211 protein-coding genes, 5 tRNA genes and 1 pseudogene (2 of these 217 cut by a window edge) are annotated in these 225,510 nt (G+C 67.7%); 137 read left to right on the plus strand and 80 right to left on the minus strand.

The genetic code is table 11. From position 1 onward, the window contains the following. The 3 genes in view from AC3IRM_RS04405 to AC3IRM_RS04415 are tightly spaced (each overlapping or abutting the next) and all read left to right on the plus strand, a layout consistent with a single transcriptional unit that may run on beyond the window. A protein-coding gene (locus AC3IRM_RS04405) for a DNA repair ATPase (RefSeq protein WP_489205041.1) crosses the window boundary here: on the plus strand, window positions 1–4,789 show its 3' portion. 545 nt of this gene lie to the left of the window's left edge; the window shows 4,789 of its 5,334 coding nt (coding positions 546–5,334); the start codon falls outside the window, past its left edge; the stop codon is at window positions 4,787–4,789. Then, entirely contained in the window at window positions 4,789–5,535 is a 747-nt protein-coding gene (locus tag AC3IRM_RS04410) for a hypothetical protein (protein ID WP_489205042.1), read from the plus strand. Before AC3IRM_RS04405 ends, AC3IRM_RS04410 begins: the two co-directional genes overlap by 1 nt. Next, the gene (locus AC3IRM_RS04415; protein ID WP_489205043.1) at window positions 5,532–6,635 is read left to right on the plus strand and encodes a toxic anion resistance protein; all 1,104 of its coding nucleotides are present in this window, start codon (window positions 5,532–5,534) and stop codon (window positions 6,633–6,635) included. Before AC3IRM_RS04410 ends, AC3IRM_RS04415 begins: the two co-directional genes overlap by 4 nt. A gap of 287 nt (window positions 6,636–6,922) precedes the next feature. On the opposite strand, the gene hemE is transcribed toward AC3IRM_RS04415, so the two are convergent. Both hemE and AC3IRM_RS04425 read right to left on the minus strand, forming a co-directional pair. Next, complete coding sequence (gene hemE, locus AC3IRM_RS04420) at window positions 6,923–7,996, minus strand: uroporphyrinogen decarboxylase (protein WP_489205044.1); 1,074 nt, start codon at window positions 7,994–7,996, stop codon at window positions 6,923–6,925. Between the two features lie 38 nt (window positions 7,997–8,034). Next, window positions 8,035–8,289 carry a WGR domain-containing protein gene (locus AC3IRM_RS04425; RefSeq protein WP_272761660.1) on the minus strand — a complete coding sequence of 85 codons (255 nt, stop codon included), beginning with the start codon at window positions 8,287–8,289 and terminating at the stop codon, window positions 8,035–8,037. 78 nt (window positions 8,290–8,367) lie between these two features. Here AC3IRM_RS04425 and AC3IRM_RS04430 point away from each other — a divergent pair, with 78 nt between their 5' ends. Next, window positions 8,368–9,051 carry a hypothetical protein gene (locus AC3IRM_RS04430; RefSeq protein ID WP_489205834.1) on the plus strand — a complete coding sequence of 228 codons (684 nt, stop codon included), beginning with the start codon at window positions 8,368–8,370 and terminating at the stop codon, window positions 9,049–9,051. Window positions 9,052–9,054: 3 nt separating this feature from the next. On the opposite strand, the gene aroB is transcribed toward AC3IRM_RS04430, so the two are convergent. The 3 genes from aroB to AC3IRM_RS04445 all read right to left on the minus strand — a co-directional run bounded on the left by aroB (window position 9,055) and on the right by AC3IRM_RS04445 (window position 12,283). Next, the gene (aroB, locus tag AC3IRM_RS04435) at window positions 9,055–10,146 is read right to left on the minus strand and encodes a 3-dehydroquinate synthase (RefSeq protein ID WP_489205045.1); all 1,092 of its coding nucleotides are present in this window, start codon (window positions 10,144–10,146) and stop codon (window positions 9,055–9,057) included. 52 nt (window positions 10,147–10,198) lie between these two features. Further along, on the minus strand, window positions 10,199–10,792 hold the full coding sequence (locus AC3IRM_RS04440) for a shikimate kinase (protein WP_489205046.1): 594 nt from the start codon (window positions 10,790–10,792) through the stop codon (window positions 10,199–10,201). A gap of 681 nt (window positions 10,793–11,473) precedes the next feature. Continuing rightward, the gene (locus AC3IRM_RS04445; protein ID WP_489205047.1) at window positions 11,474–12,283 is read right to left on the minus strand and encodes a kinase; all 810 of its coding nucleotides are present in this window, start codon (window positions 12,281–12,283) and stop codon (window positions 11,474–11,476) included. Between the two features lie 76 nt (window positions 12,284–12,359). Here AC3IRM_RS04445 and pdxH point away from each other — a divergent pair, with 76 nt between their 5' ends. The 5 genes from pdxH (at window position 12,360) to AC3IRM_RS04470 (ending at window position 15,203) form a co-directional block, all read left to right on the plus strand. Next, window positions 12,360–12,968 carry a pyridoxamine 5'-phosphate oxidase gene (pdxH, locus tag AC3IRM_RS04450; protein ID WP_489205048.1) on the plus strand — a complete coding sequence of 203 codons (609 nt, stop codon included), beginning with the start codon at window positions 12,360–12,362 and terminating at the stop codon, window positions 12,966–12,968. Beyond that, the gene (locus AC3IRM_RS04455) at window positions 12,965–13,765 is read left to right on the plus strand and encodes a cobalamin-binding protein (protein WP_489205049.1); all 801 of its coding nucleotides are present in this window, start codon (window positions 12,965–12,967) and stop codon (window positions 13,763–13,765) included. The genes pdxH and AC3IRM_RS04455 overlap by 4 nt, the downstream gene beginning before the upstream one ends. A gap of 135 nt (window positions 13,766–13,900) precedes the next feature. After that, entirely contained in the window at window positions 13,901–14,518 is a 618-nt protein-coding gene (locus tag AC3IRM_RS04460) for an NAD(P)-dependent oxidoreductase (protein ID WP_489205050.1), read from the plus strand. Beyond that, window positions 14,518–14,886, plus strand: a complete 369-nt coding sequence (locus AC3IRM_RS04465; protein WP_489205051.1) for a DMT family transporter — start codon at window positions 14,518–14,520, stop codon at window positions 14,884–14,886. The genes AC3IRM_RS04460 and AC3IRM_RS04465 overlap by 1 nt, the downstream gene beginning before the upstream one ends. Beyond that, window positions 14,883–15,203, plus strand: coding sequence for a DMT family transporter (locus AC3IRM_RS04470; RefSeq protein WP_489205052.1), 321 nt, complete (start codon window positions 14,883–14,885; stop codon window positions 15,201–15,203). Before AC3IRM_RS04465 ends, AC3IRM_RS04470 begins: the two co-directional genes overlap by 4 nt. Window positions 15,204–15,210: 7 nt before the next feature. Here the strand turns inward: AC3IRM_RS04470 and AC3IRM_RS04475 are convergent, their stop codons facing one another. The 3 genes from AC3IRM_RS04475 to AC3IRM_RS04485 are packed head-to-tail and all read right to left on the minus strand — an operon-like array spanning window position 15,211 to window position 17,226. Continuing rightward, window positions 15,211–15,684, minus strand: a complete 474-nt coding sequence (locus tag AC3IRM_RS04475) for a DUF4426 domain-containing protein (RefSeq protein WP_489205053.1) — start codon at window positions 15,682–15,684, stop codon at window positions 15,211–15,213. Beyond that, complete coding sequence (gene proC / locus AC3IRM_RS04480; RefSeq protein ID WP_489205054.1) at window positions 15,677–16,516, minus strand: pyrroline-5-carboxylate reductase; 840 nt, start codon at window positions 16,514–16,516, stop codon at window positions 15,677–15,679. The genes AC3IRM_RS04475 and proC overlap by 8 nt, the downstream gene beginning before the upstream one ends. A gap of 56 nt (window positions 16,517–16,572) precedes the next feature. Then, a complete protein-coding gene (locus AC3IRM_RS04485) occupies window positions 16,573–17,226 on the minus strand; it encodes a YggS family pyridoxal phosphate-dependent enzyme (protein ID WP_489205835.1) in 654 nt (217 codons plus the stop codon). Window positions 17,227–17,406: 180 nt separating this feature from the next. Between AC3IRM_RS04485 and AC3IRM_RS04490 the strand changes: the two genes are divergently transcribed. From AC3IRM_RS04490 to AC3IRM_RS04500, 3 genes are all read left to right on the plus strand, one after another. Then, window positions 17,407–18,444 (plus strand): type IV pilus twitching motility protein PilT, encoded by a 1,038-nt coding sequence (locus AC3IRM_RS04490; protein ID WP_232137070.1) that lies wholly within the window; start codon window positions 17,407–17,409, stop codon window positions 18,442–18,444. A gap of 71 nt (window positions 18,445–18,515) precedes the next feature. Further along, window positions 18,516–19,646: a PilT/PilU family type 4a pilus ATPase gene (locus AC3IRM_RS04495; RefSeq protein WP_489205055.1), complete on the plus strand. Its 1,131-nt coding sequence runs from the start codon at window positions 18,516–18,518 to the stop codon at window positions 19,644–19,646. 190 nt (window positions 19,647–19,836) lie between these two features. Then, window positions 19,837–20,463, plus strand: coding sequence for a superoxide dismutase (locus tag AC3IRM_RS04500; RefSeq protein WP_489205056.1), 627 nt, complete (start codon window positions 19,837–19,839; stop codon window positions 20,461–20,463). Window positions 20,464–20,789: 326 nt separating this feature from the next. Here the strand turns inward: AC3IRM_RS04500 and AC3IRM_RS04505 are convergent, their stop codons facing one another. Continuing rightward, entirely contained in the window at window positions 20,790–21,329 is a 540-nt protein-coding gene (locus AC3IRM_RS04505; RefSeq protein ID WP_489205836.1) for a DNA-3-methyladenine glycosylase I, read from the minus strand. Window positions 21,330–21,437: 108 nt separating this feature from the next. Between AC3IRM_RS04505 and AC3IRM_RS04510 the strand changes: the two genes are divergently transcribed. The 5 genes from AC3IRM_RS04510 to AC3IRM_RS04530 all read left to right on the plus strand — a co-directional run bounded on the left by AC3IRM_RS04510 (window position 21,438) and on the right by AC3IRM_RS04530 (window position 25,597). Beyond that, window positions 21,438–21,893: an FKBP-type peptidyl-prolyl cis-trans isomerase gene (locus tag AC3IRM_RS04510; protein WP_489205057.1), complete on the plus strand. Its 456-nt coding sequence runs from the start codon at window positions 21,438–21,440 to the stop codon at window positions 21,891–21,893. A 108-nt stretch (window positions 21,894–22,001) separates the two neighbouring features. After that, on the plus strand, window positions 22,002–22,556 hold the full coding sequence (locus AC3IRM_RS04515; RefSeq protein WP_489205058.1) for a YqgE/AlgH family protein: 555 nt from the start codon (window positions 22,002–22,004) through the stop codon (window positions 22,554–22,556). Then, a complete protein-coding gene (gene ruvX, locus AC3IRM_RS04520; protein WP_489205059.1) occupies window positions 22,553–23,023 on the plus strand; it encodes a Holliday junction resolvase RuvX in 471 nt (156 codons plus the stop codon). The genes AC3IRM_RS04515 and ruvX overlap by 4 nt, the downstream gene beginning before the upstream one ends. A gap of 173 nt (window positions 23,024–23,196) precedes the next feature. Continuing rightward, a complete protein-coding gene (locus AC3IRM_RS04525; protein ID WP_489205060.1) occupies window positions 23,197–24,141 on the plus strand; it encodes an aspartate carbamoyltransferase catalytic subunit in 945 nt (314 codons plus the stop codon). Window positions 24,142–24,202: 61 nt separating this feature from the next. After that, a complete protein-coding gene (locus AC3IRM_RS04530; RefSeq protein WP_489205061.1) occupies window positions 24,203–25,597 on the plus strand; it encodes an amino acid permease in 1,395 nt (464 codons plus the stop codon). Between the two features lie 6 nt (window positions 25,598–25,603). Here the strand turns inward: AC3IRM_RS04530 and AC3IRM_RS04535 are convergent, their stop codons facing one another. From AC3IRM_RS04535 to AC3IRM_RS04610, 16 genes are all read right to left on the minus strand, one after another. Beyond that, on the minus strand, window positions 25,604–26,434 hold the full coding sequence (locus tag AC3IRM_RS04535) for a carboxylesterase family protein (protein ID WP_489205062.1): 831 nt from the start codon (window positions 26,432–26,434) through the stop codon (window positions 25,604–25,606). A 19-nt stretch (window positions 26,435–26,453) separates the two neighbouring features. Further along, window positions 26,454–27,104, minus strand: coding sequence for a DUF1294 domain-containing protein (locus tag AC3IRM_RS04540; protein ID WP_489205063.1), 651 nt, complete (start codon window positions 27,102–27,104; stop codon window positions 26,454–26,456). Between the two features lie 10 nt (window positions 27,105–27,114). Further along, a complete protein-coding gene (gene mgtE, locus AC3IRM_RS04545; protein ID WP_489205064.1) occupies window positions 27,115–28,476 on the minus strand; it encodes a magnesium transporter in 1,362 nt (453 codons plus the stop codon). Window positions 28,477–28,673: 197 nt separating this feature from the next. After that, window positions 28,674–30,407: a phosphoenolpyruvate--protein phosphotransferase gene (gene ptsP / locus AC3IRM_RS04550; RefSeq protein ID WP_489205065.1), complete on the minus strand. Its 1,734-nt coding sequence runs from the start codon at window positions 30,405–30,407 to the stop codon at window positions 28,674–28,676. Beyond that, entirely contained in the window at window positions 30,407–30,676 is a 270-nt protein-coding gene (locus AC3IRM_RS04555; RefSeq protein WP_310236856.1) for an HPr family phosphocarrier protein, read from the minus strand. Before AC3IRM_RS04555 ends, ptsP begins: the two co-directional genes overlap by 1 nt. A 51-nt stretch (window positions 30,677–30,727) precedes the next feature. Continuing rightward, the gene (locus tag AC3IRM_RS04560) at window positions 30,728–31,120 is read right to left on the minus strand and encodes a PTS sugar transporter subunit IIA (protein ID WP_489205066.1); all 393 of its coding nucleotides are present in this window, start codon (window positions 31,118–31,120) and stop codon (window positions 30,728–30,730) included. A 91-nt stretch (window positions 31,121–31,211) separates the two neighbouring features. Continuing rightward, window positions 31,212–32,087 (minus strand): RNase adapter RapZ, encoded by an 876-nt coding sequence (gene rapZ, locus AC3IRM_RS04565; protein ID WP_489205067.1) that lies wholly within the window; start codon window positions 32,085–32,087, stop codon window positions 31,212–31,214. Continuing rightward, window positions 32,087–33,043, minus strand: a complete 957-nt coding sequence (gene hprK, locus AC3IRM_RS04570; protein ID WP_489205068.1) for an HPr(Ser) kinase/phosphatase — start codon at window positions 33,041–33,043, stop codon at window positions 32,087–32,089. Before hprK ends, rapZ begins: the two co-directional genes overlap by 1 nt. After that, on the minus strand, window positions 33,040–33,519 hold the full coding sequence (locus tag AC3IRM_RS04575; RefSeq protein ID WP_489205069.1) for a PTS sugar transporter subunit IIA: 480 nt from the start codon (window positions 33,517–33,519) through the stop codon (window positions 33,040–33,042). Before AC3IRM_RS04575 ends, hprK begins: the two co-directional genes overlap by 4 nt. A gap of 40 nt (window positions 33,520–33,559) precedes the next feature. Then, window positions 33,560–33,886: a ribosome hibernation-promoting factor, HPF/YfiA family gene (hpf, locus tag AC3IRM_RS04580; protein WP_489205070.1), complete on the minus strand. Its 327-nt coding sequence runs from the start codon at window positions 33,884–33,886 to the stop codon at window positions 33,560–33,562. Window positions 33,887–34,021: 135 nt separating this feature from the next. Next, on the minus strand, window positions 34,022–35,479 hold the full coding sequence (locus tag AC3IRM_RS04585) for an RNA polymerase factor sigma-54 (protein ID WP_489205071.1): 1,458 nt from the start codon (window positions 35,477–35,479) through the stop codon (window positions 34,022–34,024). Window positions 35,480–35,515: 36 nt separating this feature from the next. Beyond that, entirely contained in the window at window positions 35,516–36,235 is a 720-nt protein-coding gene (gene lptB, locus AC3IRM_RS04590; RefSeq protein ID WP_489205072.1) for an LPS export ABC transporter ATP-binding protein, read from the minus strand. Further along, window positions 36,235–36,777, minus strand: coding sequence for a lipopolysaccharide transport periplasmic protein LptA (gene lptA, locus AC3IRM_RS04595; protein ID WP_489205073.1), 543 nt, complete (start codon window positions 36,775–36,777; stop codon window positions 36,235–36,237). Before lptA ends, lptB begins: the two co-directional genes overlap by 1 nt. Continuing rightward, complete coding sequence (gene lptC / locus AC3IRM_RS04600; RefSeq protein ID WP_489205074.1) at window positions 36,755–37,321, minus strand: LPS export ABC transporter periplasmic protein LptC; 567 nt, start codon at window positions 37,319–37,321, stop codon at window positions 36,755–36,757. Before lptC ends, lptA begins: the two co-directional genes overlap by 23 nt. Next, a complete protein-coding gene (locus AC3IRM_RS04605) occupies window positions 37,318–37,875 on the minus strand; it encodes a KdsC family phosphatase (protein ID WP_489205075.1) in 558 nt (185 codons plus the stop codon). The genes lptC and AC3IRM_RS04605 overlap by 4 nt, the downstream gene beginning before the upstream one ends. Before the next feature lie 40 nt (window positions 37,876–37,915). Further along, window positions 37,916–38,917, minus strand: a complete 1,002-nt coding sequence (locus AC3IRM_RS04610) for a KpsF/GutQ family sugar-phosphate isomerase (protein WP_489205076.1) — start codon at window positions 38,915–38,917, stop codon at window positions 37,916–37,918. Window positions 38,918–39,080: 163 nt separating this feature from the next. Between AC3IRM_RS04610 and AC3IRM_RS04615 the strand changes: the two genes are divergently transcribed. Genes AC3IRM_RS04615 through AC3IRM_RS04625 form a run of 3 tightly spaced genes read left to right on the plus strand, consistent with a single transcriptional unit; the run spans window position 39,081 to window position 40,894 of the window. After that, window positions 39,081–39,335: a BolA family protein gene (locus AC3IRM_RS04615; protein WP_310151052.1), complete on the plus strand. Its 255-nt coding sequence runs from the start codon at window positions 39,081–39,083 to the stop codon at window positions 39,333–39,335. Next, window positions 39,335–40,594, plus strand: a complete 1,260-nt coding sequence (gene murA / locus AC3IRM_RS04620) for a UDP-N-acetylglucosamine 1-carboxyvinyltransferase (protein WP_489205077.1) — start codon at window positions 39,335–39,337, stop codon at window positions 40,592–40,594. Before AC3IRM_RS04615 ends, murA begins: the two co-directional genes overlap by 1 nt. A 3-nt stretch (window positions 40,595–40,597) precedes the next feature. Then, the gene (locus AC3IRM_RS04625; protein ID WP_489205078.1) at window positions 40,598–40,894 is read left to right on the plus strand and encodes a hypothetical protein; all 297 of its coding nucleotides are present in this window, start codon (window positions 40,598–40,600) and stop codon (window positions 40,892–40,894) included. Window positions 40,895–40,966: 72 nt separating this feature from the next. On the opposite strand, the gene AC3IRM_RS04630 is transcribed toward AC3IRM_RS04625, so the two are convergent. The 5 genes from AC3IRM_RS04630 to purM are packed head-to-tail and all read right to left on the minus strand — an operon-like array spanning window position 40,967 to window position 44,587. Then, a complete protein-coding gene (locus AC3IRM_RS04630) occupies window positions 40,967–41,665 on the minus strand; it encodes a DUF3108 domain-containing protein (RefSeq protein ID WP_489205079.1) in 699 nt (232 codons plus the stop codon). Between the two features lie 17 nt (window positions 41,666–41,682). Continuing rightward, window positions 41,683–42,492, minus strand: a complete 810-nt coding sequence (locus AC3IRM_RS04635) for a DUF3108 domain-containing protein (RefSeq protein WP_489205080.1) — start codon at window positions 42,490–42,492, stop codon at window positions 41,683–41,685. Beyond that, window positions 42,416–43,072 (minus strand): phosphoribosylglycinamide formyltransferase, encoded by a 657-nt coding sequence (gene purN, locus AC3IRM_RS04640; RefSeq protein WP_489205081.1) that lies wholly within the window; start codon window positions 43,070–43,072, stop codon window positions 42,416–42,418. Before purN ends, AC3IRM_RS04635 begins: the two co-directional genes overlap by 77 nt. Then, entirely contained in the window at window positions 43,069–43,533 is a 465-nt protein-coding gene (locus tag AC3IRM_RS04645) for a hypothetical protein (protein WP_489205082.1), read from the minus strand. Before AC3IRM_RS04645 ends, purN begins: the two co-directional genes overlap by 4 nt. A gap of 10 nt (window positions 43,534–43,543) precedes the next feature. After that, complete coding sequence (gene purM / locus AC3IRM_RS04650; protein WP_489205083.1) at window positions 43,544–44,587, minus strand: phosphoribosylformylglycinamidine cyclo-ligase; 1,044 nt, start codon at window positions 44,585–44,587, stop codon at window positions 43,544–43,546. A 146-nt stretch (window positions 44,588–44,733) separates the two neighbouring features. On the opposite strand from purM, the gene AC3IRM_RS04655 reads away from it, so the two are divergent. From AC3IRM_RS04655 to hda, 3 genes are read left to right on the plus strand one after another with little or no spacing between them, the layout of a single operon-like run. Beyond that, a complete protein-coding gene (locus AC3IRM_RS04655; RefSeq protein ID WP_489205084.1) occupies window positions 44,734–45,828 on the plus strand; it encodes a DUF2066 domain-containing protein in 1,095 nt (364 codons plus the stop codon). Between the two features lie 32 nt (window positions 45,829–45,860). Beyond that, entirely contained in the window at window positions 45,861–47,045 is a 1,185-nt protein-coding gene (locus tag AC3IRM_RS04660; protein ID WP_489205085.1) for an AI-2E family transporter, read from the plus strand. A gap of 7 nt (window positions 47,046–47,052) precedes the next feature. Continuing rightward, on the plus strand, window positions 47,053–47,754 hold the full coding sequence (hda, locus tag AC3IRM_RS04665; RefSeq protein ID WP_489205086.1) for a DnaA regulatory inactivator Hda: 702 nt from the start codon (window positions 47,053–47,055) through the stop codon (window positions 47,752–47,754). A 72-nt stretch (window positions 47,755–47,826) separates the two neighbouring features. Here hda and murU read toward each other — a convergent pair whose 3' ends face one another. Next, complete coding sequence (gene murU / locus AC3IRM_RS04670) at window positions 47,827–48,483, minus strand: N-acetylmuramate alpha-1-phosphate uridylyltransferase MurU (protein ID WP_489205837.1); 657 nt, start codon at window positions 48,481–48,483, stop codon at window positions 47,827–47,829. 227 nt (window positions 48,484–48,710) lie between these two features. Here murU and AC3IRM_RS04675 point away from each other — a divergent pair, with 227 nt between their 5' ends. Further along, complete coding sequence (locus AC3IRM_RS04675) at window positions 48,711–49,184, plus strand: DUF6491 family protein (RefSeq protein ID WP_489205087.1); 474 nt, start codon at window positions 48,711–48,713, stop codon at window positions 49,182–49,184. Here AC3IRM_RS04675 and AC3IRM_RS04680 read toward each other — a convergent pair. From AC3IRM_RS04680 to ftsY, 4 genes are read right to left on the minus strand one after another with little or no spacing between them, the layout of a single operon-like run. Further along, window positions 49,160–49,435 (minus strand): oxidative damage protection protein, encoded by a 276-nt coding sequence (locus AC3IRM_RS04680; RefSeq protein ID WP_310151089.1) that lies wholly within the window; start codon window positions 49,433–49,435, stop codon window positions 49,160–49,162. The genes AC3IRM_RS04675 and AC3IRM_RS04680 overlap by 25 nt on opposite strands. Before the next feature lie 2 nt (window positions 49,436–49,437). Continuing rightward, entirely contained in the window at window positions 49,438–50,520 is a 1,083-nt protein-coding gene (gene mutY, locus AC3IRM_RS04685) for an A/G-specific adenine glycosylase (RefSeq protein WP_489205088.1), read from the minus strand. Beyond that, on the minus strand, window positions 50,517–51,824 hold the full coding sequence (locus AC3IRM_RS04690; protein WP_489205089.1) for an AsmA family protein: 1,308 nt from the start codon (window positions 51,822–51,824) through the stop codon (window positions 50,517–50,519). Before AC3IRM_RS04690 ends, mutY begins: the two co-directional genes overlap by 4 nt. Next, window positions 51,821–53,146 carry a signal recognition particle-docking protein FtsY gene (gene ftsY / locus AC3IRM_RS04695; protein WP_489205838.1) on the minus strand — a complete coding sequence of 442 codons (1,326 nt, stop codon included), beginning with the start codon at window positions 53,144–53,146 and terminating at the stop codon, window positions 51,821–51,823. The genes AC3IRM_RS04690 and ftsY overlap by 4 nt, the downstream gene beginning before the upstream one ends. A gap of 81 nt (window positions 53,147–53,227) precedes the next feature. Between ftsY and rsmD the strand changes: the two genes are divergently transcribed. The 7 genes from rsmD (at window position 53,228) to AC3IRM_RS04730 (ending at window position 58,556) form a co-directional block, all read left to right on the plus strand. Then, on the plus strand, window positions 53,228–53,839 hold the full coding sequence (gene rsmD, locus AC3IRM_RS04700; RefSeq protein WP_489205090.1) for a 16S rRNA (guanine(966)-N(2))-methyltransferase RsmD: 612 nt from the start codon (window positions 53,228–53,230) through the stop codon (window positions 53,837–53,839). A gap of 75 nt (window positions 53,840–53,914) precedes the next feature. After that, on the plus strand, window positions 53,915–54,409 hold the full coding sequence (coaD, locus tag AC3IRM_RS04705; protein WP_489205091.1) for a pantetheine-phosphate adenylyltransferase: 495 nt from the start codon (window positions 53,915–53,917) through the stop codon (window positions 54,407–54,409). A 41-nt stretch (window positions 54,410–54,450) separates the two neighbouring features. Beyond that, a complete protein-coding gene (locus tag AC3IRM_RS04710; RefSeq protein ID WP_489205092.1) occupies window positions 54,451–55,002 on the plus strand; it encodes a hypothetical protein in 552 nt (183 codons plus the stop codon). Between the two features lie 159 nt (window positions 55,003–55,161). Beyond that, complete coding sequence (locus AC3IRM_RS04715; RefSeq protein WP_232115790.1) at window positions 55,162–55,416, plus strand: YfhL family 4Fe-4S dicluster ferredoxin; 255 nt, start codon at window positions 55,162–55,164, stop codon at window positions 55,414–55,416. After that, entirely contained in the window at window positions 55,413–57,197 is a 1,785-nt protein-coding gene (gene ggt / locus AC3IRM_RS04720; RefSeq protein ID WP_489205093.1) for a gamma-glutamyltransferase, read from the plus strand. The genes AC3IRM_RS04715 and ggt overlap by 4 nt, the downstream gene beginning before the upstream one ends. Before the next feature lie 46 nt (window positions 57,198–57,243). Next, window positions 57,244–58,152 (plus strand): MBL fold metallo-hydrolase, encoded by a 909-nt coding sequence (locus AC3IRM_RS04725; protein ID WP_489205094.1) that lies wholly within the window; start codon window positions 57,244–57,246, stop codon window positions 58,150–58,152. After that, window positions 58,149–58,556: an MAPEG family protein gene (locus AC3IRM_RS04730; protein ID WP_489205095.1), complete on the plus strand. Its 408-nt coding sequence runs from the start codon at window positions 58,149–58,151 to the stop codon at window positions 58,554–58,556. Before AC3IRM_RS04725 ends, AC3IRM_RS04730 begins: the two co-directional genes overlap by 4 nt. Before the next feature lie 179 nt (window positions 58,557–58,735). Here the strand turns inward: AC3IRM_RS04730 and upp are convergent, their stop codons facing one another. Next, a complete protein-coding gene (gene upp / locus AC3IRM_RS04735) occupies window positions 58,736–59,368 on the minus strand; it encodes a uracil phosphoribosyltransferase (protein WP_489205096.1) in 633 nt (210 codons plus the stop codon). A gap of 124 nt (window positions 59,369–59,492) precedes the next feature. Next, window positions 59,493–62,312 (minus strand): TonB-dependent receptor, encoded by a 2,820-nt coding sequence (locus AC3IRM_RS04740; protein ID WP_489205097.1) that lies wholly within the window; start codon window positions 62,310–62,312, stop codon window positions 59,493–59,495. A gap of 392 nt (window positions 62,313–62,704) precedes the next feature. Between AC3IRM_RS04740 and AC3IRM_RS04745 the strand changes: the two genes are divergently transcribed. Then, window positions 62,705–64,120: a purple acid phosphatase family protein gene (locus tag AC3IRM_RS04745; protein WP_489205098.1), complete on the plus strand. Its 1,416-nt coding sequence runs from the start codon at window positions 62,705–62,707 to the stop codon at window positions 64,118–64,120. Then, window positions 64,120–64,728: an inorganic diphosphatase gene (locus AC3IRM_RS04750; RefSeq protein ID WP_489205099.1), complete on the plus strand. Its 609-nt coding sequence runs from the start codon at window positions 64,120–64,122 to the stop codon at window positions 64,726–64,728. The genes AC3IRM_RS04745 and AC3IRM_RS04750 overlap by 1 nt, the downstream gene beginning before the upstream one ends. Before the next feature lie 19 nt (window positions 64,729–64,747). Here the strand turns inward: AC3IRM_RS04750 and AC3IRM_RS04755 are convergent, their stop codons facing one another. After that, window positions 64,748–65,308 carry a hypothetical protein gene (locus AC3IRM_RS04755; RefSeq protein ID WP_489205100.1) on the minus strand — a complete coding sequence of 187 codons (561 nt, stop codon included), beginning with the start codon at window positions 65,306–65,308 and terminating at the stop codon, window positions 64,748–64,750. Between the two features lie 198 nt (window positions 65,309–65,506). Further along, window positions 65,507–67,006, minus strand: coding sequence for an aminotransferase class III-fold pyridoxal phosphate-dependent enzyme (locus AC3IRM_RS04760; RefSeq protein ID WP_489205101.1), 1,500 nt, complete (start codon window positions 67,004–67,006; stop codon window positions 65,507–65,509). A gap of 183 nt (window positions 67,007–67,189) precedes the next feature. On the opposite strand from AC3IRM_RS04760, the gene AC3IRM_RS04765 reads away from it, so the two are divergent. The 6 genes from AC3IRM_RS04765 (at window position 67,190) to secF (ending at window position 73,660) form a co-directional block, all read left to right on the plus strand. Further along, a complete protein-coding gene (locus AC3IRM_RS04765) occupies window positions 67,190–67,621 on the plus strand; it encodes an Lrp/AsnC family transcriptional regulator (RefSeq protein ID WP_489205102.1) in 432 nt (143 codons plus the stop codon). 376 nt (window positions 67,622–67,997) lie between these two features. After that, a complete protein-coding gene (queA, locus tag AC3IRM_RS04770) occupies window positions 67,998–69,038 on the plus strand; it encodes a tRNA preQ1(34) S-adenosylmethionine ribosyltransferase-isomerase QueA (RefSeq protein WP_489205103.1) in 1,041 nt (346 codons plus the stop codon). A gap of 25 nt (window positions 69,039–69,063) precedes the next feature. Continuing rightward, complete coding sequence (tgt, locus tag AC3IRM_RS04775) at window positions 69,064–70,200, plus strand: tRNA guanosine(34) transglycosylase Tgt (RefSeq protein ID WP_489205104.1); 1,137 nt, start codon at window positions 69,064–69,066, stop codon at window positions 70,198–70,200. Between the two features lie 117 nt (window positions 70,201–70,317). Further along, a complete protein-coding gene (gene yajC / locus AC3IRM_RS04780) occupies window positions 70,318–70,659 on the plus strand; it encodes a preprotein translocase subunit YajC (RefSeq protein WP_232116452.1) in 342 nt (113 codons plus the stop codon). A gap of 141 nt (window positions 70,660–70,800) precedes the next feature. Beyond that, window positions 70,801–72,681 (plus strand): protein translocase subunit SecD, encoded by a 1,881-nt coding sequence (gene secD / locus AC3IRM_RS04785; protein ID WP_489205105.1) that lies wholly within the window; start codon window positions 70,801–70,803, stop codon window positions 72,679–72,681. A gap of 13 nt (window positions 72,682–72,694) precedes the next feature. Next, window positions 72,695–73,660, plus strand: coding sequence for a protein translocase subunit SecF (gene secF / locus AC3IRM_RS04790; protein WP_489205106.1), 966 nt, complete (start codon window positions 72,695–72,697; stop codon window positions 73,658–73,660). 264 nt (window positions 73,661–73,924) lie between these two features. On the opposite strand, the gene AC3IRM_RS04795 is transcribed toward secF, so the two are convergent. Then, window positions 73,925–74,755 carry an inositol monophosphatase family protein gene (locus AC3IRM_RS04795; RefSeq protein WP_489205107.1) on the minus strand — a complete coding sequence of 277 codons (831 nt, stop codon included), beginning with the start codon at window positions 74,753–74,755 and terminating at the stop codon, window positions 73,925–73,927. Between the two features lie 86 nt (window positions 74,756–74,841). Here AC3IRM_RS04795 and AC3IRM_RS04800 point away from each other — a divergent pair, with 86 nt between their 5' ends. From AC3IRM_RS04800 to AC3IRM_RS04815, 4 genes are all read left to right on the plus strand, one after another. Next, window positions 74,842–75,654 carry an RNA methyltransferase gene (locus AC3IRM_RS04800; RefSeq protein WP_489205108.1) on the plus strand — a complete coding sequence of 271 codons (813 nt, stop codon included), beginning with the start codon at window positions 74,842–74,844 and terminating at the stop codon, window positions 75,652–75,654. Between the two features lie 125 nt (window positions 75,655–75,779). Next, complete coding sequence (locus tag AC3IRM_RS04805; protein ID WP_489205839.1) at window positions 75,780–76,655, plus strand: phosphate/phosphite/phosphonate ABC transporter substrate-binding protein; 876 nt, start codon at window positions 75,780–75,782, stop codon at window positions 76,653–76,655. After that, window positions 76,652–78,784, plus strand: coding sequence for a putative bifunctional diguanylate cyclase/phosphodiesterase (locus tag AC3IRM_RS04810; RefSeq protein WP_489205109.1), 2,133 nt, complete (start codon window positions 76,652–76,654; stop codon window positions 78,782–78,784). The genes AC3IRM_RS04805 and AC3IRM_RS04810 overlap by 4 nt, the downstream gene beginning before the upstream one ends. 128 nt (window positions 78,785–78,912) lie before the next feature. Next, window positions 78,913–79,185, plus strand: a complete 273-nt coding sequence (locus tag AC3IRM_RS04815) for a hypothetical protein (RefSeq protein WP_489205110.1) — start codon at window positions 78,913–78,915, stop codon at window positions 79,183–79,185. Window positions 79,186–79,190: 5 nt separating this feature from the next. On the opposite strand, the gene AC3IRM_RS04820 is transcribed toward AC3IRM_RS04815, so the two are convergent. Both AC3IRM_RS04820 and AC3IRM_RS04825 read right to left on the minus strand, forming a co-directional pair. Continuing rightward, entirely contained in the window at window positions 79,191–79,820 is a 630-nt protein-coding gene (locus AC3IRM_RS04820; protein WP_489205111.1) for an exopolysaccharide biosynthesis protein, read from the minus strand. After that, the gene (locus tag AC3IRM_RS04825; RefSeq protein WP_489205112.1) at window positions 79,810–81,123 is read right to left on the minus strand and encodes a hemolysin family protein; all 1,314 of its coding nucleotides are present in this window, start codon (window positions 81,121–81,123) and stop codon (window positions 79,810–79,812) included. Before AC3IRM_RS04825 ends, AC3IRM_RS04820 begins: the two co-directional genes overlap by 11 nt. A 267-nt stretch (window positions 81,124–81,390) precedes the next feature. Between AC3IRM_RS04825 and AC3IRM_RS04830 the strand changes: the two genes are divergently transcribed. The 5 genes from AC3IRM_RS04830 (at window position 81,391) to AC3IRM_RS04850 (ending at window position 84,543) form a co-directional block, all read left to right on the plus strand. Next, window positions 81,391–82,017, plus strand: coding sequence for a DUF47 domain-containing protein (locus AC3IRM_RS04830; protein WP_310153682.1), 627 nt, complete (start codon window positions 81,391–81,393; stop codon window positions 82,015–82,017). Between the two features lie 13 nt (window positions 82,018–82,030). Beyond that, window positions 82,031–83,158: an inorganic phosphate transporter gene (locus AC3IRM_RS04835; protein WP_489205113.1), complete on the plus strand. Its 1,128-nt coding sequence runs from the start codon at window positions 82,031–82,033 to the stop codon at window positions 83,156–83,158. Between the two features lie 81 nt (window positions 83,159–83,239). Beyond that, complete coding sequence (locus tag AC3IRM_RS04840) at window positions 83,240–83,458, plus strand: hypothetical protein (protein ID WP_489205114.1); 219 nt, start codon at window positions 83,240–83,242, stop codon at window positions 83,456–83,458. Next, window positions 83,418–83,828 carry an MGMT family protein gene (locus tag AC3IRM_RS04845; RefSeq protein WP_489205115.1) on the plus strand — a complete coding sequence of 137 codons (411 nt, stop codon included), beginning with the start codon at window positions 83,418–83,420 and terminating at the stop codon, window positions 83,826–83,828. The genes AC3IRM_RS04840 and AC3IRM_RS04845 overlap by 41 nt, the downstream gene beginning before the upstream one ends. Window positions 83,829–83,889: 61 nt before the next feature. After that, the gene (locus AC3IRM_RS04850) at window positions 83,890–84,543 is read left to right on the plus strand and encodes a rhomboid family intramembrane serine protease (protein WP_489205116.1); all 654 of its coding nucleotides are present in this window, start codon (window positions 83,890–83,892) and stop codon (window positions 84,541–84,543) included. A 168-nt stretch (window positions 84,544–84,711) separates the two neighbouring features. On the opposite strand, the gene AC3IRM_RS04855 is transcribed toward AC3IRM_RS04850, so the two are convergent. The 4 genes from AC3IRM_RS04855 to AC3IRM_RS04870 all read right to left on the minus strand — a co-directional run bounded on the left by AC3IRM_RS04855 (window position 84,712) and on the right by AC3IRM_RS04870 (window position 91,587). Beyond that, window positions 84,712–86,736, minus strand: coding sequence for a M13 family metallopeptidase (locus AC3IRM_RS04855; protein WP_489205117.1), 2,025 nt, complete (start codon window positions 86,734–86,736; stop codon window positions 84,712–84,714). Between the two features lie 307 nt (window positions 86,737–87,043). Further along, entirely contained in the window at window positions 87,044–89,131 is a 2,088-nt protein-coding gene (locus AC3IRM_RS04860) for a M13 family metallopeptidase (RefSeq protein ID WP_489205840.1), read from the minus strand. Between the two features lie 233 nt (window positions 89,132–89,364). Further along, window positions 89,365–91,221: a monovalent cation:proton antiporter-2 (CPA2) family protein gene (locus tag AC3IRM_RS04865; RefSeq protein ID WP_489205118.1), complete on the minus strand. Its 1,857-nt coding sequence runs from the start codon at window positions 91,219–91,221 to the stop codon at window positions 89,365–89,367. A 3-nt stretch (window positions 91,222–91,224) separates the two neighbouring features. Next, complete coding sequence (locus tag AC3IRM_RS04870) at window positions 91,225–91,587, minus strand: hypothetical protein (protein WP_489205119.1); 363 nt, start codon at window positions 91,585–91,587, stop codon at window positions 91,225–91,227. Window positions 91,588–92,023: 436 nt separating this feature from the next. Here AC3IRM_RS04870 and AC3IRM_RS04875 point away from each other — a divergent pair. Beyond that, window positions 92,024–93,417: pseudogene (locus tag AC3IRM_RS04875) on the plus strand (DEAD/DEAH box helicase); the annotation flags it as partial. A 461-nt stretch (window positions 93,418–93,878) separates the two neighbouring features. Here the strand turns inward: AC3IRM_RS04875 and AC3IRM_RS04880 are convergent. Together AC3IRM_RS04880 and AC3IRM_RS04885 are read right to left on the minus strand one after the other, a co-directional pair. Continuing rightward, complete coding sequence (locus AC3IRM_RS04880; RefSeq protein ID WP_489205841.1) at window positions 93,879–94,526, minus strand: C40 family peptidase; 648 nt, start codon at window positions 94,524–94,526, stop codon at window positions 93,879–93,881. A gap of 385 nt (window positions 94,527–94,911) precedes the next feature. Then, on the minus strand, window positions 94,912–95,481 hold the full coding sequence (locus AC3IRM_RS04885; RefSeq protein ID WP_489205120.1) for a C40 family peptidase: 570 nt from the start codon (window positions 95,479–95,481) through the stop codon (window positions 94,912–94,914). Between the two features lie 91 nt (window positions 95,482–95,572). Here AC3IRM_RS04885 and AC3IRM_RS04890 point away from each other — a divergent pair, with 91 nt between their 5' ends. The 6 genes from AC3IRM_RS04890 to mdtD are packed head-to-tail and all read left to right on the plus strand — an operon-like array spanning window position 95,573 to window position 102,274. Next, the gene (locus tag AC3IRM_RS04890; protein ID WP_489205121.1) at window positions 95,573–96,052 is read left to right on the plus strand and encodes an FKBP-type peptidyl-prolyl cis-trans isomerase; all 480 of its coding nucleotides are present in this window, start codon (window positions 95,573–95,575) and stop codon (window positions 96,050–96,052) included. A 59-nt stretch (window positions 96,053–96,111) separates the two neighbouring features. Next, entirely contained in the window at window positions 96,112–97,347 is a 1,236-nt protein-coding gene (locus AC3IRM_RS04895) for a DUF418 domain-containing protein (protein WP_489205122.1), read from the plus strand. Window positions 97,348–97,357: 10 nt separating this feature from the next. After that, window positions 97,358–98,605, plus strand: coding sequence for an NAD(P)/FAD-dependent oxidoreductase (locus tag AC3IRM_RS04900; RefSeq protein ID WP_489205123.1), 1,248 nt, complete (start codon window positions 97,358–97,360; stop codon window positions 98,603–98,605). Continuing rightward, entirely contained in the window at window positions 98,602–99,990 is a 1,389-nt protein-coding gene (gene gorA, locus AC3IRM_RS04905; protein WP_489205124.1) for a glutathione-disulfide reductase, read from the plus strand. The genes AC3IRM_RS04900 and gorA overlap by 4 nt, the downstream gene beginning before the upstream one ends. 50 nt (window positions 99,991–100,040) lie before the next feature. Next, window positions 100,041–100,850 carry an N-formylglutamate deformylase gene (gene hutG / locus AC3IRM_RS04910; protein WP_489205125.1) on the plus strand — a complete coding sequence of 270 codons (810 nt, stop codon included), beginning with the start codon at window positions 100,041–100,043 and terminating at the stop codon, window positions 100,848–100,850. Beyond that, on the plus strand, window positions 100,847–102,274 hold the full coding sequence (mdtD, locus tag AC3IRM_RS04915; protein ID WP_489205126.1) for a multidrug transporter subunit MdtD: 1,428 nt from the start codon (window positions 100,847–100,849) through the stop codon (window positions 102,272–102,274). The genes hutG and mdtD overlap by 4 nt, the downstream gene beginning before the upstream one ends. Here mdtD and AC3IRM_RS04920 read toward each other — a convergent pair. From AC3IRM_RS04920 to parE, 3 genes are all read right to left on the minus strand, one after another. Beyond that, on the minus strand, window positions 102,265–102,912 hold the full coding sequence (locus AC3IRM_RS04920) for a methyltransferase domain-containing protein (protein WP_489205127.1): 648 nt from the start codon (window positions 102,910–102,912) through the stop codon (window positions 102,265–102,267). The genes mdtD and AC3IRM_RS04920 overlap by 10 nt on opposite strands. Before the next feature lie 27 nt (window positions 102,913–102,939). Then, complete coding sequence (locus AC3IRM_RS04925) at window positions 102,940–103,155, minus strand: hypothetical protein (protein ID WP_489205128.1); 216 nt, start codon at window positions 103,153–103,155, stop codon at window positions 102,940–102,942. A gap of 216 nt (window positions 103,156–103,371) precedes the next feature. Continuing rightward, a complete protein-coding gene (parE, locus tag AC3IRM_RS04930; RefSeq protein ID WP_489205129.1) occupies window positions 103,372–105,261 on the minus strand; it encodes a DNA topoisomerase IV subunit B in 1,890 nt (629 codons plus the stop codon). A 301-nt stretch (window positions 105,262–105,562) separates the two neighbouring features. Here parE and AC3IRM_RS04935 point away from each other — a divergent pair, with 301 nt between their 5' ends. From AC3IRM_RS04935 to AC3IRM_RS04975, 9 genes are all read left to right on the plus strand, one after another. After that, on the plus strand, window positions 105,563–105,862 hold the full coding sequence (locus tag AC3IRM_RS04935) for a hypothetical protein (RefSeq protein ID WP_489205130.1): 300 nt from the start codon (window positions 105,563–105,565) through the stop codon (window positions 105,860–105,862). Window positions 105,863–106,033: 171 nt separating this feature from the next. After that, window positions 106,034–107,698, plus strand: a complete 1,665-nt coding sequence (gene pyrG, locus AC3IRM_RS04940; RefSeq protein ID WP_489205842.1) for a CTP synthase — start codon at window positions 106,034–106,036, stop codon at window positions 107,696–107,698. After that, window positions 107,695–108,528, plus strand: coding sequence for a 3-deoxy-8-phosphooctulonate synthase (gene kdsA / locus AC3IRM_RS04945; RefSeq protein ID WP_489205131.1), 834 nt, complete (start codon window positions 107,695–107,697; stop codon window positions 108,526–108,528). Before pyrG ends, kdsA begins: the two co-directional genes overlap by 4 nt. An 82-nt stretch (window positions 108,529–108,610) precedes the next feature. Next, the gene (gene eno / locus AC3IRM_RS04950; RefSeq protein ID WP_489205132.1) at window positions 108,611–109,897 is read left to right on the plus strand and encodes a phosphopyruvate hydratase; all 1,287 of its coding nucleotides are present in this window, start codon (window positions 108,611–108,613) and stop codon (window positions 109,895–109,897) included. Between the two features lie 19 nt (window positions 109,898–109,916). Further along, complete coding sequence (gene ftsB / locus AC3IRM_RS04955; protein WP_489205133.1) at window positions 109,917–110,273, plus strand: cell division protein FtsB; 357 nt, start codon at window positions 109,917–109,919, stop codon at window positions 110,271–110,273. Next, window positions 110,270–110,959, plus strand: a complete 690-nt coding sequence (ispD, locus tag AC3IRM_RS04960; RefSeq protein ID WP_489205134.1) for a 2-C-methyl-D-erythritol 4-phosphate cytidylyltransferase — start codon at window positions 110,270–110,272, stop codon at window positions 110,957–110,959. Before ftsB ends, ispD begins: the two co-directional genes overlap by 4 nt. 342 nt (window positions 110,960–111,301) lie before the next feature. Further along, on the plus strand, window positions 111,302–111,799 hold the full coding sequence (gene ispF / locus AC3IRM_RS04965; RefSeq protein WP_489205135.1) for a 2-C-methyl-D-erythritol 2,4-cyclodiphosphate synthase: 498 nt from the start codon (window positions 111,302–111,304) through the stop codon (window positions 111,797–111,799). Further along, complete coding sequence (gene truD, locus AC3IRM_RS04970) at window positions 111,789–112,907, plus strand: tRNA pseudouridine(13) synthase TruD (protein WP_489205136.1); 1,119 nt, start codon at window positions 111,789–111,791, stop codon at window positions 112,905–112,907. The genes ispF and truD overlap by 11 nt, the downstream gene beginning before the upstream one ends. Before the next feature lie 89 nt (window positions 112,908–112,996). Continuing rightward, the gene (locus tag AC3IRM_RS04975) at window positions 112,997–113,227 is read left to right on the plus strand and encodes a hypothetical protein (protein WP_489205137.1); all 231 of its coding nucleotides are present in this window, start codon (window positions 112,997–112,999) and stop codon (window positions 113,225–113,227) included. A 6-nt stretch (window positions 113,228–113,233) separates the two neighbouring features. On the opposite strand, the gene AC3IRM_RS04980 is transcribed toward AC3IRM_RS04975, so the two are convergent. Continuing rightward, window positions 113,234–113,899 carry a response regulator transcription factor gene (locus tag AC3IRM_RS04980; protein ID WP_489205138.1) on the minus strand — a complete coding sequence of 222 codons (666 nt, stop codon included), beginning with the start codon at window positions 113,897–113,899 and terminating at the stop codon, window positions 113,234–113,236. A 171-nt stretch (window positions 113,900–114,070) separates the two neighbouring features. Here AC3IRM_RS04980 and AC3IRM_RS04985 point away from each other — a divergent pair, with 171 nt between their 5' ends. From AC3IRM_RS04985 to AC3IRM_RS05020, 8 genes are all read left to right on the plus strand, one after another. Further along, window positions 114,071–115,915, plus strand: a complete 1,845-nt coding sequence (locus AC3IRM_RS04985) for a 3-hydroxybutyrate oligomer hydrolase family protein (protein WP_489205139.1) — start codon at window positions 114,071–114,073, stop codon at window positions 115,913–115,915. A 72-nt stretch (window positions 115,916–115,987) separates the two neighbouring features. After that, a complete protein-coding gene (lexA, locus tag AC3IRM_RS04990; RefSeq protein ID WP_489205140.1) occupies window positions 115,988–116,629 on the plus strand; it encodes a transcriptional repressor LexA in 642 nt (213 codons plus the stop codon). Window positions 116,630–116,815: 186 nt separating this feature from the next. Next, entirely contained in the window at window positions 116,816–117,859 is a 1,044-nt protein-coding gene (recA, locus tag AC3IRM_RS04995; RefSeq protein WP_232137357.1) for a recombinase RecA, read from the plus strand. Further along, window positions 117,837–118,475: a regulatory protein RecX gene (locus AC3IRM_RS05000; protein ID WP_489205141.1), complete on the plus strand. Its 639-nt coding sequence runs from the start codon at window positions 117,837–117,839 to the stop codon at window positions 118,473–118,475. The genes recA and AC3IRM_RS05000 overlap by 23 nt, the downstream gene beginning before the upstream one ends. A gap of 176 nt (window positions 118,476–118,651) precedes the next feature. Next, window positions 118,652–121,297, plus strand: coding sequence for an alanine--tRNA ligase (gene alaS / locus AC3IRM_RS05005; RefSeq protein ID WP_489205142.1), 2,646 nt, complete (start codon window positions 118,652–118,654; stop codon window positions 121,295–121,297). 157 nt (window positions 121,298–121,454) lie between these two features. Next, window positions 121,455–121,661, plus strand: coding sequence for a carbon storage regulator CsrA (gene csrA, locus AC3IRM_RS05010; RefSeq protein WP_489205143.1), 207 nt, complete (start codon window positions 121,455–121,457; stop codon window positions 121,659–121,661). Window positions 121,662–121,711: 50 nt separating this feature from the next. Next, window positions 121,712–121,804: transfer RNA gene (locus AC3IRM_RS05015), tRNA-Ser, on the plus strand. A 102-nt stretch (window positions 121,805–121,906) separates the two neighbouring features. Continuing rightward, window positions 121,907–121,983 (plus strand) — tRNA-Arg (locus AC3IRM_RS05020). A gap of 480 nt (window positions 121,984–122,463) precedes the next feature. Here the strand turns inward: AC3IRM_RS05020 and AC3IRM_RS05025 are convergent. The 7 genes from AC3IRM_RS05025 to AC3IRM_RS05055 all read right to left on the minus strand — a co-directional run bounded on the left by AC3IRM_RS05025 (window position 122,464) and on the right by AC3IRM_RS05055 (window position 129,092). Continuing rightward, window positions 122,464–123,753, minus strand: coding sequence for a nucleotide sugar dehydrogenase (locus AC3IRM_RS05025; protein ID WP_489205144.1), 1,290 nt, complete (start codon window positions 123,751–123,753; stop codon window positions 122,464–122,466). Between the two features lie 56 nt (window positions 123,754–123,809). Continuing rightward, a complete protein-coding gene (locus AC3IRM_RS05030) occupies window positions 123,810–124,649 on the minus strand; it encodes an alpha/beta hydrolase family protein (protein ID WP_489205145.1) in 840 nt (279 codons plus the stop codon). Next, entirely contained in the window at window positions 124,646–125,455 is an 810-nt protein-coding gene (thiD, locus tag AC3IRM_RS05035; RefSeq protein WP_489205146.1) for a bifunctional hydroxymethylpyrimidine kinase/phosphomethylpyrimidine kinase, read from the minus strand. Before thiD ends, AC3IRM_RS05030 begins: the two co-directional genes overlap by 4 nt. Before the next feature lie 40 nt (window positions 125,456–125,495). Then, window positions 125,496–126,176, minus strand: coding sequence for a YoaK family protein (locus tag AC3IRM_RS05040; RefSeq protein WP_489205843.1), 681 nt, complete (start codon window positions 126,174–126,176; stop codon window positions 125,496–125,498). A gap of 160 nt (window positions 126,177–126,336) precedes the next feature. Next, a complete protein-coding gene (locus AC3IRM_RS05045) occupies window positions 126,337–127,737 on the minus strand; it encodes a PhoH family protein (protein ID WP_489205147.1) in 1,401 nt (466 codons plus the stop codon). Window positions 127,738–127,860: 123 nt separating this feature from the next. Beyond that, window positions 127,861–128,343, minus strand: coding sequence for a peroxiredoxin (locus tag AC3IRM_RS05050; RefSeq protein ID WP_489205148.1), 483 nt, complete (start codon window positions 128,341–128,343; stop codon window positions 127,861–127,863). An 83-nt stretch (window positions 128,344–128,426) separates the two neighbouring features. After that, complete coding sequence (locus AC3IRM_RS05055) at window positions 128,427–129,092, minus strand: glycine cleavage system transcriptional repressor (RefSeq protein WP_489205149.1); 666 nt, start codon at window positions 129,090–129,092, stop codon at window positions 128,427–128,429. Window positions 129,093–129,212: 120 nt separating this feature from the next. On the opposite strand from AC3IRM_RS05055, the gene dapA reads away from it, so the two are divergent. Next, window positions 129,213–130,115: a 4-hydroxy-tetrahydrodipicolinate synthase gene (dapA, locus tag AC3IRM_RS05060; RefSeq protein ID WP_489205844.1), complete on the plus strand. Its 903-nt coding sequence runs from the start codon at window positions 129,213–129,215 to the stop codon at window positions 130,113–130,115. A gap of 19 nt (window positions 130,116–130,134) precedes the next feature. After that, complete coding sequence (locus AC3IRM_RS05065) at window positions 130,135–130,647, plus strand: hypothetical protein (protein WP_489205150.1); 513 nt, start codon at window positions 130,135–130,137, stop codon at window positions 130,645–130,647. A 101-nt stretch (window positions 130,648–130,748) separates the two neighbouring features. Here AC3IRM_RS05065 and fdxA read toward each other — a convergent pair whose 3' ends face one another. Together fdxA and AC3IRM_RS05075 are read right to left on the minus strand one after the other, a co-directional pair. Then, the gene (fdxA, locus tag AC3IRM_RS05070) at window positions 130,749–131,072 is read right to left on the minus strand and encodes a ferredoxin FdxA (protein ID WP_310236437.1); all 324 of its coding nucleotides are present in this window, start codon (window positions 131,070–131,072) and stop codon (window positions 130,749–130,751) included. 358 nt (window positions 131,073–131,430) lie between these two features. Further along, a tRNA-Glu gene (locus AC3IRM_RS05075) sits at window positions 131,431–131,506 on the minus strand. Between the two features lie 123 nt (window positions 131,507–131,629). Between AC3IRM_RS05075 and pcnB the strand changes: the two genes are divergently transcribed. From pcnB to AC3IRM_RS05110, 7 genes are all read left to right on the plus strand, one after another. Next, a complete protein-coding gene (gene pcnB, locus AC3IRM_RS05080; RefSeq protein WP_489205151.1) occupies window positions 131,630–132,967 on the plus strand; it encodes a polynucleotide adenylyltransferase PcnB in 1,338 nt (445 codons plus the stop codon). Window positions 132,968–133,007: 40 nt separating this feature from the next. Beyond that, complete coding sequence (gene folK / locus AC3IRM_RS05085; RefSeq protein WP_489205152.1) at window positions 133,008–133,502, plus strand: 2-amino-4-hydroxy-6-hydroxymethyldihydropteridine diphosphokinase; 495 nt, start codon at window positions 133,008–133,010, stop codon at window positions 133,500–133,502. A gap of 104 nt (window positions 133,503–133,606) precedes the next feature. Continuing rightward, window positions 133,607–134,422, plus strand: a complete 816-nt coding sequence (gene panB, locus AC3IRM_RS05090; protein ID WP_489205153.1) for a 3-methyl-2-oxobutanoate hydroxymethyltransferase — start codon at window positions 133,607–133,609, stop codon at window positions 134,420–134,422. A 120-nt stretch (window positions 134,423–134,542) separates the two neighbouring features. Continuing rightward, window positions 134,543–135,409, plus strand: coding sequence for a pantoate--beta-alanine ligase (gene panC / locus AC3IRM_RS05095; protein WP_489205154.1), 867 nt, complete (start codon window positions 134,543–134,545; stop codon window positions 135,407–135,409). A 114-nt stretch (window positions 135,410–135,523) separates the two neighbouring features. Continuing rightward, complete coding sequence (panD, locus tag AC3IRM_RS05100; protein ID WP_232136944.1) at window positions 135,524–135,904, plus strand: aspartate 1-decarboxylase; 381 nt, start codon at window positions 135,524–135,526, stop codon at window positions 135,902–135,904. Beyond that, the gene (pgi, locus tag AC3IRM_RS05105) at window positions 135,904–137,436 is read left to right on the plus strand and encodes a glucose-6-phosphate isomerase (RefSeq protein WP_489205155.1); all 1,533 of its coding nucleotides are present in this window, start codon (window positions 135,904–135,906) and stop codon (window positions 137,434–137,436) included. Before panD ends, pgi begins: the two co-directional genes overlap by 1 nt. Beyond that, on the plus strand, window positions 137,433–137,936 hold the full coding sequence (locus AC3IRM_RS05110) for a GNAT family N-acetyltransferase (protein WP_489205156.1): 504 nt from the start codon (window positions 137,433–137,435) through the stop codon (window positions 137,934–137,936). The genes pgi and AC3IRM_RS05110 overlap by 4 nt, the downstream gene beginning before the upstream one ends. Before the next feature lie 39 nt (window positions 137,937–137,975). Here the strand turns inward: AC3IRM_RS05110 and queG are convergent, their stop codons facing one another. Continuing rightward, a complete protein-coding gene (queG, locus tag AC3IRM_RS05115) occupies window positions 137,976–139,058 on the minus strand; it encodes a tRNA epoxyqueuosine(34) reductase QueG (RefSeq protein WP_489205157.1) in 1,083 nt (360 codons plus the stop codon). Window positions 139,059–139,087: 29 nt separating this feature from the next. Here queG and AC3IRM_RS05120 point away from each other — a divergent pair, with 29 nt between their 5' ends. The 6 genes from AC3IRM_RS05120 (at window position 139,088) to AC3IRM_RS05145 (ending at window position 146,609) form a co-directional block, all read left to right on the plus strand. After that, window positions 139,088–140,623 carry an NAD(P)H-hydrate dehydratase gene (locus tag AC3IRM_RS05120; protein ID WP_489205158.1) on the plus strand — a complete coding sequence of 512 codons (1,536 nt, stop codon included), beginning with the start codon at window positions 139,088–139,090 and terminating at the stop codon, window positions 140,621–140,623. Next, entirely contained in the window at window positions 140,620–141,105 is a 486-nt protein-coding gene (gene tsaE / locus AC3IRM_RS05125; RefSeq protein WP_489205159.1) for a tRNA (adenosine(37)-N6)-threonylcarbamoyltransferase complex ATPase subunit type 1 TsaE, read from the plus strand. The genes AC3IRM_RS05120 and tsaE overlap by 4 nt, the downstream gene beginning before the upstream one ends. A gap of 75 nt (window positions 141,106–141,180) precedes the next feature. Next, window positions 141,181–142,635, plus strand: a complete 1,455-nt coding sequence (locus AC3IRM_RS05130; protein WP_489205160.1) for an N-acetylmuramoyl-L-alanine amidase — start codon at window positions 141,181–141,183, stop codon at window positions 142,633–142,635. 131 nt (window positions 142,636–142,766) lie between these two features. Continuing rightward, a complete protein-coding gene (mutL, locus tag AC3IRM_RS05135; protein WP_489205845.1) occupies window positions 142,767–144,545 on the plus strand; it encodes a DNA mismatch repair endonuclease MutL in 1,779 nt (592 codons plus the stop codon). A gap of 1 nt (window position 144,546) precedes the next feature. After that, the gene (locus AC3IRM_RS05140; RefSeq protein ID WP_489205161.1) at window positions 144,547–145,494 is read left to right on the plus strand and encodes a DUF1684 domain-containing protein; all 948 of its coding nucleotides are present in this window, start codon (window positions 144,547–144,549) and stop codon (window positions 145,492–145,494) included. A 29-nt stretch (window positions 145,495–145,523) separates the two neighbouring features. After that, a complete protein-coding gene (locus tag AC3IRM_RS05145; RefSeq protein ID WP_489205162.1) occupies window positions 145,524–146,609 on the plus strand; it encodes a TraB/GumN family protein in 1,086 nt (361 codons plus the stop codon). Window positions 146,610–146,622: 13 nt separating this feature from the next. Here the strand turns inward: AC3IRM_RS05145 and rnfB are convergent, their stop codons facing one another. The 5 genes from rnfB to AC3IRM_RS05170 all read right to left on the minus strand — a co-directional run bounded on the left by rnfB (window position 146,623) and on the right by AC3IRM_RS05170 (window position 155,280). Next, complete coding sequence (gene rnfB, locus AC3IRM_RS05150) at window positions 146,623–147,036, minus strand: Rnf electron transport complex subunit RnfB (RefSeq protein WP_489205163.1); 414 nt, start codon at window positions 147,034–147,036, stop codon at window positions 146,623–146,625. A 55-nt stretch (window positions 147,037–147,091) separates the two neighbouring features. After that, window positions 147,092–149,164, minus strand: a complete 2,073-nt coding sequence (metG, locus tag AC3IRM_RS05155) for a methionine--tRNA ligase (RefSeq protein WP_489205164.1) — start codon at window positions 149,162–149,164, stop codon at window positions 147,092–147,094. 334 nt (window positions 149,165–149,498) lie between these two features. After that, the gene (locus tag AC3IRM_RS05160; RefSeq protein ID WP_489205165.1) at window positions 149,499–149,930 is read right to left on the minus strand and encodes a DUF2147 domain-containing protein; all 432 of its coding nucleotides are present in this window, start codon (window positions 149,928–149,930) and stop codon (window positions 149,499–149,501) included. A 160-nt stretch (window positions 149,931–150,090) separates the two neighbouring features. Next, entirely contained in the window at window positions 150,091–152,127 is a 2,037-nt protein-coding gene (locus tag AC3IRM_RS05165; protein ID WP_489205166.1) for an alpha/beta hydrolase family protein, read from the minus strand. Window positions 152,128–152,238: 111 nt separating this feature from the next. Further along, window positions 152,239–155,280 carry a TonB-dependent receptor plug domain-containing protein gene (locus AC3IRM_RS05170; protein WP_489205167.1) on the minus strand — a complete coding sequence of 1,014 codons (3,042 nt, stop codon included), beginning with the start codon at window positions 155,278–155,280 and terminating at the stop codon, window positions 152,239–152,241. Window positions 155,281–155,509: 229 nt separating this feature from the next. On the opposite strand from AC3IRM_RS05170, the gene AC3IRM_RS05175 reads away from it, so the two are divergent. From AC3IRM_RS05175 to AC3IRM_RS05190, 4 genes are all read left to right on the plus strand, one after another. Further along, on the plus strand, window positions 155,510–157,090 hold the full coding sequence (locus AC3IRM_RS05175) for a tetratricopeptide repeat-containing sulfotransferase family protein (protein WP_489205168.1): 1,581 nt from the start codon (window positions 155,510–155,512) through the stop codon (window positions 157,088–157,090). A gap of 52 nt (window positions 157,091–157,142) precedes the next feature. Beyond that, the gene (gene apbC, locus AC3IRM_RS05180) at window positions 157,143–157,994 is read left to right on the plus strand and encodes an iron-sulfur cluster carrier protein ApbC (RefSeq protein WP_489205169.1); all 852 of its coding nucleotides are present in this window, start codon (window positions 157,143–157,145) and stop codon (window positions 157,992–157,994) included. An 82-nt stretch (window positions 157,995–158,076) separates the two neighbouring features. Further along, window positions 158,077–158,655 carry a dCTP deaminase gene (gene dcd / locus AC3IRM_RS05185; RefSeq protein ID WP_489205170.1) on the plus strand — a complete coding sequence of 193 codons (579 nt, stop codon included), beginning with the start codon at window positions 158,077–158,079 and terminating at the stop codon, window positions 158,653–158,655. A gap of 30 nt (window positions 158,656–158,685) precedes the next feature. Further along, on the plus strand, window positions 158,686–159,195 hold the full coding sequence (locus AC3IRM_RS05190; RefSeq protein WP_489205171.1) for an RDD family protein: 510 nt from the start codon (window positions 158,686–158,688) through the stop codon (window positions 159,193–159,195). Between the two features lies 1 nt (window position 159,196). Here the strand turns inward: AC3IRM_RS05190 and AC3IRM_RS05195 are convergent, their stop codons facing one another. Beyond that, complete coding sequence (locus AC3IRM_RS05195; RefSeq protein ID WP_489205172.1) at window positions 159,197–159,613, minus strand: HIT domain-containing protein; 417 nt, start codon at window positions 159,611–159,613, stop codon at window positions 159,197–159,199. Next, complete coding sequence (locus AC3IRM_RS05200) at window positions 159,610–160,299, minus strand: dienelactone hydrolase family protein (RefSeq protein ID WP_489205174.1); 690 nt, start codon at window positions 160,297–160,299, stop codon at window positions 159,610–159,612. The genes AC3IRM_RS05195 and AC3IRM_RS05200 overlap by 4 nt, the downstream gene beginning before the upstream one ends. A 174-nt stretch (window positions 160,300–160,473) precedes the next feature. Between AC3IRM_RS05200 and rimO the strand changes: the two genes are divergently transcribed. Together rimO and AC3IRM_RS05210 are read left to right on the plus strand one after the other, a co-directional pair. Then, complete coding sequence (rimO, locus tag AC3IRM_RS05205) at window positions 160,474–161,844, plus strand: 30S ribosomal protein S12 methylthiotransferase RimO (RefSeq protein ID WP_489205176.1); 1,371 nt, start codon at window positions 160,474–160,476, stop codon at window positions 161,842–161,844. Then, window positions 161,841–162,236 (plus strand): hypothetical protein, encoded by a 396-nt coding sequence (locus AC3IRM_RS05210; RefSeq protein WP_489205178.1) that lies wholly within the window; start codon window positions 161,841–161,843, stop codon window positions 162,234–162,236. The genes rimO and AC3IRM_RS05210 overlap by 4 nt, the downstream gene beginning before the upstream one ends. Window positions 162,237–162,324: 88 nt before the next feature. Here AC3IRM_RS05210 and AC3IRM_RS05215 read toward each other — a convergent pair whose 3' ends face one another. The 3 genes from AC3IRM_RS05215 to AC3IRM_RS05225 are packed head-to-tail and all read right to left on the minus strand — an operon-like array spanning window position 162,325 to window position 164,934. Continuing rightward, window positions 162,325–162,888, minus strand: coding sequence for a hypothetical protein (locus AC3IRM_RS05215; protein WP_489205179.1), 564 nt, complete (start codon window positions 162,886–162,888; stop codon window positions 162,325–162,327). A gap of 32 nt (window positions 162,889–162,920) precedes the next feature. After that, window positions 162,921–163,427: a transcription elongation factor GreB gene (greB, locus tag AC3IRM_RS05220; protein WP_489205180.1), complete on the minus strand. Its 507-nt coding sequence runs from the start codon at window positions 163,425–163,427 to the stop codon at window positions 162,921–162,923. A 7-nt stretch (window positions 163,428–163,434) separates the two neighbouring features. Further along, window positions 163,435–164,934 carry a helicase HerA-like domain-containing protein gene (locus AC3IRM_RS05225; RefSeq protein ID WP_489205181.1) on the minus strand — a complete coding sequence of 500 codons (1,500 nt, stop codon included), beginning with the start codon at window positions 164,932–164,934 and terminating at the stop codon, window positions 163,435–163,437. Between the two features lie 127 nt (window positions 164,935–165,061). Here AC3IRM_RS05225 and AC3IRM_RS05230 point away from each other — a divergent pair, with 127 nt between their 5' ends. Next, window positions 165,062–166,615 carry a transglycosylase SLT domain-containing protein gene (locus tag AC3IRM_RS05230; RefSeq protein WP_489205182.1) on the plus strand — a complete coding sequence of 518 codons (1,554 nt, stop codon included), beginning with the start codon at window positions 165,062–165,064 and terminating at the stop codon, window positions 166,613–166,615. 236 nt (window positions 166,616–166,851) lie between these two features. Here the strand turns inward: AC3IRM_RS05230 and asd are convergent, their stop codons facing one another. Beyond that, window positions 166,852–167,700 (minus strand): archaetidylserine decarboxylase, encoded by an 849-nt coding sequence (asd, locus tag AC3IRM_RS05235; protein WP_489205184.1) that lies wholly within the window; start codon window positions 167,698–167,700, stop codon window positions 166,852–166,854. Further along, a complete protein-coding gene (locus AC3IRM_RS05240) occupies window positions 167,697–168,362 on the minus strand; it encodes an SCO family protein (protein ID WP_489205185.1) in 666 nt (221 codons plus the stop codon). Before AC3IRM_RS05240 ends, asd begins: the two co-directional genes overlap by 4 nt. 102 nt (window positions 168,363–168,464) lie before the next feature. On the opposite strand from AC3IRM_RS05240, the gene prmB reads away from it, so the two are divergent. The 7 genes from prmB (at window position 168,465) to AC3IRM_RS05275 (ending at window position 176,335) form a co-directional block, all read left to right on the plus strand. Beyond that, entirely contained in the window at window positions 168,465–169,436 is a 972-nt protein-coding gene (gene prmB / locus AC3IRM_RS05245; protein ID WP_489205187.1) for a 50S ribosomal protein L3 N(5)-glutamine methyltransferase, read from the plus strand. A gap of 218 nt (window positions 169,437–169,654) precedes the next feature. After that, window positions 169,655–170,773, plus strand: coding sequence for a chorismate synthase (gene aroC / locus AC3IRM_RS05250; RefSeq protein WP_489205188.1), 1,119 nt, complete (start codon window positions 169,655–169,657; stop codon window positions 170,771–170,773). Continuing rightward, the gene (locus tag AC3IRM_RS05255) at window positions 170,766–171,791 is read left to right on the plus strand and encodes a 2-hydroxyacid dehydrogenase (protein ID WP_489205189.1); all 1,026 of its coding nucleotides are present in this window, start codon (window positions 170,766–170,768) and stop codon (window positions 171,789–171,791) included. The genes aroC and AC3IRM_RS05255 overlap by 8 nt, the downstream gene beginning before the upstream one ends. Before the next feature lie 93 nt (window positions 171,792–171,884). After that, complete coding sequence (locus AC3IRM_RS05260; protein ID WP_489205190.1) at window positions 171,885–172,913, plus strand: aspartate-semialdehyde dehydrogenase; 1,029 nt, start codon at window positions 171,885–171,887, stop codon at window positions 172,911–172,913. Window positions 172,914–173,094: 181 nt separating this feature from the next. After that, on the plus strand, window positions 173,095–174,906 hold the full coding sequence (locus AC3IRM_RS05265; protein ID WP_489205191.1) for a type IV pilus assembly protein FimV: 1,812 nt from the start codon (window positions 173,095–173,097) through the stop codon (window positions 174,904–174,906). An 8-nt stretch (window positions 174,907–174,914) separates the two neighbouring features. Then, window positions 174,915–175,703, plus strand: coding sequence for a tRNA pseudouridine(38-40) synthase TruA (gene truA, locus AC3IRM_RS05270; RefSeq protein WP_489205193.1), 789 nt, complete (start codon window positions 174,915–174,917; stop codon window positions 175,701–175,703). Then, window positions 175,700–176,335, plus strand: a complete 636-nt coding sequence (locus tag AC3IRM_RS05275; protein WP_489205194.1) for a phosphoribosylanthranilate isomerase — start codon at window positions 175,700–175,702, stop codon at window positions 176,333–176,335. The genes truA and AC3IRM_RS05275 overlap by 4 nt, the downstream gene beginning before the upstream one ends. Before the next feature lie 83 nt (window positions 176,336–176,418). Here AC3IRM_RS05275 and AC3IRM_RS05280 read toward each other — a convergent pair whose 3' ends face one another. Next, window positions 176,419–177,303: a LysR family transcriptional regulator gene (locus AC3IRM_RS05280; RefSeq protein WP_489205195.1), complete on the minus strand. Its 885-nt coding sequence runs from the start codon at window positions 177,301–177,303 to the stop codon at window positions 176,419–176,421. Window positions 177,304–177,398: 95 nt separating this feature from the next. On the opposite strand from AC3IRM_RS05280, the gene trpB reads away from it, so the two are divergent. The 32 genes from trpB (at window position 177,399) to asnB (ending at window position 212,945) form a co-directional block, all read left to right on the plus strand. Next, window positions 177,399–178,616 carry a tryptophan synthase subunit beta gene (gene trpB, locus AC3IRM_RS05285; RefSeq protein WP_489205196.1) on the plus strand — a complete coding sequence of 406 codons (1,218 nt, stop codon included), beginning with the start codon at window positions 177,399–177,401 and terminating at the stop codon, window positions 178,614–178,616. Window positions 178,617–178,687: 71 nt separating this feature from the next. Then, a complete protein-coding gene (gene trpA / locus AC3IRM_RS05290; RefSeq protein WP_489205197.1) occupies window positions 178,688–179,494 on the plus strand; it encodes a tryptophan synthase subunit alpha in 807 nt (268 codons plus the stop codon). Window positions 179,495–179,590: 96 nt separating this feature from the next. Next, window positions 179,591–180,472: an acetyl-CoA carboxylase, carboxyltransferase subunit beta gene (gene accD, locus AC3IRM_RS05295; protein WP_489205198.1), complete on the plus strand. Its 882-nt coding sequence runs from the start codon at window positions 179,591–179,593 to the stop codon at window positions 180,470–180,472. Beyond that, window positions 180,469–181,818, plus strand: coding sequence for a phosphoglucosamine mutase (glmM, locus tag AC3IRM_RS05300; protein WP_489205199.1), 1,350 nt, complete (start codon window positions 180,469–180,471; stop codon window positions 181,816–181,818). The genes accD and glmM overlap by 4 nt, the downstream gene beginning before the upstream one ends. 16 nt (window positions 181,819–181,834) lie before the next feature. Next, the gene (locus tag AC3IRM_RS05305) at window positions 181,835–182,773 is read left to right on the plus strand and encodes an isopenicillin N synthase family dioxygenase (RefSeq protein ID WP_489205200.1); all 939 of its coding nucleotides are present in this window, start codon (window positions 181,835–181,837) and stop codon (window positions 182,771–182,773) included. 204 nt (window positions 182,774–182,977) lie between these two features. Next, a complete protein-coding gene (gene tpiA, locus AC3IRM_RS05310; RefSeq protein WP_489205201.1) occupies window positions 182,978–183,727 on the plus strand; it encodes a triose-phosphate isomerase in 750 nt (249 codons plus the stop codon). Between the two features lie 57 nt (window positions 183,728–183,784). Next, window positions 183,785–184,237, plus strand: coding sequence for a preprotein translocase subunit SecG (gene secG, locus AC3IRM_RS05315; RefSeq protein ID WP_489205202.1), 453 nt, complete (start codon window positions 183,785–183,787; stop codon window positions 184,235–184,237). A 62-nt stretch (window positions 184,238–184,299) separates the two neighbouring features. Continuing rightward, window positions 184,300–184,384 (plus strand) — tRNA-Leu (locus tag AC3IRM_RS05320). A 342-nt stretch (window positions 184,385–184,726) separates the two neighbouring features. Next, a complete protein-coding gene (locus AC3IRM_RS05325) occupies window positions 184,727–185,083 on the plus strand; it encodes an NADH-quinone oxidoreductase subunit A (RefSeq protein ID WP_159679484.1) in 357 nt (118 codons plus the stop codon). Next, the gene (locus tag AC3IRM_RS05330; RefSeq protein ID WP_159679482.1) at window positions 185,074–185,652 is read left to right on the plus strand and encodes a NuoB/complex I 20 kDa subunit family protein; all 579 of its coding nucleotides are present in this window, start codon (window positions 185,074–185,076) and stop codon (window positions 185,650–185,652) included. Before AC3IRM_RS05325 ends, AC3IRM_RS05330 begins: the two co-directional genes overlap by 10 nt. Next, entirely contained in the window at window positions 185,645–186,403 is a 759-nt protein-coding gene (locus AC3IRM_RS05335; protein WP_489205203.1) for an NADH-quinone oxidoreductase subunit C, read from the plus strand. The genes AC3IRM_RS05330 and AC3IRM_RS05335 overlap by 8 nt, the downstream gene beginning before the upstream one ends. Window positions 186,404–186,408: 5 nt before the next feature. Further along, window positions 186,409–187,713, plus strand: a complete 1,305-nt coding sequence (locus tag AC3IRM_RS05340; protein ID WP_310153692.1) for an NADH-quinone oxidoreductase subunit D — start codon at window positions 186,409–186,411, stop codon at window positions 187,711–187,713. Further along, window positions 187,710–188,237 (plus strand): NADH-quinone oxidoreductase subunit NuoE, encoded by a 528-nt coding sequence (gene nuoE, locus AC3IRM_RS05345; protein WP_310153412.1) that lies wholly within the window; start codon window positions 187,710–187,712, stop codon window positions 188,235–188,237. The genes AC3IRM_RS05340 and nuoE overlap by 4 nt, the downstream gene beginning before the upstream one ends. Before the next feature lie 14 nt (window positions 188,238–188,251). Beyond that, window positions 188,252–189,619 carry an NADH-quinone oxidoreductase subunit NuoF gene (nuoF, locus tag AC3IRM_RS05350; RefSeq protein WP_489205204.1) on the plus strand — a complete coding sequence of 456 codons (1,368 nt, stop codon included), beginning with the start codon at window positions 188,252–188,254 and terminating at the stop codon, window positions 189,617–189,619. Next, window positions 189,616–191,859: an NADH-quinone oxidoreductase subunit NuoG gene (gene nuoG / locus AC3IRM_RS05355; protein WP_489205205.1), complete on the plus strand. Its 2,244-nt coding sequence runs from the start codon at window positions 189,616–189,618 to the stop codon at window positions 191,857–191,859. The genes nuoF and nuoG overlap by 4 nt, the downstream gene beginning before the upstream one ends. Before the next feature lie 89 nt (window positions 191,860–191,948). Next, a complete protein-coding gene (nuoH, locus tag AC3IRM_RS05360) occupies window positions 191,949–192,971 on the plus strand; it encodes an NADH-quinone oxidoreductase subunit NuoH (RefSeq protein ID WP_489205846.1) in 1,023 nt (340 codons plus the stop codon). Beyond that, complete coding sequence (nuoI, locus tag AC3IRM_RS05365; RefSeq protein ID WP_489205206.1) at window positions 192,971–193,459, plus strand: NADH-quinone oxidoreductase subunit NuoI; 489 nt, start codon at window positions 192,971–192,973, stop codon at window positions 193,457–193,459. Before nuoH ends, nuoI begins: the two co-directional genes overlap by 1 nt. 3 nt (window positions 193,460–193,462) lie before the next feature. Further along, window positions 193,463–194,104, plus strand: a complete 642-nt coding sequence (locus AC3IRM_RS05370) for an NADH-quinone oxidoreductase subunit J (protein WP_489205207.1) — start codon at window positions 193,463–193,465, stop codon at window positions 194,102–194,104. After that, window positions 194,101–194,427, plus strand: a complete 327-nt coding sequence (gene nuoK, locus AC3IRM_RS05375; RefSeq protein ID WP_055247260.1) for an NADH-quinone oxidoreductase subunit NuoK — start codon at window positions 194,101–194,103, stop codon at window positions 194,425–194,427. Before AC3IRM_RS05370 ends, nuoK begins: the two co-directional genes overlap by 4 nt. 7 nt (window positions 194,428–194,434) lie before the next feature. Beyond that, window positions 194,435–196,588: an NADH-quinone oxidoreductase subunit L gene (gene nuoL / locus AC3IRM_RS05380; protein WP_489205208.1), complete on the plus strand. Its 2,154-nt coding sequence runs from the start codon at window positions 194,435–194,437 to the stop codon at window positions 196,586–196,588. 13 nt (window positions 196,589–196,601) lie between these two features. Then, entirely contained in the window at window positions 196,602–198,116 is a 1,515-nt protein-coding gene (locus AC3IRM_RS05385) for an NADH-quinone oxidoreductase subunit M (protein ID WP_489205209.1), read from the plus strand. 16 nt (window positions 198,117–198,132) lie between these two features. Further along, complete coding sequence (nuoN, locus tag AC3IRM_RS05390; protein WP_489205847.1) at window positions 198,133–199,596, plus strand: NADH-quinone oxidoreductase subunit NuoN; 1,464 nt, start codon at window positions 198,133–198,135, stop codon at window positions 199,594–199,596. A gap of 146 nt (window positions 199,597–199,742) precedes the next feature. Further along, a tRNA-Met gene (locus AC3IRM_RS05395) sits at window positions 199,743–199,819 on the plus strand. A gap of 233 nt (window positions 199,820–200,052) precedes the next feature. Next, entirely contained in the window at window positions 200,053–200,679 is a 627-nt protein-coding gene (rimP, locus tag AC3IRM_RS05400; protein ID WP_489205210.1) for a ribosome maturation factor RimP, read from the plus strand. 8 nt (window positions 200,680–200,687) lie between these two features. After that, entirely contained in the window at window positions 200,688–202,199 is a 1,512-nt protein-coding gene (nusA, locus tag AC3IRM_RS05405) for a transcription termination factor NusA (RefSeq protein WP_310236333.1), read from the plus strand. A gap of 154 nt (window positions 202,200–202,353) precedes the next feature. Then, a complete protein-coding gene (infB, locus tag AC3IRM_RS05410) occupies window positions 202,354–204,963 on the plus strand; it encodes a translation initiation factor IF-2 (protein ID WP_489205212.1) in 2,610 nt (869 codons plus the stop codon). Window positions 204,964–205,088: 125 nt separating this feature from the next. Next, window positions 205,089–205,448 carry a 30S ribosome-binding factor RbfA gene (gene rbfA / locus AC3IRM_RS05415; protein WP_489205213.1) on the plus strand — a complete coding sequence of 120 codons (360 nt, stop codon included), beginning with the start codon at window positions 205,089–205,091 and terminating at the stop codon, window positions 205,446–205,448. Further along, window positions 205,420–206,469, plus strand: a complete 1,050-nt coding sequence (truB, locus tag AC3IRM_RS05420) for a tRNA pseudouridine(55) synthase TruB (protein WP_489205214.1) — start codon at window positions 205,420–205,422, stop codon at window positions 206,467–206,469. Before rbfA ends, truB begins: the two co-directional genes overlap by 29 nt. Before the next feature lie 154 nt (window positions 206,470–206,623). Continuing rightward, a complete protein-coding gene (gene rpsO / locus AC3IRM_RS05425) occupies window positions 206,624–206,890 on the plus strand; it encodes a 30S ribosomal protein S15 (RefSeq protein ID WP_055247276.1) in 267 nt (88 codons plus the stop codon). Window positions 206,891–207,010: 120 nt separating this feature from the next. Beyond that, on the plus strand, window positions 207,011–209,119 hold the full coding sequence (gene pnp / locus AC3IRM_RS05430) for a polyribonucleotide nucleotidyltransferase (protein ID WP_489205215.1): 2,109 nt from the start codon (window positions 207,011–207,013) through the stop codon (window positions 209,117–209,119). A gap of 393 nt (window positions 209,120–209,512) precedes the next feature. After that, a complete protein-coding gene (gene dctA / locus AC3IRM_RS05435) occupies window positions 209,513–210,928 on the plus strand; it encodes a C4-dicarboxylate transporter DctA (RefSeq protein ID WP_489205216.1) in 1,416 nt (471 codons plus the stop codon). A 313-nt stretch (window positions 210,929–211,241) separates the two neighbouring features. Continuing rightward, window positions 211,242–212,945 carry an asparagine synthase B gene (gene asnB, locus AC3IRM_RS05440; RefSeq protein ID WP_489205217.1) on the plus strand — a complete coding sequence of 568 codons (1,704 nt, stop codon included), beginning with the start codon at window positions 211,242–211,244 and terminating at the stop codon, window positions 212,943–212,945. Window positions 212,946–213,071: 126 nt separating this feature from the next. Here asnB and AC3IRM_RS05445 read toward each other — a convergent pair whose 3' ends face one another. After that, window positions 213,072–213,620, minus strand: coding sequence for a cytochrome b (locus AC3IRM_RS05445; protein ID WP_489205219.1), 549 nt, complete (start codon window positions 213,618–213,620; stop codon window positions 213,072–213,074). A gap of 205 nt (window positions 213,621–213,825) precedes the next feature. On the opposite strand from AC3IRM_RS05445, the gene fabV reads away from it, so the two are divergent. Beyond that, window positions 213,826–215,037: an enoyl-ACP reductase FabV gene (gene fabV / locus AC3IRM_RS05450; protein WP_489205220.1), complete on the plus strand. Its 1,212-nt coding sequence runs from the start codon at window positions 213,826–213,828 to the stop codon at window positions 215,035–215,037. A gap of 823 nt (window positions 215,038–215,860) precedes the next feature. Here fabV and AC3IRM_RS05455 read toward each other — a convergent pair. Together AC3IRM_RS05455 and AC3IRM_RS05460 are read right to left on the minus strand one after the other, a co-directional pair. Continuing rightward, the gene (locus AC3IRM_RS05455; protein WP_489205221.1) at window positions 215,861–218,446 is read right to left on the minus strand and encodes a penicillin acylase family protein; all 2,586 of its coding nucleotides are present in this window, start codon (window positions 218,444–218,446) and stop codon (window positions 215,861–215,863) included. An 86-nt stretch (window positions 218,447–218,532) separates the two neighbouring features. Next, entirely contained in the window at window positions 218,533–219,891 is a 1,359-nt protein-coding gene (locus tag AC3IRM_RS05460; RefSeq protein ID WP_489205222.1) for an Hsp70 family protein, read from the minus strand. A 188-nt stretch (window positions 219,892–220,079) separates the two neighbouring features. On the opposite strand from AC3IRM_RS05460, the gene bfr reads away from it, so the two are divergent. After that, on the plus strand, window positions 220,080–220,577 hold the full coding sequence (gene bfr, locus AC3IRM_RS05465) for a bacterioferritin (RefSeq protein WP_310154562.1): 498 nt from the start codon (window positions 220,080–220,082) through the stop codon (window positions 220,575–220,577). Window positions 220,578–220,842: 265 nt separating this feature from the next. Here the strand turns inward: bfr and AC3IRM_RS05470 are convergent, their stop codons facing one another. Then, window positions 220,843–221,502, minus strand: a complete 660-nt coding sequence (locus AC3IRM_RS05470) for a thiopurine S-methyltransferase (RefSeq protein WP_489205223.1) — start codon at window positions 221,500–221,502, stop codon at window positions 220,843–220,845. 130 nt (window positions 221,503–221,632) lie between these two features. Further along, complete coding sequence (gene parC, locus AC3IRM_RS05475) at window positions 221,633–223,876, minus strand: DNA topoisomerase IV subunit A (RefSeq protein WP_489205224.1); 2,244 nt, start codon at window positions 223,874–223,876, stop codon at window positions 221,633–221,635. Between the two features lie 151 nt (window positions 223,877–224,027). On the opposite strand from parC, the gene AC3IRM_RS05480 reads away from it, so the two are divergent. Both AC3IRM_RS05480 and AC3IRM_RS05485 read left to right on the plus strand, forming a co-directional pair. After that, window positions 224,028–224,792, plus strand: coding sequence for a Crp/Fnr family transcriptional regulator (locus AC3IRM_RS05480; protein WP_489205225.1), 765 nt, complete (start codon window positions 224,028–224,030; stop codon window positions 224,790–224,792). A 373-nt stretch (window positions 224,793–225,165) separates the two neighbouring features. Then, window positions 225,166–225,510, plus strand: partial view of a cytochrome ubiquinol oxidase subunit I gene (locus AC3IRM_RS05485; RefSeq protein ID WP_489205226.1) — the beginning only. Its footprint extends 1,272 nt past the window's final position; only the first 345 of its 1,617 coding nucleotides appear in the window; it begins with the start codon at window positions 225,166–225,168; the stop codon falls past the right edge of the window.

Here is a 225,510-nt window from a genome sequence, read left to right on the forward strand (position 1 = left end):
GTCGATCGCCAACACCGGTGAGTTGAGCTATCTCGACTCCCGCGGCGAGCGCGACATCGCGCTGCCGCCGCCGTTCGATTTCGAATGGACGCGCGCCACCCGCGAACTCGCGGTCGATGGCCGCCATCCGCATCTCAATATCCTCGACACGCTGTTCGTCGACACCACCGGCGGCGATCTCACCGTCAAGGTCGAGAACAACACCGAAACCGGCGCCGGCATCTTTGACGAGCCGGTCGAGGACCGCACCCAGTCGATCGACGACGCCACCTTCGATTTCGCGCGCGTCGGCACGCTGATCCTGCTGAAAGTCCTGCCCTATCGCGAACAGCAATGGCGCGGGCTGATCTACAACACGATCACCGGCAAGATCGTCCGCAACGACGCCATCGTGCAGGCCTGTGTCCAGCTGCCCGAAGACCACGGCATCATCTTCCCAGGCGGCTACTACCTGCAGAATGGCGACCATCGCGCGTTCGACGCGCAGATGGACGGCATGCAGTTCAAGCGCGCCATCCGCTCGCCCAACGGCGAGGACGTGATGTACGTATTCTACGATCGCGCCGCGGGGCGGTCGGCGCTGTTCGTCTACAACACCATCCAGCGTGCGCTGCAGAACCCGGTGTTCGGCCACGGCTACGCGCTGCTGCACGACGGCCGCATGGTGCTGTTCCATGCCGAGGGCGACGCGCCGACCCGCGTGCATCCGATGCAGGTCTGGCAGACGCCGTTCACCAGCGACGAATTCGCAGCCCATGCCCCGGTGGGCAGCGGGTTCATGGGGCGCATCGGCAATCCGGAACTGGTACGCGGCATCTCGAACCTGCTCGACCTGGCGCGCACGATCGACGGCCGTGACGTGTCGCTGCAGCGCTACCAGCTGCTGGTGCACGACACCCGTCGCATGTTCGACGCCCACCACTGGCTGGACGACGCCGACAGCGAGGGCGCGGGTGCGCTGCTGCACGAGATCGCCGCCACCGGCGAATCGGTACTCGACGAGTACGAGAAGGTCGAAGGCATCCGCCGCCAGTCCGATGCGGCGATGCGCGAGGCCGAAGCCGCGCATCGCGCGCTGCTGGGGCGGCTGCAACCCGAGGGCTGGAACCGGATCGAGGATTTCGTCGAAGCGCTCAACGAGATCTCCAGCCAGCGCGGACACCTGCTGACCATCCGCGAGCTGCGCTATGTCGATACCGACGCCATCGACGCCATGGGCGAGGCCCTGCAGGCCGCGCAGGACACCGTCGGTGCGGCGACCGGCACCTTCCTCGCCGGTGAGCGCGCGCTGCAGCCGGTGTCGGAACGGTTGCAGGTGCTCGACACCGACGCCCAGGCCGCGACGACCGCGAAAGCGCTCGCCGCGTCGATCGCCGAGATGCAGGCGCTGTCCGGCGATCTGGACATGCTGTCGGAACTGATGGCGACGCTGAAGGTCGACGATGCGACCGAGCGGACGCGCGTGGTCGATGCCATCTCCGGTCTGTACGCCCGGCTCAACCAGACCCGCGCGCGCGCCGACCAGCGCCGCCGCACGCTCGGCTCCGCCGAAGCGGTGGCGCAGTTCGGGGCCCAGTTCGCCTTGTTCAGCCAGGCGATCGCCGGCGCGCTGGCGCTGGCGACCGACCCCGAGCGCGCCGACGAGCAGCTGTCGCGGTTGATGGTCCAGCTCGAGGAAATCGAAGGCCAGTTCGGCGAACACGAGCAGTTCCTCGGCGATATCCTCGCCAAGCGCGAGGAATTGCTCGAAACCTTCGAATCGCACAAGCAGTCGCTGCTCGACGCGCGCCAGCGCAAGGCCCAGGCGGTGTTCGACGCCGCCGCGCGCATCCTCGACGGCCTGCCGCGGCGCACCGAGCGGTTCGAGACCCCCGACGAGCTCAATGCCTTCTTCGCGGGCGACGCACTGATTCTCAAGCTGCGCGAACTCGCCACCCGCCTGCGCGACTACCGCGACACGGTGAAGGCCGACGATGTCGAAGCGCGCCTGAAGGCCGTGCGCGACCAGGCGGTGCGCAGCCTGCGCGACCGCAGCGATCTGTTCGAAGGCGGCGGCCAGGTGATCCGGCTCGGCCCGCGGCACCGCTTCAGCGTCAATACCCAGCCGCTGGACCTGACGATCCTGCCGCGCGGCGAGGGCCTGTCGATCCATCTGACCGGCACCGACTTTTACGCGCCGATCGACGATCCCGAACTCGAAGCGCTGCGCCCCTACTGGCAGGTGACGCTGGATTCCGAATCACCGGATATCGCCCGCGCCGAATACCTCGCCGGGCTCGTGCTGCAGGCTGCGGTCGAGGGGCGCGAAGGTCTCGATCTCGACACGCTGCAGCGCGCACTCTCCGAACCCGACGCGCTGGAGCGCAGCGTCCGCGCGTTCGCCGCGCCGCGCTACCGCGAAGGCTACGAGAAGGGCATCCACGACCATGACGCGGCGCTGATCCTGCGCGCGCTGCTGCCGCTGCATGCCAAGGCCGGTCCGCTTGCGAAGCCGCCTGCCGCGCGGGCGCTCGCGATGGCGTTCTGGGCCTTCGGCCGCGACGGCACCGCCGCCGGGCAGTGGCCCGAGCGCAGCGCCGGGGCGCGCGCGATCCGCCAGCTGTTCGCGTCCGATGCCGGCGTGGATGCGCTGCGCTCGGAGATTGCCGATGCGGTGTCGGCCTTCGTCGAAGCGCAGACCCTGCCGTTCGATGCCGCGCTCGCGCCGGTCGCAGCCGATTACCTGTTCGAGGAAATGCGCGAGGGTGCGCCGACGTTCGGCATCAGCCACTACGCACGCGATCTGCGTGAAGCGCTGCGCAAGGCGCTGGACGGCGCGGGCCTGACCGCGGATGTCGAGCGCGCACTGGGCGATGCGGACGCCCCGCTGGCGCGGCGCTGGTCGCTGGCCGCGCAGTGGCTCGGCGCGCTCGGCGGCAGCGAGACGCATGCCGCGCTGGCCGATTACGTGCCCGAGGCCATCGTGCTGCTGCTCGCCGCCGACGCGTTGCCGCACGCAGTGCGCGAGGTCACGCTGATCACCGATGTCGACGGCCTGCTCGGCGAGCACCCGCGCGTGCACGAGGGGCGCCTGCGCCTGTCGCTCGACGGCTTCCTGCAGCGCTTCGACGAACATCGCCTGCATTTCGTGCCGGCCTTCCACCGCTACCAGGCGGTGCGCCAGCGCATCGCCGCGCGCGAACGCGAGGCGCTGCGGCTGTCGGAGTTCAAGGCCCAGCCCTTGACCTCGTTCGTGCGCAACAAGCTGATCAACGAGGTCTATCTGCCGTTGATCGGCGACAACCTCGCCAAGCAGATGGGCACCGTCGGCGAGAGCAAGCGCAGCGACCTGATGGGGCTGCTGATGCTGATCAGCCCGCCGGGCTACGGCAAGACGACGCTGATGGAATACGTCGCCAGTCGCCTGGGCCTGGTCTTCATGAAGATCAACGGCCCGGCGCTCGGCCACGAAGTGCGCTCGATCGATCCGGCGCAGGCACCCGACGCGACCTCGCGCCAGGAACTGGAGAAGCTCAATCTCGCGCTGGAGATGGGCAGCAACACGATGCTGTATGTCGACGACATCCAGCACACGCACCCCGAATTCCTGCAGAAGTTCATCTCGCTGTGCGACGGCACGCGCCGCATCGAGGGCGTGTGGAAAGGCCGCGCCCGGACCTACGACATGCGCGGCAAGAAGTTCTGCGTGGTCATGGCCGGCAACCCGTACACCGAATCCGGCGAGGTGTTCAAGATTCCGGACATGCTCGCCAACCGCGCCGACATCTACAACCTCGGCGACGTGCTCGGCGGCATGGAGGACTCTTTCAAGCTCAGCTACATCGAGAACAGCCTGACCTCCAACCCGGTGCTCGCACCGCTGGCGACGCGCGACATGGCGGATCTCTATCTGCTGGCCGAACGCGCCGCCGGCAAGGAGGTCTCGACCAACGATCTCTCGCACGCCTACAGCGGCGCCGAGGTCAACGAACTCACCGCGACGCTGCAGCGACTGCTGCAGGTCAGCGAGATCGTCTACCGCGTCAACCAGCAGTACATCGCCAGCGCCGCGCAGGCCGATCGTTACCGCACCGAGCCGGCGTTCCGCCTGCAGGGCAGCTACCGCAACATGAACAAGCTGGCCGAGAAGATCTCGCCGGTGATGAATGCCGCCGAGCTCGAACAGCTGCTCGACGATCACTACATGGGCGAGTCGCAACTGCTGACCACCGGCGCCGAAGAGAACCTGCTCAAGCTGGCCGAGCTGCGCGGCACACTCGACGAGACGGCGGCGGCGCGCTGGACGCAGATCAAACGCGACTTCATGCGCGACAAGGCGATGGGCGGCGAAGACGCCGATACCGGCGCGCGCGTGGTCGCGCAGCTGGCCGACATCGCCGCCGGCCTGCAGGTCATGGGGCAGGGCAGCGACACGCCGGCGAGCGCTGCGCCCTGGGACCAGCTGCTGGCCGCGCTGCACGACCTGCGCACGCCCGCTGCACCGTCGCCTGTCGAGGCGGCGCCCGTGGTCGGGCTCGACGACACGGCGAAGGCAGTCGCAGGCGAACTGCAGACGGTGTTGCGCGAAACCGCAGGACCGCTGCTGGCGCAGCTGGGCCAGTCGGTCGCAGGGCAGGCCGCGCTCAATGCCGCACTCGCGGAACTGGCGCAGTGGCTGCGCACGCGCGGCACGACGCTCGACAGCAGCACGCCCGCACGCCGCCGCGAACGCACGCCGGCCGAACGTCGCCTTGATGCTGCGCTCGATCGTCTCGGTGCGGCGGAATCCGATCCGGGCGCGCAGGACTGATGTCGCCCGGCGACGACGCCATCGACACCGTGCCCGCCGATGCCGCAGGCATCGCGGCCTATGGCGATGCGATCATTGCCGAACTGTCTGCCGTCGATGTCGCGGACACACTGGACGCCGCGCCGGCTGCCGCGCTCGTGGCGCGGCTGCGCGATCTGCACAGCGCGATGCGCGCGGTCCTGCCGGTGCATGCGCGGCCGCGCGCCGGCCTGTTCGCGCGCCTGACCGGTCGCGATGTCGTCGACCAGCACGAGGCCCAGGCGCTCGGCGCGCGCATGGGCGTGCTGCTGATCGAGGCCGACCGCGCCGCTGCCGCGCTGCGCGCCGACATCGCCGCCCATCGTGCGCGTCTCGCGGCATCGACGCCTGCGCTTCACCGTCTCGACCAGGCCGCTGCCGCGCTGCGCGAGACGGTCGCCGACGACGATGCCCACCACGATCTGCGGCTGCGCCGCGCCCAGCACCTCGACACGGTGCGCGCCACGCACGCGCTGTCGGCGCGGCAACTGCAGCTGATCGCCGAGCAGCACGAGACCGTGCTCGCGCATTACCGCAACGTCCGCGACGTATTGCTGCCGCTGTGGCGGCAGCGCGCCGCCGGCGAGCAGGCCGCGCAGGGTGCCGCGCACGCCGTGACCGCCGCCGACATCGAGGCCGATGTCGCCCATGAACTCGACGCCATGACCGCTACACTCGCCCGAGGCGCGTTTGACCGCGCCGACAGGCCCAAGGAGACCGACACATGACCCAGGACACCGCCTATCCCACGCACCTGCCGTCGGCGACGCCGGTGACCGACGATGCCGCGTTGCAGTCGCTGGGCCTGGTGCCCGCCGACCGCGCCGACATCGAGGTCGTCGGCCGCAGTCTGGAGGACATCACGCCCGGCAACCTGCACGTGTTCGGCCGCGACGCCGCGAGCAAGACCGCCGCGTTCTCCAGCCAACTGCTCGACCAGGTGCGCAACAGCGATCTCGACGCGACCGGCGAGAAGCTGGGCGAAGTCGTGCGGATCGCGCGTTCGCTCGATCTGGGCAGCTTCGCCGGCCGCTCCAAGGTGCCGCTGCTCGGGCGTCTGATCGACAAGATGCGCGCCGGCCGCGACGAGCTGGTGCAGACCTTCAGCAACACCAACCAGCAGATCGAACGGCTGATGGGCGATGTCGGCCGTCAGCAGGATCTGCTGACCCGGCGGATCACCGATTTCGACCGCATGCACGATGTGGTGCTCGAGGAGCGTCGCGCGCTGGGTGTGCACGTGATCGCGGGGCGCGAGCGGCTGGCCCGCCTCGCCGCGGAACAGGCGACGCTCGCCGGCGCGGAAGACCCGCAGTCGCGCACGCGCCGCGCCGAGATCGAAAACGCCGTCCGTCTGCTCGACAAGCGTGTCGGCGATCTGCTGGTGATGCAGCACGCCGCCGACCAGTCGCTGCCGATGATCCGGCTGATCCAGGCCAATGCGATCCAGCTGGTGGAGAAGTTCAACACCGTCCGCAACATCACGATTCCGTCGTGGAAGCGCCAGTTCGCGATCCAGCTGTCGCTGGGCGAGCAGAAGAATGCGGTGGAACTGTCGAACGCGATCGACGACGCGACCAACGAACTGATGCGCAGCAATGCCGACCTGCTGCGTCAGACCTCGGTCGAGACCGCGAAGGCCAACCAGCGCGCCGTCATCGACATCGGCACGCTGCGCCATGTGCACGAACAGCTGATCCAGACCGTCGAAGAAGTCCGCAGCATCCATCGCGACGGCATGCAGCAGCGCCGCGAGGCCGAAGGCGAACTCGCGCGCCTACGCGACGATGTGCAGAAGCGGCTGGCGGCGCCGACGGACGGCGTCTGAATCGGTCGCCGGACTGACGAAGCAGAGGTCTGGCCCGTACCCGGGACAGATCTGCCCACCCGGATTTGACCCGTGCGTGGGCGTCATTCGCGGCATCCGGGGCGGTCGGCCGGGCTGGATATCCGGAACGGATGCCGGTTCCGCGTCGATCTGGCCCGCGGCGGTCTGCAACGCCCGCGGTCCCCTGCGTCCACGCCACATCCCGTGTAGGAGCGCGCTTGCGCGCGAAGCGCATTCCCGTGAAAGCCCGTTCGCGCGCAAGCGCGCTCCTACGGAGCCGGTGCGCGTCAGCGCGCGCTGTACGCGTGCACTTCGTCGACCAGCACGCCGACGTGGTCGGGATTCATGTCCGGCGACATGCCGTGGCCGAGGTTGAAGATGTGGCCGTCGCGCGAGCCGCCGTTGCCGTCGCGGTAGCTGTCGAGCGCGTGGCGGACCTGGGCGCGGATCGCATCGGGCGCGCCGTACAGCGTGGTCGGGTCGAGGTTGCCCTGCAGCGCGACCCGGCCTTGCGTGCGACGCGCGGCGTCGCCCAGTTCGATCAGCCAGTCGACGCCGACGCCTTCAGCGCCTGAGCGCGAGAGCTCGTCGAGATACGCGGCATTGCCCTTGCCGAACAGGATCAGGGGCGTGCGGTCGGCGCCGTCGCCGCGCGGCAGTTCCTGCGCGATTCGGGTGAGGTAGGGCAGCGAGAACTCGCGGTACATCGCCGGGCTCAATACGCCGCCCCAGGTGTCGAACACCTGCAGCGCCTGCGCGCCGGCGGCGCGCTGCGCGGCGAGATAGGCGATCACCGCATCTGTATTGACCGAAAGCAGCGCGTGCAGCGCCTTCGGGTCGTTGAGCGCCATCGCCTTGATGCGGGCGAAATCCTTGCTGCCGCCGCCTTCGACCATGTAGCAGGCCAGTGTCCACGGGCTGCCGGAAAAACCGATCAGTGGCACGCGGCCATCGAGTTCGCGGCGGATCACCCGCACCGCGTCCATGACGTAACGCAATTCCGTTTCCATGTCCGGCACGCCGAGCCTGGCGATGCTCGCGGCATCACGCACCGGGTGGCGGAACTTCGGGCCTTCGCCTTCGACGAAATACAGGTCCAGCCCCATCGCATCGGGAATGGTCAGGATGTCGGAGAACAGGATCGCGGCGTCGAGGTCGAAACGCGCCAGCGGCTGCAGCGTGACCTCACAGGCGAGGTCGGGATTCTTCGCCATCGCCAGAAAGCTGCCGGCCGCCTTGCGCGATGCGCGGTACTCCGGCAGATAGCGGCCGGCCTGGCGCATCAGCCAGACTGGCGTGCGGTCGACGGGTTCGCGGCGCAGGGCGCGGAGGAAGCGGTCGTTCTTGAGGACGGCGGACATCGGGACTGGAATTCCTGGTGGAGGCGGTGGTCGCGCGGTCAGGCCGGCGCGTCGCTGCCGCGGGCGAACATCAACTGGAAGCCGCGCTTGAGCTGGGCATCGCGTGCGGCCTCGAGGGCCTTGAGCGCGCTGGGCTGGTCGAGAAACTGGTCGCGCCGCAAGGTGCTGCGGCCGCCGACCTGGCCGGTTTCGCGCAGCAGCGTCCAGCCGCCCAGCAGATCGGGCTGCAGGGTCAGTTGCACGAAGCGCGGGGATTCGTGGCCGTCGGGACGTTGTTGCAGGAACAGGCGCATGGCGGACGATTGTACGGCCGGCCCCGTCGTGACGCCGCACGTATCATGGCGCTCCCGCTGCCGGCGACGGGTTCGACGATGCGCATGCTCGATTTCAGCTCCCTGGGCGCCACGGCCTCGACCCTGCTCGGGCTGGTGCTGTTCACGCTGATCGCGGTCGGCATCCGCCTGGTGTTCATGCAGCGGATGCAACGCCGGCGCGAGCGCGAGAACCGGCAGATCAACGAGCGGCTGAAGACGCTGATCGCCGCGTACAAGACCCTGGGCGGGTCGTTCACCGGCGAACTCGACGTCGATCCGCGGCATCTGCGCGACCTGCGCCAGAGCGCACGCGAGGCGGAAACCGGTGCGGACCTGCAGACCGGCACGCCCGAGACCGCCTTCGATTCGGATGCCGCGGTACGACGGCGCCGGGTCCGGGACGCGGTCGAAGCGGCGTTGTCGGACGTGATCCTGCTCGGCACCGAGGACCAGGTGCGGCTGGCGGCGCAGGCGGCCGGCGACATGGTCGCGCGGCGACCGGTGCGGGTCTCGGCGCTGGTCGTGTCGCTGCGCGCCTTCATCCGCCAGGCGCTGGACCTCGACCCCGTGCCCACGGATCTCGCCGTACCCGATCAGGGGCCGGTGCGCGGCGACGCAGGCGCGAAGAAGGGCGCTGCGCAGGGCGGACGCGGTGGCGGCGGTGGGGGCGGCGGCATGGCCGGCGGTGGCACTGGTCCGGGCATGGGCCAGCCGGGGCGCGGCACGAGCGAGACGCCCTGAGATTCAGCCGCGCAGCACGTCCAGCACCGCGGCCTCGGGCACACCGGCCAGCACCCGCGCGCGGCCGACGCCGTCCCAGATGATGAAACGCAGGCCGTCGGCCTGGGCCTTCTTGTCCAGGCGCATGTGCGCCAGCAGGCGGTCGGGATCGAGTCCGCCGGGCAGCGCGACCGGCAGGCCGAGGCGCTGCAGCAGATCGCGCAGACGCGCGGTGTCGGTCGCCGGCGCCAGTCCGAGCACTTCCGACAACTGCGCGGCCAGCACCATCCCCACCGCGACCGCCTCGCCGTGGTTGAGGCCGCCGTAGCCCTGCTCGGTCTCGATCGCATGGCCGAAGGTGTGGCCGAGGTTGAGCAGGGCGCGCTCGCCATGTTCAAACGGATCGCGCGCGACGATCGCGGCCTTGTGTGCGCAGCTGCGGGCGATGGCTTCACTCAGCGCGGCGTCGTCCATCGTCAGCAGCGCATCGGCGTGCTCATCGAGCCAGTCGAGAAAGCCCGCATCGCCCAGCGCGCCGTACTTCACCACTTCGGCCAGGCCCGCGCGCAGCTCGCGGGCCGGCAGCGTGCGAAGGACCGCGGTATCGGCGATCACCGCACGCGGTGGATGGAAGGCGCCGACGAGATTCTTGCCCTGCGGCAGGTCCACCGCGGTCTTGCCGCCGACCGAGGAATCCACCATCGCCAGCAGCGTGGTCGGCAGCTGCACGCAATCGATGCCGCGCATCCAGCACGCCGCGGCGAAGCCGGCGAGATCGCCGATCACACCGCCGCCGAGTGCGAACAGGGTCGCATCGCGACGCATGCGGGCATCGGCGAGCGCCGTCGTGACCTCGGCGAAATGCGCGAGCGTCTTGGCGGCCTCGCCCGGCGGCAGCACATGGCGGTGGATGCGCAGGTCCGGGCGCGCGGCCTGCAGCGCGGCGGCAACACGGTCGGCGTACAGCGGCGCGACGTGCGCGTCGCTGACCAGCATCGCGTCGCGTCCGCGCACGCTGCGCGCCAGCAGCGCGCCGTCGTCGAGCAGGGACGGGCCGATATGGATGGTGTAGGGCGTGTCGCCGGCGACGGCGACCTCTCGGGCACTGGTGGTCATGCGATCCGGATACAGGTGGGGGAGTCGGCCGGCGCGCGATCTGCGGCGCGGCTCATGAAGCGTGCGTCGACGCCACGTCGGCGGCGGCATCGGAAATGGACGTCTCGACACTGCCGGCCGGCGGCCGCCAGTGCACCTCGACCAGATGGCCGAGCTGGGCGGCCGCTTCGTTGCAGGCATGCGGCCCGGTGTCGAAACGCAGATGCGCGGCGTCGGCGTACAGCGGCGCCCGTTCGATGGCGAGGCGTTGCAGGACCTCCGTGCGGTCGTCTCCGGCGAGCAGCGGCCGCGTACGGTCACGCGCCAGTCGCGCGAGCTGGGCGTCGACATCGGCATGCATGTGCACGACGAAACCGCGTGACCGCAGCAAGGCGCGGTTGTCGGGATCGAGCACCGCGCCGCCGCCGGTGGCGATCACCTGACCACTGCCGGCGAGAATCTCGACCAGCGTCGCCCGCTCGCGCGCGCGGAATCCGGCCTCGCCCTCGCATTCGAAGATCGTTGCGATCCGCGCGCCCGTGCGCACCTCGATCTCGTGGTCGACATCGACGAAGACCACGCCGAACCGCGCCGCGAGGCGACGGCCGATCGAGGACTTGCCGGCGCCCATCGGACCGACGAGCACGAGGTTGGGGGCGGGGTGCATGGCTGCATGCTAGCAGCGGAGGCGGGGTGCGCCGAACGTTGCAGGCGCAAGCTTTGGCGCGCGGTTCCCGATTCGCGCGGCTCTGCGTCTGGCTTCCACGGAACAGGACGTCATCTGGCAGGTTGCAGACCCGAAGGGCGGCGGGCATGGATGCCCGCCGTTTTTCGACCGAGGCAGGATGCCGAGTCGAAAAATCCCGGAACAAATGACACGCCGGATTTGCTTCGTCGGGGCTGGCCCTTTTCTTTGGTTCCGTTTCTTTTGGGCCAGCAAAAGAAATGAACCCGCTCGCCGCAAGGCGAGTGGAAGCGCTTGATGTTGCTCTGTGTGCTCTTGGGTAGAGAGTAAGAACAGCAACGTCAAACGCTTTCGTCCGCTGACGCGGCCGAGTTCATTTCTTTTGGTGGACGCCAAAAGAAACGGAACCAAAGAAAAACGTCTCCCCGATACGTCCGAAGCCCGCGGCTTGCAGTGCGCAGGAATTTTCCGACTCGGCATCCTGCCTCGGTCGGAAAACGCCGCCCATCCATGGGCGGCGCCCTCCGGGTTGGGTCGAGCACGTTCGCTTTTCGATCTGGCAACGGCAACGGCCACTACAACAGCAACGGTCCCAGTAGGCGTAGTGACAAATCCAGCGCAGCGGAGACTGTGCCCGTGGAAGAACGGGAGCCAGCCGCAAGCTCACCCCGCCGAAACAATTCCCCGCTCGGCGTCGAGCGCCACCACCACATCCGCCAGATCCGGCAATGTCCGCAACGCCTGCCGGCTCACCCGCTCGTAGTGCTGTACGAACCGGGCAACGCCGGCCGCATCCATGCCACCACGTCCCGGCTCGGCAGCCTGCAGCGTCTCTTCCTGCTGCAGGCGCCAGTCGAACACCACCTCGAAACCGGGCGGCTGCAGGAACAGCAGGCGGTCGAGGCCGGCCCAGAGCGCGGGGTAGTCGCGGGCGAGGGCGGCGTTGCACCAGCGACGCCATGTGCCGGCAGGGTCTTCGTCGCGTTCCAGGGTGTTGACCGGTTCCACGAGCGCGGTCGCGGGTTCGGCAGGAGTGCCGACGCACCAGCCTTCGAACAGGAGCAGGTCGAGGTTCTGGACCGTGGGCCAATCGGATTCCGGCACGCGGCGGTCGCCGAGTTTGTCGAAGCGCGGCAGGCGGACCGGCGTGCCCGCGCGCACGGCGTCGAATGCGGCGAGTCCCAATGCGACTTCGTGGGTGCCGGGCGGGCCGCGGGTGGCGAGGAGCGGATGCACGTCGCGTGCAAGTGCCTGGCGGTCGCCGCGATCCAGGTAGAGGTCATCGAGCGACAGCACGGCGGCACGCAGGCCGCGTGCGTTGGCGGCGCCTGCGACCTGCGCGGCGAGCGTGGACTTGCCGGTGCCCTGCAGCCCGCTGATGCCCAGCACCTGTGGCGCGCCGCGGGGCGAAATGTCGGCGAGCAGGGTATCGACGAGGGTGTCGGGCCAGGGCGAGGGCGGTGCGGCGTTCATCGGAAGAACGATAGCGCGGGCGACGCGTGCTGCGCCGCGGTTCGACATCGCGGCGGGCTGCGGCGATCATCGACATATGAGCACTGCCACCACGACCCTGCTGTCCGAAGCCCTCGACACCTTCGCCACCTTGTTCGACGAGGCGCTGGCCGCCGGCGAACCCGATCGCACCGCGATGACGGTCGCCACGGCCGCGCTCGACGGCCGGCCGTCGGCGCGCACGGTGCTGCTGAAGGCCTGGGACGACCGCGGCTTCGTGTTCTACACGCATCTCGATGGCCGCAAGGGTCGCGAGCTGCAGGAGAACCCGCACGCGGCGCTGCTGTTCCACTGGCCGCGCGTGCGAAAGGGTGTGCAGGTGCGCGTCGAAGGGCCGGTGGTGATCGTTGCCGACGACGAGGCGGATGCGTATTTCGCCTCGCGCCCGCGCGGCAGCCAGCTGGGCGCGTGGGCGTCGAAGCAGTCCGAGGAACTCGACACGCGCGAGACCTTCGAGCAGCGGTTGGCCGATCTCGAACGCGAATTCGAAGGCCGCGACGTGCCGCGTCCGCCGCGCTGGTCGGGACTGCGCGTGCGGCCGGATCGTATCGAGTTCTGGTACGGCGCCGAGTACAGGTTGCATGAGCGTTGGCTCTACGAATGCGACTGCGCCGGCGACTGTCGCAAGCGGATGCTGTATCCGTGACGAGCGGTCCGCGCCGGATCGTCTGCCTGACCGAGGAACCGACCGAAGTCCTGTACGCGCTCGGCGAGCAGGACCGTATCGTCGGCATCAGTGGCTTCACCGTGCGTCCGCCGCAGGCGCGCAAGGAGAAGCCCAAGGTCAGCGCGTTCACCAGCGCGAAGATCGACGAGATCCTCAAGCTTGAACCCGATTTCGTCGTCGGCTTCTCCGACATCCAGGCCGACATCGCCGCCGAGCTGGTGCGGCGCGGCGTGGAGGTGTGGATCAGCAATCACCGCAGCGTCGACGGCATCGTCGATTACGTGCGCCGGCTCGGCGCGCTGGTCGGCTGCGCGTCACGTGCCGACGCCTACGCCGATGCATTGCGCCGCGGGCTGGACGCGATCGAGGCGGAGAGCGCGCGGCTGCCGCAGCGTCCGCGCGTGTACTTCGAGGAATGGGACGTTCCGATCATCACCGGCATCCGCTGGGTCGCGGAACTGGTGCGCATTGCAGGTGGCGACGACGTGTTCCCGGAACTGTCGATCGAGCCGCTGGCGAAGGCGCGCATCCTCGCCGATGGCGATCCGGTGATCGCACGTGCGCCCGACATCATTCTCGGCTCCTGGTGCGGCAAGAAATTCCGCCCCGAGCGCGTAGCCGCGCGGCCGGGATGGGACGTAATTCCGGCGGTGCGCGACGGCGAACTGCATGAGATCAAGTCGCCGCTGATTCTGCAGCCCGGTCCCGCGGCGTTGACCGATGGCGTGAACGCAATCGCGCAGATCGTGCAGGCCTGGGCGCAGCGGCGCGGCTGAGCCTGCGAGCGCGTCGAGGGCGGTGTCGCCCCCGTCCGTCGCAGTGGACCCGGAACAGTGGGTTGCGATGCCGAGACTCTGCCTGCGCAGGCAGGCGCCTAGCATGGCGCCTCCCCACATCGCAGGTGCAGTTCCATGCAGCGCATCGCCCTGATCGGCATCACCGGACGCGCAGGCTCGCGTATCGCCAGCGAGCTGCTGGCACGCGGCCATCGCGTCATCGGCATCGCCCGCAATACCGCCGGCATCCCGGCCCGGGCCGGCCTGACCCTGCAGTCGGCCGATGCATCGCGTGCCGAAGCGATTGCCCCGTTGCTGCAAGGCCACGATGCCGTCGTCAGCGCGATGCGGTTCGACGGTGGCCCGACGGCGGATGTGCTGCTCGATGCCGTGCGCCAGGCCGGTGTGCGGCGCCTGCTGGTCGTCGGCGGCGCAGGCAGTCTGGAGGTCGCGCCGGGCGTGGCGCTGATCGACACGCCGGACTTCCCCGAAGCGTACAAGCCCGAAGCCGGCGCGGGCCGCATCTTCCTCGACACCCTGCGCGGCGCCAAAGACGTCGACTGGACCTTCGTTTCGCCCGGCGCCGTCTTCGAGCCCGGCACGCGCACCGGTGCGTTCCGCACCGGCGGCGATGCATTGCTGGTCGACGCGGACGGCAACAGCGCGGTGTCGATGGAGGATTACGCGATCGCCTTCGCCGACGAGATCGAACATCCCGCCCACGTGCGCGCGCGCTTCAGCGTGGCCTACTGATGGCGACGGGGGGACGCGGTACCGGCCGCTACTGGGCGCTGGTGTTCGCCGGCGGCCTGATCGAGACGGTCTGGGTCGTCGGGCTCAAGGCCGCGACCACGCCGCTGGGCTGGGCGCTGACGATCGGCGCGATCGTGGTGAACTTCGCACTGCTGATGCGCGCGATCCGCTTCCTGCCGGTCGGCTCGGTCTACGCCGTGTTCTGCGGCCTCGGCGCCGCGGCATCGGTGGTCGCCGAGACCGTGTGGTTCGGTGAGCCGGTGCAGCCGGCGAAGATCGCGTTGATCGCATTACTGATCGTCGGCGTCGCCGGACTGAAGCTGGTGACACCGCTCGCGCCGGCGCCCGACGTGGAGAAGTCGCCATGACCGGCTGGCTGTACGTGTTCGCGGCCGGCCTGGTGGAAGTGGCCGGCGTGATCGCGATGAACGCAATCAAGCAGCGGCCGAGCGCGCTGGCCTACGCGCGGCTGGTCGCATGTTTCGGCGTGAGCTTCGGCCTGCTGTCGCTGGGCCTCAAGAGCGGCATGTCGATCGCGATCGCCTACGCGGTCTGGGTCGGCATCGGCACGGTGGGCGCGGTGGTCGTGGGCATCCTGCGCTACGGCGAATCGGCGCGGCCGCTGCGTCTTTTCTTCGTCGCCCTGGTGCTGGCGGCGGTGGTCGGGCTCAAGCTGATCGGCTGAGCCCGCGTCAGCGCGGGATGTCGCGATTGAAGCGCAAGGTGGTACGCGCGCCGTCTTCGGCGGTGATCTGCAGATCCAGACGCAGCGTGTCCGGGCCGCTGACGCGCGCGACCGCCACATGTTCGACCAGGCCGTCGAGATCGACGGCATCGAAGGCCAACGTCTGGCGCACGCCGCGCAGATCGCGCGCCTCGCCGGTGATCTGCACCGGCACCGACACGTCGCCGCGCTGCACGCTGACCAGCACCAGGGCGCGGTCACGCGCGGGCTCGATGTCGTAACGCCGCGCGACTGCCGCGCCCATATGCGCGGCCGGTGCCACGCTCGCCATCACTTCCGCATCGCCGAGCATCGTCTGCGCGGGCATTGCGGCGTTCTGCGCGGCGGCCTGTGCGTCCGCTTCGTGGGACGGCGCCTGTCCGCAGGCGGTCGCGAGCAACGCGAGTCCGGCGAGGCAAACCGCGCGTGCGATGTCAGTCATTGGCGGCCGACAGTTCGCCGCCGCGACGTGCGGCGGTGGCGATCGCGTCCGCCACCAGCGCGCGCAGGCCGCCGGCTTCGAAGGTCTCGATCGCCGCCTGGGTGGTGCCGCCCGGCGAGGTGACACGCCGGCGCAGTTCGGCCGGGGCCTCGTCGGATTCGACCAGCATCCGCGCCGCGCCGAGCACAGTCTGCAGCACGAGCGTGCGCGCATCCTGGGCGGGCAGACCCTGCGCGATCGCGGCCTCTTCCATGGCTTCTGCCAGCAGGAAGATGTAGGCCGGGCCACTGCCCGACACTGCCGTCACAGCATCCATCCGCGCCTCGTCGTCGATCCACACCGTCTCGCCTGCACTCTCCAGCAGCGCCTGCGCGCGTGCGCGTCCGGCATCGTCGACGCGCGCATTCGCGAACAGGCCGGTCACGCCGGCGCCCAGCAGGGCAGGCGTGTTGGGCATCGTGCGCACCACCGGCACGCCGCCGCCCAGCCAGCGGTCGAGCTGGGTCGCGGTGATGCCGGCCGCGATCGACAGCACCAGCGGCTGCGTGGCCTGGGCAACACCGGCCAGCGATTCACAGACCCCACGCAGTACCTGCGGCTTGGTCGCCAACACCCAGGTCGCAGCGCCGTCGACGGCCTGCGCCGCGTCGGCGAACGTGCGCACGCCGAAGTCGCGGGCGAGCGCATCGCGGCTGTCGGCGTTGGGATCGACGACGCGCACCGATGCGGCATCGCCGCCGCGCGCGACCAGGCCGCCGATCAGGCTGCGCGCCATGTTGCCGCCACCGATGAAGACGATGGGTGCGGCAGGGGTGTCGTGGGTGTCAGTCATGGCGGCTTTCGAGTCGGGTCCGCGTCGATGGTAGCCGACCGTCTGCGTGGTCCCGGTCAGCGCGTCGGGCGTGCGCCGAACAGGGCCGAGCCGACGCGCACCATCGTCGCGCCTTCCTGGATCGCCAGTTCCAGGTCGTCGCTCATGCCCATCGACAGTGTGTCGATGGCCGGGTCCTGGCCGGCCACGGTGTCGAACAGCCGGCGCATCCGCGCGAACGCATCGCGCCGGCGTTCGGGCTCGGCATGCGGTGCCGGAATCGCCATCAGCCCACGCAGGCACAACGACGGTGCGGCCCGGATGGCCGCAACGAGTGCCGGCACCTCCGACGGCGCGCACCCGTGCTTGCTGGACTCGTCGTCGATGTTGACCTGCACCAGCACGTTCAGCGCGCCGCGCGCGACCGGGCGGTGCGCGGCCAGCGCGTCGACCAGCTTCATCCGGTCGACGGTCTGCACCCAGTCGAACAGTTCGGCCGCCTGCTTCGCCTTGTTCGACTGCAGATGGCCGATCAGATGCCATTCGAGCCCCAGTCCGGCCAGCGCCTCGATCTTGTCCGCAGCCTCTTGCACGTAGTTCTCGCCGAAAGCGCGCTGGCCGGCGGTGGTGAGCGCGGCGATGGCCTCGGCCGGATGCAGCTTGGAGACCGCCAGCAGACGCGCCGGCACTGGCCGTGCAGCGGCGCTGACGGCGTTGTGGATCCGCGACATCACGGCATCGAGCGCGGCACTGGCAGGGGACGAAGTCACGGGAAGCGAGGCATCCGGGGCGGTGTGGGTGGGCTGGTTTTGCGCGGGGAATACCGGTCTATACTGCCGCCGGGGACAGGGAGGCGCCAGCCGGGACGGCTTGTTGCGCCCCCTGCGCGGATCATCATCAAGGGGTGTTGCATGGATATCGCCGAACTGTTGGCGTTCTCGGTCAAGAACAAGGCGTCGGACCTGCATCTGTCCGCAGGACTGCCGCCGATGATCCGCGTCGACGGCGACGTGCGCCGCATCAACATCCCCGCGCTCGAGCACAAGCAGGTGCACGCGCTGATTTACGACATCATGTCGGACAAGCAGCGCCGCGACTTCGAAGAATTCCTCGAGGTCGACTTCTCGTTCGAGATTCCGGGTCTGGCCCGCTTCCGCGTCAACGCGTTCAACCAGAACCGCGGCGCCGGCGCGGTGTTCCGCACCATTCCGTCGGAAGTGCTGACGCTCGAGGACCTGAACTGCCCGCCGATCTTCCGCCAGCTGATCGACCAGCCGCAGGGTCTGATCCTGGTGACCGGGCCGACCGGTTCGGGCAAGTCGACCACGCTCGCGGCGATGATCGACCACATCAACAAGAACGAATACGCGCATATCCTCTCGGTCGAGGATCCGATCGAGTTCGTGCACACCTCGCAGAAGTGCCTGATCAACCAGCGCGAAGTGCACCGCGACACCCACGGCTTCAACGAAGCGCTGCGCTCGGCGCTGCGCGAAGACCCCGACTACATCCTGGTCGGCGAGTTGCGCGACCTGGAGACCATCCGCCTGGCGCTGACTGCCGCAGAAACCGGTCACCTGGTGTTCGGCACGCTGCACACCTCCAGCGCGGCCAAGACCATCGACCGCATCATCGATGTGTTCCCGTCGGGCGAAAAGCCGATGGTGCGCTCGATGCTGTCGGAAAGCTTGCGCGCGGTGATCTCGCAGTCGCTGCTGAAGAAGGTCGGCGGCGGCCGCACCGCGGCTTGGGAAATCATGACCGGCATTCCGGCGATCCGGAACCTGATCCGCGAGGACAAGGTCGCGCAGATGTACTCGGCCATCCAGACCGGCCAGCAGTACGGCATGCAGACGCTCGACCAGCACCTGCAGGATCTGGTCAAGCGCGGCCTGATCACGCGCCCGGCCGCCAAGGAATACGCCAAGGACAAGCGTCTGTTCGAGTGATCGGACACGCACACTGATACGCCGCCGGCCGCATCCGGCCGCGGCGCGAGACGGGATCCCGGAGGATCGTCATGAGCAGCATCGACTTCACCTCGTTCCTCAAGCTGATGGCCCATCAGAAGGCCTCGGATCTGTTCATCACGGCCGGCATGCCGCCGTCGATCAAGGTGCACGGCAAGATCTCGCCGATCACCCAGAACCCGCTGACGCCGCAGCAGGCGCGCGATCTGGTACTCAACGTGATGACCCCGCCGCAGCGCGAGGAATTCGAGAAGACCCACGAGTGCAACTTCGCGATCGGCGTCTCCGGCGTCGGCCGATTCCGCATCTCGTGCTTCTACCAGCGCAACCAGGTCGGCATGGTGCTGCGCCGGATCGAGACGCACATCCCGAGCGTGGAAGAGCTCAACCTGCCGCCGATCATCAAGACGCTGGCGATGACCAAGCGCGGCATCGTGATCTTCGTCGGCGCGACCGGTACGGGTAAATCGACGTCGCTGGCGGCGATGATCGGCTACCGCAACCAGAACTCGACCGGCCACATCATCACGATCGAGGACCCGATCGAATTCGTGCACAAGCACGCGGGCTGCATCATCACCCAGCGCGAAGTCGGTATCGACACCGACAGCTGGGACGCCGCGCTGAAGAACACGCTGCGCCAGGCGCCCGACGTGATCATGATCGGCGAGGTGCGCACGCGCGAGGGCATGGACCACGCGATCGCGTTCGCCGAAACCGGGCATCTGGTGCTGTGCACGCTGCACGCGAACAACGCCAACCAGGCGATGGACCGCATCATCAACTTCTTCCCCGAAGACCGCCGCAACCAGCTGCTGATGGATCTGTCGTTGAATCTCAAGGGCGTGGTCGCGCAGCAGCTGATCCCGACCCCCGACGGCAAGAGCCGGCGCGTGGCGATGGAGATCATGCTCGGCACGCCGCTGGTGCAGGACTACATCCGCGAAGGCGAGATCCACAAGCTCAAGGAGGTCATGAAGGAGTCGACCAACCTGGGCATGAAGACCTTCGACCAGGCGCTGTTCGAGCTCTACCAGGCCGGCGAGATCTCCTACGAGGACGCGCTGCGCTACGCCGACTCCGCGAACGAGGTGCGCCTGCGCATCAAGCTCGCCCAGGGCGGCGACGCGCGCACGCTGTCGCAGGGTCTCGATGGCGTCGAGGTGGCCGAGGTCCGCTGACCGACCGCATCCATCGCGCATGCCTCGACAGACGCCCCGCATTCGCGGGGCGTTCTGCTTTTTGCGGGTGCCCGCAACGCTGTGTTGCCACAGACCGTCACGCCGCAGCGCTATCGTGGCGCTGCCTTGTCGCCAAGTTGACTCCGTCCGGGAGACAATGAAGCGCATTCATTCACGAAGGAGATCGCTGATGGCCTACACCCTCCCCGAGCTGGGTTACGCGTACGACGCGCTCGAGCCGCACATCGATGCCAAGACGATGGAAATCCATCACACCAAGCATCACCAGACCTACATCAACAACGCCAACGCCGCGCTGGAAGGCACGCAGTGGGCGGACACGTCGGCTGAAGAACTGATCGCCGATCTCGACGCGCTGCCGGAGGACAAGCGCGGCCCGCTGCGCAACAACGCCGGCGGCCATGCCAACCATTCGCTGTTCTGGACCGTGATGTCGCCCAAGGGCGGCGGCAACCCGGTCGGCGATGTCGCCAAGCACATCGACAGTGATCTCGGCGGCTTCGACGCGTTCAAGGAAGCCTTCACCAAGGCCGCACTGACGCGCTTCGGCAGTGGCTGGGCCTGGCTGTCGGTCGACAAGGCGGGCACGCTCAAAGTCGAGAGCAGCGCCAACCAGGACAACCCCCTGATGAAGGGCATCGGCTCGGGCAATACCCCGATCCTCGGCCTCGACGTCTGGGAACACGCGTATTACCTGCACTACCAGAACCGTCGTCCCGACTACATCGCCGCGTTCTACAACGTGGTCGACTGGAATGAAGTCGAGCGTCGCTACCAGGAAGCGGTCAAGGGCTGAGCGTCCGCGCCCTGATGCAATCCCGTTCCGGCCGCGCAAGCGGCCGGAATGCTGTCGGATGATCGTTGTGGTCGATTCCGTTCTGCCCGCGGGCGTGAGCGCAAGAGCCTCGCATGGATCAGTTTCCTTCCCGCTGCGTGGGAAGGGGCCCGGCGGGCGGATGCAGCTGCTCTTGGGTACTTGCCTGTGGGCCCCAACCCTCACCCGACGCGCTGTGCGCGTCGACCCCGGATCAGGTCCGGGGCAGGCTCTTTCCCGAAGGAAGAGGCGCTCACCGCTTCGCAATTGCCGAACGCAGCGCGCACTTCGCGCATGCGGAGGCGGTGCTATCCGCGCTTCGCCTTCGCGATATCCCGCATCACCGGGCAATCCGCTCGATGCGCGCCGGGCAGGTAACCCAGACTCATCAGGAACTCGCCGGTGATCTCGCCACCGGTGAAGCGGAAGGTCTGCTTGAACAGCTTGACCCACGAGGCCTTGTCCCGCTGCGCGCCGTTCTCGGTCGCATGTGCGTCGAGCCATTGCACGAAGCCGCCGTGGCTGTCGCGCAGGCCCTGGATCACCTGCGCGTTGTGGATCGCGGCGTCGACCTTGAGCCGGTTGCGGATGATCGCCGCATCGCCGAGCAGACGCGCGCGATCGGCCTCGCCGTAGGCGGCGACCGCGTCGACATCGAAGCCGTCGTAGGCCGCGCGGAATCCATCGCGTTTGCGCAGGATGGTTTCCCAGCTCAGGCCCGCCTGGTTGATTTCCAGCAGCAGACGCTCGAACAACACCGCTTCCTCGCGCTGCGGAAAGCCGTACTCGGTGTCGTGGTAGGGGCCGTGGACCGGATGGCCGGGGGCGATGTCGCAGTAGCCGCTCATCGACGCAGCATAGAGCGCGGGGCGGACTGCCGCCATCGGGTGCGACCCGGGTTGCGGCATTCACGCAGCGGGGGTCACCATGCGCCGTCGCCCTTGCCGGATCCGTCGATGGAAATCGCCCACCGCCGCATTGCCACCGTGCACTTCACCCTGTCCGATGACACCGGCCAGCGCATCACCACCACCCGTGGCCATGATCCGCTGGTCTACATGCACGGCAACGGCTCGATCATCGTCGGGCTGGAAGACGCACTCGAAGGCCGGAAGGCCGGCGACACCTTCACCGTCGACATCCCGCCCGAGCGTGGATTCGGTCCACGCCACGACAGCCTCGTGCAGACCCTGCCGCGCACGATCTTCAACGGCAGCGCCACGCCTGCGGTCGGCGAGAAGCTGCGTGCGCAGACCGAAAAGGGGCCGCTGGATGTGATCGTGACGGCGCTGGACGACAGCCAGATCACTGTCGACGGCAACAATCCCCTGGCGGGTCGCGTACTGCGCGCCGACGTGGAAGTGATCGGTGTCCGCGTGGCGACACCCGACGAGCTCCAGTTCGGGCTCTAGCCGGAACGCCGGTCGGACGGCAGCGCACATCGGCATCGTTCAGTGCCGGTAGGGACTTGCGAAGCCACCCGCGCGACCCGCGTCTATCCGGTTGGCTAGAATGGACCCATGTCGTTCTTCGCCAATCACATGCTGGTCGCGCTGCCCGCTCTGCAGGATGCCCAGTTCGCGCGTGCAGTCGCGCTCATCTGCCAGCACGATGAGGACGGTGCGATGGGCGTGGTGATCAACCGCCCCTCGGAATACACCTTCGGCGAATTGCTCGAGCAGATGCACATCGTCCTGCGCGACGAGCGCCTGCGTGACCATCGCGTGCTGGCGGGTGGCCCGGTCCATCCCGAGCGCGGGTTCGTGCTGCACGACGGGCCGGGCGGCTGGGATTCGAGTCTGGAGATCAGCGAAGGTCTCCATGTGACCACCTCGCGTGACGTGCTCGAAGCGATGGCGGCGGGTGACGGGCCCGAACACGCCACGCTCGCACTCGGTTGCGCCGGTTGGGGCAAGGGGCAGCTGGAGCGCGAACTCACCGAACACAGCTGGCTGACCGTGCCGGCGGATCCGCAGCTGATTTTCGAGACCCCCATCGACGCGCGCTGGCAAGCTGCGGCGGGGCGCATCGGCGTCGACATGATGCATGTCGCCAGCCACAGCGGCCGCGCATGAACGATGCGGCGCCGCCCCTGATCCGCCGCGATGGCACCGTGCTGGGATTCGATGTCGGCGCGCGTCGCATCGGCGTTGCGGTGGGCAGTGCATTCGGGCATGGCGCACGCGCCCTCGCGGTGATCGACGTGCACGGCGAGCAGATCGACTGGCAGGCGGTCGATCGTCTGCAGAAGGAATGGCGCCCCGACGGCATGATCGTCGGCGATCCGCTGACGCTCGAGGGCGGTGACCAGCCGGCGCGCGTGCGGGCGCATGCGTTCGCGCGCGAGTTGCGCCTGCGCTACAAGCTGCCCGTGGTGCTGGTGGACGAACGCGCGAGCTCGATCGAAGCCGCGCAGCGCTTTGCGATCGATCGCGCGGAAGGCCGCCGCAAGCGGCGCGATGCAGCGGCGCTGGATGCGGTCGCGGCGGCGGTCATCGTCGAACGCTGGCTGGCCGCGCCAGACGACGCGACACCGGTCTGACACCGCCGCGAGGCGCCCGTCGAAGGCAGGGCGAGCGCCAACGCGACGATGGTGTAAGGATCTCCAGTGCGCACCCGTGATCGCAGCTCACGGACGTTCGCGCCCGACCTGGCACTCGCCGCACGCGCGTCGCTGCGGGACAATGCAGTTCCCGCCGCCGAATGTGCCCCGCGATGAACTCCGCTCCTGATGCCCAGATCGACGCGACCGGCCGCCTGCGCCACCTGCTGACGCTCGAAGGTCTGCCGCGCGCGACGCTCGAAGGCCTGCTCGCGCGTGCGCAGGCGATGGTCGACGCGGGAGAGGTCAACGCACGACTGGCCGGCATCGCGGTCTGCACGCTGTTCTTCGAACCCTCGACGCGCACGCGACTGAGCTTCCAGCGCGCCACGCAGCGCCTCGGTGCGGACGTGCTCGGTTTCGATGCGTCGACCTCGTCGACGACCAAGGGCGAGACCGCGCTCGACACCTTCCGCAACATCGAAGCGATGGGCGTGCGTGGGTTCGTCGTGCGGCATTCCGACGATGGCGCGGTCGCCGCGCTCGCATCGGCTGCCGCGCCCGGCACCGCGCTCATCAATGCCGGCGACGGCCGCAGCGCGCATCCCACCCAGGGCCTGCTCGACATGCTCACCCTGCAGCAGGCCAAGGGCACGGATTTCTCAAGTCTCAAGGTCGTCATCGTCGGGGATGTCCGGCATTCGCGCGTCGCGCGCAGCGATCTGCATGCACTGCGCACACTGGGCGCCGGCGAGATCCGCGTCTGCGGACCAGCCTCGTTGCTGCCCGATGCCGCGTTGCTGTCGGGTTGCACGGTCTCGCACGATCTCGATGCCGCGCTCGAAGGCGTCGACGCGGTGATGATGCTGCGGCTGCAGCGCGAGCGCATGGCCGAGGGGCTGGTCGATTCACTCGAGGATTACCACCGCGACTACGGCCTCGACGCGCGTCGTCTGCGCCGCGCCGCCGGCGATGCCGTCGTCCTGCATCCAGGGCCGATGAACCGCGGCGTCGAGATCGATGACGACGTCGCCGACGGCCCGCAATCACTGATCCTGCGCCAGGTCGGCAACGGCGTCGCCGCGCGCATGGCGGTGCTGGAAACGTTGCTCGGCTGAGCGGCCCGCCATGTCGCGAATCCGGTATGGTGCGGCGTCCCCACGCCGCGCCGCCCACACGATGTCTTCGAACGATCCGAACGCTTCCCTGCCGGCACAGGCTGCCGCCGCGCCTGCGCATGCACTGAGTCCCCGCCAGCTGGTGATGATGGGTCTGGGCAGCGCGATCGGCGCCGGCCTGTTCCTCGGTTCCGGCGTCGGTATCCAGACCGCAGGCCCCGCAGTGCTGGTGTCGTATCTGATCGCCGGCGCGCTGGTGATCGTGGTGATGCACGCGCTCGGCGAGATGGCGGCGGCCAAGCCGGCCAGCGGCGCGTTCTCGGTCTACGCGGCCGACGCGATGGGCCCGGTCGCCGGCGCGACGGTCGGCTGGCTGTGGTGGCTGCAGGTGGTGATCGTGATCGCGGCCGAAGCGGTCGGCGCGGCCGGATTGCTCGCGTCGATCTGGCCGTCGCTGTCGGTGCCCGGACTCTCGCTGTGTTTCATGATCGTCTTCACTGCGATCAACCTGCTGGGTGTGCGCAATTTCGGCGAATTCGAATTCTGGTTCGCGATCCTCAAGGTCATCGCGATCCTGGCCTTCATTGCGATCGGCATCGCGCTGATCGCGGGCTGGCTGCCCGCTGTGGCATCGCCGGGCCTGTCGAATCTGCTGGGTCCCGACGGCTTCGCGCCTCGCGGCTGGGCCGGCATCGGTGCGGCGTTGCTGGTCGTGGTGTTCGCGTTCGGCGGCACCGAGATCGTGGCGATCGCGGCGGCGGAAACCAACGACCCGGCGAAAAGCCTCGCGCGGGCGATCCGCACCGTCGCCTGGCGCATCCTAGTGTTCTATCTCGGTTCGATCGCCGTGATCGTCGCGGTGGTGCCGTGGAACAGCCCGGCGCTGGCCTCGCCGTTCGCCGCGGTGCTGGAGATCGCGCGGATTCCGGGCGCGGCGACCGCGATCACGCTGGTCGCGGTGATCGCATTGCTGTCGGCGCTCAATGCCAACCTCTACGGGGCGTCGCGGATGATCTGGTCGCTGGGCCGCCGCGGCGATGCACCGGCCATGCTCGGCCGCAGTGACCGCCGCAACGTACCGATCGCGGCGGTCTTCGCCAGCGTGAGTTTCGGGTTTGCCGCAGCCGCGCTGGAACTCGCGTTTCCGCAGCGGGTGTTGCCGCTGCTGCTGAGCGTCGTCGGCGCGACCTGTCTGCTGGTCTGGACGCTCGCATTGATCTCGCAGTTCATCCTGCGCCGCAGGGCCGATCGCGCGGGCACGCCGCTGCCGTTCCGCATGCGCGCGTTCCCGGTGCCGACGCTCGTCGCGCTGGCGGTGCTCGCGGTGATCTTCGCGATGCTGATCGCATCGCCCGATACACGCGCGCAGTTCCTGTCGATGGCCGCGCTGACGCTGGCCATCGCTGGACTCAATGCACTGGCGCAGCGCCTGCGTCGCGCGCCGCAAGCAGGCTGAGGCGGCTCAGCGCCGCTGCGCGAACAGCCAGGGCCACAGCGCCTCGGTACGATAGGCCGCATCCCAGCTGTTGTGGTTGGCATCGGGGAATTCGGTGTAGCGCACGTCGGCGCCGGCATCCCGCAACGCGGCATGCATGCGGCGCGACTGTTCCGGCGGCACCAGATCGTCGAGGGCACCGTGGAAGATCCAGCTCGGAATCGCGTGCAGTCGGCGCGCGGCCTCGGCAAACGGATCGGCTGCGGCGTGGGTGGATTCCACGTACAGACTGTCCAGATCGGGCCGCGTGCCCGGCGGGGTGATGCCGCCGCACACCGGCACCAGGGCGGCGAAGCGGGTGGGCTCGCGCAGCGCCAGCGACCAGGTGCCGTAACCGCCGCGCGACATGCCGGTCAGCGAGGTCCGGCTGCGGTCGCCGTCGAATTCGGCAGTCGCCGCATCGAGCGCTGCCAGTGCCATCGTCGCGGTGTCGCCTTCCCAGGATTCGCCTTCCGGCGATTGCGGGAACACCACCAGTGCCGGAAATTCCGCTGCGTGTGCGCGTACGTACGGTCCCAGACCGGACTGCGTCTGCTTCTCGCCGTCGTCACCGCGCTCGCCCGAGCCGTGCAGGAACAGCACCACCGGCAACGGGCGCGGCAGCTGCGCCGAGGGCACGAACACCTGATAGGCGTAACGGCGGCCGTTCGAGGTCAGCTCGCGCCGGACGAAGCGTCCTGGCGCCGAGCGCGATGCGGGCAGAGCGCTCACGCAGCCCGAGAGCATCGCGGCACCGCCGGCGAGGGCGAGGCCACGCAGCAATCGGCGGCGGGCGATGGAATGGGAGACGTTGGACATGCGATCACTCCGGAATGGATCAGGCGAAGGTCCACAGGCCCAGCGCCAGCAGGTGCAGGACGACCATCGCGAGGAACACCTTAAGGTAGGCGGGCTTGGCGCGTTTGTGGCGTAGCACCTGCTGCGCGAGTCCTGCGGCGGGCCAGCCGCCGAGCAGTTCGAGCAGATGCAGATGCGCCTCGGGCGTGCGCCAGCGGCTGTGGCGCGCGGCGTGCTTGTCGAACGCGTACGCGGCTGCAGTGAAAGCATTGAGGCCGGCCAGCACAGCCAGTGCGACGAGTGGAACTCGTCCGGAGACGACACCGCATCCGAGCAGTCCGCACCAGATGGCGATCGCGAACAGCAGTCCGCGCAGACTGCCGGCGGTTGCGGTTGCGGATGCCGGTGCACGCGCATCGCGCCGCTTCGACGTGGCGCGCGCAGAGCGGGCGGTCTGCGTCCCACCGACCGCGGCGACGCGCACCGCGCGCCAGCGTCCGTCAGCCTGACGCTCAGGCGTGTAGCGCACGCGTGCGCCGACGTCCGGGCGTGCGCCGCCGCGGTCGAAATCGCGGATATGGAAGAACAGGCGGTCCGGTCCACCTGCAGCGACCGCTTCGGGCGAGATGTAACCGAAGCCGCGGGCGTCGTCCCAGCGTTCGATCCGACCGAATCCGGCGTTCGCGCGCATGGCCGTCGCCTCAGCGCAGCATGATCGCGGTGGCGAGGCCGAGGAAGCTGAAGAACCCCACGATGTCGGTCACCGCGGTGACGACGACGGTGCCGGCGACGGCGGGATCGACACCCATGCGCTTGAGCAGCAGCGGCAGCAAGGTGCCGGCGAGGGCAGCCGAGCAGAAGTTGATGACCAGTGCCGCGAAGATCACCAGCGACAGCACCCAGTCGTGGAACCAGACCAGCGCCACGAGGCCGACCAGGCTGCCGATCAACAGGCCGTTGATCAGTGCGACGCGCAATTCCTTCCACAGCAGGATGCGTGCATTGCTCGCGCCGACCTGGCCCAGCGCGATGCCGCGCACCATCAGCGTGAGCACCTGCACCGCGGCATTGCCGCCGATGCCGGCCACGATCGGCATCAGCACCGCGAGCGCGACGATCTGCTCGATCGTCGCTTCGAAGCGGCCGATGACGAACGCGGCGAGGAACGCGGTGCACAGGTTGATGCCGAGCCATACGACGCGGCCGCGCACCGCACGTTTGATCGGCGAGAACAGATCCTCGTCTTCGTCGAGACCGGCGGCGGACAGCGCCTGGTGCTCGGCCTGCTCGCGGATGATGTCGATCACGTCATCGACCGTGATGCGGCCGAGCAGGATGTTGCCGTCGTCGACGACCGGCGCCGAGACCCAGTCGTTGTCGGAGAACTGGCGCGCGACCTCTTCAGCCGATTCGGCGACGTGGATCGAGTCGAGCTCGTCGTCGATCAGTTTGTTGATCGGCGTGCCGGGCTCGCGGGTCACCAGGTCCTGCAGCGCGACCCAGCCCGCCAGCTGATGGCGGCGGTTGACGACGTACAGGTGGTCGGTGTGCTCGGGCAGTTCGCCGCGCAGGCGCAGGAAGCGCAGCACCACGTCGACGGTCGTGTCGGCGCGCACGGTCACCACGTCGGGGTTCATCAGACGACCCGCGGTGTCTTCGGGATACGACAGCACCTGCTCGAGACGCTCGCGGTTCTCACGGTCCATCGCCCGCAGCACTTCGTCGATCACCGCATCGGGCAGATCCTCGACCAGATCGGCGAGATCGTCGATGTCGAGATCCTCGACCGCGGCGACCAGCTCGTCGGCATCCATGTCCGCGATCAGGCTTTCGCGCACCTCGTCGCCGACGTGGACCAGCACCTCACCGTCGTCTTCGGGATCGACGAGACCCCACACGACCATGCGCTTGTCGTGCGGCAACGATTCGAGGAGATTGCCGATCTCGGCCGGCGCGAGGGTGTTGACCAGCCGGCGCACCGGTCCGAGTCGACCGCTGTCGAGTGCATCGGACAGCAGACGCAGCTGACGCGCGGTCTTGTCGGGGCGGACGGCTTCGGCCATTGAGAGCTCCGTTGCGCGTCGCGACAGTCTCGGCGCGACAGGGGTCAGATGTGCATCGCGGCATTATCCGGGAAAGCGCACGCGTTACGCCATCGTCCATGCGTCACGGGGCAGGTGGGCTTCATGCGATCGACGCGTTTGCCACGCGCGGGCGACGGAACACAGTGGTTTCGGACCGCGACAGTCCGTGGGCGGACTCAGTCCCCCGCGTGCACCGGCTGTGCCGCATCGAGCCAGCGTTCGATACCCGCACGGTCGCGTGCGCGCAGCAGCGCGGGCGCGCGGGCGCGCAGATGGCCGAGGTCGAGGGCGCGGATCGCGCGTCGCACTTCGAGCAGCGGCGACGGATGCAGGCTCAGCTCCTCGATGCCGAGCGCGAGCAGCAGCGGCGTGAAGCGGGCATCGCCGGCGATCTCGCCGCAGATCGACGCCGGCATACCGCGAGCCCGGGCGACGCGCACGACACTGTGCACCAGACGCAACACGGCAGGGTGCAAGGGCGAATACAGATCGCCCAGCGCGTCGTTGTTGCGGTCCGCCGCCAGCAGGTACTGCACGAGATCGTTGGTGCCGATCGAGATGAAGTCGAGATCGCGGGCGAACGTCGGTAGCGCGATCGCCGCGGACGGCACCTCGATCATCGCGCCGAGTGCGATGCGGGCAGCCGTCTCCTGACCCTCGCGCGCAAGGTCCTTGAGCACGCGCGTGAGCAGTTGCCGCACCGCGACGACCTCCTCGCGGCCGCTGACCATGGGCACGAGGATCCGCACCGGGCCATAACCGGACGCGCGTGCGATCGCGCGCAGCTGGGTTTCCAGCAGACCGGTGCGTGCCATCGACAGGCGCACGCCGCGCAAGCCGAGGGCTGGGTTGGGTTCGTTGCGCAGGGCGAGGCCGCTGTTGTCGGCCTTGTCGGCGCCGATGTCGAGCGTGCGGATCGTGACGGTCCGCCCGGTCATGCCGAGCACGAGGTCGCGATAGGCGCGGAACTGCGCATCCTCGTCCGGGATCTCGCGACCCTGCAGGAACAGGAATTCGGTGCGGTACAGGCCGATGCCGGCCGCGCCGAGCGCATGCGCCTCGGCGACGTCCTCACGCGATTCGGCATTGGCGTAGAGGCGGATGTCGACGCCGTCGAGGGTCTTGCTGGGCTCACGGCGCAGGCGACGCAACTGTTTGCGCTCGCGCTTCTCCTCGCGCAGCCGCGCGCGATAGACACGCAGGTCGGCCGGACCGGGCTCGATGACGATCTCGCCGGTGCCACCGTCGATGACCAGCACGTCGCCGTCGTTGACTGCACCCAGCGCCTGCGGCGCGTTGACGATCAACGGCAGGTGCAGGCTGCGGGCGAGGATCGCCGAATGCGACAGCATGCTGCCGCCCGAGGTCACGATGCCGAGCACGCCCTGCGCATGCAGTTGGCCGATCTCCGAAGGCGCGATCGCATCGGTGACCAGGATTTCGCCGGCGACGCCCTGCAGCTCCGCCTCGTGGTCGTGCAGCGCGGCGTGCACGCGACCGATGACGTGATCGATGTCCTCGATGCGGCTGCGGAAGTAGGCATCGTCCATGCCCTCGAAGACCGCCGCGAGCCGGTCGCGTTGAAGGCGCAGTGCGTAGTCGGCGCCATAGAGTCCGGACCGGACGAGCTCGTCGAGTCCCTGCAGCAGTTCGGGATCCTCGAGTAACAGGGTATGCAGATCGAGGAATTCGCCGACCTCGTGGGCGAGCGCGCCGTGCAGCTGGTCGCGCATCCCGCGGATTTCGCCGCGCACCTGTTCGATCGCGGCATGCAGTCGTGCCAGTTCGGCCTCGGCTTCACCCGGTGCGATGCGCGCCTCGGCGACTTCCAGCGCATGCGGCTCGCGCACGCGCGCCCGGCCGAGCGCGCTGCCGCGGGAGGCACCCTGTCCGTGGAGCGCCTGCCGCATCAGCCCTCCTCGTCGAATCTGCGCTCGAACAGCGCGGCAGCAGCCTCCATTGCAGCGGCTTCGTCCTCGCCATCGACGCGCAACACGACCTGGGTGCCGTGTCCGGCGGCCAGCAACATCACGCCCATGATGCTCTTGGCGTTGACCTCGCGGCCCTTGGCGACCAGCGTGGCATTGCAGCGGAAACCCGACAGCGCCTGCACGAGCTTGGCGGTCGCACGGGCGTGCAGGCCCAGCTTGTTGGCGACGAGCAGTTCGCGTTCGATCATCGGGAAGCAATCCTGGTACAGCGCGGGGGAAAGAGGGGAAAGCGGTGCGGCTCAGGCATCGTCGAGCAGGACGCCGTTGCGGGCACCCGCAGTGGCCGTCGCCGGCAGGTCGTCGAGCGCCTGCTCAGGATAGTTCATGACCCGCAGCAGCATGGGCAGGCTCAAGCCCGATACGCGACGGGCCGGGGTGCCCAGGCGCGCCAGCTGCGCGGCGAGGTTGCTCGGACTGGCGCCGTAGAGATCGGTGAGGATCAGGACACCGTCGCCGCCATCGACACGCCGCATCGCCGCGCTCGCGCGTGGCAGGGCCGCATCGGGGTCCTCGTCGAACGGCATCTCGAACACGTCCGTCTTCAACGGAAGCTGCTGCATCAGACGGGTCGCGACCGCGAGCATCGCGGAACCGATTCCCTCGTGGGTCAATAGAAGTACGCCGACGGCCATCGGTGGACGTTAGCAGAGCAGGGGGATCGCCCGGAAGCGTCGCGCACGCGATGCTGCATCCGCCCGCGCCGATGCGGCGCGATCACCGGTCTCAGTCGAGTTCGCGATGGTAGGTCGCGACGTCGCGCCAGCCCTGTTCGCGGGCATGCCGCGCCAGCGTCTCCGCCAGATACACCGACCGGTGGCGTCCGCCGCTGCAGCCGAAAGCCACCGTGACGTAGCTGCGCGTATGGCTGCGCAGCCGCGGCAGCCAGTTATCGAGGAACTGCGAGACCTGGCCGATGAAGTCGCCGACGTCCTCCTGTCCTTCGAACCAGGTACGCACGTCGGCATCGCGTCCCGACAGCGGTCGCATGCGCGGATCCCAGTGTGGATTGGGCAGCATCCGCGCGTCGAACACGAAATCGGCATCCGCCGGTACGCCTCGCCGGTAGGCGAAGGACTCGAACAGCAGCGAGACCGCCTGGTCCTGGGCGAGGTCGAGCTCGGTGACCACCCGGCGTCGCAGCTGGTGGACATTGAGATCGCTGGTGTCGATGACGGTGTCGGCGAGGCTGCGCAGCGGCCGCAGAAGATTGCGTTCCAGCGCGATGGCGTCGGCCAGCGACAGGCCCACCCGGCTCAGCGGGTGGCGACGCCGGGTATCGGCGAACCGCCGCAACAACACCTCGTTGCCGGTTTCGAAGAACACCAGCCGCGGGTCCAGCCCCATCGCGCCGACATCCGACAACCAGCCGGGCACCTTCGACAGGTCGGTGTGGCGGTTGCGCACGTCGATCCCGACCGCCAGTCGCCTCGGCGGGTCGTCGGCGCGCGTGAGGTTGGCGACGAAGTCGGCGAGCATGCCCGCGGGCAGGTTGTCCACGCAGTAGAAATCGAGATCCTCGAACGTGCGCAGCGCGACCGACTTGCCGCTGCCCGACAGGCCGCTGACGACGTAGAACAGCGGCGGCGTGGTCTCGGCCATCAGATGCCCCGCTCCAGAAACTGCGAATGCCGGGCGAGAAAGGCCGCGGCGGGGTCGAGTCCCTTGGTCCGCAGGATATGGATGCGGGTGGCCGCCTCGGCGAGCACCGCAAGGTTGCGGCCGGGCATCACCGGCAGCGTGATCAGCGGCACGTCGAGATCGAGCACGCGGCGCACACCCAGGTCGCCGGTCAGGCGCACCATGCCGTCGCCATCGCCGGCCATGGTGTCGGCGTTGGGCCGGCTGAGGTGGATGATCAGCCGCAGGTATTTGTTCCGCTTCACCGCGGTGTCGCCGAACATCTCACGGATGTTGAACACACCCAGGCCACGCAGCTCCAGCAGATCCTGCAGCAGTTCTGGACAGGTGCCGTCGAGCACGTCGGGCGCGATCTGGGTGAACTCCGGCGCATCGTCGGCGACGAGACGGTGGCCGCGGGTGATCAGCTCCAGCGCCAGCTCACTCTTGCCCGAGCCCGACTCCCCGGTGATCAGCACGCCGATGGAATACACCTCCATGAAAACGCCATGCAGGGTGATACGTGGCGCGAGTTGCCGGGCGAGGTGGTACTGGAACAGGTTCAGCAGTTCGTGGCCGCGATTGGGCGACGTCCACAGCGGCGTCTGCGATTCGTCGGCCGCTTCACGCAGGTCCTCGGGACAGGGCTGGTCCTTGCTGATCACCAGCGCGAGCGGACGGTACTGCATGACGCGTTCGATCGTTTCCCAGCGCAGGCGCGAGTCCAGGCTGTCGAGCCAGGCCAGCTCCTCGGTTCCGAGGATCTGCACCTTGTTGGGATAGATGATGTTGAGGTAGCCGGCCAGCGACGGCCGGCGCGCGATCGTATCCACCGACTCGAGCACCTTGCGACCGCCGTGCTGGCCGGCCAGCCAGCGCAGGCCGAGGCGTTCGTGCAGCTGCGCGAACAGCTCCTGGGCCTGGATGCTCGCGTTCACGCGCGGGCCGCTTCGGTGTCGGCGAGCGGCGCGGCATCGAGCAGGAGGCTGCGGAGCCTGGCCAGGTCACGGGCGGTCCGCAGGTCGTCACGGAAATCGGCGTTGGAGAAGTGCTCGACCAGACCGGCGAGCGTCTGCAAATGCTGTTCGACCTGGTGATCGGGCACGCACATCGCGAACACGAGATCGACCGGCTGGCCGTCGGCGGCGTTGAAATCGATGGGATGCGAGAGCCGGAGGAACGCGGCGCGCGGTTCACGGAATGCAGTGCTGCGTGCGTGCGGAATCGCGACGCCGCGACCGATGCCGGTGCTGCCCAGTTGCTCGCGTTCGCGCAGTGCGTGGCTTAGCAACGGAGTCAGCGTCGGAGAATTGCCGGCAAGCAGCCGCGCGGCGGAGTCCAGAACGACATCGCGAGAGCCGGGTGCGACCAGCATCACGATGCGGTCGGCCGAGAGCAGATCGGAAAAGGACATGCCGCGCGGTGCCCCGAAGGCAATTCGTGGGAGCAGCAGCCTAGCCGAAAGTGCCGTCGCGTGCAGGGTTCTCGCCGCGATGGTGGTCGACGATCTTCTTGCGGTGCTTGACCAGCAGACGGTCGACCTTGTCGGCGAGCTGGTCGATCGCAGCGTACATGTCGGCCGCCGTCGCATCGGCGTGCAAGGTCTTGCCGGCGATGATGGCGGTGGCCTCGGCCTTGTGGAGCAGCTTTTCGACACTCAGTTGGACACGGACGTGCAGCGGCTGATCAAAGTGCTTGGCCAGCTTCTGGAACTTGGTGTCCACGTGGTCTCGCAGCGCGGGTGTCACCTCGAGCTGGTGGCCATGGGTCTCGACATGCATCGGCAACCTCCTTCAACGGTTCGGGAAGGACCCGTCCGCGATCGACGCGGGCGATCGGGTCCAGAGTAGCGCGACCGGGGCGCGGTGCAAGCACCGTCGGTCACGTCTCTGGGACCACCGTAGGGAACCGGAAGTTCAGGCGATGCGAACACGCTCGTGCGACGAGACGATGTGCAGCGCTTCGCGGTATTTCGCCACCGTGCGGCGCGCCACAGGCACGCCTGCGGCTTTGAGCAGTTCGGCCAGACGGGCGTCCGACAACGGCTTGCGCGGATCCTCTGCGTCGACCAGGCTGCGGATCATCTGCTGGATCGCGGTGCTCGAGGCCTCGCCGCCGCCTTCGGTGCCGACGCCGGAATCGAAGAAGTCCTTCAGCGACAGCGTGCCGCGTGGCGTGTGCACCCACTTGCGCGCGACCGCCCGCGACACGGTGGATTCGTGCATGCCGATTTCCTCCGCCACTTCGCGCAGGGTCAGTGGGCGCAGTGCACGCTTGCCGAACTCGAGAAAGCCCGACTGCTGCCGGACCAGGCAGCGCACGACCTTGAGCAGGGTCTCGCCACGTGCTTCGATGTTCTTGAGCAGCCAGCGCGCTTCCTGCAGGCGGCCTTTGAGATACCCGGCATCACTGGCGCCCGCGTGCTGGATCATCTGCTCGTATCCGCGATGGATGGTCACACGTGGGAAATGCGAACCGGCGAGCGTGACCCGCCACACGCCGTTCTGGCGCGCGATCACGCAATCGGGGGTGACGTAGTTGTCGTGGGGCACGTTGCCGATCTGCGCCCCGGGGCGCGGGTCGAGGCTGCGCAGCAGCTGCAGCGCGGTCGCGGCTTCCCCGGCGGTGCAGCCCAGCGCGTCGGCGAGACCCGGTGCACCGAGTTTTGGCAGGCGTTCGATATGGTCGCGCGCGGCCAGCAGCGCAACTGCGCGTCCGGGCGTGTCGACATGCAGCGGTTCGAGCTGCAGACGCAGGCATTCGCGGAGATCGCGTGCGCCCACGCCGACCGGATCGAAACGCTGCACCCGGCACAGCACCGCGGCGACCTCGGCAGTGGTGGCGCGCGTCTCGGGCAGCAGCGCCGCGACGATGTCGTCCAGCGATTCCCGCAGATAGCCGTCGTCGTCGATTGCGTCGATCAGGGCGACGCCGATATTGCGGTCGCGCGCGGACATCGTGCTCAGATGCAGCTGCCAGGACAGGTGGTCCTGCAGACTCTCGGACTGGATCATGCGGTCGGCGGCATCACCGTCACCGTCGCTGTCGCCGGTGCCCTGTCCGCCGCCGCTGCCGCGCTCGTTCCAGCCATCGTCGCCGTCCCATGCGGCCGCGGGTTCGCCGTCGCCGTCGCGCCGGCTGTCGTCGTGGTCCTGGCGGCTGTCGCCCTGGTCCTGCGCGCTGCCACGTTCGGACAGCGGCTGCGCGGAGATCGACTCGGGTTCTTCCCAGTCGAGCAGCGGATTGCTCTCGACCGCGGTGGTGATCTCGGTTTCCAGTTCCACCGACGACAACTGGAGCAGATGCAACGCCTGACGCAACTGCGGCGTCAGAACGAGGTGTTGCCCCAGCGATGTCTGCAGACGTGGCTTCATCGGATCCGGAACTCCCTGACCGGATGCGTGCGCCGGCTACAGACGGAAGGATTCCCCCAGGTAGACACGACGCACGTCGGGATTGGCCAGCAGTGCTTCCGGAGCTCCCTGCGCGAGCACGCCGCCGTCGCTGAGGATATACGCACGGTCACAGATCCCCAAGGTCTCACGGACGTTGTGGTCGGTGATCAGCACGCCGATTCCGCGTTGCTTGAGATGGGTGACGATGCGCTGGATCTCGCCGACCGAAATCGGATCGACGCCGGCAAAGGGCTCGTCGAGCAGCATCATGCGCGGATTCGCAGCCAGTGCGCGGGCGATCTCGACCCGGCGCCGCTCGCCGCCCGACAGACTGGCGCCGGCTTGGTCGGCGACGTGGGTGATCTGGAGTTCGTCCATCAGGTCGGCGAGCGCCTTCTGGCGGCCGGCCTTGTCGAGATCCTCGCGCAGTTCCAGCACCAGCATGATGTTGTCGGCCACGCTGAGCTTGCGGAACACCGAAGGCTCCTGCGGCAGGTAGCCGACACCGCGCTTGGCGCGCGTGTACATCGGCTCGGCGGTGATGTCGTGGCCATCGAGCACGATGCGTCCCGCATCGGCCGGCACCAGACCGACGATCATGTAGAAGCAGGTGGTCTTGCCGGCGCCATTGGGGCCGAGCAGGCCGACGACCTCGCCGGATTCGAGCGTCAACCCGAAGTCCTTGACGATCTCGCGCTGCTTGTAGCTCTTGCGCAGACCTTCGGCGACGAGCATCAGCGGCCGCCCTGCGCCGCAGGCGCCGGCGACTGGGCGGGGGTCTGGTTGCGCGGCTGGAACTGCATGCGCACGCGACCCTGGCCTTCGCCGCCGCCCTGCACGCGGCCGGTCGACATGTTGTAGACGATGCGCTGGCCTTCGATCTTGCCCTGCCCCGGCTGGTTGACGACGGCGTTGCCGGTCAGCACGACGGTGTCGCTGGTCATGCTGTAGTCGGCCTGGGCGGCAGTCGCGTCGACCCAGCCGCCATCGTCCATCTGCTGCTTCAGCTTCACCGGTCCGCCGTTGAGAATCACGCGCTGGAATTCGCCGTTGCTGCGGCGCAGATCGGCACGCGTGGCCTGGATCTCGAGCGTGCCCTGGGTGATCGTGACGCCGCTGGTGAGCAGGCAGGGCAACCGCTCGTCGCTGACCGAGCAGTCACTGGAGCCGGCATCGACATCGATCGGCTGGTTGCGGTCCGACGCCTTCGCCAGCACGGCGGTGGGCAGTGCGAACGCAGCGATCAGCAGCAGGCTAGCGGCGGGAGTTCGGTTCATTGCGGAATTTCACCTTGGAAAGGAGCTCGATCCGTCCCGAATCGAGGTCGGCACGCATGCCGGTGCCCTGCATTGTAGAACCGGGCTGTTCGACGTCGACCAGCGCGTCGGAGGTGGCCTGGTTGCGTTGCGGAAAGACATTCATGGCCTCGGTGCGCATGCGGGTCGGGCGCGGACTGCCCTCCGGGCTGTCGGCGGTGACGTCGCCGCGCAACCGCACTTCCTCGTTGTCCTCGGACACCCAGCCGGTCTGCGAGCGGATTTCCCAGCGACCGTCGCCTTCCTTCTCGGGCACATGGAACAGCGGCGTCACCAGTTCGAGCGTGCGTGCACCGGGCGTCTGCTGCATTTCGGGCGCCTGCAGCGAGAACGCCTCGCGGCCTTCGTTGTCGAGCGCGACGATGTCGAAGTCGCGCAGCAGATAGTCGGTGCGGCCGTCGGCAGGATCCTCGGCAACGATGGTGTCCTTCTGCCGCCACGCCGACCAGCCCGAGATCAGAGCGCCGAGCAGCAGCGCGACGGTCAAGGTCAGACGCCAGTTCACGAGACCCGTCCATCGGCATGGATGCCGGCCAGGCGACCCTGCGCGTGCAGGATCAGATCGCACAGTTCACGCCCGGCGCCGCGACCACCGTTGGCACGCGTGCGCCAGTGGGCGCTGTCGCCGGCGCAGGCGTGCGCATCGGCAGGCGACACGGCGAAGCCGACCGCGCGCATCGCACCGACGTCGGCCAGGTCGTCGCCCATGAAGGCCACATTCTCCAGCGTGATCCCCAGTGAAGCGCAGAGCGATTCGACCCGCTCGCGTTTGTCGGCCACGTGCACATGCGCCTCGACGCCGAGATCTTCGGCGCGGCGCTCGACGATGCCGCCCTTGCGTGCGGTCACCAGCGCGACCGCGATGCCGGCCTTGCGCAGCAGCACCAGGCCCTGGCCATCGTGGACGTGGAAGGTCTTGATCTCGCGACCGTCGCTGTCGAAGCCCAGGCTGCCGTCGGTCAGGGTGCCGTCGACGTCGAAGCACGCGAGGCGCACGCGGGCCGCGCGGGCGAGGATCGCGTCGGAGACATCGGCGAAGGGGGCGGGGGCGTCGGGCATGGTTTCGAAAGTATCGGGCATTGAATGAATGGGCGCCGGCTCAGACCACGCGGGCGCGCAACAGGTCCTGGATGTTCAGGGCGCCGACCACGCGGCGGTCGCCATCGACGACCGGCAGCATGGTGATCTTGCGGGTTTCCATCAAACGCGCCGCCTCGACCGCGAGGGCATCGGCGGCGATCGCGATCGGGTCGCGGGTCATCACGTCGGCGATGCGCGCATCGCGCACGTCGATGGCCGGATCGGTCAGCGTGCGGCGCAGATCGCCATCGGTGTAGAGGCCGATCAGACGCTGGGCGTCGTCGACGACCACGGTCATGCCCAGGCGCTTGCGGCTCATTTCCAGCAGTGCATCGGCCAGTGAGGCCTCCGCGGTCACGGTGGGAATCTCGCCGCCGCCGTGCATCACATCACGGATATGCAGCAGCAGGCGTCGGCCGAGCGCGCCGGCCGGGTGCGAGCGGGCGAAGTCGTCGGCGGTGAAGCCGCGCGCTTCCAGCAGCGCGACTGCCAGCGCGTCGCCCATCGCAATGGATGCGGTCGTGCTGGCGGTCGGTGCCAGCGCCAACGGACAGGCTTCGGCCGGCACACTGATGTCGAGATGGATGTCGGCGGCGGCGGCCATCGTCGAGTTCGCCCGGCCGGTCACCGCGATCAGCGCATTGCCCTGGCGCTTGAGCACCGGCAGCAGCATCAGGATCTCGTCGGACTCGCCCGAATACGACAGCGCCAGCACGACGTCCGCGTCGGTGATCATGCCGAGGTCGCCGTGGCCGGCTTCGCCCGGATGCACGTAGAAGGCCGGAGTGCCGGTCGAGGCCAGTGTCGCGGCGATCTTGCGGGCCACGTGGCCGGACTTGCCCATGCCCATGCAGACCACGCGGCCGCGGCATTCGAGGATGCGCGCGCAAGCCGCCGAGAACTCGCCATCGAGTCGCGCTGCCACCGCCTGCAGACCTTCGACCTCCACCGCGAAGACGCGGCGTCCGCTGGCAGCGAAATCGGACCTGCCGACGGCAACGTCACGGGGGTGGTCGACCATATCCGGCACAGGGCTTTTCCGTTAGGCTAAGCCGTTCATTTTATGCGCTTTCCGGCGTGAATGCCCCGCGACAGGCGGCGTCGGCGATGACGGCTCATCCGCGCTTCACGCAGCGGGCGCAGCGACGTTCACGGCCCGGCAGCGCGGCCACAGGACCCGATTCTTGGATACCCAGACCATCACCGACCTCATCCAGCAGGGTCTGCCCGACGCCGTGGTACACGTGCAGGGCGACGACGGCGTGCATTTCGAGGCGCTGGTCGTCTCACCCGCGTTCGCCGGCAAGCTGCCGCTGGCGCGTCACCGCATGGTCTACGCGACGCTCGGCGCGCTGATGGGCCGCGAAATCCACGCGCTGGCCCTCAACACGAAGACGCCTGACGAGCACGCGGCCGCCACCGGCGCAGGGCAGGGTTGATGGACAAGATCATCGTCACCGGCGGCGCCACGCTGCAGGGCGAGGTGCGCATTTCCGGCGCCAAGAACGCCGTGCTGCCGATCCTGTGCGCCACCCTGCTCGCCGATGCGCCGGTCGAAGTCACCAACGTGCCGCACCTGCACGATGTGCTGACGACGATCAAACTGCTGTCGGGTCTCGGCGCCGGCGTCGAACACGACGTCGAGAACGGGCGCGTGACCGTCGATCCGCGCAGCGTCACCAGCCATGTCGCGCCCTACGAGCTGGTGCGCACGATGCGCGCGTCGATCCTCGTGCTCGGCCCGCTGCTGGCCAAGTACGGCGCCGCCGAAGTGTCGCTGCCCGGTGGCTGCGCGATCGGTGCGCGCCCGGTGGACCTGCACATCAAGGCGCTCGAAGCCCTGGGCGCGACGATCACTGTCGAACACGGTTTCATCCGCGCACACGCCGAGCGTCTGCGTGGTGGCCACGTGGTGTTCGAAACGATCAGCGTGGGCGCGACCGAAAACGTGCTGATGGCGGCGACGCTCGCCGACGGCACGACGCTGATCGACAACGCCGCACGCGAACCGGAGATCGTCGATCTCGCCGAATGCCTGATCGCGATGGGCGCCGACATCCGCGGCGCCGGCACCTCGCGCATCGAAGTGCGCGGCGTCGAGCGTCTGCACGGCGCCACGCATGCCGTCGTCGCCGATCGCATCGAGACCGGCACCTTTCTCGTCGCCGCTGCGATGACCGGTGGCCGGGTGACCGCGGTCGGCGCGCGTCCGGACACGCTGGGCGCGGTGATCGAACGCCTGCGCCAGGCTGGTGCGACGGTCGAGATCGATGGCGATCGCGTCACCGTGGACATGCAGGGTCGGCGCCCACGCGCGATCGACATCATCACCGCGCCGCATCCCGGTTTTCCGACCGACATGCAGGCGCAGTTCATGGCGATGAACTGCATCGCGGAGGGCACCGGCACCATCGACGAGACGATCTTCGAAAACCGTTTCATGCACGTCAGCGAGCTGATGCGCCTGGGCGCGGAGATCGACATCGACGGTCCACGCGCGAGCGTGCACGGCGTCGAACGCCTCAGCGGCGCGCCGGTGATGGCGACCGATCTGCGCGCGTCCGCATCGCTGATCCTGGCCGGTCTGGTGGCCGACGGCGACACGACGATCGACCGCATCTACCACCTCGATCGCGGCTACGAGCACATCGAACGCAAGCTCTCCGGTCTCGGCGCGCGCATCCGGCGGGTGAAGTAGGTCATGGCGTTCAAGGGCCGGTTGTCGAACCGCCGCATCGCGGTGTTCGCGACGATGGCGGTGCTGCTGCTCGCACTGGGCTGGATGCGCTACACCAATGCCGCCGCGCTCAGCGGCATGCCGTTCAAGGAAATGGACTGGAACGAAGACGGCGCGCTCACCCGCAGCGAAGTGCTGCAGGGGTTCTTCACCGTCACCGCAGTGCGGACCCGGGAAGGCAACCGCAGTTGCGTCGATTACCGTCGTCGCGGCTCGTCCGACTCGATCCGGGTGGAGTGCAGGACCGAAACCGCGCAGTGAGGGCACGGCGCAAGCCGGCCCAAAAAAAGGCCCCGCAGTGCGGGGCCTTTTGCATGGTGCGATGCGCGCGGATCAGTTGACCGACTGCAGGCGCATGTCGATGTGGTCCTTGCCGTCGCGACGCTGCAGCAGGCGTGCCGGCACGGGCATGTCGTCGACGATCCACGCGATGATCTCGCGGCGGCCGTCGGTACGCACGACCTTGGTGGCCTGCATCGAACGACCGCCGACGGTCACCTGCTCGGTGCCCTGGCGTTCGAACAGCTGGCGCTTGGCACGGCCATCCTCGACCAGGCGGTAGCGCAGCGGCGACTTGCCCGCCTGCACGTCGCGCACCAGCACGAGGTTCATCAGCATGCCGTCGAGGTCACCGGCCTGCAGCTTCACCGGCCCGCTCTGGCCGTCGCGCACGTCACCGGCGAAGCGGGCTTCGCCCGAATTCCAGTCGTAGGTGGTATTGAGTTCGCGGTTCTTCATCAGCATCGCCGCAAGGCCGGATTCGCCACGCTGCGAGTCGCTGCTCGACACCGGGCGCCACTGCTCGCCGTTGGCTTCGAAGGTCGTCGTCTGTTCCAGCCGCGCGCCGGCTCCCGCGACCTGCAGGCCGTATTTCCAGCGATTGCCGCCTTCCTGCGCGAGATTCATGTTCGCCTGCGCGCGCATGCCCATGTAGTTGGCCTGGTAGGTCGCGGTGAACGGCTCGATCGCCAGCGCGGGGAGCGCAGCGAAGGCCAGCAATGCGGCGCCGGTGGCGGTGCGCAGTCGGGTCATGGGGGCTCGTGTCTTCATCATGGTGCTCCTTGGTATTCGACCAGGCGCAGATCGACCGCGTCCTCGCCATTTTCGCGTTGCAGGATCCGGACCGGCGTCGGCACGCCATCCGCAACCCAGATGATCATCTCGTCGTTGCCGCCGTTGGTTCGTGAAACGCGCAACGCTGAATAACTGATTTCGCCGACCTGTACGAGTTCGGGTTCGGGCGCCGCCTGGTAGGCGTACTGGCGCACGCGACCACCATCGACGAACCGGTACTGCAGCGCCGCGTTCGGCGCGGCGTCACGTATCACTGCCAGATTGATCAGCAGCGCGCTCATGTCGCCGGGCTGCAGCGTGACCGGGTCACGGCGGCGCTTGCTCAGATCTCCGGTCCAGCGCGCGACGTTGTTGGACCAGTCGTAGACACCTTCGACCTTGCGGTTGAAGAACACCGCGGCCTTGCGCGTGGTGCTCTGGCGCAGCGGGCGATAGACGGTGCCGACGACATCGAACACCGTGTCCTGCTCCAGATTCAGACCCAGGATGCCGGCGAAGCCGCGGTTGCCGCGGATGCCCAGATCCACCTGCCACCGCGCGCCCTGCGGTTGCAGGCGCATCGTCGCCGTGCCGGCCTGCTTGCCCTGGTACCAGGCATCGTAGGTCGCGACGAACGGTTCCAGCCCGGCACCGCGCGCGGCCGTGGGCCACGCGACGATCAGCAGGGCGGTCGCGAACAGGGAGAGGAGGGCGCGCATAGGACGGGCATCATGCGAAGCGGTCGGTGGCTGCCAGCTGAAGCGGCGCGGGGACGCGTTCGCCGTCGACATGAACACCGTCTTCATGCAGCCGGATGCGGCCGGCGGCGATCCAGCGCAGCGTCTCCAGCAGCAGAGGATGCTCCCGGTCCAGCACGCGTGCCGACAGCGTCGCGGCATCGTCGCCAGGCAGCACCGGCACCCGCGCCTGCGCGATGACCGGGCCGCCGTCGAGTTCGGCGGTCACGTAGTGCACGCTGGCGCCGTGTTCCGGCACGCCGGCATCGAGCGCGCGCTGGTGCGTGTGCAGGCCCTTGAAGTCGGGCAGCAGCGAGGGGTGGATGTTGATCATCCTGCCGGTGCGCGCGGCCATCACCTCGGCGCCGATCAGGCGCATGTAGCCGGCGCAGACGATCAGATCCGGCGCCTCGGCATCGAGCGCGCCGAACAGCGCGGCATCGTGTGCGACGCGGTCGGCGAAGTCGCGCGGACGGATCGCGTGGGCCTGCAGGCCGGCATTCCGGGCGCGTACGAGCGCCTGCGCGTCCTTGCGGTCCGACCAGGCGCCGATCACTTCGGCATCGAGGGTGCCAGCCGCGATCGCATCGAGGATCGCCTGCAGATTGCTGCCGCGGCCCGAAGCCAGGACGGCCAGTCGCAAGGTCATCGGTGTGCGCCCGCGGTGTCGAACAGGGCGTGCGTCTCGGGGCGCTGCAGGATCACCAGCGTCGCAATGCCCAGCGCGGTGCCCAGCGGCACATGCAGGCAAAGCAGCGCGGCGACGACATTGCACAGGCCCGGGCGGGTGTGTCGCAGCAGATGCAGGCCGGACCAGATGCACAAGACGCCGCCGATCAGCGCGCCGAGCGTCAGCACCGCGAAGACCGCGATCGTCGCTTTGCCGACGGGATCGGCGAAGCCTTCGGCGGCTTCCTGGGTAAAACCGAACACCAGAATGACGCCGAGGATGACCGCGCCTGCGAGGGACAGCGCGCCGAGGATGTGATGCAGCACACCGAGCGTGCGAAGCTGTCCGGACGCCACGGCAGATGGCACCGGCACGCGCCGCGCCGGCGATGCGGTCGCCGGCGGCGCGTATGGAGACGCGGGTTCGGGTCCGGCCGACACGGCGCCGGAATCAGCCGATGCGGACGCGATCGCCGTCGCCGGCTTCGACCACTTCGCCGATCGTCCAGTGGGCGAGGTCCAGGCCATCGAGCGCGCGGCCGAACGCATCCACACTGTCGGCCGGCACCACCAGCACGAAGCCGATGCCGCAGTTGAACGTACGCCACATCTCGTGATCGGCCACCGCGCCTTCGCGCTGCAGCCACTCGAACACCGGCGGCTGCGGCCACGACCTGGCATCGATCGTCAGGCCGAGTCCGTCCGGAATCACCCGGATGATGTTCTCGGTCAGGCCGCCGCCGGTGACGTGGGCCATCGCGTGCAGTTGCGGGCCGAGGTCGCCGCGCAGCAGTTCCAGCACCGGCTTGACGTACAGCGTGGTCGGCGCCATCAGCGCGTCGACCAGGTTCACGCCGCCGACTTCGACATCGGTCGGGCGGCCGGCACGTTCGAAGATGCGGCGGATCAGCGAGTAGCCATTGGAGTGCGGGCCACTCGACGCGATGCCGACCAGCACGTCGCCGGCCTGCACCTGACTGCCGTCGCGCAGCTCGGATTTCTCGACCGCGCCGACGGTGAAGCCGGCCAGGTCGTATTCGCCGATGCCGTACATGTCCGGCATCTCGGCGGTCTCGCCGCCGATCAGCGCGCAACCCGACAGCTCGCAGCCGCGGGCGATGCCGCCGATGACCGACGCGGTGGTGTCGATGTCGAGCTTGCCGGTGGCGAAGTAGTCGAGGAAGAACAACGGCTCGGCGCCCTGCACCAGCACGTCGTTGACGCACATCGCGACCAGATCGATGCCGATCGTGTCGTGTCGGCCGAACTGCTGGGCCAGCTTGAGCTTGGTGCCGACGCCGTCGGTGCCGGAGACCAGCACCGGTTCGCGGTACTTGCCCGAGAGATCGAACAGCGCGCCGAAGCCGCCCAGGCCGCCCATGACCTCGGGCCGGAAGCTGCGCTTGACCAGCGGCTTGATGCGTTCGACGAGTGCGTTGCCCGCGTCGATGTCGACGCCTGCATCACGGTAGGTCAGGGGAGTGGGAGCGGTCACGGCAGCCGTCGCAAGGCGGGAAGACCGGGGATTTTAGCAGCCGGCCGGCCCGCAGTCGTGCCCCGTGCATCCGCGTCGCCACGGACCGTCCGCATCGTTTATGGCACCATCGCGCCTCGATGACGCCCCGATCCAGGACTTGCCGGATGCACCGCCCGAAGCGCTCGTTCAACCTCATGACGTGGCTGCTGGCCGCGCTGCTGGGCACGTTCGTCGTGTCGGGCACTGCATCCGCGCAGCGCGTGGAAGGCGACCGGGCCGCGGCCGTCGGCCTCTATGCGGCCGAGATTCCGGTGCGCAGCCAGAGCGAATCCGAGCGTGAAGCCGGTTTCTCGCGGGCACTTGCACAGGTGCTCGGCAAGCTGTCGGGCGACCGCAATGCCGCCCAGCGTCCAGGCGTGGCGCAGGAACTGCGTCGCGCGGCCCAGTACGTCGAGGGTTACGACTACCGCCAGGACGAGGGCGTGTCCTCGCGCGGCTCGCCGACCTTCACCACGACGCTGGTCGTGCGCTTCCGCCAGGACGACGTCGACGCCGTCGCCGGTGCGCTGGGCCTGCCGGTGTGGCCGGACCCGCGGCCCAAGCCGGTGATGTGGCTGGCGATCGACGACGGCTCCGGCCCGCGCCTGGTCGCCCTGCCGCAGAACAACGTGGCCCGTCCGACGCTGCAGCGCGCGATCGAACGTGGCTACCGCCTCGGCCTGCCGACCGGCAGTGCCGCCGAACAGGCCGCGGTCGGCGCCATCTGGCGCGGCGACACGGCGTCGGTCGCGCGTATTTCGGCCCGCTACAACCCGCCGATGCAGCTCATCGGCAAGCTCTACCGTGACGGCGCCGGCTGGAAGGCCGACTGGATCTTCGTCGACGGCGGCCGCGTGCTCGCGCGCTGGAGCGAGACCGGCGCCGATGCGCGGCGCACGCTGGCCAGCGGCGCCGACGGCGCGGCCGATGCGCTGACCAGGCGCTATGCGCGCACCAGCCCGACCGGCGCACCGTCGACCCAGGCGATCGTGTTCTCGGGCATCAACAGTGGCGCCGACTACATCAAGCTCTCCGCGCAGTTGCAGCGCATGTCGGTGGTGCGCGGCATCCGTCCGGTCCGCGCCACGCCGATCGGGCTGGAGATCGAACTCGATCTGCTGACCGGCCTGACCGGCTTCCGTCGCATGGCCGACGAGAACGTGCTCGTGGAAGCCGACGGCAACCTCGAGGGCGTCACGCCCGTGTTCCATTTGCGCTGATCCCTTCTCCGCTGTTCCGCACGGACCGCCCGATGATCCAGACCGACCCCGCGAACGCCGACATCGCGCGTTTCCTCAAGCGCCTGCAATGGGGTCTGGTGGCGTTCGCCGTCGGCTACGTGATCTGGCTGCTCGGCCCGATCCTCACCCCCTTCGTGCTCGCGCTGCTGCTCGGCTGGCTCGGCGATCCGCTGGTCGATCGCCTCGAGCGTCGCGGCCGGTCGCGCGCGGTCGCGGTCACGCTGGTGTTCCTGCTGATGACGCTGCTGCTGGCGCTGGTGCTGATCATCCTGGTGCCGATGATCGAGCGGCAGATCGTCACGTTGATCGACAGCCTGCCGGAATACCGCGACTGGCTGCTCGGCACGGCGCTGCCGTGGATCGAACAGCGCACCGGCTATGAAGTGGTGTCGTGGCTCGACACCGACCGCATGATCGAACTGATCCGCGGACACTGGCAGCAGGCCGGTGGCGTCGCGGCGACCGTGCTGGCCTATGTATCGCGGTCGGGCTTCGCGATCCTCGCACTGGTCATCAACCTGGTGCTGGTGCCGATCCTGGCCTTCTATTTCATGCGCGACTGGGATCTGCTGGTCGAGCGCGTCGCCGCGCTGATTCCTCGCGATCACATCGGCACCGTCACCCGGCTTGCGCATGAGACCAGCGAATCGCTCGGCGGCTTCCTGCGCGGCCAGTTCCTGGTGATGCTGGGGCAGGGTGCAATCTATGCAGTGGGCATGTCGCTGGTCGGCCTGCGCCTGGGCCTGTTGATCGGCATGGTCGCCGGTCTGATCAGTTTCATTCCGTATCTCGGCGCGACCGTCGGCATCCTGCTTGCGGTGATTGCGGCCATCGTGCAGGCCCAGGGCTTCGACTGGCAGTTGCTGATCCTGATCGGTGTGGTGTTCACGGTCGGCCAGCTGGTCGAGAGTTACGTGCTGACGCCGCGCCTGGTCGGTGACCGTATCGGTCTGCATCCGGTCGCGGTGATCTTCGCGGTGCTGGCCGGCGGCCAGCTGTTCGGTTTTCTCGGCATGCTGCTGGCGTTGCCGGTCGCCGCTGTGGCCAATGTGCTGCTGCGCTACGCACACGAGCGCTATCTGCACAGCCGCCTGTATGAAGGCGACAAGCCGGGGATCGAGATCGCGGGCGCGGCTGCATCGCAGCGCCCGGTGATCATCGTGACCGGCGCCGAGGGTACGGACGTCGAGCGTTGAGCCTCTCATGAGTGGCCCATCGCCCCAGCTGCCGCTGGCGCTCCGGTATCCCCCGGACCAGCGGCTCGAAACCTTCGTCGCCGACGACACCGCGCTGCTGCCGCAACTGCGCGATTTCGCGTTGGCCGGCGTGCGCCGAGGCCTGTACGTCGAAGGCGCGGCCGGTACCGGTAAGACCCATCTCGCGATCGCGCTGTGCGCGGAAGCCGACCGGCTGGGCCGTCGCGCGGTGTATCTGCCGCTGCGGGGCATCGCCGGCCGCCTGCGTGACGCCGCGCAGGCGCTCGATGGACACGATCTGGTCGCGATCGACGATGTTGATGTGATTGCCGGTGACCGTGACGACGAGGTCGCGCTGTTCGATCTGCACAACCGCTTGCACGATGCCGGTCGCGCGGTGTTCTACACCGCGTCGGCCGCGCCGGAAGCGCTCGCGCTCGGTCTGCCCGATCTGCGTTCACGGCTCGGCCAATGCATCCGCGTGCCGCTGCCCGTGCTCGAAGACGCCGGCCGCCATGAACTGCTGCGCCTGCGCGCTGAGCGCCGCGGCCTGCAGGTCGACGCCGCCACCATCGATTGGCTGCTGCGTCGCGTCGACCGCGATCTGCCCGCGCTCACCGCGTTGCTGGATCGCCTTGACCATGCCTCGCTCGCATCGCAGCGTCGCTTGACCGTCCCCTTCGTGCGTCAGGTGCTGGCGCTCGACTGAGCGAGTCGGTTGCGGAAGCCGTTCGCGGGATGGGGAGCGCGGAGCCATCCCGTCCTGCCGCTCCCGCGCACCTCAACCCAGGGTTGCGTCCAGCTGCGCCAGCCGCTCCGGCGTCCCCACATCGGTCCAGCGGCCCGGATGATGCGCACCACTCACGCGATTTCTGTTCATCGCCGCGCGAAGCAACGGCGCCAGCTTGAATCGCGGCGGTTCCAGATCGACGCTGGGTGCGTTGCCGACGACGTCGCGCCAGTCATGCAGCAGGGCGGGGCGATAGACGCCGATACCCGAGAACGTCAGCTTCGCGTCGCCATCGCTGCGCACCCGTGCGCCATCGAGTGCGAAGTCGCCGGCCGGGTTGTGCGTCGGGTTGTCGACGAGCAGCAGATGCGCGTCACCGTCGGGCTCGGCTGGAAGACGCGCGAAATCGTAGTCGCTCCAGATGTCGCCATTGACCGCGATGAAAGGCGCATCGTCGAGCAGGCGCAGCGCATGCAGCATGCCGCCGCCGGTTTCGAGCGGCGGCGCGCCTTCGTGCGAGTAGTGCAAGCGGAGTCCCCAGCGGCTGCCGTCGCCGAGCGTCGGTTCGAAGCGCTCGGCGAGCCAGGACACGTTGACCACGACATCGCGTACGCCGAGCGCGGCGAGTTTTTCCAGATGCCAGACGATCAGGGGTTTACCGCCTGCCGCCAGCAGCGGTTTGGGCGTGGTGTCGGTCAACGGCCGCATGCGTTCGCCCAGACCCGCGGCGAAGATCAGGGCCTGGCGATGGAGGGCGGGTGCGGTCGCGTTCGACACGGTGGATCCAGCAGGGCGGGCGCGACAGCGTAACCGTCAGCCGGAGTGCCGGCGAGCCGGCCCGCGGCTGAACGTCGGCGGCGGATTGCCGGGTGCGCGGCCCATGCCGGGCGCATCATCGACGCATCTCCGCAACCGCGCATCCGCAGGAGCCCGTCATGGTCTCGAGCCTCCGCCGCCGTCTTCGCACCGCAGCAGCGCTGCTCGCGGTCCTCGCACTCGCCGCCTGCGGGACCTTTCCGCGCACCACCGACGCGGAGAAGTACGCGCTCTACGATGCGCATGCCGGAGAAGCGGTCAATCACTTCCGCTATTTCGGCTCCGTCAACGGCTGGACGCCGCTCGGTGATTCGGCACTCGCGGTGTGGACGCGCCCGAGCGAGGCCTGGCTGCTGGACCTGTCCGGACGGTGCCAGGATCTGACATCGACGTCTGCGATCGGTCTGACCAGCAACATGAGCCGGGTCAATGCGCGTTTCGACAAGGTGCTGGTGCGCAGCCGCGCATCGGTCAGTATCCCGTGCCACATCCAGCAGATCCGTCCGTTGGACATCAGAGCGATCCGCGCGGCCGAGAAGCGCAATCCCGCGGACGCGCCTGCGATGGATCAGGCGTCGGACGCGGGCACGTAACCCGCCACACTACCGGTCTGGCGTTCGAAGAGGTACTTGCGCATCTCGCCTTCGAGGAAAGCGCGGTGCTTGGGATCCAGCGGCGACAGCCGGTTCTCGTTGATCAGCATCGTCTGGTGCGCCAGCCAGCGCGCCCAGGCCGGCTTGCCGATTTCGGCGAAGACCTGCTTGCCGAGTTCACCGGGCCAGGGAATGAAATCCAGACCCTCGGTTTCGGTCTGGTCGTGAACGCAGAAGACGCGTCGGCTCATGGTCAATCCTCCAGGGCGGCGATGCGCGGCGCGAGCAGCAGCGTGCGGATCGGGGCGGGAATGCCGAGCGTCGCGAGTTCGTCGCGTGCCACCCAGCGCAGTCGGTCATTGTCGCCCACCCTGTGACGGGCCGGGAGGCTGTGCCAGTGCAGCGGCTGCAGGCGCAGCTTGAAGTGGGTGAAGCCGTGCTGCACCGGCGGCAGGCGTTGCGGCGTATCGAGATCGACGGCGTCGACGAGGCCCGATGCGTGCGCGCGCAGCCAATCGACTGCGCGCGTGTCGTCTTCGGCCTGCGGCAGCGACCACAACGATGCCCAGATGCCGGTCGGCGGGCGCTTCTCGAGCAGCACGCGGCCTTTGCCGTCTTCCAGCAGCAGCACGCTGGCTTCGCGCTCGGGCAGCGCCTTGGTCGGCCGCGGCGTCGGCAGTTCGTCGACGCGCCCCTGCGCGAACGCGGCGCAGTCCTCGTTGACCGGGCACAGCAGACACACGGGGTTGTGGCGCGTACACAGCGTCGCGCCGAAATCCATCTGCGCCTGGGTGTAGTCGGCCAGCTGCGTGTCCGGCAGCAGCATTCCGGCGATCGACCACAACTGTTTTTCGACCTTCGGTTGCGCAGGCCAGCCTTCGACGGCGTGACGCCGGGCGAGCACGCGCTTGACGTTGCCGTCGAGGATCGGAAACGGATCGCCCCAGGCCTGCGACAGGATCGCGCCTGCCGTGCTGCGGCCGATGCCGGGCAGGGCGAGCAGGGCGTCGAGGTCGCGCGGCAGATCGCTTTCGTGCAGTTCGACGCAGCGCTGCGCGGCCGCGTGCAGATTGCGCGCGCGGGCGTAGTAGCCGAGCCCCGACCACAGCGCGAGTACGGTGTCCTGCGGCGCATCGGCCAGTGCGCGCACGTCGGGCAGCGCGTCGACGAAACGCTCGAAGTAGGGAATCACGACCCGCACCTGAGTCTGCTGCAGCATGATTTCCGACAGCCACACGCGATACGGCGTGCGCGGATGCTGCCACGGCAGATCGTGCCGACCGTGCACGTCGAACCAGGCCAGCAGGCGCGTCGCGTAATCGGTGCGGGCGATCATGGCGGCGCGTCCCCGCTGCCGTCGTCGAATGTGATCTCCAGGCCTTGCAGCATCGCGCCTGATACTTCGACGCGATCGGCCGTCAGGCGTCCGCGCAATGGCGGCAGCGGCGAACCGGTCGAAAGTGCATCGACCCAGCGCAGCATCGCGGCGATTCGCGCCTCGCCATCGAAGCTTGCATGTTCGTGTTCGAGCCGCAGTGCGATCGGCGCCGATGCATCCACGGGGCCTTCATAGCGCAGCGCGAACGGCAGCGGCTGGGTCGAATCCGACAGCGGCGCCGGCAGCGCAGGCCATGCCTCGGGCCAACGCGCGATGCGGCCGTCGAGTGCGAGCGAAAGTCGCTCGCCCAGCGCGACCCGGCCACCGGCGATCAGATCCGGCACCACGCCTCCGCCGCGAAGCGCGAGACCCATCGGCGCGAACCCCAGCGCGTTGCCGTCACCGCCGACATGCAGCGCACCGTACAGACCGAGCACGAACGGCAGCGGCTCGGCCGCGTCGGTGCCCTGCCAGCGCGCATCGAGTGCGATGCGCAGCGGCGACAACGCGAAGCCGGGCATGTCTGCGTCGATGCGCGTGGCGTCGGCCTGCAGCGTGGTGTCGAGGCGGCCGGCTGCATGCACCAGCGCGAGCGTGCCGCGTGCTTGCAGCTCGCGTGCATCGACCGCGCGGTCCGCGTGCAGGTGCAGCCGGAACGGTGCCTGCAGCGCGTCGAGATGCGCGGTGCCTGCGATATGCGCGTCGAGCGCACGGTCGGCCTGCAAGGCGGGGAGGTCCACGGCCAGCCCGTCGACATACCAGCCATCGCCGTCGAGACGCCCGCGCACGATGCGCACGCCGTCGGTGATCGCCGGCACCTTGCCGTCGCCCGGTGGACGCGCATCGAGCCAGCGCAGCAGCGACGGCAGGTGCAGGCGCGGTGCGTCGAGTTCGACGCGGGTGATCTCAAGATCGGCGCCGCGGCTGCGGATCGTTTTCCACGGCAGCGACAGCAACATGCGTTCGGCCTGCAGCATCGGTACATCGGACGGGGCCGATCCGGGCGCGGTGATGCCGACCTCGCGCACCACCAGCTGCGGCGTGCCGCGCAGGCGGTACTCGACATCGCCTTCGAACGTGATGCGCAGGCCCAGCGTGGGTTCGAGGCGCGCCAGCACCAGGCGCAGGGCGCGTTCGGGCGGCAGCAACACCTGCACCAGCAGCGCGGCGACGATCGCCAGCACCAGCGCGATCAGCAGCAGGCGCAGCCAGCGCAAACGCCGCGGCGCCGAGGGCTCCGGCGCCGGAGCGGCGTCGTTCACGCCCCCAGCGTCTCCGGCAGCATCGCGTCGACGAAGGCCTCGGCGTCGAACACGCGCAGGTCCTCTGGCCGCTCGCCGATACCGGCGAAGCGGATCGGAATGCCGAATTCGCGGGCCAGCGCGAACACCACGCCACCCTTGGCGGTGCCGTCGAGTTTGGTCACGACGAGACCGGTGACCTGCGCCGCGGCGTTGAACTGGCGCAGTTGCGACAGCGCGTTCTGGCCGGTGGTGCCATCGATGACCATCAGCACTTCGTGCGGCGCGGTCGGATCGATCTTGCCGAGCACCCGGCGGATCTTGCCGAGCTCGGCCATCAGGCCCTGTTGCGTGTGCAGGCGCCCGGCGGTGTCGGCGATCAGGATGCCGGTGCCGCGCGACTTCGCCGCCTGCAGCGCATCGAACGCAACCGCGGCCGGATCGGCGTCCTGCCCCTGGGCGACGACGGGCACGCCGTTGCGCTCGCCCCAGGCCTTGAGCTGGGCGACCGCGGCGGCGCGGAAGGTATCGCCCGCGGCCAGCATCAGATGGTGGCCTTCGTCCTTGTAGCGCTTGGCGAGCTTGCCGATCGTCGTGGTCTTGCCGACGCCGTTGACGCCGACGGTCAGGATCACGAAGGGCTTGGCATTCGTGTCGATGACCAGCGGCCTGGCCACCGGCTCGAGCATCGCGATGAGGTCACCACGCAGCGCCTTGAGCAGATCATTGGCATCGACGAATGCGCGCGCCTTCATGCGCTTGCGCAGGGACTCGACCAGCTCGGTACTCGCCGCGACGCCGACGTCGGCAGTCAGCAGCGCGGTCTCGATCTCGTCGAGCAGATCCTCGTCGAGCTTGGGATTGCGCGAGAACAGGCCGCCGAAGCTTTTCGCGAACGTGCTGCCACCCAGGCGCTCGCGCCAGCCCGACTTGCCCGGTGCGGCGGCGGGCATGGTGCTGGCGAACACGTAGTCGGCGAGTGCCGCCGCCGGATCCACGAACGCAGGCGGCGGGGCCGGCGTTGCAGACGCCTCGGAAACGACCGGGACGGCGCCCGGCGCGATCTCGATTGCTGCCGGCGCGACATCAGTGGACGGGCTGCTGCCCTCGGGCGCGTGCAGTGGCGCCGCGCCAGGCTCGACGGTGCCGGCATCGTGTGTCGTGACCGTCGGCGTCGCCGATGGCGGAGGTGCCACGGGCGGAGCGGGCGGCGATGCAGGCGCAGGTGCGGGCGCAGCGGGCGGCGCGAATGCAGCAGCGATCTCTTCGGCGCTGAGGCGGCGTCGGCCGCTGTCGGCCTCGGGCTTGTCGGAGGGTTTGTCGCGCTTGAACCAGCTGACCATGCGGCCTTCGTAGCCTGGATGGGGGAGAATGGCGCGCATGGTATCACCCGACTTTCAGCGGCCCCGTGCGGGCGCACGCGCATGAATACCCCTCGTCACGGCGGCTCAGGCAGGCCGTCATCGAACGTCAACCGCAACACCGGCCCGGGCCGGGTGCGCATTGTCGGCGGTCGCTGGCGAGGCACGCGTCTCGATGTCCCCGATGTGGCCGGCCTGCGGCCGACCTCTGACCGGGTTCGCGAAACCCTGTTCAACTGGCTGCTGCCGGTGCTGCCCGGTGCGCGCGTGCTCGATTTGTTCGCCGGCACCGGTGCGCTCGGGCTCGAGGCCGTCTCGCGTGGCGCGGCCAGCGCTGTGCTGGTCGAACGCGATCTCGGACTCGCTGCAGCCCTGACCGCAACCGCGGCGCGCCTGTCCGGCGGCGACGTGGTCTCAGTCCAGCGCGGCGATGCGGTGTCGATGGCGGCCGGCTTGCCTGCCGGCAGCATCGACGTCGCCTTCGTCGACCCGCCGTTCGCCGCCGACCTGTGGGCGCAGGCGTTCGCGGCCCTGGCTCCGGCACTTGCAGCAGATGCCTGGCTCTACGTCGAATCGATGGCCGAGCGGCCGGCGTCGCCCGGGGCGGGCTGGCAATTGCACCGCGAGCTGCAGACCCGCGAAGCGCACTGCGCGCTGTACCGGCGCGCCGGCTGATCGCCACCCGCGCCGCTGCTACACTTGCGGTCCGCGCCACGTTCCATCCGATTCCTTCGACAGCGAACGCAAGCCATGAGTGCGAGCCGCAACCGAATCGCGGTCTATCCCGGGACCTTCGATCCGATCACCAACGGCCACGTCGACCTCGTCGATCGTGCCGCGCCGCTGTTCGAAAAACTGATCGTCGGCATTGCCGAAAGTCCGGCCAAGCGCCCGGCCATGACGCTCGAAGAGCGCGTCGAACTGGCACGCCAGGCGACCGCCCATCACACCAATGTCGAAGTCATCGGCTTCGATTCGCTGCTTGCGCACTTCGTGCACGAGGTCGGCGCCGGCGTGTTGCTGCGTGGCCTGCGCGCGGTGTCGGATTTCGAGTACGAGTTCCAGCTCGCCAGCATGAACCGGCATCTGATTCCGGATGTCGAAACGCTGTTCCTCACGCCGGCCGAGCAGTATGGCTTCATCTCCTCCACGCTGGTGCGCGAAATCTCGCGCCTCGGCGGTGACGTGTCGGGCTTCGTGCCCGCCGCAGTCGATCGCGCATTGCGCAAACACTCGCAACGCTGACGTTGCCCATCAAACACCCGAGAACACAAAGAGGGAATGCCATGAAGTCCATCACCCGCGCACTGCTGATCGCCTGCCTCGTCCTGCCGGTCATCGCCTGTAGCAAGGAAGAAGAGCCGCAGCAGGTCGAGGTCGCGCCGGTCGCGGTGCCCACCACCGAGGACAAGACGGCGTGGAACGCCTATCTCAACGACGTGGCCGGCCGCCACATGGAAGGCGTCAACAATTCGCCCTACGTCTATCTGGTGCCGCCGGCGCCCGCGCCTGCAGCCGATGCGCCGCCCGCGGACACCACCACTGCCGATGGCGACCCGACGATGTCGACGCCGGTCGACGGCGCCTATGAGCGTCTGCTGGAGAAGGCCGAGCAGGATGTGTCCCGCGGTATCACCCGCGGCAACCTGCTGATCTTCGCGGGCCTGGATTCGACGCGTACCGCGGATCTGGTCGTGGCCTCCTTTGCCAAGGTCGGCACCGGCACGATGAATGGTGTGCGCGTGCTGTTCATCGGCAGCGCGGCGGACAGCGAGCGGGTCAAGGCCGTGGTCGAGCCGACCGGTTCGGAGTACGTGTTCATCGACAACGCGGCCTGATCCACTGCCGCGACGGCGGCCGGCGCGTCCGGCCGGCCGTCTGCCACAACGCCACCGCGCGCTCGCCCGGTGGCGTTGTCGTTTCCGGCGCAGGCGCGCGGTGGACGCAGTTCCATCGATGGAACGCCGGGGGTGCGGCCCAGCCCCTACAATGCGCGGATGTCACTGAAGATCAACGAGCTCTGCGTCAACTGCGACGTCTGCGAGCCGGCCTGCCCGAACCAGGCGATCGCCCAGGGCGAGACGATCTACGTCATCGATCCGGCGCGTTGCACCGAATGCGTGGGCCACTTCGACGAGCCGCAGTGCGTGGTCGTCTGCCCGGTCGAATGCATCGATCCCGATCCCGACATTCCCGAAACCCAGGTGCAGTTGCTCGCCAAGCTGGCGCGCCTGCAGCAGGAGGCGTCATGAACCGGTCCCGCTTCGCGTTCGCTGGCATGCCGGCGTTGCTGCTGTCGATGCTGCTGCTCGCGGTCGCGCCGTCCTGCGCGCGCGACGTTCGCGCGCTCGACGCACCTGCCGCGCGCACTGCGCAGAGCACGGCGACGCCGCCCGGCAACGCGGTCGCCTCGGCGCATGCGCTCGCGACCGAAGCGGGCCTGCAGGTGATGCGCGAGGGCGGTAATGCCTTCGATGCGGCGGTCGCGACCTCGGCGGTGCTGTCGGTGGTCGAGCCGATCTCGTCCGGCCTCGGCGGCGGCGGGTTCTTCCTGCTGCACGACGCATCAAGCGGCCGCGACATCTTCGTCGACGCGCGCGAAACCGCGCCGGCCAGCGCGCATTCGGATCGCTACCGCAAAGCCGACGGCAGCTTCGACCGCGACCGCGCCGAGAACGGACCGTGGTCGGCCGGCATTCCCGGTCTGCCGGCGGCGTTCGTGCATATCGCCGAGACCTACGGCGCGCTGCCGTTGTCGAAGTCACTGGCGCCGGCGATCCGCATCGCCGAAGAAGGCTTCCCGGTCTATGCGCGGTTCGCGCGGGGCTACCAGTCGCGGCGTGCGGTCATGGAGCGCTACCCCGGCACGCGCGCGGTGTTTCTCGCCGACGGCCGCGCGCCGGAAGAGGGCGACGTGTTCCGCCAGCCCGATCTCGCGCGCACGCTGCGCCTGCTGGCCGAACGCGGTTTCGACGGGTTCTACGGCGGTGAGACCGGCGCGAAGCTCGTGGCAGGTGTCAACGCGGAAGGCGGCGAGTGGACCGCTGCGGATCTGGCGGCGTACAAGGTCGTCGAGCGCGCGCCCATTCGCTTCCGCTATCACGACTGGGACGTCGTCACCGCACCGCCGCCGTCGTCGGGTGGCATCGCGATGGCGCAGATGCTGCAGATCCTCGAGCCGTACGATCTGACCCAGCTCGACGATGCCACGCGCACGCACCTGGTCGTCGAATCGATGCGCCGCGCGTTCCGCGACCGCACCTTCTATCTGGGCGATCCGGACTTCGTGACGATTCCGCAGCGCACGCTGCTCAGCCGCGACTACGCCGCCGGCCTGCGCGCGACGATCAATCCGGGCAAGGCGACGCCGAGTGATCTGCTGTCAGGCGAGGCGACGCCGCTGGAAGACGAAGAGACCACGCACTTCTCGATCATCGACGCTGCCGGCAACCGCGCGGCGGTCACGCAGACGGTCAACCTGCTGTTCGGCAGCGGTCTCGTCGCGCCGGGCACCGGTGTGCTGCTCAACAACGAGATGGACGATTTCGCGCTGCAGCCCGGCGTGCCGAACGCATTCGGTGTGATGGGCTTCGACGCGAATGCGCCGGCGCCGGGCAAACGCCCACTGAGCTCGATGACCCCGACCTTCCTCGTGTCCGACGACCGCGTCGCTGTGCTCGGCACGCCCGGCGGCAGCCGCATCATCACGATGGTGCTGCTGGGCATCCTCGGCTACGACGCGGGCCTCGACGCGCAAAGCGTCGCCGCGCTTCCGCGTTACCACCACCAGTGGATGCCGGACGTGATCTCGGCCGAATCCGACGCGTTCTCCGCCGACACCGCGGCGAAGCTGCGCGCGATGGGCCATACCGTCAATCTGCCCGGTGATCGCGCGGCCGGTGGCCGCGGGTCCAGCCACGTCTGGGGCAATCTGCAGACCATCGAGTGGAACCGCGCGGACGGCACGCTGGCCGGCGGCAGCGATCCGCGCAATCCGGTGGGCTCGGCGACGGTGGAAGCGGTCGCGCGCTGATCGGCCGCGCTTACAATCGACCACCGGTCTGACGCGGGAGGGCGTCATGAAACTGTGGTCGATCCAGGGCAACACGCAGAAGCTCGATGGCGGCTCGATGTTCGGCAACGCGCCGCGCGCGATGTGGACGCAGTGGACCACGCCCGACGACCTCAACCGCATTCCGCTGGCGACGCGCGGCCTGCTGGCGACGCCGCTCAACGGCAAGACGGTGCTGTTCGAGACCGGCATCGGCGCCTTCTTCGAGCCGAAGCTGCGCGCACGTTTCGGCGTGCAGGAAGACCGGCACGTGCTGCTCGATTCGCTGCGCGACGCGGGCTTCGACCACACCGACATCGACGTCGTCGTGCTGAGCCATCTGCATTTCGACCACGCCGGCGGTCTGCTGGCGCCGTGGTCGGACGGCGCTGCGCCGGCGCTGCTGTTTCCGAACGCGACCTTCGTGCTGTCCACGCCGCACTGGTTGCGTGCGAAGCGGCCGCATGCCCGCGACCGCGCGAGCTTCATTCCAGGCCTGTGCGAACTGCTGGAAGCGACAGGCCGGCTGGAGTTCATCGAGGGCGCGCATGCACCGTCGCTCGGCGATGCGGTGCGCTTCCATTACAGCGACGGCCACACGCCCGGCATGATGCTGGCCGAAATCCTCGGCCCCGACGTGCAGGATGGCGCCCATCACGGCGGCGTGGTGTTCTGCGCCGATCTCGTGCCCGGCCTCCCGTGGGTGCACGTGCCGATCACGATGGGTTACGACCGATTTCCGGAGCTGATCATCGACGAAAAGCAGGCCTTTCTCGCCGACATGGCCGCGCGCGGCGTGCGCCTGTTTCTGACCCACGATCCCGAGGTCGCGCTGGTGCAGGTCGTGCGCGACGAGGCCGGCCGTTTCAGCGCGACACATCCGACCGCGGCACTCGCCGCGCGTTCCCTGCAGCACGTCCACGAGACCACACCATGACGCCTCGCATCTCGCTTCTCATCGCATCGCTGCACGTGCTGCTGTACCTCGTGCTGACGATCCGCGTTGTCCTCCACCGCAACGTGCACAAGATCGGCATCGGCACCGGTGGTGACGAATCCCTGTCGCGCAAGGTGCGGGTGCATGCCAACTTCGTCGAATACGTGCCGCTGGGCCTGTTGCTGCTTGCCCTGCTGGAACTGGCGGCGATCAACACGGCGCTACTGTGGATCTTCGGCATCGCGCTGCTGGTCGCGCGTGTGCTGCATGCGATCGGGCTGGGCGGTTCGGCCGGATATTCGTTCGGTCGCGCGACGGGCGCGCTGCTGACGTTCGCGACATTGCTGGCGATGGCGGGGTTCGGGATCTGGCGTTTCGTCATCGGCGCGATGATCGTCGCCTGAGGCACAGGTCCGGGAAAACGCATGCCCTGCTGCAACAGCGGATTCCTGCCGGAGCGCATTTGCGCACGCGATCCGCGCATGATCTGTGATGCCGCATCACACGCGAGCGCGCGCCTGCACGGGGCGCGCTGATCCGCGTCAGCAAGGGCGTGACGCCAGACGGCTGCTGGCGTTGGCCCTCAATCCACCCGCGTGCCGAAGATCTTGTCGCCGGCATCGCCGAGGCCGGGCAGGATGTAGCCCTTCTCGTTGAGGCGCTCGTCGATCGACGCGGTGTAGACCTCCACATCCGGATGCGCGGCTTCGAGCGCGCGCAGGCCTTCCGGCGCGGCCACCAGGAACAGGCCCTTGATGCGGCTCGCGCCGGCGGCCTTGAGCATCGACACCGTCGCGATCAGGGTGCCGCCGGTGGCCAGCATCGGATCGAGGATCAGCGCGGTGCGGTCGGCCATGTCACCGACCAGGTTCTCGTAATAGGGCACGGCTTCGAGCGAATCCTCGTCGCGCTTGATGCCGACCACGCTGACCTTGGCTGCGGGAATCAGGTCCAGCACACCCGGCAGCATGCCTAGGCCGGCGCGCAGGATCGGTACCAGGGTGATCTTGCGGCCCTTGATGCGGCGCACGCGCACGGTGCCCGCCCAGCCTTCGACCTCGGCTTCTTCGGTCTCCAAATCCGCTGTCGCCTCGTAGGTCAACAGGGTCGCGACCTCGGCTGACAGCTCGCGGAAGGTCTTGGTGCTGTTGTCGGCGCGGCGCATCAGGCCGAGCTTGTGCTGCACCAGCGGATGACGGACTTCGACGGTTTTCATGGCATGACCTGTGCGGAAGCGATGCCCATAGGATCGCATGCGTCATCGGCAGTCGCGGTTTCGCGGCCGAAACGCAGAGGGGCCGGATATGCCGGCCCCTCGTCATGCACGGTGCGGCGATGGATCAGAACTGGTAGCGCACGCCTGCCAGCCACGAGCGGCCGAAGCCCTCCATTTCCAGTACGCGGTTGCGCTGGCCCTGGAATCGGATCTGCTTCGTGTCCTGGATGTTGTTGACCTCGCCGAAGACGCTCCAGCCGGCGCCAAGCGCGTAGCTGGTCGAGAAGTCGAGACTCGCGCGGTCGTTCCAGTAGACGTTGAGCTCGGGATTGGTGATGTCGAAGGACTGGATGAACTTCGAACGGTAGTTGTAGGCCAGGCGGGCATTGAGGCCGCGCATTTCGTAGGTCAGCGCGAAGTTGTAGTTCGTCCGCGAGGTGCCCGGCAGTTCGGTTTCGCCCAGATCGAACGGCAGCTCGGCTTTCGACTTCGCGTAGGTGTAGTTGGCGTAGACGCCCAGCCCCGACAGCGCGCCCGGCAGCATGTCGAAGGTCTGCTGCCAGGACAGTTCCGCGCCGTAGATGCGACCATTCTCGCCGTTTTCGGCACGGGTGATCTGGAAGATCTGGCCGGGACCGGCGGCCTCGTCGCGTGAGGCGACGAACAGCGGGTCGTCGATGCGCTTGTAGAACAGCGCTGCCGACATCAGGCCGAGCGGACGCAGGTAGTGTTCGAACGACAGGTCCAGATTGTGCGCGAATGCTTCGCGGACCATCGGGTTGCCTTCGCTGATGGCGATCACGTTGAGATCGTCCGCCTCGCCGATCACCCGGTAAGGTGCGGTGTGCATGAAGTCCGGGCGGTTGATCGCGGTGGAGTAGGAGGCGCGCAGGATGGAATCCGGATTGGCCTCGTAGCGGAAGTGCAGGCTCGGCAGCACGTTGCCATAGCTGCGACTCGCGGTCTGCGGCAGCACCTCGCCACTGTCTTCGTCGAACTGCAATGCGCTGCCTTCGAGCTCGGTGCGCTCGTAACGCACACCGGCAATCATCGTCAGCGCGTCCCAGTTGGCATCGAGGCGCGCATAACCCGCATAGACGTTCTCTTCGGCCTGATAGTCGCCGGTCAAAGAGTCGGGAATGAGACGTGTGTTGTTGGCGCTCTCGAGCAGCGGACCTGCGTATCTGTCGAAGATGTCTCGGCAGAAGCGGCGGCCGGTCAGGAAATAATCGAAGTTGTTCGACAGGCTGTCGCACAGCATGTCGGAATAGCCGATGCCCAGGCCGGCGAAATCCGAGGTGCTGCCGTTACGGAAGCGCTCGTCGTCGAACATCTTGTCGCGCTGACGCGCCCTCACGCCGAACTTGAGGTCGCCGCTGTCGCCCAGAAAGGTCTGCTGGCGCCCCAGATCAAGGCGCAGCGCGTTCTCGTTCTCCTCGCCGTACTCATAGCGGTCGTTGAGGCGACGGAACGCGTACCAGTTCTCCGGCAGGTTGACGCCGGTCGCCGGCGCGTCCGGGCGGCCGATGATGGTCCAGGTCGGGAAATCCGGATTCGCGTAGTCGTATTCGAATTGCGGGCGCACGCTGGAGCGGAAGATGTACTGCATGCGCGGGCTGGTGGTCTTGGTGGCACGGCTCTGCGAGGCCTGCCAGTCGAGCTTCCAGGCATCACCGAGAAAATGTTCGCCGGCCAGGTTGTAGGTGCGGATGCTCTTGTCGTAGGTGCGCTCGCGCAGCTCCTTGTCGAAGGTCGCGCGCGCGCGGCCGGTGGTCTCGCCGGCGTCGGGCGCGAAGTTGTCGAGTGCGATGATCAGGTTGTCGCGGAACTCGCGGTCCACGAAGTTCGAGTCCGATGCGACGAAATAGACCAGGTTGTCCGGATTGATGCGGTAATCGAAACGGCCGGTGATGCCTTTGCGGGTGCGCAGGCCTTCGTAATCCTTGACCTGGATCTCGCTCGGCGCGAACACGTCTTCGCCGATGCGGGTGTAGAGCGTTTCCACGTTGTCGGTGAAGCGGCCCTGCTTGCTGATCGAGCCCGAGATGAGCACGCCGATGTTCTGCTCGGCGCCGAAGCGGTTGCCCACGGTCGCGTTGTAGCGCTGGTTGTCGCCGTCGCCGAGCTGGTACTTGCCGCCCGCAAGCGAGGCGCGCAGCGTCAGTCCTTCGCGGTCCAGCGCACTCTGCGTGCGGATGTTGATGTTGCCGGCGATCGCGTCGCCGTCCATGTCGGGGGTGATCGCCTTGGTGACTTCCAGCGCGGCGATGACGTCCGAGGGAATCGTGTCGAGTTCGACGCCCCGGCTGGTGGCATCGGGATTGGCCAGCTGCACACCGTCGATGGTGACCGTCGTGAACTCTTTCGGCGCGCCGCGCACCGTCACGTAGCGACCTTCACCCTGGTCGCGCTCGATCGACACGCCCGGAATTCGTTGCGTGGATTCGGCGATGTTGTTGTCGGGGAACTGGCCGAGCAGATCGGCCGAGACCACGTTGACGTAGTTCGTCGACGCACGTTGCTGGTTGAGCGCCATGGCCTGTGCGTCACGGCTGGCCCGCACTTCGACCACACCCATGTCGGTCGCGGCGACGGTGCTGCGCAGCGTGACCTCCACCTGTGCACCGCGCGTGTCCCCCACGACGACTTCGGTCTGGTGCCGCGTGTAGCCCAGATAGTCCACCTGCAATGGATAGCGCCCCGGCGCGAGGCCGGTCACGCGAAAGTAGCCCTCGCGATCGGTACTGACCTGGCGGCCATCGACAGTCACGATCGCGCCTTCGAGTGACACGCCGCGGGAGGCTTCGCTGACCTTGCCGACGATCGTGTTGGCCATGGCTGCAATCGTGTCGACGCTCGACGACTGTGCGGTGGCAGGCTGCGGGCAGGCCAGGGCGAGCGTGGCTGCGATGGCCGCGGCGAGGACGGTACGACTGGATGACATGGGGACTCCGATGAGGGATGCGTGTGTCGGGGGCATGGCGAAGCCGCAGCCGCCACGTCGCGGAGCGCGGCGTGCGTTGCTTGGTCTGTGTTGTGGCGTGCGTCGCGCGTCGGCGACGCCCTGTTCCCCCTGGGGTCGGCATCTTGCGACGCTTCGATGACACTTCTGTTGTGGCGGTGCGTCAGTGCGATGTCGCAGCCCACGTGCAACGTGGCTGCAATCTCGCGCGTCGATCATGACGCGCTGTGCCGATGCGCATGACCGTCCCGCGACATCGATGCGACGGTGAGGTGGCGATCGCCGCATCATCTCTCTGCCCGATCTTTCGACATCCACGCTCTGCGACGTACTCGCTTGCAGCGGATGCGGCTCTACACGAGGACACACCACCCATGACACACGCGCTGCCCGCACGCCTGCCCCGTTTCCTGCTGCTGAGCGCTGCTCTGTTCGCGATGCCGCTCCATGTCGGCGCCGCGGGCGAGACACGTGTCGAGCCGAACACCCTCGTACCCGCAGGCGTCATGCGCTACGCGCCGAGCGTATTCCCCGATCGCATCGTCGCCACGCCGGCGCAGGAAGCATCGACGGGGTTCGGCGTGTCCTGGCGGACGGCATTGCCGGCGCAGTCGTCGCCCGTCATTGATGCGCCCGTCGTGGAGATCGTCGTCGCTGGCGACTCGCCGGATATGGGGCCGCGTCGCCGCGTCGCGGCGCGCAGCACGACCCTGGATGGCGAGAACGGCGCCGCGGAATTCCATCACGCCGATGTCGATGGCCTGCAGCCCGATACGCTCTACGCCTGGCGCGTGCAGGGCGGTGGCACATGGAGTCCGTGGATGCAGACGCGCACCGCGGCTGCGGCGGGTGCACCGCTGACGCTGCTGTATTTCGGCGACACCCAGAACAAGAACGCCAGCCTGAGCACGCGTGTATTGCGGGAGGCGCACCGGCAGGCGCCCGACGCCAGGCTCGCGCTGTTCGCCGGCGATCTGGTCAGTGGCGGCGACGGCGAAGACGACAACGAGTGGGGCGAGTGGTTCGACGCCGTGGGCCCGCTGGCGACGATGGTCGTCAACGCGCCGGCACCGGGCAATCACGAGTACTGGGAAGAGTTCGAAGACACGCCGCAGGAGCGGCGCGTGCTCGGCGGCCACTGGTCGCGCACGTTCGCGCTGCCGGCCAATGGCGCGCCGGGCGCCGAGGCGACGAGCTACTGGTTCGACTACCAGGGCGTGCGCGTGGTGGTGCTCGATGGCACCTCCGCGCTGGATCTTGGCACCGCCGAAGCGCAGGCCGCATGGCTCGACCAGACGCTCTCGGCCAATCCGCATCCCTGGTCGATCGCGTTGATCCACCAGCCGATGTATTCGCCGCGCCAGGACCGCGACAACGTCGCGCTGCGCGATCACGTGTTGCCGGTCCTCGAGCGGCAACGGGTCGACCTGGTGCTGCAGGGACACGACCACGTCTATGGCCGCCGCGCCGGCGAAGACCCGGCGCGCGCGACCCCGCAGTACCTGGTGTCGGTGGTCGGCGCGAAGCAGTACCGGTTGTCGGACGGCGCGCGCCGCGACATGGATCCCACCGCCGAGGACACCCAGCTGTTCCAGGTGATCCGCCTCGACGGCGAGACCCTGCACTACGAATCACGCACCGCGACCGGCCGCCTGTACGACGCGTTCGAGATCCGCGGCGCCACGCCGCAGACACGCACGCTGCACGAGATCACCGAAGGCCGGATCGACCCGCGCGACTGCACCCGTGAGGAAACCCTCAAGGGTCGTGCCGACCGGTGCTGGGAGTGATGCACGTGCGGAGTCGAATTCTTGCAACGCTGCTTGCTGCATCGTTCGCATGCGCGATGCCGCTTGGCGCGATTGCCGCGACACCGCCCGCGCACGATCGCCAGCCGGAAACCGCACCGGACGAGGCGATGCTGCGGGTCGAGATTCCAGCTGGCGGCTTCACCAAGTACGAGAGCGATGCCGAGGGCCGCATCCATGTCGACCGGTTCCTGTCGATGCCGATGGCGTACCCGGCGAACTACGGCTCGATGCCCGGCACGCACGCCGGTGACGGCGATCCGCTCGATGCCTTGGTGCTGACACGCGCGCCGCTGTATCCGGGCGTACTGATCCGCTTCCGCCCGCTGGGCGTGCTGCGGATGGTCGACGGCGGCGACGCCGACGAGAAGATCATCGGCGTGCCGGCCGACGACGTGGATCCCACGTACGCCGGCATCCGCACGCTCGACGATCTGCCGGCGATGGAGCGCGATCGCATCGAAGCGTTCTTCCGGGTCTACAAGGATCTGCCGGACGGCGGCAACCGCGTCGAACTGCGCGGCTGGGGTGGGGTGGACGAAGCGAAGGCGGTGATGCGCTCGGCGATCGGGGGCTTCGACGCGAAGTGAGCGCGGGCCGCGTCGCGGTTCAACTGCAGAACTGCTCGCGCGCCAGCACCGCGTCCTGCAGCAGCGCAAGTTCAAGGGGCGACGGCACCTCGGGTGTCGTCGCGATGAGCCCTCGGATCGCCGGGCACGGACTGTCGGTGTAGCCGGGCGGCCACAGGCCCACGAGTTGCGCGAAGCCGCGCACGACATCCTCCGGTGTGATCTGTCGCCGCATCCGGAAGCGCTCCGGACGCGATTCGAACGGCGTTCGGTACACATCCCGCTGGCCCGGCAGGCGTTCGGCGAATGCGATCGGCGCGACGTCGCCCAGCAATGTGCCGTACGCGAGGCGGAGGGCCGCGTCGGGCGATGTGTGCCCCGTGTCCGTTGATGTGTCGGATGCTGCGTGGATCGGTGCTGTCGAGCGAGGCGGCGACCGTGTGCGCGCACCGGTGACCCCGAGCGCGTCCGGTGGCGCGGGAGTGACCAACGGCAGCGGTGGCGGCCTCAGGAACACCACCTCGAATGTGGCAGCGGGTTGGTCAGGCGCGCGCATTTCACGCGCGAGCAGCCCGTGCAGCACTGCGATGCCGAGCAGCAACGTGAAGCTCGCGGATGCGATGCGCGCGAACGTATCGCCCGCGAACAGGTGCGTCGCGCGACGTCCGTGATTGGATCCGGGGGCAGACGCCACATCGACTTCCTTCCATGGAATCGATGCAGATTAGTCGAATGGCCCGCGTGCGTGCACACGGGTCCGATCGGCTTCCCGGAAGTCGGCGATCGTTGCAGGCCCAGGTCAGGCCGCAGCAGCGCTCGACTGGCGCGGACCTTCGCGCAGCGCCTTGCCGACCATCGACACCATCAACGCGATCTCGGCGTCGTCGATGTTGAAGTGCGGGGTGAAGCGCAGCGAGTTGGTGCCGCCGTGGATCACGCCCAGGCCCTGTTCGCGCAGCCATTCTTCGGTCGAGCCGGCGCCGTAGCACTTGAACTGCGGCGCGAGTTCGCAGGAGAACAGCAGGCCGGTGCCCTGAACCTTGGTGATCAGTCCGCCGAGCTCGGCCTTGAGCGTCTCGAGCGCTTCGACCGACTTGCGGCCGGCGTCGCGGATATTCGCGCGTACGTCGGGCGTGAGCTGCGCGAGCACTGCACAGGCGACATCCAGCGCACGCGGATTGGCGGTCATCGTGTTGCCGTACACACCACTCTTGTAGAGCTGTGCGGCGTGCTCGGTCACCGCTAGCACCGACAGCGGGTACTGGCCGGCGTTGAGCGCCTTCGAATAGGTTTCCATGTCCGGCGCGTCGAGACTCTCGAAGCCGGGATAGTCGACGACCGACAGCACGCCGTGCGCACGCAGACCGGCCTGGATCGAATCGACCAGCAGCAGGCTGCCGTGGGCGCGGGTGAGTTCGCGCGCGACGGCATAGAACGCCGGCGGCAACGCGCGGCCCGGGTCGCCTTCGCCCATCACCGGCTCCAGGAACACGGCCTCGACGAACCAGCCGTTGGCATCCGCATCGGCGAACGCCTGGCGCAGCGCGTCGGCGTCGTAGGGTGGAATCGTGATCAGCGAATTCTCGTCGCGGAAACTCGCGAGATACTTCTTGTAGGTCGCGCGTGAGGAATCGGAATACAGCGCCGGGCGCTCGGTGCGGCCGTGGAAGCTGCCCTTGACCACGATGCGCTTGACCGTGCGCCCGGCGTGGCGGCCACCAGGATCGGTCTGGGTGCGGGTGTTGATGTCGGCGATGCGCGCGGCCAAGCCGACCGATTCGGAGCCGGAGTTCAGGCAGAGGAAGTGGCTGAAGGGGCAGCCGCCGTCGCGGGTATGGCCGATCTCGCGGCGCAGGGCCCGGTCGAGCTTCAGCTGCGACAGGCTCGGGGTCATGATGTTGGCCATCGGCACCGGCTGCGCCATCGCTGTGATCACGTCCTTGGGCGTGTGGCCGAAGCCGAGCATGCCGTAGCCGCCCGAATCGTGGAGCACGGCGCCCTTGAGCGTGACGACCCAGGGGCCGCGTGCGGTCAGCGCGACATACGGATTCACCGCGTCGCCGGCATAGAAGTTGATATAGCCGGCCTGCACGGCGCGCGCCTGCGCGTCTTCGTCGAGCTCGAGCAGTTCCGGAAATTCCCGAGCCACTGCGGCATGCGCATCGGCGGCGGCGCGGGCGGCCTCGACGAGGTCGGGGTGCGTCGCGGCGAAGCGTTCGAGCACATCGTCCGGCAGACCGGTGGTGCGGCGCGTGCCGCCATGGGCGCGCAGCGCGGCGAGGATCTGGATGACGGACATGCGAATCGCTCCTTGGGACGTCGGGGAGGGCCGGCATCGGATGCTGGCCGCGGTCGGCGATGCCGTGCGGCTGCGGGTCGAGCCGACGGTCTTTCCATTATCTGGACGATTCTGTCGAACGGAAGCGACGGAACGCCGACGGATGCGTAGAATTTCGGCAGATCGCCGAAACAGGTTGCGCCCATGTCCCCCGAGTCCGCCGATGTCCAGCTGCTGATCCTGCTCCGCGAGAACGCACGGCTGTCGACGGCGGAGATCGCGCGCCGTCTGGGGCTGTCGCGCACCACCGTGCAGAGCCGGATCGAACGGCTCGAGCGCGAAGGCGTGATCAGCGGCTATACGGTGCGGGTGCGCGAGGATTTCGAGCAGGGCCACATCCGCGCCCAGATCATGATCACCGTGCGCCCGCGACAGATGACCCCGGTGATCACCGCGCTGCGGGCGATCAGCGCGGTGCGGGCCCTGCACTCGGTCAGCGGGCCCTACGACCTGATCGCGCTCGGCGTGGTGCCGACGGTCGCCGACATGGATGAACTGACCGACCGCATCGGCTGCGTCGAGGGGGTCGAGCGGACGACATCGTCGATCATCCTGTCGACGAAATTCGAGAGATAAGCGTCTCCGTCCGCGGCGGAGACACCTTGGCCCCTCTCCCTCCGAGAGAGGGGAGGACCATCGGCGGATGCCGATGGTGGGGTGAGGGCTGGGGCGTTGCCTGCAGTGTGTGTTCTTTCAAGCCGATGCGAGAAGCGCCCTCACCCCAACCCCTCTCCCGATGGGAGAGAGGCTCAAGCCGCCGGAAGCGCCTGCACCGTCGCGAGACAGACACGCATTCCAACCCCCGCTCCGCGCCCCGGCCCTCGCGTTGCCGCGAGGGCGTTCAGCGACACGCGAGCCAGTGGCTCGCAAACGTGTCTCTTCACCCCAGAGGGAGAGGGGCTCGAGCTGCCACCTTCATTACAATGTCCCCCCGCATTCCTCCACCCATCCCTTGAAGAAGTCCGATTTCCATTTCGACCTGCCCGAAGCGCTGATCGCGCAGGCGCCGCTGGCCGAGCGCTCGGCAAGCCGGCTGCTGGTCGTGCCGTCCGGCGATGGCGCGTTCGAGGATCGGCATGTCCGCGACCTGCCGGATCTGCTGCAGCCAGGCGATCTGCTGATCTTCAACGACACGCGGGTGATTCCCGCGCGGCTGTTCGGACAGAAGGACAGCGGCGGGCGCGTGGAAATCCTGATCGAGCGTCTGCTGCCCGGCAACGAGGCGCGTGCGCAGATCGGCGCCAGCAAGTCGCCCAAGCCCGGCGGCCGCATCCAGCTCGATGCCGGCGGCAGCGCCGAGGTGCTGTCGCGCGACGAAGGCTTCTACCACCTGCGGTTCGAACTCGACGACACGCTCGAATCCTGGCTGCTCAAGGCCGGGCGCATGCCGCTGCCGCCCTACATCCGCCGCGAGCCGGGCCGGGACGACGCCGAGCGCTACCAGACCGTGTTCGCGCGCGAGATCGGCGCGGTCGCCGCGCCCACCGCGGGCCTGCATTTCGACGATGCGCTGCTGGCGCGTCTGCGTGATCGCGGCGTCGAGTTCGGCCATGTCACGCTGCATGTCGGGGCGGGCACGTTCCTGCCGATGCGGGTCGAGGACGTGCGCGAGCACCGCATGCACAGCGAGTGGCTCAACGTCGGCGCCGAACTCGTCGCGCAGATCCGCCGCACGCGCGAAGCGGGCGGCCGGGTAATCGCGGTCGGTACGACCGTCGTGCGTGCACTGGAAAGCGCCAGTGTCGACGGCGAATTGCATCCCTTTGCCGGCGAAACCCAGATCTTCATCTTCCCCGGCTACCGCATCCGCAGCGTCGACGCGATGGTGACGAACTTCCATCTGTCCGAATCCACGCTGCTGATGCTGGTCTCGGCCTTCGCCGGCAAGGACCGCGTCTTTGCCGCCTACGACCATGCGGTGCAGGCACGGTACCGGTTCTTCTCCTATGGCGACGCGATGCTGCTGTGGGGCGCACCCGCGCCCGCCGCCTGACCGTCGCCCGCCCCCAAGAGTCTCCATGTCCAGATTGCAGTTCGAGCTGATCACCACCGATGGCGTCGCGCGCCGCGGGCGCCTGACGTTCCCGCGCGGCACCATCGAAACCCCGGCCTTCATGCCCGTCGGCACCTACGGCACGGTCAAGGGCGTGTTGCCCGAGCAGGTACGTGCGCTGGGCGCGGAGATCATCCTCGGCAACACCTTCCATCTGTACCTGCGGCCGGGGCTCGAGGTCATCGAGGCGCACGGCGGCCTGCACGGCTTCGCGCGCTGGGACAAGCCGATCCTCACCGATTCCGGCGGGTTCCAGGTCTTCTCGCTCGCGCACAAGCGCAAGATCACCGAGGAAGGCGTGACCTTCGCGGCGCCGACCGACGGCGCGAAAGTGTTCCTCGGGCCCGAGGAAAGCATGCGCATCCAGAAGGTGCTCGATTCGGACATCGTGATGATTTTCGACGAGTGCCCGCCGGTGCAGATCGACGGCAAGCCGGTGCATCCGCGCGTGGTCGAGAAGTCGATGGAGCTGTCGCTTCGCTGGGCCGCGCGCTCCAAGCGCGCGCACGAAGGCAATGATGCGGCGCTGTTCGGTATCGTGCAGGGCGGCGTGCACCACGAGTTGCGCACGCGCTCGGCCGAGGGTCTGAAGGACATCGGCTTCGACGGCTACGCGATCGGCGGCCTCGCGGTCGGCGAGACCGAGGACGAGCGCAACGCGATGCTCGACCACACCGCGCCACAGCTGCCGGAAGACCGCCCGCGCTACCTGATGGGTGTGGGCCGGCCGGAGGATCTGGTCGAGGCGGTCGCGCGCGGCGTCGACATGTTCGACTGCGTGATGCCCACCCGCAACGCGCGCAACGGGCATTTCTTCACATCCACCGGCGTGATCCGCATCCGCAACGCGAAGTTCGAGAAGGACCTGCGCCCCATCGAAGAGGGCTGCGGCTGCGAGGCCTGCAGCGGCGGCTTCACCCGCGCCTACCTGCGGCACCTGGACCGCTGCGGCGAAATGCTCGGCCCGATGCTGGGCACCCTGCACAACCTCTGGTACTACCAGAAGCTCATGGCCGACATGCGCGCCGCGATCGCCGCGGGAACCTTTGCCGCGTTCCGGGAGTCTTTCTACAGCGCCCGGGCGGGGAATCCGGGCGCCTGAGCCGTCACGGCGACGTCCTCGGCCCCACCACCGCCCATTCACCCGCTGCCCGGCCTGCGTCCGCGCCCGGCCGTGTCATAATCGCCCGCTGTCTGTTTTCGACTCATGGATGCCCCGATGAATCTGCTGGACCTTGTGATCGCCCCCGCCCACGCCGCTGCCGCAGCTCCGGGCGCAGGCCCCAGCCTGCTGTCGACGCTGGCTTTCCCGATCATCCTGATCGCGATCATGTACTTCCTGATGATCCGCCCGCAGATGAAGCGCACCAAGGAACACCGCGCGATGCTCGAGAAGCTGTCGGTCGGCGACGAAGTCATCACCAACGGCGGCATCGCCGGCGTCGTGCGCAACATCGGCGACAGCTTCCTGACGATCGAGATCGCCGAGCGCGTGGAAATCCGCGTGCAGAAGGGTGCGGTCGGCAACGTGCTGCCCAAGGGCACCCTCAAATCGGCGTAACCGGACGACGCGGCCGGGACGATCCCGGTTGCTCGGTGGGCGCTGTCCCGCTCGGCACCGACTCCCCCTTTCCCGCGTGCGGGAGAGGGCAAGGGGTGAGGGCGAGAGCGATCATGAAAATTCTGCGAGACGGTATCCGCAATGCTTGAATTCCCGCGCTGGAAATACGCCCTCATCCTGGTGGTGCTGGTCTTGGCTGCGCTGTACGCGCTGCCAAATGCCTACCAGAAGAACCCGTCGGTGCAGATCACCCCGAGCACCAGCGAGGCGCGCATCGACGAGGCGCTGAAGGCGCGGGTCGACGGGCTGCTCACGGCCGCCGGCGTGACCCCGATCGGCACCGAGATGGACGAGGACCATCTGCTGGTCCGCCTGTCCGATTCGGACGCGCAGACACTCGCATCCGACACGCTGCGCCCGGTGCTCGGCGAGAACTATTCGGTCGCGCTGAATCTCGCATCGACCGTGCCGGACTGGCTCGACAAGCTGGGCGCGCGTCCGATGACCCTGGGCCTGGATCTGCAGGGCGGCGTGCACTTCGTCATGCAGGTCGACCAGGCCGCGGCGCTGCAGAAGCGCGTCGAAGGCTATGCAGACGGCATCCGCACCGTGCTGCGCGATGCGCGTATCGGGTATTCCAGTGTCGAGCGACGCCCCGACAACACGATCGGCGTGGTGCTGGTCGAAGGTGCCGACGTCAACGCCGCGCGCACGCAGATCATCGACAGCCTCGCCAGCGCCTCGGGCCAGGTGGTCGGCGGCAGCGGTCCGCAGGTGCTGGCCGACGGCAACCGCATCACCGTACGCCTGTCCTCGGGCGAGATCGGGCGCATCGCGACCGACGCGGTCGAGCAGAACCGCACCGTGATCTCCAACCGCATCAACTCGATCGGCGTCTCCGAACCGGTGCTGCAGCGCCAGGGCGAAGACCGTCTGGTCATCCAGTTGCCGGGCCTGCAGGACACCGCCGAAGCGAAGCGTCTGATCGGCGCGACCGCCACGCTGGAGTTCCGCGCCGTGACCGGCGACGAGAACCAGGCTGCCGCGGCCGTCGCGTCGGGCAATATCCCGGCCGATTCGCGTATCTACTACAACGACGCCGGCACGCCGCTGCTGCTGTCGCGGCGCATCCTGGTGCAGGGCGACCAGCTGATCAACGCCAATCCGCAGACTGACGAGAATGGGATGCCCGCCGTCGGCATCACGCTCAACAGCGCCGGTGGCAAGCGCATGCTCGACCACACGTTGCAGAACGTCGGTCAGCGTCTGGGTATCGTGTATGTCGAGCGCATTCCCACCGTGCGCATCGTCGACGGTGAGGAAGTGCGTTCGGCACGCAGCGTCGAGCGCGTGATCAGTTCCTCGACCATCCAGGGCGTGTTCGGTCGTGAATTCCGCACAACCGGCCTGAGCCGCGATGAAGCCAACGATCTCGCCCAGCAGCTCAAGGCGGGTGCGCTGGCCGCGCCGATGGACTTCGTCGAAGAGCGCGTGGTCGGCCCGAGCCTGGGCGCCGAAAACGTCGAGCGCGGCATCACCGCCGTGCTCTACGCGTTTGTGTTCACCCTGATCTTCTTCATGTTCTATTACCGCATGTTCGGCATCGTGACCTGTCTGGCGTTGATCCTGAATCTGCTGATCGTGGTCGCGGTGATGTCGCTGTTCGGCGCCACGATGTCGCTGCCGGGCTTCGCCGGTCTGGCGCTGTCGATCGGCCTGTCGGTCGACGCCAACGTGCTGATCAACGAGCGCATCCGCGAGGAGCTTCGCGCAGGCATGCCGCCGAAGGCGGCGATCGTGACCGGCTACGAGAAGGCGTCGGACACGATCTTCGACTCCAACCTCACCGGCATGATCGCGGGCATCGCGCTGTACGCGTTCGGCACCGGTCCACTGCAGGGCTTCGCGGTCACGCTGGTGATCGGTATCGTCGCCTCGATGTTCACTGCAATCGTCGTCTCGCGCGCGCTGGTCACCTTGATCTACGCGCCGCGCAAGAAGCTCAAGTCCCTGGCGATCTGACGGGAGAGACCCCATGAAAATTTTCCCGTTGACCCTCGTCCCCGCGAACACCCGCATCGATTTCATGCGGTTCCGCCATGTGTTCATCACCGTCGCCTTGCTGATGCTCGTCGGGTCTTTCGCGGTGATCGGCCTCAAGGGCTTCAACTTCGCGCTCGACTTCACCGGCGGCACCGCGGTGAACGTGCGGTTCGAGAATCCGGTGAGCGTCGACGAAGTGCGCGAGCGCCTGCAGGACGCGGAGATCGAGAACGCCCAGGTGCAGACCTACGGCAGCGGCAACGACCTGCTGATCCGGGTGCGCGCGGCGGATGACATCGCGCACATCGCCGACAACACCGAACTGGCGCAGCACGTGCTGGACGCGGCGACGACGGCCGACAATCCCGGTCAGATCCTGAGCACCGAGTCGATCGGCGCCCAGGTGTCCGGGGACCTGCGCAAGAACGCGATCTACGCCGCCATCTTCGTGCTGGTGGGCTTCCTGCTCTACATCAGCTTCCGGTTCGAATGGAAGTTCGCGGTCGTCGCCAGCATCACCACGCTGTTCGACGTCGCGGTGGTCGCCGCTCTGTTCGCGTTGACCGGTCGCGAGTTCGACCTGACCGTGCTCGCGGGCCTGCTGTCGGTGATGGGCTTCTCGATCAACGACACCATCGTGGTCTTCGACCGCGTTCGCGAGAACTTCCGCGGCCTGCGCGCCGATCCGCTGGAAGTGTTCAACCGATCTATCAACCAGACGCTGTCGCGCACCATCATCACCTCGCTGGTGTTCTTCCTGTCGGTGTTCGCACTGTTCCTCTACGGCGGTGGTTCGCTCGAAGGCCTGGCGTTGACGCAGATGCTGGGCGCGGTCGTCGCCACGGTGTCGTCGATCCTGATCGCGTGCCCGCTGCTGACCTACGGCGTGCTGCGGGTGACCAAGCAGGATCTGCTGCCCAAGGCACGGGATGAGGAAGCGCTCGCGCGTCGTCCATAAGCGGACCGTTGATTCGTAAATCGATACACAGCACGAGGCCGCGCAATGCGCGGCCTCGTGCTGTCTGGCGAACGGCATCCGGGGTGCGGGTCCGGTGTAGTGTTTTCAACCGGCTGCGCGCGGATGCACGCGCCAGGACAGACGGGCGCCGCTGCATGACGTGCATACGCCGTCGGCAGTGACCGGGTCCAAACGCAACAGGCCGCGCAATGCGCGGCCTGTTGCGTTTACGAGTGACGCATCACCCGCGAGGAGTGACCGCCCTCAGGCGAATTCTTTCGCGTAACCCGAGTCGACCAGCGTCTTCTGCAGTGGCGCGACGATGTGGACGTTGCCGGCCACGACCTGGCGGCCGCCGGCGAACGCCACGTTCAAGGGGCCGCCCGCGGCGCCCTTGAAGTCGCTGATGCGGCCACCGGCCTCGCGGACCAGCAGCACGCCGGCGGCGATATCCCAGGGGTGCACGCCAGCCTCGAAGTAGCCGTCGGTGCGGGCCGCGGCGACATAAGCCAGATCCAGCGCAGCCGAACCGGTGCGGCGCACGTCCTCGGCCGACTCGAGCAGGGCCTCGACGGCGCGCAGCTGGGCGCCGACGCGCTTGCGCTCGCGCGGCGCGAAACCGGTGCTGAGCATCGCGCCGGTCAGTTCGCGGCGCTCCGACACGCGGATGCGACGCTCGTTGAGCTGTGCGCCGGCGCCGCGCGTGGCGGTGAACAGCTCATTGCGCAGCGGGTCGAAGATCACGCCATGCACCGGCTCGCCGCCTTCGACCAGGGCGATCGACACGCACCAGTGGGGCAGGCCGCGCAGATAGTTGCTGGTGCCGTCGAGCGGATCGATGACCCAGGTGAAGCGGCTTCCGCCGCCGCGACCGGGCTTGGCCCCGCCTTCCTCGCCGAGCACGGCGTACTCGGGATAGGCGCGACGCAGTTCCTTGACGATCGCTTCTTCGGCGAGGCCGTCGACCTCGCTCGCGTAGTCGTGGCGCGCTTTCTCGACGACGTTGAGCGCATCGAGCTTGTGCATGTTGCGCAACAGGACGCCACCGCCGGCGCGCGCCGCCTTGACCATGACATTGACAGCAGGTTGAAGCATCGCGGACGACTCCGGGCGCGGGCAGGATCGAGGGAATAAAGAGCAGTACCGGCGCTGGGCCGGTCGCGCAGTTTACCATTCGCGCCATGCAAGCGCCCCTGAATCCCGAGTCCGACATGGACGCCTCCGCCGCCAACGGCCTCGCCACCCGTATCCGCATCGTGCTCGTCGGCACCCAGCACCCCGGCAACATCGGCTCGTCCGCGCGCGCGATCAAGACGATGGGCCTGCACCGGCTGGTGCTGGTGGCGCCGCAGAAATACCCGCACAACGAGGCCGACATGATGGCCGCCGGCGCCGAGGATGTGCTCAACGCCGCAGTCGAAGTGGCGACGCTGGCCGAAGCCGTCGCCGATTGCCGGCTGGTGCTCGGCTGCACCGCGCGCAGCCGCCGCGTGCAGCTGCGCGAGCTGCGCCCTCGCGACGCCGCCGCGTCCGCGCATGCCGAAGCCGCAGGGGGTGGCGAGGTCGCGCTGGTGTTCGGGCGCGAGCGCACCGGGCTGGAGAACGAGGAACTGCAGCTGTGTCACGCCGCGGTGCATATCCCGGCCAATCCCGATTACAGCTCCTTGAACCTGGCCGCGGCGGTGCAGGTGCTGAGTTACGAAGTGCGGCTCGCGCTGCTGGGCGAGGGCGCCGGCGACGCGGCCGCGACGATCGCGCCGGTCAATCCGGACGCTGTGCCGCACGCCGAGCTGGAGGGCTTCTTCGGCCAGCTCGCAGACACGCTCGAGGACATCGATTTCCACAAGGGGCGCACGCCCGATTCGGCGATGCGCAAGCTGCGGCGACTGTTCGTCCGCACCGGTCTCGACCAGAAGGAGGTGCGGCTGCTGCGCGGCATCCTGGCCGATGCCCAGCGCATGGCGCGGCTGGCCCACGACCGCGACAACGGCTGAGTCGCGACGGCTGTTGCCGGCGAATCGCTTCCGCTAGGCTTGCCGCTTCGCTCCTGCCAATCGGACCCGCCTTGGACCCGCGCCACTTCCTTCGACGGCTTCTGTCGGGTGTGTTGCTGACGGTCATGGCCGCGGCGTTGCCGGTGCAGGCTGCCGAGCCGCGCAACGTCCTGGTGCTGGGGCGCATCAGCGATGACCCCAAAGCGCATTACGAGCAGCTCAAGCCGCTGCTCGATTACGTGGTCGCGCGCATGGGGGACGTCGGCATTACCGAGGGCCGCGTCCTGATGGCCCGTGATGCCCAGCAGATGCAGAGCTACCTGCGCCGTGGACGCGTGGACTGGGTCACGGAGACTGCGGGCGGTGCAACGCTGCTCGAGGCGCGTGCGGGCGCAGTCCCGCTGCTGCTGACCGAGCGCAATGGCGTCAGCCATTACCACACCCTCTATTTCGCCCGGCGCGACAGCGGCATCCAGTCGCTCGACGATCTGCGCGGGCGCAGCATCGTGTTCCAGAACCGGCAGTCGACCAGTGCCTACTTCGTGCCGGCCGCCGAGCTGCTGGCCCGGGGCATGAAGCTCGAGATCCTGTTGTCGCCGCGCGACCAGCCCGAGCCGCGCTCGGTCGGCTACCTGTTCGCGCGTTCCGAGCTCAACATGTCTTCCTGGGTGCACAAGCGACTCGTCGATGCTGGCGCGATGAGCAACCTCGACTGGGACAGTGACCGCCGCGTGCCGCCGTCGTTCAAGCGCGATTTCGTGATCTTCGGTGAGAGCGCACCGTTTCCGCGGGCCATCGAAATGGTGCGCGGTGATATCGACGCCCGCGTGAGCGCGCGGCTGCGCGAGGTGCTGATCGAGGCCAGCGCCGACCCGGCGGCGGTCGACGCGCTGCGCCAGTTTTTCCGCACCACCGCATTCCTTCCGATGGATGCCGCGACGCGTGCCGAGCTCGACATCCTGCGCGCCGGCGCTTCGCGGGTCGTCGCGGAGGTGGAATGAAGCTGGGCACCGGACTGCAGGCCATGTTCCTGGCGCTCGTCGGCGCTGCCGTGCTGGCCGGCCTCGTCGCGGTGGCGCTGGTGCTGCAGCAGCAGAGCCAGGCGCAGAAACAGATCCTGGCGCTGAGCCAGAGCTCGATGCACGCGCTCGCATCGCAGCGGGTGCTGCTGCGTGGCGAAGCGGTCTCGGCGCAGGTCGCCGACGCGCTGGTCAATCCCCTGTACTACTTCGATCTGGAGGCCATCGGCGCTGCGGTCGGGAACGTGCTTCGGCAGCCGGACGTCAGTTACGTGATCGTCTACGACGCAGATGGCAACATCGTGCATGACGGCAGCCGCGACATCGAGCGCTACGGCCAGCGCATGGACGATGCGTTCGCGCTTGAAGTCGTGGCCGCGACCGGCCAGCACATGCAGAGCGACGGGCGCGTCCTCGACGTGTCGATGCCGATCCGGATCGGCGACCAGCGCCTGGGCGGTGTGCGCATCGGGTATTCGCTGGCGGCGGCGAAGCAGGACGAGGACGCGATGGTCGCGACGATGCAGACACGCCTGGACGAGATCGCGCGGCGACATCTGGTCGCAGTGGGCTTGTTGCTGGTCGTGCTGGTGGCGCTGGGCGTACTCGTCGCGGCGATGCTGCAACGCCGGCTGGTGCGTCCCGTGCGCGAGCTCGCCGATGCCGCGCAGCGCATCGAGGCGGGGCATTACGACGTGGTTGTGCCGGTCGACGGGCGGCGTGACGAGATCGGCGATCTGGTGCGCGCCTTCGACCGCATGCGCGACAGCATTGCGCGTCACGACCGCGACATCCGCCGGATGGCCTACACCGATTCGCTGACCGGACTGGCCAATCGCCTGGCGCTGCGCGAAACGCTGGACCAGCGCCTGCTGGAGATGCAGGGCGCCGCCGGGCGGCTCGCGCTGCTGTTCGCCGACGTCGACGATTTCAAGCGCGTCAACGATACGCTCGGCCACGACGCGGGCGATGCGGCGCTGATCCAGTTCACCGCGCGCATCGATGCCGCCGTGCGCGAGTTCGACATTGCCGACGCCCTGCTGGCGCGCTTCGGCGGTGACGAGTTCGTCGTGCTGTTGCAGTTGCCAGAATCGAGCAACGCCGATCTGCGCACCGTCGCCGGACAACTGGCGACCCGGTTGGCCGAAGAGGTCGCGCGCCCGATCGAGATCGAAGGGCGCCGCGTGTTCCTCGGCATCTCGATCGGCATCACCGTATTCCCCGACGACGCCGCCAGCGCGGCAATGCTGCTCAAGAACGGCGACATCGCGATGTACCAGGCCAAGTTGGCCGGAAAGAACTGTCACCGCTTCTACAGCCTGGCGATCGACCAGGCGGTGGAGCGGCGCATGCACATGGAGCACGAGCTGCGTGGTGCATGGGACCGCGGCGAGCTGAGCCTGGCCTACCAGCCGGTGTTCCGGATGGCGGACAAGGCACTCGTCGGCGTGGAGGCGCTGTTGCGCTGGACCCATCCGGAGTTCGGCAATGTCGCGCCGCCGGTGTTCATCGACGTGGCGGAGCAGAGTGGTCTGATCGACGTGATCGGCCCGCAGGTGCTGCACGCGGCGTGCGTCGAGGCGCGCGCCTGGCAGCAGCGGTTCCCCGCGTCGGCCGAGCTGTTCGTCGCGGTCAACGTGTCACCGCGCCAGCTGCGTGGCGCGGCTTTTGCCATCGAGGTCGAAGCGGCGCTGCGCGAGTCGGGCCTGTCGCCGCGTCATCTGCATCTGGAACTGACCGAGACTGCGGTGATCGGTGACGAGGCCCGGATCGGCCAGCTGCTGAGCGCCTTGCGCGCACTCGGCGTCAAGATCTGGCTCGACGACTTCGGCACCGGGTTCTCCGGCCTGACCCATCTGCGCCGCGTGCCGGTCGACGGCGTCAAGATCGATCGCAGTTTCGTCGCCGACGTGCTGCGCGATCCCGATGACCTGGCGCTCACCACTGCGATCATCTCGATGGCGCATTCCATCGGGATCACGGTCGTTGCTGAAGGTGTCGAGAAGGAAGGCCAGTTCGACGTGCTGCGTGAGCGCGGTTGCGATCTGGGGCAGGGGTTCTGGCTCGGGCATCCGCTGCCCGCGCGGGCGTTCGATGCGCTGTTGGAGTGAAGGTGGGTCGCCTGCTCCCACGCGATTGCCGACGCTGAAGCAGACACGAGGCAGAAGGTGTCGGCGCCAGACGCAGCCGATCCCCCGCAGCGGTATGCTCATGCCCCCGAAAGCGCACGGATGTCGCAATGGGTACGTGGTCGCCGCTCGAGATGTTCTGCCTGCTGGCAGGTCTGGTCGTCTGGGCTGTCGCCAGCCTGGTCAGCATGCGCCTGGTGCTGGCGCATCGGCGCGTGTGGCCACCGGAAACCATCGAGCAGGACGCGGCGTTCCCGGAACTGCCGACGCAGGCGCGCCTGGCCGCGCTCGACGCCCTGCTGTCGCACGGAAGGATCGGCGCTGCCGAACACGCGGCGCGGCGCCAGGATCTGATGCTCGAATCGGTCGGCCGGTTCCGCTAGGCCGCTCAGAACAAGCGGGCCAGCCATTCGCTCGCGGCAGTTGCCAGCGTGCCGCTGAGGACGCCGAAGAACCCGATCGCGACCACGCCGCCCGCCCATGCCCAGAGCATCAACGCGCCGTCGCGTTCCAGTAGCGCCAGCGCGTAAGCCAGCAGCAGCAGGCCGAAGACGTAATTGGTGAACGGAATCGGGAGTGCCAGCAGCACGCCCAGCAACACCAGTTGCAGGCCGGTGAACATCGTCGCGGCGCGGTGGTCGAGCACGCCGGGCAGGCGCGGCCGGCTGAAGCGTTCCACGCGCCGCAGCCACGGCTCGACAACGATCTCGAAGCGCTGCACAGCGCTGCGGTGGGGCCCGCGTTCGGCGATGAAACGCGGCAGCCACGGCTTGCGCAGACCCATCAACAGCTGCGCGCCGACCAAGGCGACCAGTGGACCGCCGATCGCGCCGCCGACGCCCGGAATCGGGATGAAGGCGGGCAGGGTCGCGACGAACAGCATCATGCCGAACACACGTTTGCCCAGTCCGGTCAGCAGGTCCGTGAAGCGCAACTGGTCGCCGGGATCGCCCAGCGCCATTGCGGCGAGCAGTTCCCGGGTGCTGGCTTCCTCGCGCGACGGGATCTCAGGCGTCATCGCCGCCCGCGTCCGCGTCCGCGATGCGCTGCAGCAGCAGCTTGTCGACGCGCGGGCCATCCAGATCGACGATTTCGATGCGCCAGCCGTGCCATTCGAAGTACTCCGCGACGTTCGGGATACGGCTGAAGCGCGCGATGGTCATGCCGGCCGCGGTATGGAAAATGTGCTCGTTCTCGCCCGGCAGGGGTCCGCCGCCCAGCAGTTCGCGCAGCGCGCCGGTCGGCAGCGTGCCGTCGACCAGCATCGAGCCGTCCTCGCGCATCACCACCAGCGGCGTCGCATCGAGTCCGCTGCTCTGGGTACGGCCGATCACGGCTTCCATGACGTCGTTAAGCGTGACCATGCCGGCGATGTCGCCGTACTCGTCCACCACCAGCGCCAGCGATTGCTGGTTCTCGCGCAGGATCTCGAGCAGCTTCATCGCGGGCGTCGATTCGGAGACGAACAGCGGCTCGCGCAGGTACTTGAACAGGTCGAACTCGTTCTTCTCGAGCCGGTCGATCAGTGACTTGATCTCGAGCACGCCGACCACGTCCGAATCGTTGCCGCGGAACACCGGATAGCGCGAGTAGGGCGTCTCGCGCATCTCGGCCAGGTTCTCTTCGAATCCGGCGGAGATGTCGAGCCAGGCGATGCGCGTGCGCGGCGTCATCAGGCTCTCGGCGTCGCGATCGCCGAGCGTCAGCACCCGGTTGACCATGTTGCGTTCGTCGGCGTCGATCACGCCCTGCTCGTGACCTTCGCTCACCAGCATGCGGATCTCTTCTTCCGACACCTGCGCCGCTTCGGTCTTGTCCAGACGCAGCAGCTTGAGCATCCCGCGCACACTGGCGCTGAGCAGCCAGACCGCGGGGGTCGCGGCCCGCGACAGCCAGTGCATCGGCAGGGCCACCACCGATGCCAGGCGTTCGGGCGCCAGCAGGGCCAGGCGTTTGGGCAGCAGCTCGCCGAAGACGATGGTCAGGAACGTGATCAGGCTGACGGCGAGCACGGTGCCGACGGTCGAGGCATAGGTGCCCAGGATCGGCAGGCTGGATGCGAGCCAGGTGCCGATCAGCGTGCCCAGGGCATCGCCACCCAGCATGCCGGTCAGCACGCCGATCGTGGTGATGCCGACCTGCACCGTCGACAGGAAGCGCTCGGGATGTTCGGCCAGTTCCAGCGCGGCGCGCGCGCTGCGGTGTTCCGCCGCGAGCTGCTTCAGGCGCGGCTTGCGCGACGTGACCACCGACATTTCCGACAAGGCGAAGAACGCGTTGCAGGCGATCAGGGCCAGGACGATGAGGATCAGTTCGAGCATTGCCGGAGCCTCCTGCCGGAAAACGGGCGATGCGGAGCATCGAAGAAGGCGGTGGCGGTGTGCGTCGCGGGGGGCGGTCTAGAGTCGTCGTCCATGTGAAAGATGAACAGCGCAGGGAGGCGCGGGCCGGACTATAACAGGCTGGGCCGTGACGACCGCCGTACACGCCGGGTCCATCCGGGCTGGCCCGGACTGTCACGAAACCGTCATAATCCGCGCCTTGCGCAGAGCGTCCGGTCCCGGACGCGCGACTCCAAGGCGTCCGGCATGTTCTCCCTGCAAACCATTTTCGGCCAAGGCAACCAGTTCTACACGCTGCTCGAGGAGGCCGCGGTGGCCGCCCACGACAGCACCGTGGCCCTCCACGCGATGCTCAAGGCGGCGGACAGGCAGCCGGCGCTGGACGCGTTCAAGCTGGCGCGCATGCGCGAGCGCGAGGCGTCGGAGAAGATCAGCCAGGCGCTGGTCGACAGCTTCATCACCCCGATCGAGCGCGAAGACATCGAGGCGCTGGGATCTGCGCTGTACAAGATTCCCAAGCAGGTGGAGAAGTTCGCCGACCGCTATTCGCTGGCGACGATGCATCTCGAGCACATCGACTTCGCGCCGCGCGCGGCGATGCTGGAACAGGCGTCCGCGGTCGTGGTGAAGATGGTCAAGACCCTGCGCAGCATGAAGCTCGAGCCGATGAAGGCGCTCAACGACGAGCTGCGCGCGCTGGAGAACGAGGCCGACCGGCTGATGCTCGAGCTCTACCGCGACATCTATTCGGGCAAGCTCGATCCGCTGCAGATGTTCCTGCTCAAGGAGTTCTTCGAGATTCTCGAAAAGGCGATCGACCGCTGCCGTGAGGCCGGCGTGGTCGCCTACGAGATCGTGCTCAAGAACTCCTGACGGGCTGCCTTCCATGCTGACCCTCGTGCTGATCGTGGTCGCGACCGCGCTGGTGTTCGAATACATCAACGGGTTCCACGACACCGCCAACTCGATCGCGACCGTCGTCGCCACCAAAGTGCTCTCGCCGATGCAGGCCGTCGGCCTGGCCGCGTCGATGAACCTGATCGGCGCGCTAATGGGCACCGCGGTCGCGAAGACCATTTCTTCCGGGCTGATCGATGCGGGCGTCGTCGACGTGGGCTCGCAGCTGATCCTGTGCGCGCTGCTGGGTGGCATCGTCTGGAATCTCATCACCTGGTGGTGGGGCCTGCCGTCGTCGTCCTCGCATGCGCTGATCGGCGGTCTGATCGGTGCGGCGCTGGCCGCGGCCTCCAACAACTTCGACGTGGTGATCTGGTCCGAACCCGCGCAGCCGGTCTGGCACAGCGCGGGCGTGCTCTGGAAGGTCATCGTGCCGATGGTCAGTTCGCCGGTGCTGGGCTTCGCCGCGGGCTTTCTGATGATGGGCGTGCTGTTCTTCGCGATCTCGATGATGGCGCGCAGCGGTGGCGTGCTTGCGCGCATCGCGCGGCCGCGCTGGGTCAATGCGTTCTTCGGCAAGAGCCAGATCGTCTCGGCGGCCGGCATGGGCTTCGCCCACGGCATGAACGATGCGCAGAAGACGATGGGCATCGTCGCGCTGACCCTGGTGAGTGCGCAGAGCGTCGGCACGCTCGACAACCTGCCGGCCTGGCTGGCGTTCCTGCATCCATCGGAAGCCGCGCTCGCCGAAGGTGACATCGATCTGTGGATCAAGATCACCTGCGCCGTGGTCATGGCCGCCGGTACCGCCGCGGGCGGCTGGCGCATCATCAAGACGCTGGGCCACAAGCTGGTCAAGCTGCACCCGATCCACGGTTTCGCCGCCGAGACCAGCGCTGCGTCGGTGATTCTTGCCGCCTCGTCGATGGGCATCCCGGTGTCGACCACCCACAACATTTCCGCTGCGATCATGGGCGTGGGCACGGCCAAGCGCCTCAACGCGATCAAGTGGACGGTGGTCAACAAGATGATCTGGGCGTGGATCCTGACGATCCCGATGTCCGGCGGCATCGCCTACGGCCTGTTCCGGATGTTCCACCACTTCGGCTGGGTCTGATGCGCCGCGGCCGGCACGCGTCGGTCGTTTGCTAGAGTCGTTGTTCTCCCGGACGAGGATGTTCCAATGCCGCGACTCGGCTTGACCAATATCTATTTGAAGTGCGGTCTGTTGCTGATCCTCTTCGGCTTGGCCTGCGGCGCGGCGATTTTCATCGCGATGCCACCCGTCGGAGGAGCGACGTCACAGCTGTTGATGTGGGGCGCCTTCGGCGGTTTCATGAGCGGCGTTGTGCTCTACCTGATCGGTCGCATACAACATGCGCTACGCCATTTCGCACGCCAGGAAGGCCAGTCGTAAGCCGATGGCCGCGTCTACGGGCGCATCCGAAGATGGCTACGTCATCGCTCGCCAGCGAATCTTCGAAGCAATCAGAGCGGTGCCGAAAGGCAGCGTCGCCGGCTATGGACACATCGCACGCCGCGCCGGCCTGCCGGGACGCGCGCGACTGGTCGCGCGGGTGCTGCGCGACCATGGCGACCCGGACCTGCCGTGGCACCGCATCGTGCGCAGCGATGGCCGCATCGCCTTTCCGGACGGCTCGCCTGGTTTTCGTGAGCAGGCCCATCGGCTGCGCGCCGAGGGCGTCACGGTGACGCGCGGTCGGGTGCGCATGCCGGCGTCGGACACGCTCGATGCCGCGTTGTGGGGCCCCGACGCACACGCCTGATCCGGCACGATGCTCTACACAATCGCGCCGGTATCATGGCACCCGAAAACGAGGAGTCCGGATGTTCCCGAGGTTGCCGCTGGCCGTCAAAGTGATCCTGGCCATCAATGTCGTCGTGTTCGTGCTGCAGCTGTCGATCGGCAATGCGCTTGCGTATTTCATGCTGTGGCCGCTGGGCGGCGCGGATGCGGGCGGGCTCGGTTTCCAGCCGTGGCAGCTGGTGACCTACGGTTTCATGCACGACCCGCGCAACATCGGGCATCTGGCATTCAACATGCTGGCCCTGGCGATGTTCGGCTCGCAGCTCGAGCACACCTGGGGCACGCGGCGCTTCGTCACCTACTACCTGGTCTGCGTGGTCGGTGCGGGCCTGTGCCAGCTCGGCGTGGTGACCTGGTCGCTGGCGCAGGGTGCGTTCCCGTATCCCACGCTCGGTGCGTCGGGTGGCGTGTTCGGCCTGCTGCTGGCCTACGGGGTGCTGTTCCCCAATCAGCGTCTGGTGCTGCTGTTTCCGCCGATCCCGATGCGTGCCCGCACGCTGGTGATCGTCTATGGCCTGGTCGAACTGGTGCTCGGCATCACCGGCACGCGTTCGGGCGTCGCCCACTTCGCGCATCTGGGCGGCATGCTGTTCGGCTGGCTGCTGCTGCAGCACTGGCGCGGGCGTCCGCCGTTCAACCGCAGCGGCGGCAAGCGGCACGTGCGGCGGGTCTGAGACGCCCGGTTCCGTCGGGTTTCGCTGCGCTCTACCTCCTGAAGCCTCACCACTCGGCGCATGGTCGAGCGTCGGCGAGCCCCAGTACTCGCCTGACGCATCGCAAGACGCCCAAAAAAAATGCGCCGGACAAGCCGGCGCATCTTCGTGTCGCGACGTAGCCCCGGCTCAGCGCCAGATACGCACCTGGTCCTCGGCCTTGCGGGTCATTGCATCGTTGGCGCCGCACTTGAAGGTCTCGGTGTAGACCGGCAGGTTCGCCACCGGGCCATTCGCGCGCCACTGGCCCGGCGCATGCACGCTGGTGGCGGCATTGCGGGTCGCGGTGTCGATCGCCGACTGCTGGCGCCACAGCTGCGCCCAGCCGCGGAAAAACGCTTCCTTGCCCGGCTGCGCGAGCTCGGGATTCGACTGCTGCAGCGCGTCCCAGGCGAGCTCCACGCCGGCGAGATCGGCGGCGTTCTCGTCGCGGGTCAGGGCACCGTTGACCTGCGTGCCGGTCAGGCCCGGGTAGCCGTAGCCGTTGTACTGCGAAACGAGCTTGTCGGTGGCGGTCAGCCAGCCGGCGTCGTCGTCGGTGCTCCACCAGGTGCGCACGGTGCCGGTCGCGTCGACCTGCTTGCCCTTGATGTCGATCGCGCGGCTCAGCTCATGGCCCACCAGCGCGCCGTAGGTGCCGTAGTGCGTGGCGGCCTCGGCTGCGACGTCGAGCACCGGCGCCTGCAGCACCGCGGCGGACACGATCAGGCGGTTCTGCGCGAGGTCGTAGGCCAGCGCCGGCGTCTGCGGCAGCACGTCCCAGCGGCGGCCGGCGTTGGCCTGGCCGATGCGGCGCATTTCCTGGGCGTGGCGCCAAGTGGATGCGATCAGCATGTTGCTGCCGAAGCTGGCGCGGCCCATCGGCTGCACGGTGTAGTCGATGTCCTGCACCGGCGCGCCGATCTCGATCTTCAGCACGGCGAGCTTGGCTTTCGCCTCGGTCTTCGCAGTCGGGGTCATCCAGCTGTTGCGCTCGATGCCGCGGCCGAGCGCGTCACGCACCTGCCCGGCGATGGTCTCGGCGCGCGCGCGGGTGGTCTCGGGCAGATACGCGGCCACGTACTCGCGCGACATCATCGGGCCGGCCGCGCGGTTGATCGCGCCGAGCACGAGCTGCTGACGCGTCGGCTGCGCGCTTTCGCCACGCAGGATGCGGCCGTGGAAATCGAACTCGGCGTCACGGAAACTCTTCGACAGGTAGGGCGCCATCGCATTGCCGATATGGAAGCGCATGTACGCCTTCCACTGTTCGGCCTTGAGCGAGTTGACCAGCGTGTCGAGCTGCGTGAACAGTGCCGGGTTGGCCAGCGAGACCTGCTGGGCCTGCACGCCCTGTGCGGCGAGGAACTCGCCCAGCTGCAGGCGGCGGTACTGCTTGTCGAGACCGGCCGTGTCGACGAGCGCGTACTGCGCACGCGGATCGCGCAGTTCGGCCAGCGGCTTGGACGCGGCCGCGATGCGGCGTTCCAGATCGATCACCAGCGCGGTTTCGGCATCGAGACGATCCTCGGCGGTGCCGGTCAGCGCGAGGATGTTGCGCACGTACTGGGTGTACTGCGCAACGATCTGCTGGGTCTCGGCGTCGCCGCGGCTGTAGTACGCCGGGTCCGGCAGGCCGAGGCCACCCTGGGTGAAGTAGCCGACGTGACGGTTGAGATCGGCAAGGTCCACTTCGGCGCCGAAATCGAACAGCACCGGAATGCCGACCTGGTGCAGCGCCGCAAGTGCGGGCGCGATGTCACGGGTCCGGCGGATGCCGTCGATACGTGCGATCAGCGGTGCGATCGGCTTGGCGCCGTCGGCTTCGACCGCGGCCTCGTCGAGGCCGCTGGCCCAGAAGTCGCCGAGCAGACGCTGCACGTCGTTCTGCGGCGACGTCATCGCGGCATTGAGCAGATCGTGCTGCTGGGTGAGCGCGAGCGCCTGCAGCTCGCCGAGGGCAGAACGCGTGCCCTGGCCGGCGACGACCATGTTCGCGGCCAGCCAGTCCTTGTTGGCGAAGCTGTAGAGATCGGTGCAGGCGGTGACCGGCGGCGGACCCTTGGGCGCGGCGGCGCGGCGACGCTGCGCATCGGCATCGGAACTCAGGCCGACCAGCAGTGCGATCGAGGCGGCGAGCAGGGCGGGGCGGGCGAGCGTGTGCTGGATCGGCATTGCGGAGTCCGTGCGGGCATGAATCGCGCAAGTCTAGCAAGCTGCGCGATGCCGCAACGGTGCGATTGACCGCGTGGGCGATGGCGCGCGATGGCGTCCGCAGCCGGAACGACATCGATCGTTCGGCTCAACCTGTTCAGCTCGATTGGATCTGCTGCTGACGGTAGGAGCGCGCTTGCGCGCGACATGGGTTCACCGTGGAAGCTCCATCGCGCGCAAGCGCGCTCCTACACGGGCGGGGTGGGGGCCAAACAGAAAAAGCCCGGCATCGCTGCCGGGCTTCGTCGTTACCGCGATGCCGCGTGGATCACCAGATCACGACCTGCTGGTCACCGCTGCGCACCATCGGATCGCCGGCTTTGCACTCGAACGCGGCCGCGAACGCGGGCAGGTTCGACGGCGCGCCGATCGCGCGGAAGTTCGCCGGTGCGTGCGAGTCGGTCTTCAGCCGCACGTCGAGTTCCTGCGGGGTGAAGTTGCGACGCCACACCGTGGCCCAGTTGAGGAAGAAGCGCTGGTCGCGGCTCAGACCGTCGGTCATCGGGTCCGGTGTGTCGCCGGCTGCTTTCTTCATCGCGTCATAGGCCGTCGCCAATCCACCCAGGTCGGCGATGTTCTCGCCGAGGGTGAGCTTGCCGTCGACGTATTTGCCCGGCGCGGCCTCGTAGGCGTTGAACTGCGAGGTCAGCAGATCGGTGCGGCCGGTGAAGCCGGCCGAGTCGGCCTGGGTCCACCAGTTCTCGAACTTGCCGGTCGGCCCGAAGCGGCTGCCCTGGTCGTCGTAGCCGTGGGTCATCTCGTGACCGATCACCGCGCCGATGCCGCCGTAGTTCATTTCATCCGATGCGTTGGGATCGAAGAACGGCGGCTGCAGGATCGCGGCCGGGAACACGATCTCGTTCTGCAGCGGGTTGTAGTAGGCGTTGACCGTCTGCGGCGTCATGCCCCACTCGGTCTTGTCGACCGGCTGGCCGATCTTCGACAGCATCCACTTGTAGTTGAACTCGGTCGCGGCGAGCACGTTGCCGATGTAGCTGTCGCGCGAGGTCGACAGGCCGTCCCACGCGCGCCACTTCTCGGGATAGCCGATCTTCGGCGTGAACGAGGCCCACTTCTCCATCGCCTTGGCCTTGGTCTCGTCGCTCATCCAGGCCAGGTTCTCGATACGCACCTTCAGCGATTCGCTCAGGTTCTTGACCAGCGTTTCCATGCGCGCCTTGGACTCGGCCGGGAACGCGACCTGCACATAGAGCTGGCCCAGCGTTTCGCCGGCTTGGCTGTTGAGCGTGTCGAGCACACGCTTCTCGCGCGCTTTCAGTTCCTTCTGGCCGCGCAGCTTGTTGCCGTAGAAGTCGAAGTTCTCCTGCACGAACGCATCGCCCAGGTAGGGCGCGGCGCCGTCGACGAGGTGGTAGCGCAGATAGCTCTGCCAGTCGGCGACCGGCGTGTCGCCGAGCATCGCGCTGACTTCCTTGTGGAAGTCCGGGATCGCCAGCGAGAACTTTTCCGGCACCGCGACGCCCTGCGATTCGAAGAATGCCGTCCACGGGAAGTTCGGGGTCAGCGCATCGGCTTCGGCCGGCGTGACCGGGTTGTAGAACAGCTTCACGTCACGCGACATCTCGACGCTGGACTTGGACTTCGACGCCAGACGCGTCTCGAACGCCAGCACCGACTTGGCCTGCGTCGCCGCATCGGCCGCCGGCACGCCTGAGAGCTCGAGCATCTTCGCCACGTGGGCGACGTACTGCTCGCGCACCGGCGCCTTGTCGGCATCGGTGTAGTAGCTGGTGTCGGGCAGGCCCAGGCCGCCCTGCATCGCATAGGCGATGTTCATCGTCGGTACGTCGAAATCGGCCTCGGGGCCGAAGCCGAACAGACCGCCTTCGCCGCGCGCGTAGGTCTGGCGCAGGTACTCGGCGACCGCCGGGCCGTCGGCCAGTGCTTCGATCGCGGCCAGGCGGTCCTTCAGCGGCTCGACGCCCTGGGCGTTGATCTTGGCTGCGTCCATGCCGGTGGCCCAGAAGTCACCGACGATCTTCTCGACGCCGGTCGCGGCGGTGTCGGCCGCGGACTGCTCGGCGAGCTGGCGCTGGATTGCGGTCGAACGCTCGTCGAGCATCTCGAACGCGCCCCACGAGGTGCGGTCACCGGGAATGGCGTTGGCGGCGAGCCACTTGCCGTTCGCGTAGGCGTCGAAATCGGTACAGGCGTTCTTGCTGGTGTCGAGATCGCCGATCTCGAAACGGTTCACGCCGGGCAGCGCGCTCTCGTCGAGCGTCAGTTTCTTTGGCGCGGCGGCATCCGTTGCCGGCGCAGCGGCCGTGGCCGGCGGGGTGTCCTGGCCGCCCGAACAGGCGGACAGCGCCAGCACGACCGAACAGGTCAGCAACAGGCGCTTGGGTGCGAAGGCAATCACGTGGAATCTCCGTAGAGGAAGGGCCGCCGGGCGGCGCCCGGTGTGGCCGCACTCTACGCCTGCCCCGGCAGCGTCGGGGGTGTCGAAGGTCATGCGTGTGTGGGTCGCCCAGTCGTGCGTACACCCCCGTGGACGCTGGCTGTGCGCTTCGTGGCGCCCGGCCTGTCAGGCGCTGGCGATGTCCGGTCCGCACACGCCTGCAGTTGCGGTCAGGGCGTCGTCGATTCGGCGCCGGGCGTCCCGGCCGCCGGATCGTTGAGCCGCTTGCTCTCGCGGCGCGGGCGCGTCAGCGGGGTCGGCTTCGGGCCCGGTGCATTCGTATTCTTGATGATCAGCGGGATGCCGGCGCGGGTGTCGTTGCTGGCCGTTTCCAGCTCGAACCGTTCCCCGTCGAGGCGACGCACCTGGGCCGCGATCGCGGCCGCGTCGTCCTCGGACACATCGAGCTCGCGCAACACCGCAGCGCCGAACTGCACCGCGGACTCGAAGGTCTCGCGGATCTGGAAATCCACGCCGGCGTTGACCAGTCTCAGCGAATGCTCGCGATCGAACGAGCGGACCAGCAGCTTGGCCTGCGCGAACTCGTGATGGGCGAGTTCCACAATGCGGTCGGCAGCCGCGTGGTCGTCGATGCAGATCGCGATCGCACGCGCGGTGCGGGCGCCGGACGCATGCAGCACGTCGAGGCGGGTGCCATCGCCGTAGTAGACCTTGAAGCCGAACTCGGCCGCGCTCTGGATCATCTCGATGTCGGTGTCGATGATCGTGACGTCGATATCGCGCGCCAGCAGCGACTGGCTCATGACCTGTCCGAAGCGGCCGAAGCCGATGATCAGCACGCTGCCGCTCTGGCCCGCGACGTCTTCCACGTCGTCCGGCCGCGCAGCCTTGGCCTTGACGATGAAACGCTGGGTCATCAGCACGACCAGCGGCGTCAGCGCCATCGACAGCACGACGATCGCAGTCAGGTTCGCATTGACCTCGGCATCGATCAGGCCGGTCGCCGCGGCGGTGGAAAACAGCACGAACGCGAACTCGCCGCCCTGCGCCATCAGCACCGCGCGCTCCAGCGCTTCGGGATGCGAACTGCGGGTCACCCGCGCGACGAGGTAGATGCACAGCGCCTTGGTCGCCATCGCCGCGAGCACGCCGCCGACGATCAGCGGCCAGTTCGCCGCGACCACCGTCAGGTTCAGCGCCATGCCGACGCCGAGGAAGAACAGACCCAGCAGGATGCCGCGGAAGGGTTCGATGTCGGCTTCGATCTGGTGCCGGAACGAGGATTCCGACAGCAGCACGCCGGCCAGGAACGCGCCCATCGCCATCGACAGGCCGCCGAGCTGCATCAGCAGCGCCGCGCCCAGCACCACCAGCAGCGCGGCCGCGGTCATGACCTCGCGCGCCTTGGCCGCGGCCAGTACGCGGAACATCGGATTGAGCAGATAGATGCCGGCGACGATCAATGCGGCCAGCGAGCCGATGCCGATGGCGATCGACGTCCAGCGCGAGGGCGCGTCGGCCGCGGCCTCCGGCGTGGGCGCGAGGAATGCGAGCAGCGCCAGCAGCGGCACGATCAGCAGATCCTCGAACAGCAGCACCGAGACGATTTTCTGGCCGTGGGGCAGGGCGGTCTCGCCACGCTCCGACAGCAGTTGCATCACGACCGCGGTCGAGGTCATCACGAAGCCGGCGGCGCCGACGAACGCGATCGGCCACGGAAAACCGAATGCTTTGCCGAGCAGGGTGAGCGCGGTGATGCTCAAGATGATCTGCAGCGCGCCGAGGCCGAAGATCTGCCGGCGCAGGCTCCACAGGTGCGAAGGCCGCATTTCCAGGCCGATCACGAAGAGGAACATCACCACGCCGAGTTCGGCGACGTGGAGGATGGATTGTGGATCGGAGAACCAGCCGAAGCCGAACGGCCCGATCGCCAGGCCCGCGGCCAGGTACCCGAGCACCGAACCGAGCCGGAGCTTGCGGAACAGCGGCACCGCGACGACTGCGGCCCCGAGCAGGGCAACGACCTGGATCAGCTGGCTGGTGGTTTCGTGGGCCTCGGTGGCCATGGCCTATTTCCTGGGTGACGTCGTCGCCAGCAGCAGGAAGCCGCCGGCGAGTGCGATGTTCTTCATGAAGTGGAGCAGCTCGCCATCGTGGGCGGACGCGCGTGCCGCCCAGAACGGGTGCGACAGCGCGGCGTCCGACACCAGCAGCGCTGCGGCCAACAGCGCGATCCAGCGCACCCGCCAGCCACCGAGCAACAGCAGGCCCAACAGCAGTTCACCGACGCTGAGTACCAGCGCGGCATTCGACAGCGCCATACCGTTGAGCGCGCCCCAGACCCGCCAGCCGCCCAGCACCACGAACAGGCTGGCCATCAGAACGCGTGCGAGCAGTATCGGCGTCGATGGCGCACTGGAGCGGACGGCCATGGGGAGCTCCTGTCGAGGAAGCGTGAAGGGTGGCACAGTGCGGGACGGGCGCCCAGCGGCGGCATTGCACGCGTCGTCTGCGGCACCTGACCGCCGGCTGTCGCGACCCGTCGCCGACCGCTGGAGCTGCAGGCTGAATTGGCGTAGACTCGGCCCCGTTCTGCAACACGGCTGCCCCTGTCCGACGCGATCCGCGCCGGCAGATACGATCCTGGTACGCCTTCCGCATTGATCGATTCCTGATCCGCGCGGACTTATTCCGCACGTCTTTCGTCGCGCAGACCACGGCCCGGAGCATCCGGCAGCCGTTTCATCATTGCTCGCAGCGCGGTTCTGGATAGCTCCGAGCAAGACTTCCCAGCGTTTCCGTTCCGGTGTCGTGCGTCCGCACGATTCGCAGACGGTGGCGTGCGGAATCGCAAGGAGTTCCATTGCAATGACGTTTGAAGACCTCGGGCTGTCGCCCGCGCTGCTGCGCGCGCTCGCCGAAAACGACTACAACACGCCCACGCCGATCCAGGCCCAGGCCATTCCGCTGATCCTCGGCGGCAACGACGTGCTGGGCGGCGCCCAGACCGGTACCGGCAAGACCGCCGCGTTCGGTCTGCCGCTGCTGCAGCGTCTCGCCAAGGAAACGCCGCCCAAGGGCCCGCGCAAGCCGCGCGCGCTGATCCTGGTGCCGACCCGCGAGCTCGCGGTGCAGGTCGCCGAGAACCTCAAGACCTACGGTCGCCACCTGCGCCTGAACGTCACGACGATCTTCGGCGGCGCCGGCATGCAGCCGCAGATCGACAACCTGCGTCGCGGCGTGGACGTGCTGATCGCCTGCCCGGGTCGTCTGCTCGACCATATGGAAAGCGGTCACGCCAAGCTCGACGCCATCGAAGTGCTGGTGCTGGACGAGGCCGACCGCATGCTCGACATGGGCTTCCTGCCGCAGATGAAGCGCATCATGAACCGCGTGCCGAAGCAGCGTCAGACGCTGTTGTTCTCGGCCACGTTCGAGCCGCGCATCAAGGCGATGGCGCTGGAGTTCATGCGTGATCCGCAGCAGGTGCAGGTGGCGCAGAACAGCACGATCGCCGACACCATCGCGCACCGCGCGCATCCGGTGGACAACAGCCGCAAGCGCGACCTGCTGGTCGAATTGCTGTCCAAGCGCCACACCGACCAGGTGCTGGTGTTCGGCAAGACCAAGCACGGCTGCAACCGTCTGGCCGAGCAGCTGGCCGAGTCGGGTCTGCCGGCGGTCGCGATCCACGGCAACAAGAGCCAGGCGCAGCGCCAGAAGGCACTGGACATGTTCAAGTCCGGTCGTGCCCGCATCCTCGTCGCCACCGACGTGGCCGCGCGCGGTCTCGACATCCCGAACCTGCCGCTGGTGATCAACCACGATCTGCCGATGGTCGCCGAGGACTACGTGCACCGCATCGGCCGCACCGGTCGCAACGGTTCGACGGGCGAAGCGCTGTCGCTGGTTTCGCCGGAAGAGGGCGGTCTGCTGCGCCAGATCCAGCGCATGCTCAAGGCCGAGATCGACCTGACCGCGGTGCCCGGCTTCGAGCCGAGCCAGCCGGTGCGGCTCGATACACCCATCCCGAAGAACGGTGGCGGTCAGCGTCGTCAGCCGTCTGCCGGCCGCCCGGGTGCACGCATGGGCGAGCAGAAGCCCGGTGGCGAGCGCGCACCGCGCAAGCCGGGCAACCGGGGTCACGGCAAGCCGATGGACCGCAGCGTGCACGCGCACGCGGGCCCGAAGCAGCACCGTCCGGGCGCCGGCCGTCCGCAGGAGCGCCGCGACAGCCGCGCGTGACGCAGGGTGCGGCGCGGGCTCAGCTGCCCGGGGCGTACTCGATCCGCGTTGACGAAAAGGCCGCCCTCGGGCGGCCTTTTTCTGTTTCGGCGCGGGCGCAACGCGGATGTCAGGTTGCATCGCCACTCACTCTCTCAGGTGCTGGGCGTATCAGGTGCTGCAGGACCAAAGCCCTTCCCTCCGCATGCGGGAGAGGGATGGGTGGGGGCAAGCCCTCGCGGTGGCGTCCGCTGATGCGGGCGCGCTGCAGGTGTCCGGGCATCCGCTTTGAACGCCCGGGTTCTGGCGCCCAGCGGAACCGGCAGGCGCGACGCCCGCGGGTGCACATCGTTTGATCGATGTCTCCACGGCTCGCCCCCACCCAAGCCGCCCCCGCATGCGGGAGCGGGCGTCCAGACCCTCTGCCCGCCACCAGACGCTGTTCCCACAATGCAAAAGGCCGCCATTCGGCGGCCTTTTGGTGTCCGGGTGTCAGCCCTCAGACGCCGGCGACGCGGCGTGCGGACTGGAAGCGGGTGGCCCAGTAGCCCGAGTTGAGTTCGGAAACCATCACGTCCTTGCCGGTTCGCGGCGCGTGCACGAAGCGGCCGTCGCCCAAGTAGATGCCGACGTGATCGATCCGGTTGCCGCGGCGGCCGAAGAACACCAGGTCGCCGGCGGTCAGGGCGGTGCGCTCGACGCGCTCGCCGTTCTGCGCCATGTCGCGGGAGACGCGCGGCAGGTCGATGCCCAGCGCGGTCCGGAACACGTAGCCCACCAGCCCGCTGCAGTCGAAGCCGCTGTCGGGGCTGGAACCGCCCCAGCGGTACGGGGTGCCGATGAAGCTCAGGGCGCGCTTGAGCAGGCCCTCGACGCGACCGTCGGCCTGGACCGGCTTGTCGACGTCCATCGCAATCAACTGGTTGATGTCGCTGGCCAGCAGCATCTCGGGCTGGGCGAGCTGAGCGGTCGGCGCGGTGAGCGCGCGGGCGACCGAAGTGGTCGCTTCGATCTGGTCGGCGGAGTCGCCAGCGAGGCCTGGGCCTGCGAAAACGGGTGCTGCGGAGAGTGCGAGAACACTTGCGACAAGGGCGGTGCGAAGGCGGCTGTGGCGTTTGGCGCGGGCGCCTGGCGTTACGTCTGTCATCGTCACGTGGGTTTCACATTGTCGCGGACCAGCGGGGGAAGCTACCGGACGAAGATGTGAAAGTTGTTAAACAAAAATTAATGAATGCGTACAAGTCCTCGTTTTTGAACAGAAATCGGTGAAGACCATGTGGAGAAAGCGGCGCGGTCTTCAGGTCCGACGGGTGAAATTTGGCGCTGCGATCACGATGTGAAATTGTGAATGCGCGCGCATCTGAATACCGCGCGGAAGATTGGCGGACCGGCGTGATCGCCGTCGGAAGTGGTGCGTCGATCCGCAGCAGGACACCACAGCCCGCTGCGCATGGACCCGCCATACATCGAATCGATAAGTACCGCACGCAGCGGACCACACCGCGCGGGTTGTCGGGGCGCCGGACGGCGTGCTACTGGAGGACGCGCTTGGACCCGGAGTAGTTCCGCACCCAGTAGCTGCCGTCCAGGTGGTCCAGCCGCACGGTGCCGCCGGTACTCGGGGCATGCACGAAGCGGCCCTCGCCGACATAGATGCCGACGTGGGTCACGCTGCCACCGCTGCCGAAGAACACCAGGTCACCGGTGGCCAGGCGGGCGGGCTCGATCTTCGGGCCCTGGTAGGCGAACAGCTCGCGGGAGGTGCGCGGCAGCCGCAGGTCGAGCATGTCGCGGAACACGTAGTTCACCAGCCCGCTGCAGTCGAAGCCGCCCTCGGGTGTGTTGCCGCCATAGCGATAGGGCGTGCCGACGAGGCTGATCGCCCGCATCAGCACCGCATTTGCAGCCGCCGGGTCGGCCGGGGCCACCGGCGTCCAGGCGCGGGTGGCGGCCTGCGGCTTCGCCGCGGGCGGGGTGGGGCGCACGTCGCCGCGTCCGCAGGCGGCCAGTGCGAGCGTCCCGAGGAGTAGCGGAACCAGCCATCGACGCGCAGCGGTTGGCGCCGGCGTGCCGGAGTCCGGATAATGTGGGGTTGCTTGCATGGGGCGCCTGGTGGATTGCATCGCAGGCATCCTGCCCCAGCCACACATCACTCCTCAAGCGGCGCTGCCGCGCTATCCGGATATTCCAGCAATGAAGATCGAGAAAGACCGCGTCGTCCGTTTCCACTACAGCGTCGCGGAGGCCGGCGGCGAGCCGGTGGAGACGTCGCGCGAGCGCGAGCCGCTGGCGATCCTGTTCGGCCACGGCAACATCATTCCGGGTCTGGAAAAGGCGATGGACGGCCACGAAGCCGGCGACACCTTCAAGGCCGACGTGACCGCAGCCGATGCCTACGGCGAGCGCCGCGACGGCATGAGCCAGCGCGTGCCCAAGAAGCACTTCGGCGACCAGAAGCTCGCGCCGGGCATGCAGGTCGTGCTCAACACCAGTTTCGGCCCGCGCGCGGTGACGATCGAGAAGGTCGGCATGAGCGTCGTCGACGTGGACCTCAACCATCCGATGGCCGGCAAGGATCTGCAGTTCGACATCGAGATCGTCGAAGTGCGCGAAGCCTCGACCGAGGAAGTCGAGCACGGCCACGTGCACGGTGACGGCGGTCACCAGCACTGAGTCAGGACCGCGCCGCCGGCATTGACGCCGGCGGCGTTCCACATCGCGAGGACCGCAGGATGCAGACCCAGGCCGCGCTCGGACCGGTACCCACCAGTCAGCGTCTCGACGTGATGGACGTGCTGCGCGGCGTCGCGCTGCTCGGCGTGTTCGCGATGAACATCGAATGGTTCAACCGCCCGATGCAGCAGATGGGCTCGGGCATTCCGGCCGATGCGACCGGGCTCGACCATGCGGTCGCGTGGGTGGTGCACGTGTTCGTGGCCGGCAAGTTCTGGACGATGTTCTCGCTGCTGTTCGGCATGGGTTTCGTGCTGATGAGCGGCCGGATCGCCGCCGCCGGGCTGTCGGTCGAACGCGTCTATCTGCGCCGGATGGCGGCGCTGCTGCTGTTCGGTGTGCTGCACATCGTGCTGCTGTGGCCGGGCGACATCCTGCATACCTATGCGATCACCGGCGCCATCCTGATGGCGATGCGCACGATGGCGCCCAGGTGGCAACTGCTGACCGGGCTGCTGCTGTACGCCGGCATCGCGGCGCTGTACCTGCTGTTTGCCGCGGTCATGTTCGTCCTGCCCGAGAGTGCGCTGGCCGAGATGTCCGCGCCGATGGCGGCCAGCGCCGAACGTGCGGCGCTGGTGTACCCGGACGGCGGCTTCGGTGCGGTGCTCGTGCAGCGCGTCAGCGACTACGCGCAGATCGGCCTGATGGGCCAGACGATGATGGTGCCGATGGTGCTGGGCGTGTTTCTGGTCGGCAGCTGGCTGATGTCCGGCGGCTGGCTGCAGGCGCCGGCCTCGCATCGACGTTTCTGGTGGCGCCTGCTGGCGATCACCCTGCCGGTGGGTCTGCTGTTCACCGCGCTCGCGGTCACCGTGGGCACCACCTTCACGCTGGGCGCGATGGATCCGCGCGGTGTGCTGGCGCAGGGCCTGATGCTGTGTGGCGCGCTGCCGATGTCGCTGGCCTACGTCGCGCTGATCGTGCTCGCCTGGACCCGTGTCGCAGGCGCGCGCGTGCTCGGCGTATTTGCCCCGGCGGGCCGCATGGCGCTGACGCATTACCTCGGTCAGTCGTTGATCTGCTCGCTGCTGTTCTACGGCTACGGCGCCGGCCTGTTCGGCGAACCGGGCCGCGCGGCGCAGACCGGCATCGTGCTCGGCGTTTTCGCGCTGCAGGTCGGGATCAGCCATGCGTGGCTGTCGCATCACCGCTATGGACCGATGGAATGGACCTGGCGCTGGCTGACCTACGGACGTCGTCCGGGTTGGCGGCGCATTCCCGCCCTGCCGTGAGGGCGCACGCGTGAGCACGCGGGATGATGTGCTGATCGTCGGCGGCGGCGTCATCGGCCTCGCCAGCGGCATTGCGCTGCTGCAGGCCGGCCGCGGCGTGCGCGTGCTCGAGGCCGGCACCGCGGGCTGCGGCAGTTCGCACGGCAACTGCGGCACGATCACGCCGAGTCACGCTGCACCGCTGGCTGCGCCCGGCACCGTGGCCAGAGCGCTGCGCTGGATGCTGATGCCCGACGCGCCGTTCCGGGTGAGCCCGCGGTTCGACCCGGCGCTGTGGCGCTGGATGATCGGCTTCGCACGCCACTGCAACCGGCCCGACTGGCTCGCCGCGATGCGCGCGCGCTCGACGATTCTCGAAGCCTCGCGCGCGGCGTTTCCGGAATGGCTCGAGACGCTGGGCATCGACTGCGAATTCGAGGCCTCCGGCGTCGATTACATCTACCGCAACCGCGCCGATTTCGATGCGTTCGAGGACGAAGCCACGCAACTGCGCGCGCTGGGTGTCGCGGTCGAGCGCATCGACGGCGCCGACTATCTGCGTCAGGAGCCCGCCCTGCGCGAGGGCGTGGTCGGCGCGGTCCGCTTTCCCGGCGATGCGCGTCTGCGTCCGGATCGCTACGTCGCAGGCCTGGCACGCGCGTTCCGCGCGCTGGGCGGCGAACTGGTCGAGCACTGCGAGGTGCGTTCGATCGAAGAGACCGGCGACGGCGTGCGCGTGGACACCAGCCTGGGCGTGTTGACCGGGCGCGATCTGCTGCTCGCGACCGGCGCCTGGTCACCGCTGCTCGCGAAGTCGCTGCGGCTGCGCGTCCCGGTGCAACCGGGCAAGGGCTATTCGATCACCTATTCGCGTCCGTCGATCGTGCCGCGCACGCCGATGGTGCTGCACGAACGCAGCGTCTGCGTGACGGTCTGGGACAGCGGCTTCCGGCTCGGCAGCACGATGGAATTCTCCGGCTACGACCGTTCGCTCAACCGCGTGCGTCTCGATGCGCTGGAGCGCGCGGCGCGCGAATACCTGCATGAACCGGTCGGTCCGGTGCGCGAGGAAGAGTGGTACGGCTGGCGCCCGGTCAGCGTCGACGACGTGCCGATTCTCGGCCTCGCACCCGGCCATCGTCACCTCTGGCTCGCGACCGGGCATGGCATGCTCGGCGTCAGCATGAGCGTGGCAACCGGACACCTGATGAGCGATCTGATCTGCGGCCACGCGCCGCGCTTCGACCCTGCCCCCTACGCGCCGGCGCGGTTCGCATGAGCGCTGTGCAACACGACGATGCCGCGTTGCTGCACTTCGACCTCATCGTCATCGGTGGCGGCTCTGGCGGCCTCGCCGCCGCGTTCCGCGCGGCCGAACACGGCCAGCGCGTCGCGGTGCTCGAGCCGCAGCCGCTCGGCGGCACCTGCGTCAACGTCGGCTGCGTGCCGAAGAAGGCCATGTGGCTCGCGGCCGATCTGGGGCAGCGCATCCGGCAGGCTGCGCAACTCGGGTTCGACCTGCCGGTGGATGGTCGCGTCGGATTCGACTGGCCGAAGTTCATCACTGATCGCCAGCGTTACATCCACGGCATCCACGAGAGCTACCGCAAGCGGCTCGACCGCGACGGCATTCTGGTCCTGCCATCGCGCGGACGGCTCGCTGGGCGCGACCGCGTCGAATGTGAGGACGGCACCTGTCTGGCTGCGCCACATATCGTGCTGGCGGCCGGTTCGCATCCACAGCGCCCTGATATTCCCGGCGCCGAACTGGGCGCGATTTCCGATGACTTCTTCCGCTGGTGCGGGGCGCCGCCGCACGTGGCGATCATCGGGGGCGGCTATATCGCCATCGAGCTTGCAGGCGTGCTGCAGGCACTGGGCAGCCAGGTCGATGTCTTCGTGCGCGAACAGCGCCTGCTGCGCCAGGCCGATGCCGAACTCGTCACGCAGCTGCAGGAGAACTATTGCCAGCAGGGCATCGATCTGGTGTTCGGCTACGGGCTCAAGGCCCTGCATCGCGATGCGGACGGTCTGCGCCTCGAAGCCGAAGACGGGACGTCGCGCGGTGGTTACGACGAGGTGCTGTTCGCGACCGGTCGTCGTCCCAACACGGCTGATCTCGGACTCGACACCGTCGGCATCACGCCGGACGCCGCCGGCAACATCCCGGTGGACGCGTGGCAGGCCACGCCTGCGCCTGGCGTGTACGCGGTCGGCGACATCTGCGGCTGCGGACCGACGCTGACCCCGGTCGCGATCGCGGCGGCGCGTCGTCTGTGCGATCGCCTGTTCGGCGGCAAGCCGGACGCGAAGCTCGATACCGGCAATGTGCCGTCGGTGGTGTTCTCGCATCCGCCGATGGCCATGGTCGGCCTGACCGAGGTGCAGGCGCGCGAGACCCATGGCGAGGACGTGCACGTGTATCGCAGCAATTTCCGCCCGATGCGCGAGGCGCTGGCCGAATCGAGCCAGCGCAGCCTGTTCAAGCTGATCTGCGTTGGCGACGAGCGCCGCGTGGTCGGCATCCATCTGCTCGGCGATGCGGCCGACGAGATCCTGCAGGGCTTCGCGGTCGCGCTGAAGATGGGCGCAACCCTCGACGATCTGCACGACACGATCGCGATCCACCCCACCAGCGCCGAGGAAGTGGTGCTGATGCGCTGAGCGCCCGCGGCGCGGACCCCGGGTGACCGGGCCGCGCCTACAATGCGCCCATGCGCACCGACCTCTTCGAGCTCCATCGCGGCGACGCGCCGCTGCTGATCAGCGTGCCGCACAACGGCACGCACGTCCCCGAAGCGATCGCCTCGCGACTGACGGACGAAGCGCGCCGCGTGCCCGACACCGACTGGCACGTCGCCGATCTCTATGCATTCGCGCGCGAGCTCGGCGCCTCGATGCTGGTCCCGACGCATTCGCGCTATGTCGTCGACCTCAACCGGTCCGACGACGACGTGTCGCTCTATCCGGGCCAGAACACGACCGGACTGTGCCCGGTGAAGCGCTTCGACGGCGGGCCTGTCTATGCGCCGGGCGCCGAGCCGACGCCCGAAGAGATCACCGCGCGCGTCGACACCTACTGGCGCCCCTACCACGCCGCGCTCGGTGAGGAGATCGCGCGCCTGCATGCCGCGCATGGCCGGGTGGTGCTGTGGGAAGCGCATTCGATCCGCGGCACGTTGCCGTTCCTGTTCGAAGGCCCGCTGCCCGATCTCAATCTCGGCACCGCCAGCGGGGCGAGCTGCAGCGCCAAACTGGAAGCGCGGATGACCGCGCAGCTCCAGGCGCAGTCGACATTCGGCTTCGTCGCCAATGGTCGTTTCAGGGGTGGCCACATCACCCGACACTACGGGCGGCCGGAGACCGGCGTCGAGGCCGTGCAGCTGGAAATCAGCCAGCGCTGCTACATGGACGAAGACACGTTCGCCTGGGATGCGGCACGCGCCGGCCGGCTGCAACCGCTGTTGCGCACGCTGATCGAAGACGCGATCGGGCATGCCATCGGAGACGTCCGCCGCGCATGAGCGACGCGCGCGCCCGCGATGCCGAACTGCTGCGGCCGTTCAAGCCGATGCTGTGGCTGGTGGCCGCGGCGGTGTTCATGCAGATGCTCGACACCACGATCGTCAACACCGCGCTGCCGTCGATGGCGGTCGATCTGGGCCAGTCGCCGCTGCGCATGCAGTCGGTCGTCGTGGCCTACGCGCTGACGGTGGCGATGCTGATTCCCGCGTCGGGCTGGCTTGCCGACCGCTTCGGCACCCGGCGTCTGTTCGTCGCGGCAATCGTGCTGTTCTCCGCCGGGTCGCTGGCCTGCGCGCTGTCGCAGAATCTCGATGCGCTGGTCGCTTCTCGCGTGCTGCAGGGCATTGGCGGCGCGATGATGCTGCCGGTCGGGCGACTGGCGGTGCTGCGCGCGGTGCCGCGCACGGCGTTCCTGGCGGCGATGAGTTTCGTCACCGTGCCCGGCCTGATCGGTCCGCTGATCGGGCCGGCGCTCGGCGGCTGGCTGACGGAGGTCGCGTCCTGGCACTGGATCTTCCTGATCAACCTGCCGCTGGGTGTGCTCGGTGCGATTGCGGCTTTGAAGTGGATGCCCGATCTGCGCGCGCCGGTGTCGCGCTTCGACCTGCCGGGCTACGCGATGCTCGCGTTCGGCATGATCGCGATCTCGCTGTCGGTCGAGGCGTTGTCGGGCAACGCGGCGCGGCACGCGGCGCTGGTCGTGCTGCTGGTCATCGGCCTCGCCGCGCTGGTCGCGTACTGGCTGCACGCCGCGCGGGCGGTCGCGCCGTTGTTTCCGCTGACGCTGTTCCGCACGCGCACTTTCAGCGTCGGTCTGCTGGGCAACCTGTTCGCGCGCCTCGGCAGCAGCGGCATGCCCTACATGATTCCGCTGCTGCTGCAGGTCGCGCTGGGCTATCCACCGACCCGCGCCGGGCTGATGATGATTCCCGTCGCGCTGGCCGGCATGTTCTCCAAGCGCATCGTCGTGCCGCTGGTGCAGCGCTTCGGCTACCGCAACGTGCTGGTGGTCAACACCGTGCTGACCGGTCTGACGATGGCGAGCTTCGCGCTGGTCGACATGGGCCAGCCGACCTGGCTGCACATCGTGCAGTTCGCGATCTTCGGCGCGGTCAACTCGCTCCAGTTCACTGCGATGAACACCCTGGCGCTGCGTGACCTGTCAGGCCCCGAAGCGAGCGCCGGCAACAGTCTGCTGTCGATGGTCATGATGCTGGCGATGAGCCTGGGCGTCGCCACCGCCGGCGGGCTGCTCGGCGCCTTCAGCGGCGAGCCGGCTGGCGATGCGCCGGTGCTCGCGGCCTTCCGCTGGACCTTCGTCTGCATCGGCGCGCTGACGTTGGCGTCAGCGGCGATCTTCGCCCAGCTCGGCCGCACCCATCGCATTCCGGGGCGCGTCGTCGACACCAGCGATCAGGCCTGACGCGGTGCCTGTTTGACCGCGCGCAGTTCCCACAGCAGGTACGGCGCGCGCGGCGTGTGCGCGCGACCGCGCATCCAGCGAAGCCAGCGCCGCAATGCGCGCGCGGCGCGCTTGCGCGGGCGGTGATTCTGGGGCGAGCCGGGCAGGGCGCTGTAGGCCGCGCCACGTTCGGTGCGGATCACCCGCACGATCTCGAAATGCCCGTGGAAGCCGTACATGCGCCCGTCGGGCGCGGGCCCGCAGAAATACGTGTGGCTGTCGTCGGTGATGATGTTGACGTGCGTCGGATCCACGAAGGCATCGGTATGCGGGAACGCCGGCGTCAGCGCGTACAGACGGCCATCGTGCGCGAGCACGCGCCAGATCTCGTTCATCAGTTCGATAAACGGAAAGCGCGTGCCGCCGTCGTCCCCCGGAAAGATCCGTGGTACGTGCTCGATGAAGTCGTAGGCCGACACCGAGCCGAAGCTGCCGTCGGGGTAGGGGATCGGCGCAACCACCAGGTTCGCAGTGCGATGCTCGTGTGCGACCTCGCGCTCGGGCGCGCGGATGTCGATGCCGCACAGCTGCGCGCGACCATAGGGGTTTCGCGGTGCATCACCGCAGCCGAGATCGAGATGGCGGTCGGGAAGTGGCATTCCCCGATTGTGTCCCGGAATGCGTGTTCAGGCGTTAGGGTGTCGTGAGTGGGACGCCGCACCCATCGTGTCGCAGGTGTAAATCGGCTCGCGCGACAGAACGACGACGCCGATCGCCAGGGCAATGAGCAAAGGCAGCAGGTTCAAGCCGAACATGCTCAGTGCGAACCGGCGGGGTTCGCCGTGTTCGAGCGCGGCGCCTGCGCACAGCGCGCCGGCAACCCAGCCCAGCAGGCTCGCCATCAGGATGCGGGCGGCGCAGTCGAGTCCGGCAAAGCCGCACTGCCTCGGGTCGACCAGCCGGCCAGCAGACCGAGCGCGAACAGGCTCGCGACAGCGCGTGGTCGGCGCACAGCGAGGTCGGCGTCTAGTGGATGACGGTCACGGCGCCGTGGGCGTCGACGGGCGCCGACTCAGTCGGGTCGTCGTGCTCGCGGACGGACGCGGCGTCCGTCACGCTCAGACCTCAAGTGTCGCCAGATCGCCCTTGGTCTCCAGCCACGCCTTGCGATCACCGGCACGCTTCTTCGCCAGCAGCATGTCCACCAGCGAGCGCGTCTGCAGATCGTCGTCGATGGTCAGCTGCACCAGGCGGCGCGTATCGGGATGGATCGCCGATTCGCGCAGCTGCGAGGGATTCATTTCGCCCAGGCCCTTGAACCGGGTCACGTTGACCTGGCCCTTGAGCTTCTCGCGCGCGATCTTCTCCAGCAGCAGGCGCTTCTCTTCTTCATCCAGCGCGTAGAACACCTGCTTGCCCACGTCGACGCGGAACAGCGGCGGCATCGCGACGAAGATGTTGCCGGCCGCGACCAGCGCCGGAAAATGCTGCAGGAACAGCGCGCACAGCAGCGTCGCGATGTGCAGACCATCGGAGTCGGCGTCGGCCAGGATCACCACCTTGCCGTAGCGCAGGCCTGAGATGTCCTCCTTGCCCGGGTCGCAGCCGATCGCGATCGCCAGGTTGTGCACTTCCTCCGATGCCAGCACCGAGGTGCTGGCGACTTCCCAGGTGTTGAGGATCTTGCCGCGCAGCGGGAGGATCGCCTGGAAGTCCTTGTCGCGCGCCTGCTTGGCGCTGCCGCCGGCCGAGTCGCCCTCGACCAGGAACAGTTCGGTGCGCGAGAGATCTTGGCTGATGCAGTCGGCCAGCTTGCCCGGCAGCGCCGGACCCTGCGTGACCTTCTTGCGGACGATCTGCTTTTCGGTCTTGAGCCGCGCGCTGGCGCGGTCGATCGCCAGCTGGGCGATCTTCTCGCCGAGGTCCGTGTGCTGGTTGAGCCACAGGCTGAAAGCATCGTGCGCGGCGCCTTCGACGAAGCCCGCGGCCTGGCGCGACGACAGCCGCTCCTTGGTCTGGCCGGAGAACTGCGGGTCGGTCATCTTCATCGACAGCACGAAGGCGACCCGATCCCAGACGTCTTCCGGCGCCAGCTTGACGCCGCGCGGCAGCAGATTGCGGAAGTCACAGAACTCGCGCAGCGCATCGGTGAAGCCGGTGCGCAGGCCGTTGACGTGGGTGCCGTGCTGCGCGGTCGGGATCAGATTGACGTAGCTCTCCTGCACCAGCTCGCCGTCGATCACCCATGCGACCGCCCAGTCGACGGTCTCGGTGTCCTTCTTGAGTGCGCCGACGAACAGCTCCGGCGGCAGGAGCTCGCGCTCGGCCAGTTCGCCCCTGAGGTAATCGCGCAGGCCGTCCTCGAACAGCCACTGGTCGCGTTCGCCGGTCGCTTCGTCCAGCAGCGTCACGGTCAGACCCGGGCACAGCACGGCCTTGGCTCGCAGCAAGTGGCGCAATGCGCGCACGCTGAATTTGGGGCTGTCGAAATACTTCGGGTCGGCCCAGAAGCGCACCCGGGTGCCGGTGTTCTTCTTGCCGACCGTGCCGACCACTTCCAGCGGCGACGCGCGGTCGCCGTCGCGGAAGGTGATGCGGTGTTCGCTGCCGTCGCGCTTGATGTGCACTTCCACCAGCGTCGACAGCGCATTGACCACGCTGACGCCGACGCCGTGCAGGCCGCCGCTGAAGGTGTAGTTCTTGTTGTTGAACTTTCCGCCCGCGTGCAGCCGGGTGAGGATCAGCTCCACACCGGGAATCTTCTCTTCCGGATGGATGTCGACCGGCATGCCGCGGCCGTCGTCGGACACCTCGCAGCTGCCGTCCTTGAACAGCGTGACGGCGATCTCGCGGGCGTGTCCGGCGAGCGCTTCGTCGACGGCGTTGTCGATGACTTCCTGCGCCAGGTGGTTCGGGCGCGTGGTGTCGGTGTACATGCCGGGGCGGCGCTTGACCGGATCCAGGCCGGAGAGGACTTCGATGTCGGCGGCGTTGTAGCGGGTGTTCATTCGATGCTGCGCGGCGGGAATCGGCGCATGTTAAAGGAATTGCCGCGTCGCCGATTTGCGGGCACGTTGCAGCGCGATCTCGCGCGATCCGCGCCACTGCTGGATGTAAGCGGTTGCAACGAAGTTAGGGTCGTGTGCACCGCCCGTAAGCAGGCCGTTGTTCAGTTGCGGGCCGGGAACGGATGGCTAGGTTCGAAACGTCGAGCAGTCCAGCCGACACCTTTCATCCGCCGCTCCGCCGCGGATGGTTTGCAAGACGATTTGCTGCTCCATCTTTCGAACTCAAATCCGGAGAGTCCTCATGAAGACCCGCAACGTGCTGTTCGCCGCCATTGTCGCCACCGCCTTCGCCGCCCCCGCGTTCGCCCAGGATGCCTCGGTCGAGCAGCAGGCCCGCGACGCCCAGATCGCCGCGCAGCAGGCCGAGCAGGCTGCCCAGACCGCCGAGGCATCAGCGCAGGCAGCCGAGACCGCTGCCGCGGAAGCGGACTACGCCACCGATGCGGTGAACGAGGCCTACGACGCGCAGGCCGAGGCCGCCGCACAGGCCGCTGAAGAGCCGGTGCCGCAGGTCGAGGAAGAAGAGGAAGATCCGGCCTGATCCAGGCGCCAGGCTTCAAACCAGAACGCCCCGGCCATCCGGGGCGTTCTGCCGTTCGGAACGGCATCGAAGTATCGATCCGGTCCGCCGGGCCGGGCGCCGTCGCGCCACAGCCTGTAGAATGGGGCTTTCCAGCGACCCGCTGTCCCCATGACGCCTCCTTCCAGTTCCATCACTCCGCTCGTGTTCGTGACCGGCGGCGTGGTCTCTTCCCTCGGGAAGGGCATCGCGGCCGCCTCGCTGGCGGCCATTCTCGAAGCCCGCGGTCTGCGGGTGACGATGATGAAGCTCGATCCGTATATCAACGTCGATCCCGGCACGATGAGCCCGTTCCAGCACGGCGAGGTCTACGTGACCGACGACGGCGCGGAAACCGACCTCGATCTCGGCCACTACGAGCGCTTCATCAACGTGCGCCTGTCGGGCAAGAATTCGATCACGACCGGCAAGATCTACGAGAGCGTGATCCGCAAGGAACGCCGTGGCGATTACCTCGGTGCGACCGTGCAGGTCATCCCGCACATCACCGATGCGATCAAGCGCGCGATCGACGAGGCCACGCAGGGCTTCGATGTGGCGCTGGTCGAGATCGGCGGCACGGTGGGCGACATCGAGTCGCTGCCGTTCCTCGAGGCCATCCGCCAGATCCGCACCGACCGCGGCAGCGACAAGGCCGTCTTCATGCATCTGACCCTGGTGCCCTACATCGCGGCGGCCGGTGAGCTGAAGACCAAGCCCACGCAGCATTCGGTCAAGGAGCTGCGCTCGATCGGCATCCAGCCCGACATCCTGCTGTGCCGCAGCGAGCAGCCGCTGCCCGACAGCGAGCGCCGCAAGATCGCGTCCTTCACCAACGTGTCGGAGAAGGCGGTGATCTCCGCCGTCGATCTCGACAACATCCACAAGATTCCGATGTGGCTGCATGCGCAGGGCCTGGACGAGATCATCGTCGAGCGGCTGCGGCTGGGCGACAAGGCGGCGCCGCACGCGGACCTGTCGGAATGGATCGACGTGGTCGAAGCGGTCGAGCATCCGATCGACGAGGTGACCATCGGCGTGGTCGGCAAGTACGTCGATCACAAGGACGCCTACAAGTCGGTCGGCGAAGCGCTCAAGCACGGCGGCATCCGCCAGCGCACGCGCGTGAGCCTGAAGTGGATCGAGTCCCAGGACATCGAGCGCGATGGCGCGAGCGCGTGGCTCGGCGATGTCGACGGCGTGCTGGTGCCCGGCGGCTTCGGTGACCGCGGCTTCGAAGGCAAGGTGCTGGCCTCGCAGTACGCACGCGAGACCGGTCTGCCGTATTTCGGCATCTGCTACGGCATGCAGGCGGCGGTCGTCGATGTGGCGCGCAACGTCGCCGGTCTGGCAGGCGCCAACAGCACCGAGAATGACAAGCAGTCGCCGCACCCGGTGATCGGCCTGATCACCGAATGGCGCACGCAGACCGGTGAGGTGGAGCGGCGCGACGAGAAGAGCGATCTCGGCGGCACGATGCGCCTGGGACTGCAGGAGCAGCGGCTCAAGCCCGGCACGAAGTCGCGTGAGGTCTACGGCCAGGACGTCGTCGGCGAACGCCACCGCCACCGTTACGAGTTCAACAACCGCTACCGCACCCAGCTCGAGGACGCCGGCCTGGTGATCGCCGCCAAGTCGATGGACGACCTGCTGGTGGAAATGGTCGAACTGCCGCAGCACCCGTGGTTCATTGCTTGCCAGGCACACCCCGAATTCCTGTCCACGCCGCGCGGCGGCCATCCGTTGTTTGTCGGCTTCGTCCGCGCATCGCGCGAGCGCAAAGCCGGCGGCGCGCTGCTCAAGGAGGCACACGCATGAAACTCTGTGGATTCGAGGTCGGTCTCGACCAGCCCTTCTTCCTGATCGCCGGTCCCTGCGTCATCGAGTCCGAACAACTGCAGCTCGACGTCGCAGGCCAGTTGAAGGAAATCACGTCCGATCTCGGCATCAATTTCATCTTCAAGTCGAGCTTCGACAAGGCCAATCGCACGTCCGGCACCAGCTTTCGCGGCCCGGGCATGGAAGAAGGCCTGCGCGTGCTGAGTGAAGTGAAGCGCCAGCTCGGCGTGCCGGTGCTCACCGACGTGCACGAATACACGCCGATGGACGAGGTCGCCTCGGTCGTCGACGTGCTGCAGACGCCGGCCTTCCTCGTGCGGCAGACCGACTTCATCAAGAAAGTCTGCGCGGCCGGCAAGCCGGTCAACATCAAGAAGGGCCAATTCCTGTCGCCTTGGGACATGAAGCCGGTCGTCGAGAAGGCCAGGTCCACCGGCAACGACCAGATCATGATCTGCGAGCGCGGCGCGAGCTTCGGCTACAACAACCTCGTCAGTGACATGCGCTCGCTGGCGGTGATGCGCGAAACCAATTGCCCGGTCGTGTTCGATGCCACCCACTCGGTGCAGCTGCCGGGCGGGCAGGGAAATTCCAGCGGCGGTCAGCGCGAGTTCGTACCGGTGCTGGCGCGCGCCGCGGTCGCGGTCGGCGTGGCAGGCGTCTTCATGGAGACGCACCCCAAGCCGGAAGAAGCACTCAGTGATGGCCCGAACGCGTGGCCGCTGGGCCGCATGCGCGCGCTGCTGGAAACCATGCTCGAACTCGACGCGGTGACCAAGCGCGCGGGTTTTGCCGAAGCCGATCTCTGACCGCAGCGTCGCCAGCATCACCTGCGGATGCGCCATCGTCCGATCTTTCCCTTTTCTGCCGAACGAGACTTCCGAACCGACCATGACGACCATCGCCAAGATCCACGCCCGCGAGATCCTCGACTCCCGCGGCAATCCGACCCTCGAAGCCGAAGTGACGCTGACAGACGGCAGCTTCGGCCGCGCGATGGTGCCGTCCGGTGCCTCGACCGGTGCCCGTGAGGCGGTGGAACTGCGCGATGGCGACAAGACGCGCTATCTCGGCAAAGGCGTGCAAAAGGCGGTCGGCAACGTCAACGGCGCGATCGCCGATGCGCTGAAGGGCTTCGACGCCGCCGACCAGGCGGGCCTCGACAAGCGCCTGATCGATCTCGACGGCACCGAGAACAAGGGCCGCCTGGGCGCGAACGCGCTGCTGGGTGTCTCGATGGCGAACGCGCATGCGCTGGCCGCGTCGAAGAAGATCCCGCTGTGGAAGCTGCTCGGCGGCGACCGCGCACCGGTGCTGCCGGTGCCGATGATGAACATCATCAACGGCGGTGCGCATGCGGACAACAACGTCGATTTCCAGGAATTCATGGTGCTGCCGGTCGGCTTCACCAGCTTTTCCGAGTCGCTGCGCGCGGGCACCGAAATCTTCCATGCACTCAAATCCGTGCTCAAGAGCCACGGCCTGAGCACGGCGGTCGGCGACGAAGGCGGCTTCGCGCCGGACTTCCGCAGCAACGTCGAAGCGCTCGACACCATCCTCGAAGCGATCGGCAAGGCCGGTTACGCCGCAGGCGACGATGTGCTGCTGGGTCTGGACGTCGCATCGAGCGAGTTCCACGACAACGGCAAGTACCACCTGGTCGGCGAGAACAAGCGCCTGACCGGCGAGCAGTTCGTCGACTTCGTCGCCGACTGGGCCGCGCAGTACCCGATCGTCACGATCGAGGACGGCATGGCCGAGGACGACTGGACCGGCTGGAAGCAGCTGACCGACCGCATCGGCGATCGTGTCCAGCTGGTCGGCGACGATCTGTTCGTCACCAATCCGAAGATCTTCAAGGAAGGCATTGATTCGAAGACCGCGAACGCGATCCTGATCAAGGTCAACCAGATCGGCACGCTGACCGAGACGCTCGAAGCCATCGCGATGGCGGATGCGGCCGGCTATGCCGCGGTCGTCTCGCATCGTTCGGGCGAGACCGAGGACACGACGATCGCCGACATCGCGGTCGCCACCACGGCCACGCAGATCAAGACCGGTTCGCTGTGCCGCAGCGACCGCGTGGCCAAGTACAACCAGCTGCTGCGCATCGAAGAGGCCCTGGGCAGCGCTGCCCGGTACGCCGGACGCGATGCATTCGTGTCGCTGAAGCGCTGATTCCACAGGACACAGGTCAATGCGCGCGTTGCTCGTCGTGCTGCTGGTGCTCGCCACGCTGCTGGCCTGGTTGCAGTACCGGCTGTGGTTCGGCGTCGGCGGGACCGAGCAGGTCGAGGAACTGCGCGGTCGCGTCGAGGCGCAGGCGCGGCAGAATGAAGGCCTGGTCCAGCGCAATGCCGCGCTCGCGGCGGAAGTCGCCGACCTTAAATCCGGTGAGGCGGCGATCGAGGAACGCGCGCGCGGCGAGCTCGGCATGATCAAGCCGGGCGAGACCTTCTACCGCGTCGTCGACGACACGCGCATCGCGCCGCTGCCGGCCGAGCACGCGCTCGATCCCGACGCCCAGCGTCGCGCGCAGGACCAGGCGCCTTGAGCAGCTGGGTGATCGTGCCGGCCGCCGGTCGCGGCAGCCGCTTCGGTGGCGAGGTGCCGAAACAATTCCTCGACGTCGGTGGGCGCAGCCTGCTGGCGCACACGCTTGACGCGCTCGCGTCTCATCCCGGCATCGGTGGCGTTGTGCTGGTGCTTGGTGCGGAAGACGTGCCTGTCGTGCCCGAGGCCGTGCTGCATGGCAAGCCGTGGTTTCGCGCTGCGGGCGGTGACACGCGTGCGGCCTCGGTACTCGCGGGTCTTCGCGCATTGCCCGAATCGGTCCGTCCGGACGACTTCGTGCTGGTGCACGATGCCGCTCGCCCGAACCTGCATGCCGACGATCTCGATGCGCTGCTCGAACGCGGCCGCATGGACCCGGTCGGCGCGATCCTCGCCGCGCCCGTGCGCGACACGCTCAAGCGTGCGGGCGACGACGGCGGCATCGACGGAACGGAACCGCGCGAACGCCTCTGGCGCGCGCTGACCCCGCAGCTGTTCCGCCGCCTGCAACTGGGCCGCGCCCTGGAAGCGGCCGATGCCGACGGCATTGCCGTGACCGACGAAGCGATGGCCATGGAGCGCCAGGGCGCCCGCCCGCTGCTGGTCGAAGGCCGCGAGGACAACTTCAAGATCACCACGCCGGCCGATTTCGCGCGCTTCGAGTTCGAGTTGTCGCGGCGGTTGTGACGCTTGCGCAATTGACACTTCTCCCTCCGGCAGAGAGCCTGCCCCGGACATGATCCGGGGTCGACGCGCAGAGCGCGTCGGGTGAGGGAAGGGCGCTGCCGAGAGCATCTCCGAGCGCACTGAAGCGGTTCGCAAGATGCATGGAGCACTGCAGGAAGGCATCGCCCGCACGCCCGCAAGCGCGCCGCCCGATCCAATGGTGGGGTTCGCTGACGCTCCACCCAGCCGACCGAAAGACATCCAGGCGATGGTTCCGGCACCTTTGTCTTGGCGCACCTCCGACTTGCCCGCGCCCCGATCCATGGCAAGCTGCCGTCCCGTTTTTCCTGCAGGGTCCGCCCCATGACCGCGACGCCTGATTTCCGCATCGGCCAAGGCTTCGATGTCCACGCCTTCGGCGACGGCGACCACGTGATGGTCGGCGGCGTCCGCATCCCGTTCGAGCGCGGCGTGCTCGCGCACAGCGATGGTGATGTCGCACTGCATGCGCTGTGCGATGCGATGCTCGGTGCGCTCGCGCTTGGCGATATCGGCGTGCATTTCCCGCCAACCGACGCGCGCTGGAAGGATGCCGACAGCCGTGCGCTGCTGCGACATTGCAATAGCTTGCTGGCCGAGCGCGGCTGGCGCGTGGGCAATGCCGACGTCACCGTGATCTGCGAGCGGCCGAAGATCGGTCCGCATGCGGCGGCGATGCGCGCGGCGATTGCCGACGACCTCGGCATTTCACTCGACTCCATCTCGGTCAAGGCGACGACCAGCGAGCAGCTCGGCTTCACCGGCCGCGGCGAAGGTATCGCCGCGCAGGCGGTGTGCCTGCTGGTGCGCGATGGCAGCTGAGGCGGACGACAGCGCCGACATCGCGACCGGTACGCCGACCGCGCATGGTGCGCCGGTACTGTCGGCGACGATCCGCCAGCATCCCTCCGACTTCCGTGTCGACGAGATCGACGGCTTCGAGGCCAGTGGCGCGGGCGAACACCTGCTGCTGACGATCGAGAAGACCGGCATGAACACCGCGTTCGTCGCGCGTCTGCTCGCGCAGTGGGCGGACGTCGATGGGCGCGCGGTCGGATACGCCGGCCTGAAGGATCGCCACGCTTTGACGACGCAACGCTTCACCGTGCAGTTGCCGGGCCGCGACGCGCCCGACATCGCCGCGCTCGAAGCCCTGGCCACGGGCCACGGACAGTCGCTGCGCGTACTGGCGCAGGCGCGGCATTCGAGGAAACTGCCGCGTGGGGCGCTGGCGGGCAACCGCTTCGTACTGACCTTGCGCGACGTTGTCGGCGACGTTGCCGCGATCAACGCGCGCCTCGGAACGATCGCCGCATGCGGTGTGCCCAATTACTTCGGCGAGCAACGCTTCGGCCACGACGGCGGCAACGTCGACAAGGCGCTGCGTATGTTCGCCGCGCCGCGTCGGCGCATGGACCGCGACCAGCGCGCGATGCTGCTCTCGGCGGCGCGCTCGGCGCTGTTCAACCGAGTGCTTGCTGCGCGTGTCGAGGGCGGCGACTGGGACACCGGTCTCGATGGCGAGGTCTGGATGCTCGACGGCAGTCGCAGCGTGTTCGGTCCAGAACCGGCGAGCGCCGAACTCGACGCGCGCGTCGCCGCGCACGATATCCATCCCACCGCACCGCTGTGGGGCCGCGGCCCGCTGCGGAGCACGGGCGCAGCGCTCGCACGCGAAACCGCGACGCTCGAAGATGCGCAGGCGCTCGCGCTGCGTGATGGCCTCGAGATCGCCGGCCTGTCGCAGGAACGTCGCGCGACCCGACTGCGGCCGGGCGAGCTGCAGTGGATCTGGCTGTCGCAGGACAGCCTGCAGTTGGCGTTCGTGTTGCCGGCCGGCTGTTATGCGACCGCGGTGCTGGCCGAACTCGGCACCATCGGCAATGCCGCCGCCCGTCGGCTTGCACCGGACGCGCCGACCGGCGGTTGATCGGTATGCGCGACGCGGGTGTATAGCGGTGGGGCAGGTGCCGTAACGGCGGCGCGCCTGCGCCTAGCCAGTCGCCGCGGAGTTCGACCATGCCGTCTTTCCTCCGAACCACCGTCGTCCTCTCCGCCTGTGCGCTGGCGGCCTGCACCAGCACGTCGCCACGACTGGCGGATGCACCGCCAGCGGGTGTCCGCACCCCGTCAGCGGATCCGCTGCGGATCGCGACCGACAGCGACTACGTCGCTCGGGTCAACCGCGAGGCGCAGCGCCGCGGTCTGCAGGTGCAGTGGATCAATCCGCCGGTGCGGCGGAACGACTGATCGTGTTCAACCGGCGACGCGCAACGCGGGATCACTGATTTCCAGCCCACGCAGGATCACCCCCGCGTGGGTGCGGTTGCGCGCGCCGAGCTTCTCGAAGATGGCCGACATGTGCGCCTTGATCGTCCGCTCCTGGACGTCGAGGCGATCGGCGATCTGCTTGTTGAGCAGGCCTTCGGCAACGAGGCGCAACACCCGGAACTGCTGTGGCGTCAGGCTGGCCAGCCGCGCGGCGAGGTCCATGTCCGCAGGTGCCGACTGGGCACGGGCCACCGCGCCGCGCAACGCGGGCGGCAGCCATTGCTCGCAGTCGAGCACCGCGCGGATGGCCTCGCGCAGTTCGTCCAGGCCGGCGCTCTTGGGGATGTAGCCGGCCACGCCGTGGTCCAGCGCGCGGCGCACCACCAGCGGATCCTCGTTCGCCGACACCAGCACCACCGCGACCGCCGGAAACTGCGCGCGGATCGCCGCCAGTCCGGCCAGTCCATGATTGCCCGGCATGTGCAGGTCCAGCAGCACCAGGTCGATGTCGTCCTCGTGCTCCAGCGCCTCGAGCACCCCGTCCAGCGTCTCGGCCTCGCGTGTGCTCACGTCGGGCGCCGCATCGGCTGCGGCACCGCGCAAGGCTGCGCGAAACAGCGGGTGGTCGTCGGCGATCAGCAGCTTGGGCATTCGGGGGCCGGGATTGGGGATTTCGGAATCGGGGATTCGGCTGGGTGGCAGCGAACGTTGGCGTCGAATCCCGCGTCCGGGTCCGATCGCCACACTAGCAAGCCCGGGCCGGCCGCGCGGCTGGTACCAAAGTACGATGGCCCCTGGCGAGCGCGCTGCTACGGTGCCTGCATGACCAAGACCCGCATGCTCCGGCCGCTGTGCCTCGCCACCCTCGCGCTCTCGCTCGCTGCCTGTGCCGGCAGTGCGACGCGAGGCGATCCTGCCTTGATGCGCGGAAACGACGCCACGATGTTCAGCGCCCAACGCACCAGCCTCCATCGTGGCGACGACGATCTGCTGACCGCCGGACTCGGTCTGGCCGGCCTGCAGGCGATGACGCCGCCGACGTTCGCCGATCCCGAGCGTCCGCTGGCCGCCGAGGCGCGCCGTCGCGCGCTGTGGGCGAACTGGCGCGGCATCGCCGACCTCGCAGCCGGCGGCGGCTACGGCACGCTCTACGGCAGCCTGGCTGCGGTACCGGGACGCGAATTCCATGCGCTGGCCACCGTGCCCGGCGCCTCGCAGCCGCACCGCGTGCTGGTGCAGGTCCCTGACGGCTTCGATCGCACGCGTCGCTGCATCGTGGTGACCGCATCGTCCGGCTCGCGCGGCATTTATGGCGCGATCGCCGTTGCCGGCGCCTGGGGTCTGCCGAAGGGCTGCGCCGTCGCCTACACCGACAAGGGCGCGGGCACCGATTACTTCGATGCCGATGCGGGCATCGGCATCGCGGCCGACGGCACGCCGTCCGCCGATCGCACGCAGGCCGTATTCGCGCCTGAGGGCGCGGGGCAGGGCGTCGCGTTCAAGCATGCGCATTCCGGCGACAACCCGGAAGCAGACTGGGGCCGCCACGTGCGCCAGGCCGCCGAGTTCGCGCTGCAGGCGCTGGGCGAGGCGTATCCCGACGACGCGCCGTTCGACTTCGACAGCACGCGCGTCATCGCGGTCGGCATTTCCAACGGGGGCGGCGCGGTGCTGCGCGCGGCGGAGCTCGAAGGCGACTGGCTCGACGCCGTGGTCGCCGGCGAGCCCAGCATCCACGTCGACGCGCCGGGCGCGCGTTCGCTCTACGACTACACCACCGAGGCGGCGCTGCTGATGCCATGCGCGCTGCTGGCGGTCGACAATCTGCCGCAGCCGCCGTTGACCGCGCAGGTCGCACCGCTGTGGACCGCGCGCTGCGCCTCGCTGCGCGCGGCCGGTCTGGTCGAAGGCAACGATGCCGGGGCGCAGTCGCGATCCGCATTGGACATCCTGCGCACGCACGGCTGGACCGATGGCGCGCTGCGTGCGGGTGCCCTGTCGGCCGGCTTCGACCTGTGGCGCGCGATCGCCGCGACCTACGCATCGGCCTATGGCCGTTTCGATGCCGACGCGCATCCCTGCGGGTACCGCTACGCAGCGCAGAGTCCGGACGGCAGTCCGCGTCCGTCGACCGCAATCGAACGTGCGGCGTGGTGGAGCGACGGCAGCGGCATTCCGCCGGGTGCGGGCGTCGGTCTCATCGACACCCGCATGGCGGGCGCGGACCCGCTGCTGCCCGGCCTGCAGTGCCTGCGTGCGCTCAACGATGGTGACGATGCGGCCGCGCGCCGCGTCCAGGCCGGCATCGCCCAGACGCAAGTCGGACTGCCGCGTGCAGGCCTGCCCGTCGTCGTGATCCACGGCGCCGATGACGGCCTGATCCCGATGGCCTTCACCAGTGCGCCTTATGTCGGCTGGGCGAAGGCCGCCGGACGCGACGTGCGCCTGTGGCAGGTCGCCAATGCGCAGCACTTCGACGGGTTCCTCGGCCTGCCGGACTACGCCGCGCGTTATGTGCCGTTGTTGCCGTATGTGTACGCCGCGCTCGACCGTGTCGACGCGCATCTCGACGGCAGCGGCGTGCTGCCGACGGATGCTTCCATCTCTACGACTCCGCGCGGTGCCGGCAAGGCACTCGACGCCACCCACCTCGCCATCCCGCGCTGAGTTGCTGACGCCTGGGTCCTCGCAGACACCGGCGCTTGCACCGTCCATGCGTTAGTAGTAATACTACTCACCATGGACATCACCCAGACCCAGCACGCGATTCTCGAGATGATCGGCGAGCGCATCGCGTCCGAAGGCATGCCGCCGTCGCAGACCGAGATCGCCCGTGCATTCGGCTTCAGCGGTGTGCGCGCCGCGCAGTACCACCTTGATGCACTCGAGGCTGCCGGCGCGATCGAGCGGATGCCGGGGCGGGCGCGCGGCATCCGGGTACTGGTGCCGGTGCAGCAGGCGCAACACGCGCTGACACTGGGCGCGACGCCGGACGACGCCCTGCGCCTGCCGGTGCTCGGACAGGTCGCAGCCGGCGCGCCGATCGGTGCGGACATCGGCTCCGACGACTACCTCGTGCTCGACCGCGTGCTGTTCTCGCCGTCGCCCGACTACCTGCTCAAGGTCAAAGGGGATTCGATGCGCGACGAAGGCATCTTCGAGGGCGACTTGATCGGCGTGCACCGCACCCGCGATGCGCGCTCGGGCCAGATTGTCGTGGCCCGGGTCGATGACGCGATCACGGTCAAGCTGCTGAAGATCGGCAAGGACCGCATCCGGCTGATGCCGCGCAATCCCGATTACGCGCCCATCGAGGTGCTGCCCGACCAGGACTTCGCGATCGAAGGCCTGTATTGCGGGCTGGTCAGGCCGAACCGTTGAGCGCGTTGCCGCTCCGGCGCATGGCGCGCGCGGCGTTCTCCGACGGGCATCCGCGTCGCGCGCCGCTGACCGGCGCGCATCCACCCACTTAATTTTGCCTCCTCCCTGCAGCGTCGCAGCCTGTGCGACCTGTGATTGCGAGGATGCCTCCACCAGACCGGAACACGAATGACGAGGACCACCACGATGGACGAGAACAAGAAGCGCGCGCTCTCCGCAGCCCTGAGCCAGATCGAGAAGCAGTTCGGCAAGGGCTCTGTGATCCGCATGGGTGACCGCGTGTCGGAAGTGGTCCCGGTGATCCCGACCGGTTCGCTGCAGCTCGATCTCGCACTCGGCATCGGCGGCCTGCCGCGCGGCCGCGTCATCGAGGTCTACGGTCCGGAATCCTCGGGCAAGACCACGCTGACCCTGCAGACGATCGCGCAGTGCCAGAAGCTCGGTGGCGTCGCGGCGTTCATCGATGCCGAGCATGCGCTCGATCCGACGTACGCCGCGAAGCTCGGCGTCAACGTCGAGGATCTGCTGGTCTCGCAGCCCGACACGGGTGAGCAGGCGCTCGAGATCGCCGACATGCTGGTGCGCTCGAACTCGGTCGACATGGTCGTCATCGACTCCGTCGCCGCGCTGACGCCGCGCGCCGAAATCGAAGGCGAGATGGGCGACCAGCTGCCGGGCCTGCAGGCCCGCCTGATGAGCCAGGCGCTGCGCAAGCTGACCGGCAACATCAAGCGCAGCAACTGCATGGTGTTCTTCATCAACCAGCTGCGCATGAAGATCGGCATCATGATGCCGGGCCAGAGCCCCGAGACGACGACCGGCGGCAACGCGCTGAAGTTCTACGCCTCTGTCCGCCTCGATATCCGCCGCATCGGCGCGATCAAGAAGGGCGACGAGATCATCGGCAACCAGACCCGCATCAAGGTCGTCAAGAACAAGATGGCGCCCCCGTTCAAGCAGGTCATCACCGAAATCCTCTACGGCGAAGGCATCAGCCGCGAAGGCGAGCTGATCGACATGGGTGTCGAAGCCAAGCTGATCGAAAAGGCGGGCGCGTGGTACAGCGCGGGTGACGAGCGGATCGGGCAGGGCAAGGAAAATGCCCGCCAGTACCTCAAGGACAACCCGGAAGTGGCCGCGCGCATCGAGGCGGGCATCCGCGAGAAGCTGCTGCCGGCGGCAGTGCTGGCGGCCGCAGCGGCGGGCAATGAAGAAAACGACGACGACTGAGCCGGTCGCGTCGGGCCTGCCCGGCAGCGGCGAAGCGCATGACACGGACCTGCCGGCTGGCGGGTCCGTGGAAGGCGTCGACGCAGCGGGTTCTGGATCGAGCACCGAGTGTGACGCGCCTGCCGCCGGCAGACGCAAGAAACGCCGCGAACTGACGCCCGCCCAGCGGGCGTTGTCGTTGCTGGTGCGGCGTGAGCACTCGCAGCCGGAACTGCTGCGCAAGCTCGCGGCGCGCGGCATCGAGCCCGACGCCGCCGCCGAAGCCGTCGAGCGCATGCGCGACGCCGGCTGGCAGGACGACGGCCGATTCGCCGCGAGCCTTGCGCGCGCCCGGGCAACCGGCGGGCACGGCCCGCTGCGGATCGAGGCCGAGCTGGCGACGCATCGGCTCGATCCCGGCAAGATTGCCGCCGCATTCGACTCACTGGCCGCCGACGGGGAGGCCGACTGGCCACAACGCGCGCGCGATCTGCTCGAGCGCCGTTACAACGTGGCCGCGTTCGAAGACGATCCGGCACTGCGGCGCAAGGCCGTGGATTTCTTGCTGCGCCGGGGGTTCGATGGCGAGACGGCCTATGGCGCGATGCGCGCTTTGCGGGATGGACGGAACGGCTGAGTCACTGCGAGACGCTGCGGCATCGGGTGCGGGAGCGGCGGGGCGCGTAGTCCCCGGACGGCCTGCTACCCTTTGCGGCTGTGGGCACGGCTCCGGACCTGCACCCGTCTAGATGGCGGACGCGTACGGCTGCCGGGGATGCCCATTCCCTCCAGTACGACCGTCACGCCAGGCCCATGACCACCCAGACCCCCACCAGCACCGCCCAGATCCGCAGCGACTTCCTCGAGTTCTTCAAGGGCAAGGGCCACACCATCGTGCCGTCGGCGCCGCTCGTGCCCGGCAACGATCCCACGCTGCTGTTCACCAACTCCGGCATGGTGCAGTTCAAGGATGTGTTCCTGGGCGCCGAGAAGCGCAGCTACGTGCGCGCGGCCGACGTGCAGCGCTGCCTGCGTGCGGGCGGCAAGCACAACGATCTCGACGTCGTGGGCTACACCGCGCGTCACCACACCTTCTTCGAGATGCTCGGCAACTGGTCGTTCGGCGACTACTTCAAGAAGGACGCCATCGCCTGGGCCTGGGAACTGCTGACCGAGGTCTGGAAGCTGCCGGCCGAGCGCCTGCTGGTGACGGTCTACCAGACCGACGACGAGGCTTACGCGCTGTGGCGCGACATGGTCGGTATTCCGGAAGACCGCATCGTCCGCATCGGCGACAACAAGGGCGCGCCGTTCGCCTCCGACAATTTCTGGCAGATGGCCGACACCGGACCCTGCGGTCCCTGCACCGAGATCTTCTACGACCACGGTCCGGCGCATTTCGGCGGCCCGCCGGGTTCGCCCGACGAAGACGGCGACCGTTTCATCGAGATCTGGAACCTGGTCTTCATGCAGTTCGACAAGCAGTCCGACGGCACCCTGGTGCCGTTGCCTGCGCCGTGTGTCGATACCGGCATGGGCCTCGAGCGCCTCGCCGCGATCCTGCAGGGCGTGCACAGCAACTACGAGATCGACCTGTTCCAGGCATTGATCCGCAAGGCCGGCGCACTCACCGGGACCCAGGATCTGGAGAACAAGTCGCTCCGCGTGATCGCCGACCATATCCGCGCCTGCAGCTTCCTGATCGTTGACGGCGTGCTGCCGTCCAATGAAGGCCGCGGTTACGTGCTGCGCCGGATCATCCGCCGCGCACTGCGCCATGGCTGGATGCTCGGTGTGCGTCAGCCGTTCTTCAGCGCGATGGTCGGCACGCTCGATGACGTCATGGGCGATGCGTATCCGGAACTGCGCGAGAAGCGTGAGCTGGTCGAACGCGCGCTCAAGGCCGAAGAAGAACGCTTCGCCGAGACGCTCGACGCCGGCATGCGCATCTTCGACGAGGTCGCCTCGCGCAGCAGTGGCGCGATTCCGGGCGAAGACGCGTTCCGTCTCTACGACACCTACGGCTTCCCGCTCGATCTCACCCAGGACATCGCGCGCGAGCGCGGTCTCGAGGTCGACATGCCCGGCTTCGACGCGGCCATGCAGCGCCAGCGCGAAACCGCACGTGCGGCCGGCAAGTTCACCTCCAGCGCAGGATTGTCGGCCGATCTCGTCGCCCAGCTCTCGCCGACCGTGTTCGTCGGCGACGACCAGACCGAAGCCGATGGCCTTCAGATTCTCGCGTTGCTGGTCGGCGGGCGCCCGGTCGAGTCCGCATCGGCCGGCGACGAAGTCGTCGTGATTCTGGATCGCACGCCGTTCTACGGCGAGTCTGGCGGCCAGGTCGGCGACACCGGCGTGCTCGAGGCCGACGGTCTACGTTTCGAAGTCGACGACACGCAGAAGTTCGCCGGCCAGTTCCACGGCCATGTCGGCCGTGTGGTGTCCGGCACGCTGCAGCGCGGCGGTCAGGTGCGTGGCGCGATCGACACCGCACGTCGCGGCACCATCGTGCTCAACCACAGCGCGACGCATCTGCTGCATGGCGCGCTGCGCGATCTGCTGGGCACGCACGTCGCGCAGAAGGGCTCGCTGGTGGCGCCCGAGCGCCTGCGCTTCGACTTCTCGCACTTCCAGCCGGTGACGGCAGACGAACTCGCCGAGATCGAACGCCGCGTCAACGTCGAAGTGCGGGCCAACCATCCGGTCAGCATCGAGCAGATGGACATGCAGTCCGCGCTCGACTCCGGTGCGATGGCGCTGTTCGGCGAGAAATATGGCGAGCGCGTGCGTGTGGTGACGATGGGCGAATCGGTCGAGCTGTGCGGCGGTACGCATGTCGATCGCACCGGCCGCATCGGTCTGTTCAAACTCGTGTCCGAGGGCGGTGTGTCGTCCGGCGTGCGCCGTGTCGAGGCGCTGACCGGTCAGGCCGCGCTCGATCACGTACGCAGCGACGAAGAGCGCATGCGTCAGGCGGCCGGTCTGCTCGGCGGCACAGCGGGCGAGGTCGGCGAGCGTCTGCGCGCACTGCTCGATCGCCAGAAGCAGCTCGAGCGCGAGCTCGAATCGCTGAAGGCCAAGGCCGCCAGCGGCGCGACCGCGGACCTCGGCGCTTCGGCAATCGACGTCGACGGTATCAAGGTCGTCGCCGCGCGCATCGAAGGACTCGATGCCAAGGCGCTGCGTGATGCCGTGGATCGCCTCAAGCAGCAGCTCGGCGATGTCGTCGTGTTGCTGGCCGGCACGAGCGACGGCAAGGCCGCGCTGGTGGCCGGCGTCGGCGGCGCCGCGACCGGTCGGGTCAAAGCGGGTGAGTTGCTGTCGCATGTCGCGGCGAAGACCGGCGGCAAGGGCGGCGGTCGACCCGACATGGCGCAGGGCGGCGGCGAAGATGGTCCGGCGCTGCTCGCGGCGCTCGGTGAGGTCCAGCAGTGGGTGGCGGAGCGCCTCGGCTAAGCGGGCGCTAAACGCCTGTCCCGGGTTGTTGACCGGCCGCCCGGCAGGGGACATGCTTCACGGCCTAACGAGGTCTGTAATCGGTTTCTAAGGTCGAGAACGGTCCGAATACAGTCCACGCCGGCGCGTCCAGACGTGCCGGTTCCAGGAGATTGCTATGCTGATTTTGACCCGCCGCGTCGGGGAGACGCTGATGATTGGTGACCAGGTGTCGGTCACCGTGTTGGGCGTCAAGGGCAACCAGGTGCGCATCGGCATCACCGCACCAAAGGACGTCGCTGTGCACCGCGAAGAGATCTATCAGCGCATCCATGGCGAAGGCGACACTGCCGAAGTTCAAGAAGATTTGCCGCAGACGCCCTGAGTCGTTATCCTTCGCACCGCGTTCGGTGCTTGCGTCGAACGTGTTGCTTCGGAGAGTTGCCCGAGTGGCTGAAGGGGCTCCCCTGCTAAGGGAGTATGGGGCTTAAAACTCCATCGAGGGTTCGAATCCCTCACTCTCCGCCACTGCTTGAATTCGATCTGATTTCCCCGGAAATCGAAGAGAAAAATTCCGGATAGTGGTTGACGAAGCAAACGTTTTGCTAGAAAATTCCGCTTCTGTTCAAGGCGCCCGTAGCTCAGTTGGATAGAGCACCAGGCTACGAACTTGGGGGTCGGAGGTTCGAATCCTTCCGGGCGCACCAGAACAACGAAGAGGCCAGCGAGCGATCGCTGGCTTTTTTGTTGCGCGCGCTTTTTTGCCGCGACGTGGACAACGGCGTCGATCGGTAGCGTGTGGCGATGCAGGCGCGCGAACACGTGCTGCGCTGTGCATCGCCCAGTGTGTGTCACGTCTCCGATGACATGGAGCGCGCGGGCTGAGCGACGCGTCCATCCGCGTGCATTTGCTGCAGCGAGATTTGTCCGCGCAATGCCGCGACGTGCGATCGATCCGATACAGGAGCGGGGTCTTGAGCACCTAGCGTCGACACCGGCTGACGGGAGGCGGACAGCGTGTCGACGAGGCGCGCACGGAAACCCCATCGCACACATGCTGTCATCCGGAAACGCGACGCGATTCTCCGGTTCTGCTCATGCCCGCGCAGATGGGCTTCCGGAGACGCTGCGCATACGACCAGATGCTTCGGGATGCAGCCGGCCCCGAGACGTGTGCCGCAGCGAGGCTAGAGTCGCGCGTCCACCGCATCCGCGGGCAACACGGCCTTGACGTCGAACAACACCGCACCCGGCTTGCCGAATGCGCGCAGTCCGTCGGCGCCGAGCTCGCGGAACCGGGTGTGCGCGACCGCGAGGATGATCGCGTCGTAGGCGCCGGACTCCGGCGTGCCGATCGGCGTGAGCCCGTACTCGTGCTGCGCATATGCCGCGGCGACCCAGGGATCATGCACGTCGACTTCGATGCTGTAGCTCTGCAGTTCGCGCACGACGTCGATGACGCGCGTGTTGCGCAGGTCCGGGCAGTTCTCCTTGAACGCCAGGCCCATCACCAGGACGCGCGCGCCGGCGGTCTGGATGCCGCGCTGCTGCATCAGCTTCACCACGCGCTGGGCGACGTGCAGGCCCATGCTGTCGTTGATGCGGCGACCGGCGAGGATCACTTCCGGGTGATAGCCGATCTCCTGCGCCTTGTGCGTCAGATAGTACGGATCCACGCCGATGCAATGGCCGCCGACCAGGCCCGGCCGGAACGGCAGGAAGTTCCACTTCGTGCCGGCGGCCTCCAGTACTTCGTGCGTGTCGATGCCGAGCCGATCGAAGATCAGCGCAAGCTCGTTGACCAGCGCGATGTTGACGTCGCGCTGGGTGTTCTCGATGACCTTGGCGGCTTCGGCCACGCGGATGCTCGATACACGATGTGTGCCGGCTTCGACGATGTCGCGATACAGGGCGTCGACGAATGCCGCCGCCGCGTCGCTGGAACCGGCGGTGACCTTGAGCGTGTTCTCGAGCCGGTGCAGCTTGTCGCCCGGATTGATGCGCTCAGGGCTGTAACCGACATGGAAGTCCTCGCGGTAGCGCAGGCCCGACGCGGCTTCGAGGATCGGCACGCAGATTTCCTCCGTCGCGCCGGGATACACGGTGGATTCGAAGATCACCACGCCGCCACGCTGCAGGACCACGCCGACCGCGCGACTGGATGCCTCCAGTGCCGACAGGTCGGGCCGCTTGTAGGCATCGACCGGCGTCGGCACGGTGACGATGTGCACGTTGCAGTCCGCGAGATCGGCGGCGTCGGCGCTGTAGCGCAGATGCGCAGCCGCGCGCAGTTCGTCGGGCGACAGTTCACGCGTGTGGTCGTCGCCGCGCTGCAGGCCGGCCACGCGTATCTGGTCGATGTCGAAACCCAGGGTCGCGTGGCGGCGTCCGAACGCGACCGAGAGCGGCAGGCCCACGTATCCCAGGCCGATGACGGCGATGCGGATGTCGTCGCGTGCGGGCAGCGGTGCGGTCATGCAGGGAATCGCTCGTTGGGCAATCGGCGCAGTGTAGCGGACGGCCGCAACCGGCCTCAGGTGTCGGCGAGCCAGGCTGCGATCGCGTCCGGTGTGCGCATCCACGCGAAATGGTCGGCGTTCGCGCCCAGGCGCGCGGCGTCGAAACCATCGATCGCGGTGTCCGCACTGCCGAGTTTGCCGAGCAGGAAACGCAGCGACGACGGTGGGCCGAGCCAGTCAGCGTCGAGCCATGCGGCGCGGACGGGCACATCGATACGCGCCATCGCCGCATCGATGTCGACATCGATGCCGGCGGCCGAGTACCTGCCGCGCAATCCGCTGCGCGTCCAGTCGGCGATCACGCCGCGCGATTCGTTGCCGGCGAAACGCAGTCGGCGCCCCGGCAATACGCCGCGCGCGTGCGCGAGCCACGCCATGAAGCGGTACAGCGGTGGCAGCATGTAGCGCACATGCGGCGGAAACGCGCGCCAGTAGGGCGCGCCGCTGGCGACCAGCCACAGCGCGTCGGCCGCATCGGGCTGCAATGCGAGATGGCAGCAGGCGAGCTGACCGCCGAGGCTGTGGCCGCCGATGACGCGTGTCGTCCCCGGCACGGCGGCATCCAGCGCCGCTTCGCTGCGCGCGATGTCGGCCAGCAGTTCGCGATAGCCCCAGTCGTGTGCGCGGCCGGCGCGCAGACTGCTCGACCCGATACCGCGCCACTCGTGCAGGCCGACGGCAATCCCGCGCACGGCCAGCGCTTCTGCGAAGGGCAGGTAGTGCTTCGCGGGCACACCCATCGCGGGCAGCCACAGCAGCCGATGGGTCGGCGCATCGGGCAGACGTGTGATCAATTCGAAGCGATGGCCGTCGTCGCTCTCGACCGGCTCGATGCGGCTGTGCACTGTGCTCACGATGCCAGCGGGCCCAGGTGCCCGAGCACGCTGACCATGCTGCGACCCGGGCGATACGCATCGCGCATCGCCCGGTGCACGTAGTCGATGCCCGCGCGGCATGCGGTCGCCGCGTCGTCGCCGAGTGCGAGACGCGCGGCGATCGCCGACGACAACGTGCAGCCGGTGCCGTGACCGTCGATGTCGAGCCGCGGGGCACGATGCACGAACGCGGTTGCGGCATCGGCATAGCGATCGACGACATCATCCCCCTCGTCGAGATGGCCGCCCTTGAGCAGGACGCCGCGAGCGCCCAGTGCCAATAGCGCAGCGAGTGCCTCCTCAGCCTCCGCGGCCGGAATGCGCCGGCCGAGCAGCAGCTCGGCTTCGGGCAGGTTGGGGGTCAGCACGTGCGCCCGCGGTATCAGGCGAGCGCGCAGGGCTCCCAGCGCGCCATCGTCGAGCAGCTTCGCGCCCGAGGTCGCGATCATCACCGGGTCCAGCACCACCGGCACCTCGGGATGCAGCGCCAGCGCATCGGCCACGGCTTCGACGATGTCGGCGGTCGCCAGCATGCCGATCTTCACCGCACGCACGTCGAAGTCGTCGAAGCAGGCATCGATCTGCGCACGCAGGAACGCGACCGGGGGCGCGTGTACCGCGGTGACGCCTCGCGTGTGCTGCGCGGTCAGCGCGGCGATCGCGGACAGTCCATGCACGCCGTGCGCGGCGAAGGTCTTCAGATCGGCCTGGATGCCGGCGCCACCGCCCGAATCGGAGCCGGCGATGGTCAGGACGCAGCGGGGGCGTTCGGGAGATCGTGACATGCGCATATTGTGCCTGCGGCGCGCGCGCGTGGCCGCGGAATCAGGCGCGGTCGTCGAGCGACACACCGCGCCAATGGCGGTAAGCGGTATAGCCGACCCCGGTGAAGCCGGTCAGTGCAGCAGGCACCAGCAGCGCGTGGTAGCCGATCGCACCGTAGAGCCAGGCGCCGAGGATGCCGCCGCCCAGAAAGCCGCTGATGATCAGGCCGCTGAGGGACAGTCGCCTGACGGGCAGCGGCAGACCGCGGATCAGATGCCCGAGCCCGATCCCGAGGTCGGTGAACATGCCGCTGAGATGCGTGGTGCGCACCAGCGCGCCGCTGTAGGTGGTCACCATCGCGTTCTGCAGGCCACAGGCCATTGCCGCGAGCAGCGCGCCGTGGATCTGCACGCGCTCGAACATGGGGACCGCGGCCGCGAGCAGCGCCGCCTCCAGAGCCAGCACGACGCCGTAGCGCCGGCCCAGGCGCAGGGTGTCGTCCTTCAGGATCACGCCACTGACCGTGGCGCCTGCGCAGAACGCGATGACCACGCCCCAGAGGTGCATCACCGTGCGCCAGTCCCGTTCCACCAGCGCGGCACCGAGCAGACTGGTGGTGCCGGTCAGGTGGCTCACCGCCTGGTGCTCGAATCCCAGATAGCCGATGACGTTGACCATGCCGGCCACGCAGGCGAGCGCGACCGCGCCGGTCCAGACCCAGGCGGGCAGGCGCATGCCCAGCGTCAGCGCTCCGTCGTCATGCGCGGCGCCGGTCCGTCGATCGCTGACGTTTCTGGCAGTCGGCAGCCGGGCCACTTGGTGCATGGGCTTTGAAGATGTGGGCCGCGCGATGTGTAACGGCGCGGCGCATGCTGCGCCGACGCCGTGGGCCGCGGTGGTGTCACAGGACTTCCGAAGCGAAGTCCGCCAGGCGCGAACGCTCGCCCCGACGCAAGGTCACGTGCGCGCTGTGCGCCCAGTTCTTGAAGCGGTCGACCGCGTAGGTCAGGCCCGACGTGGTCTCGGTGAGGTAGGGCGTGTCGATCTGTTCCACGTTGCCCAGACACACGATCTTCGTGCCGGGACCGGCGCGGGTGATCAGCGTCTTCATCTGCTTGGGCGTGAGGTTCTGCGCCTCGTCGAGGATCAGATACCGCGACAGGAACGTGCGCCCGCGCATGAAGTTCATCGAGCGGATCTTGATGCGCGAGGCCAGCAGGTCATTGGTCGCCGCGCGGCCCCAGCTGCCGCCTTCCTGGTTGTGCGTCAGCACTTCGAGGTTGTCGGTCAGCGCGCCCATCCAGGGCGTCATCTTCTCCTCTTCGGTGCCGGGCAGGAAGCCGATGTCTTCGCCGACGCTGACCGTCGCGCGGGTCATGATGATTTCGCGGTAGCGCTGCTGGTCCATCGTCTGCGCCAGTCCTGCAGCGAGGGCGAGCAGCGTCTTGCCGGTGCCGGCAGTACCGAGCAGGGTGACGAAATCGATCTCCGGATCCATCAGCGCATTGAGTGCGAAATTCTGCTCGCGATTACGCGCGTTGATGCCCCACACCGCGTGCTGGCTGTGGCGGAAGTCGTCGACGATCTGCAGCGTCGCCCGGCCGTTCTCGACGCCGACCACGCGGAATTCCGACTCCTCGTCACCCGGCAGGAAGAGGAACTGGTTGGGATACCAGCCATCGTTCTCGTCGGCCGCCAGCTCGTAGAAGGTGCGGCCGCGGTCGGTCCACGAACGCAGGTCCTTGCCGTGGATCGTCCAGAAATCCGCCGGCAACGCGGTCGCGCCGGTGTAGAGCAGGCTGAAATCGTCGAGTGCGCGGTCGTTCTCGTAATCCTCGTTCGGAATGCCGGCGATCGCCGCCTTGATCCGCAGATTGATGTCCTTGGAGACGAACACCACCGGGTAGTCCGGCTCGGTGCGCACCAGGTCGAGGATCGCGCCGAGGATGCGGTTGTCAGGCGCGGCCGCGCCGAACGAGGTCGGGTCTTCGCTGGGCGTCGTGGTCTGGAACCGCAGCTTGCCGACGCTTTCCACGCCGCGCAGCTGCAGGCCCTGGGGACGCAGCAACGGCAGGCCGGTGGCGATCTGGTCGCTGCCCGCCGCTTCGATCAGTTCGTTGAGGAATCGGCTGACCTGCCGCGCATTGCGGCTGGCCTCGGTGGTGCCCTTCTTGCCGTTGTCGAGTTCTTCGATCACCTGCATCGGCAGGTAGACATCGTGCTCCTCGAACTTGAACAGCGCCGTGGGATCGTGCATCAGCACGTTGGTGTCGAGAACGTAGACGCGCTTGCCTTTGGTCATCATCGGAGTGTCAGCGTTCCGTGTTGAGTGGGGATGACGGAGTTGAGCCTATGTCGCACACGCACGGCCGCGCCGCCGTGACCCGCGATGCGGGGCGGCGTTCGGAACGTTCGGAAGTGGCCGTCACTGCGACTGCGCAGCCTGCAGTGCGTCCAGTACGGCCTGCGCGTGGCCCGGTACACGGACCTTGCGCCACTCGGCCGCGATGCGGCCTTCGGGATCGACCAGGAACGTGCTGCGCTCGATGCCCAGCACGGTGCGGCCGTACATGTTCTTTTCCCGGATCACGTCGAACGCGCGGCACAGCGCTTCGTCCGTGTCGCTGACCAGCGGGAACGCGAACCCCTGCTTGGCGCAGAAATTGTCGTGCGACTTCACCGAGTCGCGCGAGACGCCGAGCACCTCGGCGCCGAGTGTCTGGAATTGCGGCAGCAACGCGCTGAAATCCAGGCCCTCGGTCGTGCAACCGGGCGTGGAATCCTTCGGGTAGAAGTACAGGACGAGCCAGCGTCCGGCGTGGTCGGCCAGTGTGGCCTTCGCGCCGCCCGACAGCGACAGCGGCAGCTGCAGGGTGGCCTTTGCGAGCTTCTTGCGTGTTCCGCTCATCGTTCGAACGGGCGTTCCATTGCGACGGTCGTGATCACAATGCGCGCGCATGACTGCTTTCGCAAGCGTCCGCGCGCATCAAGTCAGAACTTCATCGGATCCATGATCGCGTCGAGATTCAGGTGATCGCAGAACTCGAGGAAATCGTCGCGCAGCGCGGCGATGTGCATGTTCGCCGGGATGCCGATGGTGATCTGCGCCGAGAACATGTCGGCGCCGGTCTGCATCGCGCGATAGCGCGAGGAATGCAGGCTTTCGATCGTGATGCCCTGGCGGTCGAAGAAATCCGCCAGCTGGAACAGGATGCCTGCCTTGTCGGCTGCGACCACTTCCACCACGTAGGGCAGCAGGTTCGACTGGATCGGCTTCGGGCCGGTGCGGTACCACACCAGCTTCAGGTCTTCCTCGCGCTCGAGACGCGAGAGCATCGCTTCGAGCTTGGCGACCGCATCCCACGGCCCGTTCGCCAGCGCTGTCACCGAAACATCGCGGCCTACGGTCGACAGGCGCGTGTCCACCATGTTGCAACCACTGTCGGCGATGCGACGCGACACCGACAGCAGCGGCGACGCCGGATGCGTGGTGTACGCGTTGATCAGCAGGTAATTCTCGTTCGGCGAGGGCCGGGCAGCGGTATCGGAATCGGTCAAGGGGGCGTCCGCGGCGGGAAATCTGTTTCGACCGCGAGGGTCGATGGCGACTGGAGGGTGAACGGCAGTCCGGGCTCGGCCGGATGCGACGATCAGCATACTTGCCCGCGCTTCGTGGCCGCAAGTAACATCGGCCAGCATTTTCCGGGCCAAACTGCGCGTTTCCCGGCCTCGACCTTCCTCTTCGACCGCGCCGCGGTCGGCCATCGGACTCCCATCTTGCGACTTTCAGGCAGCATCACCGCACTCGCGACGCCCTTCGACGCCACCGGTGCACTCGACCGCGCGGCGTGGAAACGGCTGGTCGAGTGGCAGTTGGCCGCCGGGACCCAAGGGCTCGTGGTTGCCGGCTCGACAGGTGAAGCCGCGACGCTGGAAGACGATGAATACGAATGGCTGGTGCGCAGCGCGGTCGAGCTGGCCGCCGGCCGCGTGCCCGTGCTCGCCGGCACCGGCCTGTCGTCGACGGCGAAGACCATCGCCGCAACCCAGCGGCTCGCGCAGCTCGGGGCCGATATCGCGCTGGTTGTCGTGCCGGCCTATGTGCGACCCACCCAGGCGGGTCTTCTGGCGCATTACCGCGCAGTCGCCGATGCCGGTGGTCTGCCGGTGCTGCTCTACAACGTGCCCGGCCGGACCGGCACCGACATGCTGCCCGAGACCGTCGCCGAACTGGCGCGGCACCCGCGCATCGTCGGCATCAAGGAGGCGCACAGCGGTGTCGAGCGCATGCAGGCGCTGCTCGCGCTGCAGGACGAGGAGTTCGCGGTCCTCAGCGGCGACGATCCGACGGCCGCGCGCGCGATGCTCGCCGGCGCCGATGGCGTCATCTCGGTCGTGTCGAATCTCGTGCCCGGCGCGTTCCGCAAGCTGTGCGATCTGGCCCGCAACGGCCGGGCCGACGCCGCGCACGACTGGGACGCCCGCCTGCAGCCGCTGCATGCGTTTTGCGGCATCGAACCCAACCCCATTCCCGTCAAGGCGGTGCTGAGCAGGCAGGGCCTCGGCCATGGCCTGCGTCTGCCCTTGACGACACTGGCCCAGGCGCATGATGCGCAGGCCGACGATGCGACGCGACTCGCGGCGGACCTCGAAGCGTCCTGCCGCGCCCGCGCCGCCTGATTTCCCAGGAGATTCCACGATGCGTCCACCCCGTTCCTCCATGCGCTATCTCGCCATTGCCGTCGTCGCGGTCGCAGTCGTGGGCACCAGCGGCTGCCGCTGGTTCAAGAAGGACAACGCGCTGTACGCGCAGAGCCCGGAAACCCGTCCGCTTGAAGTGCCGCCGGATCTCGACCGTCCGCGCACCGACGGTGCGATGGCACTGCCGGAAGCCCCCACCTCCGTGACGCGTTCGGGCACGGCGGCTGCGCCTGCCGATTCGAATGTGTCCTTCAGTGCGACCGGTGCACGCGATGCGGTCTTCGCGCAGGTCGGCGAAGCGCTGGCGGCGACCGACGGTGTGACCGTCAACAGCCGCTCGCAGGCGCTGGGCACCTACGACGTGTCCTACGCGGGCAGCCAGTTCCTGGTGCGCATCGCCTCACAGCAGGGCGGCGCGGTGGTCTCGGCAGTCGATCCGCGCGGCGTGGCTGCGACCGGCGATGCGCCGACGCGCCTGATCGCCTCGCTGCAGGCCGCACTGGCGCAGTAAGCGTCTGCAGGCGACGTCCGCGAACCGGGCGTCGTCGATCACTGGATACGAAAACGGGCGCTTCGGCGCCCGTTTTCATGGATTCGATCGCGGCGCGCGGCTCAGCGCTCCAGCAGCGGCAGCTTGTCCGGCTTGCCTTCCCAGTCCTTGGCGTCCGGCAGCGCGTCCTTGCGCGTCGTGATCACCGGCCAGGCCTTGGCGAGATCTGCATTGAGGGCGACGAACGCCTCCTGGCCCGCCGGCACGTCGTCCTCCGGGTAGATCGCGTTGATCGGACATTCCGGCTCGCACAGGGTGCAGTCGATGCATTCGTCGGGATCGATGACGAGGAAATTCGGCCCTTCGTGGAAACAGTCCACCGGGCAGACTTCGACGCAGTCGGTGTATTTGCACTTGATGCAGTTTTCGGTGACGACGAAAGGCATGGATTCGGATCGGGCAGGGCGACGATGGACTGCAGTTTAAGCCAGCGTCCACGGCGCCGGTGCGAAGGGTTCGCATCTTCGATCGCCTGCCATCCACCTCGCATGCCTGCAGTCCGACCTGCCATTGCCGCGCGTGCAACTGTTTTCAGGGGCTGCGGCGACGAGGTGTTCTCGCCGCAGTACCCGGGCAGCGCTGGCATGGATCGCCCGGGGACAGGGCGGCGGCGTGGCGCTCGAAGTCCAGGCGATGGCGTCCGCCGGCCCGCAACGCAGAAGTCGCTGCCGGGGACGTCGGACTCGCGACATCACCCAAACGCAGACAGCCCACGCCTTGCGGCGCGGGCTGTCTGCTTTGATATGGTGCTCCCTACGGGATTCGAACCCGTGTTTTAGCCTTGAGAGGGCCACGTCCTGGGCCTCTAGACGAAGGGAGCTGGGCGCCGCGAACGGCTCCGGTTGGACGACCGGTCTGCAAACGCGTCTAAGTCGTTTGCAGCTTGCTAGTATAGCAGGCTTGCTGGCGCCGCAACGGTCGCCTGAGAAAATTTTCAGACTTGATGCATACCGATTCCACTCCGATTCCAAGCGACGTGTCCGCCGAACTGCGGGTCATTCCGCGCGACCAGCACACCATCTCGCGGCGGCAGATCAGCCAGAACGCGTTGCGCGTGCTGTATCGCCTGCACGAGGCCGGCCATGAGGCCTATCTGGTCGGCGGTGCGGTGCGTGACGTCCTGGTCGGCCTGACACCGAAAGATTTCGACATCGCGACCGATGCGACGCCCGAGCAGGTCAAGGGGCTGTTCCGCAATTGCCGGTTGATCGGCCGCCGTTTCCGTCTGGCGCATGTCGTGTTCGGCCGCGAGATCATCGAGGTGGCGACGTTCCGCGCCAACGTCGACGACGGCAGTGGCGACCGCGAGGTCCACGACGGCGGCCGCCTGCTGCGCGACAACGTCTACGGCACGATCGAAGACGACGCGGTGCGCCGCGACTTCACCGCCAACGCCCTGTATTACGCGATCGCCGATTTTTCGGTGCGCGACTACACGGGGGGCTTCGAGGATGTGCAGAACCGCGTCATGCGCCTGATCGGCGATCCCGACACGCGCTATCGCGAAGACCCCGTGCGCATGCTGCGCGCGGTGCGTCTGGCGGCCAAGCTCGGCTTCGCGATCGAGCCCGGTACTGCAGAACCGATTCCCCGATTGGCCTCGCTGCTGGCCGAAGCCGCGCCGGCGCGACTGTTCGAGGAATGCCTGAAGCTGTTCCTGTCCGGGCATGCGGTCGCCAGCTTCGAAGGCCTCGAGCGTCACGGTCTGCTGTCGGCGCTGTTTCCGGAGTCCGCCGCCGCACTCGCCAGCAACCGTAGCGGCGCATTGCGCTCGATGGTGCTCGCGGGTCTGGCGTCGACCGATGCGCGCGTGGCCGCGGGCGATCCGGTCTCGCCGGCGTTCCTGTTCGCCACGCTGCTGTGGCCGGCGTTCTGCCGCGCCTGGATGAAGCTGCAGGCCGACGGCGTGCAGCCGGTCGAAGCGCAACGCCGCGCTGCCGATCGCGTCACGCTGCATCAGGTGACCACGGTCGCGTTGCCGCGCCGGTTCTCGCTGCCGATGCAGGAAATCTGGCTGCTGCAGGCACGCTTCCCGCTGCGTCAGCGCAAGCGCGTCACGCGCACGCTGTCGCATCCGCGATTCCGCGCCGCGTTCGACTTCCTCGTGTTGCGCCAGACCGCGTCGGACGTGCATGCCGCTGACGTCGCATTCTGGGAAGAAGCCCAGCTCGACCCGGACCACGCGATCGCGCTGTATCCGGGCGAGGACGAGGCGGGTAGCGACGAAGACGCGCCGCGTCGTCGCCGTCGGCGTCGCCGCACGCCGGCCGCCACTGGATGACAACCCGCGCCGTCCGCGGCGTGCAGCCTGAGGCCCATGCATGAGCGTGCGCGCCTGGATCGGCCTCGGCGGCAATCTCGGTGATGTGCCGCAGGTGCTGCGCGATGCCGCCGCGGCGCTGTCGGCGTTGTCCGACGTCGAGGGCCTGCGACTCTCGTCGCTGTACCGCACGCCGGCCTGGGGTCGTACCGACCAGCCTGATTTCGTCAACGCGGTCGCCGTGCTCGACACCAGCCGCGCGCCGATGGATCTGCTCGACGCACTGCTCGACATCGAGCGCAGGTTCGGCCGCACGCGCAGCGACGAGGCCGGCGACCAGTGGGGCCCACGCACGCTGGACCTCGACCTGCTGCTCTACGGCGATGCGGTGATCACACTGCCGGGACTGACCGTTCCGCATCCGCGCCTGCACCAGCGGGCATTCGCGCTCGTGCCGCTGCTGGAACTCGATGCCGGCATCGTGATTCCAGGTGTCGGCGCCGCGGCGGATGCGCTGCTGCACGTGGATCGTGCCGGCATCGAAGCGCTGCCCTGATTGCGCGTCGGACTGTCGGTCGCTGATCCGCGGCGCTTCGTCGTCCAGCGAGCCGATGCCGGTGTGCACGACTGGCGCTTCGGCATTGGTGCGACACTAATGCAATGAACACTTCATCTTCCGCGCCGGTGACCGTGCCCGCGCTGTTCGAGGCCCGCGCCGCCGGTCGCCGGCTCGCGATGCTGACCGCCTACGACGCCGGCTTCGCCCGCACCTTCGACGCCGCCGGCGTGGACCTGCTGCTGGTCGGCGATTCGCTGGGCATGGTGGTGCAGGGCCACGGCTCGACGCTGCCGGTCACCGTCGACGACATCGCGTACCACACCGCCTGCGTGGCCCGCGCCGTGCAGCGTGCACTGGTCGTCGCCGATCTGCCGTTCCAGGCCGACGCCACGCCCGAGCGCGCGCTCGATGCCTCGACGCGGCTGCTGCAGGCGGGTGCCGGCATGGTCAAGCTCGAAGGTGCGACGCCGAACAAGTGCGAGGTGGTGCGCTTCCTCGTCGAGCGCGAGATTCCGGTCTGCGCGCACCTGGGCCTGACCCCGCAATCGGTGCTGCGCTTCGGCGGCTTCAAGATCCAGGGACGCGGCGACGCCGCTGCCCAGGCGCTGCGCGACGATGCGCGCGCGATTGCCGAAGCAGGTGCGACGCTGATCGTGCTCGAGGGCGTGCCGGCTGCGCTCGCCGCCGACATCACCGCCGCCTCGCCGGTGCCGACGATCGGCATCGGCGCGGGGCCGGATTGCGACGGTCAGGTGCTGGTGCTGCACGACATGCTGGGCCTCGACAGCGGCCATCGCCGCCCGAAGTTCGTCCGCGATTTCCTTGTCGACGGCGGCTCGGTGGCCGGCGCTGCGCGCGCCTACATCGAGGCGGTGCGCGACGGCAGCTTCCCGGGTCCGGAACACTCCTACAAGTAAGCGATCGTCATGTTCGGGCAGGGCAGCGACGACATGTGGACGACGATGTGCCGACTGGCGCGCTGACGCCCGACGCCGTCGATCTGCGAAAATCGACGTCTTCCCATCGCCGGATCCGCCGTGATCGACACCGTCCATGACCTCGCCGCGCTGCGCGCGCGGATTGCCGACTGGAAGCGCGCGGGCCTGCGCGTTGGCCTCGTGCCGACGATGGGCAATCTGCATGCGGGTCATTTCTCGCTGGTCGAGGCGCTGCGCATGCGCGTGGATCGCGTGGTCGCCAGCGTGTTCGTCAATCCGACCCAGTTCGGGCCGAACGAGGATTTCGCCCGCTATCCGCGCACGCCCGAACAGGATGCGCAGGGTCTCGCGGCCGCCGGCTGCGACCTGCTGTGGCTGCCGGCGGTCGAGGCGATGTATCCGCTGGGCCTGCACAACACGGTGACCGTGCGCGTGCCGGGCGTGACCGAAGTGCTCGACGGTGCGCATCGCCCCGGCCACTTCGACGGGGTGGCGACGGTGGTCGCACGCCTGTTCAACCAGGTCCAGCCCGACGTGGCCGCGTTCGGCCGCAAGGACTACCAGCAACTGGCGGTCATCGCGCACATGGTCGCTGACCTCGCGTTTCCGGTGGAGCTGCTGCCGGTCGCGATCGCCCGCGAGGCAGATGGCTTGGCGATGAGTTCGCGCAACCAGTATCTCGACGCCGATGCGCGCGCCCGTGCACCGGCAATCCACGCGGCGCTACGCGCGCTGCGTACTGCCATGCAGGCCGGCCAGGCGGCTGTCGAAGCGAGCGCGCATGCGGTTGACGCCCTGGGCGAGGCCGGCTTCGCGGTCGACTACGTTGAAGTGCGTGCGCCCGACCTGTCGGCATACGTCGACGGGCAGCGGGCTGTCGTCGCGCTGGCAGCGGCCCGCCTCGGCGCCACGCGGCTGATCGACAACCTCGAATTCAGCATCGACGGCCCGCCGACGGCCCGCTGAATCTGCTGTCGCCCCGGCAGGCGATGATGTTGCGATGCCGCAGATGGTCCCTATACTTCGCGGTTCCTGCGGGCTTCCCGCGTTGTCCGCTGCCGTGATCCGGCCGCCTCCGCCATGCAACTCACCCTGCTGAAAGCCAAGATCCACCGCGCCTCCGTCACCCACGCCGAGCTGCACTACGAAGGTTCGTGTGCGATCGACGGCCGCCTGCTCGACCTGTCGGGCATCCGCGAGTACGAACGGATCGAGATCTACAACATCAACAACGGCGAACGCTTCGCAACGTATGCGATCCGCGCCGATGTCGGCAGCGGCATCATCTCGGTCAACGGCGCAGCCGCGCACAAGGCCGGCGTGGGCGATCTGGTGATCATCTGCGCCTATGGCGCGCTGGACGAAGCCGAAGTGGCGAAATTCAAGCCGAAGCTGGTGTACGTGGACCGCGACAACCGCATGACCCACACCAACGATTCGATTCCCGCACAGGCCGCCTGATGACAACGGCGGCGCGGCGGATCGAAGACACGCTGGCGCCGCACGCGCGTCGCCTCGCTTCGGCGCGCATCGCCGAGCTCGTCGAAGCCGATGCGGCGCGTCCGCAGGACTTCGCGCTGCGCATCGGCGGGCTCTATGCCAGCTTCGCCCGTCAGCGGCTCGACCGCGACGCACGCGCTGCGCTGGTCGCGCTTGGTGAAGCTGCCACGTTGCCGCAGGCGTTCCGCGCGCTGTTCGACGGCGTCACCGTCAATACCTCGGAGAATCGTCCGGCGCTGCACGTCGCGCTTCGCTCCGAGTTGTCGGACACCGCAGTTGCCCGGGATGCCCACGCACAGGCCGCCCAGGCGCGCGTGCGTATGGCGGAACTGGTCGCGCAGCTCGAAGCGTCCGATGTCACCGATATCGTCAACGTCGGCATCGGCGGTTCGGATCTCGGCCCGCGTCTGGTCGTCGACGCGCTGAAGGACTTCAGCACCGGTCGTTTCCGCGTGCATTTCCTGACCAACGTCGACGGCAGCGATGCGCAGCATCGGCTGGCGAAACTCGACCCGGCGAAGACAGCCGCGATCCTCGTCTCCAAGACCTTCGGCACGCAGGAAACACTGCTCAACGGCGCCGTTGTGCGCGACTGGCTCGGCGGCAGCGAGCGTCTGTATGCGGTCAGCGCCAACGTGCCGCGCGCCGAGGCCTTCGGTGTCGCGCCCGAACGCGTGCTGCCGATGTGGGACTGGGTCGGTGGCCGTTACTCGCTCTGGTCGGCGGTGGGTTTCTCGATCGCACTCGCGGTCGGCATGGAGGGTTTCGAAGCGCTGCTCGCCGGTGCCGCAGACATGGACGCGCACGCGCTGCAGGCGCCGCTCGCCGGGAATCTGCCGATGTTGCATGCGCTGACCGGCGTGTGGAACCGCAACGCGCTCGGCCTCGCCACGCATGCCGTGCTGCCCTACGACGAGCGCCTCGCGCTGCTGCCGGCGTATCTGCAGCAGCTGGTGATGGAGAGCCTCGGCAAGTCGGTCACGCCCGATGGCGAAGCCGTCGGCATCGATACCGTGCCGGTGTTGTGGGGCGGTCCGGGCACCAATTCGCAGCACAGCTTCTTCCAGGCGCTGCACCAGGGCACGCAGACGATCCCGGCCGATTTCATCGGTGTGGTGAATCCTGCGCATCCGCACGCCGACAACCACGCCGCGCTGCTGTCGAACCTGCTCGCGCAGACCGAAGCGCTGGCCAACGGCTATTCGGCCGACGATCCGCAGAAGTCGTATCCCGGCAATCGCCCTTCGACGCTGCTGCTGCTCGATCGCCTCGACCCGCGCAGCCTCGGCGCACTGATCGCGCTCTACGAGCACAGCGTCTACGCGCAGTCGGTGCTGTGGGGCATCAACGCCTTCGACCAGTGGGGCGTCGAACTCGGCAAGCGCATTGCCGGCGAGCTGATGCCGGCGGTGCAGGGCGATGACGTCGCAGTGGCCGATCCGGTCACGCGCGCGCTGCTGGACGAGATCCGCGCGCGCGTCGGTCACTGGTGAGCGCGGCGTTCCGAATCCGTCATGCCGAGCCGGCCGATGCTGCCGGCCTGCAGATGCTGTTCTCGGAAGTCTCGGCCTATGCCGGCACGTTGCAGCCGCCGTATCCGTCCCTCGCGGCATGGGCACGACGTCTGACCGACATGCCGGCTCACGTTGTGCAGCTGCTGGCCGACGATCGGGGTGCCGTGGTCGGCGCCGCCGGTTTCGATGTGATCCAGCATCCGCGCCGTCGGCATGTTGCGAATCTCGGCATGGCCGTCTCGCATGATCGTCGCGGCGAAGGAATCGGCACAGCCCTCCTCCTTGCGGCCGTCGAGACCGCCGAGCGCTGGCACGGCGTCCGCCGGATCGAACTCGAGGTCTACGTCGACAATGCAGCGGCGATCGCGCTGTATGCGCGACATGGATTCGTCAAGGAAGGTTTGGCGCGTGCCTACGCTTTGAGGGACGGCGCGTATGTCGATGTGATGCTGATGGCGCGACTCGCGACGGACATCTGAATCCGAAATCGCTTTGAGCCTGCCCGAACGCGGGGTGGGTCAGGACTCGCCGTGGCGCGCCAGCGCCCAGCGCACGTGTTCGTCGACCAGTGAATCACCCGAATGCCGGCGCGTGCGCAGCGCGGCGATCGTGTCCGGCGTGGTCGGCGCGTTACCGAGCGCGACCGCGAGATTGCGCAGCCAGCGGCGATGTCCACTGCGACGGATCGGCGAGCCTTCGGTGCGCTGCAGGAACTCGTCCTCGTTCCAGGCGAACAGCTCGGCCAGGCTCGCGGTGTCGAGGCTGTTGCGCGCGCGGAAGTCCGGCTCGTCGGTACGCTTGGCGAACTTGTTCCAGGGGCAGACCAGCTGGCAGTCGTCGCAGCCGAAAATGCGGTTGCCGATCAGCGGACGCAAGGAGGCGTCGATCGCACCTTCGTGTTCGATCGTCAGATACGCGATGCAGCGCCGCGCATCGAGCCGGTGCGGCGCGGTGATCGCGCGCGTCGGACACACGTCGATACAGCGCACGCAGGTGCCGCAGTGGGCGGTCGCCGGGGGATCCAACGGCAGCGGCACGTCGACGTAGATCTCGCCGAGAAAGAACCAGGAGCCGCCGTTCTTGTCGATCAGACAGGTGTGCTTGCCGATCCAGCCGAGTCCGGCGTTGCGTGCGAGCGCGCGTTCGAGCACCGGCGCCGAGTCGACGAACACGCGGTGGCCGAACGGGCCGATTTCCTCGGCAATGCGATGCGCGAATTTCTGCAGCCGGTTGCGCATCAGCTTGTGGTAATCGCGGCCCAGCGCATACCGCGCTACGTAGGCGCGGCTGCCGTCGGCCAGCGTGTCCCAGGCGCTTTCGTCGTCGTTGCGGCCGTAGTCGAGCCCGACCGACAACACGCGCACCGTACCCGGCAGCAGCTCGTCCGGGCGCGCGCGCAAGTCGCCGTGGCGCGCCATCCAGTCCATGGTGCCGTACAGCCCCTGCGCGAGCCAGTCGCGTAGATGTGCTTCGTCCTCGCGCAGATCGATGCCGGCAATGCCGCAGCGCTGGAAGCCCATCTCGCACGCGATCGCCTTGATGCGCGCGGCAAGCGCGTCAGGCGCTGCGTGGGACGGCACGGCGGTGGCGGCGGAAGGCATCACGATGCGTGAAGTATAGAATCCGCGCGATGAGTGCTTCCTGTGCCACACCTGCGCCCGGCGCTTCGCTGCCGGGCTCCCCGCTGTACGACGCGGCCGCGTTGCGCGCGATCGAGGTCGCGGCGCTCGCACATGCTGACGATGCCACCACGCTGATGCGGCGGGCGGGACATGCCGCTTGGCGCACGCTTCTGTCGGCCTGGCCGGAGGCGCGGCGCATCGTCGTGGTCTGCGGGCCGGGGAACAACGGCGGCGACGGCTATGTGCTCGCGACGCAGGCGCTGGCCTCTGGGCGCGATGCGCGCGTGGTCCGCCTCGCATCGCACACGCCGCGCACAGACACTTCGCGGGCGATGTGTGCGGCGTTCGAGGCCGCGGGCGGTCGGATCCTTGCGTTCGAAGGCGCGTTGCCGGTCGCCGATATCGTCGTCGATGCGGTGTTCGGCATCGGCCTGTCGCGTGCGCCGGATGACGCGACTGCCGCAGTGATCGAAGCGATCAACGCCGCAGGCGTACCGGTGCTCGCGCTCGACACCCCCAGCGGTCTGTCGGGTGATCGCGGTAGCGCGGATGGCGCCGCCGTGCGCGCGACACGCACCTTGCAGTTCCTCGCCCCGCAGCTCGGTCTGCAGACCGGCGACGGCCCGGATCATGCCGGTGCGCTGTCGCTGGACAGGCTCGGCGTCGATGCGCACTGCTTCGAAGCAGTGCAGGCCCAGGCGCGCCGGATCGACGCGCAGGCTCTCGCGCACTGGCTGCGGCCGCGTCCGCGCAATGCGCACAAGGGCAGCCATGGTCGTGTGCTGTGCATCGGTGGTGATCACGGCACCGGCGGCGCGGTGCTGCTCGCGGCTGGGGCCGCGTTGCGCGCCGGCGCCGGACTGGTGGAAGTCGCGACCCAGGGCGCGCATGTCGCGCCGTTGCTCGCGCGCGTGCCCGAGGCGATGGTTCGCCGTACTGACAACGTGTCCGCACTCGCCGGCGCCCTCGACGCGGCCGATGTCATCGCGCTCGGTCCCGGCCTGGGGCAGGGCAGCTGGGGGCACGCGCTGTTCGACGAGACGCTCAATGCGGCCAGCGCAACCCGTACGCCGCTGGTGCTCGATGCGGACGCGCTCAATCTGCTCGCCGCCCGTCCGCGCGCGTTGCCCGAAGGCGCGGTGTTGACCCCGCATCCGGGCGAAGCCGCGCGTCTGCTCGAGACCGACACCGCCACGGTCCAGCACGATCGTCCGGCCGCGGTGCGCGCACTCGCCGCGCGCTGGCAGGCGGTCGTCGTGCTCAAGGGCGCCGGCACGCTGGTCTGCGCGCCTGGCGGACTGCCCTGGCTCATCGCTGCCGGCAATCCGGGCATGGCGACCGGCGGCATGGGTGATGTGCTCACCGGCGTGATCGCGGCGCTGCGCGCGCAGGGACTGGACGCCGAACATGCGGCCGCCTGTGGTGCCTTACTGCACGCGGTGGCGGGCGACCGGGCCGCGCGCACGGCGGGCGAGCGCGGGCTGCTGCCGGCCGATCTGATCGACGTGCTGCGCGCCTGCGCGAATCCGGAGCCTCACCCATGATCCGCCGACATCTGCCTGACGAAGCCGCGACACAACGCCTCGCCAAAGACCTTGCCGTGCATCAGCCCAAGGGCGCCGTCGTGCACCTGCAGGGCGATCTCGGCGCCGGAAAGTCCACGCTGGCCCGCGCCTGGCTGCGCGCGCTCGGGGTGACCGGTACCGTACGCAGCCCGACCTACACCCTTGTCGAGCGTTATCCCATCGAGGGCGGCGAGGCCCTGCATCTCGATCTTTACCGCATCGGCGACGCCGGCGAGCTGGATTTCCTCGGACTGGACGATATCGATGCCGCGCTGTGGCTGGTGGAGTGGCCCGAGCGCGGCGCAGCCGCACTGCCGCGGGCGGATCTGGAAATCCGACTGGCGATCGAAGGTGCGGGGCGCGCGGTCGATCTGGTCCCGGAGGGGCCGGCCGGACATGCATGGCTGGCCGCTCTGCTCAACGATGCACGTTTGTCGCCCCTACCTGAACCCAAACCATAGGAAAGATCTGCAGGCTACGGATTTGAAAGGAAAAACGGCTTGCAATGTTCCAGAGGCGGTGATTGACTAGCCGGCATGCGCATCCGGGGGATCAATCTGTCTCAGCTCGCGTTGGCGGTCGCCTTGATCGCCGCGCTGTGCTGGAACATCGCCTACGGCGCCGAGCTGCGCGGGATCGATGTGCGCTCCGGTGCCACCGGTACCCGCGCCGAGCTCAAGCTCGATGCCCGCGCCGAGTACTCGGTGATCTCTCTCGCCAACCCCGACCGCTTGGTCGTCGATCTGCCCGGCACCCGGCTGCGGACGACGGCGATGCCGGCCGGCGCCGGTACGATCCGCTCCGTGCGCAGTGGCCAGCCGGTCGCCGGCACCACGCGCATCGTGTTCGACCTGGCGTCCTCGGTGAAGGCCATGCCGCCGCGTATCGAAGACAGCCCGGACGGACCAAATCTCGTCATCGAATGGCCGGGCGACGGCGCTGCCGATCCGATCGCGCGCATCGCCGCTGCGACCGCGTCGATGCCGGCCGCCGGCGCAACGCCGACAGCAACGCCTGTGGCCGATCCGGCGGCGGCGTCGAACGATGCGACCTCGCGTCTGATTTCGAGCATGGGCCCGCAGCAGGGCCCTGCACCTTCTGCGCCTGCGCCGGGGACTGCCACCGCGCAGGCACCTGCCACGCAGCTGCCCCCCGCGCCCATTCCGACGCCGCCGCCTGCTGTGCAGCGCGACATCGCGCCGGCGGCGCAGGTGCCGATGCCCGCTGCGATCGGTCCGGGCATGCGTCCGCTGGTGATCGCGATCGATCCCGGCCACGGTGGTCGCGATCCCGGGGCCATCGGGCCTGCCGGCACGCACGAGAAGAACGTGGTGCTGGCGATCTCGCGCGAACTCGCGCGGCAGATCAATGCGACGCCCGGCATGCGCGCGCATCTGGTGCGCGAGAACGACACCTACATCGAACTGCCGCAACGCGCGTTGCGTGCACGCCGGGCCAAGGCCGACATGTTCGTGTCGATCCACGCCGATGCCGCGCACAACCGCGCTGCCTACGGCTCATCGGTCTACACCCTGTCCACGCGCGGCGCCTCGTCGCAACAGGCGCGCTGGCTGGCGGATCGCGAGAACAGCGCCGATCTCGTCGGCGGCGTATCGCTGTCGCAGGACACGCTGTCGAACGTGCTGCTGGAAATGGCGCAGAGCGGCCATATGCGCGCCTCGCAGGACGCCGCCACACACGTGCTTTCGGGCCTGCGCAGCGTGGGCAAGACGCACAAGGCCAATGTCGAGTACGCGAACTTCTCGGTGCTGCGCAACGCGGACATGCCGGCGATGCTGGTCGAGACCGGCTTCATCTCCAATGCCGAGGAAGAGCAGCGCCTGCTCGATCCCGCGCACCAGCGCCGTCTTGCCAGCGCCGTGCTCAATGGCATCAACACCTATTTCATCGCCCAGCCGCCGCCGGGCACGCTCTACGCCGCGCGTGCGGCGGCGGCCGATGCAGGTGCTGCGGCCGGCGGCAGTCCCTGAGACCCCGGGCGCGACGCCCGAGCCGGTATCATCCACGTTGATTCCTGCCGCGACGCGTCTGCGTCGCCGATGCCCACGTGCCGATCCGCCAGCTGCCCGACATCCTCGTCAACCAGATCGCCGCCGGCGAAGTGGTCGAACGCCCTGCGTCCGTAGTCAAGGAACTGGTCGAGAACGCGCTCGATGCCGGCGCGCTGCGCGTCGATATCGATCTGGAGGAAGGCGGCGTCCGCCTGATCCGTATCCGCGACGACGGTGGTGGCATTCCGCCGGACGAGCTGCCGTTGGCCGTGCAGCGCCATGCGACCAGCAAGATCGGGTCGCTCGACGATCTGGAAGCCGTCGCCACGCTCGGCTTCCGCGGCGAGGCGCTGCCTTCGATCGCCTCGGTGAGTCGTTTTTCGCTGATCTCGCGCCGAGAGCACGAGACGCATGGCTCGGCGCTGGAGGTCGAGGGCGGGCGCGTCGGTGAGGTGACACCTCGGTCGCATCCGCGCGGGACGACAGTCGAAGTGCGCGATCTGTTCTACAACGTGCCCGCGCGCCGCAAGTTCCTGCGCGCCGAGCGCACGGAACTCGGCCACATCGAGGAATGGCTGCGCGCGCTGGCGCTGGTGCGGCCCGACGTCGAACTGCGCATCAGCCACAACGGCAAGCCTTCGCGCCGCTACAAGGGCGACGAGGATCTGTTCTCGGGCGCGCGCCTGGTCGAAACCGTGGGCCGCGAATTCGCCGACAACGCGCTGCGCATCGACCACAGTGCCGCGGGCCTGCGCCTGCACGGCTGGATCGCCAAGCCCGCATACTCGCGCGCGAGTGCAGACCAGCAGTATCTGTACGTCAACGGCCGCGCGGTGCGTGACCGCAGCGTGGCGCATGCGGTGAAGCAGGCATTCGCCGATGTGATGTACCACGGCCGCCAGCCGGCCTACGTGCTGTTTCTCGAGCTCGATCCGACGCGTGTCGACGTCAACGTGCACCCTGCCAAGCACGAGGTGCGCTTCCGCGATGCGCGCCTGATCCACGATTTCGTCTACCGCACATTGCACGAGGCACTGGCCGATACGCGCGCAGGGCAGACGAACCACGTGCCGGCAGATGCAGCGATGCAGGCATTCGCCGCCGTGCCCGCGTCCGGCGCCGCGACGATGCCCGACTGGTCGCGGCCGATGCCGCAACCGAATCTCGCGTTGCGCGTCGACGAAACGCGCGCGGCCTACGCCGGACTTTACGGTCCTACACCTGCGCAAATCGCATCGGGTGCTGACACTTGGGCACCGTCGCCGATGGCACCCGACGCCGCCGTCGACGATGCCGGCACGCTGGTGCCGCCGCTCGGTTATGCGGTCGCGCAACTGCACGGCATCTACATCCTCAGCCAGGCGGCCGACGGCATGATCGTCATCGACATGCACGCCGCGCACGAACGCATCGGCTACGAGAAGCTCAAGACCGCGCACGATGGAGAGGGTGTGCGCACGCAACCGCTGCTCGTGCCGCAGACCGTCGCGGTGTCGGAGCGCGAAGCCGATGTCGCCGAATCCGAATCCGCGACGCTCGCCGAACTCGGTTTCGAAGTGTCGCGCGCAGGTATCCAGTCGCTGTTGCTGCGCGGCGTGCCGGCCCTGCTCGCGCAGAGCGACACCGAAGCCCTGCTGCGCGACGTGCTGGCCGATCTACGCGAGCATGGCGAGAGCCTGCGCGTACGCTCGGCCCGCGACGAACTGCTGTCGACGATGGCCTGCCACGGCGCGGTGCGCGCCAATCGTCGACTGACGGTCCCCGAGATGAACGCCCTGCTGCGGCAGATGGAAGCCACCGAACGCTCCGGGCAGTGCAATCATGGCCGTCCGACGTGGGCGCATTTTCCGCTCGCCGAGATCGACCGCTGGTTCCTGCGAGGACGCTGACATGCTGCGATGGCGCCACTGCTGCACGATCGGACTCGTGGCGTTGCTCGCCGCCTGCGGTGAAACGGCCGAGACCGAAGATCCGTCCGCGCGCGCGGACGCCGCGCGACTCGACGTGATGTTCTCGGCGCAGACCCGCGTCTGGCAGGACACGCGCCGCGCTGAACTGGTCGCACCCGATGGGTGGCTGAGCCTGATCGGCCTGCATCGCATCGAACTGAAATCGCATTTCATCGGCAGCGGACAGACGGCCGGCATCCGACTGTCGATGGGGCCGGACAAGCTCGGCCTGCTGCAATCCGACAACGGCGCGTATGCGTTCACGCCCGAGCGCGGTGTCGCGGTGACGCTCGATGGCGCGCCGGTGCGCGGCCGCGTTTCGCTGCAGACCGACGCAGATGCAGCGCCGAGCGTGCTCGGCTTCGACGACGGCAAGGGCGCGCTGACGATCATCGAACGTGGCGGCTCGGCGTTCGTGCGCGCGCGTCATGAAGCGGCGCCCACGCGCAGGCGCTTCACCGGCCTGGAATACTGGTCGACCGCACGCGGCTGGCAGGTCGATGCGGAATTCGTACCGGCGGCGCCTGGTGCGACGCTGCCCATCGCCAACATTCTGGGGATGGTCGAGGACACCCCGACGCCGGGCTCGGTCGCATTCGAACGCGACGGCACGCGCTACACCCTGCAGGCGCTCAACGGTGGTGACGGCAGCTTGTTCCTGATCTTCGCCGACCGGACCAGCGGCCATGGCAGCTACAGCGCCGGCCGCTATCTCGATGCGCCCGCGCCCGGTGCCGACGGGCGGCTGCAGATCGACTTCAACCGTGCCTACAACCCGCCGTGCGCCTTCACTGCGTTCGCGACCTGTCCGCTGCCGCCCGACGGCAACCGCCTCGACCTCGCGATTCCCGCGGGCGAGAAGACCTATATCCCGGCCACCACGGTATGACCCCAGATTCCGAACAGGACCGCCTCCGCATGCGCCGACCCGCGCCGTTCCGTTTGCTCCGTTCGTGTGCACTGCTCATCTGCCTGTTCGCCGGTGGCGCGAGCCAGGCCGAGCTGCCGTTGCTGGAAGCGCCAGCGACGCTGCTCTCGCCGGTGGTGGTGCCTGCCGATGGCCTGCAGGAAACCCCCGCAATCGGCTACGGCGCGCTGGCTCCTGCGCCGGTGCCGCTGCTGTGGCGGGTGAGCGGCGAGCACGGGGCGCTGTATCTGCTCGGTTCCTTCCATTTCCTCACGCCGGCCGACTACCCGCTGTCCGAAGACGTTGCACGGGTGATCTCCGGCGCCGGCGAAGTGGTGTTCGAGCTCGCGCCGGAGGAGCTGCATTCGCCCACGCTGGGCCTGCAGATGATGCAGGCCGGCCTGCGCAGCGACGGCAGCAAGCTCGACGACGAGATTCCCGCGCAGACGGCGACGCAACTGCGCGCATGGGCGGATGCGAACGCGGCATCGCTGCAGGGCGCAGGCGGCGGCTCGAGCCTGCAGCTGTTCGAACCCTGGTTCGTCTCGTTGCTGGTGACGACGACCGAGCTTGGTCGCTTTGGCCTGGAAGCGAAGCTGGGCATGGACGCGCAACTCGCGCGTCAGGCGCAAGCCGCAGGTACGCCGACCGCAGGCCTGGAGTCCGCGCAGCAACAGATCGAATTGCTCGACGGCATGGGCCGTATCGAACAGACGCAGATGCTGCAGGAGGCGCTGGAGCAGGCGGGTGCGGGGCCCGAATCGATCCAGGCGCTGCATGAGACCTGGCGCGCGGGCAACGCGGATGCGCTGTGGCAGGAGATGGGTCTCGACATGCAGGCGCGTTTCCCTGCGCTGTATACGCGCATCAACACCGAGCGCAACGACGCCTGGCTGCCCAAGCTCGAACAGATGCTGCAACAGCCGGGCGACATCCTCGTCGTCGTCGGCGCGCTGCATCTCGTCGGCCCCGACGGCGTGGTCGAGAAGCTCGCGGCGAAAGGTTACGCGGTGGAGCGCGTGTGTTCGGCCTGCGCGCCGCCCGACACGACGCTGCCCGCAACGCCTGCTCAGGTGCAGCCCGAAACGGGTAGCTGACGCAGACGGCCGCCTAGGCGGCCGCAACCAGCTCGATGCAGTCCACCGGACACGCCGGCACGCACAGCGCGCAGCCGGTGCAGGCGTCGACGAGCACCGTGTGCATCAGCTTCGAGCCGCCGACGATGGCGTCGACCGGGCAGGCCTGGATGCACTTGGTGCAGCCGATGCAGTCGGCCTCGATGATCAGCGCGACCGGCGGCCGCGCGTGGTGCACGCCGCGTTCGCGGTCGAACGGCAACGCGGCGGTATCGAGGGCGCGGGCGAGCGCGCGTGCCCCCGCATCGCCGCCGGGGGGACACCGGTCGACGTCGGCCTCGCTGCGGGCCATTGCCTCGGCGTAGGGGCGGCAGCCGTCGAAACCGCACTGGCCGCATTGGGTCTGCGGCAGCAGGCGATCGAGACGTTCGACGAGGGACGGCGGCATGCGTGGCGTTCGGCTGGACGTGCGGTCTGTGTAGTCGCGGGTATGCCGCGCCGGCTCAGCGGACCGGCATGCCCGGCTGCGCGGCGGCGTCGGCATCCAGCAGTGCGAGCGCGCCGCCATCGAAGCCGGCCGACAGGATCATGCCTTCGCTGATGCCGAAGCGCATCTTGCGCGGCACCAGATTGGCGATGAACACCACGTTGCGACCCACCAGCGTGTCCGGCGCGCCGTAGCTCGCGCGGATGCCCGAGAAGATCTGGCGCGTGCCGAGATCGCCGGCGTCGAGTTCGAAGCGCAGCAGCTTGTCCGAACCCTCGACGAACTCGCAGGCGACGACCTTGCCGATGCGCAGGTCGAGCTTGGCGAAATCGTCGATCGAGATGTGCGCCGGCGCATCCGCGTCAGCGGCTTTCGTGGGCGCCGCAGCGAGTGCTTCGACCGGCTTCTTCGCGGCGGCGGGTGCAGCCGGTGCGGCGGCGAGGGTGTCCTTGGAGGCGTCTGTCATGGCGTCGATCTGCTTGGGGTCGATTCGGGTGAAGAGCGGGGCATAGGGTCGGATGACGTGGCCGAGCAGCGGCGCGTCGAGCGCGGACCACGTGTCGGCCGGCGCGGCGAAGAACGCATCGACCTCGTGCGAGACGCGCGGCAGCACCGGCCGCAGCGCCGTGGCCAGCACGCGGAACAGGTTCAGGCCCTGCGTGCACACCGCCTGCAGTTCGGCGTCGCTGCCATCCTGCTTGGCGATCACCCACGGCTTGCGGTCGTCGATGTAGCGGTTGGCCTCGTCGGCCAGCGCCATCACCTGGCGCAGCACGCTGGCCGGCTCGTTGCGGTCATAGGACTCGCGGATCGGCGCCAGCGCTTCCACGAAGCGCGCGTAGGTGTCCGGTTCCGGCAGCGCCTCGGCCAGGCGGCCGTCGAAGCGCTTGCCGATGAAGCCGGCACATCGGCTGGCGAGATTGACCAGCTTGCCGACGACATCGCTGTTCACGCGCGCGATGAAGTCGCCGAGGTTGAGGTCGAGATCGTCGACACCGCCCGAGGATTTCGCGGCGAAGTAGTAGCGCAGTGCCTCGGGATCCAGACCCTGGTCGAGGTAGGTGCGCGCCATGACGAAGGTGCCGCGCGACTTCGACATCTTCGCGCCGTCGACGGTCAGGTAGCCGTTGACGTGCAGGCGCGTCGGCGCGCGCAGACCGGCGCCGTGCAGCATTGCCGGCCAGAACAGGCCGTGGAAGTTGACGATGTCCTTGCCGATGAAGTGGTGCAGCTCGGCACCGCCGTCCGGGGCGAGCCAGGCGTCGAAATCCAGGCCTTTGCGCGCACACAGCGCCTTGAAGCTGCTGAGATACCCGATCGGCGCGTCCAGCCAGACGTAGAAGAACTTGCCGGGATGGCCCGGAATCTCGAAACCGAAGTAGGGCGCATCGCGCGAGATGTCCCAGGCGCGCAGGCCGCCTTCGCCGTCGAGCCACTCCGCCAGCTTCGCCTTGACGCCCGATACCGCGACATCGCCGGCCAGCCACTCGCGCAGGAAAGCTTCGAAGTGACCGAGCTCGAAGAAGAAGTGCTCCGACTCGCGCACTTCCGGGGTTGCCCCGCTGACGACCGAGACCGGATCGATCAGGTCGCTCGGCGAATAGGTGGCACCGCAGTGTTCGCAGTTGTCGCCGTACTGGTCCGGCGTGCCGCATTTGGGGCAGATGCCCTTGACGTAGCGGTCCGGCAGGAACATGCCGCGCACCGGGTCGAACAGCTGCGCGACATCGCGACGTGCGATATGGCCGCCGGCATCCAGACGCCCGTAGATCGTCTCCACCATGCTGCGGTTGCCCGCCGAATGGGTCGAGTCATAGTGATCGAAGTCCACGCCGAACGCTGCAAAATCGCGCTCGTGTCCGGCCTGGATGTCGGCGATGAAGGCCTCGGGCGTCGTGCCGGCCTTCTCCGCAGCGAGCATGATCGGCGTGCCGTGCGTGTCATCCGCGCAGACGAAGCGCGCCGTGTCGCCATCCATGCGCCGCGCCCGTACCCAGATGTCGGCCTGGATGTAGCCGACCAGATGGCCGAGGTGCAGCGGCCCGTTGGCATAGGGCAGAGCAGTGGTGACGAGCAGCGTGCGCGGCATGGGGCGGGGCTTGGACGAGCGGGCGGAGCGGGATTATCGCATGGGGTCGGGGTGGGCCCTCGTGGGCGCCGTTGCCGACTGAGGTCGTCGACGGTCGGCTCGGCCGATGCAAGCGACAAACGTGATCGGGCTTCCTGGGATCAAGTGCTGCAGGATCCGGGATCGATGCGACCCGCGCGCGGGCACCACGCGTACAGCGGCGACAGCGCGTGTGGAATCGATGTTTGCCGGAGGGCTTCACTCCCTCCTCTGGAGCGAGGGCTGACCTCTGCCATCGAGAAAAAGAAAGGCCCGGCGGTTGCCGGGCCTTTGGCTCACGCATGCGAAGCCGCTGTCACTCGCGCTGCCAGACCTGCTCACGGCAGATGAAGGCGACGCAACCCGATACGCCGATGCGGTTGGCATCGAGCATCTTGGCCTTGGACTTGTAGGTCTTGCCGTTGGCCGGATCGAGAATCGTGCCGCCCGACCATTCGCTGCCGTTGGGCTTCAGATCCCAGAGAATCGTCATGCCGGTGATCGGCTGGTTCTGGCGGCTGCCCGTGCACTTGTCGCAGACCGGATTCGGCCCCCGGTCGGACTGCAGCACCTGCGCCACGCGTCCGCTGAGCGTGCCGTTCGCCGCCTGGGTGATTTCGACGATCGACTTCACCCGACCGGTCTCGTCATCGATGGTCTTCCAGCGGCCGACAGGCGACTGCGCCGCAGCCGAAACAGATGCGACTAAGAGAGCGGCAGCAAAGCAGGCGAAAAGGATGTTGCGCATGGTCCCCTCCCAGGGATGTGTTGGACGCCGCGACGCGGCCGATTTGATGCTTGCTTATATCAGCATCTGTCTGCTTCTGGATGAGTGTTCGCCTTCTGCTGCGGACAGCGACCGTAGCCACGAAGCCGGACGGGCTGCAGACGCCTTCACGTCGCCATCCTTAGAGTCCGCCGCCGCCGCAGTCCTTGGATAGGTAATCGTCGATCAGGCCAAGCTGCTCGGCGTTAATGGCGCGTGTCCATGCCGGCCCATGACCATAGTCGGCAAGCTGGTGATACACCACCGGCTTGCCTGCTGCCTTCGCTTTGTTCACGAACCAGGTCGACTGTTCCAAAGGCACCGTCTGATCGCGTTCGCCGTGATAAACCATCAACGGGATCTGCATCTCGGCGGCCATGTCCAACGGGCTCAGACCTTCCACGGTGGGCGCCTGGGCCTGGCGGAAGAACGGATTGGTGAAGAAGCGTGCCCAGATGCGCTTGATGTCGGAGACGCCAGCACCTGCAATGGCGCACTTGTAGAGACCATTGGGTCGCACCGATGCTGCGAACGCGGAATAGCCGCCATACGAGAAGCCGAACATTGCAATGTGACCGGGCTTGGCAATGCCCTGTTCCATCAGCCACTTCGCGCCATCATCCTTGTCGTCCTGCATTTTCTGGCCCCACTCGGCATCGCCCGCCATCCACAGCTTGCGCCCCCAACCTTCGGAGCCTCGGAACTGTGGCCGAAGCACCACATTGCACCGCGATGCCATCAACGGGACCCACATGGATCCATCGAAATCCATCGTGTCACGAGCCCACGGTCCGCCATGCGGGTGGATAACCGTCGGCAACGGCCCTTCACCACAAAGCTCGGTATTCGGGCGAGTGAGAAATGCGGGGATATCCAGGCCGTCACGGGCCTTGTAGTAGACGAGTTCTGTTCTGCCCAGTGAGCGCGGGTCGATCCCGGGGAACGACTTCGCCAGCAGCGAGAGCTGGCCGTCGCGGAACAGGTAGTACTCCGGTGGGAGGGCCGCACCATCTACCGAAAACACGACAGTGGACAAGTCCGGTGTGAACCCGGAAATGGTGATGTTCTTCTGCACCGGATACTCGATGGTCGCCGATTGGCCGTTTGCAGGGTCCACGAGCCTCAACTGTTCGGTCGTGATGCCCAGCGCATTGCGCAATCCGGCGTCGAGCGCCTGCATGTTCGGGTCTGTCCACTCGACGTCGTCACCGCGAGGCCCTTCGTAGCCGAGGCCCAGGATCTGCCCGAAATTCCCGCCGGCATCTTTGTATCGATTGATCAGCACCCTGTTCGCATTGAAGAAACGGTGGCGGAACAGAACTTCTTTGCGTTGACGGGCAGCGATGTCGTACTCGTAGATGACTTCTTTGTCCTGCCCTTCGTTGCTGAGCACGAATGCCACGTTCGCATCGTTGCTGAAACCAATGATCTGGGTCTGATCCCGGTTTTTGACGTAAGAGCGGAAATGCTCGTCCCAACGTCCTGTTCCATTCCGGAATTCGGCAGAGATGAAAGCGCCCGTACCATCGATGCCCTGTTTCAGGCGCGCACGGAGTTCGCCTTCAAGGTCGGTGACATAGCCGGCAACCTGCTCTTCCGACATCTGGATGCGCTCGGATCTGTAATTACGCAGATCCACGCGGTAGACGTCGCCGGCATTGCTGCCCACATTGTTGACCACCAGGATGTGATGTGGATCGTTCGGTAGCGTGTCGAGTACAGTCGCGCTGCTCATCGCCTGTACCAGCTCCATCGCGCGCGTGTTGGCGCGTGGTTGCGGTAAGGGTTCCTTCCAGTTCCGGCCTTCCAGGTCCGTGATCATCAATTTGGAAAGGAATGTCTTGGTGACCTCGCCGATGCGCAGATCGATCGGCTGCGACAGAGAGACAGCAAGGCGATCGTTCTTGATGAACTGGACTCCGCCGATCTTCATGCTCGACGAGCCGATCAGGGTCGGAGCCTTGTCGAGTTCGTCCGTCTTCCAGACAGCGATCGTACGATCTTCGCCACTGCCTCGAAGCGCGGCGATGTGCCGGCCATCCGGCGACAGCGTAAAGCCTGCGTACTCCGGATAGGCAGCCAACTGCTCGATTGTCGGCCGGACAGGTGCCGCTGCCTGGACATAGCCTGCGCCAAGTGAGGAGAAGAGAGCCAATACGAGGAAGCATTTCTTTTTCATGGGAACGGTCCGTTTCCTAGACGTGTGTCGTGGGGCACTCGTATCTGTCGAAAAAAAACCGCCGCCCGGTAAGGGCGGCGGTTTCCGGTTGTCACTCGGTGCCGACCTGGATCAGAACTTCTTGGTGAAATTCAGGAAGAACGTCCGTCCGAAGTAGTCGTAGCCGCTGTACAACGGCGCGTTGCCGATGGTCGTGTAAGCACCCGTCGAAACACGCGGCGGGTCCTTGTCGGCGATGTTGCGTGCGCCGCCGGTCACCGACCAATCGTCGCCGGAGTAGCGAACCGACAGGTCATGGGTGAAGTAGTCATCCGCTTCCATCAGGTACGTGTCGCGATAGTCGGTGTCGAAATACCGGTCGTAGTACGAGTAGCTTTCGACAGCGCCGACCCAGTTGAGGCCATAACGCACGCGCCAGTTGCGGATCGTGTAGTTCAGATCCAGCTGGCCGGTGTAGTCGGGAGTGCCGAGGTTACCGTTGTAATCGCGGTACTCGATCGTCGGCAGCGTCTGGCCACCTTGTTCGAGGAAATGGGTCACCGCAGCGTTGGCGACGAACTGACCTTGGCCGATATCGCGGCTGTAACGCAGATTGAAGTCCCAGCCACGCACCTTGTCGCGGGCGACGTTGATGTAGCCGGTTGTCACGCTCAGCGTGTTGTTGGCTGCGCGCTGCACGAACCCACAGTAGCCGCTGCCTGCGTTGAATTCCGATACCGACTGTCCGTAGCACAGATCGAGGATCTGAGCGCCGGTCAGCAGGGACACGCCGTTCGAGACTTCCGTCTCAAAGTAATCGGCTGCGAATGACAAATCGCCGAAGCCTGCACCGAACTCCGGCTGCAGCACCAGACCTGCGGTCTTCGACGTCGAGGTCTCGGCAGTCAGGCCCGTTTCAGCGCCGCCACGCGTAAACACAGTGACGCTGCTGTTCTGCTGGAAGTTCGGTACAAGACCGAGGCTCGAGCAGTTCAGGTAACGGTTGCTGGTCTGATCGGTCAGGCCACCCCAGCCGTTGCAGGGATCGCTGTTGGAGCTGGCGAAGCCGCTGCTGGCGCCGAGGAACTGCTCGAACAGCGCTGGTGCGCGGAACGAGGTGCCGTTCGACACGCGGAACGACAGCCAGTCGACCGGGGTCCACAACGCGCCGAGCTTCCAGGTCTTGTCGCTGCCGTAGGAGTCGTAGTCGGTATAGCGAGCCGACATGTTGAAGGTCAGCTCGCGCGCACCGGGCAGACCTGAGAGCAACGGCACTTCGAGCTCACCGTAGGCTTCCTGCACGGTGTCCTTGCCGCGGGTCGGCGTCGAAGCGGTGAAGCTGTACAGGTTGTTGTTGATCGAGTTGATATCCGGGCTGTCGTCGATTTCGCTCTCGCGGTACTCCACGCCAAACGCTGCGGCGACGGAACCACCGAACGGAATGTCGAACAGCGGGCCGGTGACACCGAAGTGCGCGGTCTTCTCTTCGAATACGGTCGAGCCCCTGGTCTGCTGCATGATGTAGTCGCGGTAGGCCTGCGGCAGGTTGCCTGCGACCACCGACGTGCTCAATACCGGCGCGGCGACGCATCCGTCGGAGGTATCGCGACAGACGAAGCCGCCGTTGCCGTCGGATACGACATCCAGGCTCTTTGCGATGCGGTTGGTCAGACGGTTGTTGGTGTAGTAGTCCGCGTCCGAGCGACCGTAGCTGACGTAGCCGTCGTAGGTCCACGAGGTGCCGAGGTCACCACGCAGGCCAGCCGTGTAGCGGCCGAAGTCCACCTGCTGCTTGTTGCCGTAAAGACCCCAGCCGATGAAGGCGCGTGCCGCGACGTTGCGGCCACCGGTCGAACCGTCTGCCGGTGCCGCCAGGAAGGCGGGCAGATCTACGAGACTACCGAGCAGCGGGCTGCGTACCGGATAATCCAGACTGTGCTGCAGATAACCGGTCTGTGACGACTCGCGGCGGGTGGCCAGGATCTCGAAATATGCTTCGGCATTGCCGAGCACGTTCAGATCCATGCTGCCCTGGAGGAAGCCGGTGATGTTGGTGGTGGGCGAGACCAGCTGCTCTTTCTTCATCAGTGGGTCGAACGTCGTACGGCCTTCGTAGTCGACGCCTTCATAGCCCGGAAGATCGCCATCGGTGATGGCTGCGTTCGGACGCCAACGGTTGAAGTAATCGAAGCCGCCCGGTGGCAGGTTGCCCGGGTCGTAGGTGCCGTAGTAGCCGAGGCTGCCCAGACCGGGGCGGCCCAGCAGATACGCGGTGCCCAACGTGTTGATGGTCACACCGCCTGCGTCCAGGCCCCAGCACTTCGGCTCGCCAGTGGTCGGATCGATGTAGTCGTCGGCGCCGTACTGGCCCGTGGCAGGATCACGGCCGAGTAGCGGCCGCGGGCACTTGCTGGCCCAGTCGCGCTGGCCCAGCTCGATCGCGTCGCGGTCGTAGATTTCCAGCGAGCCGGACACCCGCCAGCGGTCACCGCTGGTGCCGAACAGCAGGCCCCAGCGATTCTCGGCGCCGCCGCCGTTCTGCGTCACGTTGGTGCCGAACTCCACCTCCACGCCGTCGACCTTGCTCTTGGTCACGACGTTCACCACGCCCGCCACCGCATCGGAGCCATAGATCGCTGAGGCGCCGTCCTTCAGGACTTCGACGTGGTCGACCATGATGCTGGGCAATGTGTTCAGGTCGACTGAGCCGACCGCGCCGCGCGACCCTGCCGGCGCCATGCGGCGGCCGTTGAGCATGATCAGCGTACGCGTGGCACCGAGACCACGGAGGGACAGCGTGTTGACGCCGGGGCCGCCGTTAACCACAAACCCGCCGTAGGCGTTGTTGATCTGATCGGAGCCGCCCGTCACGGCGTTGCTCTGCAGCATACCGGCGGTCGAGGCAAAGCCAGCGATCGTTGATTCTTCACGGGTGATCACCTGCACAGGCGATACCGAGTTGTAGGAACTCTTCGCGATGCGCGAGCCCGTGACGGTCACCGTGTCCAGCGTCGACGCGCTCGTCGAGCGGGTCTCTTCGGTCGATTCTTGCTCTTCCGTGGTGGTGGTCTGCGCGTACGCAGCGCCTAGCGGGAACAGCAGCGCTGTTGCCAACGCAATCGTCAACGGACTTCTGTTGACACGAAGGGCATGGGTGGACCGTTGACGAGCCATTGCAATATCTCCTTTCGAAACAATCGGTTACAATAAAAAATGAGTGGATCTGAAATCGTTGCTGAACGATACTACTGATGAATATTCGTTGAATGCAATGCCTTTTTAACAATGCGGTCACTTTTCCCTTGTCCAGACGCACGTGTCGGGACCCGGAGCTGCTGTCGGAGCAGGCGTGATCAGCACGCAGGGATTTCCCTGCTGACCGAGAGAACAGATGAATCAGCCAATGGCACACCCGGCAGCGGATCTTGCCGATCGGATCAGGGCGGGTTATGACCTGCTGAGACAGGGAAGGATCGGCGACGCGGTCGCACACGCACGCGCGCTCGCGGAGACATATCCGGAACAGGCGAAGGTATTCGCGTTCTCGGCCGAAGCCGGCCGCCTTGCCGACGATCTGACCAGTGCGCTGGCGGCGATCGACACCGCCATCGCGCTGTCGGACGATGCGCAACACAAGATCAAGAAGGCCTGGTTGCTGTCGCGTTCCTACCGTCGCGACGAGGTGTCGACGCTGGCCGAAGCGCTATCTGCACAAGCGGGAAGCGACGCGACGCTGATCTGGCAGATTGGCAAGCTTTACTACCACCACAATTTGCTGACACCGGCGATTGAGCACTACGAACGGGCGCTGGCACTGGTCGGTGATCGCCCGGCGTGGCGGTACGACTTGGCGGTCGCCCGCTTCTACGCTGGTCAGGCGGAGGCGGCCGAAAAGGATTTGGACCGGGTGCTGGAGGCATCACCACAGGCGGGCCCGGTGATTTACCTGCGTTCAACGCTCGGTCGCCAGAAACCGGATCGCAACCACGTCTCCGACATCGAAGCCCGCCTGGCGGCCGGATTCGGGCGCGACGAGGATCGTGCCTGCGCGCTGTATGCACTGGGGAAGGAGCTCGAGGACCTCGCAGATCACGATAGGTCGTTTGCTGCGATTTCCGAGGGTGCCCGGGCGCGACGTGCAACGTTGCACTACGACCCTGCCGGGTTCTACGCGACGCTCGACGAGATCCGGGTCGTGATGGATGCGGCCGCCATGTCCGCGCCGGTGGCCGGATCGGAAGGGGAGGGCGCGATCTTCATTCTGGGGATGCCGCGCACCGGCACCACGCTGGCGGAACGCATGCTTCTGCAGTCGGGCGAGGTGAAGAATGCGGGCGAGCTGACGGATTTCGGCTTTCTGATGAGCAACGGCATCCGGAAGCTCCAGGCCGACAATCCGGGGATCTCCCTCGCAGAGGCATCGCTGAAACTCGATTTCGCAGCGCTTGGTGCGCAGTACATGCGAGGGGCGCGACAGATGGCTGGCGGGAGCTCCCGTTTCATCGACAAGATGCCCGCCAATTTCATGTACTCCGGCGTGATCCGCAAGGCGTTGCCGCACGCGAAAATCATTCATTTGGTGCGCGATCCGCTTGACAGCTGCTACGCGATCTTCAAGACCCTGTTCTTCAATGCCTACGAGTTCTCCTACGACCAGATCGAGCTGGCCGAATACTTCATCGCATATCGCCGTCTGATGGCGCACTGGCATGCCGTGATGCCGGGCGCCATTCTCGATGTTCGCTACGAGGATCTGGTCACCGATCCTGAAGCGCAGTCCCGGCGTATCTACGACTGGTGCGGTCTGGACTGGACGCCGGCGGCCTTGAGCGTGCCCGACAAAGGCGCGGTGTTCGCAACGGCAAGCGCTGCGCAGGTGCGCGAGCCGGTGCACGCGCGTTCGGTTCGCAGTTCGCGCAGGCACGTCGTCGGTCTCGCACCGCTCGTCGAGAAATTGACGGCCGCTGGGCTTTACGAGCCTTGATCCAATGGGTCCGGCGCGGTAGTAAAATGCGGCGCCGCATCTCCGGATCGCCATGACCATTCACCCCGCGCGTGCCGTCCAGACAGGCTTGGCGCCCCACACCCGGATCCGCAACATCATTGCCATCGGTTCCGGCAAGGGCGGCGTCGGCAAGTCGACCACCGCCGTGAACCTCGCACTTGCGCTCGCTGCCGACGGTGCGCGGGTGGGCGTGCTCGATGCTGATGTGTACGGCCCGAGTATTCCGATGATGTTGGGCCTGTCCGGCAAACCCGACAGCCCGGATGGCAAGTCGATCCAACCGATGCGGGCCCACGGCATCGAAGCGATGTCGATCGGTCTGCTGGTCGACCAGGACACGCCGATGATCTGGCGCGGCCCGATGGCAACGTCGGCGCTGACGCAGTTGCTCAACGACACGCTGTGGGGCGGCGACGAGACGCTCGACTATCTGCTGGTGGATCTGCCGCCGGGCACGGGCGACATCCAGCTCACGCTGGCCCAGAAGATTCCGGTGGCGGGCGCTGTAATCGTCACGACGCCGCAGGATGTGGCCACGCTCGATGCGCGCAAGGCGCTGAAGATGTTCGAGAAGGTGGAGGTGGCGGTGCTCGGGCTGGTGGAGAACATGGCCCAGCATGTGTGCTCGAACTGCGGGCATGTCGAGCACCTGTTCGGTGACGGCGGCGGTCAGCGCATGGCGACGCAGTACGGCGTGCCGCTACTGGGTTCGCTGCCGCTGGAAATCGGCATCCGTATGCAGGGGGATGCTGGTGTGCCGATCGTCGTCGCGGCGCCCGATTCGGCTGCCGCGCAGGCGTATCGCGCCACGGCGCGGCGATTGGTGGAAGCACTCGAGAAGCGGCCGCGGGCGCCGATGTCGATTTCCGCCTCGCTGGTCTGATGCTGCGGCGGCGGCGGGGTGACGCAGGCGGGCTGGACGGCGACAATGCGCGTCCAGGCCGCCGCGCCGCAGGAACCCCACGATGAGCATCAAGAGCGACCGCTGGATCCGCCGCATGTCCGAAATGCCTGGCGGCATGATCGAGCCCTTCGAGCCTGGCCAGGTGAAGCAGGACCCCGCCGGCCAGCGCATCGTCAGCTACGGCACGTCGAGCTACGGCTACGACGTGCGCTGCTCGCGCGAGTTCAAGATCTTCACCAACATCAACTCGACGATCGTCGATCCGAAGCATTTCGACCCCGGCAGCTTCGTCGACATCGAGGCGGATGAATGCATCATCCCGCCGAATTCGTTTGCGTTGGCGCGCACGGTGGAGTACTTCCGCATCCCGCGTGACACGCTGGTCGTGTGCCTGGGCAAGAGCACGTACGCGCGCTGCGGGATCATCGTCAACGTGACGCCGCTCGAGCCGGAATGGGAAGGCCACGTCACGCTGGAATTCAGCAATACAACGCCGCTGCCGGCGCGCATCTACGCCAACGAAGGTGTCGCGCAGATGCTGTTCTTCCAGTCCGATGCCGACGACGTGTGCGAGACCTCGTACAAGGATCGCGGCGGCAAGTACCAGGGCCAGCGTGGCGTCACCCTGCCGCGCACCTGATCGTTGGAAACATCACGCAAGGACGCTGCGATGCAGGACCCGAATCCCTATCAAGCGCCGAGCGCCCAGTTGCAGACCGATGCGCTCGAGCAGCTTGCAGAGCGCGGCATGCGCCTGGGCGCCGTATTGATCGATGGCCTGATCGGGTTGGCCGTTCTCACGCCGCTGATGTGGCTCGGCGGCTACTGGAACGCGGTCATCGACGCGGCGCAACGTGGTGAGCAGGTCGGCTTCGGTCTGCAGGCGCTATGGATGCTGATCGGCATGCTCGCATTCGCCGCGATCCACGCCTGGCCGTTGCATGTCGGGGGCCAGACCTGGGGCAAGCGTCTGCTCGGCATCCGCATCGTGACGCTCGATGGCCGTCCGGTGACGGCACTGCGCGCGATCTTCGCGCGCTATTTCCCGCTGCAGGTCGTGGGCGGCATTCCGTGCCTGGGCGCGCTGGTCGTGCTCGGCAGTCTCTGCATGATCTTCCGGCAGGACCGGCGTTGCGGCCACGATTTCGTCGCGGGGACGCGCGTGGTGCGCGCGCGCTGAATCAGCGCCCGAGCGCAGCCTGCAGGCGGCTGATGCGTGAGACGAGCTGCTCCGGCGTATAGGGTCGCGCGGCGACCCGGCCCCACACCGGCGCTGGCCAGGCCGGATCGTCCTGTTCGCGGCCGATCACGTGCACATGCAGCTGCTCGACCATGTTGCCGAGCGCGGCGATGTTGAGCTTGTAGGGCTGGAAAACGGTGCGCAGCAGGCGTGCGGCGATGTCGATCTCGTCGGTCAGCTGGCGACGCTGGTCGGCATCGAGATCGATCAGTTCGCGCGCGCCGGCGATGCGCGGCACCAGCACCAGCCACGGATAATTTGCGTCGTCCATCAGGCGCATCTCGCACAGTGCGAGCGTCGCCAGCGGATGGGTGTCGTCGGCGAGCTGCGGATGCAGCGCATAGGCAGAGTGGGTCATGGCATCGCGTCCTGCCGCAGCGCGGCGTCGAGGAAGGCGAGGGTGGCACGGCGTGCGGCGGCCGCGCTCGCCGCGTGGTAATGCGCAGGATCGACATCGCGGTTGAAACCATGACCACCCGGATGCACCAGCACTTCCGCGTCGGGCTGGGCCGCGCGGTGACGCGCGATGTCGTCTGGCGAAATAGCGGGGTCGTCCGCGCCGAACTGGAACAGCATCGGCGCCTGCAGGGGTTCGTCCAGGAACGGCACGGTGCGCGCGCCGTAATAGCTGACCGCGGGCAGGCCCAGGCGCGTGTTGGCGAGAAAGGCCAGCGTGCCGCCCCAGCAGAAGCCGACTACGCCGATGCCACGATGACCTTGCGACTGCAGCGTCCCGCGGCAGGCACGGAGCATGCCGAGCGCGCGCTCAGTGCCGAGCGCTTCGACCAGTTCGCGACCGCGCGCGAAGCCGTCGGCGTCGTAGGCGAGTTCGACGTGGCGTGCAACCGGGTCGAACAGCGCCGGCGCCAGCGCCACGTAGCCCGCGGCCGCATAGTTGTCGGCGACGCTGCGGATGTGCACGTTGAGGCCGAAAATCTCCTGGATCACGACCACCGCGCCCAGCGCAGCGGCGCCATGTGGCGGGTCGGCACGCCAGGCGTTCACCGGTCCGGAGGGCGTGGCGAGAATGACGTCCAGGCCCATGGGGGTTCCCTGTTCAGGTGGCGCACCGAGTCTAACCGAGGCGTCCGCGTATGCACGCGCCACCGGTCGGTCCCCCGGGCCGGCGCTATACTGCGCGGCCTTCGCGCGCGGGCGTCATGCCGCGCGACCGCGATCCCAGCCGCCCCGGGCGGCCATCTCCAAGCCACGGTTCCCATGTCCGCAGCCAATCCCAAGGTCGGGTTCGTCAGCCTCGGCTGTCCGAAAGCCCTCGTCGATTCCGAGCGCATCCTCACGCAGCTCCGCGTCGAGGGCTACGACATCGTCCAGACCTACGACGATGCCGACGTCGTCGTCGTCAACACCTGCGGCTTCATCGATTCGGCGGTGACCGAATCGCTGGACGCGATCGGCGAGGCCATCGCCGAGAACGGCAAGGTCATCGTGACCGGGTGCTTGGGCAAGCGCGAAGAAGTGATCCGCGAGGCGCATCCCGGCGTGCTGTCGATCAGTGGCCCGCAGGACTACGGCTCGGTGATGCGCGCGGTGCATTCGGCGGCGCCGCAGACGCACAATCCCTTTATCGATCTTGTGCCGCGCCGTCCGGCGATGGATGACATCGGCATCAAGCTGACGCCCAGGCACTACGCGTATCTGAAGATTTCCGAAGGCTGCAACCACCGCTGCAGCTTCTGCATCATTCCGTCGATGCGCGGCGATCTGGTCTCGCGCCCGGTCGACGACGTGCTGCGCGAAGCCGAGAAGCTCGTGCGCGGTGGCGTACGCGAACTGCTGGTGATTTCGCAGGACACCTCGGCCTACGGCGTCGACGTGCGCTATGCCGAGCGCACCTGGCGCGAGCGCCAGTACGCGACGCGCATGAAAGCGTTGTGCGAAGGCCTGTCGGAACTCGGCGTGTGGACGCGTCTGCATTACGTGTATCCGTACCCGCACGTCGACGACATCATCCCGCTGATGACCGAGCGTCACGCCGACGGTATGCCGAAGCTGCTGCCGTATCTCGACGTGCCGCTGCAGCACGCCAGCCCGCGCATTCTCAAGCTGATGAAGCGCCCCGGCGCGATCGACAAGACCCGCGAGCGCATCGCGCGCTGGCGCGAGATCTGCCCCGAGCTGACGATCCGCAGCACCTTCATCGTCGGTTTCCCGGGCGAGACCGAGGACGATTTCCAGCAGTTGCTCGATTTCCTCGACGAGGCGCAGCTCGATCGCGTGGGTGCGTTCGCCTACTCGCCGGTCACGGGCGCGACGGCCAATGCGCTTCCCGATGCCGTGCCTGAAGCGGTGAAGCAGGAGCGCCTCGCGCGCTTCATGGAGAAGCAGGCGGAGATCTCGACCGCGCGCCTCGAGGCCAAGGTCGGCACGGTGCAGATGTGTCTCGTCGACATGGTCGACGGCGATCTGGCGATCGCACGTTCGATGGGCGATGCGCCCGAGATCGACGGCGTGGTGCAGATCCAGGATGGCCGCGAGGCCGGTCTGCAGCCCGGCGATTTCGTCGATGTCGCGATCATGGGCAGCGACGAGCACGATCTCTACGGCGAGGTCGCCGAGGTCCTCGCGTGATCCGCCGCGCGGACGTGTTGGCGGTCGCGCTATGCGTGACCGGCTTCGCCCATGCGGCCGATGGCCTGAGCGGCACCTATCAACCGGCTGGCGAAGGCGCCGCGGCGTTTCCTGCCGATGCGCAACTGGTGGTGCGCGCCGAAGGCCGGGGATGGCTGGCGATGTTCCGCGGCGAAGGACTCGCGCTGCTGCCGCTGAGCGCGATGGAGCAGCATGGTCTGTTCCCGGACATCGGCCCCGAAGCGCGCCTGCAGTGCGCGTACTCGCGCGCGTTTCTGTTCTGCCGGGTGTCGCCGGGCACCGCATTTCCCGACAAGCAGTTCACGTCGACGACCGGGTATTTCACCGCCTTGTCGGACCACCAGATGTTCGAGATGCGTCGGGTCGATTGATGGCGAAACGCGTCGCGGCCTGCGCGCCGCCGCGCGTTTCCAGTGGCAGCCCGCCTCGCCGCGTCCAACGGCCCGGTTCGAGAACGGATCAGCGGCGCCCGCGCTCCTGCGCTTCGACCGCGTCCAGATACGCCCAGGTCGCCACCTCGATCGCGTCGATCGATGCGATTGCCCACGGCAGCAGGCGCCGGCCTTCGTCGCCGCCGTCGTCGCGCATCGTGCCCGCGGCGTTGTAGTCGACCAGTGCCTGCCACGCCGGCAGGCGTGCATCGACGGTGTCGCGCAACTGGCGCAGCGCTGCATCGGCGACCGGCGCCGAGCCGGCTGCGGCCAGTGCGATCTCCGCGCGCGACTGGAAATCGGCGCCGAAATGATGGGTGTCTGTGCGTGCACGCCAGAACGCGCCGAGCCGGAAACGTTCGTCGTCGGCGGCTATCGGCCCGCGTGCGAGGCTGGGCGTGGTGCGGGTGATCAGGAAGCGCCGCAGGCGGTGCGCGAGGTCCGCGTGCGCCAGCGCCTTCGCGTCCGGTGCCGGCGCGGCACGGTCCTGCGAGGTCGTCGGCGATGCGTCACGCGTACACGCGGGCAGGGCGAACAGGGCGACTGGCAGCAGCAGCGCTGACAGAACGCGCGCAGCGAGGCGAATGTTCAAGCGCCGCCGCCACGCCGGGACAACAGAGGCACTCACGCCGCGCGATAGTCCACGGCGAGCACCGCGAAGCGCACCAGGCCGCCTGGCAGCTGCGCTTCGAATTCGTCGTCGACGCGCTTCTTGAGCATCGCGCGCGCCAGCGGCGAATCGATGCTGATCCAGCCGGCTTTCGCGTCGGTTTCGTCGGGTCCAACGATGCGGTAATGCGCCAGCTCGCCGCTGTCGGTCTCTTCCAGCTCGACATGCGCGCCGAAGAACACGGCCTCGGGATCGCTCGGAGCGGCATCGATCACGCGCAGCGACTCCAGCCGCTTCGACAGATAGCGCACGCGCCGGTCGATCTCGCCGAGCTGCTTCTTGCGATAGGTGTATTCGGCGTTCTCGGAGCGGTCGCCTTCGGCCGCCGCGGCCGACAGGGCGCGCACGACCTCGGGCCGGCGCGCGCGCCACAGATCGTCGAGCTCGGCCTTCAGGCGCGCATGGCCTTCCGGCGTGATCAACGCGGTGCTCTTTTCGGCGGGCGGGCGCCAGCGGCTCATCGATTGCTCACTTGAGGCGGATCCCGCCGAGCAGATTGCGGACGATGCGATTGGTGATCGTGCGCACCGCCTGCTTGCCGGCTGCCTGCACCGCGCCCTGGCGGCGCCCAGTGCCGAACAGGAATTCGTTGATCGAGCGGCCGACGCCGCCTTCGCCCTCGTCGGCCTCCGCTTCGCGTGCGGTCTTGGCCGGCGGTGTCTTCGCCTGCGCGGTCGCATCCTCGGCGCGTTTCGCGAGCAGTTCGGCTGCGGATTCGCGGTTGATCGCCGTGTCGTACTTCCCGCCGACCGGGCTGTTCGCGCGCACCTGCGCGCGCTCTTCCGGCGTGATCGCGCCCATGCGGCAGCGCGGCGGCGCGATCAACGTGCGCTCGACCGGCATCGGCACGCCCTTGTCCTGCAGCGTGGAGACCAGCGCCTCGCCGGTGCCGAGCTGCGAGATCGCGCCCGCCACATCGAGCGCGGGATTCGGCACGAAGGTTTCGGCCGCGGTGCGCACGGCCTTCTGGTCGCGCGGCGTGAACGCGCGCAATGCGTGTTGCACGCGGTTGCCGAGCTGGCCAAGCACGTTGTCGGGCACGTCGTCGGGAAACTGCGAGCAGAAGTACACGCCCACGCCCTTGGAGCGGATCAGGCGCACCACCTGTTCGATGCGCTGCTGCAGCGCGGCTGGCGCATCGTTGAACAGCAGATGCGCCTCATCGAACACGAAGACGAGTTTGGGTTTGTCCAGATCGCCGACTTCCGGCAGCGTCTCGAACAGTTCCGACAGCAGCCACAGCAGAAAGCTCGAATACAGCCGCGGGCGCAGGATCAGCTGGTCGGCGGCAAGGATGCCGATGACGCCGCGGCCGTCGGTGGACGTGCGCATCAGATCGGACAGTTCCAGCGCCGGCTCGCCGAAGAAGTGATCGCCGCCATCCTGCTCCAGCCGCAGCAGCGAACGCTGGATCGCGGCCACCGACTGCGGGCTGACCAGACCGTACTGCGTGGAGATGTCCTTGCGCTCGTCGGTCACCACGCCCAGCAGCGCGCGCAGATCGGCGAGATCGAGCAGCAGCAGGCCGCGGTCGTCGGCGAGCTTGAACACGATGTCGAGTACGCCCGACTGGGTGTCGTTGAGTTCGAGGATGCGCGCCAGCAGCAGTGGGCCGACTTCACTGACCGTCGTGCGCACCGGATGGCCGAGTTTGCCGTAGAGATCCCAGAACACCACCGGGCTCGCGGCGGGCGCCCAGTCGGCAACGCCGATCTCGGCTGCGCGTGCGAGCAGCGTGTCACTTGCCGTTCCCGCGACCGCCAGCCCGGCGACATCGCCCTTGACGTCGGCCATGAACACCGGCACGCCGATACGCGAGAAGCCTTCGGCCAGCGTCATCAGGGTGACGGTCTTGCCGGTGCCGGTCGCGCCGGCCACGAGACCATGGCGGTTGCCGAACTTCGGCAGCAGGTGCACGGGCCCGGCGTCAGGGGTGGTGACAGCCTTGCCGAGCAGGATCGGATCCATCGCGCGGACGCTCCATGAAGTGGATGCAGCGATTCTAGCGACTGCGTCGCGGTTCGCGACGCGCGCCTTGCCCCTCTGCAACAGGCAGGGCTACCCTGCGGGCCCTGTCTGCTGGACCCCCGTCACGATGCGAGATTCCGTTTCCACGACGTTGCGCCTCGGCGCCCTCGCGCTGGCGCTTGCGCTGGCCGGCACGGCCACCGACGCGAACGCGCAGTCGCGCCGCGACCGCGAAGCCGGCGAGGCGCTCAACCAGCGCATGCTCGATGCAGAGGCCCGCTATCGCCAGGCGCTGGTGCAGATCGCCAACGACGACCCGGCCGGCATCAATGCCAGCAACGCCGCGCTGGAGGACATGGAAGACGTGATGCTGGCCTGCGAGAAGCAGCGTGGCTGCAGCGTTCCGCAGCTGCTGACGACCTACAAGCGCCTGCTCAAGGCCGATGCCGATGCCCAGGCCGGACAGGGCCCGGATGGCACGGATCTCGATGGCCTCGAAGGCACGCTGCCCACCGCCGATGTGCCGGCCGCTGCCAGTGCGTCTGCGCTGCTGGCCGAGGACGAGCGCTTCAAGCGCATGGTCCAGCTCAACCCGGCCGTGCAGGCCTCGATCCGCCGCTGGCTCACCGACATGCGCGTGTCGTTGATGACCAGTCACGAGAACTACCAGTACATGCAGCACCTGATGTCGCCGGCGTTCAAGCGCAGCGGGCTGCCGGAAGCGCTGCTGTTCGGCATCCTCGCCAAGGAATCCAACGGCCGCGTGCATGCGCGTTCGCGCGCGGGCGCTGCAGGTCCGCTGCAGTTCATGCCGGCCACCGGGCGTCGCTTCGGCCTGGGGCCGGACGGCACCGGCTTCGACACGCGCTACGACCCGCGCCTGTCGGCCGATGCCGCGGCGGTGTATCTCAACGAGCGCTTCGCCCAGCACGGCAACGAAATCGAATACTGGCTGGCCGGCTACAACGGCGGCGAAGGCCGGGCGTTGCGGATCTACCGCGAGGCCAACGGCCGCAGCTTCTGGGACCCCGGCGTCTACAACCAGTTCCCGGCCGAGACCAAGGACTACGTGCCGATGGTCATCGCCGCGGCCTGGCTGTACCTGCATCCGGAGGAATACGGCCTGACGTTCCCCAAGATCGACACGCGCCCGGCAACCTTCACCCTCGAACGCCCGGCGTCGATCTACGAGCTGACGATCTGCATGGGCAACGGCACCACCCGCGACGGTTACATGCGCGCGCTGCGCAACCTCAACCCGAGCTACGAGGCCGACAGCCTGCTGCCTGTCGGCACCACGCTCGCCGGCACCACGCGCATGGCCGGCCTGTACAAGCGTTGGTGCGTGCGCGGCGACCGCTCCGATCTCGCGGCCGAGCTGGTCAACAGCGACCCACGTGCGGCGATCGTGCGCACGGGTGCGATCGAAGTGCTGTCGACCGATGGCGATCCGCCGCCGGCCGCGGTGCCGCCGTCCGCTGCCGCGCCGCGTCCGCCGGCGCCGGCGCCTGCGCCTGCAGCGGCGCGCACGCATCGCGTGGCACGTGGCGAAACGCTCGGCAGCATCGCCCAGCGCTACGGGTGCGACGTGTCGGTGCTTGCGCGTGCCAATGGTCTGCGCGCGCCGGCGTATGCGCTCCGCCAGGGGCAGTCGTTGAAGCTGGAGGGGTGTTCGCGCTGAGGGCAGGCGTCGCTTCGACGTGCTCGCCCGCTCTCACTCGCCTGGAAACCTGCACCTCTCCCTTTGGGAGAGCGCCTGCCCCGGACTTGATCCGGGGTCGACGCGCGCAGCGCGGCGGGTGAGGGCGGGCTTTCTCGCAAAAGCCACACAAGCACCCTCACCCCAACCCCTCTCCCGGCGGGAGAGGGGCTCGAATCTCGCGCGGTTTCAATTCAAAGCGGCGCGGCGCGCCGCTTTCAGTCGGCCGTCCGCACTGCCAACCGCTGTCCGAGCCGCACCGGCGATTCGGCGTGCAGCGAAGGCTCCAGATCCGCAACGCCCTTGGGCAGCAGCACGATGACCGTCGAACCGTAATTGAAGCGCGCCATCTCTTCGAAACGTTGCAGGGTGATGCCCTGTCCGCGCCAGTCCTTGCGCTGGATGCGGTCGCCGTAAGCGGGAATTTCCTCGCCGCTCCAGACCGTTTCCACGCCCGAGACCAGCAGCGCACCGACCATGACCTGCACCATCGGGCCGAAGTCGGTGTCGAAGTGGCAGACCAGGCGCTCGTTGCGGGCGAACAGGCGCGGCACCCTGGAGACCGCTGCAGTGCCGACGCTGAAGAGCCGGCCGGGCACGTGCACGGTTTCGCGCAGGGTGCCGGTCCAGGGCATGTGCACGCGGTGATAGTCGCGCGGCGACAGGTAGACCGTGGCGAAACTGCCGTCGAGGAACGGCGTGGCATCGTCAGCGTCGCCCAGCAGTTCGGCGACGGTGAACGACTGGCCCTTGGCCTGGAAGATGCGCCCGGCTTCGATCGGGCCGCACTGGCTGATATGGCCGTCAGCGGGCATCACCAGCGCACGCGGGTCCGGATCCGGCACGCGCACGCCCTCACGCAGTGCGCGGGTGAAGAACGCATTGAAGCTGGCGTAGGACGCCGGATCGGGATTCGCCGCTTCCGACAGGTCGACACCGAACTTGCGCACGACGGTGTCGATCAGCCAGCGGCGCGTGCCGGGGTTCTGCGAATACGCGAGCCGCCGCGCCAGCGACGACAGATAGCGGTGCGGCAGGGCGTAGGTCAGCGAAGTGACGAAGCTCACGGGCGGTACTCGGCGGTCAGGCGCATCAGGTCGGCGGCGACGGCTTCGGGGCGGGGCGTCTCGGCGTTGAGCACGCTGCCCGAGACCACGCCGGCCATGCGGCCCTGCGGGTCGAGCACGGCCAGCGAAGCGCTGTGGTCGATGGTGTAGGCGTTCTCGGGTGCGTCGCGGTCCAGCGGCACCTTGGCGAACACCATCGACAGCGAACGCGTGAAGCGCTCGAGCGACGGCACGTCGCCGGTCGCGGCCAGCGTGTCGCGGTGGAAGGCATGCGCGTAATCGCCGAGGCGCTCGGGCGTATCGCGCTCGGGATCGACGGAGACGAACAGCACGCGCGGACGCGTCGCTTCGGGCAGCGTCTCCCACTGGCGCTGGGCCTGGGCGAGGTGGGTCAGCGTCATCGGGCAGACGTCGGGGCAGTGGGTGAAGCCGATGAAGACCAGCGTCCAGTGGCCGGCCAGTTCGCCGGGCAGCAACTGGGTGCCATCGGACTGCTGGAGCGCGAAGTCCGGCAGGGCCCGCGGCTGCGGGTACAGCTGCACGACGTCGAGCTCGGGTGCGGCGGCGGTGCCCGGCGCGGCGAAATACTTCTGCGCGACCAGCAGGCCGAGCCCGCCGGCCAGCGCGACGCAGAGGATGACGAGGGTGGTCCTGTTGAACATCGGGAAATCCGGTTCGAGCGCCGGCCATGATACCCGGCGGGCCGCGGCAGGCCGGTGACCTATAATCCGCGGCCATTACGCCGCCCCCGAGTTCCGCGCGCCATGACCGAAGAACTGCAGACGATCGTCGACCTGATCCGCTACGGCGCCAGCCGCTTCAACGCCGCCGGGCTGACCTTCGGGCACAGCTACGACAACGCGATCGACGAGGCCACACAGCTGACCCTGCATGCGCTGCATCTGCCGCATGACCTGAGCCCGGTCTACGGCCAGTCGCGGGTCACGCTGTCGGAAAAGGAAGACGTGCTGGGCCTGTTCCTGCGCCGCATCGAAGAGCGCGTGCCGGCTGCCTACCTGACCGGCGAGGCCTGGTTCGCCGGCCTGAGCTTCAAGTCCGATGCGCGTGCGCTGGTGCCGCGTTCGCCGATCGCCGAGCTGATCCTGTCCGGCTTCGAACCCTGGCTCGGCGGCCGCGAAGTGCGGCGCGCGCTGGACCTGTGTACCGGCTCGGGCTGCATCGCGATCGCGATGGCGCATCACAACCCGGACTGGCACGTCGACGGCGTCGACCTCAGCGACGAGGCCCTGACGCTGGCCGCCGAAAACGAAACGCGGCTCGAAGTGCGCAATACGCGTTTCCTCAAGTCCGACCTGTTCGACGGGCTGCAGGGCGAGCACTACGACCTGATCGTCACCAATCCGCCCTACGTCACCAACGACGAGACCGACGCGCTGCCGCGCGAATACGGCTACGAGCCCGAGATGGGCCTGCGCGCCGGCGACGACGGCCTCGACCTGGTGCTGAAGATCCTGCGCGACGCCCCGCTGCATCTGACCGAGGACGGCCTGCTGATCTGCGAGGTCGGCGAATCCGAGCAGCATCTGGTCAAGCTGTTGCCGGAACTGCCGCTGATGTGGATCGAGTTCCAGGTCGGCCAGATGGGCATCTTCGTCGTCGAGCGCCACGACCTGGTCACGCACAGCGCGCGCATCACCCAGCTGGCGGCCGAGCGCGAGGCCAAGACGTCGGCCGCGGTCGCGGCGACGGGAAGTGCCGGCGCGGGCCTGTTCTGAGGCCACGTCGTCCAGACCGATCCCTGTAGGAGCGCGCTCGCCCGCGAAGGGCGTTACCGGCGCAACCTCATCGCGCCCAAGCGCGCTCCCACGGCGGCGGCGTCGAGACGGCGCCGTGATCCCGACGGTTCGCCCGGAAACCATGCGTCCACGCGCGGCCCGGTCGCGTTAAGCTTGCCGGCCCGCGTTTTCGTGCCGCGTCACCTCGACGCACGCCCATGTCCAGCAACAGCTTCGGCCAACTGTTCACCGTCACGACCTTCGGCGAAAGCCACGGGCCGGCGATCGGCTGCGTGGTCGACGGCTGTCCGCCGGGCATCGCGCTCGACCCGGAGATGTTCGCTGACGATCTGCAGCGCCGCGCGACCGGGCGCACCCGCCACACCTCGGCGCGGCGCGAGGCCGACGAGGTCGAGATCCTCAGCGGCGTTTACGAGGGCGTGACCACCGGCACGCCGATCGCGCTGCTGATCCGCAACACCGATGCGCGCAGCAAGGATTACGGCAACATCGCCCAGCAGTTCCGGCCCGGCCATGCCGATTACGCGTACTGGCAGAAGTACGGCATCCGCGATCCGCGCGGCGGCGGTCGCTCGTCGGCGCGCGAGACCACGATGCGCGTGGCCGCGGCGGTGATCGCCAAGAAGTGGCTGAGCGATCGCTACGGCGTGCGCGTGCACGGCTACCTGTCGCAACTCGGCGACATCGTGCCGGCGCAGTTCGACAGCGCCGCGATCGACTGGGACGTCGTCGAATCGAATCCGTTCTTCTGGCCCGATGCTGCGCAGGTGCCGGAACTCGAAACCTATATGGACGCGTTGCGCAAGTCCGGCGATTCGGTCGGCGCGCGCGTGACCGCCGTGGCCGACGGCGTGCCCCCGGGCTGGGGCGAGCCGGTCTACGGCAAGCTCGACGGTGATCTGGCCGCGGCGATGATGTCGATCAACGCGGTCAAGGGCGTCGAGATCGGCGCCGGCTTCGCGTCGATTGCGCAGAAGGGCAGCGAGCACCGCGACCTGATGACCCCGCAGGGCTTCGCGTCCAACCACGCCGGCGGCGTGCTCGGCGGCATCAGCACCGGCCAGCAGATCGTCGTGTCGACGGCGTTCAAGCCGACCTCCAGCCTGCGCCTGCCTGCCGATGGTCTGGACACCGACGGCAACACGGTCGAAGTCATCACCACCGGCCGCCACGACCCCTGCGTCGGCATCCGCGCGACGCCGATCTGCGAGGCGATGCTGGCGCTGGTGCTGATGGACCAGGCGCTGCGCCATCGCGCCCAGTGCGGCGATGTCGGCACCGTAACGCCGCGGATTCCGGGGCGCATCGATGGCTGAGTCGCGCCCGAAGGTCTGGGTGTCGCAGCCGCTGTTCGACGACATCGTCGAGCGTCTGCACGCGCACTTCGACGTTGTGCAGGTGCCGGACGTCAGCGAACACGACGCGGCCGCAATCGCCGCCGCGTTGCGCGAGGTCGACGGCGCGCTGGTGACGCTCAACGAGCGCATCGGCAGCGACGAAATTGCAGGCGCGGCAAAGCTGCGCGGGATCGCCAACGTCGGCGTCGGCTACAACAATCTCGACATCGATGCGCTGCAGACGCGCGGCATCGTCGCGACCAACACCCCCGACGTGCTGACCGAGACGACCGCCGATTTCGGCTTCGCGCTGATGATGGCCGCCGCGCGCCGCGTCACCGAGGCCGAGCGGCATCTGCGCGCCGGCCAGTGGCAGGGCTGGAACTTCAAGGGCCTGCTCGGCGCCGATCTGCACGGCAGCACGCTGGGCATCCTCGGCATGGGGCGGATCGGGCAGGGCATCGCGAAACGTGCGTCCGGTTTCGACATGCGCGTGCTCTACCACAACCGCAGCCGCCTGCCGGCCGAGGTCGAGCGCGCGTTCGACGCGACGTATGTCGATTTCGATGCGCTGTTTGCGCAGGCCGATCATGTGGTGCTGGTACTGCCGTATTCGGCCGCTAGCCACCACATCGTCGACGCTGCCGCACTGGCGAAGATGAAATCGACTGCGACGCTCACCAACATCGCGCGCGGCGGCATCGTCGACGAGGCCGCGCTGGCCGATGCGCTCGCAAACGGTCGACTCGCTTCGGCCGCGCTCGACGTGTTCGAAGGCGAGCCCGCCGTCGATCCGCGCCTGCTCGCGCAGGGCAACATCGTGCTGACCCCGCACATCGCCAGCGCCAGCCTCGCCACGCGCCGGGCGATGGTCACGCTCGCGGTCGACAACCTGATCGCCGCGCTCGGCGCGGGCCCGGACGCCGGGCATCCGCCGAGCGTGATCGCGCCGGCTAAAAAAGACGTTGCCGACGCGAAACGTCCGGGAACCGCCTGAGCATCAGGGCGGGCGGTTCCCCGAAGCCCCAGCTGTGCAGCGCCCGCGCGCCATGCGCGACCCACATCCAGAATTCTTTTCGAGACGTATTGAATGTCCAGTTCCCAGAACCGCCGTTTCCGCGTCGCCGTCGTCGGTGCCACCGGCGCCGTCGGCGAGACCATGCTGTCGATCCTCGCCGAGCGTGATTTCCCCGTGTCCGAACTCGTGCCGCTCGCTAGCGCGCGCTCGGCCGGCAGCACCGTGAAGTTCGGTGACGACGACATCGTCGTGCAGGATCTCGCCACCTTCGATCCCGCCGGCATCGACATCGCGTTGTTCTCCGCCGGTGGCGACACCAGCAAGGAATTCGCCCCGAAGTTCGCAGCGGCCGGCGCCGTCGTCATCGACAACAGCTCGGCGTTCCGCTACGACGACGACGTGCCGCTGGTGATCAGCGAGGTCAATCCTGAGGCCGCCCGCAAGCGTCCGCGCGGCATCATCGCCAATCCCAACTGCTCGACGATGCAGATGCTGGTCGCGCTCGCGCCGCTGCACCGCCGTGCCGGCATCGTGCGCATCAACGTGTCGACCTACCAGTCCGTGTCGGGCGCGGGGCGTTCGGCGATGGAAGAACTCGGCCGCCAGACCGGCGACCTGCTGAATTTCCGCGGTATCGATCCGCAGAAGTTCCCGGTGCAGATCGCGTTCAACCTGATTCCGCAGATCGACGCCTTCCTCGAGAACGGTTTCACCAAGGAAGAAATGAAGCTGGTCTGGGAAACGCACAAGATCCTCGGCGACGACAGCATCCTGGTGAACCCGACCGCGGTACGCGTGCCGGTGTTCTACGGCCATTCCGAGTCGGTGGCCGTCGAACTGCGCGAGCGCATCACCGTCGACGAGGCGCGCGCGATCCTCGCCACGGCGCCCGGCGTGGAAGTCGTCGACGAGCGCGTGACGGGTGGCTGGCCGACGCCGGTCACCCACGCCTCGGGTCGCGATCCGGTGTTCGTCGGCCGCATCCGCGAGGACCTCTCGCACCCGAACGGCCTGAACCTGTGGATCGTCGCCGACAACATCCGCAAGGGCGCCGCGCTCAATGCGGTGCAGGTCGCCGAACTGGTCGCCGCCGAAGGCTGATCGCGCGCCATGTCGCGTCGCAGCCACGGCTGTGGCGCCTTGGGTGGATACTGGTGCGATGCGGTGGACGCATCGCGCGTTGCGGAGCGGGAGTCCGCGCCGCTACAGTCGCCGGATGAATCCGGATCATCGGCAGCAGACCCGGCAACGCCGGGTGGGGCAAGCCTGCAAGAAACAGGGGATGTTCGTGTCGCGCACCTTGAAGCGTCTGTTGCTGGCCGGTGGCCTGTTGGCCTTGGCCGGGCCCGTGCTCGCGCTGGGACTGGGCCGCATCGAGGTCCGCTCGCAGCAGGGGCAACCGTTGCTGGCCGAGATTCCTGTCGTGTCCAGCGACCCGGCCGAGCTGCGCCAGTTGCAGGCGCGCCTCGCATCGCCCGAGACCTTCGCGCGCATCGGACTCGAGCCGCCGCGCGGTGTGGTGTCCGATCTGCAGTTCAATGTCGCGCTCGACCGGAGCGGGCGTCCGGTGATCCGCGTCACCAGCGCCGCGCCGGTGACCCAGGAAGCGCTGACGTTCCTGGTGGAAGTCGACTGGGGTCAGGGGCGTCTGGTGCGCGAGTACTCCGCATTGGTCGCCGTGCCCGATACGGTGGCCGCGCCCGCGCAGCCGACGATCCAGGCACCGGTGGCCGCGCCCGCGCCGAGCATCGTGCGTCCGCCGGCTGCGCCCGCACCGCCGCAGCAGCAGGCCGCCGTGCCCGAGCCGCCGACTGACGACGATGCGATTGCGACGGCACCGCCTCCGCCGACGCCTGCACCTGCACCGACGCCCGCTCCCGCGGCGCCTGCCGCCGCTGCTGCAGTCACGCCGGGCGACGCGCTGCCTGCAGTGCGCGCAGGACAGACGCTGTCGTCGATCGCCGCGCCGCTCGCGGACGAGGCCGGCATCAGCGTCAACCAGGCGATGCTGCTGTTGCTGCGCACGAATCCCGAGGCCTTCATCGGCGGCAACCTCAACGTGATCCGTCAAGGCGCGGTGTTGCGGGTGCCGGCGCGCGATGCCTGGACCCAGTTCAGCGCCGCCGAGGCCAATGCCGTGGTGCGCGAGCAGGTGGGCCAGTGGCGCGAGATGCGCCGTCCAGCGCCGCAACCCGCGGAACCCGCGGCGGATGCGACGCCGACGACGGCAACCACCACGCCGCCGGCCGCTGCCCCGCGCGCCGCCGATGCACGACTCGAAATCACACCGCCCGCCAGCGACAGCCAGCCGGCGGGCACCCAATCCGGCATCGCCGCCGGCGCTGGAGGCGACATGCTGCGTCAGGAACTGCAACAGGCCAACGAGACCGTGGCCGCGCGCACCGCGGAGATCGACGAACTCAAGGCCCGCCTCGACGATCTCGAACAGCTGCAGCAGCAACAGCAGCAGCTGATCCAGCTCAAGGATGCCGAACTCGCCGCCGCGCAGCAGCGCATGGAAGCGAGCAACCAGCAGCAGGCGAGCGTCGCTGCGCCGATGCCATGGCTGTGGCTGGGTGTGGCGATCCTCATCGTCGCCGCGCTCGCGTTCCTGCTCGGTCGTCGCGGTCGCACGCCGGCCGCCAAGCGTCCGTTCGACAGCGCCGCGCTCGCGGCCAGCCTGCCGACGTCGAAGGGCGACGCCGCGTCGCCGGCGGTAGCCGTGCCGGAACCGGCGACCCCGCCGGCGTTCGTGCGTGAGACCTCTGCGCCCGCGCCGGTCTTCGAGCCCGCCGCGGTTGCCGTGCCGCCCGCATCGGGTGGGCCGACCTGGCATGCCCCACCTGCTTCACCATCCAGCGAGCCCGAGGCGCTGCCGGTGACCGACGTGGTCTCTGCAGGTGACGCCCGGGTCGAACTCGATACCGGCGACGCCGTGGAAACGCCGGTCGGCGTGGAGCGCGTTGAACTGGCACGCGCCTACATCGATCTCGGCGACACCGACACGGCGCGCACCCTGCTGCTGGAAGTGGTGGAAGGCGACGATCTGGCAGCCGCCGCGCAGGCCGCGCAGCTGCTGCGCACCCTGGACTGAGCACCGCAATGCGGGTCGCGATTGGCGTCGAGTACGACGGCCATGGATTCCATGGTTGGCAGCGGCTGGGCAAGGCGGCCGAGACCGGCCCCGGCTCTGTGCAGGCCGCGCTTGAAACAGCGCTGTCGCGCGTGGCTGCGCATCCGGTCGTGACCACCTGCTCGGGACGCACCGATTCCGGCGTCCATGCGCGCTGCCAGGTCGTGCATTTCGATACCGACGCCGTGCGCACGCCACGCGCGTGGATGCTCGGCACCACCGCGCACCTGCCGCCGGCAGTCTGCGTGCGCTGGGCCCAGCCGGTGCCCGGCGATTTCAGCGCCCGCTTCTCGGCGCGCGCGCGGCACTACCGCTACCGGCTTATCAACCGTCCCGTGCGCCCCGCGTTGCACCGGCAGTACCTCTCCTGGGACCTGCGCCCGCTCGACGCCGACGCCATGCATCGCGCTGCGCAGGCCTTGCTCGGCGAGCAGGATTTTTCCGCATTCCGCACCGTGCATTGCCAGGCCCCGCATGCGCGCCGCGACCTCCAGCGGATTTCGGTCAGGCGCGACGGCGACGAAGTCATCGTCGAAGTGCAGGCGAACGCGTTCCTGCATCACATGGTGCGCAACATCGTCGGCTCGCTGCTCGACGTTGGTGCTGGCGAGCAGCCCGAGACCTGGATCGGAGAACTGCTCGCCGGACGCGATCGCAGTGTCGCCGGCCCCACCGCACCTGCTGCCGGCCTCGTGTTCCTGGGGCCGCTGTATCCGCCGGAGTGGCAGTTGCCGGTGGAAGTGACGCTTCCGGCATGAACGCCCCTGCGAACACGCGGATCAAGTTCTGCGGCCTGACCCGCGCCGAAGACGTCGCCGAAGCGGTGGCGCTCGGCGTCGACTGCATCGGCCTGGTGTTCGCGTCGCGCAGTCCGCGCCGACTGACGCCCGATGCGGCGCGCGTGCTGCGCGAGGCGGTGCCGGCGTCGATCCGGGTCGTCGCGTTGACGATGGACAATCCGTCCGACGACGTCGCCGCGATCGTATCGGCTGTGCGGCCGGACATCCTGCAGTTCCATGGCGCAGAGGACGACGCGTTCTGCGTGCAGTTCGGTCTGCCGTACTGGAAAGCGATCGCGATGGGCGGCGATCCGGCCGCGGCGCTGCGCACGTTGGATGCCTGGCCGAACGCGTCGGCATTCCTGTTCGACGGTCACGCTGCGGGCGAGCCCGGCGGCAGTGGGGAGCGCTTCGACTGGGCCGCACTGCCGGCATCGCTCGACAAGCCGTTCTGGCTCGCCGGCGGGCTCGATGCGGGCAATGTCGCGCATGCGATCGATGTGGCGCACCCGGCGGGCGTCGACGTTTCCAGCGGCATCGAATCTGCGCCGGGCATCAAGGATGCAGGGGGGATGCGCGCGTTCGTCAAAAGGGTGCGCAGCATCCTTTGATCGCCCCGGTAGGGGGCGATCGCGCGCGGTGCAGCGTTTTCGGGACAGTCTCGATCGCGCGCAAGCGCGCGCCTGCAGCGGTGTCAGGCCAGTTCCTGCCGCAGCCAGTCCGCCAGCGCATCGAGTCGCGGATCGTCGTCGTCCCGGCGCGTCGCCAGAATCCAATGCGCATCCGTCCCGATGAAACCCCACGGCGCGAGCAGGCGGCCGGCGGCGAGATCGTCGGCGACGAGTTCCTGCGGGGCGATCGCGACACCGAGCCCGGCGGCGGCGGCCTCGAGCAGGAAATACAGATGCTCGAATCCCGTGCCGAGATCGTCCGGCGACGCGGCGCCCTGCAGCGAGGCCCACGTCGGCCAGGCCTGTGGGCGTGAGGCGGTGTGCAGCAACGGTTCGCGCAGCAGCGCCCCGGGCGTCAGTCCTGCCAGGCGCGTCGCATCGACATGGCGCGCGCTGAGCACCGGGCCGATCCGCTCCGGTGCAAGGCGACGCACCGTCCACGCGGTCGGCCACGGCGGCGTGCCGATCAGCAACGCGGCATCGAATCCGTCCAGAGACGCCGGGAACGCGCCCTCGTGCGGCGACAGATGCAGTTTCAGATCGGGCAGGGCATCGCCCAGGCGCGGCAGTCGCGGAATCATCCAGCGGGCGAGCAGGCTGCCCGGACAGCCGAGCACGCGCGCCTGTCCGGCGCCCGAGCGGCGGATCGCCGCGGACGCACTTTGCAGACGCGCGAACGCGTCGCCAGCAGCGTCACGCATGCGAAGCCCGGCCGGAGTGAGCCGCAGACCGCGTCCCGCGCGTACGAACAGCGGTGTGCCGAGCGCGTCTTCGAGCAGACGCACCTGGCGGCTGATCGCGCCATGCGTCACGTGCAGCGCCGCGGCGGCGCGGCTCAGGCTGCCCAGACGCGCGGCGGCCTCGAACGCGCGCAGCGCGTTGAGCGGTGGCAGATCGGTATCCGGCATGTGAGATTTCCTGACAGTTCCGTCAGATCTTATCGATTCTTGGCGCGCGATGTGTGCGTTAGAGTACGAGCCAGCCCGCACCGTAGCCCGCCCCGATGTCGCAGTCTCCGATCACCGATTTCCACGCCTGGCCCGATGCCAACGGCCACTTCGGCCGTTACGGCGGGCGCTTCGTCGCCGACACGCTGATGGAGCCGATCGCTGAACTCGCGGCGGCCTACGACGCCGCCAAGGCGGATCCCACGTTCCAGCAGGCCTTCGACAAGGATCTCGCGCATTACGTCGGCCGGCCCAGTCCGATCTATCACGCCGAGCGGCTCAGCGACGCCGTCGGCGGCGCGCGCATCCTGCTCAAGCGCGAGGACCTGAACCACACCGGCGCGCACAAGATCAACAACACCGTCGGCCAGGCACTGCTCGCCAGCCGCATGGGCAAGACCCGGATCATCGCCGAGACCGGCGCCGGCCAGCACGGCGTGGCCAGCGCCACCGTTGCCGCGCGGCTGGGGCTGGAATGCGTGGTCTACATGGGGGCGACCGACATCGAGCGGCAGAAGATCAACGTCTACCGCATGCGCCTGCTCGGCGCGGAAGTGGTGCCGGTGACCTCGGGTTCGGCGACGCTCAAGGACGCGCTCAACGAAGCGATGCGCGACTGGGTCTCGAACGTGCAGGACACGTTCTACATCATCGGCACCGTGGCCGGTCCCGATCCGTATCCGCGCATGGTCCGCGATTTCAATGCGATCGTCGGCCGCGAGGCGCGCGCGCAGATGCTCGCCGAGTACGGCCGCCTGCCGGACGCGATCACCGCCTGCGTCGGCGGCGGCAGCAATGCCATCGGCCTGTTCCACGCCTTCCTCAACGATCCGGACGTGCGCATCGTCGGCGCAGAGGCGGCGGGCGACGGTGTCGACACCGGTCGTCATGCCGCGTCGATCGTCGCGGGCCGTCCGGGCGTACTGCACGGCAACCGTACCTATGTGATCTGCGACGACGACGGTCAGATCACCGAGACGCATTCGGTCTCCGCCGGCCTCGACTACCCGGGCGTCGGACCCGAGCATTCCTTCCTCGCCGACGCCGGCCGCGCGCAATACGTCGGCATCACCGACGACGAAGCCCTCGCCGCGTTCCACCAGCTGGCGAAGACCGAGGGCATCCTCGCCGCGCTCGAATCCAGCCACGCGATCGCGCAGGCGATCAAGCTCGCGCGCGATCTGCCGAAGGACGCGATCGTGCTGGCCAACCTGTCCGGCCGCGGCGACAAGGACGTGCACACGATCGCGCAGCGGGAAGGCTTCGTGCTGTGAGTGCGTCTGCCGATATCGAACATGGGCCGACGCACGCGACGGCCCCGCGCACCGCATTGCCACGGACCGCCATGAATCGCATCGACACCCGTTTCGCCGCACTCCGCGCAGCCGGCCGCAAGGCTCTGATCCCATTCTTCACCGCCGGCGATCCCTCGCTCGAGGCGACGGTGCCGGTGATGCATGCCCTGGTCGCAGCCGGGGCCGACGTCATCGAGCTCGGTGTGCCGTTCTCCGATCCGATGGCCGACGGCCCGACGATCCAGCGCAGCTCCGAGCGCGCGCTGGGGCGTGGCGCGGGCATGACCTACGTGCTCGATGCGGTGCGCAGATTCCGCGCGCAGGACGCCACCACACCGATCGTGCTGATGGGCTATCTCAATCCCGTCGACATCCGCGGACCGGCTACCTTCGCGCGCCAGGCCGGTGACGCGGGTGTCGATGGCGTGCTGCTGGTCGATCTGCCCCCGGAGGAGGCCGACGAGTTCCGGGTGGGCTTCGACGCAGCCGGTGTCGCGCTGGTGCTGCTGGCATCTCCGACCACGACCGACGCGCGCATCCAAGCCTTGTGCGCTCGTGCGCAGGGCTATCTGTATTACGTCAGCTTCGCCGGGGTGACCGGCGCGGCGGACCGGCTCGATACGGCGCAGGCCTCGACCCGCCTGCGGTCGATCCGCGCCGCCAGTCGCGCGCCGGTGGTGGCCGGTTTCGGCATCCGCGACGCCGCGAGTGCCGCCGCGATGGCGGTCGATGCGGACGGCGTCGTCGTCGGCAGCGCGCTGGTCGCCGCGCTCGACGGGGCAGCGGATGCGGACGAGGCTGCTGCACGTGCGCAGGCGTTCCTTGCGCCGCTGCGCAGCGCCCTCGACGCTCCCTGAACCGGGGCGGCAGCGCGGGCTGCGGGCCGCCGGGGGCGGTCGGGTACACTTCCGCGCTTTGCGGCCCCGTTGCGGCCGTCGAGAGAGCAGACGCCCATGTCCTGGTTGCAGAAGATCATGCCGCCGCGCATCCGCACCGATGCGCCCGCGGCCAAGAAGCGCAGCGTTCCCGAGGGTCTGTGGGAGAAGTGCGAGCGCTGCAGCACCGTGCTGTACGGCCCGGAGCTCGAAGAGAATCTGGAGGTCTGCCCGAAGTGCAACTTCCACCGTGCGATCCGTGCCCGCGCGCGCCTGAAGGCGTTCCTGGATGCGGGTAGCCTGCAGGAAATCGCGGCCGATCTGGGCCCGACCGACATCCTCAAGTTCAAGGACCAGAAGAAGTATTCGGACCGCATCAAGGCCGCGCAACGCGCCACCGGTGAGCGCGACACGCTGATCGCGATGCAGGGCACGCTGATGCAGCGCCCGATCGTCGCGTGCGCGATGGATTTCGCCTACATGGGCGGCTCGATGGGCTCGGTCGGCGGCGAGAAGTTCGCCCGCGCCGCCGAGCAGGCGCTCGCGCTGCGCACGCCGTTCGTGAGCTTCGCCGCGAGCGGCGGCATGCGCATGCAGGAAAGCATGTTTTCGCTGCTGCAGATGGCCAAGACCTCGGCCGCGCTGGCGCGCCTGCGCGAAGCGGGCCTGCCGTACATTTCGGTGCTGACCAACCCGACCTATGGCGGGACCTCGGCGTCGTTCGCGATGCTCGGCGACATCAACATCGCCGAGCCCGAAGCGCTGATCGGTTTCGCCGGTCCGCGCGTGATCGAACAGACCGTGCGCGAGACCTTGCCCGAAGGTTTCCAGACATCGGAATTCCTGCTCGAGCACGGCGCGATCGACCAGATCTGCGACCGCCGCGAAATGCGTGACCGCATTTCCCGCCTGGTCGCGTTGCTCGGCAAGCAGGACATGCCGACCGAGGCCGCTGCGTGAGCCGCAGGTATTTCGGTACCGACGGCATCCGTGGGCGGGTCGGTGAGGGGTCGATCTCCGCCGATTTCGTGCTGCGCCTGGGCAATGCCTATGGTCATTCGCTGCGCGGACGCGGCGGCGACTGGCGCCGCCCGCAGGTGTTGATCGGCAAGGACACGCGCATCTCGAACTACATGTTCGAGGCGGCACTGGAAGCCGGCCTGGTCGCGGCCGGTGTCGACGTGCAGCTGATGGGCCCGATGCCCACGCCGGCCGTCGCGCATCTGACGCGTTCGCTCGGCGCCGATGGCGGCATCGTCATTTCCGCCTCGCACAATCCGCATCACGACAACGGCATCAAGTTCTTCAGCGCGCAGGGCGAGAAGCTCGACGACGCGAGCGAACTCGCGATCGAAGCCGCGCTCGACCAGCCGTTCCGTACCGTGGCCTCCGAGAAGCTCGGCAAGGCCGTGCGTACGCGCGATGCGGTCGGCCGCTACGTGGAAGCCTGCAAGGCCTCGGTGCCGCGTGGTTTCGATCTAGACGGCATGCGCATCGTCGTCGACTGCGCGAACGGTGCCACCTACCAGGTCGGTCCGATCGTGCTGCGCGAACTCGGCGCACAGGTCGAGGTGATCGGCGCCGAGCCCAACGGCGTCAACATCAACGACGGTGTCGGGTCGACGCATCCCGAGTTTCTGAGCGAGCGCGTCAGTCGCAGCGGCGCGAATCTGGGCATCGCCTTCGACGGCGACGGCGACCGCGTGCTGTTCGTCGATGCCAACGGCACCGTGCGCGACGGCGACGATCTGCTGTACGTGCTGGCGCGCGACTGGCAGCAGTCGGGGCGCCTGCAGGGGCCGGTGGTCGGCACGCTGATGAGCAATTTCGGCCTGGAGCGTGCGTTCGGCGAAGCCGGCATCGGTTTCGCGCGTGCGAAGGTCGGGGACCGTTACGTGCACCAGATGCTGCTCGAGCACGACGGCATGCTCGGCGGCGAGACCTCCGGACATCTGCTGTGCCTGGATCGCGCGACGACCGGCGACGGCATCATCAGCGCGCTGCAGGTGCTCGAGGTGCTGCGTCGCCGCGGTCAGTCGCTGCAGGAAGCGCTGCATGGCCTGTCCAAGGTGCCGCAGAAGACCGTCAACGTGCGCTATGCGGGCACGTCGAAGCCTGCGGACGCACCTGCAGTGCAGGCCGCGCTCGCGCAGGCGCAGGCCGCCGTGCAGGGCCGCGGTCGCGCGTTCCTGCGCCCGTCGGGTACCGAGCCTGTGGTGCGCGTGACCGTCGAGGCCGACGACGACACGCTGATGCAATCGACCCTCGACCAGCTGGCCGACGCCGTGCGCGCGGCCGCCGCCTGATTCCAAGGATTCCGCCATGACCGCCCGTATTCCCACGCTCGACATCCGCCGCTTCGACACCGACCGCGAGGCTTTCGTCGCCGAACTCGGCGCTGCCTACCGCGAGTGGGGCTTCGCCGGCATCAACGGCCACGGCATTCCGCAGGCGCAGATCGACGGCGCCTACGACGTGTTCAAGGCCTTTTTCGCGCTGCCCGATGACATCAAGAAGCAGTACCACGTGGCAGGCGGTGGCGGTGCGCGCGGTTACACCGCTTTCGGTGTCGAAACCGCGAAGGGCGCCCAGCACTTCGACCTCAAGGAGTTTTGGCACATCGGCCGCGAGATTCCGGACGACTCGAAGTACCGCGACGTCATGCCGCCGAACCTGTGGCCGACCGAGGTGCCGGGCTTCCGCGAACACGGGTACGGCCTGTACCAGACGCTCGATGCGCTGGGCTCGAAGGTGCTGTCGGCGCTGGCGCTGCACATCGGCCTGCCGGAGGACTACTTCGTCGACAAGACCGATGTCGGCAACTCGATCCTGCGCCCGATCCACTACCCGCCGATCACCGCCGACGACATTCCGAACGAGCGCGCCGGCGCGCACGAGGACATCAACCTGATCACGCTGCTGGTCGGCGCGAGCGCGGCGGGTCTGGAAGTGAAGTCCAAGCAGGGCGAGTGGGTGCCCTTCACGTCGGATGCCGACACCATTGTCGTCAACATCGGCGACATGCTGCAGCGCCTGACCAACCATGTGTATCCGTCGACCACGCACCGCGTCACCAACCCGCCCGGCGAGCAGGCGCGCAAGCCGCGCTACTCGGTGCCGTTCTTCCTGCATCCGAATCCGGATTTCGTCATCGACGTGTTGCCGTCGACGGTGAGCGCCGACAATCCGAGCCGCTATCCAGACGCGATCACCGCGCAGGGCTATCTCGAAGAGCGGCTGCGCGAGATCAAGCTGAAGTAAGGCCTCACGGGATCGGACGTCAGCAGACACGGCGCCCGGGGCGCCATGTGCGTCAGAGGCTCCGCGAGTTCCTTGGAGGCCGCCGCAGGCAGGGCCGCTCCGGCACCAGCTGGCGCCGATGCACGGAGACGTGGTCGGCCCCCTGGGCCGGGACAGCGGACGCATCGGCTATCCTCTTGCGCTTCTTGTCACAAGGAGTCGCGCATGCGCCGCAGGATCGTCGCCGGCAACTGGAAGCTGCAGGGCAGCCGCACATTCGCCACCGAGCTCGTCGAAGCCATCGCCGGCGGCCTGCCCAGCGGGGTCGAGGCGATCGTGCTCCCGCCGTATCCGTATCTCCCGTTGCTGACCCAGTCGCATGGCGGGCGCGGCGTGGCATTCGGCGCGCAGGACGTCAGCGCGCACGCCAAGGGTGCCTACACCGGCGAAGTGGCCGCGTCGATGCTCGCCGACGTCGGCGCCGTCTACACGCTGGTCGGTCATTCCGAGCGGCGCCAGTACCACGGCGAGGACGACGCGCTGGTCGCGCGGAAGTTCGTCGCCGCCCGCACCGCCGGCCTGGTACCGATCCTGTGCGTCGGCGAGTCCCGCGAGCAGCGCGAGGGCGGGCACACCGAAGCGGTGATCGCGGCCCAGGTCGAGGCGGTGCTGGCCGGGGCGGGCGTCGCCGCGTTCGATGGCGCGATCGTTGCCTACGAGCCGGTCTGGGCGATCGGTACCGGCCTGACCGCCAGCCCGGAGCAGGCGCAGGCCGTCCACGCCTTCCTGCGTGGCGTGGTCGCGAAGCAGGATGCTAGAATCGCCGATTCGTTGCCGCTGTTGTATGGCGGCAGCTGCAAGCCCGACAATGCCGCTGCGCTGTTCTCGCAGCCCGACGTCGACGGCGGATTGATCGGCGGCGCCTCGCTGGTGGCCGACGACTTCCTGGCCATCGTCGCCGCGGCCGCGCGCTGATCACCGCCGGCGCTTCCGACACAAAACCCCTCCGCGGGCACCCAGAGCACCCACGCAATGCTGCTGACCGTCTTCAACATCCTGTTCGTCATCATCGCCATCGCGATGATCGCGTTGATCCTCATGCAGCGCGGCGCCGGTGCCGCGGCCGGTTCCGGCTTCGGTGGCGGCGCGTCCGCGACCGTCTTCGGTGCGCGCGGCTCGTCCAACTTCCTGTCGAAGGCCACGAAGTGGCTGGCGATCAGCTTCTTCGCGGTCACGCTGTTCATGGCGTGGTACGCGATGCACCGCGCCAATCCGAACGCGCTCGACATGGATCTCGGTGTCATGGGGAGCCAGGTGCCGACCGCGCCGGTTGAAGGTGCGCCGGCCACGCCGGTCGCGCCGCCTGCGCCCGCGGACGCTACGGTGCCTGCAGCGCCGTCGGCCGATGGCGCCGTACCTGCCGCACCGCCCGTGCCGGAAAATTCTTCGCAGGAATCGCCGCAGCCCACTCCCCAGAACGATTGATTGGGATTACAATGCGCGGCTCGCCGGGGCGGTATGCCCGGATGAGGTTTTCAGGTTGACCTGCCCAGGTGGCGGAATTGGTAGACGCACTACCTTGAGGTGGTAGCGGCTTAGGTCGTAGGGGTTCGAGTCCCCTCTTGGGCACCAACCGGAAAAGCGATGCGCCCCGCGTGCATCGGACACGAGGAGCCTCGCGCGAGCGGGGCTTTTTCGTGTCCGCAGGTGTGCGCCTTCGCGCGGACAGGAATCATTCGCGCGCCAGATTCGCGGATTGCGCGCGGGAACTGCGCAATGCTGTGCCAACTGCCTGCGTGCAGTCGGAAATCGTTTACTCACCAGTTCTGTAACCGGTACAATTGCCGGGATCGGGCGATCGCACATCATGTGCATCGCCCGGCCTTCGTGAAGCGCTTCGACGCTTCGAGAATGCGGCGTCACAGGCGCCGAGCCAAGGCCGCAGATTGCGGCCGTAGCCGAGAGAACATCCGAGTGCTGGCCGAATATCTGCCGACCCTGCTGTTCCTGATCGTTGCCACGGGGATCGGCATTGCATTGCTGATCATTGGCAACCTGTTGGGGCCCAAGCGCCCGACGCTGGAAAAGCTGTCGCCCTACGAGTGCGGATTCGAAGCCTTCGAAGACGCGCGCATGCAGTTCGACGTGCGCTACTACCTCATCGCGATCCAGTTCATCGTCTTCGATCTGGAAATCATCTTCATCGTGCCCTGGGCCACCGTGTTCCGCGAACTCGGCGTGCTGGGTCTGATCGAGATGGGCATCTTCGCCGGCATGCTGCTGCTCGGCTTCGTCTACGTGTGGAAGAAGGGAGCGCTGGAATGGGAGTGAACCAGACCGTCGCGCGCCTGATGAACAACCCGCTGCCGGAAGGCCGCGTGGACGACATCCTGCGCCCGGAAGGCGAGAACCCGCTGCTCGAGCGCGGTTTCGTCACGACCAGTTCCGATGTGCTGCTCAACTGGGCACGCACCGGCTCGATGTGGCCGATGACCTTCGGTCTGGCCTGCTGCGCGGTGGAGATGATGCACGCCGGTGCGGCGCGTCTCGATCTCGACCGCTACGGCGTGGTGTTCCGCCCCAGCCCGCGCCAGTCGGACGTAATGATCGTGGCCGGCACGCTGGTCAACAAGATGGCCCCGGCGCTGCGCAAGGTCTACGACCAGATGCCCGATCCGAAGTGGGTCATTTCGATGGGCAGCTGTGCCAACGGCGGCGGCTACTACCATTACTCCTACTCGGTGGTGCGCGGCTGCGATCGCATCGTGCCGGTCGACGTCTACGTGCCGGGCTGCCCGCCGACGGCCGAAGCGTTGATCTACGGCATCCTGCAATTGCAGAAGAAGATCCGCCGCGCCACCAACTTCGGCGACACCAAGACGGGGCAGCGCGATGCGTGAGTCCGGCACCGCGTTCGCCGCGCGCCTGCGCGCGCGCTTCTCCGACGCCGACGTGGCGATCGCACTGCCGCGCGGCGAGGTGACGATCACCACTGCCGGCGACTGGCTCGACACCGCGCGCGCATTGCGCGACGAGTTCGGCTTCGAAATGCTGATCGACGTCTGTGGGGTCGACTACCTCAGTCACGGCAGCGACGAGTGGGACACCGACGTGTCCTCGGAAGGCTTCAGCCGCGGCGTCGAAGGTCGTGGTCCGGGCCGTTTCAAGTTCGGCGAAACCGGCAGCCGCCAGGTCGCGCAGCCGCAGGGCGATGCCGACATTCCAGTGCCGCAGCGCCGCTTCGCCGCGGTCGCGCAGCTGCTCTCGATCCAGCACAACCAGCGCGTGATGCTGAAGTGCTTCGCGCCGAGTGACGACCTGCCGGTCGTGTCCTCGCTGACCGGTCTGTGGCCGGTCGCGAACTGGTTCGAGCGCGAGGCGTTCGACCTGTTCGGCGTGATCTTCGAAGGTCATCCGGACCTGCGCCGCATCCTGACCGACTACGGTTTTGTCGGTCATCCGTTCCGCAAGGATTTCCCGTTGATCGGCAATGTCGAAGTGCGTTACGACGCCGAGCGCAAGCGCGTGGTGTACGAGCCGGTGACCTCGGTCGAGCCGCGCGTCGGCGTGCCGCGCGTGATCCGTGACGATGCCCGTTTCGCGACCGCGCATGACGAACAGGCCGCGCGCCGCGTGGAGGCTGCCAAGTGAGCGCCGTGCCGACCACTTCGCTGCACACCAACGCGACGCCGAGCGCGGAAGCGCTGAAGCAGGAAATCCGCAACTACACATTCAACTTCGGTCCCCAGCATCCGTCCGCGCACGGCGTGCTGCGCCTGATCCTGGAAATGGACGGCGAGACCGTGATGCGCGCCGATCCGCACATCGGCCTGCTGCACCGTGGCACCGAGAAGCTGGCCGAGTCGAAGCCGTTCAACCAGTCGATCGGGTACATGGACCGCCTCGACTACGTGTCGATGATGTGCAACGAGCACGCCTATGTGCGCGCGATCGAGACCCTGATGGGGATCGAGGCGCCCGAGCGTGCGCAGTGGATCCGCACGCTGTTCGACGAGATCACCCGCATCCTCAACCACCTGATGTGGGTGGGTTCGAACGCGCTCGATCTCGGCGCGATGGCGGTGATGCTCTACGCATTCCGTGAGCGCGAAGAGCTGATGGACGTCTACGAGGCGGTGTCGGGCGCGCGCATGCATGCGACCTATTACCGTCCCGGCGGCGTCTACCGCGACCTGCCGGCGCAGATGCCGCAGTACGCCGAGTCGCGCTGGCGCAAGGGCGAGAAGCTCAAGCGCTTCAACAAGTGGCGCGGCGGTTCGATGCTGGATTACCTCGAGGCGTTCGCGAAGGATTTCCCGGGCCGCGTCGACGAATACGAGACCCTGCTCACCGACAACCGCATCTGGAAGCAGCGCACCGTCGGCATCGGCGTGATTCCGCCGGACCTGGCGAAGGCGTGGGGCATGACCGGCCCGATGCTGCGTGGCTCCGGCGTCGAGTGGGATCTGCGCAAGACCCAGCCCTACGCCAAGTACGCCGAAGTCGATTTCGACATCGCGGTGGGCGTCAACGGTGACTGCTACGACCGGTATCTCGTGCGCGTGTTCGAGATGCGCGAGTCGGCGAAGATCATCCAGCAGTGCGTGAACTGGCTGCGGGCGAATCCCGGCCCGGTCATGCTGGACAACTACAAGGTGTCGCCGCCGTCGCGTGAATCGATGAAGGACGACATGGAAGCGTTGATCCATCACTTCAAGCTGTTCACCGAGGGCTACAGCGTGCCCGCCGGCGAGACCTACAGCGCTGTCGAAGCCCCGAAGGGCGAGTTCGGCTGCTATCTGGTCTCCGACGGCGCGAACAAGCCGTTCCGCGTGCATCTGCGCGCACCCGGTTTCGCGCACCTCTCGTCGATGGACGCCATCACCAGCGGACACATGCTGTCCGACGTGGTGGCGATGATCGGTACCTATGACATCGTGTTCGGAGAAGTCGACCGATGAAGGCGACTGGCAATTTCGAGAACGCCCGCAGCGTCGACCCGATGGTCGTGCTCAGCGGCGACACGCGCGCGCACATCGATCACTGGCTGACCAAGTTCCCCGAAGACCGCAAGCGGTCCGCGGTGCTGCAGGGTCTGTTCGCGGCCCAGGAGCAGAACAATGGCTGGCTGACCGACGAACTGATCGCCGGCGTCGCCAAGTATCTGGACCTGCCGCCGGTGTGGGCCTACGAGGTCGCGACGTTTTACTCGATGTTCGAGACCGAGAAAGTCGGCCGCAACAACGTCGCGTTCTGCACCAACATCAGCTGCTGGCTCAACGGCGCCGAGGATCTCGTCGCGCACGCGGAGAAGAAGCTGGGCTGCAAGCTGGGTGAATCCACCGCCGACGGTCGCGTCTTCCTCAAGCGTGAGGAAGAGTGCGTCGCTGCGTGCTGCGGCGCGCCGGTCGTGGTCATCAACGGTCATTACCACGAGAAGCTCACACCCGAAACGGTGGACGAGCTGATCGATGGTCTGAAGTAGGGCATCGCGCGGACATGGCACATCACCATCCCAAGTCTTCCGAAGGTTACGGGCCCGTCGGGCCTGCGCCGCAGGAACACCAGGCGGTCTACACCACGCTGCATTTCGACAAGCCGTGGTCGTACGAGAACTACCTCAAGACGGGTGGTTACAGCGCGCTGCGCAGGATTCTCGAAGAGAAGATCCCGCCGGCCGACGTGATCGAGATGGTCAAGCAGTCGGGCCTGCGCGGTCGCGGCGGTGCGGGCTTCCCGACCGGTCTGAAGTGGAGCTTCATGCCCAAGGGCGAAATGCAGAAGTACATCCTCTGCAACTCCGACGAATCCGAGCCGGGCACCGCGAAAGACCGCGACATCCTGCGTTACAACCCGCATGCGGTCATCGAGGGCATGGCGATCGCGTGCTACGCGACCGGCTCGACGGTGGCCTACAACTATCTGCGCGGCGAGTTCCACCACGAGCCCTTCGAACATCTGGAAGAAGCCACCGCCGAGGCGTATGCCAACGGCTGGCTGGGCAAGAACCTGCTCGGTTCGGGCATCGACGTCGACATCTACAACGCGCTCGGCGCGGGCGCCTACATCTGCGGCGAAGAGACCGCATTGATGGAGTCGCTGGAAGGCAAGAAGGGACAGCCGCGCTTCAAGCCGCCGTTCCCGGCCAATTTCGGCCTGTACGGCAAGCCGACCACGATCAACAACACCGAGACCTACGCTTCGGTGCCGGCGATCGTGCGCAACGGCGCGCAGTGGTTCATGGATCTGGGCAAGCCCAACAACGGCGGCTGCAAGATCTTCTCGGTCTCCGGTCATGTGGCCAAGCCGGGCAATCACGAGATCCGCCTGGGCACGCCGTTCTCCGAGCTGCTCGAGCTGTGCGGCGGCATGCGTGAAGGCCGCACGATCAAGGGCGTGATTCCGGGCGGTTCCTCGATGCCGGTGCTGCCGGGCGAGACGATGATGGGCCTGACGATGGATTACGACGCGCTGCAGAAGGCCGGTTCCGGCCTCGGCTCGGGCGCGGTGATCGTCATGGACGACACGACCTGCATGGTGCGCGCATGCCGACGCATCGCGCGCTTCTACTACAAGGAGAGCTGCGGCCAGTGCACGCCGTGCCGCGAAGGCACCGGCTGGATGTACCGCATGCTGTGCCGCATCGCCGACCACACTGCGACGGTGGAAGACCTGCAGATGTTGCGGGCCGCGGCCGGCCAGATCGAGGGACACACCATCTGCGCGTTCGGTGAAGCGGCCGCCTGGCCGGTGCAGGGCTTCCTGCGCCATTTCTGGGACGAATTCGAGTACGCGATTGTCAATAAGCGCTTCCTCGTCGACGACCAGCGCAACGGCACCGTCGTGTCCAAGGCGGTCGCCGCATGAGCGCGCAGCCCGTGAATCCGAACCTGCCGCCCGACCACGTCACCGTCTTCATCGACGGCGTCGAACTGGCCGCGCCCAAGGGCTCGATGATCATCCATGCCGCCGACAAGGCCGGCATTCCGATCCCGCGTTTCTGCTATCACGACAAGCTCGAGATCGCCGCGAACTGCCGCATGTGCCTGGTCGACACCGAAGTCGGCGGCCGCGGTGCGCCCAAGCCGTCGCCGGCCTGCGCCACGCCGGTGATGGACGGACTGAAGGTCTTCACGCGCAACGAGAAGGCGCTCAAGGCCCAGCGCAACGTGATGGAGTTCCTGCTGATCAACCATCCGCTCGACTGCCCGATCTGCGATCAGGGCGGCGAGTGCGAACTGCAGGATCTCTCGCTCGGTTACGGCCGTTCGGTCAGCCGCTTTGCCGAGCGCAAGCGCGTCGTCGCCGACGAGGATCTCGGTCCGCTGGTCGCGACGGAAATGACCCGCTGCATCCAGTGCACGCGCTGCGTGCGCTTCACCGCGGAAATCGCCGGCACCTACGAGCTGGGCGGCATGCAGCGCGGCGAGAACCTGCAGATCGGCACCTACGACGGCAAGCCGCTGACGACCGAGCTGTCCGGCAACGTCATCGACGTATGCCCGGTCGGCGCGTTGACCAACAAGGTGTTCCGCTTCCGTGCGCGTCCGTGGGAACTGATCGCGCGCGAATCGCTCGGCGGCCATGACGCGCTGGGCAGCAACCTGTTCCATCACCTGCGCCGCGGCGACGTGATGCGCACCGTGCCGCGCGACAACGAAGCGGTCAACGAGTGCTGGATCTCCGACCGCGACCGTTACTCCCACCAGGGCCTGACGGCCGATGACCGCGCGGTGCATCCGTTGGTCAAGGATGGCGGCGAGTGGCGCGAGGCCTCGTGGGACGAGGCGCTCGAGCGCGCGATGACGATCCTGCGCGACAACGCGGCCGACGAACTCGGTGTGCTGGTGCATCCGTCGACGTCGAACGAGGAGGGCGCGCTGCTGGCGCGTCTGGCCGATGCCCTAGGCACCGGCAATCTCGATCACCGCATCGCCCAGCGTGACCTGTCCGATGGCGCCATCGCGGAAGCTTTCGCGATGCCGGTCGCCGAACTCGAGCAGGCCGATGTCGTGCTGCTGGTCGGCAGCCACCTGCGTCACGAAGTGCCGCTGCTGCATCACCGCGTGCGTCAGGCGTGGAAGCGCGGCGCCAAGGTGTATGTGGTCAATCCGGTCGATTTCGAATTCACCTTCGACATCGAAGACAAGGCCATCGTCGCGCCGTCGAAGATCGCCGAGACGCTGCAGGTCGCCGAGCTGCGCGACGCGCTGCGCGGCGCCAAGCACGCGGCGATCATCGTGGGTGCGCAGGCGGAAGCCAGCGCGCACGCGGCCGATATCCGCAAGGCTGCGGCCGCGCTCGCCGCCGACACCGGCGCATCGCTGTGCCGCATTCCGCACGGTGCCAACGCGCTGGGTCTATCGCGCGCCGGCGTGCTGCCGACCGCGCGCGACGCCAACGCGATGCTGGCCGAGCGCCGCGGCGCCTACGTGATCTACGGCATCGAGCCGGGTCTGGATTTCGCAGACCAGGCGAAGGCGCTGCAGGCCCTGGGTGCGGCGCAGGTCGTGGCCTTCAGCCACTTCGCCTGCCAGTCCACGCGTGCGGTCGCCGACGTGATCCTGCCGATCGGCGCACTCGCCGAAATCGATGCGACGCTGACCAATCTCGAAGGCCGCGACCAGCAGGCCACCGCCGCCGGCAAGCTGCCGGGCGATGCGCGTGCCGGCTGGCGCGTACTGCGTGCCCTCGGTGGCGCGCTCGAAGCCCCGGGCTTCGAGTTCACCGATCTCGCCGGCCTGCGTGCAGGTCTGCAGGACAAGACCCTCTCGGTCGCCGCATCCGCGGCGCCGGTCGTCGACGGTGACGGCTTCGAACTGGCCGTGACCCAGGCGATCTATCGCGTCGACGGCCTGACCCGTCGCGCCGCCGCGCTGCAGTCGCATCCGCTGACCATCGGTCCCCGCATCGTGCTGCATCCCGACGATGCTGCAGCCAGCAACGTCGCCGACGGCGGCATGGCCAAGGTCTCGAATGCGGTTGGCACCGCGACGCTGCAGGTGGCGATCGACGATCGCGTCGCACCGGGCGCGGCGTGGGTGGAATCGGGCTACGGCGCCACGGCGGCGCTGTCGGCCGGCAAGGTCAAGGTGGTGGCGGCATGAGCGCGATCCAAACCGGTGCGGTTCAAACCGGCGTGACCAATACCGCATCGCTGCTGGGCGATCTGTCGGCGCCGCTGTACGACTGGCTGATGTCGCTGGGCGTGATCGGACTGATCCTGTGGATCGTGCTCAAGATCCTGCTGATCGCGATGCCGGTGATCATCTGCGTCGCGTTCTACGTGGTCTGGGAGCGCAAGCTGCTGGGCTGGATGCATCAGCGCCACGGTCCGATGTATGTGGGCATGGGCATCTTCCAGGCCTTCGCCGACGTCTTCAAACTGCTGTTCAAGGAAGTCATCCAGCCGACCAACGCGCAGCGCGTGCTGTTCGTGCTGGCGCCGCTGATCACACTGGCGCCTGCATTCGCGGCCTGGGCGGTGGTGCCGTTCGATGCACAGCTGGTGCTGTCGAATGCCAACGCCGGTCTGCTGTACCTGCTGGCAATGACCTCGCTGGGCATCTACGGCATCATCCTCGCCGGCTGGGCGTCGAACTCGAAGTACGCCTTCCTCGGCGCGATGCGTGCCTCGGCGCAGATGATCAGCTACGAAATCGCGATGGGCTTCGCGCTCGTCGGCGTGATGGTCGGTGCCGGCAGTCTGAATCTCTCCGAGATCGTCATGGCGCAGGCGGGCGGCAAGGGCCTGTTCGACTGGTTCTGGCTGCCGATGCTGCCGCTGTTCGTCATCTACTTCATCTCCGGTGTGGCCGAGACCAACCGCGCGCCGTTCGACGTCGTCGAAGGCGAGTCGGAAATCGTCGCCGGTCACATGGTCGAGTATTCGGGGTCGGCATTCGCGCTGTTCTTCCTCGCCGAATACGCGAACATGATCCTGATCAGCTTCTTGGTCGCGATCTTCTTCCTCGGCGGCTGGCTGTCGCCGTTCCAGGGCTGGGGCATTCCGCTGCTGTCGGTCGACGGCTGGTGGTGGCTGTTCGCGAAGGTGTTCTTCTTCGCCAGCTGCTTCATCTGGTTCCGCGCCTCGTTCCCGCGCTACCGCTATGACCAGATCATGCGGTTGGGCTGGAAGGTCTTCATTCCGATCAGCATCGGCTGGATCGTGGTCACCGCGCTGATGGCGTACTTCGGAATCTTCGAGGCAGGGCAGTAATGGCCAAGTTCGTTGCATGGTTCAGGGGCCTGTTGCTGCTCGAGTTGCTCGGCGGCATGGCGCTGACCTTCCGGTATCTGTTCCGGGACAAGTACACGCTGATGTACCCGATGGAAAAGACCCCGCAGTCGCCGCGTTTCCGCGGTCTGCATGCGCTGCGCCGGTATCCCAACGGCGAAGAGCGCTGCATCGCATGCAAGCTGTGCGAGGCGGTGTGCCCTGCGCTGGCGATCACGATCGACTCCGAACAGCGCGAGGACGGCACCCGCCGCACCACGCGCTACGACATCGATCTGTTCAAGTGCATCTACTGCGGCTTCTGCGAGGAGTCGTGCCCGGTGGACTCGATCGTCGAGACCCATCTGCACGAGTACCACTTCGAGAACCGCGGCGAGAACATCGTGACCAAGCCGCAGCTGCTGGCGATCGGCGACCGCCTTGAGAGCGAGATCGCAGAACGTCGCGCCGCCGACTCCTCGTACAGGTAAGTCATGAATTTCGACCTGATTGCATTCCTCGTCTTCGCCGCGATCACCGTGATGTCCGCGGTGGCGGTGATCAGTGCCCGCAACCCGGTGCACGCGGCGCTGTTCCTGGTGCTGACGTTCTTCTCCACCGCCTGCACCTGGCTGCTGGTCGGCGCCGAGTTCCTCGGCCTCGCGCTGGTGCTGGTCTACGTCGGCGCGGTGATGGTGCTGTTCCTGTTCGTGGTAATGATGCTCGACGTGGACGTTGCGCCGATGCGCGAAGGCTACGTGCGCTATCTGCCCGTCGGCCTGATCGTCGCGGTGGTGATGCTGGTCGAGATCGTCACCCTGATCGGCGTGCGCGCGAAGATGGCGCCGTTCGCCGCCGATGCGGTCGACGAGGCGGGCGTGTCGAACACGGTGTGGATCGCACGCCGGCTGTTCACCGACTTCCTGCTGCCGTTCGAAGTGGCGGCGGTCATCCTGACCGTTGCGGTCATCGCCGCGGTGATGCTGACCCTGCGCCGCCGTCCGGGCACCAAGCACCAGAACCCGAGCGAGCAGGCTCGCGTGCAGGCGAAAGACCGCATGCGCGTGGTCAAGATGGACGCGGTGCGTCCGGTCGTCGAGCCGACGCCGGGCGACGGCGAGGGAGAAGCGAAATGACCGAGCTGTTCGGAACCGGCCTCGCGCTGGGCCACTACCTCTCGCTGGGCGCGGTGCTGTTCTGCATCAGCGTCGCCGGCATCTTCCTCAACCGGAAGAACGTGATCATCCTGCTGATGTCGATCGAGCTGATGCTGCTCGCGGTCAACATCAACTTCATCGCGTTCTCGCGCGAGTTCGGCGACGCCGCCGGGCAGATCTTCGTGTTCTTCATCCTCACCGTGGCCGCGGCCGAGGCCGCGATCGGTCTCGCGATCCTGGTCACGCTGTTCCGCAACCGGCGCACGATCAATGTCGCCGAACTCGACACGCTGAAGGGCTGATCCGGGCATGGAGTACACAATTTCCCAGACCACCCTGATCGCGATCGTTCTGGCGCCGTTGCTGGGCTCGATCATCGCGGGCCTGTTCGGCCGCCAGGTCGGCCGCGCCGGTGCGCATTCGGTCACCATCGCCAGCGTCGCGATCAGCTGCGCGCTGTCGATCTACACGCTGTGGCAGCTGATGCAGGGCGCGCCGACGTTCAACGAGAACGTCTACACGTTCTTCGAGGTCGGCAACTATTCGGCGCACGTCGGCTTCCTGATCGACAACCTCACCGCGATGATGATGGTCGTGGTGACGTTCGTGTCGCTGCTGGTGCACGTCTACACCATCGGCTACATGTCCGAGGATCCGGGTTACCAGCGCTTCTTCAGCTACATCTCGCTGTTCACCTTCTCGATGCTGATGCTGGTGATGGGCAACAACTTCCTGCAGCTGTTCTTCGGCTGGGAAGCGGTGGGCCTGGTGTCGTACCTGCTGATCGGTTTCTGGTTCAAGAAGCCGACCGCGGTGTTCGCCAACATGAAGGCGTTCCTGGTCAACCGTGTCGGTGACTTCGGCTTTCTGCTGGGTATCGCCGGCGTGCTGTACTGGTTCGGCAGCCTCGACTACGCGACCGTGTTCGCTGCGGCCGATTCCACCATCGGTGGCGGCCAGACGATCGAAGTGATCACCGGCTTCGAGTGGTCGGTCGCGACCCTGGTCTGCATCTGTCTCTTCATCGGCGCGATGGGCAAGTCGGCCCAGGTGCCGCTGCACGTGTGGCTGCCCGACTCGATGGAAGGCCCGACCCCGATCTCGGCACTGATCCACGCCGCGACGATGGTCACCGCCGGCATCTTCATGGTGGCGCGCATGTCGCCGCTGTTCGAGCTGTCGGAAACCGCGCTGCAGTTCATTCTCTTCATCGGTGCGACCACGGCCTTTTTCACCGGCCTGATCGGCATCGTGCAGAACGACATCAAGCGCGTCGTCGCGTATTCGACGCTGTCGCAGCTGGGTTACATGACCGTCGCGCTCGGCGTGTCGGCGTACTCTGCCGCGGTGTTCCACCTGATGACGCATGCCTTCTTCAAGGCGCTGCTGTTTCTGGCCGCCGGTTCGGTGATCATCGGCATGCACCACGAGCAGGACATGCGCAAGATGGGCGGCCTGCGCAAGTACATGCCGATCACGTTCTGGACCAGCGTCATCGGCACGCTGGCCCTGGTGGGTACGCCGTTCTTCAGCGGCTTCTATTCGAAGGACACGATCATCGAGGCGGCCAAGCACGCCAGCGACGGTGGCGGCTGGGTGTTCCAGTACGCGTACTGGTCGGTGCTGCTGGGCGCCTTCGTGACCTCGTTCTACAGTTTCCGCCTGCTGTACATGACGTACTTCGGCAAGGAGCGTTTCCGCGACGCGCATGCGTCCGACGCGCACGCCGCGCATGACGCGCACGGGCAGGAAACCCACCACGAGCCGCTGCACGACGATGGCCACGGTCACGCGGTCGCCGCGACCGCTCACGACGACCACGCGCACGACGCCCATGGCCACCACGGCGTGCACGAGCCGCACGAGTCGCCGTGGGTGGTGACCCTGCCACTGATCCTGCTGGCGATCCCGTCGATCCTGATCGGCTATTTCACCGCGGGCCCGATGCTGTTCGGCACCGACTGGACCGGCCATCACGAAGTGCGCGGCTTCTTCGACGGCGTGATCCACGTGCTGGCGTCCAACGACGTGCTGGCTGCGTTGAAGGAAGCGCTGTGGCACGGTCCGGCGGCGTTCGCGCTGCACGGCTTCATGGCGCCGGCGTTCTGGTTGGTCGTCGCGGGCTTCGTGCTGGCGACCGTCATGTACTGGTGGAAGCCCGAGCTGGCGGCGAAGGCCGCGCACGTGTTCCGCCTGCCCATCCGCGTGCTCGAGAACAAGTACGGCATGGACGACCTGTGGATCGGCGGTTTCGCCGGCGGCGGTGTCGGCCTGGGCAAGCTCTCGCGCATCTTCGACACCAAGGTCATCGACGGCTTCTTCGTGAACGGTCCGGCGCGCGTCGTCGGCCTGGTCTCGGGCGTCGTCCGCCGGCTGCAGTCCGGTGCTCTCTACCACTACGCTTTCGCGATGATCGTCGGCCTGATCGTGCTTCTGGCCATCCTCATCAAGTACTGGCGCTGACGGAATACGATACGTGTCGAACTGGCCTCTTCTCAGTCTTCTGATCTGGCTGCCGATTCTCGGCGGTGCGTGCGTGCTCGCCCTGGGCGAACGCCGCCCCGACGCGGCGCGCTGGGTATCGCTGGCGTTCGCGCTGCTCGTCTTCGTCCTCAGCATTCCGCTGTTCACCGGCTTCGACTACGCCAATGCGGGTCTGCAGTTCCTCGAGCGGCGCGAGTGGATTCCGGCGCTGGACATCGAGTACCACCTCGGCGCGGACGGCATCTCGGTCGCACTGATCATCCTGACCACGTTGACCACCGCGCTGGTGCTGATCGGTGCGTGGGGCTCGGTGACCAAACGCGTGTCGCAGTATTTCGCCTCGATGCTGATCCTCGAAGGCATGATGGTCGGCGTGTTCTGCGCCGTCGACGCGATGCTGTTCTACGTGTTCTTCGAAGCCATGCTGATCCCGATGTTCATCATCATCGGTGTCTGGGGCGGCGCGAACCGCGTGTACGCATCGGTGAAGTTCTTCCTGTACACGTTCCTCGGCTCGGTCTTCATGCTGGTCGCGCTGATCTACCTGTATCTGCAGGCCGGCAGCTGGCAGCTGCCCGACCTGTACGCACTGCGCCTGTCGTCGACCGAGCAGATGTGGATCTTCTTCGCGTTCCTCGCCGCGTTCGCGGTGAAGGTGCCGATGTTCCCGGTGCACACCTGGTTGCCGGACGCGCACGTCGAGGCGCCGACCGGTGGCTCCGTGATCCTGGCGGCAATCATGCTGAAGATCGGTGGCTACGGCTTCCTGCGCTTCAACCTGCCGATCACGCCCGACGCCGGCCACGAGTGGGCATGGCTCGTCATCGGTCTGTCGCTGATCGCGATCGTCTACGTGGGTCTGGTGGCGCTGGTCCAGCAGGACATGAAGAAGCTGGTCGCGTACTCGTCCGTGTCGCACATGGGCTTCGTGACCCTGGGTGTGTTCATCGCGTTCGCGCTGATGCGCGACGTGCCGGACGGTTCCGACGCCGCGCGTCTCGGCCTGCAGGGCGCGATGGTGCAGATGGTCTCGCACGGCTTCATCTCCGGCGCGATGTTCTCCTGCATCGGCATCCTCTACGACCGCATGCACACCCGGAACATCAAGGATTACGGCGGTGTCGCCAATGTGATGCCATGGTTCGCCGCGTTCTACGTGCTGTTCGCGATGGCGAACTCCGGCCTGCCGGGCACCTCGGGCTTCGTCGGCGAGTTCATGGTCATCCTGGCCGCGTTCCAGAGCCATCCGCTGATCGCGTTTTTCGCGGCGATGACGCTGATCATCGGTGCGGCCTACACCCTGTGGCTGGTCAAGCGCGTGCTCTACGGCGAAGTGTCGAACGCGCACGTCGCGGCGCTCAAGGACATCAACGCCCGCGAGGCGCTGGTGCTCGGCGTATTCGCCGCCGGCACGCTGCTGATCGGCGTGTATCCCAAGCCGCTGACCGATCTGATGGAGCCGTCCATCGCGCAACTGGCGAACCTGATCGCCGTAAGCAAGCTCTAAGGACACCGTTGCGATGATTTCTGCCCCGATGACGCCTCCCATCCGCACGCTGGCCGAGCTGGGCCCGATCGTGCCCGAGCTCGTGATCGTGCTGGGTGCGTTCGCCCTGCTGATGCTCGACCTGTTCATCGACCCGCGCCGCCGGATCATCACCCATGTGCTGGCTGTCGCGACGATGTTGGCTGCGGCCGCGCTGATCGTCTTCGGCGTCGGTGGTCACGGCAGCATCCTCGCGGACATGTTCGTGCGCGACGGCGGGGCCGATGTGCTGAAGGTCGCCGGTCTCGTGGTCGGCGCCGTGGCACTGGGCTACGCCTGGACCTGGTTGCGCGAGCGCGATCTGTACCAGGGCGAGATCCCGGTGCTGTTCCTGTTCACCACGGCCGGCATGATGCTGCTGGTGTCGGCCAACAACCTGACGATGGTCTACGTCGGTCTGGAACTGCTGGCGCTCTGCTCCTACGCACTCGTGGCCTGCGACCGCGACAGCAAGCTCGCGTCGGAAGCGGCGATGAAGTACTTCGTCCTCGGCGCGCTGGCGTCGGGCATGCTGCTGTTCGGCATGTCGCTGATCTACGGGGCCACCGGCACGCTGTCGCTGCCTGCGATCAACGACGCGATCGGTGGACTGTCGGGCGACGGCCGCGTGCTGATGCTCACCGGCATGGTGTTCCTGATCGTGGGCATCGCGTTCAAGTTCGGCGCCGCGCCGTTCCACATGTGGCTGCCCGACACCTACCACGGCGCACCGACGCCGATCGTCGCTTTCATCAGCTCGGTGCCGAAGATCGCCGCGTTCGGCATGGCCTGGCGCCTGCTCGAAACCGCGCTCGGCCCGCTGCACGACCAGGTGCAGATCCTGCTGTCGATCCTCGCCGCGCTGTCGCTGGTGGTCGGCAACCTGTTCGCGCTGGCGCAGACCAACCTCAAGCGCATGCTCGCCTACTCGACGATCTCGCACGTGGGCTTCCTGTTTCTCGGCCTCGCCGGTGGCGGGCAGGTGGGCTACGCCTCGGCGATGTTCTACGTCGTCAGCTACGCCGTGATGTCGGCGGCCGCGTTCGGCGCGATCGTCATGCTGTCGCGCAACGGTTTCGAAGCCGAGCAGATCAACGACTACAAGGGTCTGAACCAGCGCAGCCCGTGGATGGCCGGCATGGTGTTGTGCATCATGGCTTCGCTCGCCGGCGTGCCGCCGTTCCTCGGCTTCTGGGCCAAGCTGGCCGTGCTGCAGGGCGCCCTGCAGGGCGATCTGCTGTGGCTGGCCATCGTCGGCATCGTGTTCGCGGTCATCGGCGCGTTCTACTACCTGCGCGTGATCAAGGTCATGTACTTCGATGCCCCCGAGGCCGCCCCGATGGCCCAGCGCCCGGGTACGCCGATGCGCCTGGTGTTCGCACTGAACGTGCTGGCGCTGCTGGTCGTCGTGCCGTTCTTCAGTCCGTTGATGGCGTGGTGCCAGCAGGCATTCGCCGCCTGACCGGATCCTCTGGTAATACGCGCGTCATCTGGTTAAGATGCGCGCCCGGTCGCTGCAACATGGCAATCGGGAGAAGTTCGAGGGACGCGGAATCGCTCGAAACTTCTTGCAATATCGAAGAGAAATCTTCATAATTCCGCTTCTGATGCGGGGTGGAGCAGTCTGGCAGCTCGTCGGGCTCATAACCCGAAGGTCGCAGGTTCAAATCCTGCCCCCGCTACCACATTCAACGCAGTAAAGAAGGCGCGCCTCCGGGTGCATCCGACGCGAAGAATCTGGGCTTTGCCGAAGCAACTGCTTCGCTTCGGCGCCGACATCCAGTGGTATCGGACAAGGGGCCCATCGGGCCCTTTGTCGTTTTCCGCGATCGGAAAGCCACAGGCGCCTGGGGCAACGCGGTGCGTTTGCAGGCAGCGACGATCGTGCGATACCGGATACGCAACGGACGAGGGATCAGTGGCGGACAAGGCGACACAACTGACGGAACTGCTGGCACCGACGGTCGAGGCCCTCGGGCTCGAACTGCTGGGCATCGAATACCTGACGGCGCCGGGTGGCGCGCTCGTGCGCATCTACATCGATGTGCCGGCAAGCGCGGAAGCCGGCCAGGCCGATCCAGAAGGCGAAGGCGGGCAGGGCGTGACGATCGAGCACTGCGAGGCGGTCAGCCGCGAAGTGTCGGCGCAGCTCGACGTCGAGGATCCGATCACCGGCAACTACACCCTCGAGGTGTCGTCGCCCGGGATCGATCGTCCGTTGTTCAACGTCGCGCAGTTCGCGCAGTGCCAGGGCGAGACCGCGAAGGTCGGCCTGAAGCTGCCGCAGGACGGGCGCCGCCGCCTGACCGGTCGCATCACTGCGGTCGAAGGTGACACCGTGACGTTCGATGTCGACGGCACTGCGCTCACCGTGCAGGCCGACAACATCGAAAAAGCCCGCGTGGTGCCCGACTGGGCTGCGCTGGGTCTCGCCGCGTCGAAGGACAAGAAGGACAACGGCCGCGCCACCGGCGCGACCCGCAAGGCCAACCACACACCACGTGACAACAAGCGGTCGGCGGATCCGTCGACCGGTGCGGAGTGAATGAAAAGATGAGCAAGGAACTGTTGCTGGTCGTCGACGCGGTCGCGAGCGAGAAGGGCGTCCCGGAATCGGTGATTCTCGAGGCCATCGAAGCTGCGCTGGCGACTGCCGCCAAGAAGCGCTACATGGACCAGGACGTGCTGACGCGCGTCGCGATCGATTCGAAGGACGGAAGCTACGAGACCTTCCGCCGATGGGAAGTGGTGGCCGACGATGTCGTCATGGAATCGCCCGACCGCCAGCTGCGTCTGATGGACGCGATCGACGAGGCCGAAGGCGTCGAGGTCGGCGACTACATCGAAGAGCAGATCGAGAATGTCGACTTCGGTCGCATCGCCGCCCAGGCCGCGAAGCAGGTCATCGTGCAGCGCGTGCGCGAGGCCGAGCGCCAGCAGGTCGTCGATGCGTGGAAGGATCGCGTCGGCGAGCTGGTGACCGGCGTGGTCAAGCGCGTCGAGCGCGGCAACGTCTACGTCGATCTCGGCGGCAACGCCGAAGCGCTGATCCAGAAGGACAAGGCGATTCCGCGCGATGTCGTGCGCGCCGGTGACCGCGTCCGCGGTTATCTGTACGACGTGCGCAGCGAGCCCCGTGGCCCGCAGCTGTTCATCAGCCGCGCCGCGCCTGAATTCATGATGGAGCTGTTCAAGCTCGAAGTGCCGGAAGTCGGCCAGGGCCTGGTCGAGATCAAGGCCTGCGCACGCGATCCGGGCGACCGCGCCAAGATCGCCGTGCTGGCCTACGACACCCGCACCGATCCCATCGGCGCCTGCATCGGCATGCGCGGTTCGCGCGTGCAGGCGGTGTCGAACGAGTTGAACGGTGAGCGCGTCGACATCGTGCTGTGGTCGGACAACCCGGCACAGTTCGTCATCAACGCGATGGCGCCGGCGGAAGTGCAGTCCATCGTCGTCGACGAAGACAAGCACTCGATGGATCTGGCGGTCGCCGAAGACAAGCTCGCCCAGGCGATCGGCAAGGGCGGCCAGAACGTGCGCCTCGCCAGCCGCCTGTCGGGCTGGCAGCTCAATGTGATGACCCAGGACCAGGTCACCGCGAAGTCGGATGCCGAGCAGGCATCGGCGCGCGCCCTGTTCCAGGAGAAGCTGGAGGTCGACGAGGAAATCGCCGGCATCCTGGTCGCCGAGGGCTTCAGTACGGTCGAGGAAATCGCCTACGTGCCGGTCGGCGAGCTGCTGGCGGTCGAGGGCTTCGACGAAGACATCGTCGAGGAACTGCGCGGACGCGCTCGCGACTCGCTGCTCAACGACGCGCTCGCGGTCGAAGAGGGCGTCGACGAGAATGCACCTGCGGACGATCTGCTCGCGCTGGACGGCATGGACGAGGCGACGGCGTACGCGCTGGCCGCCCACGGCATCCGCACCAGTGAAGACCTGTCGGACCTGGGCGCGGATGAAGTGGTCGAGTTCGGCATCGAGGACCTCGACGAGGCCCGCGCCGCCGCGCTGATCCTCGCCGCCCGTGCCGAAGAGATCGCGCGGCTGGAAAGGGAAGGCTGACGGGTCGCGCCGGGCCGGTGCCCTGCACCGGCCTAGAACGCGGCCGCCAGCCACGGATGACGATCCCGTTCGGAACGAATCCCATGCAGCGGTAGAATGACAAATCCACTGCGCCCCGCAATTCGCGGCGGCGCGCAAGGAACCGGAATCACGAATGTCGCAACAAACCACCATCCGCAAGCTGGCCGCACTGGTGAATACGCCGGTCGAGAAACTGCTTGAACAGCTGTCCGAAGCGGGCATGCCGTTCAGCGATCCCGACCAGAGCGTGACCAGTGCCGAGAAGCTCAAGCTGCTCGGTTTCCTCAAGCGCGCACACGGCAAGGGCGATGCCCCGGCCGAGGAAGTCGCTGCGCCGAAGAAGATCACGCTCAGCCGCAGCCGCAAGCAGGAACTGACGGTCGGTGGCGGCAAGAACCGCCAGACGGTCGATGTCGTCGTGCGCAAGAAGGTCACGCTGAGCCCCAACGCGGGTGGCGCGATCGATCCGGACGCCGAGCGCGCCGAGATCCTGCGCAAGCTCGAAGAGTCGCGTGCGAAGAACCTGTCCGAACAGCAGCGTCTGGCCGAGGACGACAAGCGTCGCGCCGACGAGGCCGAAGCGCGCAAGCGCGAAGCGGAAGCCGAGGCCGAACGTCTGCGCCAGGTCGCAGCGGCCGCTGCCGCCGCGCCGCCGGAAGAAGCCGAAGCGACGCGTCGTCCGCCGGCTGCGCATGGTCACGGCCACAAGCCGCCTGCGCCGCCGCGTGCGGACGATCGCAACGCGCCCGCCGGTGCCAAGCACAAGGGCAACCGTGGTTCGCACGCGATGGTCAGTGGCGTCGAGGACGACGACAAGACCGCGCGTTTCGCCGGCCAGTTGCACCTGAGCGCCTCCGATCGCGCCCGTCGCAGCACCAGCAACACGCGCGGCAAGCCGCAGCGCGGTGGTCCGCAGCGTCGCGGCAATGCGCCGTCGCGCAGTGGTGGTGGCCCGCACGGCTTCGAACGTCCGACCGCGCCGATGCAGCGCGAAGTCGCGATCGGCGAAGCGATCACCGTGGCCGACCTCGCGCAGAAGCTCGCGATGAAGGGCGGCGACGTGGTCAAGGCGCTGTTCAAGATGGGCGTCATGGCGACCATCACCCAGTCGATCGACCACGACACCGCGGCGCTCGCCGTCGAAGAGCTCGGCCACATTCCGGTGCGCGCCGACGCAGACGACGCCGAGAGCGAGCTGATCGCACACGTGGGCGAAGCGCAGGGCGACCAGGTCGCGCGTCCGCCGGTCGTCACGATCATGGGTCACGTCGATCACGGCAAGACGTCGCTGCTGGATTACATCCGTCGCACCAAGATCGCCTCGGGCGAAGCGGGTGGCATCACCCAGCACATCGGCGCCTACCACGTCGAAACCGACAAGGGCGTCATCAGCTTCCTCGACACCCCGGGCCATGCGGCCTTCACCTCGATGCGCGCACGTGGCGCCAAGCTCACCGACATCGTGATCCTGGTGGTCGCGGCCGACGACGGCGTCATGCCGCAGACGGTCGAGGCGATCAAGCACGCGAAGGCGGCGAAGGTGCCGCTGATCGTGGCGATCAACAAGATCGACAAGACCGGCGCCGATCCGTCTCGGGTCAAGAACGAACTGCTCGAGCACGAGATCGTGGCCGAGGACTTCGGCGGCGACACGCAGATGGTGGAGCTGTCGGCCAAGACCGGTGACGGTGTCGACGATCTGCTCGATGCGATCTCGCTGCAGTCGGAGATCCTCGAACTGCGCGCCGTGGCCGAAGGCCGCGCGAGCGGTACGGTCATCGAATCCTCGCTCGACAAGGGCCGCGGTCCGGTCGCGACGGTGCTGGTGCAGAACGGTCTGCTGGCCCGTGGCGACTACCTCGTCTGCGGCGTGCAATACGGCCGCGTGCGTGCGCTGTTCGACGAGACCGGCACCCAGGTCCCGACGGCGGGTCCGTCGATCCCAGTGCAGGTGCTGGGTCTGTCGGGCGTGCCGGATGCAGGCGACGATTTCGTCGTCGTCGCCGACGAGCGCCTGGCCAAGGAAGTCGCCCAGCAGCGTGACAGCAAGCGTCGCGAGACGCGTCTGGTGCAGGCCGCGGGCAACCGCATGGAAGACATCATGGCGCAGATGGGCCAGGCCGAGCAGCAGCTGTCGCTCAACCTGGTCATCAAGGCCGACGTGCAGGGTTCGGTCGAAGCGCTCAAGCAGTCGCTGGTCGCGCTGTCGAACGACCAGATCCGCATCAACGTCATCGTCTCGGGCGTCGGCGGCATCACCGAGTCGGACGCCAATTCGGCGGCCGCGGCCAAGGCCACGATCATCGGTTTCAACGTCCGCGCCGATGCATCCGCGCGCAAGGTGATCGAGAACAGCGCGCTGGATCTGCGCTACTTCTCGGTGATCTACGACGTGATCGACCAGGTCAAGCAGGTCGCTTCGGGCATCCTCGGCATGGAGATCCGCGAGGAGATCATCGGTACCGCCGAAGTGCGTGACGTGTTCCGCAGCTCCAAGTTCGGTGCGGTCGCGGGCTCGATGGTCATCGAGGGTGTGGTCAAGCGCAGCAAGCCGATCCGCGTGCTGCGCGACAACACGGTCATCTTCGAGGGCGAGCTGGAATCGCTGCGCCGCTTCAAGGAAAACGTCGACGAAGTGCGCAACGGCACCGAGTGCGGTATCGGCGTCAAGGCCTACAACGACGTCAAGCCGGGCGACCAGATCGAGTGCTTCGAGCGTATCGAGGTCCAGCGCACCCTGTAAGGGCGCGCCGGATGCAATGCCGGCGGCCGGGCTCCGTAGACACGGACCCGGCCGTCGTCGTCTCGGGCGGTATCACCCGGACCGCTTCAAACTTTTTCCGTCCCATCGCAACAGGTGTTCCATCCGTGCCCACGAAATCCTTCCACCGTACCGATCGCGTCTCCGCCCAGCTTCGTCGCGAGCTCGGAACGCTCGTGCGCGAGGCGGTCGCCGAACACGGGTTGCCGTCGGTCAGCGTGTCCGATGTCGAGGTCACGCGTGACATGGCGCACGCCAAGGTCTTCGTGACCGCACTGCAGTCCGAGCGCGCCGACGAAGCAATGAAGGGTCTGAAGGCGGTCGCGTACGAAATTCGTTTCCGCCTCGCGCGCGCGGTCAAGTTGCGCCATGTGCCGGAGCTGCATTTCCATTACGACGATTCGGTCGATCGTGGCGAGCGTATCGACAACCTGCTGCGTGATGTCGGCGAATCCTCCGCCGACTGACGCCGACGCCTCGTCTGCGACGCCGCCGCGCCCGCGCGGCAAACGTCGGCAGCCGGATCGTCCGCGCACGCAGTTCCGCAAGCTCGACGGCATCCTGCTGCTCGACAAGCCGCGTGGCATGAGTTCGAACCAGGCGCTGCAACGCGTGCGCCACTTGTTCCGTGCCGAGAAGGGTGGCCATACCGGCAGCCTCGATCCGCTGGCGACCGGCCTGCTGCCGGTCTGTTTCGGTGAAGCGACCAAGATCGCCGGCGGACTGCTCGGCGCGCGCAAGGCCTACACCACCGTCGCCAGGCTGGGGCAGGTCACCGATACCGACGATGCCGACGGCGAGATCCTGCGCGAGCGCCCGGTGCCGGCGTTGACCATCGAGACCCTCGATGCCGCTCTCGGCCAGCTGCTCGGGCGTATCCAGCAGCGTCCGCCGATCTACTCCGCACTCAAGCGCGGCGGCGAGCCGCTGTACGCCAAGGCGCGCCGCGGCGAGACGGTCGAAGTCGATGCCCGACCCGTGGACGTCCATGTCTTCGAGCTGCAGTCGGCGGCCGACCTGCTCGACGGCGTGCTCGAACCCGGCGGTATGCCGCAGCTGCGCCTGCATGTCGAATGTGGCTCGGGCACCTACGTGCGCAGCCTGGTCCGCGATCTGGGTGAGCTGCTGGGCTGCGGCGCGCACGTCGCCGAACTGCGCCGGTTGTGGGTCGATCCCTTCCGCGATCCGCGCATGTGGACGCTGGAAGACCTGCAGGCGCTGGCCGCGCGCGGCGAATCCCAACTCGACGCCTGCCTGCTGGAGATCGAGGCCGGTATGCTGGCGTGGCCGAAGGTCCATGTCGACGCCCGCCAGGCGGCGCGGCTGCAGAACGGGCAGGAGGTGCCGGGCCCGTACGCGCCGGTCGGTGAGGTCGCGATCATCGGGCCTGCCGGACGCGCCGAAGGCCTGGGGCAGGTGATCGACGACGGGCGCCTGAAACCGCAACGCATGTTCCGCCGCGCCGACGGAAACGCCACCGGGGCCTGAATGGCCGCCTTGTCCGGCCGTCCGCCCAGCGGTACAATTCGGCCGCCTTTTTCAAGGCACACTGCAGCACCCATCCACAGGCGGTCCGGGCGGTACGCGACGGTCACACGACACGTCGCCGTCTTCTGCGGGACCCGCGTCCAGAGAGCATGAAATGACCAGCACCATCGACAACGGCAAGATCATCGAAGAACACAAGCGCGGCGACAACGACACCGGCTCACCGGAAGTCCAGGTCGCCCTGCTGACCGCACGCATCGTGCATCTGACCGAGCACTTCAAGACGCACAAGAAGGACCACCACAGCCGCCGCGGCCTGCTGATGATGGTCAACCGTCGTCGCAGCCTGCTGGACTATCTGCACCGGAAGGATGCGGATCGCTACAAGGCCCTGATCGAGAAGCTCGGTCTGCGTCGCTAAACCCGATACCCACCGCGGCGCAGAAATGCGCCGCGGTTCTTTTTAGGGCGTGGGCAGCGTCCGCCCGGACGGGGCATGGGTCCCGGTCGGTTCATCGCAAGAGACATCAAGGAATTCAACGTGGCGAAAGTGACAAAGAGCTTCCAGTTCGGCAACCACACGGTGACGCTCGAGACCGGCGAGATCGCGCGCCAGGCCGGCGGCGCCGTCATGGTGTCGTGCGAAGGCACCCAGGTGCTGGTCACCGCGGTCGCCAACAAGACCGCACGCGAAGGGCAGGATTTCTTCCCGCTGACCGTCGACTACCAGGAGAAGTTCTACGCCGGCGGCCGTATCCCGGGTGGCTTCTTCAAGCGTGAAGGTCGCGCCACCGAGAAGGAAACGCTGACGTCGCGCCTGATCGACCGTCCGATCCGTCCGCTGTTCCCGGATGGCTTCCGCAACGAAGTCCAGATCATCGCCACCGTGATGTCGATGAACCCCGAGATCGACGGCGACATCCTCGCCCTGATCGGCGCCTCGGCTGCACTGTCGCTTTCGGGCGCGCCGTTCGACGGCCCGATCGGTGCTGCCAAGGTCGGTTACAAGGACGGCCAGTACCTGCTGAACCCGACCGTGTCGGAGCTGAAGGATTCGGACCTCGAGCTCGTCGTCGCCGGTACCGCGAACGCCGTGCTGATGGTGGAGTCGGAAGCCAAGGAACTGTCGGAAGACGTGATGCTCGGCGCCGTGATGTTCGGCCACCAGCAGATGCAGGTCGCGATCAACACGATCAACGCGCTCGTCAGTGAGGCCGGCAAGCCGAAGTGGGAATGGTCGGCGCCTGCCGCTAACGAAGGCCTGATCTCGGCCATCCGCAGCGCCGTCGGCGAGCAGCTCGCCAGTGCGTTCCAGGTGCGTGACAAGCTCGAGCGCAAGGACGCGATCTCCAAGGTCAAGAAGGCGATCCTCGAAGCCGTGCAGCCGCACGCCGAAGCCAATGCCTGGTCGAACAGCGAGCTGTCGAAGGAATTCGGCGAGCAGGAATACCAGACGATGCGCGACTCGGTCCTCAAGACCAAGGTCCGCATCGACGGTCGCGCGCTCGACACCGTGCGTCCGATCAGCTCGAAGGTCAGCATCCTCCCGCGCGTGCACGGCTCCTCGCTGTTCACCCGCGGTGAGACGCAGGCGATCGTCGCCGTGACCCTCGGCACCGCGCGCGATGGCCAGATCATCGACGCCGTCGCCGGCGAGTACAAAGAGCACTTCCTGTTCCACTACAACTTCCCCCCGTACTCGGTGGGCGAAGCCGGTCGCATGATGGGTCCGAAGCGCCGCGAGATCGGCCACGGCCGTCTGGCCAAGCGCGGCGTGCTCGCCGTGATGCCGACGATGGAAGAATTCCCGTACACCATCCGCGTCGTGTCGGAGATCACCGAGTCGAACGGTTCCTCGTCGATGGCGTCGGTCTGCGGCTCCTCGCTGGCGCTGATGGACGCGGGCGTGCCGATCAAGGCACCGGTCGCGGGCATCGCGATGGGTCTGGTCAAGGAAGGCGACGACTACGTCGTGCTGTCGGACATCCTGGGTGACGAAGATCACCTCGGCGACATGGACTTCAAGGTCGCCGGCACCACGAACGGCATCTCGGCGCTGCAGATGGACATCAAGATCCAGGGCATCACCGAAGAGATCATGAAGGTCGCGCTGGCCCAGGCGAAGCAGGGCCGTCTGCACATCCTCCAGGAGATGAGCAGCGCGCTGACCACGGCCCGTACCGAACTCAGTGAGTTCGCGCCGCGCCTGATCACGATCAAGATCCACCCCGACAAGATCCGCGAAGTCATCGGCAAGGGCGGTTCGGTCATCCAGGCGATCACCAAGGAGACCGGCACCCAGATCGACATCCAGGACGACGGCACGATCACGATCGCGTCGGTCAACGGTGCCGCCGGTCAGGCCGCGAAGGAACGCATCGAGCAGATCACGTCGGACGTCGAGCCCGGCCGCATCTACGAGGGCAAGGTCGTCAAGCTGATGGACTTCGGCGCGTTCGTGACGATCTCCCCCGGCAAGGACGGTCTGGTCCACGTGTCGCAGATCTCCAACGAGCGTGTCGAGAAGGTCGGCGACGTGCTCAAGGAAGGCGACGTGGTCAAGGTCAAGGTGCTGGAAGTCGACAAGCAGGGCCGCATCCGACTGTCGATGAAGGCCGTCGCCGAAGGCGAAGGCACGCCGGCCGAGTAATCGCCAGCGTTCCATGTTTCATGAAAACGGGCCGCGCAAGCGGCCCGTTTTCGTTGAGGCATCCGGTCGGTCCGGCCGCGCGCTTCGCAGTCGGGTGGCCCAGACCGAGCGACAGTTGGATGCGTAAGGTGGAGCGAAGCACACGGCGCTTCGCTTGGCGCCGACGCGACAATGGAATGCCTTCGCCTCACCCGACCGACGGATGCCCTCCGCAGCTCCGCTGGACGGACCGCAGTTCCGCAGACGCATGTCCGGAACTGCTGAAATCAGGCCGGATCCCTGCAGATCCCCGCAAAAGAAGCGCCTTCGATGCCGATACCGCAAGAACCTGACTGCGCCATCTAGTCCCATGGTGTGAGTTTGCAATCGGTGTTCATCTGGCAGGCTTGCGGCATGCAGACCGATACCCACACCCCGAACGCCGTCAAAGCCCCGACACCCGGGCCCGCGCCGAAGCGCAAGAAATTGTGGCACCACCTGTACTTCTGGGTGCTGGTGGGCATCGCCGCGGGCATCACCATCGGTCTGGCCGCACCTGAAGTCGGCGCGCAGATGAAATGGCTGGCCGACCTCTTCATCAAGCTGGTCAAGGTGGTCATCGCGCCGACCATCTTCGCGACCGTCGCCGTGGGTATCGCCGGACTCGGCAATCTCGCCAAGGCCGGCGGCCTGGCGCTCAAGACCGTCCTCTACTTCAACATCACCACCGTGTTCGCACTGGGCATCGGCCTGGTCGTGATCAACCTGCTGGGGCCTGGCCGCATGCTCGGTCTGGATCTGGCGACCTTCGACGCCTCCGCAGCCCAGGGCACGCTCAGCAGCGCGGGCGCCGCTGCTGGCGAGGGGCTGACAGGCTTCCTGTTGCATCTCGTGCCCAGTTCGTTCTTCGGTGCATTCGTCGAAGGCCAGCTGATCCAGGTGCTGGTGATGGCGATTCTCGTCGCCTGCGCGATCACGATGCTCGGCGAGCGCGGCAAGCCTGCGGTCGCGGCGCTCGATACCATTGCCCAGGTGATGTTCGGCGTCATCAAGATCGTCATGTGGTTCGCGCCGCTGGGCGCGATGGGCGGCATGGCGTTCACCATCGGCGAATACGGCAGCGCGATCCTCGGCTCGCTCGGCTACTTCATGGTCAGCTTCTGGATGACCTGCCTGCTGTTCCTGTTCCTGGTGCTGGGACCGATCTGCTGGTGGTCGGGTTTCAGCATCTTCAAGTACATCCGCATGATCCGCGACGAGCTGTTGATCGTGCTGGGCACTTCGTCGTCGGAGACGGTGCTGCCGCGCATGCTGGCGAAACTCGAAGCCGCCGGCGTGCCGAAGTCGGTCGTCGGCCTGACGATTCCCACCGGCTATTCGTTCAACCTGGACGGCACCGCGATCTACATGACGATGGGCGCGATCTTCATCGCCCAGGCGTTCGGCATCGAGGTGCCGATCGGCACGCAGATCGCGTTGCTGGTCTTCATGCTGATTTCCTCGAATGGTGCGGCCGGCGTGTCCGGCGCGGGCCTGGTGACGCTGGCGGCTTCGCTGGCGGCGTTCGAGAGCGTGATCCCGCTGGCGGGCATCGCACTGATCGTCGGCATCGACCGCTTCATGTCGGAAGGTCGTGCACTGACCAATCTCACCGGCAATGGCATCGGCACGCTCGTGGTGGCGCGCTGGACGGGCCAGCTTGATCGCGAGCGCCTGAAGGAGGTGCTCGACAATCCCTCGCTGGTCGACCCCGACCGTCTGCAGGCGGAAAAGAACGCCGCAGCGGCCGCAGCCGCCGAGTCCCCGGTCGATGCTCTGCCGGTCAAGTAACCCCGTTGGCCGTCCTGCAGCACGCGTTGCGTTGGACGGATCGATGCAGCCGTTGCGTACGCAACGGTTGCGCGGCCACGTCATAGTCTTTAGGTTGCAATCCATGCCCCGCATCGCCGCCAACAATCGCAACCCCAACGCACTGCGCACGAACAATCGTGCGCGGCCGAGGCGGGTGTGGGAGCTGGCGCAGCAATAAGGCAAGACGCGCAGGCACCGGAACACGAACCCGCATCGGCCGCGATGCGGGTTTTTTTGTGTCCGCATCCGGCTCCACCGACATCGCGATCCACGACATCCCAGGAGCTTCACCATGTGTTCGATCTTCGGCATCTTCGGCCTGCAATCCGGCGACGACATCGCCACCCTGCGCCGGGAGGCCCTGCAGTGCTCGCAGCGCCAGCGCCACCGCGGCCCCGACTGGAGCGGCGTACACGTCGACGACCGCGCCATCCTCGTGCACGAACGCTTGGCGATCGTCGACCCGGCGGGTGGTTCGCAGCCTCTGCTGTCGGCGGACGGCGCGCTGGTGCTCGCGGTCAACGGCGAGATCTACAACCACCGGGCGCTGAAGTCCGAACTGGGCGTGCCGTACGCGTTCCAGACGGCGTCGGACTGCGAAGTGGTCAGCGCGTTGTACCGCGAGCACGCGGCCGACGGCAGCGGCCCGTCGGCATTTCTGGAACGCCTCAACGGCATCTTCGCGTTCGCACTGTGGGACCGCGACAGCGGCCGCGCGATCATCGCCCGCGATCCGATCGGCGTGGTGCCGCTGTACTGGGGCCACGACCGCGAAGGCCGCCTGCGCGTCGCGTCGGAGATGAAGGCACTGGCCGATACCTGCGCCGATGTCGCGCAGTTTCCGCCCGGCCACTGGTACGACAGCGCGACCGGTGTGCTCACGCAGTACTACCAGCGGCCGTGGCGCGATTTCGATGCGGTCGAGGGCGTGGATGTGTCGCTCGACGACGTACGCGAAGCATTCGAGGCCGCAGTGCATCGGCAGCTGATGACCGACGTGCCCTACGGGGTGCTGCTGTCGGGTGGTCTGGACTCCTCGCTGGTCGCGGCCGTCGCTGCGCGCTACGCGCGCCATCGCGTCGAGGACGGCGATCAGAGTGAAGCCTGGTGGCCGCGCCTGCATTCGTTCGCGATCGGTCTCAAGGGGTCGCCCGATCTCGCCGCCGCGGCGATCGCCGCCGAGTCGCTGGGCACCGTGCATCACGGCTTCGAGTACACCTTCGAGGAAGGCCTCGATGCGATTCCCGATGTGATCCGCCACGTCGAGACCTTCGACGTGACCACGATCCGCGCGTCGACGCCGATGTTCCTGCTCGCGCGCCGGATCAAGGCGATGGGGGTGAAGATGGTGCTGTCGGGGGAGGGCAGTGACGAGATCTTCGGCGGCTATCTGTACTTCCACAAAGCGCCGGATGCGCGGCAGTTCCACGAGGAACTGGTGCGCAAGCTGGACGCGCTGCACAACTACGATTGCCTGCGCGCGAACAAGTCGATGATGGCCTGGGGCGTGGAACCGCGCGTGCCGTTCCTCGACCGCGAGTTCCTCGACGTGGCGATGCGCTTCGACGCCGCGCACAAGATGATCCATCGTGGCAGCGACGGCTTCCAGCGCATGGAGAAAGGCGTATTGCGCGCGGCGTTCGACGGGCATCTGCCCGACGAGATCCTGTGGCGGCAGAAGGAGCAGTTCAGCGACGGCGTCGGCTACGGCTGGATCGACGGGCTCAAGGCGCATGCCGAGGCGCAGGTCAGTGATCGCGAACTCGCGGCGGCGGCGAGCCGGTTTCCGCACAACCCGCCGCAGACGAAGGAGGCCTACTTCTACCGCAGCGTGTTCGAGCGCGAGTTCCCGTCACCGGCGGCGGCCGCGACAGTACCGGGCGGCAAGTCGATCGCCTGTTCGTCGCCCGCGGCGATCGCGTGGGACGCGGCGTTCGCGAACGCCGCCGATCCGTCGGGACGTGCGGTGGCCGGTGTGCATCACGCTGCGGCTTAAGCCGTCAGCCGATGCGCGCGCGGTTGGAGTCGTGGGAAGTCCATTTCCCATGTAGGAGCGCGCTCGCGCGCGAAGAGGCTCCCAGGTGAAGACCGTCGCGCGCGCGCCTACAGGGGAATCTGATCGTCAGAGTCTGCCGGCCATCCGCGCGAGCGTCGTGTCGCGCCAGAAGACGTGGTGCAGCGCGACCATCAGCACGTGCCCGACGATCAGCGCCAGCAGCGTCCACGCCAGCACGCCGTGGGACAGGTTGGCCGGCGCCATCAGCCAGCCGATCTGCTCGCCGGTCGCCGGAAACAGCGGCACGCCCCACGGCGCGAAACCGCGGCCGCTTCCGTATTCGCGCAGCAGGGCGACGGTGGGGATGTAGAACATCAACGCATACAACACCGCATGCCCGGCGAGCGCGAGACGGCCGATCCGCGTCGCCGGATGCGGCGGACGATTGCGCCATTGCGACAGACCCCAGGCGCCGCGCAGCAGGATCGCCAGCATCAGCAACGAACCGACCGGCTTGTGCGTGCCGACGAGGAACGCGGTCAGCGGATGCTTGCCGAGCGTCAGCTTCACACCCATGCCGGTGAACTGCCAGGCGAACAGCGCGCCCATTCCCCAATGCAGCAGTCGCGTGACCAGGCCGTAGCGCAGTGGTGAATCGGTCCAGCGAGACGGCATGCGTGCATCCAGGGGAAGAAGCCAGCGCACAGTTCAGCCGGGCGCCCGCGCGCTGTCAATCGCGCGCCTGCATGCAGGAGGGAGTGGGATTCGAGCAGCACCTGGTTCCACCGCTGTGCGGCCATACCATCGGCCCCCGTACGGGACCGCAACGGCACCAGCCCGTAAACTGGCCACCACGTTTCCAGACACACGGGCGACACCAGTGATCATCCATCCCAAAGTCCGCGGCTTCATCTGTACCACCACGCATCCGACCGGCTGCGACCACAACGTGCGCGACCAGATCGCGGCAACGCAGGCGCGCGGTGTGCGCGACGACGGTCCGAAGAAGGTGCTGGTGATCGGCGCGTCCAGCGGCTACGGCCTGGCGGCGCGCATCAGTGCTGCGTTCGGTTTCGGCGCCGACACGCTCGGCGTGTTCTTCGAAAAACCCGGCACCGAGAAGAAGCCCGGCACCGCCGGCTGGTACAACTCGGCCGCGTTCGATCGCTATGCGAAAGAAGCCGGCCTCTACAGCCGCTCGATCAACGGCGATGCCTTCTCCGACGCCGCGCGTGCGCAGGCGATCGACCTGATCAGGAACGAGATGGGCGGCCAGGTCGATCTGGTGGTCTATTCGCTGGCCTCGCCGGTGCGCAAGCTGCCGGGCACGGGCGAAGTGAAGCGCTCCGCGCTCAAGCCGATCGGCGAGGCCTACACCTCGACCGCGATCGACACCAACAAGGACCAGATCATCGAAGCGTCGATCGAGCCTGCCACCGAGCAGGAGATCGCCGACACCGTGACCGTGATGGGCGGCGAGGACTGGCAGCTGTGGATCGACGCGCTGCGCGAGGCCGGCGTGCTGGCCGACGGCGCGAAGACCGTGGCCTTCAGCTACATCGGCACCGAGATCACCTGGCCGATCTACTGGCACGGCGCGCTGGGCAAGGCCAAGGCCGACCTCGACGCGACCGCGCGGCGCATCGATGCGCAGCTCGCCGAGACCGGCGGCAGCGCGAACGTCGCCGTGCTCAAGTCGGTGGTCACCCAGGCTAGCGCCGCGATTCCGGTGCTGCCGCTCTACATCGCCATTGCCTTCAAGGTCATGAAGGAGAAGGGTGTACATGAAGGCACGCTCGATCAGCTCGACCGCCTGTTCCGCGAGCGCATGTATCGCGCCGATGGGGCGGCGCCCGAGGTCGACGACGAAGCGCGCCTGCGTCTCGACGACTGGGAACTGCGCGACGACGTGCAGGCGCAGTGCAAGGCGCTGTGGCCGCAGATCACCAGCGAGAACCTGTTCGCGCTGACCGATTACGCCGGCTACAAGCACGAGTTCCTCAAGTTGTTCGGGTTCGAGCGCAGTGATGTGGATTACGACGCCGAGGTGGATCCGGTGGCGGAGTTCGATGTGATCGAACTGCGGGACTGATTGCGTCCGCGCGTTCGTAGAAGCCCCGCTGATGCGGGGCTTTTTTTTGATGGGTCTGCGCCATCGTGGCGACGCAGGGTGCGTGCTGGCAATGCGTTGGATGCGCTGTTGCCAGGGTGCATGTTCTGGAGGTTGTTGTCTTTGCTTTTGCCTTTGCTTTTGCCTTCGCTTTTGCCTTTGCCTTTGCTCTTGGCTTTGGCTTCGGCTTTGGCTTCGGCTTTTGACTTGAATCGAGCCGTAAAGCGAGCCGAGCACCGGAGCCTGGCGTGGCCGAAGAGCAGCCCATGTCTGAGCGCAGCGAGTTTGGGCTGCGTGCCGCGTCAGGCGAGGAGCGGAGGGCACCGACGCGGCTTTATCGCGTCGGCTCGCGTCCGGCGAAGGCGGTTTTGCTTACTTTTGCCAAGACAAAAGTAAGCCGCGCGACAGCGCGGAAGCCCTGTCCTTGATCTTCGCTCCTGCGGTTGATTCTTTGCTGGGAACATCAAAGTCGCAGAGCGACGAGCTGAGAAGCGCAAGCAAGTACAGAGCTTTCGCCCGCTGCGCGTGCGAGTCCCTTTTGGATGGACCCAAAAGGAACCAAAAGGTCCCTTCGCCGGACGCGATCCGCCGCGATACAGCCGCGGCGGTCCCCTGCGCTTCTCGGACGACGGGGCACGCAGCCCAAACTCGCTGCGCTCAGACATGGGCTGCTCTTCGACCCCGCCGCCCTGCGATGCTCGGCTCGCTTTACGGCTCGATTCAAATCAAAGGCTGCAAGCAAAAGCAAAAGCAAAAGCAAAAGCCAAAGCCAAAGCAAAAGCCAAAGCAACGCAGATCGGCCGCGTCAGCGAACTGCGCGGGTCTCTGGCGCGAGCCGCAACGTAGACACCGTCGTCTGCGGCAAGAACGGCGAAGCGCGCCCCCGCGCCCAGTCGTCGTGTCCGGCGCCCCAGTAGGGCGACAACGGATGCCCGCTCTGGCCGCCGGGCATGTGGGTGATGCCGTCGGCCTCGTGTCCGGGTGCGACGACCATGCGCTGCGAGGCACCGAAGGCCGGGCCCTGGACGCGCGGGACGGTGCCGTCACCGGGTAGCGGCTCGGCCGACATGCAGAGCGCACGTTTGCCGAGCAGCGGAATCGCGGCGGCGAGCGGGTGGCAGATCGCGGTCGTGTTGCGTTCGCCCCAGGTGCGTCCGGCGAGTGGGCCGTCGCCGGCCACGCTGTCGCGCGCGTCGCGGGCCGCGTCTTCGAACAGCGCCTGCCAGCCGTCTTCCGCTGGCGTGCAGACACCGCGCTGGGTGTCTGGCGTGCAGGCGAAGCGGCGCGGCAACAGGTGCGCGGGACGCTGTTCGGTCAGCGGCCAGGCGACGCCTTCGAAATTCGGCGAGTCAGGCGTCTTGAAGGTGTCGCCCAGTGCGGCGCGCGCGGGAGCGGCGAGGCCGTCGGCGAGACGTTCGTGGACGGCCAGCCGCCACGCGCGCACCAGGCGATAGCCCACGGAGTCAACGCTGGCATGACCAGTCCAGTCGCGTGAGGCATCGGACAAGGCGCGCAACGCACTGTCATCGCGCGCTTCGTTCGCGATCGAGCCGAGCAACGCATGCCAGCGCGACAGCAGTACTGCACGATCGTCGAGCTGGATCGCGAGCAGGTCACGCTCCACGAACTGCTCACGCGCTTCCAAGCCTTCGCGGATCTGCCACGCACGTATGCCGAGTGCGGCACCGCCGTCGCCGATGCGTGCGAAATCTTCGCCATCGACGACGCGGCTGTTCGCGGTCCACAGACGATCGGTATCCGGCGAGCGCAGCAGTGGCGAGGCATTCGTGGCGATGGACCAGGGCGCGCATCGGTTCACGCCCGCCGCCGCATCGGCTGTCAGTGGCACGGAGACAGTGCGACCGTCACAGCCGGCTTCGCGCACAGGAACCGGACCGAGCAGGCGCCAGGCGATGCGGCCGCTGCGATCGCCGATCACGAGGTTCTGCGTCGGCGTGGCGGTGCTGTCCGCGATGGTCAACGCATCGTCGAGGTCGCGCGCGTGGGCGAAACCGGCGAGGCCGAAATTCAGCGCGCCGGGCTGATGCGCGGTCCAGCGCAGGGCGATCGCGCTGCCGTCGTCGTCGCGGTGGACCAGCGGGCCCCAGTCGCTGTCTTCGACGACCAGCGTGACCGGTGCGCCGCCGGCGACGTCGATGCGCTCCTCATGGCGCACGACCGGCGTGCAGCCCGCAGGGGCGTCGTCGGCGCAGGGCACGAGGCGCTGCCAGTCGAGGTAATCGCCGTAGCTGTTCGTAAAGCCCCAGGCGACGTGTGTGTTGCTGCCGACGATGATCGCCGGCAGGCCGGGCAGGGTGAAACCGGTGACATCGACCTGGCCGCCCGGCGCGCGCGGGTCGGGATAGCGCAGGCGCGCGCGGAACCAGATGTTGGGTGCGCGCAGCCCCAGATGCATGTCGTCGGCGACGAGGGCGCGGCCGTCGGCGGTCAAGGCGCCGGAGACGGCGAAGTTGTTGCTGCCCCGCCCAAGATCGGCCGCCACTGGCGGCCCACCTTGGCCTCTCTCCCGTGCCGCGGGAGAGAGGGGGACCGTTTGTGAAACAAACGGTGGAGTGAGGGCCAGCGGAGATGCGGGTTGTGAGTCCTCGTCTCGCGCAGATCCGACAGACGCAAACGGCGAACGCTCCCGCAGCTCGCCATCGACTTCCACCACATCCACCGACCGCAGATCCACGAGTTCCGCGCCCGGCAACACCGCATCGCCACGCGCCTCCCCGAACAGCGGCGCATCCCAGCGGCTGCCGTCATGCGCGAACAGATCGAACAGCGCCGGCGGCAGCGCCGGCTGCAAGCGGTGCATCGCCAGCTCGCGTGCATTGGTCGCGTCCTGCAGATCGAAATACATCGCGAACCCGGTCAGTGCGGAATCCGCCGGCGTCCACGGTTGCGGCGTCTGACGCAGCAGCAGGTACGCCCAAGGCCGCGCGCGGAGCGATGCGAGGCCGGCATTGGCACCGTCCGCATAGGCCTGCAGCTGCGGCATGCGATCGCCGGCCACCGCAGCCAGATCGGCCTCCACCCGCGCGCGCATACGGTGCACGCGGTTGCGGCGGTCGGTCTCGAGCGCGCGCTCGCCGAACAACGCGGAGAGTTCGCCAGACGGTACGCGCCGCATCAGGTCCATTTCGAAGTAGCGTTCCTGCGCGTGCACGAAGCCGAGCGCACGCATCGCGTCGGTCTCGTTGGCGGCGGTGATCGTGACCACGCCGGCGGCATCGCGTTCGATGGTCGCGGGCGCACCGAGGCCGGTCAGCGACTGGTCGCCGTCGAGTGTCGGCAGGCTCGCGCGCAGTAACAGCCAGATGAAAAGGCCGGCCGCGACCAGCAGCACGACGAGCGCGAGCAGCGCCCGCAGGATCCATTTGCGCATGCACGATTCCCCGGCCGCGGCAGATGCGGCGCGGTCCGATTATTCCACGGGCATGTGGCGGGCCGGCGCGCAGGCGGACCGGTGGCTCAGTTGCGTGCGTGCTCGGCCAGACCGGACACCACGCCCAGCGAGGGATCGCCGCGGACGATGCGCGCATCCGGGAAGCGTGCCTGCGCAGCCGCCTGCACGTACGGCGCCCCGGACATGCCGCCGGTCAGGAACAGGCTGTCGGGCGGCGCGTCGAGATCGCCGCGTACGTCGTCGAGCAGGGCGCCGATGGTGTCGAGAAAACGTGCACTGGCGGTTTCCAGCGCAGCGCGCGTTGCATCGACGCGCAGGCCGGGCTCGATGTAATCCAGCGCGTGACCGGCTTCGTCGTGCGCACTCAGGCGCACCTTCATGCCCTCGACGCCGCGGTACAGGCGCGTGGTGCCGCCGTCGCGCTGCAGCGCCTGCAGGCGCGCGCCGAATGGGGCATCGACATGGCTGAAGTCGCGCTTGTGGAAATCGCGTTGCCGCGGCATGTCCTGCACCGTCGCCGCTTCGACGAAGTGGTGCACCGGGATGCGGCTGGCGCCCTTGCCGAATACCGGCATGACCTGGGCCATGCTCAGCGCGAGATCGACGTCGGTGCCGCCGTTGGCGACGCCCCAGGCGCGGTGCACGCGCGGCGCGCCATCGCCGCCGACGTCCGCCAGCGCGATATCGGTGGTGCCGCCGCCGATGTCGACGACCAGCGTGGTGTGCCGCTGCGGACTCTCGGCGTGGTAGTGCAGTGCGGCGGCCGCGGGTTCTTCGAGGAAGTCGATCGCATCGAAGCCGGCCTGGGCCGCAGCATCGCGCAGCAGGGCCAGGGCCTGTTCGCCGCCGGCCTCGCCGAGCGAGCTGCGGAAACGCACCGGTCGGCCCAGTGTCGCTGCGCGCACGGTGGTGCCGAGTTGCTGGCTCGCGGTCAGGCGGATGTGTTCGAGGATGTGCGCGGCGATGCCGGTGATGGTCTCCTTCGCGCGCGGGTGCAGATTGAAGCCGAGCATCGACTTCGGAGACTGGACCAGATTGCCGCTGCCTTCGAGCAGATAGCTTTCGATCGCCGCTTCGCCGAACACCGCGTGCTGCAGATCTGCAGCCGAGGATTCCGCATCGCGCATGCGCGCCTCCAGCCATTGCCGGCGCACGATGCGGATCGCGTCGCGGCGCAGCAGCGCGGCCGGGCGCGGTGTGCCGCCGGCACGCGTCTGGTCGCTGCGCAGGCTGCGCATCAGCGATTCCACCTCGACCTCCATCGCCCCGTCCAGCTCGAACGCATCGAGATCGGGCAGGGTGGTCGGAAAGAACACCGCGGTGCGGAACTGCGGTTGCCCGTCGAACTGGATGTGCACCAGCCGGTCGCCGATGCGCGCAGCGGCGGCGGAATAGCTGGTGCCGAAGTCGATGCCGATCTTCATTGGGGGGACGAGATGCGGAAGGCGCGCGAGTCTACGCCGATGTGCGTCACGCCGCTTGCAACAGGCCGTGCGGTTCGCGCAGCGCCGGGCGGACGCGCCTGAGAATGCGAAATGCATGCATTCCCATCCGATCATGCGTCACGGCGGCCCGGCATACTGCGCGCATTCCACGTGTTGCGAGCGCTGCCATGAAAGGACATCCCGAAGTCGTCGATTACCTGAAGTTCCTGCTCCGCGGTGAGCTGGCGGCGCGCGACCAGTACTTCCTGCATTCGCGCCGCTACGAGGATCTGGGCCTGCACCAGCTCTACGCGCGCATCAATCACGAGATGGAAGAGGAAACCCAGCACGCCGACGCGCTGCTCAAGCGCATCCTGTTTCTGGAAGGCACCCCGGACATGCGCCCCGATGCGTTCGAGCCGGGTGTCACTGTCGAAGAGATGCTGCGCAAGGATCTCGACCTCGAATACCTGGTGCGCGACAACCTCGCCAAGGGCATCGTGCTGTGCGAACAGCACAGCGACTTCGTCACCCGCGAAGTGCTGGTGACCCAGCTCGCCGACACCGAGGAAGACCACACTTACTGGCTGGAGAAGCAGCTGCGCCTGATCCAGATGATCGGCCTGGAGCGCTACCAGCAGAGCCGGATGGGCGAGGCGGAAGGCACGCACGCCGGCGTGGGGTGACAGAAGCGCGGCGTGTTCGCCGCGTTGTCTGGAGTCTGGAAACGCCTGCGCTTGTCGTGGGCGTTTCTGCTTTTAGCGGGTGAGAAGCCGCTGCTCGATTCGATTCGAATGAGGCGTCTGCCCTCACCCCAACCCCTCTCCCAGGGGGAGAGGGGCTTGAATCTCGCGAGCGTCTGCTTTGAAGCCCCTCTCCCTCTCGGAGAGAGGTTGGGGTGAGGGCCGCCGTCGAAGGGGAATTTCGACTTAAGCGCCGCCCGAACCCGCATCACCCCCGCCGCACCACCCGGTAGACGGCCGTCGACAACGCGGTGACACCATCGGCAACGAACCCCGGCTCGTTTGCAAGAATGTCCCGCCGTTCGATTGCGTCGATCCGCCAGTCGCGATCGAACAACACATGCACCTCGTCCGCCTCGACCGAGAACGGCGGGCCGGCTTTCTCCGCCTGCGGATACTCCAGCGTGACCAGCAGCCCGCGGCATCCCGCTGGCAGGCGTCGCCACGCCGTGGCCGCATAAGTGCGGCGCAGGTCCGGCGGCAGGGCGATCAGCGCCGCGCGGTCGTAGACGGCGGCGCAGTCCGCGAGCAGATCCGCTTCCAGCGCGAACGCATCGCCGACGATCAGCTCGTACGCACCGGCGACAAAGTGCCGGCCCGCAGATGTTTCATGGATCGCCGGCCTCAGCCCGCGCTCCTCGAAGAACTGGCGCACGGCCAGTTCCGACAGTTCGACACCGAGCACGCGATGACCGCGCTCGGCCAGCCACACCATGTCCAGCGACTTGCCGCACAGCGGCACGAACACGCGGGCATCCGGCGCAAGGTCGAGCGCCGGCCAGTGCGCCACCAGCAGCGGTAGCGGCGCATCCCGGTGGAAACCGATGCGATTGCTGGACCAGCGTTCGTGCCAGAACTGGGGTTGCATTGGACGCCTGAGGCAGGAGCACGCGTGCGCGCGATGGATTGTCCCTGGAACGCGCGAGCGCGCGCATACCGTTTCATGATGCTTCCGGACCGGACGCGCAACGGATCGCCGCGACGCGCCCGGGCCGGCCTCATTCGACGTCGAGTCCCTCGACCTTCTGCCAGCCGCGCGGCAGCAGTCCGCCACGCGATGCGCGCGCGCCAATGTAGGTGTCGAGTTCCTTGAACGACAGCGTCATCGTGCGCGCACCCGAGCGCACCAGCAGCGAAGTGCCCGGCGCGACGACGGCCACGGCGACCACCTGTTCAGTGCCGCGCTTGGCCTTCGGGATCTCGATGATCTTGTTGCCTTTGCCCTTGTCGAGTTCCGGCAACTCCGCGACCGGGAACGTCAGCAGATGGCCGGCGCTGGTCACCACGACCAGACGGTCCGCATCGACCGCGCGCACGGCGGCCGGCTGCAGCACGGTCGAGCCCGGCGACAGCGACAGCATCGCCTTGCCCGCCTTCTGCCGGCCGGTGAGGTTTTCGAAGCGGGTCACGAAGCCGTAGCCATGCGAAGACGCAACGACGAAGCGCGCGTCCGATTCGCCCGCCACCACGGCCTGGAACGACGCCCCGGCGGCCGGCGAGAAGCGGCCGGTCAGCGGTTCGCCGTTGCCGCGCGCCGAGGGCAGCGAATGCGCGATGGTGGAATAGCTGCGGCCGGTGGAATCGAGGAAGGCGACCTGTTGCGTGGTGCGGCCGCGCGCGAACGCGAGCAGGCTGTCGCCGTCGCGGTAGTTCATGACCGCCGGGTCCACGTCGTGGCCCTTGGCCGCGCGCACCCAGCCCTTCTCGCTGACGACGATGGTCACCGGCTCGCTCGGCACCAGATCGCTTTCGTCGAGCGCCTGCGCTGCGCTGCGTGCCACCAGCGGCGAACGACGCGCATCGCCGTACTTCTTCGCATCGGCCTGCAGTTCGTCCTTGATCAGCTTCTTCAGCTTGGTCTTGCTCTCGAGCGTGGTGATCAGGCGATCGCGCTCGCTTTCCAGCTCGGCCTGTTCGCCACGGATCTTCATCTCTTCCAGGCGCGCGAGCTGGCGCAGACGCGTCTCCAGGATGTAGTCGACCTGCTCGTCGCTGAGTTCGAAGCGCGCCTGCAGCACGGCGCGCGGCTCGTCCTCGGTGCGGATGATGTGGATCACCTCGTCGAGATTGAGGAACGCGATCAGCAGGCCGTCGAGCAGGTGCAGGCGACGCTCGACCTTCTCCAGGCGATGGGTCAGGCGGCGGGTCACGGTATTGGTGCGGAACTGCAGCCATTCCGACAGCAGCATCTTCAGGTTCTTGACCTGCGGACGGCCGTCGAGCCCGATGACGTTGAGATTGATGCGGAAGCTCTTTTCCAGATCGGTCGTCGCGAACAGATGGCCCATCAACTGCTCGGCATCCACGCGGTTCGAGCGCGGAATCAGCACCACGCGCACCGCGTTGGCATGGTCGGATTCGTCGCGGATGTCCTCCAGCCAGGGCAGCTTCTTGGCGCGCATCTGGGCGGCGATCTGCTCGATCACCTTGCTCGGGCTGACCTGGTGCGGCAGCGCGGTGATGACGATGTTGGTGTTCTCTTTCTGGAACGTCGCGCGTGCGCGCACGCTGCCGTGGCCGGTCTCGTACATGTGCAGCAGATCGGCGGACGGGGTGATGATTTCGGCGGTGGTCGGGTAGTCCGGTCCGCGGACGTGCTCGCACAGATCGCGCACCGTCGCGTCGGGATCGTCGAGCAGGCGCAGGCAGGCGCTGACGATCTCGTTGACGTTGTGCGGCGGCACGTCGGTGGCCATACCGACCGCGATGCCGGTGGTGCCGTTGAGCAGCAAGTGCGGCAGGCGTGCGGGCAACCAGGAGGGCTCCTGCATCGTGCCGTCGAAGTTGTCGGTCCAGTCGACGGTGCCGTGGCCGAGTTCGGTCAGCAGCATCTCCGCGATCGGCGTCATCTTCGATTCGGTGTACCGCATCGCCGCGAAGGATTTCGGATCGTCGCTTGAGCCGAAGTTGCCCTGGCCGTCGATCAGCGGATAGCGGTACGAGAACGGCTGCGCCATCAGCACCAGCGCCTCGTAGCACGCGCTGTCGCCGTGCGGATGGTATTTGCCGATCACGTCGCCGACCGTGCGCGCGGACTTCTTCGGCTTCGCCGCCGCGCCCAGTCCCAGCTCGCTCATCGCGTAGATGATGCGGCGCTGCACCGGCTTGAGGCCGTCGCCGATGAACGGCAGCGCGCGATCGAGCACCACGTACATCGAATAGTCGAGATAGGCGCGCTCGGCGAACTCGCGCAGTGGCAGCTGCTCGAAGCCATGGAAGGGGGTGCGGACGGACTCGGTCATCGGGACAGCATCTACGGCGGAACCGGGATTTTAGCGGGTGGTGGTCGCAGGTGTTGCGTCGGCATGGACGACCGGCATCACGATGTCGTACCGGTGCGCCCGGCCCGCCGGATATCCGGCGGCGCGCGCGTATCATCGTCCCGGTATGGAGATGAAGCAGAGGCCGCCCAGTTCCGCCGAACTCACCGGTTCGGCCCGCCATGCGGCGGCCGGCAGCCCGAAGCGTGCGCAGCACGGCGGCTGCGAGGGCTGTCTGGCGCGGCCGCTGGCGATCTGCGCGTCGATTCCCGCAGCGGAAACGCATGCCCTCGAAGCGGTCGCGGGTGAAGTGCTGCTGCCCGTCGGCGCCACGCTGGCCAGCCAGGGTGATCCGCGACGCGAGGTCTACACCGTCACCCGCGGCATGCTGCGCCGCGTACGTCTGCTGCCCGATGGCCGCCGGCTGGTCGCGGGCTTTCTGATGGTCGGTGACTTCATCGGTTTCAGCGGCGCGCCGCAGTACCGCCACACGCTGGAAGCCGTGACCGACTGCGTGCTGTGTGCGTTCCCGCTGCAGTCCATGCGCAGCCTGTGCCAGCGCTATCCCGATCTCGAATCCGGCATGCTGGCCCAGGCCTGCAGCGAACTCGACGCCACCCGCGGCAGCCTGATGCTGCTGGCGCGCCTGGGGCCGGGCGAACGGCTTGCCGGATTTCTCGTCGAACTGGGCGAGCGACAGCAGCAGCGCGGCGGGGCTGCCCATCACGTCGACCTGCCGATGACCCGCGCCGATATTGCTGACCATCTGGGCCTGACGATCGAGACGGTCAGTCGCAGTTTCACCAGGCTGCGGCAGAGCGGGGCGATCGCGTTCGAGGATCCACGGCGGATCGATCTGCTGGATGTGGCGGCGTTGCGGAGTGCGGCGGGGCTGTAGCGGCGTCCGTCCCTACGCTTCCGCTGTGACCGAAGCGCGCACGAATGTCCGGCCCCCGTCATCCCGGCGAACGCCGGGATCCAGCGTCTTTCATTCGGCCAAAGGGGTCTCGTCCATCGTGGCGACGTCACTGGACTCCGGCATACGCCGGAATGACGGATCCGGGTTCGCTGGGGCGGGCTCACCGGGTTGACGCGTCAGGATTCGTCGGCATGACCATCCAGCCGGCATGACGCGGCCTTGATTCGACGGTATGGCGGATTGAATAGCGACACGCGGAAGGGGACGAAGCCCGCGCCGCATTGATCCAGATCAATGCCCACCCGCCGGCCGCGGCGCAACCTGCGCGCATGACCCGCTCCGGCCGCCTCCCATGATCGACATGACCGTCGTCGAACTGTCCCGCCTGCAGTTCGCGCTCACCGCGATGTACCACTTCCTGTTCGTGCCGCTGACCTTGGGGCTGTCGTTCCTGATGGCGATCATGGAAAGCGTCTACGTGATGACCGGGCGTGATGTCTGGCGGCGGATGACGCTGTTCTGGGGCGTGCTGTTCGGCATCAACTTCGCGATGGGCGTGGCGACGGGCATCGTCATGGAATTCCAGTTCGGCATGAACTGGGCCTACTACAGCCACTACGTCGGCGACATCTTCGGCGCACCGCTCGCGATCGAAGGGCTGATGGCGTTCTTCCTCGAAGCGACCTTCATCGGCCTG

The organism is Luteimonas sp. KH_071 (genome assembly GCF_057838005.1).

Coding starts and splice junctions, on each gene's coding strand:
- AC3IRM_RS04410 (WP_489205042.1), top strand. CDS start 4,789: ATGTCGCCCGGCGACGACGCCATCGACACCGTGCCCGCCGATGCCGCA.
- AC3IRM_RS04415 (WP_489205043.1), top strand. CDS start 5,532: ATGACCCAGGACACCGCCTATCCCACGCACCTGCCGTCGGCGACGCCG.
- hemE (WP_489205044.1), bottom strand. CDS start 7,996: ATGTCCGCCGTCCTCAAGAACGACCGCTTCCTCCGCGCCCTGCGCCGC.
- AC3IRM_RS04425 (WP_272761660.1), bottom strand. CDS start 8,289: ATGCGCCTGTTCCTGCAACAACGTCCCGACGGCCACGAATCCCCGCGC.
- AC3IRM_RS04430 (WP_489205834.1), top strand. CDS start 8,368: ATGCGCATGCTCGATTTCAGCTCCCTGGGCGCCACGGCCTCGACCCTG.
- aroB (WP_489205045.1), bottom strand. CDS start 10,146: ATGACCACCAGTGCCCGAGAGGTCGCCGTCGCCGGCGACACGCCCTAC.
- AC3IRM_RS04440 (WP_489205046.1), bottom strand. CDS start 10,792: ATGCACCCCGCCCCCAACCTCGTGCTCGTCGGTCCGATGGGCGCCGGC.
- AC3IRM_RS04445 (WP_489205047.1), bottom strand. CDS start 12,283: ATGAACGCCGCACCGCCCTCGCCCTGGCCCGACACCCTCGTCGATACC.
- pdxH (WP_489205048.1), top strand. CDS start 12,360: ATGAGCACTGCCACCACGACCCTGCTGTCCGAAGCCCTCGACACCTTC.
- AC3IRM_RS04460 (WP_489205050.1), top strand. CDS start 13,901: ATGCAGCGCATCGCCCTGATCGGCATCACCGGACGCGCAGGCTCGCGT.
- AC3IRM_RS04465 (WP_489205051.1), top strand. CDS start 14,518: ATGGCGACGGGGGGACGCGGTACCGGCCGCTACTGGGCGCTGGTGTTC.
- AC3IRM_RS04470 (WP_489205052.1), top strand. CDS start 14,883: ATGACCGGCTGGCTGTACGTGTTCGCGGCCGGCCTGGTGGAAGTGGCC.
- AC3IRM_RS04475 (WP_489205053.1), bottom strand. CDS start 15,684: ATGACTGACATCGCACGCGCGGTTTGCCTCGCCGGACTCGCGTTGCTC.
- proC (WP_489205054.1), bottom strand. CDS start 16,516: ATGACTGACACCCACGACACCCCTGCCGCACCCATCGTCTTCATCGGT.
- AC3IRM_RS04485 (WP_489205835.1), bottom strand. CDS start 17,226: ATGTCGCGGATCCACAACGCCGTCAGCGCCGCTGCACGGCCAGTGCCG.
- AC3IRM_RS04490 (WP_232137070.1), top strand. CDS start 17,407: ATGGATATCGCCGAACTGTTGGCGTTCTCGGTCAAGAACAAGGCGTCG.
- AC3IRM_RS04495 (WP_489205055.1), top strand. CDS start 18,516: ATGAGCAGCATCGACTTCACCTCGTTCCTCAAGCTGATGGCCCATCAG.
- AC3IRM_RS04500 (WP_489205056.1), top strand. CDS start 19,837: ATGGCCTACACCCTCCCCGAGCTGGGTTACGCGTACGACGCGCTCGAG.
- AC3IRM_RS04505 (WP_489205836.1), bottom strand. CDS start 21,329: ATGAGCGGCTACTGCGACATCGCCCCCGGCCATCCGGTCCACGGCCCC.
- AC3IRM_RS04510 (WP_489205057.1), top strand. CDS start 21,438: ATGGAAATCGCCCACCGCCGCATTGCCACCGTGCACTTCACCCTGTCC.
- AC3IRM_RS04515 (WP_489205058.1), top strand. CDS start 22,002: ATGTCGTTCTTCGCCAATCACATGCTGGTCGCGCTGCCCGCTCTGCAG.
- ruvX (WP_489205059.1), top strand. CDS start 22,553: ATGAACGATGCGGCGCCGCCCCTGATCCGCCGCGATGGCACCGTGCTG.
- AC3IRM_RS04525 (WP_489205060.1), top strand. CDS start 23,197: ATGAACTCCGCTCCTGATGCCCAGATCGACGCGACCGGCCGCCTGCGC.
- AC3IRM_RS04530 (WP_489205061.1), top strand. CDS start 24,203: ATGTCTTCGAACGATCCGAACGCTTCCCTGCCGGCACAGGCTGCCGCC.
- AC3IRM_RS04535 (WP_489205062.1), bottom strand. CDS start 26,434: ATGTCCAACGTCTCCCATTCCATCGCCCGCCGCCGATTGCTGCGTGGC.
- AC3IRM_RS04540 (WP_489205063.1), bottom strand. CDS start 27,104: ATGCGCGCGAACGCCGGATTCGGTCGGATCGAACGCTGGGACGACGCC.
- mgtE (WP_489205064.1), bottom strand. CDS start 28,476: ATGGCCGAAGCCGTCCGCCCCGACAAGACCGCGCGTCAGCTGCGTCTG.
- ptsP (WP_489205065.1), bottom strand. CDS start 30,407: ATGCGGCAGGCGCTCCACGGACAGGGTGCCTCCCGCGGCAGCGCGCTC.
- AC3IRM_RS04555 (WP_310236856.1), bottom strand. CDS start 30,676: ATGATCGAACGCGAACTGCTCGTCGCCAACAAGCTGGGCCTGCACGCC.
- AC3IRM_RS04560 (WP_489205066.1), bottom strand. CDS start 31,120: ATGGCCGTCGGCGTACTTCTATTGACCCACGAGGGAATCGGTTCCGCG.
- rapZ (WP_489205067.1), bottom strand. CDS start 32,087: ATGGCCGAGACCACGCCGCCGCTGTTCTACGTCGTCAGCGGCCTGTCG.
- AC3IRM_RS04575 (WP_489205069.1), bottom strand. CDS start 33,519: ATGTCCTTTTCCGATCTGCTCTCGGCCGACCGCATCGTGATGCTGGTC.
- hpf (WP_489205070.1), bottom strand. CDS start 33,886: ATGCATGTCGAGACCCATGGCCACCAGCTCGAGGTGACACCCGCGCTG.
- AC3IRM_RS04585 (WP_489205071.1), bottom strand. CDS start 35,479: ATGAAGCCACGTCTGCAGACATCGCTGGGGCAACACCTCGTTCTGACG.
- lptB (WP_489205072.1), bottom strand. CDS start 36,235: ATGCTCGTCGCCGAAGGTCTGCGCAAGAGCTACAAGCAGCGCGAGATC.
- lptA (WP_489205073.1), bottom strand. CDS start 36,777: ATGAACCGAACTCCCGCCGCTAGCCTGCTGCTGATCGCTGCGTTCGCA.
- AC3IRM_RS04605 (WP_489205075.1), bottom strand. CDS start 37,875: ATGCCCGACGCCCCCGCCCCCTTCGCCGATGTCTCCGACGCGATCCTC.
- AC3IRM_RS04610 (WP_489205076.1), bottom strand. CDS start 38,917: ATGGTCGACCACCCCCGTGACGTTGCCGTCGGCAGGTCCGATTTCGCT.
- murA (WP_489205077.1), top strand. CDS start 39,335: ATGGACAAGATCATCGTCACCGGCGGCGCCACGCTGCAGGGCGAGGTG.
- AC3IRM_RS04625 (WP_489205078.1), top strand. CDS start 40,598: ATGGCGTTCAAGGGCCGGTTGTCGAACCGCCGCATCGCGGTGTTCGCG.
- AC3IRM_RS04630 (WP_489205079.1), bottom strand. CDS start 41,665: ATGACCCGACTGCGCACCGCCACCGGCGCCGCATTGCTGGCCTTCGCT.
- AC3IRM_RS04635 (WP_489205080.1), bottom strand. CDS start 42,492: ATGAAGACGGTGTTCATGTCGACGGCGAACGCGTCCCCGCGCCGCTTC.
- purN (WP_489205081.1), bottom strand. CDS start 43,072: ATGACCTTGCGACTGGCCGTCCTGGCTTCGGGCCGCGGCAGCAATCTG.
- AC3IRM_RS04655 (WP_489205084.1), top strand. CDS start 44,734: ATGCACCGCCCGAAGCGCTCGTTCAACCTCATGACGTGGCTGCTGGCC.
- AC3IRM_RS04660 (WP_489205085.1), top strand. CDS start 45,861: ATGATCCAGACCGACCCCGCGAACGCCGACATCGCGCGTTTCCTCAAG.
- hda (WP_489205086.1), top strand. CDS start 47,053: ATGAGTGGCCCATCGCCCCAGCTGCCGCTGGCGCTCCGGTATCCCCCG.
- murU (WP_489205837.1), bottom strand. CDS start 48,483: ATGCGGCCGTTGACCGACACCACGCCCAAACCGCTGCTGGCGGCAGGC.
- AC3IRM_RS04675 (WP_489205087.1), top strand. CDS start 48,711: ATGGTCTCGAGCCTCCGCCGCCGTCTTCGCACCGCAGCAGCGCTGCTC.
- AC3IRM_RS04680 (WP_310151089.1), bottom strand. CDS start 49,435: ATGAGCCGACGCGTCTTCTGCGTTCACGACCAGACCGAAACCGAGGGT.
- mutY (WP_489205088.1), bottom strand. CDS start 50,520: ATGATCGCCCGCACCGATTACGCGACGCGCCTGCTGGCCTGGTTCGAC.
- ftsY (WP_489205838.1), bottom strand. CDS start 53,146: ATGGTCAGCTGGTTCAAGCGCGACAAACCCTCCGACAAGCCCGAGGCC.
- rsmD (WP_489205090.1), top strand. CDS start 53,228: ATGAATACCCCTCGTCACGGCGGCTCAGGCAGGCCGTCATCGAACGTC.
- coaD (WP_489205091.1), top strand. CDS start 53,915: ATGAGTGCGAGCCGCAACCGAATCGCGGTCTATCCCGGGACCTTCGAT.
- AC3IRM_RS04710 (WP_489205092.1), top strand. CDS start 54,451: ATGAAGTCCATCACCCGCGCACTGCTGATCGCCTGCCTCGTCCTGCCG.
- AC3IRM_RS04715 (WP_232115790.1), top strand. CDS start 55,162: ATGTCACTGAAGATCAACGAGCTCTGCGTCAACTGCGACGTCTGCGAG.
- ggt (WP_489205093.1), top strand. CDS start 55,413: ATGAACCGGTCCCGCTTCGCGTTCGCTGGCATGCCGGCGTTGCTGCTG.
- AC3IRM_RS04725 (WP_489205094.1), top strand. CDS start 57,244: ATGAAACTGTGGTCGATCCAGGGCAACACGCAGAAGCTCGATGGCGGC.
- AC3IRM_RS04730 (WP_489205095.1), top strand. CDS start 58,149: ATGACGCCTCGCATCTCGCTTCTCATCGCATCGCTGCACGTGCTGCTG.
- upp (WP_489205096.1), bottom strand. CDS start 59,368: ATGAAAACCGTCGAAGTCCGTCATCCGCTGGTGCAGCACAAGCTCGGC.
- AC3IRM_RS04740 (WP_489205097.1), bottom strand. CDS start 62,312: ATGTCATCCAGTCGTACCGTCCTCGCCGCGGCCATCGCAGCCACGCTC.
- AC3IRM_RS04745 (WP_489205098.1), top strand. CDS start 62,705: ATGACACACGCGCTGCCCGCACGCCTGCCCCGTTTCCTGCTGCTGAGC.
- AC3IRM_RS04750 (WP_489205099.1), top strand. CDS start 64,120: ATGCACGTGCGGAGTCGAATTCTTGCAACGCTGCTTGCTGCATCGTTC.
- AC3IRM_RS04760 (WP_489205101.1), bottom strand. CDS start 67,006: ATGTCCGTCATCCAGATCCTCGCCGCGCTGCGCGCCCATGGCGGCACG.
- AC3IRM_RS04765 (WP_489205102.1), top strand. CDS start 67,190: ATGTCCCCCGAGTCCGCCGATGTCCAGCTGCTGATCCTGCTCCGCGAG.
- tgt (WP_489205104.1), top strand. CDS start 69,064: ATGTCCAGATTGCAGTTCGAGCTGATCACCACCGATGGCGTCGCGCGC.
- yajC (WP_232116452.1), top strand. CDS start 70,318: ATGAATCTGCTGGACCTTGTGATCGCCCCCGCCCACGCCGCTGCCGCA.
- secD (WP_489205105.1), top strand. CDS start 70,801: ATGCTTGAATTCCCGCGCTGGAAATACGCCCTCATCCTGGTGGTGCTG.
- secF (WP_489205106.1), top strand. CDS start 72,695: ATGAAAATTTTCCCGTTGACCCTCGTCCCCGCGAACACCCGCATCGAT.
- AC3IRM_RS04795 (WP_489205107.1), bottom strand. CDS start 74,755: ATGCTTCAACCTGCTGTCAATGTCATGGTCAAGGCGGCGCGCGCCGGC.
- AC3IRM_RS04800 (WP_489205108.1), top strand. CDS start 74,842: ATGCAAGCGCCCCTGAATCCCGAGTCCGACATGGACGCCTCCGCCGCC.
- AC3IRM_RS04805 (WP_489205839.1), top strand. CDS start 75,780: ATGGCCGCGGCGTTGCCGGTGCAGGCTGCCGAGCCGCGCAACGTCCTG.
- AC3IRM_RS04810 (WP_489205109.1), top strand. CDS start 76,652: ATGAAGCTGGGCACCGGACTGCAGGCCATGTTCCTGGCGCTCGTCGGC.
- AC3IRM_RS04815 (WP_489205110.1), top strand. CDS start 78,913: ATGGGTACGTGGTCGCCGCTCGAGATGTTCTGCCTGCTGGCAGGTCTG.
- AC3IRM_RS04820 (WP_489205111.1), bottom strand. CDS start 79,820: ATGACGCCTGAGATCCCGTCGCGCGAGGAAGCCAGCACCCGGGAACTG.
- AC3IRM_RS04825 (WP_489205112.1), bottom strand. CDS start 81,123: ATGCTCGAACTGATCCTCATCGTCCTGGCCCTGATCGCCTGCAACGCG.
- AC3IRM_RS04830 (WP_310153682.1), top strand. CDS start 81,391: ATGTTCTCCCTGCAAACCATTTTCGGCCAAGGCAACCAGTTCTACACG.
- AC3IRM_RS04835 (WP_489205113.1), top strand. CDS start 82,031: ATGCTGACCCTCGTGCTGATCGTGGTCGCGACCGCGCTGGTGTTCGAA.
- AC3IRM_RS04845 (WP_489205115.1), top strand. CDS start 83,418: ATGCGCTACGCCATTTCGCACGCCAGGAAGGCCAGTCGTAAGCCGATG.
- AC3IRM_RS04850 (WP_489205116.1), top strand. CDS start 83,890: ATGTTCCCGAGGTTGCCGCTGGCCGTCAAAGTGATCCTGGCCATCAAT.
- AC3IRM_RS04855 (WP_489205117.1), bottom strand. CDS start 86,736: ATGCCGATCCAGCACACGCTCGCCCGCCCCGCCCTGCTCGCCGCCTCG.
- AC3IRM_RS04865 (WP_489205118.1), bottom strand. CDS start 91,221: ATGGCCACCGAGGCCCACGAAACCACCAGCCAGCTGATCCAGGTCGTT.
- AC3IRM_RS04870 (WP_489205119.1), bottom strand. CDS start 91,587: ATGGCCGTCCGCTCCAGTGCGCCATCGACGCCGATACTGCTCGCACGC.
- AC3IRM_RS04880 (WP_489205841.1), bottom strand. CDS start 94,526: ATGACAGACGTAACGCCAGGCGCCCGCGCCAAACGCCACAGCCGCCTT.
- AC3IRM_RS04885 (WP_489205120.1), bottom strand. CDS start 95,481: ATGCAAGCAACCCCACATTATCCGGACTCCGGCACGCCGGCGCCAACC.
- AC3IRM_RS04890 (WP_489205121.1), top strand. CDS start 95,573: ATGAAGATCGAGAAAGACCGCGTCGTCCGTTTCCACTACAGCGTCGCG.
- AC3IRM_RS04895 (WP_489205122.1), top strand. CDS start 96,112: ATGCAGACCCAGGCCGCGCTCGGACCGGTACCCACCAGTCAGCGTCTC.
- gorA (WP_489205124.1), top strand. CDS start 98,602: ATGAGCGCTGTGCAACACGACGATGCCGCGTTGCTGCACTTCGACCTC.
- hutG (WP_489205125.1), top strand. CDS start 100,041: ATGCGCACCGACCTCTTCGAGCTCCATCGCGGCGACGCGCCGCTGCTG.
- mdtD (WP_489205126.1), top strand. CDS start 100,847: ATGAGCGACGCGCGCGCCCGCGATGCCGAACTGCTGCGGCCGTTCAAG.
- AC3IRM_RS04920 (WP_489205127.1), bottom strand. CDS start 102,912: ATGCCACTTCCCGACCGCCATCTCGATCTCGGCTGCGGTGATGCACCG.
- AC3IRM_RS04925 (WP_489205128.1), bottom strand. CDS start 103,155: ATGGCGAGCCTGCTGGGCTGGGTTGCCGGCGCGCTGTGCGCAGGCGCC.
- parE (WP_489205129.1), bottom strand. CDS start 105,261: ATGAACACCCGCTACAACGCCGCCGACATCGAAGTCCTCTCCGGCCTG.
- AC3IRM_RS04935 (WP_489205130.1), top strand. CDS start 105,563: ATGAAGACCCGCAACGTGCTGTTCGCCGCCATTGTCGCCACCGCCTTC.
- kdsA (WP_489205131.1), top strand. CDS start 107,695: ATGAAACTCTGTGGATTCGAGGTCGGTCTCGACCAGCCCTTCTTCCTG.
- eno (WP_489205132.1), top strand. CDS start 108,611: ATGACGACCATCGCCAAGATCCACGCCCGCGAGATCCTCGACTCCCGC.
- ftsB (WP_489205133.1), top strand. CDS start 109,917: ATGCGCGCGTTGCTCGTCGTGCTGCTGGTGCTCGCCACGCTGCTGGCC.
- ispF (WP_489205135.1), top strand. CDS start 111,302: ATGACCGCGACGCCTGATTTCCGCATCGGCCAAGGCTTCGATGTCCAC.
- truD (WP_489205136.1), top strand. CDS start 111,789: ATGGCAGCTGAGGCGGACGACAGCGCCGACATCGCGACCGGTACGCCG.
- AC3IRM_RS04975 (WP_489205137.1), top strand. CDS start 112,997: ATGCCGTCTTTCCTCCGAACCACCGTCGTCCTCTCCGCCTGTGCGCTG.
- AC3IRM_RS04980 (WP_489205138.1), bottom strand. CDS start 113,899: ATGCCCAAGCTGCTGATCGCCGACGACCACCCGCTGTTTCGCGCAGCC.
- AC3IRM_RS04985 (WP_489205139.1), top strand. CDS start 114,071: ATGACCAAGACCCGCATGCTCCGGCCGCTGTGCCTCGCCACCCTCGCG.
- lexA (WP_489205140.1), top strand. CDS start 115,988: ATGGACATCACCCAGACCCAGCACGCGATTCTCGAGATGATCGGCGAG.
- recA (WP_232137357.1), top strand. CDS start 116,816: ATGGACGAGAACAAGAAGCGCGCGCTCTCCGCAGCCCTGAGCCAGATC.
- AC3IRM_RS05000 (WP_489205141.1), top strand. CDS start 117,837: ATGAAGAAAACGACGACGACTGAGCCGGTCGCGTCGGGCCTGCCCGGC.
- alaS (WP_489205142.1), top strand. CDS start 118,652: ATGACCACCCAGACCCCCACCAGCACCGCCCAGATCCGCAGCGACTTC.
- csrA (WP_489205143.1), top strand. CDS start 121,455: ATGCTGATTTTGACCCGCCGCGTCGGGGAGACGCTGATGATTGGTGAC.
- AC3IRM_RS05025 (WP_489205144.1), bottom strand. CDS start 123,753: ATGACCGCACCGCTGCCCGCACGCGACGACATCCGCATCGCCGTCATC.
- thiD (WP_489205146.1), bottom strand. CDS start 125,455: ATGTCACGATCTCCCGAACGCCCCCGCTGCGTCCTGACCATCGCCGGC.
- AC3IRM_RS05045 (WP_489205147.1), bottom strand. CDS start 127,737: ATGACCAAAGGCAAGCGCGTCTACGTTCTCGACACCAACGTGCTGATG.
- AC3IRM_RS05050 (WP_489205148.1), bottom strand. CDS start 128,343: ATGAGCGGAACACGCAAGAAGCTCGCAAAGGCCACCCTGCAGCTGCCG.
- AC3IRM_RS05055 (WP_489205149.1), bottom strand. CDS start 129,092: ATGCTGATCGTCGCATCCGGCCGAGCCCGGACTGCCGTTCACCCTCCA.
- AC3IRM_RS05065 (WP_489205150.1), top strand. CDS start 130,135: ATGCGTCCACCCCGTTCCTCCATGCGCTATCTCGCCATTGCCGTCGTC.
- fdxA (WP_310236437.1), bottom strand. CDS start 131,072: ATGCCTTTCGTCGTCACCGAAAACTGCATCAAGTGCAAATACACCGAC.
- pcnB (WP_489205151.1), top strand. CDS start 131,630: ATGCATACCGATTCCACTCCGATTCCAAGCGACGTGTCCGCCGAACTG.
- folK (WP_489205152.1), top strand. CDS start 133,008: ATGAGCGTGCGCGCCTGGATCGGCCTCGGCGGCAATCTCGGTGATGTG.
- panB (WP_489205153.1), top strand. CDS start 133,607: ATGAACACTTCATCTTCCGCGCCGGTGACCGTGCCCGCGCTGTTCGAG.
- panD (WP_232136944.1), top strand. CDS start 135,524: ATGCAACTCACCCTGCTGAAAGCCAAGATCCACCGCGCCTCCGTCACC.
- pgi (WP_489205155.1), top strand. CDS start 135,904: ATGACAACGGCGGCGCGGCGGATCGAAGACACGCTGGCGCCGCACGCG.
- queG (WP_489205157.1), bottom strand. CDS start 139,058: ATGCCTTCCGCCGCCACCGCCGTGCCGTCCCACGCAGCGCCTGACGCG.
- AC3IRM_RS05120 (WP_489205158.1), top strand. CDS start 139,088: ATGAGTGCTTCCTGTGCCACACCTGCGCCCGGCGCTTCGCTGCCGGGC.
- tsaE (WP_489205159.1), top strand. CDS start 140,620: ATGATCCGCCGACATCTGCCTGACGAAGCCGCGACACAACGCCTCGCC.
- AC3IRM_RS05130 (WP_489205160.1), top strand. CDS start 141,181: ATGCGCATCCGGGGGATCAATCTGTCTCAGCTCGCGTTGGCGGTCGCC.
- AC3IRM_RS05140 (WP_489205161.1), top strand. CDS start 144,547: ATGCTGCGATGGCGCCACTGCTGCACGATCGGACTCGTGGCGTTGCTC.
- AC3IRM_RS05145 (WP_489205162.1), top strand. CDS start 145,524: ATGCGCCGACCCGCGCCGTTCCGTTTGCTCCGTTCGTGTGCACTGCTC.
- rnfB (WP_489205163.1), bottom strand. CDS start 147,036: ATGCCGCCGTCCCTCGTCGAACGTCTCGATCGCCTGCTGCCGCAGACC.
- metG (WP_489205164.1), bottom strand. CDS start 149,164: ATGCCGCGCACGCTGCTCGTCACCACTGCTCTGCCCTATGCCAACGGG.
- AC3IRM_RS05160 (WP_489205165.1), bottom strand. CDS start 149,930: ATGCGCAACATCCTTTTCGCCTGCTTTGCTGCCGCTCTCTTAGTCGCA.
- AC3IRM_RS05165 (WP_489205166.1), bottom strand. CDS start 152,127: ATGAAAAAGAAATGCTTCCTCGTATTGGCTCTCTTCTCCTCACTTGGC.
- AC3IRM_RS05170 (WP_489205167.1), bottom strand. CDS start 155,280: ATGGCTCGTCAACGGTCCACCCATGCCCTTCGTGTCAACAGAAGTCCG.
- AC3IRM_RS05175 (WP_489205168.1), top strand. CDS start 155,510: ATGGCACACCCGGCAGCGGATCTTGCCGATCGGATCAGGGCGGGTTAT.
- apbC (WP_489205169.1), top strand. CDS start 157,143: ATGACCATTCACCCCGCGCGTGCCGTCCAGACAGGCTTGGCGCCCCAC.
- dcd (WP_489205170.1), top strand. CDS start 158,077: ATGAGCATCAAGAGCGACCGCTGGATCCGCCGCATGTCCGAAATGCCT.
- AC3IRM_RS05190 (WP_489205171.1), top strand. CDS start 158,686: ATGCAGGACCCGAATCCCTATCAAGCGCCGAGCGCCCAGTTGCAGACC.
- AC3IRM_RS05195 (WP_489205172.1), bottom strand. CDS start 159,613: ATGACCCACTCTGCCTATGCGCTGCATCCGCAGCTCGCCGACGACACC.
- AC3IRM_RS05200 (WP_489205174.1), bottom strand. CDS start 160,299: ATGGGCCTGGACGTCATTCTCGCCACGCCCTCCGGACCGGTGAACGCC.
- rimO (WP_489205176.1), top strand. CDS start 160,474: ATGTCCGCAGCCAATCCCAAGGTCGGGTTCGTCAGCCTCGGCTGTCCG.
- greB (WP_489205180.1), bottom strand. CDS start 163,427: ATGAGCCGCTGGCGCCCGCCCGCCGAAAAGAGCACCGCGTTGATCACG.
- AC3IRM_RS05225 (WP_489205181.1), bottom strand. CDS start 164,934: ATGGATCCGATCCTGCTCGGCAAGGCTGTCACCACCCCTGACGCCGGG.
- AC3IRM_RS05230 (WP_489205182.1), top strand. CDS start 165,062: ATGCGAGATTCCGTTTCCACGACGTTGCGCCTCGGCGCCCTCGCGCTG.
- AC3IRM_RS05240 (WP_489205185.1), bottom strand. CDS start 168,362: ATGTTCAACAGGACCACCCTCGTCATCCTCTGCGTCGCGCTGGCCGGC.
- prmB (WP_489205187.1), top strand. CDS start 168,465: ATGACCGAAGAACTGCAGACGATCGTCGACCTGATCCGCTACGGCGCC.
- aroC (WP_489205188.1), top strand. CDS start 169,655: ATGTCCAGCAACAGCTTCGGCCAACTGTTCACCGTCACGACCTTCGGC.
- AC3IRM_RS05255 (WP_489205189.1), top strand. CDS start 170,766: ATGGCTGAGTCGCGCCCGAAGGTCTGGGTGTCGCAGCCGCTGTTCGAC.
- AC3IRM_RS05260 (WP_489205190.1), top strand. CDS start 171,885: ATGTCCAGTTCCCAGAACCGCCGTTTCCGCGTCGCCGTCGTCGGTGCC.
- AC3IRM_RS05265 (WP_489205191.1), top strand. CDS start 173,095: ATGTTCGTGTCGCGCACCTTGAAGCGTCTGTTGCTGGCCGGTGGCCTG.
- truA (WP_489205193.1), top strand. CDS start 174,915: ATGCGGGTCGCGATTGGCGTCGAGTACGACGGCCATGGATTCCATGGT.
- AC3IRM_RS05275 (WP_489205194.1), top strand. CDS start 175,700: ATGAACGCCCCTGCGAACACGCGGATCAAGTTCTGCGGCCTGACCCGC.
- AC3IRM_RS05280 (WP_489205195.1), bottom strand. CDS start 177,303: ATGCCGGATACCGATCTGCCACCGCTCAACGCGCTGCGCGCGTTCGAG.
- trpB (WP_489205196.1), top strand. CDS start 177,399: ATGTCGCAGTCTCCGATCACCGATTTCCACGCCTGGCCCGATGCCAAC.
- trpA (WP_489205197.1), top strand. CDS start 178,688: ATGAATCGCATCGACACCCGTTTCGCCGCACTCCGCGCAGCCGGCCGC.
- accD (WP_489205198.1), top strand. CDS start 179,591: ATGTCCTGGTTGCAGAAGATCATGCCGCCGCGCATCCGCACCGATGCG.
- AC3IRM_RS05305 (WP_489205200.1), top strand. CDS start 181,835: ATGACCGCCCGTATTCCCACGCTCGACATCCGCCGCTTCGACACCGAC.
- tpiA (WP_489205201.1), top strand. CDS start 182,978: ATGCGCCGCAGGATCGTCGCCGGCAACTGGAAGCTGCAGGGCAGCCGC.
- secG (WP_489205202.1), top strand. CDS start 183,785: ATGCTGCTGACCGTCTTCAACATCCTGTTCGTCATCATCGCCATCGCG.
- AC3IRM_RS05330 (WP_159679482.1), top strand. CDS start 185,074: ATGGGAGTGAACCAGACCGTCGCGCGCCTGATGAACAACCCGCTGCCG.
- AC3IRM_RS05335 (WP_489205203.1), top strand. CDS start 185,645: ATGCGTGAGTCCGGCACCGCGTTCGCCGCGCGCCTGCGCGCGCGCTTC.
- nuoE (WP_310153412.1), top strand. CDS start 187,710: ATGAAGGCGACTGGCAATTTCGAGAACGCCCGCAGCGTCGACCCGATG.
- nuoF (WP_489205204.1), top strand. CDS start 188,252: ATGGCACATCACCATCCCAAGTCTTCCGAAGGTTACGGGCCCGTCGGG.
- nuoG (WP_489205205.1), top strand. CDS start 189,616: ATGAGCGCGCAGCCCGTGAATCCGAACCTGCCGCCCGACCACGTCACC.
- nuoH (WP_489205846.1), top strand. CDS start 191,949: ATGTCGCTGGGCGTGATCGGACTGATCCTGTGGATCGTGCTCAAGATC.
- nuoI (WP_489205206.1), top strand. CDS start 192,971: ATGGCCAAGTTCGTTGCATGGTTCAGGGGCCTGTTGCTGCTCGAGTTG.
- AC3IRM_RS05370 (WP_489205207.1), top strand. CDS start 193,463: ATGAATTTCGACCTGATTGCATTCCTCGTCTTCGCCGCGATCACCGTG.
- nuoK (WP_055247260.1), top strand. CDS start 194,101: ATGACCGAGCTGTTCGGAACCGGCCTCGCGCTGGGCCACTACCTCTCG.
- nuoL (WP_489205208.1), top strand. CDS start 194,435: ATGGAGTACACAATTTCCCAGACCACCCTGATCGCGATCGTTCTGGCG.
- nusA (WP_310236333.1), top strand. CDS start 200,688: ATGAGCAAGGAACTGTTGCTGGTCGTCGACGCGGTCGCGAGCGAGAAG.
- infB (WP_489205212.1), top strand. CDS start 202,354: ATGTCGCAACAAACCACCATCCGCAAGCTGGCCGCACTGGTGAATACG.
- rpsO (WP_055247276.1), top strand. CDS start 206,624: ATGACCAGCACCATCGACAACGGCAAGATCATCGAAGAACACAAGCGC.
- dctA (WP_489205216.1), top strand. CDS start 209,513: ATGCAGACCGATACCCACACCCCGAACGCCGTCAAAGCCCCGACACCC.
- asnB (WP_489205217.1), top strand. CDS start 211,242: ATGTGTTCGATCTTCGGCATCTTCGGCCTGCAATCCGGCGACGACATC.
- AC3IRM_RS05445 (WP_489205219.1), bottom strand. CDS start 213,620: ATGCCGTCTCGCTGGACCGATTCACCACTGCGCTACGGCCTGGTCACG.
- AC3IRM_RS05455 (WP_489205221.1), bottom strand. CDS start 218,446: ATGCGCAAATGGATCCTGCGGGCGCTGCTCGCGCTCGTCGTGCTGCTG.
- AC3IRM_RS05460 (WP_489205222.1), bottom strand. CDS start 219,891: ATGAAGATCGGCATCGACTTCGGCACCAGCTATTCCGCCGCCGCTGCG.
- bfr (WP_310154562.1), top strand. CDS start 220,080: ATGAAAGGACATCCCGAAGTCGTCGATTACCTGAAGTTCCTGCTCCGC.
- AC3IRM_RS05470 (WP_489205223.1), bottom strand. CDS start 221,502: ATGCAACCCCAGTTCTGGCACGAACGCTGGTCCAGCAATCGCATCGGT.
- parC (WP_489205224.1), bottom strand. CDS start 223,876: ATGACCGAGTCCGTCCGCACCCCCTTCCATGGCTTCGAGCAGCTGCCA.
- AC3IRM_RS05480 (WP_489205225.1), top strand. CDS start 224,028: ATGAAGCAGAGGCCGCCCAGTTCCGCCGAACTCACCGGTTCGGCCCGC.